At 71.8% G+C, this 230,082-nt stretch carries 197 protein-coding genes, 3 tRNA genes, 3 pseudogenes and 1 riboswitch (2 of these 204 running past the window's edge); of the genes and pseudogenes, 82 read left to right on the forward strand and 121 right to left on the reverse strand.

Annotated elements, in window-relative coordinates:
• Positions 1–2,183 carry the 5' portion of a pyruvate, phosphate dikinase gene (gene ppdK / locus STRBO_RS0127080; protein ID WP_005484272.1) on the reverse strand. 514 nt of this gene lie to the left of the window's left edge, so only the first 2,183 of its 2,697 coding nucleotides appear in the window; the start codon lies at positions 2,181–2,183; its stop codon lies beyond the left edge, outside the window.
• Between the two features lie 340 nt (positions 2,184–2,523).
• Between ppdK and STRBO_RS42275 the strand changes: the two are divergent.
• From STRBO_RS42275 to STRBO_RS0127105, 4 genes and pseudogenes are all read left to right on the forward strand, one after another.
• Positions 2,524–2,963: pseudogene (locus tag STRBO_RS42275) on the forward strand (response regulator transcription factor); the annotation flags it as partial.
• Between the two features lie 146 nt (positions 2,964–3,109).
• On the forward strand, positions 3,110–4,147 hold the full coding sequence (gene gap, locus STRBO_RS0127095; protein ID WP_005484279.1) for a type I glyceraldehyde-3-phosphate dehydrogenase: 1,038 nt from the start codon (positions 3,110–3,112) through the stop codon (positions 4,145–4,147).
• A 130-nt stretch (positions 4,148–4,277) separates the two neighbouring features.
• Positions 4,278–6,044: a sensor histidine kinase gene (locus STRBO_RS0127100; protein ID WP_005484281.1), complete on the forward strand. Its 1,767-nt coding sequence runs from the start codon at positions 4,278–4,280 to the stop codon at positions 6,042–6,044.
• A 74-nt stretch (positions 6,045–6,118) separates the two neighbouring features.
• Positions 6,119–6,385 (forward strand): hypothetical protein, encoded by a 267-nt coding sequence (locus STRBO_RS0127105; RefSeq protein ID WP_005484283.1) that lies wholly within the window; start codon positions 6,119–6,121, stop codon positions 6,383–6,385.
• Positions 6,386–6,552: 167 nt separating this feature from the next.
• Here STRBO_RS0127105 and STRBO_RS0127115 read toward each other — a convergent pair whose 3' ends face one another.
• On the reverse strand, positions 6,553–7,518 hold the full coding sequence (locus STRBO_RS0127115; protein ID WP_005484285.1) for a pirin family protein: 966 nt from the start codon (positions 7,516–7,518) through the stop codon (positions 6,553–6,555).
• A 122-nt stretch (positions 7,519–7,640) separates the two neighbouring features.
• Between STRBO_RS0127115 and STRBO_RS0127120 the strand changes: the two genes are divergently transcribed.
• The 3 genes from STRBO_RS0127120 to STRBO_RS0127130 are packed head-to-tail and all read left to right on the forward strand — an operon-like array spanning position 7,641 to position 9,006.
• Entirely contained in the window at positions 7,641–8,129 is a 489-nt protein-coding gene (locus STRBO_RS0127120) for a MarR family winged helix-turn-helix transcriptional regulator (protein ID WP_005484286.1), read from the forward strand.
• Positions 8,126–8,608, forward strand: a complete 483-nt coding sequence (locus STRBO_RS0127125; RefSeq protein ID WP_005484288.1) for a MarR family winged helix-turn-helix transcriptional regulator — start codon at positions 8,126–8,128, stop codon at positions 8,606–8,608. Before STRBO_RS0127120 ends, STRBO_RS0127125 begins: the two co-directional genes overlap by 4 nt.
• A 41-nt stretch (positions 8,609–8,649) precedes the next feature.
• Positions 8,650–9,006, forward strand: coding sequence for a tetratricopeptide repeat protein (locus tag STRBO_RS0127130; protein ID WP_005484290.1), 357 nt, complete (start codon positions 8,650–8,652; stop codon positions 9,004–9,006).
• A gap of 114 nt (positions 9,007–9,120) precedes the next feature.
• On the opposite strand, the gene STRBO_RS0127135 is transcribed toward STRBO_RS0127130, so the two are convergent.
• On the reverse strand, positions 9,121–10,530 hold the full coding sequence (locus STRBO_RS0127135) for a PepSY-associated TM helix domain-containing protein (RefSeq protein WP_005484292.1): 1,410 nt from the start codon (positions 10,528–10,530) through the stop codon (positions 9,121–9,123).
• A gap of 227 nt (positions 10,531–10,757) precedes the next feature.
• Here STRBO_RS0127135 and STRBO_RS0127140 point away from each other — a divergent pair, with 227 nt between their 5' ends.
• Positions 10,758–11,414: a peptide deformylase gene (locus STRBO_RS0127140; protein ID WP_005484294.1), complete on the forward strand. Its 657-nt coding sequence runs from the start codon at positions 10,758–10,760 to the stop codon at positions 11,412–11,414.
• An 18-nt stretch (positions 11,415–11,432) separates the two neighbouring features.
• On the opposite strand, the gene STRBO_RS0127145 is transcribed toward STRBO_RS0127140, so the two are convergent.
• Entirely contained in the window at positions 11,433–12,893 is a 1,461-nt protein-coding gene (locus tag STRBO_RS0127145; RefSeq protein WP_020115147.1) for a dihydrolipoyl dehydrogenase family protein, read from the reverse strand.
• Between the two features lie 128 nt (positions 12,894–13,021).
• Between STRBO_RS0127145 and trxA the strand changes: the two genes are divergently transcribed.
• On the forward strand, positions 13,022–13,408 hold the full coding sequence (trxA, locus tag STRBO_RS0127150; protein WP_028796869.1) for a thioredoxin: 387 nt from the start codon (positions 13,022–13,024) through the stop codon (positions 13,406–13,408).
• A gap of 9 nt (positions 13,409–13,417) precedes the next feature.
• Here trxA and STRBO_RS0127155 read toward each other — a convergent pair whose 3' ends face one another.
• Positions 13,418–14,608 carry a 4-hydroxybenzoate 3-monooxygenase gene (locus tag STRBO_RS0127155; protein WP_005484297.1) on the reverse strand — a complete coding sequence of 397 codons (1,191 nt, stop codon included), beginning with the start codon at positions 14,606–14,608 and terminating at the stop codon, positions 13,418–13,420.
• A 154-nt stretch (positions 14,609–14,762) separates the two neighbouring features.
• Positions 14,763–15,797 carry a LacI family DNA-binding transcriptional regulator gene (locus STRBO_RS0127160; protein ID WP_005484298.1) on the reverse strand — a complete coding sequence of 345 codons (1,035 nt, stop codon included), beginning with the start codon at positions 15,795–15,797 and terminating at the stop codon, positions 14,763–14,765.
• A 703-nt stretch (positions 15,798–16,500) separates the two neighbouring features.
• On the opposite strand from STRBO_RS0127160, the gene STRBO_RS0127165 reads away from it, so the two are divergent.
• The 6 genes from STRBO_RS0127165 (at position 16,501) to STRBO_RS0127190 (ending at position 22,616) form a co-directional block, all read left to right on the forward strand.
• On the forward strand, positions 16,501–17,475 hold the full coding sequence (locus STRBO_RS0127165; protein WP_020115148.1) for an alpha/beta hydrolase: 975 nt from the start codon (positions 16,501–16,503) through the stop codon (positions 17,473–17,475).
• A 178-nt stretch (positions 17,476–17,653) separates the two neighbouring features.
• Positions 17,654–18,682, forward strand: a complete 1,029-nt coding sequence (locus STRBO_RS0127170; RefSeq protein ID WP_005484300.1) for a helix-turn-helix domain-containing protein — start codon at positions 17,654–17,656, stop codon at positions 18,680–18,682.
• Between the two features lie 116 nt (positions 18,683–18,798).
• A complete protein-coding gene (locus STRBO_RS0127175; protein WP_005484301.1) occupies positions 18,799–20,223 on the forward strand; it encodes an amidase in 1,425 nt (474 codons plus the stop codon).
• A 53-nt stretch (positions 20,224–20,276) separates the two neighbouring features.
• Complete coding sequence (locus tag STRBO_RS0127180; protein ID WP_005484302.1) at positions 20,277–20,501, forward strand: hypothetical protein; 225 nt, start codon at positions 20,277–20,279, stop codon at positions 20,499–20,501.
• 158 nt (positions 20,502–20,659) lie between these two features.
• Positions 20,660–22,078 (forward strand): flotillin family protein, encoded by a 1,419-nt coding sequence (locus STRBO_RS0127185; RefSeq protein ID WP_005484303.1) that lies wholly within the window; start codon positions 20,660–20,662, stop codon positions 22,076–22,078.
• Between the two features lie 91 nt (positions 22,079–22,169).
• Positions 22,170–22,616 (forward strand): type II toxin-antitoxin system PemK/MazF family toxin, encoded by a 447-nt coding sequence (locus STRBO_RS0127190; RefSeq protein WP_005484304.1) that lies wholly within the window; start codon positions 22,170–22,172, stop codon positions 22,614–22,616.
• Between the two features lie 8 nt (positions 22,617–22,624).
• Here STRBO_RS0127190 and STRBO_RS0127195 read toward each other — a convergent pair whose 3' ends face one another.
• Positions 22,625–23,464, reverse strand: coding sequence for a TIGR02452 family protein (locus STRBO_RS0127195; protein WP_005484305.1), 840 nt, complete (start codon positions 23,462–23,464; stop codon positions 22,625–22,627).
• A gap of 304 nt (positions 23,465–23,768) precedes the next feature.
• Here STRBO_RS0127195 and egtA point away from each other — a divergent pair, with 304 nt between their 5' ends.
• The 5 genes from egtA to STRBO_RS0127225 all read left to right on the forward strand — a co-directional run bounded on the left by egtA (position 23,769) and on the right by STRBO_RS0127225 (position 28,706).
• Positions 23,769–25,043 (forward strand): ergothioneine biosynthesis glutamate--cysteine ligase EgtA, encoded by a 1,275-nt coding sequence (gene egtA, locus STRBO_RS0127205; RefSeq protein WP_005484306.1) that lies wholly within the window; start codon positions 23,769–23,771, stop codon positions 25,041–25,043.
• Positions 25,040–26,386: an ergothioneine biosynthesis protein EgtB gene (gene egtB / locus STRBO_RS0127210; protein WP_005484307.1), complete on the forward strand. Its 1,347-nt coding sequence runs from the start codon at positions 25,040–25,042 to the stop codon at positions 26,384–26,386. The genes egtA and egtB overlap by 4 nt, the downstream gene beginning before the upstream one ends.
• Positions 26,386–27,198, forward strand: a complete 813-nt coding sequence (egtC, locus tag STRBO_RS0127215) for an ergothioneine biosynthesis protein EgtC (RefSeq protein ID WP_020115152.1) — start codon at positions 26,386–26,388, stop codon at positions 27,196–27,198. Before egtB ends, egtC begins: the two co-directional genes overlap by 1 nt.
• Positions 27,195–28,157 carry an L-histidine N(alpha)-methyltransferase gene (gene egtD / locus STRBO_RS0127220; protein WP_005484310.1) on the forward strand — a complete coding sequence of 321 codons (963 nt, stop codon included), beginning with the start codon at positions 27,195–27,197 and terminating at the stop codon, positions 28,155–28,157. The genes egtC and egtD overlap by 4 nt, the downstream gene beginning before the upstream one ends.
• Positions 28,158–28,490: 333 nt before the next feature.
• The gene (locus STRBO_RS0127225) at positions 28,491–28,706 is read left to right on the forward strand and encodes a dodecin (RefSeq protein WP_005484312.1); all 216 of its coding nucleotides are present in this window, start codon (positions 28,491–28,493) and stop codon (positions 28,704–28,706) included.
• A 21-nt stretch (positions 28,707–28,727) separates the two neighbouring features.
• Here STRBO_RS0127225 and STRBO_RS0127230 read toward each other — a convergent pair whose 3' ends face one another.
• Positions 28,728–29,216, reverse strand: coding sequence for a phosphatase domain-containing protein (locus tag STRBO_RS0127230; protein ID WP_005484314.1), 489 nt, complete (start codon positions 29,214–29,216; stop codon positions 28,728–28,730).
• 135 nt (positions 29,217–29,351) lie between these two features.
• Between STRBO_RS0127230 and STRBO_RS0127235 the strand changes: the two genes are divergently transcribed.
• Positions 29,352–30,455 (forward strand): NAD(P)/FAD-dependent oxidoreductase, encoded by a 1,104-nt coding sequence (locus STRBO_RS0127235; protein ID WP_005484316.1) that lies wholly within the window; start codon positions 29,352–29,354, stop codon positions 30,453–30,455.
• Positions 30,456–30,511: 56 nt separating this feature from the next.
• Here STRBO_RS0127235 and STRBO_RS0127240 read toward each other — a convergent pair whose 3' ends face one another.
• Positions 30,512–31,006: a MarR family winged helix-turn-helix transcriptional regulator gene (locus tag STRBO_RS0127240; protein ID WP_028796870.1), complete on the reverse strand. Its 495-nt coding sequence runs from the start codon at positions 31,004–31,006 to the stop codon at positions 30,512–30,514.
• A gap of 81 nt (positions 31,007–31,087) precedes the next feature.
• Between STRBO_RS0127240 and STRBO_RS0127245 the strand changes: the two genes are divergently transcribed.
• A complete protein-coding gene (locus STRBO_RS0127245) occupies positions 31,088–32,038 on the forward strand; it encodes an alpha/beta hydrolase fold domain-containing protein (protein WP_005484318.1) in 951 nt (316 codons plus the stop codon).
• A 46-nt stretch (positions 32,039–32,084) separates the two neighbouring features.
• Here the strand turns inward: STRBO_RS0127245 and STRBO_RS0127250 are convergent, their stop codons facing one another.
• The 7 genes from STRBO_RS0127250 to STRBO_RS0127280 all read right to left on the reverse strand — a co-directional run bounded on the left by STRBO_RS0127250 (position 32,085) and on the right by STRBO_RS0127280 (position 40,438).
• Positions 32,085–33,779 carry a hypothetical protein gene (locus STRBO_RS0127250; protein ID WP_020115153.1) on the reverse strand — a complete coding sequence of 565 codons (1,695 nt, stop codon included), beginning with the start codon at positions 33,777–33,779 and terminating at the stop codon, positions 32,085–32,087.
• A 17-nt stretch (positions 33,780–33,796) separates the two neighbouring features.
• A complete protein-coding gene (locus STRBO_RS0127255) occupies positions 33,797–35,629 on the reverse strand; it encodes a flavin-containing monooxygenase (protein ID WP_005484320.1) in 1,833 nt (610 codons plus the stop codon).
• Between the two features lie 230 nt (positions 35,630–35,859).
• Positions 35,860–37,056 (reverse strand): NAD(P)/FAD-dependent oxidoreductase, encoded by a 1,197-nt coding sequence (locus STRBO_RS0127260; RefSeq protein ID WP_209442954.1) that lies wholly within the window; start codon positions 37,054–37,056, stop codon positions 35,860–35,862.
• Positions 37,053–37,250 carry a ferredoxin gene (locus STRBO_RS0127265; RefSeq protein ID WP_020115154.1) on the reverse strand — a complete coding sequence of 66 codons (198 nt, stop codon included), beginning with the start codon at positions 37,248–37,250 and terminating at the stop codon, positions 37,053–37,055. Before STRBO_RS0127265 ends, STRBO_RS0127260 begins: the two co-directional genes overlap by 4 nt.
• A gap of 44 nt (positions 37,251–37,294) precedes the next feature.
• Complete coding sequence (locus STRBO_RS0127270) at positions 37,295–38,536, reverse strand: cytochrome P450 (protein WP_005484326.1); 1,242 nt, start codon at positions 38,534–38,536, stop codon at positions 37,295–37,297.
• 365 nt (positions 38,537–38,901) lie between these two features.
• A complete protein-coding gene (locus STRBO_RS0127275; protein ID WP_005484328.1) occupies positions 38,902–39,624 on the reverse strand; it encodes a response regulator transcription factor in 723 nt (240 codons plus the stop codon).
• Positions 39,625–39,892: 268 nt separating this feature from the next.
• Positions 39,893–40,438 (reverse strand): MarR family winged helix-turn-helix transcriptional regulator, encoded by a 546-nt coding sequence (locus STRBO_RS0127280; RefSeq protein WP_005484330.1) that lies wholly within the window; start codon positions 40,436–40,438, stop codon positions 39,893–39,895.
• Positions 40,439–40,857: 419 nt separating this feature from the next.
• Here STRBO_RS0127280 and STRBO_RS0127285 point away from each other — a divergent pair, with 419 nt between their 5' ends.
• Entirely contained in the window at positions 40,858–41,625 is a 768-nt protein-coding gene (locus STRBO_RS0127285; RefSeq protein WP_020115155.1) for an SDR family NAD(P)-dependent oxidoreductase, read from the forward strand.
• Positions 41,626–41,745: 120 nt separating this feature from the next.
• On the opposite strand, the pseudogene STRBO_RS42285 reads toward STRBO_RS0127285, so the two are convergent.
• The 3 genes and pseudogenes from STRBO_RS42285 to STRBO_RS0127300 form a co-directional block, all read right to left on the reverse strand.
• Positions 41,746–42,178 (reverse strand): annotated as a pseudogene (locus STRBO_RS42285) (response regulator transcription factor); the annotation flags it as partial.
• 151 nt (positions 42,179–42,329) lie between these two features.
• A complete protein-coding gene (locus tag STRBO_RS0127295) occupies positions 42,330–43,841 on the reverse strand; it encodes a sensor histidine kinase (protein ID WP_005484337.1) in 1,512 nt (503 codons plus the stop codon).
• Positions 43,838–44,527: a response regulator transcription factor gene (locus tag STRBO_RS0127300; RefSeq protein ID WP_005484338.1), complete on the reverse strand. Its 690-nt coding sequence runs from the start codon at positions 44,525–44,527 to the stop codon at positions 43,838–43,840. The genes STRBO_RS0127295 and STRBO_RS0127300 overlap by 4 nt, the downstream gene beginning before the upstream one ends.
• Before the next feature lie 147 nt (positions 44,528–44,674).
• Between STRBO_RS0127300 and STRBO_RS0127305 the strand changes: the two genes are divergently transcribed.
• The 6 genes from STRBO_RS0127305 (at position 44,675) to STRBO_RS0127330 (ending at position 55,399) form a co-directional block, all read left to right on the forward strand.
• The gene (locus STRBO_RS0127305) at positions 44,675–46,018 is read left to right on the forward strand and encodes a ferredoxin reductase family protein (RefSeq protein WP_209442956.1); all 1,344 of its coding nucleotides are present in this window, start codon (positions 44,675–44,677) and stop codon (positions 46,016–46,018) included.
• A gap of 16 nt (positions 46,019–46,034) precedes the next feature.
• On the forward strand, positions 46,035–46,775 hold the full coding sequence (locus STRBO_RS0127310; RefSeq protein WP_005484342.1) for an FMN-binding protein: 741 nt from the start codon (positions 46,035–46,037) through the stop codon (positions 46,773–46,775).
• A gap of 4 nt (positions 46,776–46,779) precedes the next feature.
• Positions 46,780–47,559, forward strand: a complete 780-nt coding sequence (locus tag STRBO_RS0127315) for an FAD:protein FMN transferase (RefSeq protein WP_005484344.1) — start codon at positions 46,780–46,782, stop codon at positions 47,557–47,559.
• 176 nt (positions 47,560–47,735) lie between these two features.
• The gene (locus STRBO_RS0127320; protein WP_020115157.1) at positions 47,736–48,695 is read left to right on the forward strand and encodes a GNAT family N-acetyltransferase; all 960 of its coding nucleotides are present in this window, start codon (positions 47,736–47,738) and stop codon (positions 48,693–48,695) included.
• Between the two features lie 249 nt (positions 48,696–48,944).
• Positions 48,945–54,134 carry a family 43 glycosylhydrolase gene (locus STRBO_RS0127325; RefSeq protein ID WP_005484347.1) on the forward strand — a complete coding sequence of 1,730 codons (5,190 nt, stop codon included), beginning with the start codon at positions 48,945–48,947 and terminating at the stop codon, positions 54,132–54,134.
• A gap of 212 nt (positions 54,135–54,346) precedes the next feature.
• Positions 54,347–55,399: an LLM class flavin-dependent oxidoreductase gene (locus tag STRBO_RS0127330; RefSeq protein WP_005484348.1), complete on the forward strand. Its 1,053-nt coding sequence runs from the start codon at positions 54,347–54,349 to the stop codon at positions 55,397–55,399.
• Here the strand turns inward: STRBO_RS0127330 and STRBO_RS0127335 are convergent.
• The 5 genes from STRBO_RS0127335 to STRBO_RS0127355 all read right to left on the reverse strand — a co-directional run bounded on the left by STRBO_RS0127335 (position 55,374) and on the right by STRBO_RS0127355 (position 60,805).
• Positions 55,374–56,279, reverse strand: a complete 906-nt coding sequence (locus STRBO_RS0127335; protein WP_202500371.1) for a lysophospholipid acyltransferase family protein — start codon at positions 56,277–56,279, stop codon at positions 55,374–55,376. The two genes, STRBO_RS0127330 and STRBO_RS0127335, sit on opposite strands and share 26 nt — an antisense overlap.
• Before the next feature lie 4 nt (positions 56,280–56,283).
• Positions 56,284–57,054 carry a GNAT family N-acetyltransferase gene (locus STRBO_RS0127340; RefSeq protein ID WP_005484351.1) on the reverse strand — a complete coding sequence of 257 codons (771 nt, stop codon included), beginning with the start codon at positions 57,052–57,054 and terminating at the stop codon, positions 56,284–56,286.
• Positions 57,055–57,471: 417 nt separating this feature from the next.
• Positions 57,472–58,221 carry a succinate dehydrogenase/fumarate reductase iron-sulfur subunit gene (locus tag STRBO_RS0127345; protein ID WP_005484352.1) on the reverse strand — a complete coding sequence of 250 codons (750 nt, stop codon included), beginning with the start codon at positions 58,219–58,221 and terminating at the stop codon, positions 57,472–57,474.
• Positions 58,218–60,176: a fumarate reductase/succinate dehydrogenase flavoprotein subunit gene (locus tag STRBO_RS0127350; RefSeq protein ID WP_005484353.1), complete on the reverse strand. Its 1,959-nt coding sequence runs from the start codon at positions 60,174–60,176 to the stop codon at positions 58,218–58,220. Before STRBO_RS0127350 ends, STRBO_RS0127345 begins: the two co-directional genes overlap by 4 nt.
• Positions 60,177–60,178: 2 nt before the next feature.
• Positions 60,179–60,805 carry a succinate dehydrogenase gene (locus STRBO_RS0127355; RefSeq protein WP_051085373.1) on the reverse strand — a complete coding sequence of 209 codons (627 nt, stop codon included), beginning with the start codon at positions 60,803–60,805 and terminating at the stop codon, positions 60,179–60,181.
• A gap of 237 nt (positions 60,806–61,042) precedes the next feature.
• Here STRBO_RS0127355 and STRBO_RS0127360 point away from each other — a divergent pair, with 237 nt between their 5' ends.
• Positions 61,043–61,927 (forward strand): LysR family transcriptional regulator, encoded by an 885-nt coding sequence (locus STRBO_RS0127360; protein ID WP_005484355.1) that lies wholly within the window; start codon positions 61,043–61,045, stop codon positions 61,925–61,927.
• A 158-nt stretch (positions 61,928–62,085) separates the two neighbouring features.
• Here the strand turns inward: STRBO_RS0127360 and STRBO_RS0127365 are convergent, their stop codons facing one another.
• From STRBO_RS0127365 to STRBO_RS0127375, 3 genes are all read right to left on the reverse strand, one after another.
• A complete protein-coding gene (locus STRBO_RS0127365) occupies positions 62,086–64,230 on the reverse strand; it encodes a putative bifunctional diguanylate cyclase/phosphodiesterase (protein WP_005484356.1) in 2,145 nt (714 codons plus the stop codon).
• Positions 64,227–65,039 (reverse strand): SAM-dependent methyltransferase, encoded by an 813-nt coding sequence (locus STRBO_RS0127370; protein WP_005484357.1) that lies wholly within the window; start codon positions 65,037–65,039, stop codon positions 64,227–64,229. Before STRBO_RS0127370 ends, STRBO_RS0127365 begins: the two co-directional genes overlap by 4 nt.
• A 378-nt stretch (positions 65,040–65,417) precedes the next feature.
• Entirely contained in the window at positions 65,418–66,425 is a 1,008-nt protein-coding gene (locus STRBO_RS0127375; protein WP_005484359.1) for an SCO0930 family lipoprotein, read from the reverse strand.
• A gap of 274 nt (positions 66,426–66,699) precedes the next feature.
• On the opposite strand from STRBO_RS0127375, the gene STRBO_RS43540 reads away from it, so the two are divergent.
• The 3 genes from STRBO_RS43540 to STRBO_RS0127390 all read left to right on the forward strand — a co-directional run bounded on the left by STRBO_RS43540 (position 66,700) and on the right by STRBO_RS0127390 (position 68,848).
• The gene (locus STRBO_RS43540) at positions 66,700–67,320 is read left to right on the forward strand and encodes a hypothetical protein (protein WP_245170626.1); all 621 of its coding nucleotides are present in this window, start codon (positions 66,700–66,702) and stop codon (positions 67,318–67,320) included.
• A gap of 16 nt (positions 67,321–67,336) precedes the next feature.
• Complete coding sequence (locus tag STRBO_RS0127385; protein ID WP_005484362.1) at positions 67,337–68,101, forward strand: bestrophin-like domain; 765 nt, start codon at positions 67,337–67,339, stop codon at positions 68,099–68,101.
• Positions 68,102–68,326: 225 nt separating this feature from the next.
• The gene (locus tag STRBO_RS0127390; protein WP_005484363.1) at positions 68,327–68,848 is read left to right on the forward strand and encodes a hypothetical protein; all 522 of its coding nucleotides are present in this window, start codon (positions 68,327–68,329) and stop codon (positions 68,846–68,848) included.
• Positions 68,849–69,011: 163 nt separating this feature from the next.
• Here the strand turns inward: STRBO_RS0127390 and STRBO_RS0127395 are convergent, their stop codons facing one another.
• Complete coding sequence (locus tag STRBO_RS0127395; protein ID WP_005484364.1) at positions 69,012–69,503, reverse strand: hypothetical protein; 492 nt, start codon at positions 69,501–69,503, stop codon at positions 69,012–69,014.
• Between the two features lie 342 nt (positions 69,504–69,845).
• On the opposite strand from STRBO_RS0127395, the gene STRBO_RS0127400 reads away from it, so the two are divergent.
• Positions 69,846–70,517 carry a class F sortase gene (locus STRBO_RS0127400; protein WP_005484365.1) on the forward strand — a complete coding sequence of 224 codons (672 nt, stop codon included), beginning with the start codon at positions 69,846–69,848 and terminating at the stop codon, positions 70,515–70,517.
• 40 nt (positions 70,518–70,557) lie between these two features.
• On the opposite strand, the gene STRBO_RS0127405 is transcribed toward STRBO_RS0127400, so the two are convergent.
• Entirely contained in the window at positions 70,558–71,415 is an 858-nt protein-coding gene (locus tag STRBO_RS0127405; protein WP_005484366.1) for a polysaccharide deacetylase family protein, read from the reverse strand.
• Between the two features lie 146 nt (positions 71,416–71,561).
• On the opposite strand from STRBO_RS0127405, the gene STRBO_RS0127410 reads away from it, so the two are divergent.
• Positions 71,562–72,023, forward strand: a complete 462-nt coding sequence (locus STRBO_RS0127410; protein ID WP_005484370.1) for a universal stress protein — start codon at positions 71,562–71,564, stop codon at positions 72,021–72,023.
• An 85-nt stretch (positions 72,024–72,108) separates the two neighbouring features.
• On the opposite strand, the gene STRBO_RS0127415 is transcribed toward STRBO_RS0127410, so the two are convergent.
• Positions 72,109–73,266 carry a CapA family protein gene (locus STRBO_RS0127415; RefSeq protein ID WP_005484371.1) on the reverse strand — a complete coding sequence of 386 codons (1,158 nt, stop codon included), beginning with the start codon at positions 73,264–73,266 and terminating at the stop codon, positions 72,109–72,111.
• A 219-nt stretch (positions 73,267–73,485) separates the two neighbouring features.
• Here STRBO_RS0127415 and STRBO_RS0127420 point away from each other — a divergent pair, with 219 nt between their 5' ends.
• The 3 genes from STRBO_RS0127420 (at position 73,486) to STRBO_RS0127430 (ending at position 75,600) form a co-directional block, all read left to right on the forward strand.
• Positions 73,486–74,031, forward strand: a complete 546-nt coding sequence (locus STRBO_RS0127420; RefSeq protein ID WP_020115161.1) for a sigma-70 family RNA polymerase sigma factor — start codon at positions 73,486–73,488, stop codon at positions 74,029–74,031.
• A gap of 156 nt (positions 74,032–74,187) precedes the next feature.
• Positions 74,188–74,703, forward strand: coding sequence for a hypothetical protein (locus STRBO_RS0127425; protein ID WP_005484373.1), 516 nt, complete (start codon positions 74,188–74,190; stop codon positions 74,701–74,703).
• Positions 74,704–74,940: 237 nt separating this feature from the next.
• On the forward strand, positions 74,941–75,600 hold the full coding sequence (locus STRBO_RS0127430) for a hypothetical protein (RefSeq protein ID WP_005484374.1): 660 nt from the start codon (positions 74,941–74,943) through the stop codon (positions 75,598–75,600).
• Positions 75,601–75,719: 119 nt separating this feature from the next.
• On the opposite strand, the gene STRBO_RS0127435 is transcribed toward STRBO_RS0127430, so the two are convergent.
• Both STRBO_RS0127435 and STRBO_RS0127440 read right to left on the reverse strand, forming a co-directional pair.
• Positions 75,720–76,589, reverse strand: coding sequence for an Fpg/Nei family DNA glycosylase (locus STRBO_RS0127435; RefSeq protein WP_005484375.1), 870 nt, complete (start codon positions 76,587–76,589; stop codon positions 75,720–75,722).
• Positions 76,590–76,849: 260 nt separating this feature from the next.
• Positions 76,850–78,952, reverse strand: a complete 2,103-nt coding sequence (locus STRBO_RS0127440; protein ID WP_005484377.1) for a SpoIIE family protein phosphatase — start codon at positions 78,950–78,952, stop codon at positions 76,850–76,852.
• Between the two features lie 76 nt (positions 78,953–79,028).
• Here STRBO_RS0127440 and STRBO_RS0127445 point away from each other — a divergent pair, with 76 nt between their 5' ends.
• The gene (locus STRBO_RS0127445) at positions 79,029–80,459 is read left to right on the forward strand and encodes a lipase maturation factor family protein (RefSeq protein ID WP_005484379.1); all 1,431 of its coding nucleotides are present in this window, start codon (positions 79,029–79,031) and stop codon (positions 80,457–80,459) included.
• A 146-nt stretch (positions 80,460–80,605) separates the two neighbouring features.
• Positions 80,606–81,967, forward strand: a complete 1,362-nt coding sequence (locus STRBO_RS0127450; protein ID WP_005484381.1) for an amidase — start codon at positions 80,606–80,608, stop codon at positions 81,965–81,967.
• A 63-nt stretch (positions 81,968–82,030) separates the two neighbouring features.
• Here STRBO_RS0127450 and STRBO_RS0127455 read toward each other — a convergent pair whose 3' ends face one another.
• Together STRBO_RS0127455 and STRBO_RS43945 are read right to left on the reverse strand one after the other, a co-directional pair.
• Complete coding sequence (locus STRBO_RS0127455; protein ID WP_005484383.1) at positions 82,031–82,513, reverse strand: GNAT family N-acetyltransferase; 483 nt, start codon at positions 82,511–82,513, stop codon at positions 82,031–82,033.
• 51 nt (positions 82,514–82,564) lie between these two features.
• Positions 82,565–82,735, reverse strand: a complete 171-nt coding sequence (locus STRBO_RS43945; protein ID WP_005484384.1) for a hypothetical protein — start codon at positions 82,733–82,735, stop codon at positions 82,565–82,567.
• A 496-nt stretch (positions 82,736–83,231) separates the two neighbouring features.
• On the opposite strand from STRBO_RS43945, the gene STRBO_RS0127465 reads away from it, so the two are divergent.
• On the forward strand, positions 83,232–83,780 hold the full coding sequence (locus STRBO_RS0127465) for a hypothetical protein (protein ID WP_005484391.1): 549 nt from the start codon (positions 83,232–83,234) through the stop codon (positions 83,778–83,780).
• On the opposite strand, the gene STRBO_RS0127470 is transcribed toward STRBO_RS0127465, so the two are convergent.
• From STRBO_RS0127470 to STRBO_RS0127490, 5 genes are all read right to left on the reverse strand, one after another.
• Positions 83,759–85,261 (reverse strand): SDR family NAD(P)-dependent oxidoreductase, encoded by a 1,503-nt coding sequence (locus tag STRBO_RS0127470; protein ID WP_005484394.1) that lies wholly within the window; start codon positions 85,259–85,261, stop codon positions 83,759–83,761. The two genes, STRBO_RS0127465 and STRBO_RS0127470, sit on opposite strands and share 22 nt — an antisense overlap.
• Before the next feature lie 291 nt (positions 85,262–85,552).
• Positions 85,553–86,899 (reverse strand): wax ester/triacylglycerol synthase family O-acyltransferase, encoded by a 1,347-nt coding sequence (locus STRBO_RS0127475; RefSeq protein WP_005484395.1) that lies wholly within the window; start codon positions 86,897–86,899, stop codon positions 85,553–85,555.
• Positions 86,900–87,114: 215 nt separating this feature from the next.
• Positions 87,115–88,335 carry a glucose-1-phosphate adenylyltransferase gene (gene glgC, locus STRBO_RS0127480; RefSeq protein ID WP_005484396.1) on the reverse strand — a complete coding sequence of 407 codons (1,221 nt, stop codon included), beginning with the start codon at positions 88,333–88,335 and terminating at the stop codon, positions 87,115–87,117.
• 49 nt (positions 88,336–88,384) lie between these two features.
• Positions 88,385–89,536, reverse strand: a complete 1,152-nt coding sequence (gene glgA / locus STRBO_RS0127485; RefSeq protein ID WP_005484398.1) for a glycogen synthase — start codon at positions 89,534–89,536, stop codon at positions 88,385–88,387.
• A gap of 96 nt (positions 89,537–89,632) precedes the next feature.
• Complete coding sequence (locus tag STRBO_RS0127490) at positions 89,633–90,376, reverse strand: (2Fe-2S)-binding protein (protein WP_005484399.1); 744 nt, start codon at positions 90,374–90,376, stop codon at positions 89,633–89,635.
• A gap of 228 nt (positions 90,377–90,604) precedes the next feature.
• On the opposite strand from STRBO_RS0127490, the gene STRBO_RS0127495 reads away from it, so the two are divergent.
• Positions 90,605–91,723 carry a DMT family transporter gene (locus STRBO_RS0127495; protein ID WP_028796872.1) on the forward strand — a complete coding sequence of 373 codons (1,119 nt, stop codon included), beginning with the start codon at positions 90,605–90,607 and terminating at the stop codon, positions 91,721–91,723.
• Between the two features lie 53 nt (positions 91,724–91,776).
• Here STRBO_RS0127495 and STRBO_RS0127500 read toward each other — a convergent pair whose 3' ends face one another.
• Positions 91,777–92,904 carry a transglycosylase family protein gene (locus tag STRBO_RS0127500; protein ID WP_005484403.1) on the reverse strand — a complete coding sequence of 376 codons (1,128 nt, stop codon included), beginning with the start codon at positions 92,902–92,904 and terminating at the stop codon, positions 91,777–91,779.
• Positions 92,905–93,240: 336 nt separating this feature from the next.
• Between STRBO_RS0127500 and gndA the strand changes: the two genes are divergently transcribed.
• Complete coding sequence (gndA, locus tag STRBO_RS0127505; protein ID WP_005484405.1) at positions 93,241–94,680, forward strand: NADP-dependent phosphogluconate dehydrogenase; 1,440 nt, start codon at positions 93,241–93,243, stop codon at positions 94,678–94,680.
• A 452-nt stretch (positions 94,681–95,132) separates the two neighbouring features.
• Here the strand turns inward: gndA and STRBO_RS0127515 are convergent, their stop codons facing one another.
• Positions 95,133–95,477: a GNAT family N-acetyltransferase gene (locus STRBO_RS0127515; RefSeq protein WP_005484411.1), complete on the reverse strand. Its 345-nt coding sequence runs from the start codon at positions 95,475–95,477 to the stop codon at positions 95,133–95,135.
• A gap of 48 nt (positions 95,478–95,525) precedes the next feature.
• A complete protein-coding gene (gene panD, locus STRBO_RS0127520) occupies positions 95,526–95,945 on the reverse strand; it encodes an aspartate 1-decarboxylase (protein ID WP_028796873.1) in 420 nt (139 codons plus the stop codon).
• A 188-nt stretch (positions 95,946–96,133) separates the two neighbouring features.
• On the opposite strand from panD, the gene STRBO_RS0127525 reads away from it, so the two are divergent.
• A complete protein-coding gene (locus tag STRBO_RS0127525; RefSeq protein ID WP_028796874.1) occupies positions 96,134–96,460 on the forward strand; it encodes a CU044_2847 family protein in 327 nt (108 codons plus the stop codon).
• A 44-nt stretch (positions 96,461–96,504) separates the two neighbouring features.
• Positions 96,505–100,533 (forward strand): trypsin-like peptidase domain-containing protein, encoded by a 4,029-nt coding sequence (locus STRBO_RS0127530; RefSeq protein WP_005484415.1) that lies wholly within the window; start codon positions 96,505–96,507, stop codon positions 100,531–100,533.
• 207 nt (positions 100,534–100,740) lie between these two features.
• Here STRBO_RS0127530 and STRBO_RS0127535 read toward each other — a convergent pair whose 3' ends face one another.
• From STRBO_RS0127535 to STRBO_RS0127615, 16 genes are all read right to left on the reverse strand, one after another.
• Positions 100,741–101,982 carry an ATP-grasp domain-containing protein gene (locus STRBO_RS0127535; protein ID WP_005484417.1) on the reverse strand — a complete coding sequence of 414 codons (1,242 nt, stop codon included), beginning with the start codon at positions 101,980–101,982 and terminating at the stop codon, positions 100,741–100,743.
• Between the two features lie 96 nt (positions 101,983–102,078).
• Positions 102,079–102,921 carry a dimethylargininase gene (ddaH, locus tag STRBO_RS0127540; RefSeq protein ID WP_005484419.1) on the reverse strand — a complete coding sequence of 281 codons (843 nt, stop codon included), beginning with the start codon at positions 102,919–102,921 and terminating at the stop codon, positions 102,079–102,081.
• A 52-nt stretch (positions 102,922–102,973) separates the two neighbouring features.
• Entirely contained in the window at positions 102,974–104,161 is a 1,188-nt protein-coding gene (locus tag STRBO_RS0127545) for an acyl-CoA dehydrogenase family protein (protein ID WP_005484421.1), read from the reverse strand.
• Between the two features lies 1 nt (position 104,162).
• The gene (locus STRBO_RS0127550) at positions 104,163–104,669 is read right to left on the reverse strand and encodes a flavin reductase family protein (protein WP_005484422.1); all 507 of its coding nucleotides are present in this window, start codon (positions 104,667–104,669) and stop codon (positions 104,163–104,165) included.
• 18 nt (positions 104,670–104,687) lie between these two features.
• Entirely contained in the window at positions 104,688–106,043 is a 1,356-nt protein-coding gene (locus STRBO_RS0127555; protein WP_005484430.1) for an FAD-binding oxidoreductase, read from the reverse strand.
• Positions 106,040–106,384: an avidin-fold protein gene (locus STRBO_RS0127560; RefSeq protein WP_005484431.1), complete on the reverse strand. Its 345-nt coding sequence runs from the start codon at positions 106,382–106,384 to the stop codon at positions 106,040–106,042. Before STRBO_RS0127560 ends, STRBO_RS0127555 begins: the two co-directional genes overlap by 4 nt.
• Positions 106,381–107,679, reverse strand: coding sequence for an ATP-grasp domain-containing protein (locus tag STRBO_RS0127565; RefSeq protein WP_005484433.1), 1,299 nt, complete (start codon positions 107,677–107,679; stop codon positions 106,381–106,383). The genes STRBO_RS0127560 and STRBO_RS0127565 overlap by 4 nt, the downstream gene beginning before the upstream one ends.
• Complete coding sequence (locus tag STRBO_RS0127570; protein WP_028796876.1) at positions 107,676–108,749, reverse strand: FAD-dependent oxidoreductase; 1,074 nt, start codon at positions 108,747–108,749, stop codon at positions 107,676–107,678. The genes STRBO_RS0127565 and STRBO_RS0127570 overlap by 4 nt, the downstream gene beginning before the upstream one ends.
• Complete coding sequence (locus tag STRBO_RS0127575) at positions 108,750–110,288, reverse strand: class I tRNA ligase family protein (protein ID WP_005484437.1); 1,539 nt, start codon at positions 110,286–110,288, stop codon at positions 108,750–108,752.
• Positions 110,285–110,656, reverse strand: a complete 372-nt coding sequence (locus tag STRBO_RS0127580) for a cupin domain-containing protein (RefSeq protein ID WP_005484439.1) — start codon at positions 110,654–110,656, stop codon at positions 110,285–110,287. The genes STRBO_RS0127575 and STRBO_RS0127580 overlap by 4 nt, the downstream gene beginning before the upstream one ends.
• The gene (locus STRBO_RS0127585; protein WP_005484441.1) at positions 110,656–111,936 is read right to left on the reverse strand and encodes a lysine N(6)-hydroxylase/L-ornithine N(5)-oxygenase family protein; all 1,281 of its coding nucleotides are present in this window, start codon (positions 111,934–111,936) and stop codon (positions 110,656–110,658) included. Before STRBO_RS0127585 ends, STRBO_RS0127580 begins: the two co-directional genes overlap by 1 nt.
• A gap of 169 nt (positions 111,937–112,105) precedes the next feature.
• Positions 112,106–113,485, reverse strand: a complete 1,380-nt coding sequence (locus STRBO_RS0127590) for a helix-turn-helix domain-containing protein (RefSeq protein ID WP_005484443.1) — start codon at positions 113,483–113,485, stop codon at positions 112,106–112,108.
• A 156-nt stretch (positions 113,486–113,641) separates the two neighbouring features.
• Positions 113,642–114,469 (reverse strand): isocitrate lyase/PEP mutase family protein, encoded by an 828-nt coding sequence (locus STRBO_RS0127595; RefSeq protein WP_020115167.1) that lies wholly within the window; start codon positions 114,467–114,469, stop codon positions 113,642–113,644.
• A gap of 387 nt (positions 114,470–114,856) precedes the next feature.
• Positions 114,857–116,131 carry an MFS transporter gene (locus tag STRBO_RS0127600; protein WP_005484446.1) on the reverse strand — a complete coding sequence of 425 codons (1,275 nt, stop codon included), beginning with the start codon at positions 116,129–116,131 and terminating at the stop codon, positions 114,857–114,859.
• An 88-nt stretch (positions 116,132–116,219) separates the two neighbouring features.
• Positions 116,220–118,289, reverse strand: a complete 2,070-nt coding sequence (locus STRBO_RS0127605) for a copper resistance CopC/CopD family protein (protein WP_005484448.1) — start codon at positions 118,287–118,289, stop codon at positions 116,220–116,222.
• A gap of 154 nt (positions 118,290–118,443) precedes the next feature.
• A complete protein-coding gene (locus tag STRBO_RS0127615; RefSeq protein ID WP_005484450.1) occupies positions 118,444–119,253 on the reverse strand; it encodes a dimethylarginine dimethylaminohydrolase family protein in 810 nt (269 codons plus the stop codon).
• A gap of 664 nt (positions 119,254–119,917) precedes the next feature.
• Between STRBO_RS0127615 and STRBO_RS0127620 the strand changes: the two genes are divergently transcribed.
• The 6 genes from STRBO_RS0127620 (at position 119,918) to STRBO_RS0127645 (ending at position 126,472) form a co-directional block, all read left to right on the forward strand.
• Positions 119,918–121,156 (forward strand): 3-deoxy-7-phosphoheptulonate synthase, encoded by a 1,239-nt coding sequence (locus STRBO_RS0127620; protein ID WP_005484452.1) that lies wholly within the window; start codon positions 119,918–119,920, stop codon positions 121,154–121,156.
• A 73-nt stretch (positions 121,157–121,229) separates the two neighbouring features.
• Complete coding sequence (locus tag STRBO_RS0127625) at positions 121,230–122,012, forward strand: 2,3-dihydro-2,3-dihydroxybenzoate dehydrogenase (RefSeq protein WP_005484454.1); 783 nt, start codon at positions 121,230–121,232, stop codon at positions 122,010–122,012.
• A gap of 168 nt (positions 122,013–122,180) precedes the next feature.
• Positions 122,181–122,858 (forward strand): isochorismatase family protein, encoded by a 678-nt coding sequence (locus tag STRBO_RS0127630; RefSeq protein WP_005484455.1) that lies wholly within the window; start codon positions 122,181–122,183, stop codon positions 122,856–122,858.
• Entirely contained in the window at positions 122,855–124,885 is a 2,031-nt protein-coding gene (locus tag STRBO_RS0127635) for a phenazine-specific anthranilate synthase component I (RefSeq protein ID WP_005484457.1), read from the forward strand. Before STRBO_RS0127630 ends, STRBO_RS0127635 begins: the two co-directional genes overlap by 4 nt.
• A gap of 30 nt (positions 124,886–124,915) precedes the next feature.
• Positions 124,916–125,620: an HAD family hydrolase gene (locus STRBO_RS0127640; protein ID WP_005484459.1), complete on the forward strand. Its 705-nt coding sequence runs from the start codon at positions 124,916–124,918 to the stop codon at positions 125,618–125,620.
• 78 nt (positions 125,621–125,698) lie between these two features.
• Entirely contained in the window at positions 125,699–126,472 is a 774-nt protein-coding gene (locus STRBO_RS0127645; protein WP_020665621.1) for a glucose 1-dehydrogenase, read from the forward strand.
• 195 nt (positions 126,473–126,667) lie between these two features.
• Here the strand turns inward: STRBO_RS0127645 and STRBO_RS0127650 are convergent, their stop codons facing one another.
• Entirely contained in the window at positions 126,668–127,669 is a 1,002-nt protein-coding gene (locus tag STRBO_RS0127650; protein ID WP_005484462.1) for a ScbA/BarX family gamma-butyrolactone biosynthesis protein, read from the reverse strand.
• A 176-nt stretch (positions 127,670–127,845) separates the two neighbouring features.
• Between STRBO_RS0127650 and STRBO_RS0127655 the strand changes: the two genes are divergently transcribed.
• Positions 127,846–128,499 (forward strand): ScbR family autoregulator-binding transcription factor, encoded by a 654-nt coding sequence (locus STRBO_RS0127655; protein ID WP_028796879.1) that lies wholly within the window; start codon positions 127,846–127,848, stop codon positions 128,497–128,499.
• A gap of 931 nt (positions 128,500–129,430) precedes the next feature.
• Here STRBO_RS0127655 and STRBO_RS0127660 read toward each other — a convergent pair.
• Positions 129,431–130,153 (reverse strand): ScbR family autoregulator-binding transcription factor, encoded by a 723-nt coding sequence (locus STRBO_RS0127660; protein WP_005484466.1) that lies wholly within the window; start codon positions 130,151–130,153, stop codon positions 129,431–129,433.
• 206 nt (positions 130,154–130,359) lie between these two features.
• On the opposite strand from STRBO_RS0127660, the gene STRBO_RS0127665 reads away from it, so the two are divergent.
• Positions 130,360–131,571: an IS701 family transposase gene (locus STRBO_RS0127665; protein WP_005484468.1), complete on the forward strand. Its 1,212-nt coding sequence runs from the start codon at positions 130,360–130,362 to the stop codon at positions 131,569–131,571.
• On the opposite strand, the gene STRBO_RS0127670 is transcribed toward STRBO_RS0127665, so the two are convergent.
• A complete protein-coding gene (locus tag STRBO_RS0127670; RefSeq protein WP_020115172.1) occupies positions 131,551–132,462 on the reverse strand; it encodes a shikimate dehydrogenase in 912 nt (303 codons plus the stop codon). The genes STRBO_RS0127665 and STRBO_RS0127670 overlap by 21 nt on opposite strands.
• A gap of 290 nt (positions 132,463–132,752) precedes the next feature.
• Here STRBO_RS0127670 and wrbA point away from each other — a divergent pair, with 290 nt between their 5' ends.
• The 4 genes and pseudogenes from wrbA to STRBO_RS40655 form a co-directional block, all read left to right on the forward strand.
• Complete coding sequence (gene wrbA, locus STRBO_RS0127675; RefSeq protein WP_005484471.1) at positions 132,753–133,367, forward strand: NAD(P)H:quinone oxidoreductase; 615 nt, start codon at positions 132,753–132,755, stop codon at positions 133,365–133,367.
• 243 nt (positions 133,368–133,610) lie between these two features.
• The gene (locus STRBO_RS0127680; RefSeq protein WP_005484473.1) at positions 133,611–134,816 is read left to right on the forward strand and encodes a 3-hydroxybenzoate 6-monooxygenase; all 1,206 of its coding nucleotides are present in this window, start codon (positions 133,611–133,613) and stop codon (positions 134,814–134,816) included.
• A gap of 40 nt (positions 134,817–134,856) precedes the next feature.
• On the forward strand, positions 134,857–136,347 hold the full coding sequence (locus STRBO_RS0127685; protein ID WP_005484474.1) for a peptide ABC transporter substrate-binding protein: 1,491 nt from the start codon (positions 134,857–134,859) through the stop codon (positions 136,345–136,347).
• 79 nt (positions 136,348–136,426) lie between these two features.
• Positions 136,427–136,943 (forward strand): annotated as a pseudogene (locus tag STRBO_RS40655) (metallophosphoesterase); the annotation flags it as partial.
• Positions 136,944–137,079: 136 nt separating this feature from the next.
• Here the strand turns inward: STRBO_RS40655 and STRBO_RS0127695 are convergent.
• Positions 137,080–138,972 (reverse strand): ABC transporter ATP-binding protein, encoded by a 1,893-nt coding sequence (locus STRBO_RS0127695; protein ID WP_005484478.1) that lies wholly within the window; start codon positions 138,970–138,972, stop codon positions 137,080–137,082.
• 174 nt (positions 138,973–139,146) lie between these two features.
• Between STRBO_RS0127695 and STRBO_RS0127700 the strand changes: the two genes are divergently transcribed.
• The 3 genes from STRBO_RS0127700 to STRBO_RS0127710 all read left to right on the forward strand — a co-directional run bounded on the left by STRBO_RS0127700 (position 139,147) and on the right by STRBO_RS0127710 (position 143,929).
• The gene (locus STRBO_RS0127700; protein WP_005484481.1) at positions 139,147–140,109 is read left to right on the forward strand and encodes a lysylphosphatidylglycerol synthase transmembrane domain-containing protein; all 963 of its coding nucleotides are present in this window, start codon (positions 139,147–139,149) and stop codon (positions 140,107–140,109) included.
• A 322-nt stretch (positions 140,110–140,431) separates the two neighbouring features.
• Complete coding sequence (locus tag STRBO_RS0127705) at positions 140,432–141,514, forward strand: mechanosensitive ion channel family protein (protein ID WP_005484483.1); 1,083 nt, start codon at positions 140,432–140,434, stop codon at positions 141,512–141,514.
• A 195-nt stretch (positions 141,515–141,709) separates the two neighbouring features.
• Entirely contained in the window at positions 141,710–143,929 is a 2,220-nt protein-coding gene (locus STRBO_RS0127710; RefSeq protein ID WP_005484485.1) for an NADP-dependent isocitrate dehydrogenase, read from the forward strand.
• A gap of 90 nt (positions 143,930–144,019) precedes the next feature.
• Here the strand turns inward: STRBO_RS0127710 and STRBO_RS0127715 are convergent, their stop codons facing one another.
• Positions 144,020–144,991 (reverse strand): alpha/beta hydrolase, encoded by a 972-nt coding sequence (locus STRBO_RS0127715; RefSeq protein WP_020115173.1) that lies wholly within the window; start codon positions 144,989–144,991, stop codon positions 144,020–144,022.
• 326 nt (positions 144,992–145,317) lie between these two features.
• Here STRBO_RS0127715 and STRBO_RS0127720 point away from each other — a divergent pair, with 326 nt between their 5' ends.
• The gene (locus STRBO_RS0127720; RefSeq protein WP_005484489.1) at positions 145,318–145,737 is read left to right on the forward strand and encodes a MarR family winged helix-turn-helix transcriptional regulator; all 420 of its coding nucleotides are present in this window, start codon (positions 145,318–145,320) and stop codon (positions 145,735–145,737) included.
• A gap of 117 nt (positions 145,738–145,854) precedes the next feature.
• Positions 145,855–146,856 carry a glycoside hydrolase family 43 protein gene (locus STRBO_RS0127725; RefSeq protein WP_202500454.1) on the forward strand — a complete coding sequence of 334 codons (1,002 nt, stop codon included), beginning with the start codon at positions 145,855–145,857 and terminating at the stop codon, positions 146,854–146,856.
• A 49-nt stretch (positions 146,857–146,905) separates the two neighbouring features.
• Here STRBO_RS0127725 and STRBO_RS0127730 read toward each other — a convergent pair whose 3' ends face one another.
• The gene (locus STRBO_RS0127730; RefSeq protein WP_005484492.1) at positions 146,906–147,451 is read right to left on the reverse strand and encodes a peptidoglycan-binding domain-containing protein; all 546 of its coding nucleotides are present in this window, start codon (positions 147,449–147,451) and stop codon (positions 146,906–146,908) included.
• Positions 147,452–147,720: 269 nt separating this feature from the next.
• On the opposite strand from STRBO_RS0127730, the gene STRBO_RS0127735 reads away from it, so the two are divergent.
• Complete coding sequence (locus STRBO_RS0127735) at positions 147,721–148,812, forward strand: helix-turn-helix domain-containing protein (RefSeq protein ID WP_005484493.1); 1,092 nt, start codon at positions 147,721–147,723, stop codon at positions 148,810–148,812.
• 142 nt (positions 148,813–148,954) lie between these two features.
• Here the strand turns inward: STRBO_RS0127735 and STRBO_RS0127740 are convergent.
• The 9 genes from STRBO_RS0127740 to STRBO_RS0127780 all read right to left on the reverse strand — a co-directional run bounded on the left by STRBO_RS0127740 (position 148,955) and on the right by STRBO_RS0127780 (position 161,182).
• Positions 148,955–149,028, reverse strand: a tRNA-Pro gene (locus STRBO_RS0127740).
• A gap of 155 nt (positions 149,029–149,183) precedes the next feature.
• Positions 149,184–149,312 (reverse strand): hypothetical protein, encoded by a 129-nt coding sequence (locus STRBO_RS45545; protein ID WP_005484495.1) that lies wholly within the window; start codon positions 149,310–149,312, stop codon positions 149,184–149,186.
• 363 nt (positions 149,313–149,675) lie between these two features.
• Entirely contained in the window at positions 149,676–153,695 is a 4,020-nt protein-coding gene (gene fxsT / locus STRBO_RS0127750; RefSeq protein ID WP_005484496.1) for an FxSxx-COOH system tetratricopeptide repeat protein, read from the reverse strand.
• Positions 153,685–155,022, reverse strand: coding sequence for a TIR-like protein FxsC (locus STRBO_RS0127755; protein ID WP_005484498.1), 1,338 nt, complete (start codon positions 155,020–155,022; stop codon positions 153,685–153,687). The genes fxsT and STRBO_RS0127755 overlap by 11 nt, the downstream gene beginning before the upstream one ends.
• Positions 155,023–155,313: 291 nt before the next feature.
• Positions 155,314–156,594 (reverse strand): FxsB family cyclophane-forming radical SAM/SPASM peptide maturase, encoded by a 1,281-nt coding sequence (locus STRBO_RS0127760; protein ID WP_167336832.1) that lies wholly within the window; start codon positions 156,592–156,594, stop codon positions 155,314–155,316.
• A complete protein-coding gene (gene fxsA, locus STRBO_RS0127765) occupies positions 156,591–156,773 on the reverse strand; it encodes an FxSxx-COOH cyclophane-containing RiPP peptide (protein ID WP_005484502.1) in 183 nt (60 codons plus the stop codon). The genes STRBO_RS0127760 and fxsA overlap by 4 nt, the downstream gene beginning before the upstream one ends.
• Before the next feature lie 504 nt (positions 156,774–157,277).
• Positions 157,278–158,345, reverse strand: a complete 1,068-nt coding sequence (locus STRBO_RS0127770) for a maleylacetate reductase (RefSeq protein ID WP_005484503.1) — start codon at positions 158,343–158,345, stop codon at positions 157,278–157,280.
• Complete coding sequence (locus STRBO_RS0127775; RefSeq protein WP_005484505.1) at positions 158,345–159,313, reverse strand: dioxygenase family protein; 969 nt, start codon at positions 159,311–159,313, stop codon at positions 158,345–158,347. Before STRBO_RS0127775 ends, STRBO_RS0127770 begins: the two co-directional genes overlap by 1 nt.
• Positions 159,314–159,412: 99 nt before the next feature.
• Positions 159,413–161,182 carry an FAD-dependent oxidoreductase gene (locus STRBO_RS0127780; RefSeq protein WP_005484507.1) on the reverse strand — a complete coding sequence of 590 codons (1,770 nt, stop codon included), beginning with the start codon at positions 161,180–161,182 and terminating at the stop codon, positions 159,413–159,415.
• A gap of 415 nt (positions 161,183–161,597) precedes the next feature.
• Between STRBO_RS0127780 and STRBO_RS0127785 the strand changes: the two genes are divergently transcribed.
• On the forward strand, positions 161,598–163,541 hold the full coding sequence (locus STRBO_RS0127785; RefSeq protein ID WP_028796882.1) for a helix-turn-helix domain-containing protein: 1,944 nt from the start codon (positions 161,598–161,600) through the stop codon (positions 163,539–163,541).
• Between the two features lie 121 nt (positions 163,542–163,662).
• On the forward strand, positions 163,663–164,496 hold the full coding sequence (locus STRBO_RS0127790; RefSeq protein ID WP_005484511.1) for a class II glutamine amidotransferase: 834 nt from the start codon (positions 163,663–163,665) through the stop codon (positions 164,494–164,496).
• Positions 164,497–164,607: 111 nt separating this feature from the next.
• Here the strand turns inward: STRBO_RS0127790 and STRBO_RS0127795 are convergent.
• Positions 164,608–164,681, reverse strand: a tRNA-Pro gene (locus STRBO_RS0127795).
• A 99-nt stretch (positions 164,682–164,780) separates the two neighbouring features.
• Between STRBO_RS0127795 and STRBO_RS40660 the strand changes: the two genes are divergently transcribed.
• Positions 164,781–165,347 (forward strand): DUF309 domain-containing protein, encoded by a 567-nt coding sequence (locus tag STRBO_RS40660; protein WP_020115176.1) that lies wholly within the window; start codon positions 164,781–164,783, stop codon positions 165,345–165,347.
• On the opposite strand, the gene STRBO_RS0127805 is transcribed toward STRBO_RS40660, so the two are convergent.
• Positions 165,333–166,106 carry a sulfite exporter TauE/SafE family protein gene (locus STRBO_RS0127805; protein WP_005484516.1) on the reverse strand — a complete coding sequence of 258 codons (774 nt, stop codon included), beginning with the start codon at positions 166,104–166,106 and terminating at the stop codon, positions 165,333–165,335. The two genes, STRBO_RS40660 and STRBO_RS0127805, sit on opposite strands and share 15 nt — an antisense overlap.
• A 197-nt stretch (positions 166,107–166,303) precedes the next feature.
• Here STRBO_RS0127805 and STRBO_RS0127810 point away from each other — a divergent pair, with 197 nt between their 5' ends.
• From STRBO_RS0127810 to STRBO_RS0127820, 3 genes are read left to right on the forward strand one after another with little or no spacing between them, the layout of a single operon-like run.
• Positions 166,304–167,113: an alpha/beta hydrolase gene (locus STRBO_RS0127810; protein WP_005484519.1), complete on the forward strand. Its 810-nt coding sequence runs from the start codon at positions 166,304–166,306 to the stop codon at positions 167,111–167,113.
• A gap of 53 nt (positions 167,114–167,166) precedes the next feature.
• Positions 167,167–167,442 carry a WhiB family transcriptional regulator gene (locus STRBO_RS0127815; RefSeq protein WP_037627992.1) on the forward strand — a complete coding sequence of 92 codons (276 nt, stop codon included), beginning with the start codon at positions 167,167–167,169 and terminating at the stop codon, positions 167,440–167,442.
• 22 nt (positions 167,443–167,464) lie between these two features.
• On the forward strand, positions 167,465–167,947 hold the full coding sequence (locus STRBO_RS0127820) for a Dps family protein (RefSeq protein WP_005484522.1): 483 nt from the start codon (positions 167,465–167,467) through the stop codon (positions 167,945–167,947).
• A 120-nt stretch (positions 167,948–168,067) separates the two neighbouring features.
• On the opposite strand, the gene STRBO_RS0127825 is transcribed toward STRBO_RS0127820, so the two are convergent.
• From STRBO_RS0127825 to STRBO_RS0127870, 10 genes are all read right to left on the reverse strand, one after another.
• A complete protein-coding gene (locus STRBO_RS0127825; protein WP_005484523.1) occupies positions 168,068–169,429 on the reverse strand; it encodes an amidohydrolase family protein in 1,362 nt (453 codons plus the stop codon).
• 510 nt (positions 169,430–169,939) lie between these two features.
• Positions 169,940–171,286: an NtaA/DmoA family FMN-dependent monooxygenase gene (locus STRBO_RS0127830; protein ID WP_005484524.1), complete on the reverse strand. Its 1,347-nt coding sequence runs from the start codon at positions 171,284–171,286 to the stop codon at positions 169,940–169,942.
• Between the two features lie 20 nt (positions 171,287–171,306).
• The gene (locus tag STRBO_RS0127835; RefSeq protein WP_005484525.1) at positions 171,307–172,560 is read right to left on the reverse strand and encodes an LLM class flavin-dependent oxidoreductase; all 1,254 of its coding nucleotides are present in this window, start codon (positions 172,558–172,560) and stop codon (positions 171,307–171,309) included.
• A gap of 14 nt (positions 172,561–172,574) precedes the next feature.
• Positions 172,575–173,372 (reverse strand): GNAT family N-acetyltransferase, encoded by a 798-nt coding sequence (locus STRBO_RS0127840; RefSeq protein WP_005484526.1) that lies wholly within the window; start codon positions 173,370–173,372, stop codon positions 172,575–172,577.
• Positions 173,373–173,430: 58 nt separating this feature from the next.
• Positions 173,431–174,459: an ABC transporter substrate-binding protein gene (locus STRBO_RS0127845; protein WP_005484528.1), complete on the reverse strand. Its 1,029-nt coding sequence runs from the start codon at positions 174,457–174,459 to the stop codon at positions 173,431–173,433.
• An 84-nt stretch (positions 174,460–174,543) separates the two neighbouring features.
• Positions 174,544–175,329, reverse strand: coding sequence for an amino acid ABC transporter ATP-binding protein (locus STRBO_RS0127850; RefSeq protein ID WP_005484530.1), 786 nt, complete (start codon positions 175,327–175,329; stop codon positions 174,544–174,546).
• A complete protein-coding gene (locus STRBO_RS0127855) occupies positions 175,326–176,309 on the reverse strand; it encodes an amino acid ABC transporter permease (protein ID WP_005484532.1) in 984 nt (327 codons plus the stop codon). Before STRBO_RS0127855 ends, STRBO_RS0127850 begins: the two co-directional genes overlap by 4 nt.
• A gap of 421 nt (positions 176,310–176,730) precedes the next feature.
• Positions 176,731–177,645: a glutathione S-transferase C-terminal domain-containing protein gene (locus tag STRBO_RS0127860; protein ID WP_005484534.1), complete on the reverse strand. Its 915-nt coding sequence runs from the start codon at positions 177,643–177,645 to the stop codon at positions 176,731–176,733.
• A 437-nt stretch (positions 177,646–178,082) separates the two neighbouring features.
• A complete protein-coding gene (locus STRBO_RS0127865; RefSeq protein WP_005484536.1) occupies positions 178,083–178,550 on the reverse strand; it encodes a potassium channel family protein in 468 nt (155 codons plus the stop codon).
• A gap of 3 nt (positions 178,551–178,553) precedes the next feature.
• Positions 178,554–180,425, reverse strand: coding sequence for a glycoside hydrolase family 15 protein (locus STRBO_RS0127870; protein WP_005484538.1), 1,872 nt, complete (start codon positions 180,423–180,425; stop codon positions 178,554–178,556).
• 349 nt (positions 180,426–180,774) lie between these two features.
• Here STRBO_RS0127870 and STRBO_RS0127875 point away from each other — a divergent pair, with 349 nt between their 5' ends.
• The 8 genes from STRBO_RS0127875 (at position 180,775) to STRBO_RS0127910 (ending at position 187,448) form a co-directional block, all read left to right on the forward strand.
• Complete coding sequence (locus tag STRBO_RS0127875) at positions 180,775–181,062, forward strand: helix-turn-helix domain-containing protein (RefSeq protein WP_005484540.1); 288 nt, start codon at positions 180,775–180,777, stop codon at positions 181,060–181,062.
• A gap of 103 nt (positions 181,063–181,165) precedes the next feature.
• Complete coding sequence (locus STRBO_RS0127880; protein ID WP_005484542.1) at positions 181,166–182,332, forward strand: NAD(P)/FAD-dependent oxidoreductase; 1,167 nt, start codon at positions 181,166–181,168, stop codon at positions 182,330–182,332.
• Entirely contained in the window at positions 182,329–182,628 is a 300-nt protein-coding gene (locus tag STRBO_RS0127885) for a (2Fe-2S)-binding protein (RefSeq protein ID WP_005484543.1), read from the forward strand. The genes STRBO_RS0127880 and STRBO_RS0127885 overlap by 4 nt, the downstream gene beginning before the upstream one ends.
• Positions 182,618–184,060, forward strand: coding sequence for an FAD/NAD(P)-dependent oxidoreductase (locus tag STRBO_RS40665; RefSeq protein WP_020115178.1), 1,443 nt, complete (start codon positions 182,618–182,620; stop codon positions 184,058–184,060). The genes STRBO_RS0127885 and STRBO_RS40665 overlap by 11 nt, the downstream gene beginning before the upstream one ends.
• Positions 184,061–184,130: 70 nt before the next feature.
• Positions 184,131–185,027 carry a dihydrodipicolinate synthase family protein gene (locus STRBO_RS0127895; protein WP_005484546.1) on the forward strand — a complete coding sequence of 299 codons (897 nt, stop codon included), beginning with the start codon at positions 184,131–184,133 and terminating at the stop codon, positions 185,025–185,027.
• Positions 185,028–185,052: 25 nt separating this feature from the next.
• Positions 185,053–186,054: a proline racemase family protein gene (locus tag STRBO_RS0127900; RefSeq protein ID WP_005484548.1), complete on the forward strand. Its 1,002-nt coding sequence runs from the start codon at positions 185,053–185,055 to the stop codon at positions 186,052–186,054.
• A 43-nt stretch (positions 186,055–186,097) separates the two neighbouring features.
• A complete protein-coding gene (locus STRBO_RS0127905; protein ID WP_005484549.1) occupies positions 186,098–186,811 on the forward strand; it encodes a GntR family transcriptional regulator in 714 nt (237 codons plus the stop codon).
• A 109-nt stretch (positions 186,812–186,920) separates the two neighbouring features.
• A complete protein-coding gene (locus STRBO_RS0127910) occupies positions 186,921–187,448 on the forward strand; it encodes an NUDIX hydrolase family protein (RefSeq protein WP_005484552.1) in 528 nt (175 codons plus the stop codon).
• A 90-nt stretch (positions 187,449–187,538) separates the two neighbouring features.
• Here STRBO_RS0127910 and STRBO_RS0127915 read toward each other — a convergent pair whose 3' ends face one another.
• Positions 187,539–188,999, reverse strand: a complete 1,461-nt coding sequence (locus tag STRBO_RS0127915; protein WP_020115179.1) for a tetratricopeptide repeat protein — start codon at positions 188,997–188,999, stop codon at positions 187,539–187,541.
• A gap of 438 nt (positions 189,000–189,437) precedes the next feature.
• On the opposite strand from STRBO_RS0127915, the gene STRBO_RS0127920 reads away from it, so the two are divergent.
• Positions 189,438–189,839, forward strand: coding sequence for a three-helix bundle dimerization domain-containing protein (locus STRBO_RS0127920; protein ID WP_005484556.1), 402 nt, complete (start codon positions 189,438–189,440; stop codon positions 189,837–189,839).
• Between the two features lie 110 nt (positions 189,840–189,949).
• Complete coding sequence (locus tag STRBO_RS0127925; RefSeq protein WP_005484558.1) at positions 189,950–191,734, forward strand: SulP family inorganic anion transporter; 1,785 nt, start codon at positions 189,950–189,952, stop codon at positions 191,732–191,734.
• A gap of 56 nt (positions 191,735–191,790) precedes the next feature.
• Here STRBO_RS0127925 and STRBO_RS0127930 read toward each other — a convergent pair.
• The 13 genes from STRBO_RS0127930 to STRBO_RS0127990 all read right to left on the reverse strand — a co-directional run bounded on the left by STRBO_RS0127930 (position 191,791) and on the right by STRBO_RS0127990 (position 202,925).
• Positions 191,791–191,864 (reverse strand) — tRNA-Pro (locus tag STRBO_RS0127930).
• A 98-nt stretch (positions 191,865–191,962) separates the two neighbouring features.
• Positions 191,963–192,322, reverse strand: a complete 360-nt coding sequence (locus STRBO_RS0127935; protein WP_005484560.1) for an MmcQ/YjbR family DNA-binding protein — start codon at positions 192,320–192,322, stop codon at positions 191,963–191,965.
• 58 nt (positions 192,323–192,380) lie between these two features.
• Positions 192,381–192,977, reverse strand: a complete 597-nt coding sequence (locus tag STRBO_RS0127940; protein WP_005484562.1) for a GNAT family N-acetyltransferase — start codon at positions 192,975–192,977, stop codon at positions 192,381–192,383.
• On the reverse strand, positions 192,974–193,558 hold the full coding sequence (locus STRBO_RS0127945; RefSeq protein WP_005484563.1) for a helix-turn-helix domain-containing protein: 585 nt from the start codon (positions 193,556–193,558) through the stop codon (positions 192,974–192,976). Before STRBO_RS0127945 ends, STRBO_RS0127940 begins: the two co-directional genes overlap by 4 nt.
• Positions 193,559–193,604: 46 nt before the next feature.
• Positions 193,605–194,504 carry a LysR family transcriptional regulator gene (locus tag STRBO_RS0127950; RefSeq protein ID WP_020115180.1) on the reverse strand — a complete coding sequence of 300 codons (900 nt, stop codon included), beginning with the start codon at positions 194,502–194,504 and terminating at the stop codon, positions 193,605–193,607.
• A 71-nt stretch (positions 194,505–194,575) separates the two neighbouring features.
• Entirely contained in the window at positions 194,576–195,775 is a 1,200-nt protein-coding gene (locus STRBO_RS0127955) for a glycine C-acetyltransferase (protein WP_005484565.1), read from the reverse strand.
• A gap of 29 nt (positions 195,776–195,804) precedes the next feature.
• Positions 195,805–196,833, reverse strand: a complete 1,029-nt coding sequence (gene tdh / locus STRBO_RS0127960) for an L-threonine 3-dehydrogenase (protein WP_005484566.1) — start codon at positions 196,831–196,833, stop codon at positions 195,805–195,807.
• A 198-nt stretch (positions 196,834–197,031) separates the two neighbouring features.
• Positions 197,032–197,589 carry a GAF domain-containing protein gene (locus STRBO_RS0127965; RefSeq protein WP_005484567.1) on the reverse strand — a complete coding sequence of 186 codons (558 nt, stop codon included), beginning with the start codon at positions 197,587–197,589 and terminating at the stop codon, positions 197,032–197,034.
• Positions 197,586–198,185: a GTP-binding protein gene (locus STRBO_RS0127970; protein ID WP_005484568.1), complete on the reverse strand. Its 600-nt coding sequence runs from the start codon at positions 198,183–198,185 to the stop codon at positions 197,586–197,588. Before STRBO_RS0127970 ends, STRBO_RS0127965 begins: the two co-directional genes overlap by 4 nt.
• Positions 198,163–198,534: a DUF742 domain-containing protein gene (locus STRBO_RS0127975; RefSeq protein ID WP_028796883.1), complete on the reverse strand. Its 372-nt coding sequence runs from the start codon at positions 198,532–198,534 to the stop codon at positions 198,163–198,165. Before STRBO_RS0127975 ends, STRBO_RS0127970 begins: the two co-directional genes overlap by 23 nt.
• Positions 198,535–198,536: 2 nt before the next feature.
• Positions 198,537–198,968, reverse strand: coding sequence for a roadblock/LC7 domain-containing protein (locus tag STRBO_RS0127980; RefSeq protein WP_005484571.1), 432 nt, complete (start codon positions 198,966–198,968; stop codon positions 198,537–198,539).
• An 80-nt stretch (positions 198,969–199,048) separates the two neighbouring features.
• The gene (locus tag STRBO_RS0127985) at positions 199,049–201,358 is read right to left on the reverse strand and encodes a sensor histidine kinase (RefSeq protein WP_028796884.1); all 2,310 of its coding nucleotides are present in this window, start codon (positions 201,356–201,358) and stop codon (positions 199,049–199,051) included.
• Between the two features lie 388 nt (positions 201,359–201,746).
• Positions 201,747–202,925, reverse strand: a complete 1,179-nt coding sequence (locus STRBO_RS0127990; protein ID WP_028796885.1) for an MBL fold metallo-hydrolase — start codon at positions 202,923–202,925, stop codon at positions 201,747–201,749.
• 181 nt (positions 202,926–203,106) lie between these two features.
• Between STRBO_RS0127990 and STRBO_RS0127995 the strand changes: the two genes are divergently transcribed.
• Complete coding sequence (locus STRBO_RS0127995; protein ID WP_005484578.1) at positions 203,107–204,288, forward strand: Glu/Leu/Phe/Val dehydrogenase dimerization domain-containing protein; 1,182 nt, start codon at positions 203,107–203,109, stop codon at positions 204,286–204,288.
• Positions 204,289–204,332: 44 nt separating this feature from the next.
• Positions 204,333–204,953: a TetR/AcrR family transcriptional regulator gene (locus STRBO_RS0128000; protein ID WP_209442957.1), complete on the forward strand. Its 621-nt coding sequence runs from the start codon at positions 204,333–204,335 to the stop codon at positions 204,951–204,953.
• 331 nt (positions 204,954–205,284) lie between these two features.
• Here STRBO_RS0128000 and STRBO_RS0128005 read toward each other — a convergent pair whose 3' ends face one another.
• The 4 genes from STRBO_RS0128005 to STRBO_RS0128020 all read right to left on the reverse strand — a co-directional run bounded on the left by STRBO_RS0128005 (position 205,285) and on the right by STRBO_RS0128020 (position 210,720).
• On the reverse strand, positions 205,285–206,070 hold the full coding sequence (locus tag STRBO_RS0128005) for an SGNH/GDSL hydrolase family protein (protein ID WP_020115181.1): 786 nt from the start codon (positions 206,068–206,070) through the stop codon (positions 205,285–205,287).
• 177 nt (positions 206,071–206,247) lie between these two features.
• On the reverse strand, positions 206,248–206,964 hold the full coding sequence (locus STRBO_RS0128010) for a DUF6250 domain-containing protein (protein WP_005484583.1): 717 nt from the start codon (positions 206,962–206,964) through the stop codon (positions 206,248–206,250).
• A 212-nt stretch (positions 206,965–207,176) separates the two neighbouring features.
• Positions 207,177–208,178 (reverse strand): M23 family metallopeptidase, encoded by a 1,002-nt coding sequence (locus tag STRBO_RS0128015; RefSeq protein WP_020115182.1) that lies wholly within the window; start codon positions 208,176–208,178, stop codon positions 207,177–207,179.
• A gap of 4 nt (positions 208,179–208,182) precedes the next feature.
• A riboswitch (cyclic di-AMP (ydaO/yuaA leader) is annotated at positions 208,183–208,342 on the reverse strand.
• 302 nt (positions 208,343–208,644) lie between these two features.
• Positions 208,645–210,720, reverse strand: a complete 2,076-nt coding sequence (locus STRBO_RS0128020; RefSeq protein ID WP_005484586.1) for an alpha-galactosidase — start codon at positions 210,718–210,720, stop codon at positions 208,645–208,647.
• Positions 210,721–210,942: 222 nt separating this feature from the next.
• Between STRBO_RS0128020 and STRBO_RS0128025 the strand changes: the two genes are divergently transcribed.
• Positions 210,943–211,740 carry a tyrosine-protein phosphatase gene (locus STRBO_RS0128025; protein WP_005484588.1) on the forward strand — a complete coding sequence of 266 codons (798 nt, stop codon included), beginning with the start codon at positions 210,943–210,945 and terminating at the stop codon, positions 211,738–211,740.
• 69 nt (positions 211,741–211,809) lie between these two features.
• Here STRBO_RS0128025 and STRBO_RS40670 read toward each other — a convergent pair whose 3' ends face one another.
• From STRBO_RS40670 to STRBO_RS0128110, 18 genes are all read right to left on the reverse strand, one after another.
• A complete protein-coding gene (locus tag STRBO_RS40670) occupies positions 211,810–211,932 on the reverse strand; it encodes a DUF6126 family protein (RefSeq protein ID WP_037627579.1) in 123 nt (40 codons plus the stop codon).
• Positions 211,929–212,561: a helix-turn-helix domain-containing protein gene (locus tag STRBO_RS0128035; protein WP_005484591.1), complete on the reverse strand. Its 633-nt coding sequence runs from the start codon at positions 212,559–212,561 to the stop codon at positions 211,929–211,931. The genes STRBO_RS40670 and STRBO_RS0128035 overlap by 4 nt, the downstream gene beginning before the upstream one ends.
• 104 nt (positions 212,562–212,665) lie before the next feature.
• Positions 212,666–214,075, reverse strand: coding sequence for an aspartate aminotransferase family protein (locus STRBO_RS0128040; protein WP_005484593.1), 1,410 nt, complete (start codon positions 214,073–214,075; stop codon positions 212,666–212,668).
• Positions 214,072–216,051 (reverse strand): 1-deoxy-D-xylulose-5-phosphate synthase, encoded by a 1,980-nt coding sequence (dxs, locus tag STRBO_RS0128045; RefSeq protein WP_005484598.1) that lies wholly within the window; start codon positions 216,049–216,051, stop codon positions 214,072–214,074. The genes STRBO_RS0128040 and dxs overlap by 4 nt, the downstream gene beginning before the upstream one ends.
• A 41-nt stretch (positions 216,052–216,092) precedes the next feature.
• Positions 216,093–217,250, reverse strand: coding sequence for a flavodoxin-dependent (E)-4-hydroxy-3-methylbut-2-enyl-diphosphate synthase (ispG, locus tag STRBO_RS0128050; RefSeq protein ID WP_005484601.1), 1,158 nt, complete (start codon positions 217,248–217,250; stop codon positions 216,093–216,095).
• A 4-nt stretch (positions 217,251–217,254) separates the two neighbouring features.
• Positions 217,255–218,286, reverse strand: coding sequence for an adenosyl-hopene transferase HpnH (gene hpnH, locus STRBO_RS0128055; protein ID WP_020115183.1), 1,032 nt, complete (start codon positions 218,284–218,286; stop codon positions 217,255–217,257).
• Between the two features lie 5 nt (positions 218,287–218,291).
• Positions 218,292–218,936, reverse strand: coding sequence for a phosphorylase family protein (locus tag STRBO_RS0128060; RefSeq protein WP_005484604.1), 645 nt, complete (start codon positions 218,934–218,936; stop codon positions 218,292–218,294).
• Positions 218,936–220,930: a squalene--hopene cyclase gene (shc, locus tag STRBO_RS0128065; protein ID WP_005484606.1), complete on the reverse strand. Its 1,995-nt coding sequence runs from the start codon at positions 220,928–220,930 to the stop codon at positions 218,936–218,938. Before shc ends, STRBO_RS0128060 begins: the two co-directional genes overlap by 1 nt.
• Before the next feature lie 137 nt (positions 220,931–221,067).
• Positions 221,068–222,141 (reverse strand): polyprenyl synthetase family protein, encoded by a 1,074-nt coding sequence (locus STRBO_RS0128070; RefSeq protein WP_245170627.1) that lies wholly within the window; start codon positions 222,139–222,141, stop codon positions 221,068–221,070.
• Positions 222,142–222,209: 68 nt separating this feature from the next.
• Complete coding sequence (gene hpnE, locus STRBO_RS0128075) at positions 222,210–223,637, reverse strand: hydroxysqualene dehydroxylase HpnE (RefSeq protein ID WP_005484608.1); 1,428 nt, start codon at positions 223,635–223,637, stop codon at positions 222,210–222,212.
• A complete protein-coding gene (locus tag STRBO_RS46085) occupies positions 223,634–223,774 on the reverse strand; it encodes a DUF6380 family protein (RefSeq protein ID WP_381210594.1) in 141 nt (46 codons plus the stop codon). The genes hpnE and STRBO_RS46085 overlap by 4 nt, the downstream gene beginning before the upstream one ends.
• Positions 223,774–224,724, reverse strand: a complete 951-nt coding sequence (hpnD, locus tag STRBO_RS0128080) for a presqualene diphosphate synthase HpnD (RefSeq protein WP_005484609.1) — start codon at positions 224,722–224,724, stop codon at positions 223,774–223,776. The genes STRBO_RS46085 and hpnD overlap by 1 nt, the downstream gene beginning before the upstream one ends.
• On the reverse strand, positions 224,721–225,623 hold the full coding sequence (gene hpnC, locus STRBO_RS0128085) for a squalene synthase HpnC (protein ID WP_005484610.1): 903 nt from the start codon (positions 225,621–225,623) through the stop codon (positions 224,721–224,723). The genes hpnD and hpnC overlap by 4 nt, the downstream gene beginning before the upstream one ends.
• A 416-nt stretch (positions 225,624–226,039) precedes the next feature.
• Entirely contained in the window at positions 226,040–226,807 is a 768-nt protein-coding gene (locus tag STRBO_RS0128090) for an ABC transporter ATP-binding protein (protein WP_005484611.1), read from the reverse strand.
• Positions 226,800–227,729 carry an ABC transporter permease gene (locus STRBO_RS0128095; RefSeq protein WP_028796886.1) on the reverse strand — a complete coding sequence of 310 codons (930 nt, stop codon included), beginning with the start codon at positions 227,727–227,729 and terminating at the stop codon, positions 226,800–226,802. Before STRBO_RS0128095 ends, STRBO_RS0128090 begins: the two co-directional genes overlap by 8 nt.
• Positions 227,730–227,824: 95 nt before the next feature.
• Positions 227,825–228,697, reverse strand: coding sequence for a glycosyltransferase family 2 protein (locus STRBO_RS0128100; protein ID WP_020115185.1), 873 nt, complete (start codon positions 228,695–228,697; stop codon positions 227,825–227,827).
• Between the two features lie 8 nt (positions 228,698–228,705).
• Positions 228,706–229,434, reverse strand: coding sequence for a CDP-alcohol phosphatidyltransferase family protein (locus tag STRBO_RS0128105; RefSeq protein WP_005484614.1), 729 nt, complete (start codon positions 229,432–229,434; stop codon positions 228,706–228,708).
• A gap of 28 nt (positions 229,435–229,462) precedes the next feature.
• Positions 229,463–230,082: the 3' portion of an iron-containing alcohol dehydrogenase family protein gene (locus STRBO_RS0128110; RefSeq protein WP_005484615.1), read on the reverse strand. Its footprint extends 445 nt past the window's final position; 620 of the gene's 1,065 nt are visible here — the last part of the coding sequence; its start codon lies beyond the right edge, outside the window; its stop codon occupies positions 229,463–229,465.

A 230,082-nucleotide genomic window follows, 5' to 3' on the forward strand; every position in this document is an offset into this window, starting at 1 on the left:
ACGGCGCCGACCAGCGGCACCATGATCTCGGCCTCGGGGTGACCGCCGGCCCTCGTGCGTTCGACGACCGCTTCGGCGATGGCCCGCACCTGCATGGCGACCAGGCCGGGGATCACGAGGCCGAGGCGTACGCCGCGCAGGCCGAGCATCGGGTTCTCCTCGTGCATCCGGCTGACGGCTGCGAGGAGTTCGGTGTCGTGCGGGTCGGGCGCGGCACCCTGGGCCTCGGCGGTGGCGATGCGGACGGCGAGGTCGGTGCGGTTGGGCAGGAACTCGTGCAGCGGCGGGTCGAGGAGACGGATGGTGACCGGCAGGCCGTCCATCGCCTCCAGGATCCCGGTGAAGTCCTGCCGCTGCAGCGGGAGCAGGGCATCCAGCGCACGCTCTCGGGCGGCGTCCGTGTCGGCCAGGATCATCTCCTCGACCAGCTTGCGGCGCTCGCCGAGGAACATGTGCTCGGTGCGGCACAGGCCGATGCCCTGAGCGCCGAACCGGCGGGCCCGTGCCGCGTCCTCGGGGGTGTCCGCGTTGGCGCGGACCTCCAACCGCCGTACATCGTCGGCCTGCTGGAGGGCGCGGGCTACCGCGTCGACCACGCGGGCGGACTGCTCCCCGCGCTCGCCGGTCTCCAGGTGGCGGATGACCGCGGAGTCGACCAGCGGAGCCGCACCGGCGTACACGGCGCCGGCGGAGCCGTCCACCGAGATGACCGTGCCCTCCTCGACGACGGTGCCGTCGCGGGTGGTGAAGCGGCGGGCGTCGGTGTCGACGGTGAGCTCCTCGGCACCGCAGACGCAGACCTTGCCCATGCCCCGGGCGACGACGGCCGCGTGGCTGGTCCTGCCGCCGCGGCTGGTCAGCACGGCCTGGGCGGCGATCATGCCGGGCAGATCGTCGGGGGCGGTCTCCTGGCGGACCAGGACGGCCTTCTCCCCTGCCGCGGCGCGCCGCACGGCCTCCGCGGAGTCGAAGACGGCCGCACCGACCGCGGCACCGGGCGAGGCCGGCAGGCCGTGGGCGAGCGCGTCGCCGGTCGCGGACGCGTCGAAGCGGGGGAACATCAGCCGGGCCAGCTGCTTCCCGCTCACCCGTGCCAAAGCCTCGTCCGGGGTGAGGATCCCTTCGTCGGTCAGCTCGGCGGCGATGGCGAACGCGGCTTCGGCGGTGCGCTTGCCGACCCGGGTCTGGAGCATCCACAGCGTGCCGCGCTCGATGGTGAACTCGATGTCGCACAGGTCCCGATAGTGCCGTTCAAGGGTCTCCATGTGGTCACGCAGCCGCCCGTACGACGTCGGGTCCAGCCGCTCCAGCTCGGCCAGGGGCACGGTGTTGCGGATACCGGCGACGACGTCCTCGCCCTGCGCGTCGGCCAGGTAGTCGCCGTACAGGCCGGGGCGGCCGGTGGCCGGGTCCCGGGTGAACGCGACACCGCTGCCGGAGTCGTGGCCGAGGTTGCCGAAGACCATGCGCTGCACGGTGACCGCGGTGCCCAGGTCGTCGGGGATGTGCTCGCGGCGGCGGTAGAGGCGGGCGCGTTCGCCGTTCCAGGAGGCGAAGACGGCGAGGACGGCGCGGCGCAGCTGTTCGGCGGGGGACTGCGGGAAGGTGTCGCCCGTCTCGTCGGCGATGAGGTTCTTGTACTGATCGACGAGTTCGGCGAGGTCGCCCGCGTCCAGGTGCAGGTCGTCAGTGACGCCGCGGCTCTCCTTCAGCAGATCCATGGCCTGCTCGAACAGGGCGGAGTCGACACCCATGACCGTGCTGCCGAACATCTGCACGAGTCGCCGGTAGGAGTCCCAGGCGAAGCGTTCGTTGCCCGAGACCTTGGCCAGGCCCAGGACGGATTCGTCGTTCAGGCCGATGTCGAGGACCGTCTCCATCATGCCGGGCATGGAGAACCGGGCGCCGGAGCGGACGGAGAGCAGCAGCGGGTTGCCGGGCTGCCCCAGCAGCCGCCCGGCGGCGGTCTCCAGGCCGGTGAGATGCCGGGAGATCTCCCGGGCGAGGCGGTCCGGTTCCGCGCCGGTGGTCAGGAAGGTGCGGCAGGCCTCGGTGGAGATGACGAAACCCGGCGGGACGGGCAGGCCCAGCCGGGTCATCTCGGCCAGGTTCGCGCCCTTGCCGCCGAGCAGGCCGGCCATGTCGCGGCCGCCCTCGTGGAAGTCGTACACGTAACGGACCATGACGTGGCGCTCCTCGGCTTCGTACGACGGCTTGGTGGGCCCGGTGCGGTTCCAGCGTCGGACGGGTGCCGGCGGAACGGCAGGTGCCGGCCGTCCCCTCCGGTGGGCCGGTCGGCCCCGGTCGTGGCCGGCGAGACCTGCGCCGTCCGCGGGCCGCGGGAGGGGCGCGCACGGGACGGCCGCGAGGAAGTGGGTAGGGGCTGGCGGCGAGGTGCCGGGAATCAGGGCCGACCGGCCCTGGTCTTTCGGCTCCGGGACGAGAAGGATCCCGGTACGGGGACCGATTCCGCGCACACGCACGGGCGGGGGGGCGGCGTCGACGCGGGACGAGGAGCGTCTGATGGCGGACAGTGAAGAACCGGCACCGACGAGGGCGCCATCCGGGTCTTCCTGCTGGACGATCACAGGTGGTACGACGCGGAGTGCGCGACCCGCTGAACGACGAACCGGACTTCCCTGTGGTCGGTGAGGCCGGCACCGTCGAGCAGGCTCTGGTGCGCGTCCCCGCGCTGCGACCGCGGGTGGCCCTCCTGGACGTCCGTGTGCCCGACGGCGACGGAGTGACCGTCTGCCGGGAACTGCGCTCCCGCATGCCCGGCCCGGCCTGGCCTGGCCGGTGAGTGACTGACCGACCGTCAGATCGGCCGACGGCTGTTCCTCGCCGAGAAGACGGTGAAGAACCGCATCTCCCGTCTGCCGGCGAGGCTCGGCGTGGAGCGGCGCATGCAGGCCGCTGTCATCGCCCCCCAGGCCCAGGACCGGCTCAAGCACGAAGGCCACCGAGGCTGCCGGGACCGGCGTACGGGCTGTGGGGCCGAAGGTCCCTCGGCTCGCCCCCGTAGGGCCCAAGCCCGGTCGCGTCCCCGGCCGACAGGCTGGCAGCGCACCCCGGGCCTCACCGGGCCCCGATCGGGAGGACGACGGACATGGCTGACACGACCGTGCGCGTGGGAATCAACGGCTTCGGGCGCATCGGGCGCAACTATCTGCGCTGTGTGCTGGAGCGCGCGGAGACGGCCGCCGGCACCTCGGTCGAGGTGGTGGCGGTCAACGACCTCACCTCCCCGGCCGCGCTCGCCCATCTCCTGGAGTACGACTCGACCTACGGCCGACTGCACCGCACGGTCGAGCACGACGACACCTCGATCACGGTCGACGGCCACCGCGTCGCCGTGACCGCCGAACGCGACCCCGCCGCCCTGGACTGGGCCGGCCTCGGCGTGGACGTCGTCATCGAGTCCACCGGGCGCTTCCGCGGCCTCGACGACGCCGGGCTGCACCTGAAGGGCGGGGCCCGAAAGGTGCTGCTGTCCGTACCGGGCAAGGGAGTTGACGCCACGATCGTGATGGGCGTCAACGAAGGCACGTACGACCCGGAGACCGACCACGTCGTCTCGAACGCCTCGTGCACCACCAACTGTGCGGCGCCGATGGTGAAGGTCCTCGACGACGCCTTCGGCATCGACAAGGGCCTGATGACCACCATCCACGGCTACACCAACGACCAGGTCGTCCTGGACGGCCCGCACAAGGACCTCCGGCGAGGCCGCACCGCCGCCGTGAACATCATCCCGACCAGCACCGGAGCGGCCCGCGCCGTGGGCCTGGTCCTGCCCGAGCTGGCCGGCACCCTCGACGGCCTCGCGGTCCGTGTCCCTGTCGAGGACGGCTCGCTGACCGACCTGACCCTCGTACTGGGCCGGGAGGTGACCGTCGACGAGATCAACGACGCGTTCCGGACGGCCGCCGACGGGCCGCTGAAGGGCATTCTGCGGGTCTCCGACGCCCCGATCGTCTCCCGTGACGTCGTCGGCGACCCGGCCTCCTGCGTCTTCGACGCCCCGCTCACCCAGGCGCACGGCAACCTGGTGAAGGTGTTCGGCTGGTACGACAACGAGTGGGGCTACACCAACCGGCTCCTCGACCTCACCGAGTACATCGTCGCCCGGCTGCCCCAGCGCTGACTGTCAGCGACAGCTTCGGCCCTGACCGCCGGACCTGATCCAGTACCGCCCCCTCCGACGGACCGATAGCGTGGCACCCGGAGCGCTACGGCCGGTTGCCGGTGCGTCGTAGGGACCTGGAGGAACGTCGGTGGCAAGCGCCAAGCAGGCCAGGGAAGCCCGCGTCAAGCTCCCGCAGCTGAGGCTGGACGAACTCCTGGAGGAGCTGCAGGCCCGTCTGGACGCGGCCCGCGGCACCCGCGACCGGGTGCACAGCCTGCTGGAGGCGGTGCTCTCGGTCGGCCGCGAACTCGACCTCGAACAGGCGCTGCGCTCCATCGTGGAAGCCGCGGCGGTGCTGGTCGAGGCCCAGTACGCGGCCCTGGGCGTGATCGGACCCGACGGCAGACGGCTGTCGGAGTTCCTGACCGTCGGATTCACCGAACAGCAGATCGCGGCGATCGGACCCTACCCGGAAGGCCACGGCATCCTCGGCGAAGTGATCCGTCACCCCGAACCCCTGCGCCTGACGAAGATCTCCGAACACCCCAACTCCTACGGTTTCCCACCCCACCACCCGCCCATGAACTCCTTCGTGGGTGTGCCGATCCGGGTGCGGGACCAGGTCTTCGGCAACCTCTACCTGACCGAGAAACGGGACGGCGCGCAGTTCGACGAGGAGGACGAGTCGGTCCTGTCGACGCTGGCCGTCGCGGCCGGGGTGGCGATCGACAACGCCCGCCTGTACGAGGAGTCGAGGCTGCGCGAGCGCTGGCTGCGAGCGAACGCCGAGATCACCCACACGCTGATGTCGGGCAGTGACCGTGGTGAGGTCCTCGCCCTCATCGCCGAACGGGCCAGGGAAATCACCGGCGCCGCCCTCGCTGTGGTCGCGGTTCCGATGGAGGGCACCGATTCCCTCACGGTGGAACTGGCCATCGGGGAGGCGGCGGAGGCCCATCGCGGGCTGGTCCTGCCCGTGGACGACAGCCTGATCGGCAAAGCCTTCTCCTGCGCCGCCCCCGTCACCAGCCCGGACGTCTCCCGTGACGAGCCGAGGGCTTCTCCGGGCGAAGGCACCGAAGACCAGGAAAACCCCCCGGCCGGGGGGACCGCGCGGTTCACCGGGCTCGGTCCGGCCGTCGCCGTGCCCATCGGTACCACCGGCGGGGTACGGGGCATCGTCCTGCTGGTCCGCGAGGCGGGCCGCACGGTCTTCATGGAGAAGGAGACCGAACCGCTCCAGGGCTTCGCGGCGCAGGCCGCGGTCGCGATGGAACTGGCGGAACGCCGCGCCGACGCCGCGCAGATCGCCGTCCTCCAGGACCGCGACCGGATCGCCCGCGACCTCCACGACCTGGCGATCCAGCGGCTGTTCGCCACCGGCATGACCCTGCAGAGCGCGGGCCGCTTCATCGACCACGCGGAGGCCTCGGAGCGGGTGCTGAGAGCGGTGGACGACCTGGACGAGACCATCAAGATCATCAGGTCGACCATCTTCGGACTGCGGGCGCGTGACGGAATTTCCGGACCGCGCCTGCGCTCCCAGGTGGTACGCGCGGTCGGCGAGGCCGCGTCGGTCCTGGGCTTCGCCCCCGGTCTGCGCATGGATGGCCTGCTCGACACCCATGTGCCCAGGGAGACCGCCGAGCACGTGGTGGCCGTGCTCGGCGAGGCGCTCACGAACGTCGCCCGCCACGCGCGCGCGGACCGGGTCGGAGTCGCCCTGGAGACCGACGGCCGGGAGGTGCGGCTGACGGTGACCGACAACGGCGTGGGCATCCCGCCCGGCGGTCGGCGCAGCGGCCTCGGCAACATGGCCGAGCGGGCGCAACAGTTGGGCGGGGAACTGCAGTTGAGCAGCCCGGCGACGGGCGGTACCACCCTGGTGTGGCGGGTACCGGTGGCGGAGGGGTAAGGCCGCGTCGCGCAACCTGTGGGTGCGACTGTGGCCATCGTCGCAACGCGCTGCGCCGTGGCGCGATCGTCCATGTGCACGCGCGGTTCCACCTCGACGCGTTCCTGACCGGTCCGGAGCGCGACCGGATCACCGTCGCGTACGTCGCCCCGCCGGTGATGCCGGCGCCGACCGAGCACCCCACGGTGGGGAAGCCGGACCTGTCGCACCCGCGACGCGTGATCTGTGCCGCGGCCCCGCTGGACGCCGGGGTGCAGACGGCGGTGGCCGGGCGGCCGAGTGTGGAGATCGGGCAGGCGGGCGGCATGACCGGGCTGGATGCGGCGGCTGCACACCGGTGACATCCCAGGCGTCGGCGAGAAGGGCGACCGGCTCATCGTCGACCGGGCCAAGGAACTGATCAAGTAGTCCTGCCACAGCCACCCTCGCGCACACGATGGAACCGCGGAAGGCAACGCACGGCGGCGAGTCACCCACAAGTCACCGACCAAGCAGCCATTTCCCCAGGTCAGCGAACTCTTCTCCGCGGCTTCAGAGGCGTCGCCGGCAGCGTCGGGGCGGGCAGTGGAGCACCGTCGTACCCCTTCACCTCACCGAACCGCGACCCTTCCATCCAGTCCCGGCGCGCCTGTTCGATCTCCTCCTGCGACCGTCCGATCCAGTTCCAGAACATGATCAGCTCCTCCTCGAAGGGCTCGCCGCCGAGGAGCATGAGGGAGGCGTCCGAGTCGGCGCGCAGGGGGAGTTCGGCGCGGCCGCAGCCGAGGTAGAGCATCGAACCGGGGAGGACGGGGACGCCGTCGACGTGGGCCTCGCCGGCCATGGCGAGAACGGCGTACTCGAAGTCGGGTTCGAGCGGGAGGCGGACGTCCGCGCCGGGGGCCAGCGTGAGGTCGGCGCCGACGATCGGCGTGAAGGTCGTGCCGGGCGAGGTCGCGCCGTCCAGAGAGCCGAGGATGAGGGTGGCGCTCAGGCCGGCGGCCGTGACGACCGGCAGTTCGGCGTGGTGCTCGAAGCGCGGATCGGTGTGGCGGTGGCTGTCCGGCAGAGCCACCCAGAGCTGGGCACCGTGCAGGAAGCGGGCGTGCGACTTCGGGCTCTCCTCCGAGTGGCTGATGGCCCGCCCGGAGGTCATCAGTCCCAGTTCGCGCGGACGGATCGTCTGCAGGCTGCCCGTGGAGTCGCGGTGCAGCACTTCGCCCTGATGCAGCCAACTGACCGTCTGCAGGCCCATGTGCGGGTGCGGCGGCACCTGCATACCGGGCTCGTCGGCGATGTCGTCCGGGCCGTAGTGATCGACGAAGGCCCAGGCACCCACCATGCGGCGGCCCAGATTGGGCAGCAGCCTCCGCACCTCGGTGGACTCACCGAGCTTCACCCGGCGGGGGCTGAGTAGTTCACGTACCGGATCGGCCACCACGAAGCCCCGGCCACCGCACACCGCGGGCACCGCCTCGCGATCAAGATTGCTCATGCTGCACAACCTAGACCTGTCCGGCTCCCCCCGTCAGCCGTCCCCCGCCGGCCGCCCCCGTCAGCCAGACCCCGCTGCGGGAAATAGTAGCCATGGCTATAGTAGCCATGTACGGTATTCGCATGGGTTCGGATCTCGAGGGCGCGACGCCCGGCTTTCTCGTCTGGCGACTGTCGGTGAAGTGGCGGGTCGCGGTGGACCGCGCGGTCGCTCCGCTCGGGCTGACGCACGCCCAGTACGCGCTGGTCGCGTCCTTGTACGGCATGGACCGGACCGGACAGCGGCCCAGCCAGCGGGAGCTCGCGGACCACACCGGCCTGGAGGCCCTGTACGTATCCAAACTGGCCCGCGCCCTGGAGACCGCCGGGCTGCTGGAACGCGCCCGGGACCCCCGCGACCCCCGTGCCGTGCGGTTGGCGCTCACCGAGCAGGGGCGCGAGGTGACCCGGCGCGCGATCGAGGTGGTCCAGGGGCTGCTGCGGCAACTGCTGGAACCGCTCGGCGGCCCGGACTCCGCCCGCGCCCTCCGGTTCACCCGTGAGCTGACCACCCTGCTCGACGTACCGCTCACCCCTTCCACCGAGCACGCACACGAAAAGGAGCAGTCATGACCTCCACCGCACCCATGGTCGACGGCCGGGTCGTCGCCCTCGCCCACTACGCGAGCCGCGCGGTCCTGGAGCGCGTGCTGGCCGGCCACGGCCTGACGTTCCAGCAGTCGGTGGCCCTGCGGGTCCTCGCGGTCGCCGACGGGCCCGTCGAACGGGACGAAGTCGTGCGCCGGGTCGTCGGCTTCCTCAAGGTCGCGCCGGCCGGCATACGGGCCGTCGTCGAGGAGTTGCTCTCCGCCGGTCTGGTGGAGAGCGACCCGGCGCGGCCGTCCCGCCTCCGGGTCACCGACGCCGGACGGGAGGCCTTCACCAGGTCGGCCGCCGAGACCGCGCCCGTCTCCGCCCGGATCTACGCCGGCATCCCCACCGAGGACCTGCTGACCGCCGGTCGCGTCCTGACCCTCGTCACCGAGCGCGCCGACGCGGAACTCGCCGCCGCGACGCCGGGTACGGAAGCCGTGGGAGAGGCGGTGGAATAGTCACCGGCGAGCGGGGGTTGTGCGCCTCGAAGGAGGCACCAGTGGACACCACGTACTACGACCACGGAACACCCGCCGAGCGCTGGGACCGCGCCCGGATGTTCTTCGACGCCAAGGACTACACCGCCGCCGCACGTGTCCTCGGCCCGCTGGTCGAGGAGGTCCCCGAGCAGACCGGCCCCCGGCTGCTGCTGGCCCGCGCCTACTACCACTCGGCCCAACTGCGCCGCGCCGAAGCCGAGTTGCGCGTCCTCGTCGAGCGGGACCCGGTGGAGCAGTACGCCCGGCTGATGCTGGGCCGCACGCTGGAGCGACAGGCCCGGCACCAGGAGGCGGAGTCCCACCTGCGGATCGCCGCGGCGCTCGCGGGCGACTTCGAGCGGCTGCAGGAGGCGTAGGGGCATGGGGGCGTAGAGGTCGTGCGAACGCCGTGAGGGGGCGCGTCCGGTCGGACGCGCCCCCTCACCGCTTCGCCTCTCCGGGGAGGCCCGCGTCACTGCCGCCCGGCCGCCCTACTTCGCCTCCGCCCGGCCGCCGTACGACCGCTTGCCGCGCCGGTGCGCGATCTCGCCCAGGACGACGTCCACCGCGATGAACACGGCGAGCGGGATGCCGAGCAGGGGCACGAAGTAGCCGAGGACGGCGATGAGGGCGAGGGCCGGGACCAGGATCTGCGGCGGCACGTGCTGCCAGGCACCGCGCGGGATCGGACGGCCGAACGACGAGGCGCGGCCGCGCAGCCACCACATGCGGTAGCCCCAGAGGATCAGTACGACCAGGGAGGCGGCCAGGGCCATGAGGAGGAGCTGGTTCGCCAGCCCGAACAGGACGCCCGTGTGACCGTCGATGCCCCAGCGGGAGAGCTTGGCGAGGACGGGGAAGTCGGCGAACCGGAGCGTGTCGGTGACCTCGGCGGTCGCCGGGTCCACGGCCACCGCGTCCTGCTTGGTGGGCCAGCTGCGCTGGACCTGCCTGACCACGTACGTGGAGGACGCGTCGGCGGGCGGCACGATCTCCACCGGGTCGCCGAGGCCCTTGGCCCGCGCGGCGGCGAGGATCTTGTCCAGGTCGCCCTCGGGGGCGGTCCCTTCCTCCGCCGAGCCGTCGCCGTGATCCCCGTGGTCTCCCGCGGCGGCGGAGATCGCCGGGGTGGCCTGGTGGAGTTCGGTGCGCAGGACCTCGATGTTGGCGCCCGCGTAGGTCGACCAGGTCAGGCCCGTCGCCGAGAGGAAGCAGAACCCGGCGGCGGCCCAGACGCCGACCGTGCCGTGCAGGCTCAGCGTGCGGCGGCGGCCACTGGTGCCGCGCACCTTGCGCTGGGCGCGGCGGCGGGCGAACCAGAGCACGAGACCGCCGCCGGAGATGACCCACAGCCAGCTGGCGGCGAGTTCGCTGTACAGGCGGCCGGGCTCGCCGAGCTGGAGATTGGCGTGGAACTTGTCGATCCAGGTCCGCACCGGCAGTGCGCCGGTCGAGCCGTACTGCTCAAGGGCGCCGCGCACCTCCGCCGTGTACGGGTCGACGAACACCGCGAGCGTGTTGCCCTCGTCGATGCCCTCGACGCCCGTCAGCATCACCCGGGTCGTCGCGTCGTCCTGCGGCGAGGGGCGTACGGCGGAGAGGGTGCCCTCGGGGTGCTCCTTGCGGGCGGCGGCCACCTGCTCGGAGATCGGCAGCTTCGCGTCGCCCACCTCGGCGACGGTCGTCCGGTCCGCGTAGACGATCTCCTCGATCGAGAACGAGGCGGCGTACAGTCCGCCGGTCAGGGCGGCGACCAGCAGGAACGGGGCGACGAGGACGCCCGCGTAGAAGTGCAGCCGCAGCACGAGCGGCCGGAGCGAAGCCCAGCCCCTCGTGGCGCCGTCGGGCTTGGCGACGGGTTTGTGGGACTCGTCCGTCTCGGTCGAGGGGGCGATGGTCATCGGCGGATGCTCCGGGATGCGGGGACGTCGTGGCGGTCCAGTAGTCGGATCGTGGAGGCTTCGAGTTCCCGGCACTTTGTGTGATGTGGGTCACATGCGCCGATGCTGTCGCCTGGACGCGCGCGAGCCGGCGGGCCCTCGCGTGAGCCGGCGGGTCCTCGCGTGAGCCGGCGGGTCCTCGCGTGAGCCGCCTCGCGTCGCGCGACCCCGGTTGGCATCCTGGCCCGATGGCTTCTGAACGTGACCGCGTCGACTCCCGTCCCCTGAGCGACCGGGTCGAGGAACTCCTCGCCCATGAGGGGCCGCTGCCGATCGTCGCCGCGGGCGACCCGGTGCTGCGCCGCACCGCCGAGCCCTTCGACGGCCAGCTCGACCCGGGTCTCCTCGCCCGCTTCGTCGCCGCCCTGCGCGCCACCATGCACGCGGCGCCGGGCGTCGGTCTCGCCGCGCCCCAGGTCGGGGTGTCCCTGCGGCTCGCCGTGATCGAGGACCCCGCGCCGGTCCCGGAGGAGGTACGGCTGGCCCGGGGCCGGGTGCCGCAGCCGTTCCGGGTCCTGGTCAATCCCGCGTACGAGGCCGTCGGGCCGTACCGGGACGCGTTCTTCGAGGGCTGTCTGAGCGTGCCGGGCTGGCAGGCCGTGGTGGCGCGGCACGCCAAGGTGCGGCTCCGGGCGCTCGACGAGCGGGGGCGGGCGGTGGACGAGGAGTTCTCGGGGTGGCCGGCCCGGATCGTCCAGCACGAGACGGACCATCTGAACGGCACGCTCTACCTCGACCACGCCGAGCTGAGGTCTCTCTCCTCCAGCCAGGCGATGGCCGACCGCTGGAACGACCCGACCCCGGTCCGGGCCGCCCGGGCGCTGGGCTTCCTGCTGCCCGACTGAGCGCCCGGACCGGCCGGTTCAGCCCCGGTACGCCTCCAGCAGCCGCAGCCACACCTCGCTGATCGTCGGGTACGAGGGCACCGCGTGCCAGAGCCGGTCGACCGGGACCTCCCCGACGACGGCGACGGTGGCGGAGTGGATCAGCTCACCGACGGCGGGGCCGACGAAGGTGACGCCGCGCAGGATCTCGCGGTCCAGGTCGACGACCATGCGGGCGCGGCCCCGGTAGCCGTCGGCGTACAGGCCCGCCCCCGCGACGGAGGAGAACTCGACGTCGACCGCCCGGACGCGGTGACCGGCCTGTTCGGCCTCGGCGAGGGAGAGGCCGACGGCGGCGGCCTCGGGGTCGGTGAAGACGGCCTGGGGGACGGCGGCGTGGTCGGCGGTGGCCGCGTGGGCGCCCCAGCGGTCGCTCTCCAGGAGCGGGACCCCGGCCGCGCGGGCGGCGATGGCGGCCCCGGCGATCCGGGCCTGGTACTTGCCCTGGTGGGTGAGGAGGGCCCGGTGGTTGACGTCCCCGACCGCGTACAGCCAGTCGCTGCCCGTCACCCGGAGGCTGTCGTCCACCTCCAGCCACGAGCCCGACTCCAGGCCCACGGTGTCGAGGCCGAGGTCGTCGGTGCGCGGGGCGCGGCCGGTGGCGAAGAGGATCTCGTCGGCCTCCAGCCGGTCGCCGGTGTCCGTGCGGGCCACCACGGTCCCGTCCTCACGGGACACCGCCGTCACCGACGTACCCGTCCGCACGTCGACGCCCGACTCGGCGAGCGCCTCGGCGATCAGTTCACCGGCGAAGGGCTCCATGCGGGGCAGCAGGCCCTTGCCGCGCACGAGGACGGTGACCTCGGAGCCGAGGGACCGCCAGGCGGTGGCCATCTCGACGGCCACGACACCGCCGCCGACGACGATCAGCCGGCCGGGGACCGTCTGGGCGCTGGTGGCCTCGCGGCTGGTCCAGGGCTTGACCTGCGCGAGTCCCGGCAGGTCGGGCAGGAGGGCGCGGCTGCCGGTGGAGACGACCACCGCGTGCCGGGCGGTGAGGACCTGACGCCCGCCGTCGGGGGCGTCCACGACGACCCGGCGGGGTCCGGCCAGGCGCGCGTGACCCCGGTACAGGTCCGCCCCGACGCTCTCCAGCCAGCCGACCTGGCCGTCGTCCTTCCAGTGCGCGGTCTCGTAGTCGCGGTGGGCGAGCACCTCGGCGGTGTCCAGCGGGCCCTCGGCCAGGTGGCGCAGACCCGGTACGCGGCGGGCGTCGGCGCGGGCGATCGCGGGGCGCAGAAGGGCCTTGCTCGGCATGCACGCCCAGTACGAGCACTCGCCGCCGACCAGTTCGCTCTCCACGATCGCGGTGGACAGGCCGGCCGCGCGGGTGCGGTCGGCGACGTTCTCTCCCACGGGTCCGGCACCGAGCACCACGACGTCGTACTCGGCCGGTGTCGCGTCGTCCGCTGGGCCTTCGGTGATTTCCGTATCCGTCATGGGGTCAGTCTGGTTGCTGGTGTGCGCGGTGGCCAAACGGGTACGCGCGCGGAATACGCCACCGCGGGGCGGCGTTGTCGAGTGCGGCTCGCCCCCGAGCACCGAAACCAGGAAGAGGGATGCACGCCATGAGCAGCACCGTGGAGCTGACCAAGGAGAACTTCGACCGGACGGTCACCGAGAACGAGTTCGTTCTGATCGACTTCTGGGCGTCCTGGTGCGGGCCTTGCCGGCAGTTCGCCCCGGTCTACGAGAAGGCCGCCGACGACAACCCGGACCTGGTGTTCGGCAAGGTGGACACCGAGGCCCAGCCGGAGCTGGCGCAGGCCTTCGGCATCCAGTCCATCCCGACGCTGATGATCGTCCGTGACCAGGTCGCCGTGTTCGCGCAGCCGGGCGCGCTGCCCGAGGCCGCGCTGACCGACGTCATCGGGCAGGCCCGGAAGCTGGACATGGACGAGGTCCGCAAGGCCGTCGCCGAGCAGCAGGCGCAGGTGGAGCAGAACGGCCAGTAGCCGGCCGACTCACCAGGCAGGCGGCAGCCCCGTGTAGTGGGCTGCCAGTTCGGCGGCCGCCTGGCGGGAGGCGGTGATCCGGCGCAGCCCGGCGAGCTGGAGGCGGTGGTCGAAGGCGCCGCCCTCCGGCAGCGCGTGCAGCATCCTGGTCATGTCGTACGAGAAGCGGGCCGTCCGCCAGACCCGGTCGAGGCACACCTGCGAGTAGCGGTCCAGGAGTTGTGCCGTTCCGTGGGTGTACAGCTCGACGAGGGCGCGGGCGAGGACGCACACCTCGTACACCCCGAGGTTGAGCCCCTCGGTGCCGGTCGGCGGCACGGTGTGGGCGGCTCCCCCGGCGAGCAGCAGCCGTCCGTGCCGCATCGGCTCGTGGACGTGACTGCGCATCGGGGTCACGGACTTGGCGGTGACCGGTCCTCGTTCCAGACTCCAGTCAGCGTCGATGGCAAAGCGCGCGGCCAGTTCGTCCCATACACGTTCGTCGGGCCAGTCGGCGGGGTCGGTGCCGCTGGGGACCTGGAGGCAGAACCGGGACACCGACGGTGAGCGCATGCCGTGCAGGGCGAAGCCGTGGTCACCGCGCGCGTAGACCGACTCCTCGCGGGACGGCGGGACTTCGGCCAGGACGCCGAGCCAGGAGTACGGGTGCTCGTGCTCGTACACCCGGCGGGCGGCGGCCGGGAACACATGGCGGGAGATGCCGTGGAAGCCGTCGCAGCCGGCCACCCACTCGCAGGACAGCTCCTCCTGGTACCCGTCGTGGACGAAGTGCACCACCGGGCGCTCGCCGAGCGGGTTCTCGACACCGATCGCCTCCGCCTGGAACAACAGCGGTGGCCCGTCAGCGAGTTGGAGGGCGACGAGGTCGTTGACGATCTCCGCCCGGGGATAGATCGTGACGCTGCGGCCGCCGGTGAGGGCCGGGAGGTCGAGCCGGTGCCGTTCGCGGTCGAAGCGCAGTTCGATGCCGTGCTGGACCACGCCCTCGGTCTCCAGGCGTGCGGCGGCCCCGCACGCGCGCAGCGCGTCGACGGTGCCCTGCTCCAGCACGCCTCCGGCCGACGGCACCACCGGCCGCCGCTCCACGTGCGCGCGGGTCCGGCTCTCCAGGACCACGCAGTCGATGTCCGCCCGGTGCAGCAGCCGGGCGAGGAGGAGCCCGGCGGGGCCCGCGCCGATGATGCCGACCTTCGTGCGCATGACGCGCCTCCCGAGGCGGGCGGTCGGTCCCGCCCTGTCCGCCCAGCCTCGCCCGTGCGGCCCCGCCCGTCCAGCCGTGTCCGCTCGGCCGTGTTCGTTCAGCTGTGCCGGTTCGGCCGTATCCGCTCGACCGTGCGCGTTCGGCCGTGCGCGTTCAGCTCGATTCGCGGTGCACGATCCTCGCGCCCAGGACGTCGTGGGTGGTGGGGACCGAGGTGGGGTCGCGCACCACGCGGTCGACCAGTTCCGCGAGGTGACGCCCGGAGGGCAGCTCCAGGTGGACGGTGCTCAGGCGGGGCCGCAACAGCCGGCCGAGCATCAGGTCGTCGGCCCCGACCACGGCCGTCTCCCCGGGGATGCCGATGCCCTCGTCCTGGAGGGCCCGCATCACCAGCATCGCGTACTCGTCGTTGTACGCGAACACCGCGTCCAGCCCGAGCGAGCGCCAGTCGCGGGCGAGCCGGGCGGCGGCCGCCTCGTCGTAGGCGAGCGGCAGCTCGGTGACCGTGGCCTCGGTGCCCTGCACCGCGCGTCGTACGCCGGCCAGGCGGGGCTGGGAGAAGACCCCGAGGCCGGGCTCCTCGGGCACGACGACACCGATGCGGCGGCGGCCGCTCTCGACCAGGTGCCGGCCGGCGCTGTGGCCGACGCCCGCGTGGTCCAGGATCAACGCGTGGGCGCCCTCGACGGGTTCGGGGGTGAGGGTGACCACGGCCTTGGCGCCGGAGCGCTTGAGTACGGCCACGCCCTGCGGGCCGAGACCGACGCCGGGCATGATGACCGCGACCGGGCGCAGTTCGGCCCAGGCGCGGGCGGCGTCGTCGCCGCGCAGCCCCAGGCCGCCGTGCTGCACGACGGTGTAGTCGAGCCGGCTGAGGGCCCACTGGATCTCGTTGATGAACTGGCTGTACAGCGGCCCGATGGGAACGTTCGGGGTGGGCATCAGCACCAGGCGGCTGTGGCCGGCGCGCAGGCTGCGGGCCGCCGCGTGGGGTACGTAGCCGAGTTCCTTGGCGGCCTCGTGGACCCGGCGGCGGGTCGGCTCGCTGATGCGGACGGCGCTGGTGTTGTTCAGGACGTAGCTGACCGTCGCACGTGAGACACCCGCGAGACGTGCCACGTCGGCGCTCGTGGGCACGGATCGCTGCAGGGGCGAGGGCGGGACGGGCTCTTTCGGTATCTGCACCATGAGGAGGGCATCCTTGCAGAAGTGGTGAAGGTCGTTCCGGCCGGGGGACCGTCGGCCGTGCGGGGGCTCGGGGTCGGGCCACCGATCTTTGTGGCTGGGCAGTTTGGCGAATGTGTTCGAAATCCGTTCAATCGGGCGGCCATTTCACGCCACCTCCACATGAGTACGTACGCGGGGGCTCCGCACGCACGTGTGGCCTGCTTTCCGCACCGGGCCGGTGTGCGGGCGACCGGCCCACGTCCGGTCCCCCGGCGGCCTCGTGACGACACGGCACATCGGGGTTCCGCCCACGACGGGGGCCGATCCGCTGGTCGGGGTAGACGGCGGGTGAGCGGTCGCGCGCCTGGCCAGGCCGTGCGACCGGCTCGCGCGGGGGGACGCGCGCAGGTCCCCGCCGCCGGCACGGCGACCGCCCGCGAAGGGCGCGGCACGGGGTGCCGACACGCGAAAGCTATGGCGTGAACTGTGTGCTGGACGCGGGCGCGGGCGCGTACACGGGCGCCGCGCCCGCCGACCGTGCCGCTCCGGGCGACCCGCGGACCACCCGCCGGATGGCGGGCAACCGCCGCCGTACGACGGCGTCCGCGCGCTTGCCGCGGCGCTCATCATCGCGATACGAACCGCCCGCACGCGTCGCGGTACGCCCCGTCGGCCACGCGTCGCGGTGCGCACCGTGGATGCGGAACCCGCACGAGGAGAAGCCATGGCCATGACCCCGCCCCCGTTCGATCCGGAGCTCGCGGCGGCCCTGGAGACGATCAAGGACCTGGTGCCGCGCGGGCTGACCATGGACGACATCCCGGCGATGCGCCAGGGGCCCGGCATCGAGCTGATGGCCCAGCTCGACCTCACCGTGGACGGGTTCTTCGAGGTCGAGGACCGGCTGGTGCCGGGGCCCGAGGGGGAGCCGGAGATCTCGCTGCTCATCTGCCGCCCGGCCGCGCCCACGACACCGGGTCCGCTGCCGGTGATCTACCACGTCCACGGCGGCGGCATGATCGTCGGCAACAACCGGGTCGGTGTGGACGCGCCGCTGGCCTGGGCCCGGGAGCTGGGCGCGGTCGTGGTGTCCGTGGAGTACCGGCTGGCCCCCGAGCATCCGCATCCGGCGCCCGTCGAGGACGTCTACGCGGGTCTGCTGTGGACCGCCGGGCACGCGGACGAGATCGGGGGCGACGCCGAGCGGATCGTCATCGCGGGGGCGAGTGCGGGCGGCGGACTGACCGCCGCGCTGGCCCTGCTCACGCGGGACCGGAAGGGGCCCCGGCCGATCGGGCAGGTGCTGCTGTGCCCGATGCTCGACGACCGCAACGACACGCCGTCCGCCCACCAGATGGCGGGGCGGGGGGTGTGGGACCGGACGGCCAACGAGACGGGGTGGACGGCGTTGCTCGGGGAGCGGCGGGGTGGGGCCGATGTGTCCCCCTACGCGGCGCCGGCGCGGGCGGAGGATCTGAGTGGGTTGCCTCCGGCGTTTCTGGATGTGGGGTCGGCGGAGACGTTCCGGGACGAGGTCGTCGCGTACGCGTCCCGGTTGTGGCGGGCGGGTGGGGTCGCGGAGTTGCATGTGTGGCCCGGGGGGTTCCACGGGTTCGACGGGTTCGCGCCTCAAGCGGCGGTGTCGCGGGAGTGCCGGGAGGCGCAGGTGCGGTGGGTTCGGCGGTTGCTCGGGGAGTGAGTGCCGGTGGGGGCGGCGGGGATTTCGCCCCCGCCGCCCCCACCCGTCCCGTCCCACAGGGGCTGCGGCCCTTCGACCCCCACGTGCGGGTCCGGTGGGGCTTCTCGCGCAGTTCCCCACCGGGCCCGCGGACGAACGCCCCTCCCCGCCGGCGGAGCCATGTCGCACTATGAGGGGTATGAAAGAGCTGGCGGGGCGGTTGACCGCGGTGGATCCGGATGCGGGGGCCGCCGTGCGGGTCATCGCGTACTTCGACACGCTGGCCGAGGCGCGGGCCGGTCTGGAGGCGATGGTGCGGGGCGCGGCCGTGCTGGCCGGGTGTCCCGCGCGGCTGGTCGACGCGCAGCGGCACGTGCGGGTGCGGGTGGAGCCCGACGGGCGGCGCCACGACAGCGAGGTTCCGCCGGACCCGGCCTGGCCCTGCGCCGCGCTCGTGCCGGACGGTGTGCCGGCGCTGTGGCTGGAGCGGGCCGGGGGCGGTGAGCCGAGCGTGGTGGACGCCGTCATCCTGGAGCGGGCCGCCGGTGCGCTCCGGGTGGTGCTGGACCGGACCCGGGGCCGGGCGCCCCTCTCCCCCGCCGACGACCCCGCACTCGTGGAGACGGTCCTCGACCCCACCGCCACCGAGCGCGCCCGTCTGCGGGCCGCCCGGCACCTCGGCCTCGACCCCGACGATCCCACCACCCTGGCGCGGGCCCTCGCCCCGCTGGGCGGCCGGCCCCACATCCTGCGCGTGCGCGCGGCCCGGGTCGGCGAGGAGGGGCTGCCCGCCGGACGGGTCGGTGTCGGGCCCGCGGTGTCCGTGCCGGAGCTGCCCGAGTCCTGGGCCGGCGCGCGGACCGCGTTGCGGTTCACCGCCGAGGGCACCGCGCAGGACCCCGGTGAGCGTGTGGTCCACGCCGACGACCTCGGCGCGCTCGCCCTCCTCGCCCAGCTGATCGCGCCGGGGGCGGAACCTCCGCCGGACGTACGCGATCTGGAGCGGGCCGCGGCCGACTCGCCCTGGATGCTCGCCACGCTCCACGCGGTCGCCACGACGGCGAGCCTGCGGTCGGCGGCCACCGGCGTCAACGTCCACCACTCCACCCTCCAGGACCGCCTGACCCACGCGGAGGCCCTCCTCGGCTGGCCCGTGCGCACACCCCGGGGCCGGCTACGGCTGCATCTGGCCCTCACCCTGCGGCATCTGGCCCGCGGAGGCGCCTGAGCGGGCGCAGGCACGCACGAATCGCCGCCCTCGTCAGGCAAGTCGTCCGCGCTGTACCGTCGCGCCCGCGCGGACGTTACCGTTCGGTAGAAATCCTGCTTCCGGAGGTGTTCCGTATGGGTGTCGACCGTACGCCGGGTCTCGTGGAATGTGCTCGCGCGCTGGCCGCCGGGGAGGTGACGTCGCGGACGCTCGTGGAGCGGACGCTCGCCCGGATCGAGGCGAGCCAGACGACCGTGAACGCGTTCCGGCGGGTGCGGGCCGAGGCGGCGCTCATGGAGGCCGACGCGGCGGACAAGGAGTTGGCGGAGGGCGGACGGCGACCGCTGCTCGGCGTGCCGGTGGCCGTGAAGGACGACATGGACGTGGCGGGCGAACCCACCGCGTTCGGCTGCCGGGGCGAGTTCCCCTCGCTGCCGGAGGACGGCGAGGCCGTACGGCGGCTGCGCGCGGCCGGGGCGATCGTCGTCGGCAAGACCAACACGTGCGAGCTGGGACAGTGGCCGTTCACGGAGGGGCCCGCCTTCGGGGCCACCCGCAACCCCTGGCACCCGGACCACACCCCGGGCGGCTCCTCCGGCGGTTCCGCGGCGGCCGTGGCCGCGGGGATCGTCCCGGCCGCGCTGGGCTCGGACGGCGCCGGATCGGTGCGCATCCCCGCCTCCTGGACGCATCTCATCGGCATCAAGCCCCAGCGCGGCCGCATCTCGACCTGGCCGCACGCGGAGTCCTTCCAGGGCATCACCGTCAACGGCACCCTCGCCCGCACGGTCGCCGACGCAGCCCTCCTGCTGGACGCGGCGAGCGGCAACCACGAGGGCGACCTGCACCGGCCGCCCGCCGTCAACGCCTCCGAGGCCGTCGGCCGGGATCCGGGGCGGCTCCGGATCGCCCTGTCCCTGAAGCCGCCGTTCACCGCGCTGCCCGCGCGGCTCGACCCCCGGGTGCGGGAACGGGTGCGGGCGGTGGCGGAGCGGCTCGCCGCGCTCGGGCACGTGGTGGAGGAGGCGGAACCCCGGTACGGGCAGATCGGGCTGACCTTCATCCCGCGCGCCACCGCGGGCATCGCCGAACGGGTCGGCGCCGTCGCCGAGCAGAGCCTCCTCGACCGGCGCACCCTCGACGCCGCCCGCCTCGGCCGGCTGCTCGGCGGGGCGCCCCTGCGGCTGGCACGCCGCGCCGAGGTCCCGCTGCACCGGCGGATCGGCGTGCTGTTCCAGTCGTACGACGTGCTGCTGGCGCCGACGACCGCCGCTCCGCCGCCGCGCATCGGCTCCATGCTGAACCTCGGCGGGCTCGGCACCGACCGCGCGATGATCGCGGCCTGCCCGTACGCGTGGCCGTGGAACGTGCTGGGCTGGCCCGGCGTGAACGTACCGGCGGGGTTCGTCGACGACGGGCTGCCGGTGGGCGCGCAGTTGCTCGGCCCGGCGAACAGCGAGCCCCTTCTGCTGTCGCTGGCCGCGCAGTTGGAGGCGGACCAGCGCTGGCACGAGCAGTGGCCGCCGCGGCGGAGCACCGCGGACTGCCCGGCGGAGTAGGCGGGTTGGGCGCGGGCGGGCGGGTTCGGCGCCCGCGCTCCGACCCGTACGCTGTGACCATGGACGATGCGTCGATGGTCGGGCTGATGGGACGGGTGACCGGTACGGTCGGTCCCGGGCTCGTCGGCGAGGTGATCGTCCGGGTGCGGGGCGGGGCCGAGCACTTCCTCGCGTACCCCGCCTCGGCGAAGGACCGGATCGCGCCGGGGACGCTGGTGATGGTGATGGAGTACCTGCCGCCGCGCACGGTGTACGTGTCGGTGGCGTACGACAGTTGACGGCCCGTCGGGTCTTCCGGGCGCTCTGTGTCGGTCTTCGGGAACCGGTTCGCATCAGGACTGCAACAAGGGGCCCCGGTGTCTGTTCCCCCGCTGAACCACGCGGGACACTCCCGACGTTCGGTGCCGTAAGGGCACCTGGCTGAGGGGGTGTGCCGATGGTCATCGGCATGATCGCGGGGGCGGCCGTAGGAGCCGTCCTGGTACTGATCGGTCTGTTCAAACTGATGTGGCGGGTCGCCGAACCCAACGAGGCGCTCATCATCTCCGGCTCCAAGACCAAGATGGAGGGCTTGGAGGAGGGCATGAACTTCCGCATCGTCACCGGGCGCGGCACACTCGTGCTGCCCGGTGTGCAGGCGGTGCGCAAGCTCTCGCTCGACCTCAACCAGACAGAGCTCTCCGTGGACTGCGTAACCCATCAGGGCATTCCGCTGAAGATCCGTGGTGTCGTCATCTTCAAGGTGGGCGACGACTTCGTGTCCATCGCCAACGCGGCCCGCCGCTTCCTCGACCAGCAGAAGCGCGTCTCGGAGCGCGTGCACAACGTGTTCGCCGGTCATCTCCGGTCCATCGTGGGCGGGTTGACGGTCGAGGACATGATCCGCGACCGCGACAAACTGACCGGCCAGACACGGGCGGCGTGCGGTACGGAGATGGAGAAGCTGGGTCTGATCGTCGACTCGCTGCAGATCCACGAGATCGAGGACCCGACCGGTTACATCAAGAACCTGGCCATGCCGCACGCGGCGGCCGTCCAGCGCGACGCCCGGATCGCGCAGGCCGAGGCCAACCGGCTCGCCACCGAGGCCGAGCAGATGGCCGCGGCGCGGATGGCGGAGGCCACCCGGGACAGCGAGATCCTCCAGGCCGGATACCAGGCCGAGCGGGACAAGGCCGCCGCGGAGTCCAAGCAGGCGGGCCCGCTCGCCGAGGCGGCCGCCCTGCAGGAGGTCGTCGTCCAGGAGACCCGGGTGGCGGAGCTGGCGGCGGCCCGGCGCGAGCAGCAGCTCCAGGCGGACGTCCGCAAGCCGGCCGACGCCAAGGCCTACGAGAAGCGGACTCTCGCCGAGGCCGAGCGCGACGCCCGTATCTCCGCCGCGCAGGCCAAGGCCAAGGAGACCGAACTCGCGGCTGCCGCCGAGGCGACCGCGACCCAGATCTCCGGTGAGGCCGAGGCCGCCGCCCGGCAGGCCAAGGGGATCGCCGCCGCCGAGGCCACGCGTGCGAAGGGGCTCGCCGAGGCCGAGGGCATCAAGGCGCGGGCCGCCGCACTGGCCGAGAACCAGGAGGCGGTGATCGCGCAGCAACTGGCCGAGCAGTGGCCGGAGATCGTGCAGGCGGGCGCCTCCGCGTTCGGCAACGTCGACAACATGGTGCTGCTCAACGGGGCCGACGGCATGGCGGACATGTTCGCCAAGGCGCTCACGATGGGCGGGACCGGACTGGGGCTGGCCCGGCAGTTGCTGTCCTCGATGAACCAGAACGGGGCGCCCGCCGGCGGCGCGGCCGGGTTGAACGGGGCGCCCGTGGAGAAGCCGGCCGTGGAGAAGGTGCAGGTCGACAGGGAGTCGTAACCCCGGGGCTCTCGTGTGTTCGGGGTCGCCCGCGCCCGTTTCCCGCGCCCCTTTCGGGGGGCGGGAAACGGGCGCGGGCTAGCGTGACCCCGTGACTTCCTTCGCTGATCAAGAAGTGCCGGGGCGCTACGGGCCCACCGCCACCACCGAGGCCGATCCCCGTGATGTCGGGCGCGTGCGGACCGAGTACTCGCCCGCGTACGACGGGGATCCCGATCCCGGCGAGATCGTCTGGACGTGGGTGCCGTTCGAGGAGAACGACGGGCGCGGGAAGGACCGGCCCGTGCTCGTGGTGGCCCGGGAGGCCCGGGGGACGCTGCTCGCCGTGCAGTTGTCCAGCAAGCGGCACGACGGGGACCGGGAGTGGGTCCCGATCGGGAGCGGGCCGTGGGACCGGTCGGGGCGGGACTCCTGGGTGGATGTGGACCGGGTGCTGCGGTTGCACGAGACGGGGATGCGGCGGGAGGCCTGCGCGCTGGACCGGATGCGGTTCAACTCCGTCGTGCACCGGCTGCGCGAGCGGTACGGGTGGCGGTAGACGGCCCTTCAGGAGCCGGTGGCGAACTCCCGCTCGAAGGCGCCGCGGACCACCGCGCCCTTCGTGCGGTCCAGCACCCCGAACACCACGTGTGCGAAGGTGCCCTCGAACCTGCCGCCGTCCATGAGCAGGGCCCGGAACGCCCCCGCCACCTGGGCCGGGTCGTTGCCGAACACACCGCAGCCCCAGGCGCCCAGGACCAGTCGGCGGTAGCCGTGCGCCGCCGCCGTCTCCAGGACGCGCTCCGCGCGGGTGGCAAGGGCCCGGGGCAGCTCGGCGGCGCGCCGCGGGGCCGTACGCAGGACGACGGAGGCGTTCGGGGCCGCGGAGGTCAGGAAGCCGGTGGTGTACGGGGCGTCGAGGAGGGTGCCGCGGTCGTCCCGGAAGACGGGTACGGCGGGTGAGTGGATGACGCGGTCCGTGTAGAACGGGTCGCGGTGGGCGCGGTGGTGGGCGTAGAAGGCGGGTGCCTCGCGGACGCAGGTGTAGAGCGCGGAGGCCCGGCAGAGGGCTTCCTCCTGGGCCTGGGCGCCGTTCAGATAGCCGCCGCCGGGGTTGCGGGCGGAGGAGAAGTTGAGGACGGCCACCGGGGCGGGGTCGTCCCTCGTCAGCCGCTGGGCGGCTTCCAGGCTGCTCTCGCCCGTGACCTCGACGGAGGCCTCGCCGGCCGCGCGCACCGGGCCGGCCCGCGGTGTGCTCACCGGGTCGGGGCCGTACAGCCGGGTCGCGGCCCGTGCGGCCGCCACCTCGTCCGCGATGGACACCTGGTGGCCGGAGGGCGCGCGATAGTGCCCGGCCGCGACGATGTCCTCGGTCTCACGTGCGATTCCTCGCAGGCGCGCGCTCATGCCGCCACCCCCTCGTGCGGCGCGGACGCCCGCTTCTCCCCCGTCGTGCTCATGGGCGCATCCTGGGCGATGCTGGTGAAGGGCCGCAACGGAATTTCCTCGTGTGAATGGCCTGGTACCGGAAAGGGAAGAGGTGCCTGAAGATCCCCGGAAACGGAGATCGCCGATCCGCATTGCCACGATGTGCCCCCTTGTGCGAGAGCCGCGCGAGGGTTTTGGGTGGGACGAGCGCCACCGGTCCCACCTCATCGGGTACGGATCGGAGGCTCGGCCGACGAGATTGGCATATCAGGAGGATCCCGACATGTCAGATTCGCTGAGTGACTGTACGGAGCGACGCTCCCCGGTCACCGAGGCGGAGGTGGAAGCCCTGGTACGGGGCATCTGCTTCAAGACCGGTCCACCCCGGACCCTAGGTGTCGAACTGGAATGGCACGTCCACGAGCTGCGTGATCCGCGGCTCCCCGCAACACCCGCACGACTCGAAGCTGCCTACGCCACACTGCGGACCCTGACCCTGGACTCACCGCTGACCGTCGAGCCCGGCGGCCAGCTGGAGCTCAGCTCGGCGCCGGCCGCCTCCCTGATGGAGTGCCTCGGGTCCGTCTCGGCCGACCTCGCCGCCGTGCGCGCCACGCTGCGCGAGGCGGATCTCGGCATCAGCGGCTACGGCCACGAACCCTGGAACCCCCCGGCCCGCTACCTCCACGAGCCCCGGTACGACGCGATGGAGATCTACCTCGACCGCTTCGGCCCCGAGGGGCGGGACATGATGTGCTCCACCGCCTCGGTGCAGGTGTGCCTGGACGCCGGGTACGAGGAGCCGGGCCCCCTCGGCCACCGGCGGCGCTGGTGGCTTGCGCACCAGCTCGGCGCCGTGCTGGTGGCCTCGTTCGCGCACTCCCCGCTGGCGCGGGGCCGGGCGACCGGCCTGCGTTCGACCCGTCAGGCGCTGTGGGCGGCGATGGACCCGGGCCGGACGAACGCGCCGGCCCTCGACGGCGACCCGCGTGAGGAGTGGGCGCGGCTGGTGCTGGACGCGCCGGTGATGTGCGTCCGGGCCGACGAGGGCCCCTGGGGTGTGCCCGGAGCGATGACGTTCCGGGAGTGGACGCGGTCCGACACCCCGCCGAGCCGCGCCGACCTCGACTACCACCTGACGACCCTGTTCCCGCCGGCGCGTCCGCGCGGCCATCTGGAACTGCGCATGATCGACGCCCAGCCCGGCGAGGACGGGTGGATCGTCCCGCTCGCCGTGACGACGGCGCTGTTCGACGACCCGGAGGCCGCGGAGATCGCGTACCGGACCGTCAAGCCGCTCGCGGAGCGGGCGGGTTCGCGACCGCCACCGCGCAATCCGCTGTGGGAGGCGGCCGTGCGCGACGGTCTGACCGATCCCGAACTGCGGGAGGCGGCCGCCGTCTGCTTCGCCGCTGCGGCCGAGGCCCTGCCCCGGCTCGGCGCGAGCACCGAGGTGCTCGACGCGGTCGCGGCGTACACCGACCGCTATGTGGCCCGGGGGCGCTGCCCCGCCGACGATCTGCTCGACGTGTTCCACGGGAAGGACGACCCCGCATGACCGCACCCCGGACGCCGGCCCCGACGGCCGGCGCCGACCCCGACATACTCCGGGAGCGCGCGCTGACGGCGCTGACCACGGCCCGGGCCCGCACCGCGCTCCTGACGACCGCCGTCGACGAACCCGATCTCACCGCGCAGCACTCGCCGCTGATGTCCCCGCTGGTCTGGGACCTCGCCCACATCGGCAACCAGGAGGAGCTGTGGCTGCTGCGCAACGTCGCCGGGCGGGAGGCGATGCGGCCCGAGATCGACGGCCTGTACGACGCCTTCGAGCATCCCCGTGCCGCGCGGCCCTCGCTGCCGCTGCTCGCGCCGGAGGAGGCCCGGCAGTATCTGCGCGAGGTGCGCGGCCGGGCCCTGGACGTGCTGGAGAGCGCCGACTTCCACGGCACCCGGCTCACCGACGCGGGCTTCGCCTTCGGCATGATCGCCCAGCACGAACAGCAGCACGACGAGACGATGCTGATCACCCATCAGCTGCGGCAGGGCCCGGCCGTGCTGTCGGCGCCGGATCCCGAGCCCGTCCCGCCGTTCACGGGCCCCTCCGAAGTCCTGGTGCCGGGCGGTGAGTTCACGATGGGCACCTCGACCGAGCCCTGGGCGCTGGACAACGAGCGGCCCGCGCACCGGCGGATCGTCCCGCCGTTCCACATCGACACCACGCCGGTGACGAACGGCGCGTACCAGGCGTTCATCGCGGACGGCGGCTACGACGACGCGCGCTGGTGGACGGCCGAGGGCTGGGACCACATCCGCGCGCACGGCATCCACGCGCCCCTGTTCTGGCGGCGCGACGGCCGGCAGTGGCTGCGGCGGCGCTTCGGCGTCACCGAGGTCGTGCCGGCCGAGGAGCCGGTGCTGCACGTGTGCTGGTACGAGGCGGACGCGTACGCCCGCTGGGCGGGGCGCCGGCTGCCCACCGAGGCCGAGTGGGAGAAGGCCGCCCGGCACGACCCGGTCACCGGCCGCTCGACCCGCTACCCGTGGGGCGACGCCGATCCGGCGCCCGAACACGCCAACCTCGGGCAGCGGCATCTGCGCCCGGCACCGGCCGGCAGCTATCCGGAGGGTCGATCCCCGCTGGGCGTACGGCAGTTGATCGGTGACGTGTGGGAGTGGACGTCGAGCGACTTCCTGCCCTATCCGGGGTTCTCGGCGTTCCCGTACAAGGAGTACTCGGAGGTGTTCTTCGGCCCCGAGCACAAGGTGCTGCGCGGCGGTTCGTTCGCCGTGGACCAGGTGGCGTGCCGGGGGACGTTCCGCAACTGGGACTATCCGATCCGGCGGCAGATCTTCAGCGGGTTCCGCACGGCCCGCGACGCCTCCCCGGAGGTCGTCTGATGTGTCGCCACCTCGCTTGTCTCGGCACCGATGTGCCGCTGGGCAGGGTCCTGGTGGACCCGCCGCACAGTCTGTTCCGGCAGTCGTGGGCACCTCGACGCCAGCGGTACGGGACGGTCAACGCCGATGGTTTCGGGGTCGGTTGGTACGCCGAGGGCGACCCGGTGCCGGGGCGGTACCGGCGGGCCGGGCCGATCTGGGGCGACCAGTCCTTCGCGGACCTCGCCCGGGTGGTCCGCACCGGGGCGCTGCTGGCCGCCGTACGGGACGCGACGGTGGCGGGCGCGGACGACGAGGCCGCGGCCGCGCCGTTCTCGGCCGGGCCCTGGCTGTTCAGCCACAACGGGGCGGTCGCCGGATGGCCGGGCTCCCTGGCGCCGCTCGCCGCCGAACTGCCCGCCGTCGAGGTGCTGTCGATGGAGGCGCGCAACGACTCGGCGCTCGTGTGGGCCCTGGTCCTGAACCGGCTGAGGGCCGGCGACACGGAGGGCCAGGCGCTGGCCGACACGGTCCTGGAGGTCGCCCGCGCGGCCCCCGGATCGCGGCTCAACCTGCTGCTCACCGACGGCGAGACGATCGCCGCGACAGCCTGGGGCGACACGCTCTGGTATCTCACCGAGCCCGGCCGCGGCACGGTCGTGGCGTCCGAGCCGTACGACGACGCCCCGCACTGGGTGGTGGTCCCGGACCGCACGCTGCTCGCGGCGAGCCGTACGGACGTCCTGCTCACCCCGCTCAAGGAGCCGGACGAAGCCTCCCGTCCCCACGACGACGCCCCCTCAACCGCCCTGTCGAAGGAGCTCCCCGCGTGAGCCCGTTCCTTCTCACCCGCACCCTGCCGGAGGACGCCACGGACGCCGCGCTGCGCGCCGACGTCCTGGACGGCCTGACCCGCATGCCGAAGACGCTGCCGCCCAAGTGGTTCTACGACGCGCGCGGCAGCGAACTGTTCGAGCGGATCACCGAGTTGCCCGAGTACTACCCGACCCGTGCCGAGCGCGAGATCCTGGTGGACCGGGCGGGCGAGATCGCCGCGGCGAGCGGCGCGCGCACCCTGGTCGAGCTGGGGTCCGGCTCGTCCGACAAGACCCGGCACCTGCTGGACGCGATGCCGGGCCTGCACACGTACGTGCCGGTCGACGTCAGCGAGAGCGCGCTGCGGCAGGCGGGCGAGGCGCTGGCCGCCGAGCGGCCGGGGCTGAACGTGCACGCCCTGATCGCCGACTTCACCGCCGGGCTGCAACTGCCCGAGACTCCGGGTCCTCGTCTGGTGGCGTTCCTGGGCGGCACGATCGGCAATCTGGTGCCCGGGGAACGTGCCGCGTTCCTGGCCGCCGTCCGCGCGCTGCTGGCCCCCGGTGACGCGCTGCTGCTGGGCACGGACCTGGTCAAGGACGAGGCGGTGCTGGTGGCCGCGTACGACGACGCGTCCGGGGTGACCGCCGAGTTCAACAAGAACGTGCTGAACGTGGTGGACCGGGAGTTGGGGGCGGACTTCGACCCCGACGCCTTCGACCATGTCGCCCTCTGGAACGCCGAGTGCGAGTGGATCGAGATGCGGCTGCGGTCCCGTACGGCCCAGACCGTGAAGGTTCCCGCGCTCGATCTGGCGGTGGACTTCGCGGCCGGGGAGGAGGTGCGGACGGAGGTGTCCGCGAAGTTCAGGAAGGAGGGGGTGCGGGACGAACTGGGGTCCTCAGGGCTGGAGTTGTCCCACTGGTGGACGGATGCGGAGGGTCGCTTCGCGCTGTCCCTGAGCCGCGCGACGTAGCGGCTTCCCGCCGAATGCGGGTGCGTGTGTGAGTGCGGGTGCGTGGGGGCTTCCGGCGCGGTTCCCCGCGCCCCCGCCCCTGGAGAGCAGGGGCTGCGCCCCGTGCTTTCCGGGCCCGCAACGCGTCGGCTTTCAGGCCCGCAGGGGCCTGTGCCTTCAGGGGCGCAAGCTCTCACGGGCGCGGGAAACTGCGCGAGAAGCCCCACCGGACCCGCACCCGACGAAGAACCTCTCAGGGCGCCCCGCCGTCTCGCGGACCCGCACACTCTGAGGCACCGTGGAATGGCGTGTGGCGCACCGGCCACGGCGGAGCACGTGACAAGGAGAACCCGTATGACCGACCACGTTTACCGGGTCACCGAGATCGTCGGCAGTTCGGACGAGAGCGTCGACCACGCCATCCGCAACGGCGTCGCCCGCGCCGCCCAGACCCTGCGCAACCTGGACTGGTTCGAGGTGACACAGGTCCGCGGACACATCGAGGACGGGCAGATCGCGCACTACCAGGTCGGCCTGAAGCTCGGTTTCCGGCTGGACGACACCGACTGACCGGCCGGTTCGGGCCCGCGCTCAGGTCCGCCCCTCCCGCTCCTGCGCCGCCTTCAGCGCGGCGGAGGCGGCGGCCCAGCGCGCCCGTACGACCGTGAAGCCCGCCCGTTCCGCGTCCTCGCAGACGAGTTCGTCGTCGTCCACGAGGACGCGGATCTCGCGGGTCCGGGCGAGTTCACGGAGGATCTCCAGCTTGGTGCGGCGGGCGGGCCTGCGGTCATTGTCGCGGCGCATCCGGATCCGCCCCTCGGGCAGGCCGTGCGCGGCGAGCCAGTCGACGGTGTCGCGGCGGCAGCGCTCGGGCCGCCCCGTCAGGTACAGCACCTCGCACTCCCGTGCGCTCTCCCGCGCCAGCGCGACCCCTTCGGCCAGTGGCGGATCCTGCGGGGCCGCCGCGAAGAACGCGTCCCAGTCGCGCGGCTTGCGCTCCAGGAACCGCTGCCGGTGCGCGGTGTCGGCGAGGGTGTTGTCCAGGTCGAAAACGGCGAGGGGCCGGTGGTTGTCGGTCACGGCCCCAGCCTAGGCAGCAGATGACTCGTGTCGTCCGTTGTCGCTTCACACAACAAACACGAACTCCACCAGTAACTTGATGTTTCAAACGTTACGCTCGTCGCCTCTCCCCCCACACAGCACAGGAGAATCGGCGTGCCTGACGGCGAAATCATCGTGATCGGCGGCGGATACGGGGGCATCCGCCTCGCCAAACAACTGGACGAGGTCGCACGGGTCACCCTCGTGGACCGCAAGGAGGTCTTCTTCCACCGCATCGCCGCACTGCGCGCGGGCGTGCACGAGGCATGGACGACGACGCCCTTCATCCCGTACGACAGGCTGCTGCGCAACGGCCGTGTCGTGACGGGCAAGGCGGTCGGCATCGACACCGGCGAGCGGCAGGTGACCCTCGCGACGGGCGAGCGGCTGCCGTACGACGTGGTGGTGATCGCGACCGGGGCGGACTACCCGGAACCGGCCCGCTTCCTGGGCACCACCACCGAGGAGGCGGGCAAGACGTTCACCGCGCACCAGGAGAGCGTGGCCGCCGCCGAGCACGTCCTGGTCGTCGGTGGCGGGCCGGGCGGCGTGGAACTCGCCGCCGAGATCCGGCTGGCCCGGCCGGACGCGCGGGTCACCCTCGCGCACGCCGGGTCCGAGCTGCTCAGCTCCACCGGCAGCAAGTGGGCCGGACGGCGGGCCCTGGCGTGGCTGGAGGCGCGCGACGTGGAGGTGCGGCTCGACTCGTTCGTCTCACCCGGGCCGGACTTCGGCACCTACCGGGACGGGCGGGGCAACCTCATCGAGGCCGACCTGTCGTTCTGGGCCAACGGCACCACGCCGAACACGCTCTGGCTGCGGCTGGCCGGGCACGGGGACTGGCTCAACCCGGCGGGGCAGGTCAAGGTGGACCGGACGCTCCGCGTCGAGGGGCGCCTCGACGTGTTCGCGGTCGGTGACGTGAACGACGCCAGCGAGCTGAAGGTGTCCCCCGTCGCGTTCGCCCAGGCGGACATCGCCGCGCACAACATCCGCGCGTATCTGGAGAGTCCGGGCAGGCACCGCAAGGAGCCGCGGCTGTACCGGCCGATCCGGCGGACTCCGCTGATCGTGCCGCTCGGGCCGGCCGACGGAATCACGCTCCTGCCGGTGCCGGGGGGTGAGACGGCGGTGCTCGGGGGCCGTACGTCCACGCTGGCGAAGGCGAGGACGCTGATGACGCCGTACATCAGGAAGCAGCTGGGTTACGCCGGTTGAGCGGCGGGTGCGGGCACGGAAACCAGCAGCCCCCGAACCCGCACCCGAACACCCCGTCAGTCCCCCTGAACCAGGTCGTTGGCGTGGGTGAGGAAGTCGTCCACCATCCGGTGGAAGAGTCCCGCCAGCTGCCGAAGCTCCTCGGGCGACCACTTGGACAACGCCATCTGCATACCGCGCACCCCCGCTTCGCGGATACGGCCGATCGCCTCCCTGCCGACCGCCGTCAGCTCGATGCGCTGGGCGCGCCGGTCGTCCGGGTCGGGTACGCGGGTGACGTAACCGGCCTTCAGAAGCTGCTGGACCTGGCGGGTGACGTGCGAGGCCTCGACCCCGAGGCGGTTGGCCAGCTCCCCCGGCCGCAACGGCTCGGAATCGGCGATCTGCCGCAGCAGGGCCACGGCGGCGCGGTCCAGCGGCACCCCGGCCAGGCTCATCAGACGCTCGTGCGCCCGGGCCCGGGTGCTGAGGTAGGTGATGCGCGTGAGGGCTCGCTCGATCTCGATCACTTCCGGGGAAGCGGGGTCGGAGGGTGGCGGTGAGGGGGGCATGAGCCCTACTTTACCATCTTGTTGCCTGACTCAAGTAAGTTCATCGCCCCGGGTGGTCCCCGTGTTCCGAACGGAGTCTCCATGTCCCTTCTCGCCCGTCCGGCGGTGGCCGCCCTCGCGGCCAAGGCGATGCAACGTCTCTCGGGCGTGGCCGCCCGCCGGCCCAGTGGGCCAGGGTCCCGGGCGGCCTGGCTCGCCCGACTGCCCGAATACACCTGTGCCACCCGCGAGTTGACGGTACCGACCGCGTACGGCCCGGCCCGCGCCGTGCTGTACGTACCCGCCGGTGCCGAGGGCGCCCCTCCCCCGCCGCTCCACGTCAACTTCCACGGCGGCGGCTACGTCATGCCGCAGATCGAGCTGGACGACGCGCTGTGCCGGTGTCTGGCCGCCGAGGCGGGTGTGGCCGTGCTCAACGTGGACTACGTGGTCGCTCCCCAGCACCCGTTCCCGGCGCCGCCCCGGCAGGCGTTCGAGGTGGTCCGGTGGGCCGCCGGGCACGGGGGCGAGCACGGCTGGGACGGCGGCCGGCTCTCCGTGGGCGGCCAGAGCGCGGGCGGCGGCCTCGCGGCGGCGGTGGCCCGCCAGGCGCTGGAGGAGGGCGGCCCCTCGATCGCCCTCCAGGTCCTGCACTATCCGCCGCTCGACCTCGCGACCGGCGCCCGCGACAAGCGGGCCGCCATCGCCAGGCCCCTGCTGCGCCCGTGGATGGCGGACGTGTTCGACAGCTCGTACATCCCGGACCCCACGATGCGCGCCGACCGTCTGGTCTCGCCCGCGCACCCCTCGGACACCGCCGACCTCCGGGGCATCGCGCCGGCCTTCGTCGTCACCGCCGAGTACGACCTCCTCAAGGCCGAGGGCGTGGCCTACGCGGACCGGCTGCGCACGGCCGGGTCCCTCGTGGGCCATCACGACGTGACCGGCGCCGACCACGGCTACGACACCGGCGACGAGGCCAGGGCCCGCGAGGTGTATCCACTGATCGCGGAACAGGTGCGGCGGGCGTTCTTCCCCGGAATCCTCCCCTGATTCCTCCCCTGACAGCGGGCGGTGGGGCCCGTGGGGACGAGGGTGCCTACTCCTCGGGCCGGTCCTCCTGCCCGGGTGTCAGCCGCAGGACCGTGCCCTCGCCATCGGCCGACAGCAGGAGGGTGCCGTCCGGGGCGGTCGCGAGGCCCGCGAAGCGGCGGGCCATGCCGGGCATGATGTCCGCGAACAGGGCCGGTTCCGTGCGGGGGACGACGCCCGGCGGCGGGCCGACGGGCAGTTCCTCCAGTTCGATCCGCGACTCCCCCGTGGTGAGACGGACCGACCGCAGCCTGCGGTGCCCGGTCTCCACCACGAACAGTTCCGCGCCGAGGACCGTCAGGCCCTGCGGGGCGCCGAGCCCGTCCACCACGACGGCCGTCCCCCCGTCCGTCCCGATCCGGAGCACCGCGCCGAGCCGTTCCTCGCTGACGTAGAGCCGGCCCTCCTCGTCGAGGACCACGTCAGTGGGCTGGTCGAGACCCTCCGCGAGGACAGTCACCGAGTCGGGGCCGTCCTCGTCCCCGATGGCGAGGACCCGGCCCGCGCCCGTCTCCGCGACCACGAGCGCACCGTCGGGCCGGACCGCGATGCCGAGGGGACGGTTCAGCCCCCGTGCCCGTTCCCGGACCTCCCCCGTGGTGGTGTCGTAGGTCCGCACCGTGCCGAACTGTGAAGTGTGGTGCAGCAGTTCACCGTCGGCGGTGATGCCGTGGGCGAAGGGGAGCAGGAGGTGGGTCCGCACTCCGCCGGGCCCCGCCTGCGGGGACGGGCCGAGCGGCTCGCCCTCGTCGGTGGTCGCCGGGCTCGCCAGGCGGTAGTGGTCGGCGGCGTGGACCGTACCGCCGAGGTCGACCGTCACGCCGTAGGGGCCGTCGAAGCCGCGGCGCACGATCTCCCGGGTGCGGCCGTCGGGGTGCAGCTCCGTGATGCCGCCGCTGGCGTAGCTGGAGACGAACATGCGGTTCTCGGCGTCGAAGGCCGCGTTGTCGAGACCCCTCAGCCCGCTGGTGACGCGCGTGCGACTGCCGCCGCCGTGCAGGTCGACGCGGGTGACGATGCCCTCGACGCCCCGGGAGAGGACGTGCAGGACACCGCCCCGGTCGAAGCGGACGGCGACCGGCTCGTGCACGTCCTCGGCGACCACCTCGGGCGTCCCGCCGTCCGGCGGGATCCGCCAGACCTGACCGGTGAGCATGTGCGGGTAGTACAGGTGTCCGTCCGGGCCGAGCTGCATCGCGTTGCCGAGGGCCAGACCGTCCGTGAGGACGACCGGGTCGCCGCCGTCCGGGAACAGCTCCATCAGCCGCCCGCCCGGCTTCATCTCGTTGACGAAGAGACGGTCGCCGACGCAGGTGATGCCGTTGGGGTTCGTGACGTCGTCGGAGACGAGGTGGTACTCCCCCGCCGGGCTTCGGCGCCACACCCGGCCCGGCACCAGATCGGCTATGTACATCGAGCCGTCGGCGCCGAAGGCGAGATCGTCCGGCGACTGCACCGGACCGTCCATCGGGACGACGACGTCCACGTCCCCCGTGGCCGGGTCGACGGCGCTGATCTGCCCGGCGAGGAACTGCGCGACGTACAGCCGCCCGTCGGGACCGAAGGCGACGCCGTTGGAACCCCACAGCGGGTTGGGCGGGTTGAGCCGCCGCGCCCGCCACCGCGGGCCGGTGGTACGGAGCGCGCCACTCTCGTCGTACCGGTTGGGCCCCGCGCCCGGTTCCGTTCCCGGGGCCGTCATGTCCTCGTGCGCCCTTCTCATTCGGCACCCACGAGCACGTCGTCCATGCCACCGTCGGCGCGCCAGCGGCGGAGCAGTTCGTGGAAGGCGACCGGTCCGTCGCCGTAGGACTCGCTGCGCCGGCGGGGCCGGCCCTCGTTGTTGTAGTAGCCGGGGGTGCACTCCGCCTGGAACCGGTACAGGTCGGCGGCCTTCTCGCGGAGGGTGGCGACCCAGGCGGTCTCGGCCTCGGCGGTCGGTTCGACGTACCGGGCTCCGCGCCTGCGGGCCTCGGCGACGACCTCGCCGACGTGGATCGACTGCTGGTCGAGGATGTGGACGTAGTTGACGGCGCTGGCGTTCTGCAGGGGGCCGAGCTGGAAGAGGTTGGGGAAGCCGTGGCTGTAGAAGCCGTGGAGGGTCCTGGGCCCGGCCGTCGCCCAGGTCTCCAGCAGACCGACGCCGCCTCGGCCGTAGGCCGGGAGCCGGCCGGACAGCAGGCCCGAGACACCGACCTCGAAACCGGTGGCGAAGATGACGCAGTCCACCTCGTACTCGACGCCGCCGACCACCACGGCCCGTTCGGTGATCCGCTCGACCCCGTGGGTGTCGGCCGTGTCGACGAGGGTGACGTTGGGCCGGTTGAAGGTCTGCAGGTACTGGTCGCTGAAGGTGGGCCGCTTGCACATGTAGCGGTACCAGGGCTTCAGCTTCTCGGCGGTCTCCGGGTCCTCGACGATCGCCGCCACGCGGTCGCGCAGCTCGTTCATCTTCTGGAAGTCGGCGATCTCGTACGCCCGTTCACGCTCGTCCGCCGGTACGTCCGCGTAGGCCTCGGTCGGGATGAGCTTCTCCTGGAGGCGGGCACTGCTGGTCCAGCCGTCGTTCACCAGGTCCGTCCCGGCCCGGACGCCGGTGACGGTCCTGAGGAAGTTGTCCCTGCGCCGCCCCTGCCAGCCGGGGGTGAGCGTCTTCGCCCACTCCGGGTCCGTGGGACGGTTGCCGCGTACGTCGACCGTGGAGGGGGTGCGCTGGAAGACGTACACGTGCGCCGCGTCGGCCCCGAGGTGGGGGACGATCTGGATGGCCGTGGCGCCGGTGCCGATGACGGCCACCCGCTTGTCGGCGAGCCCGGTCAGGCCGCCGTTCGCGTCGCCGCCGGTGTAGCCGTAGTCCCAGCGGCTGGTGTGGAAGGTGTGGCCCTGGAAGGTCTCGATGCCGGGGATGCCGGGCAGCTTCGGCTGGCTGAGCGTGCCGCTGGAGACGACGACATGGCGGGCCCGGACGCGGTCGCCGCGGTCGGTGGCGACGATCCACTCCAACTCGGTGTCGTCCCAGCGCAGTTCGGTGGCGACCGTCTGGAAGCAGGCGTCGCGGTAGAGGTCGAAGTGGCGGCCGATGGCGCGGGTGTGCTGCCTGATCTCCTCGCCCGGCGCGTACTTCCACCGCGGGACGTAGCCCAGCTCCTCGAGCAGCGGCAGATAGATGTACGACTCGATGTCGCAGTGGATGCCGGGGTAGCGGTTCCAGTACCAGGTGCCGCCGAAGTCACCGCCCTTCTCGATGATCCGGATCGACTCGACGCCCGCCTGCCTCAGCCGGGCGCCGGCGAGCAGCCCGCCGAAGCCGCCGCCGACGACGACCGCCTCGACCCGGTCGTGCAGCGGCTCACGGGTGAACTCCTCGTCGGCGTACGGATCGTCGTCGTAGGAGACGAACTCGCCCGCGATCCGCTGGTACTGCGCGCCGCCGTCGGGCCGGATGCGGCGTTCGCGCTCGGCCCGATAGCGGGCGCGCAGGGCTTCGGGGTCGAAGCCCAGCACCCGCGGGTCGAGGGAGAGGGGGTCGGACGGGCTGTGGGGGGTGGACATCGGTGTCCTCTCTGCGGTCCTGGTAGGTCTGGTGTCGGTGCGCGTCGCCGCGGTGGGGCGGGCGGACGGAGGTCTCGGGCCGGTCGGTGGTGCCGGGGCCGGGCGGGCCGTCCGCCGTCGACGAGAAGGTCCGTGCCGTTGATGTAACGCGCTTCGGGGCCGGCTGGGAATGCCGCGGAACCGGCCGTCTGCGCCGGTACGGCCCGTGCCGCCGGCCTCCGGTGACGGCGTCACGCCTTCGGTGGAGCCGCCGCGGCCGGACGCTCGTCGGGCAGCGCCGTGTGCCACGGCGCGCCGGAGGCGACGGCCTGCCGCCACCGCCGGATCGCCTTGGGCGGCATGCCGACCGCGAGGGCGCCGGTGACCCGGTCGCCGGTGCGGTAGACGACCACGAACCGCCGTTCGGCCAGATCCCCTTCCACGACCGCGACCTCGTCGTGGCCGCGCGGACGGCCGTAGGCCTGGACCTTCATGTCGTACTGGTCGGACCAGAAGTACGGCACCGGCGCGAACGGCCGGCGCTCCTCGGGCCGGAGCAGGTTGCGGGCGACCGCCATGCCCTGCTCGGCGGCGTTCGTACGGTGTTCGACGCGCATCGAGGTGCCGAACAGCGGGTTGTGCCAGCGGGCCACGTCACCGGCCGCGTACACGTTCGGCGCGGCCTCGCAGTACCGGTCGCACAGCACGCCGTCGCCGACGGCCAGGCCGCTGTCCGCGAGCCACTCGGTGTTCGGCAGCGAGCCGATCGCGACCAGCACCTCGTCGGCCTCGACCGTCGCGCCGTCCGCGAGCCGCACCCCGTCCTCGGTCACCTCGGTGACGGTGACCGAGGTGCGCAGGTCCACGCCGTGGTCGAGGTGGGCCCGGGACAGCACCGCGCCGACCTGCCCGCCGACCGCGTGCGCCAGCGGCACCGGCGCCGGTTCCAGCAGGGTGACCTTCGCGCCGAGCCGCCCGGCGACGGCGGCGGCCTCCGCGCCGAGGAACCCGGCGCCGACCACGACCAGCCGCGTCCCCGGTGTCAGTCGCTCCCGCAGGGCCAGCGCGTCGTCCAGGGTGCGCAGCACGTGCGCACCCGCACCGGGCAGCCGCCGCGGGCGTACGCCGGTGGCGATGACCAGAGCGTCGTACGGCACCGCGTCGCCGCCGGCGAGCCGTACCCGGCGCCGCTCCAGGTCGAGGCCTGTCGCGGCGGTCCCGAGGCGCAGGTCCAGGTCGAGCCCGTCGAGGTGGGCCGGGGTGCGCAGGGCCAGCCGGTCGGTGTCCCACTCCGCCGCGAGGAGCTGTTTGGACAACGGGGGCCGGTCGTAGGGGGCATGGGGTTCGTCGCCGACGAGGGTGAGCGTGCCGTCGTAGCCCTCGCGGCGCAGCGTCTCGGCCACCGCGAGCCCGGCGGCCGAGGCGCCGACGACCACCGTCCGCCTCACCGGTCCACCAGGCGGAGGGCGGCAGCGGGGCAGATGGCGACGGCCTCCCGCACGCCGTCCATGAGGTCGTCGCCGGGGTGCTCCACCAGCAGGATCGCGACACCGTCGTCCTCCCGCTGGTCGAACACCTCGGGGGAGGCCATCACGCACTGGCCGGAGGCCACGCACTTGGGCTCGTCGAGTTCCACACGCATGGGTCGCTCCTCTGGTTCCGGTGCTGGTGCGGGCATGGGGGGTGTCACCAGGCGACCGGCAGACACGTCACGCCGTACGTGGTGCCGGTGTGGTTGAAGGCCAGCCGCTCGATCGGGGCGGCCGGGCGGAGGGTGGGGATCCGGCGGTAGAGCGTGCCGTAGACGACCTGGAGTTCGAGGCGGGCCAGGTTCTGGCCGAGGCACTGGTGGGGGCCGTAGCCGAAGGCGTTGTGCTGACGGGCGGGGCGGGCGAGGTCGAGCAGTTCGGCCTCGGGGAAGGCGGCCGGGTCCCAGTTGGCGGTCTGGAGGTCGAAGAGGAGGCCGTCGCCCTTGCGGATGACCTGGCCGCCGATCTCGATGTCGTCCTTGGCGACCCGGCGCAGTCCCGAGTGGACGATGGACAGATAGCGCAGCAGCTCGTCGACGGCGCCCGCGACGACCTTCGGGTCCTCGGTGTCCCGCAGCACCGCCAGCTGGTCCGGGTGCTCGAACAGGGCGAGCGTGCCGAGGCTGATCATCGTGGCCGTGGTCTCGTGGCCGGCGATCAGCATGGCCACGCCCATGCTGACGGCCTCCTGATGGGTCATCTCCCCCGCCGTGACGCGGGCGCCCATCTCGGGCAGCACGTCGTCGCCCGGCTGTTCGAGCTTGGTGCGGAACAGGGCGTCCAGATAGCCGCCGAGGGCACGGCTGGACTCCTGGGCCTCCTCGGCGGTGAGGGAGTTGTCGAGGACGCGGTTGCTGTTCTCCTGGAAGAAGTGGTGGTCCTCGTACGGCACGCCGAGCAGTTCGGCGATGACCAGTGAGGGCACCGGCAGGGCCAGGGCGGTGAGCAGGTCGGCCGGGTTGGGGCCGGCGAGCATGGCGTCGATCAGGTCGTCGACGATCTTCTGCACGGCCGGGCGCATCGCCTCGACCCGCTTGACCAGGAAGGGCGCGTTGACCGAGCGGCGCAGTCGGGTGTGTTCCGGTGCGTCCGTGTTGGTGATCAGCTTCGGGGTGTGCGGGGCGATCGCCGCCCGGTGGGCGTTGACGTGGGGGAAGTCCGGCTCGTGGTCGTCGTTGCTGACACGCGGGTCCGTGAGCAGGGTTCGCTGGTCGGCGTGGCGGGTGATCAGCCACGGAGTGCTGCCGTTCCAGATCCGCACCCGGGTGATCGGCCGGTCGCCGCGCAGCCCGGCCGCTGCCGGGGGCGGTGCGAGGGGGCAGGCCGACGCCCTCGCCATCGGGTGGTCGGGGAGCTGCCCGTGCGGGCCGGACGCGGCGTCGGTCAGTGTGTCGGCCATGGACTCTCCTCGGTGGTGGGGGCTGGCGGTGGGGCGGAGCGCCGGGGATGCTTCGAGGCCTCGATGAGCACATGCAAACAGAGTGGTCTGACGACTCGCCGCCAGTTGCCTGACAGGAAGCTGACGTGACCCGGATCACATCGCGGCGCCGCGCCGGGGACCGTAAGGACCCGGGGTGTGACTCCAAGCAGCTTGTCCCGTAGCGCAGTTGACGTACACGCGGAGAGCGGGGCGCGTCTGCCCGGAACGCGGAAGGGCGACGCCGGAGAGGTCCGGCGCCGCCCTGGTGGCGATGGGGTGGGGTGTCGGGTCTACCGACGCGATGAGGGTGCGTTTGCTGCTCGGGATGCCCATGAAGGCTTCGTTCAGCGCTCCTGGCCATGCGCGTCGCCCAGCCAGTAACCGAAGCCCCGGCGGGTGTGGATCAGGGGCGGGGCCGTCCGGTCGACCTTGCGACGGAGGCGGGAGACGAGCTGCTCGATGGCGTTGTCGCCGCGGAAGTCGCCCCACACATAGCGGCCGATCTGCTCCTTCGACAGCACGGTGTGGGCGTTCACCAGGAGGTGGCGCAGCAGACGGTACTCCGCCGGGGTGAGGTTCAACGCCCGCCCCGCGCGCAGGGCCTGGCAGGCCGGATCGTTCAGGACCAGGTCGCCGTACGACAGTTCACCGTCCCGGCGGACGGGTTCGCGGCCACGCAACAGGACTTGGGCACGGGCCAGCACCTCGGCGATACGGAAGGGTTTGGTGACGTAGTCCTGTTCCCCCAGACCGACTTCGGGGAGAAGTCTGCCGAGGGAGTCGTACTGCGTCAGGAACAGCACGGGTGGGCGGTGGGCGACGGGGCGGCGTTCCCTGCCGAGGCCCTCCAGGTCCGGAAGCGCCAGGTCGAGCACGACGAGGTCGAAGCGCCCGCCGTTGAGCCGGTGCACGGCATCGGTGCCGGTGTCCGCCGTGTGGATCCGGTATCCCGCCAACTCCAGTGTCGTGGAGAGGAGTTCGGCCGCGTCCGGGTCGTGCGTGACGACGAGGACGTGCTGGCCTGCGCCTCGGGGGAGCGACGGTTTGTCACTGGGACTGCCGTGCATGGTTAAGACCATCCGTGTCGGGCTCTTTCGCGGGGAAGGGATGCTTCGGTAGGCGTACATCGGGAGGGGCGCTTCGAGAGCGGGCGCTTCGGGAGGGGCGATCGCCTGCTCGCCGTCCGCCTGCTCGCCTCTTCGCCGCCAGGGTGTCGCTGTGCGGGGGGAGCGCTGTTCGTCGTGACCGTTCGGGCGGAGCGTTGTCCGTCGTGGCTGTTCGTCGTGGCCGTTCGTGCGGTCCCCACGGCCACTTGGGCACGGAGGGCGAGGCAGGTCACCGTGACACGGCCCGGGAATCACCTGCGGCGGAGGCCGGTGATCCCGTGCCGGGGCCCTGGCCCGCGTCGACGGGGTGGGTCAGGAACGCGTCGACCAGGCGGTTGACGAGTGCGGCGAGTTGACGGATCCGGTCCGGGGGCCAGTCGGCGAGTGCCAGACACATGCCGATCGCGCCGGCCTCGCGAATCCGGTCGACGGCCTGCCGGCCGGTGGGGGTCAGGCGGACGCGCAGGGCGCGACGGTCGCCGGGGTCGGCCACACGGGTCAGGTGGCCGGACCTTTCCAACCGCTGTACCTGGCGGGTGACATGGGGGGCCTCGACGTCGAGGCGGTCCGCCGGCTCCCCCGGGCGCAGCGGTTCGAAGTCGGCCACCTGTCGCAGGAGGGAGACGGCGGCCCGGTCCAGCGGCACTCCGGCGAGGGCCATCAGTCGCTCGTGCCGGCGGGCCCTGGTGCTCAGATAGGTGATCCGGGTCAGAGCCCGTTCGATGTCGATCACTTCCGGGGAGGCGGAACCGGCCGTCGGCGGCGATGAGGACATGAACCTCACCCTACCCCTCTCGTTGCCTAACTCAAGCAATCCCACCAGGCTCGATCGTTGACTCAAGTAAGCCACATATGCTTGCCTAACTCAAGCAAGACGACGCCCGGGGCGGGCGTCGCTCGCAAGACGTCGCCCGAGGCTTCCCGGCCGTGGGCGACCTGGGGCCGGGCCCGTTCGAGCGGATCGGATCCGGCGCGCCGCACCCGTGGGGACGGGGCCGGGCGCCGTCCCCGGGGCCAGGTCGCCGATCACCACCCCCCGGAACGGCGCCGGGTCCGGGGACGCTCGCTCGCGCCTCCGCGTCCCGCACGTGCTCGGGGGACGCGATGCGCCCTCGGACCACTGATCGTGGGCCGTTCGCGGGGCGGACATCCCCCGCCCCGCAAGCGGCCCACCCGACGGAAGAGGAACAGTTCATGAGCGACAACGGGCTGGACGGCCGCAGTGTCGTCGTCACGGGCGCCGGTTCCGGCATCGGCCGGGCCGCGGCCCTGAAGTTCGCCGCGGCGGGCGCGAAGGTGCTGGTCGCCGACCTCGACGAGGCGGCCGCCGAGGAGACCGTCGCGACGATCGGGACGGCCGGCGGCACCGCCCTGCCGGTGGTCGGCGATCTCAGCGAGCAGGCGGTCGTGGACGAGGTCGTCACGCGGGCCGTCAAGGCCTTCGGCGGGCTGGACGTCCTGGTGAACAACGCCGGGATCATGGACCGGATGTCGGCCCTCGCGGACGTCACCGACGCCGAGTGGGAGCGGGTCGTCCGGGTCAACCTGACCGCGCCGTTCCTGCTCACCCGGGCCGCCCTGCCGCACATGCTGGAGGCGGGGCGCGGAGCGATCGTCTTCACCGCCTCCGAGGCCGGACTGCGCGGCGGCGCGGCCGGTGCCGCCTACACCGCGTCCAAGCACGGGATCGTCGGCCTGGTGAAGAGCCTGTCGGTGATGTACCGCAAGCAGGGCATCCGGGCCAACGCCATAGCGCCGGGCCCCACGATGACCAACATCCAGGTGGACGCCGACCAGCAGGCCCACGGCCCCTCCGTCATCGGCGGGCTGATCGGCGCGAACATCGGCCGGCTCGGCACGGCCGAGGAGCAGGCCGACGCGATCCTCTTCCTCGCCTCCGACGCGGCCGCTTTCGTCAACGGCGCGGTGCTGCCGGTGGACGACGCCTGGGCCGCCGTCTGACGAGCCACGCCCCGGCCGGGACCGTCGGCCGACGCCGGCAGGGTCGTCGTTCCCGGGGCCCTCCGGGGCCGGGCCCGGCCGGCGCCCCCTCTCCCCCGCCCGCCTCGGGGCCCGCTGCCTGTGGTTCAGGTACGCCGGCACGGCCAGCACCCTGCGATGACCGCGGTGTCGCCGGTCGGGAGGCCGAGCTTCAGGAAGACGTTGCCGATGTGCTTGCCGACCGCGCGTTCGGTGACGACCAGCGTCCTGGCGATGGTGGCGGTGTCGTGCCCCTCGGCCATCAGCGGCCGCACCTCCCGCTCGCGCGGGGTGAGCGAGTCCAGCGGCGAGTCCCGGCGGCGGGTCAGCAGTTCGGTCGCCACCTCGGGGTCGAGCGCGGCGCCGCCGGCCGCGACCCGGTCGAGGGCGTCCAGGAGCTCGTCCACCCGGCGGGCCTCCAGGGCGGCAGTCCCTCGTCACGGAAGCCGGGCGGCATCCGGACGCCCAGGACGGCGACGTCCGGGCGGTGTTCCAGCAGTGCGGGCAGGACCACGGGGCCGCTCCCCGCGACGGCCGAAGGCCATCGCGGCGGCGACGACCAGGTGGACCGTGGCCCGCGCGGCCTGCCGCACCGTCCTGCCCATGCCGGTCGGCGTGGGCGACGGGGTGGGGCGGGGCTGGGCAGGAGCGGCCCGAGCCGACCGCTCCCCGTGGTCGTCGCCCCCCTACGCCTTGCCCTCTCCCTCGCCCTCGCCGCTGTCGCCTGCACCCGCGCCCGCGCCCGCGCTCGCACCTGCACCCGCGTCTCCCGTGGGCAGGCTCACCGTGAACGTCGTCGTGCCCGGTTCGCCGGCCAGGGTGATGGTGCCGCCGTGGGCGCGGACCAGGGAGCTGGCCACGGCGAGGCCGAGGCCGCTGCCGCCCCGGTCACGGCTGCGGGCCTTGTCGACGCGGTAGAAACGGTCGAAGACCCGCTCCTGGTCGTCGGCCGGGATACCGGGACCGAAGTCGGTGACCCGCACCTCGGCGGTACCGGACCCGACGCGCACCTCCAGGCGGACCTCCGTGCCGCCCGGGGTGTGCACGGCGGCGTTGGTGAGCAGGTTGTCCAGGACCTGGCGCAGACGCAGGGGGTCCAGGCGCAGGCGTACGGGCCCGGAGCCGGTCGACACGGTCAGCGGGTGGCCGGGGTGGCCCGCGCGGAAGGCGTCCGCCGCCTGGAGCGCCAGCTGCACCAGGTCGGCCTCCTCCAGCCGCAGCGGGGTCTCCACGTCGGCGGCGTCGAGGCGGGCGAGCATCAGCAGGTCGTCCAGCAGATACCCCATGCGGGCGGCCTCGGCGCGCAGCCGGGCCAGGTGCTTGTCGCGTTCCTCGGGGCTGTGGGCGGCGGCGTACTGGAAGAGGTCGGCGTAGCCGCGTACCGACATCAGCGGGGTGCGCAGTTCGTGGGAGGCGTCGGCGACGAAGCGGCGCAGGCGCTGTTCGGCCTCGGTGCGGACGGCGAGCGCGTCGTCGATGTGCTCCAGCATGGTGTTGAAGGCGGTGCGCAGCTCCTCCACCTCGAAGCCGCCGTCGCGGTTGTCGTGGCGGACCGGCAGCCGCGCCGAGTCCGTCAGGTCGTGCGAGGTGATGCCGCGGGCGGTGTGCGCCATGTCGCTCAGCGGTTTCAGCCCGCGCCGCAGCATCGCCCGGCCGAACACCACCAGCGCCAGCAGGGCGAGGGCGAACGTGACGACCTGGACCGTGATCAACCGGGTCACGGTGTCGTCGATGTCCTCCATCGGCGCGGCGCTGACCAGAACCAGGCCGGGCTCGACCTCGCAGCCCCGCAGCCGGTACTGGCCCGCGCCCTTGAGGTACTCGGTGCGGGTGACCTCCGTGCCCTCGGCGGTCAGCGCCTTGGCCACGAGGGTGAACTCCTCGATGTCCTCGGGCACGTCGGCGGGGTCCTCGGGCGTGCGGAGCACCGGGGTGCCACCGGAGGTGTCGTACACCGCGTAGTACCAGCCCCAGTACTTCTTGCCCTTGAGCGTGCCGTCGGCCGCGATGCTCTTGGACTGGGCGACCTGCGCGATCCGCAGCTGTTCGGTGAGCTGGGCGGAGAGGTAGTCGCGCATGTACATGGTCAGCGCGTTGCCGACGACGGCGAACACGACGAGCGCCAGGGCGCCCAGGCCGAGGGCCAGCCGGGTGCCGAGGCGCGTGGAGCGGTAGCTCTGCCGAAGCCGGGCGATCACTCCGTGGCCTGACGCAGTACGTAGCCGAAGCCCCGGACGGTGTGGATGAGGGGTTCGCCGGTGTCGTCGAGCTTGCGGCGCAGCCGGCTGACGACCAGCTCCACCACGTTGGAGCGGCCGCCGAAGCCGTACTCCCAGACGTGGTCGAGGATCTGTGCCTTGGTGAGGACGGTCGGGGACTTGCGCATGAGGTAGCGCAGGACCTCGTACTCGGTGGGGGTGAGCGTGAGCAGCTTGTCGCCGCGCCGGACCTCGCGCGTGTCCTCGTCCATCGACAGGTCCGCGACGTGGAGCACGGACCGCTGGAAGGCGGGCCCGGCGCTGCGGCGCAGCACGGTGCGCAGCCGGGCCATGAGTTCCTCGACGGCGAAGGGCTTGACCAGGTAGTCGTCGCCGCCCCGGGTGAGGCCGGCGACGCGGTCGGCGACGCCGTCGCGGGCGGTCAGGAACACCACGGGGACCATCGTGCCGGACTGGCGCAGCCGGTCGAGCACGCCGAAGCCGTCCACGCCCGGCAGCATCAGGTCCAGGACCACGATGTCGGGACGGAACGCGGCTGCCTGCCGGAGCGCCTCCTCACCGGAGTGTGCCGTGACCGCGTCCCAGCCCTCGTAGCGGGCGACGGTCGCCACCAGGTCAGCGATCGGCGGGTCGTCGTCCACCACGAGAAGTCGCACTTTTTCCACGCCCTCATACTGCGGCACCGATCGCTTGACGCCATAGCCGCTCACGGTTTGGAAGCCGATCGATAAAAACTTGAAAGTTGTCCGACAGGAAAACGACAGCGCGGACCGGCGAAGCTCGTATCCCCACCTGATCAAGGAGCTGTCCCCGTGACCACTGTCCAGCAACCCCCCGCGGCGGTCGGCCGCTCGGGAGCACGCCCCAAAGTGGTCGCCCGCACCGGTCTGTACTCGGTGCTGGCGGCGAACGCGGCCCTGGTGACCTTCTTCTTCGTCCAGGGGGGCTTCGCCTCGAACGCCCTCATCGTGCTGGGTCGCCTCACCGGTCTGTACGGCGCGCTGCTGATGGCCTTCCAGCTGCTGCTGGTGGCCCGGCTGCCGTGGTTCGACCGGCGCATCGGCATGGACCGGCTGACCTCCTGGCACCGCTGGACCGGGTTCTCGGTGCTCTGGCTGCTGATCGCCCACGGCACGTTCATCAGCTTCGGGTACGCCCAGTCCTCGGACATGGACCCGGTCAGCCAGCTGGTCGACCTCGCCGAGACCGTCGAGGGCGTACTGCGCGCGATCGTCGCGCTCGGCATCATCATGGTGATCGGTGTCGTCTCGGCCCGCTTCGCCCGCCGCAGGCTGGCCTACGAGACCTGGCACTTCATCCACCTCTACACCTACGTCGCGGTGGTCCTGGCCTTCACGCACCAGGTCACGGCGGGTACGTCCTTCGCCTCGTCGAAGACCGCGACGGCCTACTGGTACGTGCTGTGGGGCGTGGCCCTGGCCTCGGTGTTCCTGGGCCGGCTGGTGCTGCCGCTGTGGCGCAACTGGCGTCACCAGCTCCGGGTCACCGCCGTCGTCCCGGAGGCGGACAACGTCGTGTCGATCTACATGAGCGGCCGAGACCTGGACCGGATGCCCGCGCGGGCCGGCCAGTTCTTCCTGTGGCGCTTCCTGACCCGGGACCGCTGGTGGCAGGCCAACCCCTTCTCGCTGTCGGCCGCGCCCGACGGCAAGCAGCTGCGGCTGACCGCGAAGGCGGCCGGCGAGGGCTCCGCGGCCCTGCGCCACGTGAAGGTCGGCACCCGTGTCTTCGCCGAGGGCCCGTACGGCGCCTTCACCGCGATGCACCGCACCCGGCCGGAGTCCGTCCTCATCGCCGGCGGCGTCGGTGTCACCCCGATCCGGGCCCTGCTGGAGGAGATCGAGGGCCACGCCGTGGTCATCTACCGGGTGGGCGCGAAGCAGGACGCGGTCCTCTACGGCGAGCTCCAGCGGCTCGCGTTCGACAAGGGCGCCGAACTGCACCTGCTCTCCGGGCCGGTCAGCCCCGACCTGCTGGCGCCGGGCGAGCTGCGGCGCATGGTGCCGGACATCACCGACCGGGACGTGTTCCTGTGCGGGCCCCCGCCGATGATGAACGCGGTCCTGGGCAGCCTGCGCGAACTGGACGTACCCAAGCCGCAGATCCACTTCGAACGCTTCAGCCTGGCCGGCTGAGGGACAGGAACGCACTGTGAAACGAGTCATACCCGCCCTGGTCCTGAGCGCCGCCGCGCTGGTGCCCCTCTGGCGTTACTCCCCCTCGACCGCGACGACCACGACGGTGACCGCCGAGCCCGCCCCGTCCGCGTCCGCCGCGGCGGGCTCCACCGTGGTCAAGGGCCCGACCGTGGACACGGAGAAGGGTCCCGTGCAGGTCCAGGCGACCTTCCGGGGCGAGAAGATCACGGCCGTGAGCATGCTCCAGCAGCCGGACCACCCGCAGACGGAAGCGGCGGTCCCGGTGCTGATCGAGGAGACGCTGGCGGCACAGAGCGCCGACATCGACACCGTCTCCGGCGCCACCATCACCAGCGACGCCTACCGGGAGTCCCTCCAGGCGACGATCGACGAGAACGGGAAGTCGGCGTCCTCGGCCGACTCCGGCTCCGACTCCGGCTCCGATTCCGCGGCGGGGTCCGCTTCGGAGGACTCGGAGGCGTCCGGGGAGACCACGAGCCGGACCGTCGCCGGACCGACCGTCGGGACCTCCAAGGGTGACGTCCAGGTCCAGGTGACCTTCGAGGGCGACGCGATCGCCTCGGTGGAGATGCTGAAGCAGCCGAACCACCCGCAGACCGAGGCGGCCGTCCCGGTACTGATCAAGGAGACGCTGGCGGCACAGAACGCCGACATCGACACCGTCTCCGGCGCCACCATCACCAGCGACGGCTACCGGGAATCCCTCCAGGCCGCCCTCGACGCGAAGGCCTGATCCGGTGCGCCGCGTCGAACACATCATGGGGTTCCCGATCTCGCTGCTCGTCGAGGACGGCGAGCACGAGGCCGGGAGCGGCGGAGCGGACACGGGCGGGAACGTCGGCCGCGAGGGGCCGATGACCGCCGAGTCCGTGGAGCCGGCGTTCGCCTGGCTGCGCGAGGTCGACGCCCGGTTCAGCCCGTTCCGCGAGGACAGCGAGGTCTCGCGGCTGGACCGGGGCGAACTGGCGCCGGACGAGGTCAGCCGGGACCTGGCCGAGGTGCTGGCCCTCTGTGAGGAGTACCGGGTGGCGACCGGCGGCGCGTTCGACGTACGGCTGCCGGGGCGCGGGCTCGACCCCTGCGCGATGGTGAAGGGGTGGGCCGTGCAGCGGGCGGCGGAACTGCTGACCGGCCTGGGCGCGCGGCGCCTCTGCCTCAACGCCGGTGGCGACGTGGCGGCGACCGGAGGTCCGTGGAGGGTGGGCGTACGCCACCCCGAGCGGGCCGACCGCCTCTGCGCGGTCCTGTCCGTCACCGACGGCGCGGTCGCCACCTCCGCCCGCTACGAGCGCGGCGACCACATCCTCGACGGCCGCACCGGCCGCCCCGCGACGGGCCTGCTGAGCCTCACGGTCGTGGCCCCGTCCCTCACCGAGGCCGACGCGACCGCGACGGCTGCCTTCGCGATGGGCAAGGAGGGCATCGAGTGGGCCGCGTCGCGGAAGGGCTGCGAGGTGTTCGCGGTCGATGCGGAGCAACGGGTCTTTCGCACACCGGGGTTGCCGGTGGCGGCGTGAGGGGCCGTAGGGGGCGCACGTGCCGCGGGTGATCGTTCCGCCGCGCCCGGCGTGCGGGGAAGCGTGCGAAGCCCCACCGGACCCGCACCCGACGAACGCACGCCGCCGCACCACCCCACCCCGCCGCTCCCGAAATCCCGTTGCGGCCCATGCCCCCGCCCCCCGACAGTGACCTCATGACGACGACGCACCCCACCCCCCTGCCGCCCGGCCTGACCGTGCGCCCGGCGACGCTCGACGACGCGGAGGCGGTGTGCGCGCTGCTCAACGAGATCGACGTGCTGGAGATCGGCCGCGCCGAGACCGAACTCGGCGAGGTACGGGCCGACCTGAAGCATCCCGAGGCGGACCTGACGCGTGACTCCTGGCTGCTGTTCGACGGCGACCGACTGGTGGCGTACGGGCTGCAGTGGGACGAGTCCGGCGGCGAGCGCATCGACATGGACCACTACACGCTGCCGGACCAACCGCTCGGCGCGCTGCACCTGTTCGACCTGATGGAGGCCCGCGCGGCGGAGCGCGCGGCGGCCAACGGCGCGGACCGGGCCGTCGTGCACATGCACCTCAACATCGCGCCCACGATGGACCTGGACGCCCTGCGCGAGCGCGGCTGGCGCGCGGTCCGCCGCTACAACGTCATGGCCCGCCCGCTGTCCCCCGCCGAGCCGCCGGCGACACCCCCGCCCGGCGTCACCCTGCGCGCCTGTGCCACCGAGCCGGACCGCAGGAAGGCCCACGAGCTGCTGCAGGCGTCCTTCGCCGACCACTTCGACTTCCAGCCGCGTACGTACGAACAGTGGCTGGACGACATCGACGCCGAGCACGTCGACTGGTCCCTCATCTGGATCGCTCACGTCGACGGTCTCGGTGACGTGGCGGCCGTGCGGTGCCGCAACGACCGTTCCGCCATGGCCTGGATCACCAGTCTCGGCGTCCTGCGCGAGGCCCGGGGCCGCGGGCTCGGCAGTCTGCTGCTCGGCCACGCCTTCGGTCGCTTCGCGGCACTGGGCCGCGACCGTATCGGTCTGGGCGTCGACACCGACAACAGCACCGGTGCCCTCGCCCTCTACGAACGGCACGGCATGAAGCTGGACTTCGCGGTCGACACCTGGGAACTGATACGTCCCGTCAGGTAGGCGCGGTACCCACAGCCCCCGTTCTCCCTGGAGAGCGGGGGCTTTCTGTTCGGCCTGTCGGACGTTGTTCGAAACCTCTTGACGCCCCACCACACTCCGATTGACACTCTCGCAACACGACGTCACATGGTCGAAACAGCGGGAAGCCCGGGGCGAGGGCTCCCGCCTCTTCCCGACCCCGTTCCCCTTGTCTTCCCCTTGCCTTCGCCACCCCTTCATCAGCCGTGCTCTCAGCAGGGATAACTCGATATGACGTACATCGAACGTCTGCGCGGCCGCGCGAGACGCTGGGCGGGTCCGCTCGCCGGACTGACCGCCGCGTCACTCCTCCTGGGCCTGGCCGGGCCCGTCGCCCCGGCCGCCGCGGACGACGCCGATCTCACCGACGGGCTGGCCCTCTGGTACAAGCTCGACGCCACCTCCGGCACCACGGCCGTCGACGCCTCCGGCCACGGCCGCAACGGCACGGTGAACGGCACGGCCGGCTGGACAGGTGACGGCCAGGGCCTCTCCTTCAACGGTTCGGACACCTACATCAAGGTGCCGAACGACATCATGAAGGGCATGAACTCCATCAGCGTCTCCATGGACGTGCTGATGGACGAGTCGCAGGTCGGCCCGTACTTCATCTACGGCTTCGGCAACACCAGCAGCGGCACGGGCAACGGCTATCTCTTCGCCACCGGCAACTCGCTGCGCACGGCCATCGCTTCGGGCAACTGGTCGACCGAGCAGAACACCCGGCCCGGCGACTCGCACAACCTGAGCCGTTCGGTGTGGAAGCAGCTCACCTACACCCAGACCGGCACCACGGGCGTGCTGTACGAGGACGGTGCGGAGGTCGGCCGCAACACCTCGGTCACCACCACTCCGGGTTCCATCGGTTCGGGCACCACGACCGCCAACCACATAGGCAAGTCGGTCTACACGAGCGACAAGCTCTTCAAGGGCAAGATCCGTGACTTCCGGGTCTACGACCGCGCCCTCACCGGCTCCGAGGTCGAGCAGCTCTCGCTCCCCATCGCCGAGCAGGGCCTCGCCGCCGACAGGGCCGCCCTCACCCTGGGCGACACCAGCGCGGTCACCACCGACCTGGACCTGCCGAAGACCGGTACGGCCGGGGGCTCCTCCATCACCTGGAAGAGCGACAACACCGACGTGGTCTCGAACTCCGGCGCGGTGACCCGCCCCGCCGCCGGTCAGCCGAACGGCCACGCCACGCTGACGGCGACCCTCAAGAAGGGCCCCGCGAGCGCCACCAAGTCCTTCGAGGTCACGGTCCTGCCGACCTTCGACGACACCACCGCCGTCAAGCAGGCCGCCGAGGCGCTGACGGTGCACAACCTCGACGACGTCCGCGGCAACCTGACGCTCCCCGGCAGCGGCGACTTCGGCACCAAGGTCTCCTGGAGTTCCGCCGACACCGCCGTCGTGTCCGCCGGAGGCGAGGTACACCGTCCCGCGCACGGCGACGGCACCACGACCGTCGCGCTGACCGCGACGGTCACCAAGGGCGACGCGAGGACCACCCGCGCCTTCACCGCGAAGGTGCCGGAACTGCCCAAGAAGGAAGCCCTCAAGGGCTACATGTTCAGCTACTTCACCGGCGAGGGCACCTCGGACGGCGAGCAGCTGTACGCGGCGCTCAGCAAGGGCAACGACCCGCTGAAGTGGCGGGAGCTGAACGACGGCAAGCCCGTCCTGACCTCCACGCTCGGTGAGAAGGGCCTGCGCGACCCGTTCATCATCCGCTCCCCCGAGGGCGACAAGTTCTACCAGATCGCCACCGACCTCAAGATCTACGGCAACGGCGACTGGGACGCCTCCCAGCGCACCGGCAGCAAGTCCATCATGGTCTGGGAGTCCACCGACCTGGTGCACTGGACCAACCAGCGCCTGGTCAAGGTCTCCCCCGACTCGGCCGGCAACACCTGGGCGCCGGAGGCGTACTACGACGACCAGCTCGGCGAGTACGTCGTGTTCTGGGCGTCGAAGCTGTACGACAACGAGGCCCACTCCGGCGACACGTACAACCGCATGATGTACGCGACGACCCGTGACTTCTACACCTTCAGCGAGCCCAAGGTCTGGGTCGACCGCGGCTACTCCGTCATCGACTCCACCGTCATCCAGCACGACGGCGAGTACTACCGCCTCTCCAAGGACGAGCGGAACAACTCCTCCTCCACCCCCAACAGCAAGTTCATCTTCGAGGAGAAGAGCGACACCCTCCGCAACCTCTCCTGGACCTCCGTCGCCGAGGGCATCGGCAAGGGCGCGATGAACGCCGCCGAGGGCCCGCTGGTGTTCAAGTCGAACACCGAGGACAAGTGGTACGCGTTCCTCGACGAGTTCGGCGGCCGCGGCTACATCCCCTTCGAGACGAAGGACCTGGACTCCGGTGTCTGGACCCCGTCCACCGGCTACGACCTGCCGTCCAAGCCCCGGCACGGCACGGTGCTCCCGGTCACCCAGGACGAGTACGACCGGCTGCTGAAGACCTACCAGCCCGACGGGATCGTCACGAGCGTCGAGGACATCAAGGTCAAGACGCGCATCGGCGACGCCCCGGTCCTGCCGGCCACCGTCATCGCGGAGTTCGCCGACGGCGCCGAGCGGCCCGTCGCCGTCACCTGGGAGGACGTGGACGCCTCGAAGTACGCGCAGGCCGGCACCTTCACGGTGAAGGGCGACCTGCCCGGCGACTCGGCGATCCAGGTCACCGCCGAGGTCACGGTCTCCGCCGAGGGCCCGGACGTCCCGGCCGACCTGCTGGTGCACTACGGCTTCGACGAGAGCGGCGGCAACATCGCCCGTGACTCCAGCGGCCACGGCTACCACGGCACCTACGTCCGCACCCCCGACTTCGCCACCGGCGTCGACGGCGGCTCCTTCAAGATGTCCGGCGGCGACAGCGGCTCCAGCTCGCCGTACGTCAAGATCCCGAACGGCGTGCTGAAGGGCGCCGACAGCGTCACCGTCTCCACGTACGCGAAGTGGAAGGGCGGCGACAACTGGCAGTGGCTGTTCGGCCTCGGCCCGGACAGCGACAAGTACCTGTTCGCCAGCCCCTCCAACGGTTCCTCGTCCCTCTACTCGGCCATCACGGCGGCGAGTTGGGGCGCGGAGAAGAAGCTGTCCGGCGCCCGGCTCACCCCCGGCAAGTGGCAGCACGTCACCGTCACCGTCGACGGCGGCGCCAAGACGGCCATCCTCTACGCGGACGGCGTCGAGGTCTCCCGCGCCACCGACGTCACCGTCAAGCCGTCCGACCTGTACGACGCGAACAAGGACTACAGCGGCTACATCGGCCGGTCCATGTACGCCCCCGACCCGTACTTCGGCGGTGAGGTCGACGACTTCCGGATCTACGACCGGGCGCTGACGCCCGCCGAGGTCCTGGAGATCAGCGGCAACACCACGGGCATCGCCAAGGTGACCCACCCGGCGCAGAAGACGGACGCCGTCATCGACGACGCCGACAGCCGCGTCACGCTGCCGATGAAGCCGGGCACCGATCTGACCGAGCTGGCACCGCAGTTCACCCTCGCCCACGGCGCGACGATCAGCCCCGCCTCCGGCAGCGTGCAGAACTTCAGCAAGCCGGTGAAGTACGAGGTCACCGGTTCCGACGGCAAGAAGCGCACCTGGACGGTGTCGGCACGCGAGCTCAAGAGCCCCGTGCTGCCCGGCCTCAACGCGGACCCGAACATCGTCCGCTTCGGTGACACCTTCTACATCTACCCGACCACCGACGGCTTCGAGGGCTGGAGCGGTACGCAGTTCAAGGCGTACTCCTCCAAGGACCTGGTCCACTGGAAGGACCACGGCGTCATCCTGGACCTCGGTCCGGACGTCTCCTGGGCGGACAGCAGGGCCTGGGCACCGGCGATGGAGGAGCGGAACGGCAAGTACTACTTCTACTTCTGCGCCGACGCGAACATCGGTGTCGCGGTCTCCGACTCGCCCACCGGCCCGTTCAAGGACGCCCTCGGCAAGCCGCTGCTGAAGGCCGGTACCCTCCCGGGCCAGATGATCGACCCGGCGGTCTTCACCGACGACGACGGCACCTCGTACCTCTACTGGGGCAACGGCCGCGCCTACGTGGTCCCGCTGAAGGACGACATGGTGTCGTTCGACGCGGCCAAGGTCACGGACATCACTCCCAGCGGCTACAACGAGGGCACGTTCATCGTCAAGCGCAAGGGCACCTACTACTTCATGTGGTCGGAGAACGACACACGTGACGAGAACTACCGGGTCGCCTACGCCACAGGCTCCTCGCCCACCGGTCCCTGGACCAAGCGGGGCGTCATCCTGGAGAAGGACCTCTCGCTCGGCATCAAGGGCCCCGGCCACCACTCGGTGGTCCATGTCCCCGGCACCGACGACTGGTACATCGCCTACCACCGCTTCGCCATCCCCGGCGGAGACGGCACCCACCGCGAAACCACCGTCGACAAGATGGAGTTCGACGCCGACGGCCTGATCAAGAAGGTCGTCCCCACCCTGGAGAGCATCGACCCGGTCACCATCGCCCGGGCCGGCGCGGACGTCTCCGGCAAGGAAGGCGCCAAGATCCAGCTGAACGGCACGGTCTCCGGCGCGGGCACCGCCAAGTGGACGGCCGAGCAGGGCGCGCCCTGCGTCTTCGCCGACGCGGGCTCCGCGAGGACCACGATCACCTGCGCCGACAACGGCTCCTTCGAGGTCACCCTCACCGGCGGCCGCAGCTCGGACACGGCCACCGTCACCGTCACCAACGCGGCCCCGGAGATCACCTCGGTGACCAGCAAGAAGACCTCGGAGACGGGCAAGGTCACCAGGGTCCGGGTCAAGTTCACCGACGCGGGCACCCGTGACACGCACACCTGCAGCATCGACTGGAAGGACGGCGGCAAGCCGGCGGCCGGCAAGGTCACGGCGGGCAGCTGCAAGGCCGAGCACACCTACCGCACGGCCGGCGTCTTCGCCCCGGTGATCACCGTCACCGACGACGACGGCGCCACGGCGAGCAGCACGATCGACGAGCTGGTCGTCTTCGACCGCAAGGCCGGTTCCGCGACCGGTGACGGCGGCTTCACCTCCCCCGCCGGGGCGTACCCGGCAGGCCCGAAGCTGACCGGCAAGGCGGACTTCTCCTTCACCGCCACGTACGGCAAGAGCGACACCAAGCCGTCGGGGAAGGTCGCGTTCGACTTCGCCGCGGCCAAGCTGAAGTTCCGCTCCACCAGCATCGAATGGCTCGTGGTCAGCGGCTCCGAGGCGGTCCTCCAGGGCTACGGCACCGTCAACGGCAAGGGCGGCTACCTCTTCCGCGTCACGGCCGGCGACGGCCCGGACACCTTCAAGATCAAGATCTGGAAGAAGTCCACCGGCACGGTCGTCTACGAGAACAAGACGGCCGCGACGAAGGGCATCACCATCGGCCGCAAGTAACACCATCGCACCACCCAGCAAGACCGAGCCGCGCCCGGACCTTCCGGGCGCGGCTCGGCGCATGGGCGGGCGGTGGGGAGGGTGAAGAGGCGAGGGGCGCAGCCTCGTGATCTTCAGGGGCACGGGGCACTGCGCGAGCGTGCACGACGAACCCGCGGGCCGCGGCCCGCGACGCCAGGGAATCCCTCCACCCCCACAACGTTGAACCCGATGTGACCGCCGAGACCCCCGTGACCCCCGCGAACCCCGTACTCTCCGCCACCCGCTTCTCCGTCCTCGACCGCTCCCGCACCCGCGAGGGCCACAGCGCCCCCGAGGCCCTGCGGGACACGGTGCGCCTGGCCCGGCACGCGGAGCACCTCGGTTTCCACCGCTTCTGGGTGTCGGAGCACCACGGCGTGCCCGGGGTGGCGGGTTCGGCCCCCACCGTCCTGGCCGCGGCCGTCGCCGCGGCCACGCACACCATCCGGGTGGGCACCGGCGGGGTGATGCTGCCCAACCACCGCCCGCTGGTCGTGGCCGAGCAGTTCGGCGTGCTGGAGTCGCTGTTCCCGGGGCGGATCGACATGGGGCTCGGCCGTTCCGTCGGCTTCACGGACGGCGTACGCAGGGCGCTGGGCCGGGACAAGGACGCCGCAGACACCGCGGACTTCGCCGAGCAGCTCGACGAACTGCTCGGCTGGTTCGTGGGCACCTCCCCGACCGGGGTGCACGCGCGCCCGCCGGAGGGCCTGGCCGTACCCCCGTTCGTCCTCGCCATGGGCGAGGGTGCCGAGATCGCCGCGCGGTCCGGCCTGCCGATGGTGATCGGCGACCTCCGCGACCGCGACAGGATGCGGCGCGGCATCGACCGCTACCGCGCCGGGTTCCGCCCGTCCGCGTGGGCCGAGGAGCCGTACGTCGTCGTCTCCGGCACGATCGCCGTCGCCGACACCCCGCAGAACGCGCACCGCGTCCTCCTCCCGGAGGCCTGGGCCATGGCGTACTCCCGCACCCACGGCACGTTCCCGCCGCTGTCCCCGGCGGAGGAGGTCGAACGGCGGACGATGACGGCCAGGGAGCGTGGCCTGTACGAGTCCGGTCTGACCGGCCAGGTGTACGGCACCGAGGAGCAGGTCGCGCACGAACTGGAGTCGGTGATCAAGGAGACGGGCGCCCAGGAGGTCCTGGTCACGACGAGCACGTACGACCGCGAGGCCCTGTTCGACTCCTACCGCAGGCTGGCCCGGATCGCGGGCCTCAGCGGCCCCCCGACCGAAGGCTGACCCCACCTCTCCGCAGCGGCTTCAGCGGGTCCCCGGTCGCGGGACCCGGCCCGGCTCCCCGGCAGCCGCCGCGCTCCTGCGGCGTGTGCCCGACCATCGCCGCCCCGTCGACCACCGCCGTCCGCGCGGCCTGCGCCAGGGCTCGCCGGTCGAGGGGACCGGCCGGGGCGATCACAGGCCGCACGTCCACCTCGGCGACGACTTCACGCGCCGACACCACTCGCCACACCGACGTGAGCAGCGAGTCGTCCCCGACGTACGCGGGCGCGGTGCTCGCCCCGCCCCCGGTGAAGCGGTAGCGGACGCGCACCGGCTGCACGGGGACGCCGGCGTCGAGCGCGGCCTGGAACACGGCCCGCCGGAAGCGGCCCTGCGCCCGGCCGCACCAGGTGGTCCCCTCCGGGAAGGCCACGACGGCCGCACCGCCCCGCAGGGCGCCGGCGATACGGGCGACCGTCTCCGGCAGGGCGCGGATCCGGTCCCGCTCGATGAACAGCACGCCGCTCCGCGCGACGAGCGCGCCCGCCACCGGCCACGACCGGATGTCGGCCTTGGCCAGCATCCGCGCCGGACGCACCGCTCCGAGCAACGGTACGTCCAGCCAGGAGACGTGGTTGGCGACGAGCAGCAGTCCGCCGGCGGGTGGGGCGGAGCCGGCGATCCGTACCCGCACCCCCGAGGCCCGTACGACCCACCGGCACCAGCGCCGCACGACGCCCGCGGGCAGTCGCAGGCCGACGACACTCACCAGGACTCCGACCGCGACCAGGGCCACGACCGCCGCGAACCGGGCGGCGGCCCGGGGGACGGCGACGGCCGGCCCGGACGCCGCCACGCACGCCCGAGGGCTGCAGGGCGCGCTGGGCAGCCACACGCTCATCGGTTCACGCCGCCGGGACGAGGGAGAGGAAGTGGCGCAGGTACCGGGCGTCGACCCGGCGCATCGACAGCAGCACGTACAGGTCCGCGACCCCGAAGTCCGGGTCGTGCGCGGGCTCGCCGCACACCCAGGCGCCGAGCCGCAGATAGCCGCGCAGCAGCGGCGGCAGCTCGGTACGGCCCTGCGCCGCCCCCTCCTTCGGCACCCAGGGCAGCAGCGGACGTACCCGGAACTCCTCCGGCGCCAGGTTCCTGCCCCGGACCCGGTCCCAGGTGCCCGTGGCGAGGGCGCCGCCGTCGGCGAGCGGGATGGAGCAGCAGCCGGCCAGCCACTCGTGGCCGCCCTGGACCATGTAGCGGGCGATCCCGGCCCAGATCAGGCCGATCACCGTGCCGTCGCGGTGGTCGGGGTGCACGCAGGACCGGCCGACCTCGACCAGCGAGGGGCGGAGCGCGTCGAGCGCGCCGAGGTCGAACTCGCTCTCCGAGTACAGCCGCCCGGCGACCGCGGCCCGCTCGGGCGGCAGCAGCCGGTAGGTGCCGACGACCTCGCCGGTGAGTGTGTCCCGGACGAGCAGGTGGTCGCAGTAGGCGTCGAAGGAATCGGCGTCCAGCCCCGGCCGCGGACCGGCCAGCAGGGCACCCATCTCCCCGGCGAACACGTCGTGCCGCAGCCGCTGGGCGGCACGGACGTCCTCCTCGCCGCGGGCCAGGGTGACGGTGTAGCGGGTGGGGGCCGTCGACTGGGGCGGGCTGTCGAGGGTGGAGGCGGTCATGGCATCTCCTGGTCACGGGCCGACTCGGCGGCGTCAGGGCGGACCTGGGGACGTGCGGCCCGCCGCCCTAGTTCTGCCGCCGTCGGCTGACACCGGCGTGACCGGTCGCGAGAGCCCGGATGTGGGGAGGTTGAACGGCTCGGACCAGGTGGCCGGTGTGTCGGACTCCGTCGACCGGCGGGTGTCGCGACGGTGGCCGGCGCACGGCGAGGACCGGCGACGCTCCCGAACGAGTCGTTACGCGCTTGATCGGCGCGGTGCCGACCGGAGAAACCTTGGCGGGGCCGGGATCGAGCACCACACCCGGCCCCGCCCGTTCGCACCTCTCGGCGAACGTCCTGTGCCCCTACAGGGGCGCGGGGGGCGAGCGGCCGGGCCCGCTCCGGCCCGTACCCGTTCGACCGGCCCCGCACGGGGCTACCGCCTCCCGCCCTTCCGCGTGGCCCGCAGCCATTCCTTGTTCATGCTGGTGATGGACATCAGCGGGATCCCCTTGGGGCAGACGGTCGCACACTCGCCCGCCAGCGTGCACCCGCCGAATCCCTCCTCGTCCATGCGCTCCACCATGTCCAGCACCCGCGTCTCCCGCTCGGGCGCCCCCTGCGGCAGCACGTTCAGATGGTTGATCTTGGCGGAGGTGAACAGCATCGCCGCCCCGTTCGGACACGCGGCCACGCAGGCCCCGCAGCCGATGCACTCCGCGTGCTCGAACGCGAGGTCGGCGTCCGGTTTCGGGACGGCCGTGGCGTGTGCCTCCGGCGCGGCGCCGGTCGGCGCGGTGATGTATCCGCCGGCCTGGATGATCCGGTCGAACGCCGTCCGGTCCACCACCAGGTCCTTGATCACCGGGAAGGCCGACGCCCGCCAGGGTTCCACGTCGATCGTGTCGCCGTCCGCGAAGGACCGCATGTGCAGCTGGCAGGTCGTGGTCCGCTCCGGTCCGTGCGCGTCCCCGTTGATGACCAGCGAGCACGCCCCGCAGATGCCCTCACGGCAGTCGTGGTCGAAGGCCACCGGGTCGTCACCGCGCAGGATGAGGTCCTCGTTGAGCGTGTCGAGCATCTCCAGGAAGGACATGTCGGGCGAGATGCCGTCCACCTCGTACGTGGACATGGCGCCGTCGGCGTCGGCGGCCCGCTGCCGCCATACGCGCAGGGTGAGCTTCATGCGTAGCTCCGCTGGGTGGGGTGGACGTACTCGAAGACGAGGTCTTCCTTGTGCAGGACGGGAGCCGTGCCGGTCCCCGTGAACTCCCAGGCGGCGGCGTACGAGAACTCCTCGTCCCGGCGCTCCGCCTCGCCGTCGGCCGTCTGGGACTCCTCGCGGAAGTGACCGCCGCAGGACTCGGCGCGGTGCAGCGCGTCGAGGCACATCAGCTCGGCGAGTTCGAGGTGGTCGACGATCCGGTTGGCCTTCTCCAGGGACTGGTTGAACTCCTCGCCCGTCCCCGGCACCTTGATCCGCCGCCAGAACTCCTCCCGGATCCGCGGAATCCGCTCCAGCGCTTTCCGCAGCCCGCTGTCGGTGCGGGCCATGCCGCAGAACTCCCACATCAGCTCGCCGAGTTCGCGGTGGAAGGAGTCGGGCGTACGGTCGCCGTCGACGGCGAGCAGCAGATTCAGCCGGTCCTCGGTCTCGGCCAGGACCTCCTGCACGACGGGGTGTTCGCGGCCGATCTCGCCCTGCTTCGGATGCCGGGCGAGGTAGTCGTTGATGGTGGCCGGCAGCACGAAGTACCCGTCGGCGAGGCCCTGCATCAGCGCGGACGCGCCGAGCCGGTTGGCCCCGTGGTCGGAGAAGTTGGCCTCGCCGATCGCGAACAGGCCGGGGACGGTGGTCTGGAGGTCGTAGTCCACCCACAGCCCGCCCATCGTGTAGTGCACGGCCGGGTAGATGCGCATCGGCACCTCGTACGGATCCTCGTCGGTGATCCGCTGGTACATGTCGAAGAGGTTGCCGTACCTGGCCTCGACGGCCTCCCGTCCCATGCGCGCGATGGCGTCGGCGAAGTCCAGGTAGACGCCCTGCCCGCCGGGTCCGACCCCCCGGCCCTCGTCGCAGACGTTCTTCGCGGCGCGGGAGGCGATGTCCCGCGGGACGAGGTTGCCGAAGGAGGGGTAGATCCGCTCCAGGTAGTAGTCGCGCTCGTCCTCGGGGATCCGGTTCGCCGGGCGCTGGTCGCCCTTCGCCTTCGGCACCCAGATCCGGCCGTCGTTGCGCAGCGACTCGCTCATCAGCGTCAGCTTGGACTGGTGGTCACCCGTGCGCGGGATGCACGTGGGATGGATCTGGGTGAAGCAGGGGTTCGCGAACAGCGCGCCCCGCCGGTGGGCCCGCCACACGGCCGTCGTGTTCGAGTTCATGGCGTTGGTCGAGAGATAGAAGACGTTGCCGTACCCACCGCTCGCCAGCACCACGGCGTCCGCGAAGTACGTGTCGATCTTCCCCGTGATCAGGTCCCGCGCCACGATCCCGCGCGCCCGCCCGTCGACCACGATCAGGTCGAGCATCTCCGTGCGCGGGTGCATCTCCACGTTGCCGGCCGCGATCTGCCTGCTGAGGGCCTGATAGGCGCCCAGGAGCAGTTGCTGCCCCGTCTGTCCCCGGGCGTAGAACGTCCGCGACACCTGGACGCCGCCGAAGGAGCGGGTGTCGAGCAGACCGCCGTACTCCCGGGCGAACGGCACGCCCTGCGCCACGCACTGGTCGATGATCTCCACCGAGATCTGCGCGAGCCGGTGGACGTTCGACTCCCGCGCCCGGAAGTCGCCGCCCTTGACGGTGTCGTAGAACAGCCGGTGGACGGAGTCGCCGTCGTTGCGGTAGTTCTTCGCGGCGTTGATGCCGCCCTGGGCGGCGATCGAGTGGGCGCGGCGCGGGGAGTCCTGGTAGCAGAACTGGACCACGTGGTAGCCCTGTTCGGCGAGCGTGGCACCCGCCGAACCGCCCGCGAGCCCCGTGCCGACGACGATCACCGTGTGCTTGCGGCGGTTGGCGGGATTGACCAGCCTGGCCTCGAAACGGCGCCTGTCCCAGCGCTCGGCGACCGGGCCGTCGGGGGCCTTGCCGTCGACGACCGGTTCACCGGTGGTGTAGTCCGTGAATGCGGAGGACGTGGTCATGGTCAGCTCACCACTCCGGTCATGACGGCGAGGGGTACGGAGACGAAGCCCAGGGTCAGTACCAGGGCGAGGACGTTCGCGGTGGCCTTCAGGGCGCGGTCGCGGGTGCGGCTGCCGACGCCAAGGCTCTGGGCGGCGCTCCAGAAGCCGTGCCGGACGTGCAGGCCGAGCGCGAGCATCGCGACGAGGTAGACGGTGTTGCCGTACCAGGTGGAGAAGGTGTCGATCACGTTCTGGTACGGGTGTCCGGCCTGGAAGCCGCCCGGGTGGACGGTGCCGGTCGTCAGGTCGAGGATGTGCCAGACGATGAACAGGCCGAGGATGACGCCGCCCCAGCGCATGGTGCGGGTGGCGTAGCTCGCCCGGCGCTTCTTGTGGACGTACTTGTCCGGCCGGGCCCGGAGGTCTCGGCGGCTGAGCTGGTAGGCGGCGGTGGCGTGGGCGACGACCGCGGCGACGAGGACCACGCGGACGATCCACAGGGCCCACTCGTGGTGCAGGAAGGGCTCACCGAGGGTGCGCAGCCAGTGGGCGTAGCCGTTGAACTCGTCCGAGCCGAAGAAGATCTTGAGGTTGCCGAGCATGTGGACGACCAGGTACGCCAGCATGATCAGTCCGCTGACGGCCATCACCGTCTTCCTGCCGAGGGAGCTGTCCCACACCGAGCGCACCCGGGACGGTTTCCGTCCCGGCCGTCCCGGCCGTCCCGTCCGTTTCGCACGTTCCGCCGGTCCCGGACCTTTCGCCCGTTCCGTCCGCGTTGCCAGAGCCATGCCCACGACGCTAGAGCGGCAAGGCCCCATCGGTCCAAGACATGGAACAGCTCGATTCGATAGCCGGAGACTATCGTCCCGTATCGTGGAGGGATGCAGTTCCAGCAGCTCCAGTACTTCGTCGCGGTGGCCGAGACCCGGCATTTCACCCGGGCCGCCGAGCTGGTCCATGTGGCGCAGCCCTCGCTCTCGCAGCAGATCAAGGCGCTGGAGCGGGAGTTGGGCGCGGACCTCTTCCGGCGGGCGCGAGGCAACATCACACTGACGGACGCCGGTGAGGCGCTGCTGCCGCTGGCCCGGCGCATCCTCGCCGACACCGACACCGCCCGGCACGAGGTGCAGGAGCTGGTCCAGCTGCGCCGGGGGCGGGTCCGGCTCGGCGCGACCCCGAGCCTGTGCACGGGGCTGCTGCCCGACGTGCTGCGCGCCTTCCACGACCGCTACCCCGGCATCCGGCTGCTGATCGAGGAGGGCGGCTCCCACGACCTGGTCCGCCAGCTCGCGCGCGGCGCCCTGGACCTGGCCCTGGTGGTCCTGCCGCTCCCCACGCCCTCTCCGGCCCTGACCACGGTGGAGCTGCTACGGGAGGACCTGGTCGTGGTCTCCTCGCCGGACGCGCCGAGGCCCGGCGACGGTCGCCGTACCGTCCGTGTGTCGGACCTGGAGGGCGAGCGTCTGGTCATGTTCCGCCACGGCTACGACCTGCGGGAACTCACCGTCGCCGCGTGTCGCTCCGCGGGGTTCGAGCCGGATTTCGCGGTGGAGGGGGGTGAGATGGACGCGGTCCTGGGGTTCGTCCGGGCGGGGCTGGGTGTGGCCGTGGTCCCGCGGATGGTCGCGACGCGCTCGGGGCGGGGCCTACGGGTCACCCCCTTGGCCCGCCCCGGTCTGCACCGGACCATCGCGCTGGCTCACCGCAGCGATGTGGCTCCGCCTCGGGCCGCGCGGGAGTTGCAGCGGATGTTGGTCGAGCGGTGAGGGTTCGCTGGTTTCCCGTTCGCGCCGTCGGTGGGAAGCGCCGTTGGGGTCTACGGGCTGCGGTCTGCGGTCTGCGGGCTCGTCGTGGTTGATCGCGCGGTTCCCCGCGCCCCCGGAGGGGCGCGCTGCACGCGTCGGCGGCTGGGAAGGAACCTCTCCTACCCCGTCGCGTCCACCAGTGCCAGTTCGTGGAGCCGCTCCGGCGGCCCCGGGCGGGCGTAGTACCAGCCCTGGGCCGTGTCGCAGCCGAGGATCCGCAGCTGCTCGGCCTGGGCCCCCGTCTCCACACCCTCGACCGTGACCGCCAGATCGAGGCTGTGGGCCAGGGAGACGATCCCCTCGACGATCTTCAGGTCGACGGGGTCGGCCGGGAAACGCTGCATGCTCTGGGTGAAGGACCGGTCCAGCTTCAGGACACGGACCGGCAGCCGGCGGAGGTTGGCGAGGTTGGAGTAGCCGGTGCCGAAGTCGTCGAGGGCGATGTCGACGCCCATCTCGGAGAGCCTGCGCAGCGGCTTGAGCAGGTCGTCGTCGGCGCCGATCAGGGCGGACTCGGTGACCTCCAGGCAGAGGGCGTCCGGTTCGAGTCCGGCGCGCTCCAGGATGTCCACCGTGTCCTGGACCAGCCCGGGGTGGGTCAGCTGGCAGGGGGAGAGGTTGACGTTGACGCGCAGCGGTTCGGTCGCCCCGCTCCCGCCGTCGCGTTCCTGCCATGCGCGGGCCTGACGGACCGACTGCTCCAGGACCCAGCGGCCGAGCGGCACGATCAGGCCGGTGCGTTCGGCGAGCGGGATGAAGCGGTCGGGGCCGAGGACGCCGTGCTGCGGATGCAGCCAGCGGACCAGGGCCTCGGCGCCGCGCACGGTGCCGTCGCCGAGGTGGACCAGGGGCTGGTACTCGATGAAGAACTCGCCCCGGTCCAGGGCCGCGGGCAGCGCCGTCGTGAGCCCGTGCCGGGTGATGGCGCGGGCGTCGGCCTCCGCGTCGGCGACCTCGTAGCGGTTGCCGCCCGCCGACTTCGCCCGGTACATCGTGATGTCGGCGCTGCGCAGCACCTCCGCCGGGCCCCGCTCCCCCGCCGGACCCTCGACGATGCCGATACTGCCGCGGACCAGCAGTTCCCGGCCCTCGATGCGCACCGGGGTGACCAGCGCGTTCATGATGCGGTCGGCGAGTTCGTCGACCTCGTGCTCGGTGTCGGTGCCGGTGGTCAGCGCCACGAACTCGTCGCCGCCGAGCCGGGCGACCATTTCACCGGGCGCGGTCGCGCAGGACTGGAGCCGGTCGGCGACCTCGACGAGCAGCCGGTCGCCGGCCGCGTGCCCGAGGCTGTCGTTGATGGTCTTGAAGCCGTCGAGGTCGAGGTAGCACAGGCCGAAGCGCTGACCGTCGCCCGCCGCGAGGGCCTTCTCCAGGCGCTCGAAGAACAGGGTGCGGTTGGGCAGTCCGGTGAGCGCGTCGTGCGTGGCCTCGTAGCGGAGGCGGAGATTGAGCAGCCGGCGCTCGGTGGTGTCCTCCATGAGGGCCAGCTGGTACTGGGGCCGGCCGTCCGCGTCCCGCAGCAGGGACACCGTCAGGTTGGTCCACAGGACCGTCCCGTCCGGCCGGTGGAACGCCTTTTCGGTGTGGTAGTGCTCGCGCTCGCCGCCGACCAGTTCGTCGTACAGGCGCCACACCTGGGGTGCGTCCTCGGTGTGTTTCCACTCGGGGACCCGGCGCCCGCGCATCGCCTGCTCGGTGAGCCCGAACATGCGCAGCAGCGCCCCGTTGACCTGGAGGATGTTGCCGTCGAGGTCGGCGATGCCGATGCCTATGGCGGCGCCCTCGAACACCGCGCGGAACCGGGCCTCGGTGGCGTGCAGCGCGAGGGCGACCGCGCCCTGGGCCTCCAGCGCGGCGCGGGCGATGGCCTCCTGCTCGGCCAGCGTCCGCTGCCTGAGCGCCTCGGCGAATCCGGCGGCCATCGAGGACTGCAGCCGCCCGGCACGGGCCCGCAGGTCCTCCTGGGGGCCGTCTCCACCGCAGTAGAGCACCAGATAGGCGCCGACGCAGTCCAGGGTCTGGCCGAGCGCCTCGGGTTCGGTGCAGTGGGCCTCGACGAGGGCGGCGCCGACGGCCCTGCCCGCCTCGGCGTCGTACGTCCTCGCCCGCAGTGCCTCGCTCAGTCTGCGGGCGAGCGGCAGCAGTCGTTCCTCGAACTCGGGCCGGGTCAGCGACGTGGAGGTGGCGGGGAAGACCGCGCGGCTCCAGATGGTCGCGAACCGGCGGAGTCTGTCCTCCGGCCCGTCCGGCTCCGCCCTCACGCCTTGGTCCCCACGCCGGCGAACTGCGCGTAGGCGTACGGATCCTCGTCCTCGGAAGCCGTGTCGGGCCGCCACTCGGCCATCGGCACCACTCCGGGTTCCACCATGTCGTACCCCTCGAAGAACCGCGCGACCTCGTCGGACGTGCGCATGGTCAGCGGATTGCGAATGTTCCGGTACACGTCCACCACGCCTGCCGCCCGCTCCGCGGGCAACGGGATTCCCTCACGGCAGGCGTGCGAGACGATCATCAGGCTGCCGGGCGCGAGGGCGTCGCGCAGCTCCGCCACCGCTCCGTACGGGTCGTCCGTGTCCTCCACGAAATGCAGTATGGCAACCAGGAGCAGCGCCACCGGCCGGTTCAGGTCGATCAGTCGGCGGACAGGGGGGCTCTCGAGGATTTCCCGGGGCTTGCGGAGGTCGGCCGCGACCACGTCCACGTCGTCGTTCCCCTTCAGAACCTCCTGGCTGTGTGCTACGGCGACGGGGTCGTGGTCGACGTAGACGACCCGTGCGCCGGGGCTGGCCTCCCGGGCGACCTCGTGCACGTTTCCGAAGGTGGGGATCCCGGATCCGATGTCCAGGAACTGGGTGATGCCCGCGTCGGCCGCGTACCGCACGGCGCGGCGCATGAACGCCCGGTTCGCCTGCATGATCTTGGGCAGGCCCGGCACGTGCTCCATGGCCCTGCGGGCCGCTTCCCGGTCGACCTCGAAATTGTGCGAACCACCCAGGTAGTAGTCGTAGATGCGTGCCACGGACGGCATCGAGATGTCGATGTTCCGCGGCGCCCAGGCGGGACGCTCCATCTGTGTACTCCAGCGCTTCGGGGGTGGTGTGGGCGATCCGGTGTTCGAGCTGAGGCTACTGATCGCCCGCCGAAGGGGCGAGTAAAAACGGAAATTGACCGTCCGTTCAACGTCGCCGCCGATGCCACCTGCCCAACCACCGCCCCTGCCATGCCCGTTCGTCCGTGGAGGTTGCGCCTGCCGGAGAACAGCGGGCCCGGACGGCCCGGTTCGGGCGCGTCCGGGCATACGAAGCGGTCCGCCCCCTCCGTGCGGTGCGGAGGGGGCGGACCTGATCGGCCGCGCTGATGTGGTGCGTCCGGCACTCTCTTCTCGTCCACTCCCTTCCGCGTGCGGTGATGTGAATGGCGAGGCGGTCCACCCCTGGGGAAGGTGTCCTTACTGCGCGCCGATCGGCTCTCCGTCGCCGTTGATGGCGAACCAGGTACCGCCGACACCCTGGCCGTTGGTGTCGCCGGGCGACTTGTCGTTGGCGAAGGTGTAGAGCGGGATGCAGTTGATGGTCTGCTGCTTGAAGCCGTCAGGACGGTCGAAGACCGTGTAGCCCTTCAGCAGGATGCCCTTGGTGTCGTTCTTGTCGACCGGGGCGACGACGGGCCACTTGTCGAGGCAGGCGCCGGTGCACTTGGTGGACATCGGCCACTGGGTGTCCTTCATGAACCGGTAGACCGTCATGCCGTTCTTGTCGACGACGATCTCGCCCAGCTTGGCGTCGTTGCGGGTGGTCAGGCCGGCCTGCTCGACCGCCTCGCCACCGCCGCCGCCGGTGCCGCCCGTGCCGCCGCCGGTGCCGCCGCCCTTGGTGGAGGCCTTCTTGCCGTTGGGCGCCGAGGCGAACCAGGTGCCCTTGACGCCCTGGCCCTTGATGTCGCCGGCCTTGGTGTCCTTGGCGAAGTAGTACATCGGCCAGCCGCCGACCGTCAGCTGCTTGGTGCCGTCGGGACGGCTGACCTCACCGAGCAGGGCCTTGTCGACGCCCTCGGCGGCGGTGGCGCCCGAGGCGGGAACCGGCGGCCAGGTGGTGGCGCACTCGCCCTCACAGGTCGTCTTCGGCGGCTCGAACGAGTCCTTGTCGAAGCGGTACAGGGTGCGTCCGGCGCTGTCGGTGAGGACCTTGCCGTACTCGTCGCTGTTCCACACCGTCAGCTGGCCGGCGGCGGCCGCCGTGGTGGACTGGGCCTGGTCCGAGGTACCGGAACCGGCCGCGCCGACACCGGCCGTACCGGTACCGGTGCCCGCTATGGTGCCGGCACCGAGCGTCGGGGAGGAAGCGGCGCCCACGTTCTGCGAGGACGTCGACCCCTGTTCCTGACCGCACGCCGTCGTCAGCACCAGTACAGCCGCAGCTGTCGCTACGAGTGAGGCGCTCCGCCAGGAGGTCTTCATTCCAACTCCCCGTGTATCCGGTGGGTGTTGCAGCGCCCTATTGCGCCGCTTGCTGGTCCTAGGTACGGGCGGGAGTGGCCGAAGTGTTCAATGCGGCCGGATTTTCTTTCCGGAGTCTGTGGCGCGGTGCCCTCCATCGGCCCGCGAGGAGGTCGAACGAAGGGTCAGCGTCGGGCATCCGTACTCAAACCTTCGGGGCCCGTTCTTCCCCCATCCGGAGCAATCCGCCCGGGCTCCCGCGTACGCGGGCGCGCGAGCCCGGATGATCTGCGACGTGCAAGGACCCCAGCGGACCCGATCCGCTCTCGCCCTACGGCTGTCGGCCCTGCTCGCACTGACCTGGCTCCTCGGCGGAGCACCGAGCGGCACGGCGGTCGCCGACGCCTGCGCGTACGCCACCGTCGGCCCGGACAGCTCCGGCGCGGTCGCCGTGGCGATCGGAGGCACCGACTCCTGCGAGCCGCCCCCGTCGCCCACGCCCACGCCCCCTCCGCCGCCGCCGCCGACCCCGTCGTGCCCGCCGGAGCCGACCCCGACACCTCCGCCGCGGCCGAGACCGCCGACGCCGACGCCCACCCCGGACCCCGCTCCGGACCCCCCGCCCGCCTCGAAGCCGAAGCCCACCCCGCCCCCGAGGCCCGCGCCACCGCCTCCCCCGCCGCCCGTCACCGAGGCGCCCCGGCCCGCCCCCACCCCGACTCCCGTGCCGAGGAAGGCGCGGCCGGACCCCGCGCCCAGCGTCCGCCCCGAGGTGTCGCCGACCCCGGTGAGCTATCCGCCGTACCGGGCCCCGACCCACTCCGCGGCCAAGCGCTCCGGTCCGTCCCTCGTCTCGCTCGCCCTGCTCGTCACCGTGCCCGCGGTGTTCGCCGCCGCCGCACTGCGTCCGCGCTGATCCCTGGAGGAACCTCTTGTCGGAATGGCTTGTTCTCACCCTCGCGATGGGGGCGGCCTGTCTGGTCGTCCTCATCGTGGCCGTAGTACGGCATCACGCCGCACCGGCGGACGAGGACCCGTCCGAGACCCCGGACGTCATCGAGTACATCACCATGATGATCGGCGTGGTGTACGCCATCGTGCTGGGCCTGGCCATCGCCGGTGTGTGGGAGGCCCGCAGCGCCGCCCAGGACCAGGTCCAGGCGGAGGCGCAGGCCCTGCACGAGATCAGTGAGCGGGTACGGGTGTATCCGCAGGACGTGCGCGACCGCATCCGCGGCGACATCGACGCGTACGTCGGCCATGTCGTGTCCACCGAGTGGAAGGTCATGGCGGAGAAGGGCGAGGTGACCGAGCGCGGCACCGAGCTGTTCGAGACCGTCCGCCACGACGTCACCGACTACGAGCCGCGCAGCGACTTCGAGGCGCAGACGTATCAGCCGCTGCTCGACCAGGTGGCCGCGGCCGACGCCGCGCGCGGCAGCCGCGCCGACTCCACCGGCGAGACCATGCCCGGCGTGGTGTGGTTCGGCCTGATCATCGGCGCCGTGGTGACGGTCGGCATGGTCTTCGCCCTGCAGATCCGGCGTACGCCGCGCGAACTGATCCTGGCCGGACTGTTCTCCGCCCTCATCGCGTTCCTGCTGTTCCTCGTCTGGGACTTCGACGCGCCCTACAGCCGAGGGTTGTCGGCCACGGCCGATCCGTTCCTGAGCCTGTTCCCGAACGCGGGCGGGTGACGGCACGTCGAGCCCGGTCCGGCGGCCGGGGGGGCGTGTGCCGCGCGGCGCACGCCCCCCGGCCGCGGGCGTGCCGGTCCCCTGTGCGGAGCACACGCGTGCCCCATTCGCGCTACTGCGATCGCGCCACCGGGCGCGCCTTCCTAGCGTTTCGGTCATCGAGGTGCATTCAGACGCAGGCGGAAACGGTCCGCGGCAGGCTCCTCGGGGACCCGGAGGCTCATCATGCGCGCGATACGCGTCGCTTCGGCCGCTCTGCTGGGCGTGGCCGCCCTCTCCCTCACCGCTCCCGCCGCGCACGCGGCACGGGCCGGCGACATCACGTCGTTCGGCTTCGGTGTCGTGCCCTCGACGGTCGCCCCCGGCGGGCAGGTGCTCCTGCGTGTCGACGGCTGCCATCGCAGGACGACCGTCTCCTCGGGCGTCTTCGACTCCGTCGTCATCCCCCGGGGCCAGTCCTCGGCCACGGCGACCGTCGACCGGGACGCCAGACCGGGCACGGTGTACGAGGTGTCGTTCCAGTGCGGCGACGAGAGCGGCCGGACGGACCTCACCATCGTCTCCGGCCACCCGACGCATCACCCGACCCACCACCCCACCCGCGGCTCCCATGCCGGGGCCGGCGGCACCGTGGCCGGCTTCGACCCGCATGAGATCGGCCTCGGCGCGGCGCTCGTCGCCGGGGCGCTGGGCGTGGCCTGGCACCGGGCGCGCCGTCGCCCCGAGGACGGCGGCGGCCACTCCTGACCGGCGCCCCGCGCGGCACCGCCGTACAGCCCTTCGCCCCGGAGACCCTCACGGGCTTCCGGGGCGAAGGACTGTACGGCGTGCGATCCGTGCTCCGAAGGGGTGGGCCGGATCCCGGGTGCGGACGCGGATCCTGTTCCGGGGTTCGGATCCGTTCCCGGACTCAGGCCTTGTTCTCCGCCCGCCGGCGCATCCAGAAGACCCCGCCGCCGACGACCGCGGCGGTCACGAGCCCGCCGCCGATCGCGATGTCGGTCGACGTGGCCCCGGTGGAGCTGCTGCCGCCGAGGCCGCCGCGGACCCCGCCGATGACGGTGAAGACGCCGGTGAACGTCTTGCGCTTGCCCTCGCAGTTGGTGGTGACGCTGTACGAGCCGGGACTGGCGTCGGCGTTGACCCGCACCGTGGCCGTGGCGGTCGGACCGCCCATGGACCTGAGGTTGGTGGTGGGGAAGGCGTTGGAGCCGATGGTGCTGCCGGCGATCGCGCACGCGTCGCCGCCGCTGACGGTGAGGACGAGCTGTCCGCCGCGGGCGATGACGTTGGGGGTGGCCGTGACCGCGCTCGGCTGGTCCCAGGCGGTGGCCGTCGGCGCGGCGACGCCGACCAGGGCGACCGCGGCGGCCGAGGCCGCCAGGACACGAGTAGTACGCATGTGATCCTCCGCGGAAGACGCCCCGGGTCCCGTCCCCGGTCGATCGGCGAGAAAACGTCTCCCAGAAAGACCCTCAGATGCCGTGCCCGGGCCCGCATTTCGGCGCTGGTCCGTCCTGGTGAGCAGCGGGCGGAGGACACGCCGGGATATCTCCGCGCGATTCGATATCGCCGCAGGTCACGGACCGTCAGAAAATTCCTCCGGGTGACGGACCCGGATGGCGGAGAACTCCCCGCCCCGCCACCCGTTCGCACCTGCCCCGTCGCCTTCGCCGTGCGGCAGGCTTAGCTTTTCCGTATGCGCGAGGGACACGGCGACGGCCGGGTCGAGAGGGGATGGGATATGTCTTCGTCCGGACCGGCCGAGGCCGAATGGGAGGAGCCGCGGAAGAAGCGTGCTCCCTGGGGCGTAATAGCGCTTGTCCTCCTGACCGGTCTCGCCCTGATCCGCAACGGCTCGGGCGAGTTCGACGTGGGGCCGCCGCAGCCCGCGTCGGCGGCGGCCGCGGACAGTCGCCGCACCCCGCACGGCACCTTCACCGATGTCCCCGACCCGCTGCCGTACGCGATGGTCGACCGGGTGCGGATCCCCTCGATCCGGGTCGACGCGCCGGCCATGCCCGTCGGGCTGGACGCGCAGGGCTGGGTGGACGCGCCGCCGGCCCGCGATCCGAACCTCGCGGGGTGGTTCACCGGCGCGGTCTCCCCCGGCGAGAAGGGCACGTCCGTCGTCGTCGGCCATGTCGACAACAACCAGGGCCCCGCCGTGTTCTACGGCCTCGGGGCGCTGAAGAAGGGCGCCAAGATCGAGATCCTGCGCGCGGACAGGAAGACCGCCGTGTTCGAGATCTACGGCATCGAGGTGTTCGCGAAGAACGATTTCCCGGGCGACCGGGTCTACGGGAACAGCGGAATTCCCGAATTGCGGGTGATCACCTGCGGCGGTGGTTTCTCCAAGCAGAACGGCTACGACGGGAACGTCGTCGTGTTCGCCCGCCTGGTCGAGGTGCGCTGACCGTGCCCCTGCCGGGCGGGCGGGAATCCACCGGAATGCGCTAGACGTATTTCCGCTGGGGCACGGTGATGCGATAGCCGGAATCCAGCAGTTCGGGCAGATAGTCGCGCAGGGCCCTGACGCTCTGCGAGCGGTCGCCGCCCGCGTCGTGGGAGAGCACGACGACACCGGGGGCGGCCCCGTCCTCCACACGCCGGGCGATGGTGTGCGCGCCGGGGGTCCGCCAGTCGAAGGTGTCCACGGTCCAGGCCAGCGGCTCCATGCCGAGTTCGGCGCCGAACCGGAACGCGGCCCGGTTCCAGGCGCCGTAGGGGGCGCGGAACCACAGTGGCGGTTCGCCGTAGGCCTTCTCGATGATCTCGCTGGTGCGGGCCATCTCCGCGTGGATCCGGGACCGGGAGAGGGTGGTCAGCAGCGGATGGGACCAGGTGTGGTTGCCGACCGCGTGACCGTCGTCGGCCATCTCCCGCAGCAGGTCCTTGTACCGGACCGCCATCTCGCCGCACACGAAGAACATCGCCCGGACGTCGTGGTCGCGCAGGATGCGCAGGATGTCCGGGGTGTAGCGGGGGTCGGGGCCGTCGTCGAAGGTCAGCACCATGGTGCGGCCGCGGCCGTCCACCCGCAGGAACGGCTCGTGCCGGACGGAGGGCCGGACGAGGGTGCGGCGCCGGGGTGGCGGCCCGTACCCCGCGATGGGTCCGAGACGGTAGGAGGAGGGCTTGAGCGCCGGACGGCCCCCCGGACCCGTCGCCGGGGCGGAGACGTCGGCCGGTGCCGGGCCGGAGGCCCCGTCGTCGATGAGCAGAGCGGCGGTGCCCGCCGTGGCGGCCGCGCCCAGCAGGGCGGCTCCGCCCGTCAACAGGTGACGACGCGTGAACATCTGATCCTTCGTCATGACTCATCAGTCGACCAAGGCGGGGACGCCGCACCACCGCGACACCGGTGCGGCGGCACGGAAGCACCCGAAGGGAGTAATCGTCCGCGCCCTCGACGCACGCCCGGCGCACGCCGGGGCCCGGGTGCTCCGATAGCCTCGCGACCGTGACCGATCAGCAAGCACACCGGTTCGAACGGGGTACCGACGGACCCAAGGTCGTCCTCGTCGGACTGGACGGCTCCGACACCTCGCTGCGGGCCGTGGCCTACGCCGCCGGCCTCGCCCGCCGCCAGCACGCGCTGCTCGCGATCGTGTACGTCCAGCCCCTCCTGGCGGCCGGTGCGGCGCTCGGGGTGCCGGTGGCCGGGACGACCGACGAGATCGCCGCGCACCTCGTCGCCGAGATCCGGGAGGCGGCGGAGCAGGTGAAGGGCATCTTCGAGGTGCGCTGGGAGTTCCACACCTTCCGCGGCGACCCGTACAACGGCCTGGTGACGGCGGCGGAGCAGCTCAAGGCGGACGCGGTCGTGGTGGGCGCCTCCCAGCGGGCCGGCCACCGCATCGTCGGCTCGGTGGCCCTGCGCCTGGTGAAGGCGGGCCGCTGGCCGGTGACGGTGGTGCCGTAGGTACGGCGGGGCCAGAACAGAGGTACGGCGGGGCCGGAGGTACGGCGGGACCCAGGGCTCGGGGCCCGAGCGGCCAGGTGTTCCCCTAGTTCCCCGTGACCAGCCCGTCCTGCGCCGCGCCCCGGCTGAGGACGACGTCCCGGATGCGGTCGCGTACGGCGGCGACGTCGGCCCCCGCCCCGGCCGCGATCGCGGAGTCGAGGTCGACGACCCGTCCCCGGCCGGTGTCGAACCACTGGGGCACGAACTCGGCCCTCGTCACCGCCCAGCGGTCACCGTCTCGCGCGGGCGGGGCGAAGGTGAAGCGGGCGAGGGTGCCCTGGTTGCCGCGCGGGTCGAAGGCGCCGGAGTGGTTCTTCATCGCCCCCGCGACCTGGTCGCCCATCCCGTAGACGACCCAGGTCCCGTTGACCTTCTCGTAGGCCTGTGGGACGTGCGCGTGCGTGCCGAGGATCAGGTCGACGACGGGCCGGCCGCCGGTGGCCGCGCGCGTGAGTTCCTCCGCCAGGGTCACCTGCTGGGCGTCGGGCGCGTCCTGCCACTCCGTCCCCCAGTGCAGCGACACCACCACGACGTCGGCGCCCGCCCGCCGGGCGGCCCGCGCGTCCGTCAGGATCCGCTCCCGGTCGATCAGGTTCACCGCCCAGGGCCGGTCCACGGGCAGCGGAATGTCGTTCGTCCCGTACGTGTACGCCAGGTGCGCCACCTGAGCGCCCCCGGCGCGCATCAGGGTCGGACGCCGCGCCTCCTCGGCCGTACGCGCCGATCCCGCGTGCCGCACGCCGGCGCGATCGAGCGCGTCCAGCGTGCGCTGGATACCGCGTGCGCCGTCGTCCAGTGAGTGGTTGGAGGCGGTGGAGCACGCGTCGTACCCCGTGGCCGCGAGGCCCGCCGCCACCTCGGGAGGTGACTTGAACACCGGGTAGCCGCTGTAGTTCCCGTCCGCCCCGTAGACGGTCTCCATATGACAGATCGCCAGATCGGCCTCGGACACCACGGGTTTCACGCCCGCGAGCATCGGCGCGAAGTCGTAGCCGTCGCCACCCGCGTCCGTCCGGGCCCGCTCGATGATCGACATGTGCGGAAGGACGTCACCGGAGGCGACGAGGGTGAAGCCGCGGCCGTCCCCGGCGGGGGCCGAGGGTCCGGGCCGGGGGGACGAGCCCGGGTACTGGCAGGCGGCGGTCGTGGCGAGGAGGAGGACGGTGAGCGAGACGCCGACGGGACCGCGGTGTGCGGGCATGGATAAGCACCTCAGTCTTGTCGTATTTACTGACTAGTCATCACGAATCCATATACAGCGGTACACATCCGTCAAGTAGGCACACCGGAGCAAGCGCGCACGCAGGACCCGTTCGGCGGCATACCGTTCGTCGCACCGTTCGCCGACAGGTTCGACCGCCCGCCGCACACCCGTGACCGGCCCCTGTCCTCCCGCGGCGCCCCGCGTTCCCATACGGCCATGACGGCCGGAACCACGATCACCTACGGGACGACCGCCGAACACGAGCTGGCCGAGCTCCAGCGCGAACACGGCCGCCCCCTCTTCGCCCTGCTGCTGCGGCTCTCCGACGGAGACCGCCATCGCGCCGAGGACCTGGTCCAGGAGACCTTCGTGCGCGCCTGGCAACACCCCGAGGCGCTGCGCGCCGACGACTTCGACTCCGTACGCCCCTGGCTGCTCACCGTCGGGCGGCGGCTCGCCATAGACGCGCGGCGGGCCCGGCAGGCGCGCCCCGCCGAGGTGGGGGACGCGGTGCTGGAGAACGCGCGTGTGATGGCGGATCACGCCGAACGGTCGGTGGCGACCCTCGATGTACGGGAAGCTGTGAAGACACTCACTCCCGAGCACCGCGAAGTACTGGTGCAGGTGTACTTCCAGGGTGCGAGTGTGGCGGAAGCCGCCGAGGCCCTCGGAATCCCGCCCGGTACGGTGAAGTCTCGCGCGTACTACGCGCTGCGCGCCCTGCGCCGGGTGCTTCCCGGATACGCGGCCGACCTGCGGTGAAACCCATGGCCGAGTCAAACCTCCGTAAAGCGCCTTGCCGAATACCCCGGTTGAGCAATCAGCTGTCTTCTATCCGTGTTCCGGATGGGGGCTCGGGCCCGTTCTCCGGGCCCGGGGTCGGGCGACGCGCACGCACCGGAGGAAGGCAGGGAAGGGATGCTGCACAAAGGGCAGGAGAGCACGGACGGCGCCGGCGGAGGCGAACTGGCCGTCCCGATGGCGTGGTTCTACGCCGAGTACATCGCGGAGGAGCTGCTGCGGACGGGCGACCTGATGCCGCCGACGTCCTTCGAGTTCCGAGCGGGGCGGGACGCCCTGGCGCTGACCGTCTTCCTCTCGGACGCGGGCGGTGAGCTGTCCGGCATCCGGGTCGTCACCCAGCTGGAGACCTGGCTGTCGCTGACGGCGTACGACCAGCCGTGGCAGGACTGGGTGTGCGAACGCATGGCCGACTTCACCGCCGAGGCGCTGGAGTCGGGCGGCCCGTCACCTGACCTGGAGCTGGCCGCCGCCGCGTGGCGCTGGCTGGAGGAGACGGAGCTGCTCGCACCCGACCTGGACGCGGTGCCGGGGGGCGGTGCGGTCCTCGGCGAGGACGACGGCCCGAAGGTCTGGACGCCGGCCTGGCGGCTCGGTCTGCCGCTGGGGCACCTGGCCATCCACCTCTTCTAGGACCTCTTCCGGTCTTCTAGGACCTCTTCCGGCGCCGACACCCCACGTTCGGGCGGCGGCCATCCGGATGTCGCGGCCCGGGGGGACCAAGTTTTTCGTTCTCGGACCAATCCGCGCGGCGGAGGGCTCCGAATCTTTTGGTTGGCATTGGCCGAGGGCTTGAATGATTCGCCGGTCTGGTCCGTACCGGTGGGGGCAGGAAGCAACCCCCACCGCACACCGGCCCGAGGAATCGCCATGTGGTCCCAGGATCGTCATCACGACGTCGGCGCGTACGCGCTGGGCGTGCTGGACGAGGTGGATTCGTTCCACTTCGAGGACCATGTCCGCGACTGCCCCCAGTGCGCGCTACAGGTCACCGAGTTCCGTCCGGCTGCCCGGCAGCTGATGCTCTACCGCAACGCCACACCGCGCTCCGTGCACCCCTTCGCGGCCCCCGGCCCTCGGATGCTCGGACGGCTGCTCGACGAGGTGGCCACCCGGCACCGGGCCAGGCGCAGGCGCTGGCTGTTCGCGCTGGCGGCCTCCGTGGTCATCGCCGTGGGCGGCCCCGCCGTGGCCGTTCTCGCAGGTCCGGGCGATGCTCCGGACACCGTCGCCGCCACCGACACCAAGACGGGCGTATGGGCCGAGGTCAAGGCCGAGGAGCGGCTCTGGGGCAGCGACATCGAGCTGAAGGTCAAGGAGGCCGACGGCGCCCACGCCTGCCGGCTCGTCGTGATCGGCAAGGACGGCTCCGAGGAGACGGCCGCCAACTGGAAGTCCCCCGAGGGCGCCGACAAGGCCTCCGAGATGATGGGGGGCACCGCCATGCGGCGCGAGGACATCAGCCACTTCGAGGTGCGCAGCCAGGAGGGGGAACTTCTGGTGACCCTCAAGGCCCCCGCCTGGCGCTGACCGGCCCGTCGAACCGCCTGCGAACCCGCGCGGAATTGGTCCGTACCTTCAATGGTTGCGGATCATGGTCGGCCTCGGATCCGAAGGACGTCCGGTGACATCCGGGCCGCGCCGACGCCCTACTTGAGCAACCGTGACAGCCGTCGGTCGGCGAGCGGTTTGCCGCCCGTCTGACACGTCGGGCAGTACTGCAGCGAGGAGTCGCTGAACGAGACCTCCCGGACGGTGTCACCGCACACCGGGCAGGGCTCACCGGCCCGGCCGTGCACGCGCAGCCCGCTCTTCTTCTCCGCCTTCAGCCGCCCGGCCGCCAGCCCCCGGGAGCGCTCCACGGCCTCGGTGAGCGTGGTGCGCAGCGCCTCGTAGAGATGCCGGGTCTCCTCCGGCCTCAGGGACGAGGCCAGCTTGAAGGGCGACATTCTCGCGGCGTGCAGGATCTCGTCGCTGTACGCGTTCCCGATCCCCGCGATCAGGCTCTGGTCGCGCAGCGCGCCCTTGATCTGCCGCCGCTCGCCCGCGAGCAGCCCGGCGAACCGGGTCACGTCGAACTCGTCGGCGAGGGGATCCGGACCGAGCCGTGCGACGCCCGGGACCTGCGCCGGGTCCCGTACGACGTACACCGCCAGCCGCTTCTGGGTGCCGGCCTCGGTGAGGTCGAAACCCTCGCCGCTCTCCAGGGCGACCCGCAGCGCCAGCGGACTCTTGCCGCCCGGCCGCGGCGGGGCGTCCGGCAGCCGGTCCTTCCACTGCAGCCACCCCGCGCGCGCCAGATGGGTCACGAGGTGCAGCTCTCCCCCGTCCGCCTCGACGCCGAGGAACTTCCCGTAGCGCCGTACGCCGGTGACCTCGCGCCCCTCGAACGCGGTGACCGGGGGGTCGTACGTCTTCAGCACGCTGATCGCCACGGGGAGCACGCGCCGGACCCGATGACCGACGAGGCTCCCCACCAGGAAGTCCCGGAGCGCTTCGACTTCGGGCAGTTCAGGCATACGTCAAGGGTGCCACGGGGCGCGACGGGGTGCTGCGGGGTGCATGGTGCGGGCCGGGTGGGCCTGCTCGCGCGGTCCCCGCACCCCTGAAACCCAGACCCTGGCGGGCCTGAGAAGCCACAGCCCCGCCGGCCTTGTAGGCGACGGGGACGCGAGGGGACAGCACGGGGCGCGGCCCCTGCTTTTCAGGGGCGCGGGGAACTGCGCGACCAGCCCTTACGGGACCCGCGCCCGCCGACGCACCGCAACCCACCACCCCCCTAGGCACCCCCACCCGCACCTCCACCCGGCAGCAGAAACTCGCACCACACGCACTTCCCCCCACCCCGGGCCTCCACCCCCCACACATCCGTCAGCCGGTCCACGAGCATCAACCCCCGCCCCGACACTCCCGCCTCCCCCGCCTCCCGCCGCCGCGGCAACGCGCTGGAGGAGTCCTCCACCTCCACCCGCAACCGCCGGTCCGACCCCACCAGCGCCCGCAGCGTCACGATCGCGGCCCCTTCCGTGTGCATGAGCGCGTTGGTGATCAGCTCGTCGGCGACGAGCTCGATCTCGTCGGCCCGCTCCCGCGCCCCCCACGTACGGACGGCCGCGCCGATCATGTGCCGCGCCTCCGTGAGCGCCTCCGGATCGCCCGGCCCCACGTGCTGCTGGAGCCGCCCGCCGGGCTGCTCGGCGCTGCGGCTGCGGCGGCGCAGCAGGAGCAGGGCCACGTCGTCGTCACCGCCCCGCTCCTCCGCCACGTCGATGAGCCGGTCGGCGAGATCGTCGACGTCGTCGGGCCCGGTGGCGATCAGCGCCCGTAGCGTCCGCATGCCCTCGTCGAGGTCGGCGCCCGGTTCCTCGATGAGACCGTCGGTGCACAGCAGGAGCGTCTGGCCGGGGTCCAGCTCGACGGCGGTCACCGGGTACTCCAGGCCCCCGAACTCGGCGGACAGCCCGAGCGGCAGCCCTCCGTCCACGGTCACCCGGTGACAGCTGCCGTCGGTGTGCCGGATCAGCGGGTCGATGTGCCCGGCCCGGACCACCTGGACCACTCCGGTGGCCAGATCGGCCTCCGCGTACAGGCAGGTGGCGAAGCGGTCGGTGTCGAGTTCGTGGAGGAAGGCGGAGGCGCGGGCCATCACGGTGGCCGGGGTGTGGCCCTCGGTGGCGTAGGCCTTCAGGACGATGCGCAGCTGGCCCATGACGGCCGCCGCGTGCGTGTCGTGGCCCTGGACGTCGCCGATGACCGCGCCGACCCGCCCGCCGGGCAGCGGGATGAGGTCGTACCAGTCGCCGCCGATGTCCCGGCCGAAGGAGCCGCCGAAGGACGCGGCCCGGTAGCGGACGGCGATGTCGGCGCCCGGGACGCTGGGGATGGACCGGGGCAGCATGGCCTGCTGGAGGCCCTCGGCGAGATCCTTCTCCTGCTCGTAGAACATGGCCCGCTGCAGGCTCTGGGCGATGCTGCTGCCGAGCGCGATGAGGACGTCGCGCTCCTCTGAGCTGAAGCCCCGCCGGTCGTTGTAGAGCAGCCCCATCGCGCCGATGGGGCGGGCCTGCACGATCAGCGGCAGATAGGCGGCGGAGGTGATCTTGAGGTCGGTGATGTGCGGCCACAGCAACGGATACGACTCGGCGAACTCCTCCGGCGACTCGATGAAGTGCGGTACGAGCTGCCGTACGACCTCGTTCATCGGGTACTTCACGTCCAGGCGGGTGACGCGGGTGCCGGGCACGTAGCTGTCCTGGGGGCCGGCCGCGACCATCCGGATCCGTCCGGCCTCCACCAGGCCCATGACCAGGCTGGTCGCGCCCAGGTGGGTGAGGCCGTCGGTGTCCTCCAGGACGTCGATCACGTCCTGGACGGTCCGGGCGTGGGCCAGGGCGGCGGTGATGATCTGGACGACGTTGGGCTGTCTGCGGCGGGCCTCGTCGTGCGCGGCCCGCTCGGTGCGGGAGCGGATCTCGCGCAGTTCCCGGGTGGCGTCGCGGACGATGCCGATGACCCGGTACGGCCGGCCCGTCGCGTCGCGCCGGATGTAGCCCTGGGTGTGGGTCCAGCGCATGGTGCCGTCGCGCAGCCGGAGGCGGAAGTAGGCGCCGTAGTTCTCGCTGCCGTCCTTGAGCGCCTGGGAGACGAGGGTGTCGAGTCTGCGGCCCTCCATCGGGGGCACCCGCAGCGACAGGGTCTCGGGGTTGCCGTCGTATTCGTCCGGGCGCACGTCGAAGATCTCGTGGGCGGTGGCGTCCATGTGGAACGCACCGGCGTCGAGGTCCCAGTCGAAGGTGCCCATGAGGTTGAGCGCCAGGACCGGGTCCGGGTGGGCGAGCCAGTCGTCCGGGACGTCAGAAGCGCTCGCTCCCCGATCAACCATGGGGCCACTTTGACAGCATTCACCCGATTATTCGAGTGGAGGGAGCATCGTCGACGCACTCTCTATCGTCAGTGGTGTGGACTGGTTCACCGCGCCCGACCTCTGGCTGAGCAGACTGATCTTCCAGCGTTCGCTGGCCGCCGTCTATCTGGTCGCGTTCCTGGGTGCGGCCCTGCAGTTCCGCGCGCTGATCGGGGAGCACGGGATGCTGCCGGTGCCCCGCTTCGTCGAGCGGGTGCCGTTCCGGCGGGCGCCGAGCGTGTTCCACCGCCACTATTCGGACCGTTTCTTCGCGGGGTGGGCCTGGGCGGGCTGCGTGGTCTCGGCGGCGCTCGTCGCGGGGCTGGACGCGCTGCTGCCGCTCTGGGCGGCCATGCTGCTGTGGTCCGTGCCGTGGGCGATGTACCTGTCGATCGTGAACGTCGGGCAGACCTGGTACGCGTTCGGCTGGGAGTCTCTGCTCCTGGAGACCGGCTTCCTGGCCGTCCTCCTCGGCAACGACGAGGTGGCGCCCCCGGTGGTGGTGCTGTTCCTGCTGCGCTGGGTGCTGTTCCGGGTCGAGTTCGGCGCCGGACTGATCAAGATGCGCGGCGACGCGTGCTGGCGGAAGCTGACCTGCCTCGACCACCACCACGAGACCCAGCCGATGCCCGGCCCGCTCAGCTGGTTCTTCCACCACCTGCCGAAGCCGTTCCACCGGGTCGAGGTTGCCGCCAACCACGTCACCCAGCTCGTGGTGCCGTTCCTGCTGTTCACCCCGCAGCCGATCGCGACGGCCGCGGCCTCGCTGATGATCCTGACCCAGCTGTGGCTGGTGCTGTCAGGCAACTTCGCCTGGCTGAACTGGATCACGATCGTGCTGGCCCTGTCCGCGGTCGACTTCGGCAGCCCCGCGCCGGCCCCGGACACCCCCGGCACGCCCCTGTGGTACACGGTCCTCGTGCTCGCCGTAGCCGCCCTGCTCCTCGGTCTCAGCTACCACCCCGTCCGCAACATGATCTCCCGGCGCCAGGTCATGAACCGCTCCTTCGACCCGTTGCACCTGGTCAACAGCTACGGGGCGTTCGGGAGTGTCAGCCGGGTGCGGTACGAGGTGGTGATCGAGGGCACGGCGGACGACGTGCCGCGCGAGGACTCCGAGTGGCGGGAGTACGAGTTCCGGGGCAAGCCGGGCGATCCGCGACGCTGGCCGCGCCAGTTCGCCCCCCACCATCTGCGGCTCGACTGGCTGATGTGGTTCGCCGCGCTCTCCCCCGCGTACGCCGGATCCTGGTTCGGCGCGCTGATGGAGCGGCTCCTGGAGAACGACCGCGACACCCTGCGGCTGCTGCGCCGCTCCCCGTTCCCCACCGACGCCCCGCCCCGGTTCGTCCGTGCCCGCCTCTTCCGCTACCGCTACACGACCTGGCGCGAACTGCGGGAGACCGGCGCGTGCTGGGAGCGGACGTACGTGCGGGAGTTCATGCCGCCGACGCGGCTGGCCGGACCGCCCGCGCGGACGCCGTAGCGGGCCACGGACGGACTTCTTCGCGGGGGACCCTCGACGCGGGGCAGCGCCGCAGGGCACAGTGCTCCCGTACTCGGTCCCTACTCACGGGTACGTACCTGCGTCGCGTACGACACCGACGCGCCCGACACCGCCAGGGAGCGCCCGTGACCAGCTGGGCCGGCCGGACCGCCGCCGAGATAGCCGCCGCCGTACGGGAGAAGCGCGTCACGCCGCGCGAGGTGGTGGCGGATCATCTGGCCCGGATCGAGGCGCTGGACGGGCGGATCGGGGCGTTCCGCACGGTCCGGGCGGAGGCGGCGCCGGCCGAGGCGGACGAGGTGGCCGGCCGGGCCGATCTCGCCGAACTGCCGCTGGCGGGCGTGCCGGTGGCGATCAAGGACAACCTCGCCGTGCGGGGCGAGTCCACCCGGAACGGGTCCGACGCGACCCCGCGGACGCCGGCGGCGGGCGACCATGTGACCGTGGCCCGGCTGCGGGCGGCGGGCGCGGTGGTCGTGGGGCTCACGAACGTGCCCGAGCTGTGTGTCTTCGGGACCACGGACGGCGTGCACGGCACCGCCCGCAACCCCTGGGACACCTCGCGCACGGCGGGCGGCTCCTCGGGCGGCAGCGCGGCCGCGGTCGCCGCCGGGCTGGTGCCGCTGGCCCTCGGCAACGACGGGATGGGCTCACTGCGGATACCGGCGGCCAACTGCGGTCTGCTCGGCCTCAAGCCGGGCTTCGGTGTCGTCCCGGCGGACATCGGGCACGGCGACTGGTTCGGCATGTCGGAGAACGGCCCGCTGGCGACGACCGTCGAGGACACCCGTCTGATGTTCCGGATACTCGCGGGGACCGACACCGGCCCGATCTCCGCCATTGCCACCGCCGTGCCCGTGCCCGTGCCGAGCATCGCCCTGTCCGTGCGCAGCCCCCTGGTCGGCGTGACCGTCACCCGCCCGTACGCCGACGCCGCGCGCCGGGCGGCCGAGCTGCTGGCCGGGTCCGGGCTGACGGTCCGGCCGGCCGATCCGCCGTATCCCCTCTGGCTGGGCACGACCTCGCTGGCGCACTGGACGGCGGGCACGGCGGTGGATGCCGAGGGGCTCGATCCGAAGCTGCTCACCCGGCGCACGCGGGTGCACGCGGCCGTGGGACGCCGCTTCGTGAAGGGGGTGCGCGCGGGCGACCGCCGGGAGCTGCTGCGCCGTCGGCTGGAGCCGTTCTTCGCCGAGCACGACGTGCTGCTCACCCCCGCGCTCGCCCGGCGCGGACCCGCCGCCGCGAACTGGCACGAGCGGGGATGGCTGCGCAATCTGCTGGTGAACACGAACTACTCGCCGCTGACACCGCCGTGGAACCTCACGGGCTGGCCGGCGATGTCCGTGCCGTTCGGCACACTGCCGTCAGGCGCGCCCTGCGCGGTGCAGCTGGTGGGCCGACCGGGCTCGGAGCCCGAACTCCTCGCGGTGGCGGGCCGGTTGGAGGAGCTGAACCCGTGGCGGCGGACGGCGCCGCTCGACTGACCGCGTCGCGGTGGCCGTGTCGCGGCGGCCCTGTCGCGGCGGCCGGCGTCGCGGCGGCTCGCGTCAGAGCGCCTTGTACATGATGTGCAGCCCCACCCGGCCGTCCTTCGGGTGCTCGAACGCGTCCGGCACGGTGCCGAGGACGGTGAAGCCGAGCGAGGTCCAGAGCCGTACGGCGGGGTTGGTCTCGACCACGGCGTTGAACACCATGCCCCGGAAACCCTGGGCCCCGGCCTCGGCGAGGACGTGTACGGCGAGGGCACGGCCGATGCCGCGGCCGCCGTGGTCGGGGTCGACCATGAAGCCCGCGTTGGCGACGCGGGCGGCGGGACCGCCGTAGTTGGGGGTGAGGAAGGCGGAGCCGATCAGCGCCCCTGTCTCGTCCTCGACGACGTACACGCGCTTGGCGGGGGCCATCCACAGAGCACGGGCTGCCTCTTCGGAGGTGTCCGGGTCCCAGGTGTAGGTGTCCCCGGCGGCGACGACGCGGTGCCAGAACGGCCAGATGCCGGGCCAGTCGTCGGCGGTGGCTTCTCTGATCTGCATGGGCGCGAGTCTGGCACGCCCATGCAGACGGCGATCACTTGATCCTGCCGGTCAGTCCACGCTGGGCAGGATGTGGGGCTCGGCGAGGTCGTCCTCGTAGCCCGCCAGTCGGATCGGGGCGGACCTGGCCCACACGTCCAGGCTGCCGAGTTCCTTCTTCGACCGGCCGCCCTCGGTGCGTTCCTTGGGGCGTTGATCGCCATTCGTCTTCTCTGGTGTCACCGCGCACTCCTTATGTGTCGGGTCACCCTCGGGACGTCGGCCCAGCTTGCCGCTGCGCGTCTGGCGTCCACTCGGGTCTGAGTCGATGTCAGTTCGGACGCGGTGGCGCCGGATCGTCTGGGTGTGAGAGCAGGCCGTGGTGACCGGCTTGTCCCGGGACGGACCGTGGGTGTGGGTGGGACCCAAATAAGGCTGTCCGTCCGGTACAGAGTAACCAAATGAGCGGGTGGCCGCTCTATGGGGCTGAAAACAAGAGGTAACTGTCTTGAGTCGTTCAGCGCCCAGCACGCCTTACTCTAGGGCAATTTAACCCATTTGATGGGTTTTCCCATCACCCGTTCGGCTCAGCACTCGCACCCCGCACCGGCCCGACGACCCATCGGATCACCGGCCTCGGCGCGTAGTTCAGGTCCTGTTGGCCGGATCGCAAGCCGACCATGATCTGCTCATGTGCCGCAACGGCATTTCTCACGGGCGGACTCGGGAGGACCGGCGGATGGAACTGCGCGGCGTGGACGAGCTGATGGATCTGCTGCACGCCCGCCGGGACGGCGGCCGGGAACCGGACCACCGCCGGGACGGACCGGACCGCCCTCCGGGCAGCCTTGCGGACCCGCACGCACACGCGCTGCGGACCGCCGCGCTGCTGCGCCGCGGCCGGCCCGCCGACAAGGAACTCCAGGTGGCCGGCCTGGTGCACACCCTGGGGCAGTTGCTCCGACCGGGTGACGACGCCGGCCACGCGGATCTGGCCGCCGACACGCTCCGGCCGCTGCTCGGCGACCGGGTCGCCCAGCTCGTACGCCTGCACGCCCTCGGCCCCGATCACCTCGTACGACTGCATGCGGGCGGCTGGGTGGACGCGGGTCTCGTCGAGGACGTGCTGACGCTACGCCAGGCGGGTGAGGCCGGGCGGTCGGCCGGGGTGGACGCCGGGGTGCTGGAGGACTGGCGGACCGTGCTGGAACTGGTGGCCGACCGGGCGGCCCGGACGGAGCGGGCCGGCCGGGTCGGGGCCTCGTCTCACCACTTGCCGGGCGCGTAGTCCTTCAGGAAGACGCCGTACACGTCCTCGCCCTGCTCGCCGAGCACGACGGGGTCGTAGACGCGGGCCGCGCCGTCGACGAGGTCGAGCGGGGCGTGGAAGCCCTCGTCGGCGAGGCGCAGTTTGTCGAAGTAAGGGCGTTCGTCGGTGATCCAGCCGGTGTCGACCGAGGTCATCAGGATGCCGTCGGTCTGGAACATCTCCTGGGCGCTGGTCCGCGTGACCATGTTCATCGCGGCCTTGGCGGCGTTCGTGTTCGGGTGGCCCGCGCCCTTGTAGCCGCGCCCGAAGACACCCTCCATCGCCGAGACGTTCACGACGTACGCCCGTCCGCTGGCCGCCTTCCTCGCGGCCTCGGCCATGGCCGGGCGGAGCTTGCTGATCAGGATGAAGGGCGCCGTGTAGTTGCACAGCTGGGTCTCCAGCAGCTCCACCGGGGAGATCTGCTCGATGGTCTGCACCCAGGTGTTGCTGTCGACCACGTCCGGGACGAGGCCGCCCGCGTCGATGGCGGTGCCGTCGAGGTGCCGGGCGACGCTGGCGTTGCCGGCGACCAGGGCGAGGTCGGCGACCTGCTGCGCGTCGAGGCCGCTGACGCCCGCGGGGAGTGCGGTCATCCCGGTCAGGCCGTCCACGGCACCGGAGTTGAAGGCGCCGATGACGTGGTGCGGGGGGAGTTCACCGGCGGGCAGCGGGGCGCTCTCCCCCTCGACCAGGGCGGCGTAGGCGGAGGGCAGCCGGCGTACGGTCTGGGTCGCGTTGTTGATGAGGATGTCCAGCGGGCCCGACGCGGCGACCTGGTCGGCGAGGGCCACGGCCTGGGCCGGGTCGCGCAGGTCGATGCCGACGACCTCCAGACGGTGCATCCAGTCCGCCGAGTCGTCCATGGCGTTGAAGCGGCGGATGGCGTCCTTGGGGAAGCGCGTGGTGATCGTCGTGTGCGCGCCGTCGCGCAGCAGCCGCAGGGCGATGTACATGCCGATCTTGGCACGGCCCCCGGTGAGCAGGGCGCGCTTGCCGGTGAGGTCGGCGCGGGCGTCGCGCTTGCCGCGGTTGAGGCGGGCGCAGTCGGCGCAGAGCTGGTGGTAGAAGTAGTCGACCTCGACGTAGCGGGTCTTGCAGGTGTAGCAGGAGCGGGGGCGCTGGAGTATCCCCGCGATCTTCCCCTCCTCGGTCACGGACGACGGCAGGATGCCTTCGGTCTCGTCGTCGATCCGCTGGGCGGAGCCGGTGGCCGTGGACTCGGTGACCGCCTTGTCGTGGGCGGTCTTGGCGGCGCGGCGCTCCTGGCGGCGGCGCTGCTTGACCATGCGGTAGACACCGGCCGTGGCCCGGCGCACCGCGATCGCGTCGGGGTGGTCGACCTCCAGCTTGTCCAGCTCCTCCAGCACGCCGAGGCACACGGCGAGCCGCTCCGGGTCGATGCCCGGGCCGTACGCGACCTCGTCCGTGGTCGCCGGGCCGTCCTCTGTCACCGTCATCGCGCTGCCGCTTCCCTGATCACCCGCGGCTCGCCCACCGCGTCCGCCACCGAACGCGGAATTCTACGTAGCGCGGCCCCCGCTCACCAAAAACCGGTCTTTCGCCCCCACCGCCCCTTCCCGTCCCGTCGCCGGGGGCTGCGCCCCTTCGACCCCCGGCCGCGGGCCCGGTGGGGGGGTCCGGGGCGGAGCCCCGAGTCCGTGACCGGGGGCCGAAGGGGGCGCGCGGCCCCCGGGGATGGGACGGGTAGGGGCGGGGAGGGCGAGGAAAGGCCCCGGCACCGCCAGGTGTCACGGTTCACACGCCGCCAGGAGGTCCTCCACCTCCCGGGTGACCGCCCGGGAGAACCGCTCCAGGTCCGGGACGGCCTCCGCGTCGGCGACGAGGCCGTAGTGGACACTCCCCCGATACGTCGAGACGGCGACGGCCAGGGACTGGCCGTGGGCGAGCGGGGCCAGGGGATAGATCTCGGCGAGGGGGCAGCCGCCGAGGCGGAGCCCGAGGCTGGGCAGCGGCACGCTGGTGACGAGGATGTCGAACCACAGACGGGCCGCCTGGCTGACCAGCGGCCCGCCGAGCCGGTGGCCGAGCGGCAGCACGTGATCCGCGAGGAGTGCCACCGCGCCGGCGCCCCGGTTGGGCCCCGCGTCCTTGTTGCGGTCCATCGCCGTGCGCACCGTACGCAGCCGCCCGAGCGGGTCCGGGTCGTCCACGGGCAGTTTCATCAGATACCCGGAGAGCCGGTTGCCCTGCGGGTGCGCCGTGCGGGGACGGCGCCTGGAGACGGGGATCAGGGCCCGGGGCGCGACCCCGTCGCTGCCGTCCCCGCGCTCGTCCAGCCATCGCCGCAGCGCCCCCGCCACCACGGCGATGAGGACGTCGTTGACGGTGCCGCCGACGGTCTTGCGGATCCGGTGCACGTCGTCGAGGTCCACGAGCACGCCGGCGGTACGGCGGGTGCCGCTGGCGTCGGAGGTCAGCGCGGCGCAGGAGCGGGCGCCGAGGGTCGCGTCGAGCGTGGTGCGGGCGACGGACGCACCGATGTCCAGGGCGCGCCCGAGGTCGGAGAAGGTGCCCCGGACCAGGTCGGGCAGCTTGCGCACCTCGTCGAGGAGGCCGCGCGGCGGCTCCGCGGGGCGCGGCCGGGGCGCGGGCATCTCGATGGGGTCCATGACGGCGGCGGCGAGCGTCAGCGCCCGCAGTCCGTCGGCCAGGGCGTGGTGGAACTTGAACAGCACGGCGAAGGAGGTGCCGTCCGCCCCCGGCAGCACATGAGCCTCCCAGGGCGGCCGGCCGCGCTCCAGCGGACGCTCCATCAGCCGCCCGGCCACCTCGTGGAAGTCGGGGGTCGGCTCGTGCAGCCGTACGTGGTCGAAGGGCTCGAAGTCGGTGACGGGCTCCCGGGTCGCGCCGCCGAACGCCAGCGGCAGCCGGACGTCCGGCACCCACACGTCCCGGATCCGCATCCGCAGTCCCGGCACGGCGGCGGCCCGCGTGGCGAGCAGTTCGGCGGCGTGGGCTCCGGCGGTTGGCGAGTCGGCCGTGAAGACGCCGAGGGCGGCCAGGTGCATGGGGTGTTCGGCGGACTCGATGTTCCAGAACGCCAGGTCGAGTGGGGCGAGCAGGTCGGAAGTCAATGGCTTGCCTCGCGTCGACGACGGGTGAGTACGCAGTCAATCGCTGTTGGCCGATTACGGTCAAGTACGATCAAGCTACGCACAGTTAACAACAGATTACGTCCCACCTCCTGGTGAAGGTGGGACGCATGGGGCATCTGTGTTCACCGGGATCACCCTGACGGACCAAGGACCCGGACGAGGGCCGGGAACCGAGGCCTGACCGGCGGCGCGGGCTAAGGGACCTGCTGACCCTTCCCCAGCGCGATCACTCCGCCCTGGGAGACCGTGTACAGCTCGGCGTCCCGCTCGGGGTTGACGCCGATGGTCGCACCGGGGGGCACCTGGACGTTCTTGTCGAGCACGGCACCCCGGACGACCGCGCCCCGCCCGATGTGGACGTTGTCGTGCAGGACCGAGCCCTGGACGACCGCGCCCGGGTCCACCACAACCCCCGGGGAGAGGACCGATCTGGTGACCTGACCGCGGATCAGGCAGCCCGCGCTGATGATCGACTCGCTGGCCATGCCGCCCGCGTTGAACCGGGCCGGGGAGAGCTGGCCGGAGCTGGTGTAGATGGGCCACGTGCGGTTGAAGAGATTGAAGGCGGGCCGCTCGGCGATCAGGTCCATATGGGCGTCGTAGTAGGCGTCGAGCGTGCCGACGTCCCGCCAGTAGCCCTGGTCGCGGGTGGTCTCGCCGGGCACGTGGTTGGCGCTGAAGTCGTACAGCTGCGCCTCGCCCCGGTCGGTGAGCTGGGGCAGGATCGAGCCGCCCATGTCATGGACGGAGTTCTCGTCCTCGGCGTCCCGCTGGAGCGCCTCCACCAGGGCCTTGGTGGTGAAGATGTAGTTGCCCATGGAGGCGTACACGCGTTCGGGGTCGTCGGCCAGGCCCGGCGGGTCCGACGGCTTCTCCAGGAAGCGCTCGACGACCCGGCCGTCGGAGCCGGGCGTGATCACCCCGAAGGACGACGACTCCGTGCGCGGGACGCGGATGCCGGCCACCGTGACGCCGGCTCCGCCCTCGATGTGCTGGGCCAGCATCTGGCGCGGGTCCATGCGGTAGACGTGGTCGGCGCCGAACACGGCCACGTACTCGGGCTGCTCGTCGTGGACCAGGTTCAGGGACTGCAGCAGCGCGTCCGCGCTGCCCAGGTACCAGCGCGGGCCCAGCCGCTGCTGCGCCGGGACCGGGGTGACGTAGTTGCCCAGCAGGCTCGACATCCGCCAGGTCGTGGTGATGTGCCGGTCCAGCGAATGCGATTTGTACTGCGTCAGCACGCAGATGCGCAGGATGTCCGCGTTGACGAGATTGGAAAGGACGAAATCCACCAGGCGGTACGTGCCGCCGAAAGTCACCGCCGGTTTCGCACGGTCGGCGGTCAGGGGCATCAGCCTCTTGCCCTCCCCGCCCGCCAGTACGATCCCCAGCACCGAAGGTCCACCGCGCCGCATCCCGCCGCCCCTCTACACCCACCCGGTTGTGCCTAACCCTGTTGCCTGACTACGCCTGCTTGAGGACTTCCTCGTAAAGCTGCACCGTACGCCGCGCGACCGCGTCCCAGCCGAACTCCCGCACCGCGCGTTCCCGGCCGGCCTCACCCATCCGGGCGGCCGTCGCGGGGTCGGCGAGCACCTCGTCGAGTGCGCGTGCCAGCCGCCCCTCGAAGTCGTCGTCGGTCGGCACGAGGAGACCCGTGACGCCGTCCCGCACGACCTCCGGTATGCCTCCGACCTGTGAGGCGACGACGGCCGTTCCACAGGCCATGGCTTCCAGGTTGACGATGCCGAGGGGCTCGTACACCGACGGGCAGACGAAGACGGCGGCGTGCGTGAGGAGCTGGATCACATCCGGGCGCGGCAGCATCTGCGGGATCCAGAACAGGCCCTCGCGCACGCGGCCGAGCTCCTCGAAGAGGTCGCGGAACTCCTGGTCGATCTCCGGGGTGTCGGGCGCGCCCGCGCAGAGCACGACCTGCGCGGCCGGGTCGATGTCCCGGACGGCCCGCAGCAGGTGGGGCACGCCTTTCTGCCGCGTGATGCGGCCGACGAACAGGACATAGGGGCGGCCCGGGTCGATGCCGATCCGGTCGAGGACGTCCGTGCCGTGGTCCGGGGTGTAGAGGGAGGTGTCGATGCCGTTGTGCACGACGTGCAGCCTCGCCGGGTCCAGGGCGGGGTAGCAGCCGAGGATGTCGTCGCGCATGGCGCCGGAGACGGCGATCACCGCGTCGGCGGACTCCACGGCGGTGCGCTCGGCCCAGCCGGACAGGGCGTAGCCGCCGCCCAGCTGCTCGGCCTTCCAGGGGCGCAGCGGCTCCAGCGAGTGGGCGGTCATCACGTGCGGGATGCCGTGCAGCAGCTTGCCGAAGTGTCCGGCGAGGTTGGCGTACCACGTGTGCGAGTGGACCAGTTCGCGGCCTTCGAGGCCCGCGGCGATGGAGAGGTCCACGGAGAAGGTGCGCAGCGCGTCGTTGGCCCCGTCGAGCGCGGACCAGGGCCGGTGGCGTACGACACCGCCGCTCGCCCCCTCGCCCCAGCAGTGCACGTCCAGGTCGACGAGGGACCGCAACTCGTGGGCGAGGAACTCGACGTGGACTCCCGCGCCCCCGTAGACGTCGGGCGGATACTCCCGGGTCAGCAGGCCGACTCGCACCCGGAACCCCCTGTCTCTGCGGCTGGTTCCCACATGGTCACCCAGAAGGGTGAGTTGGGGAAGACCACGATTGACGCGCGGCCGCGCTCGCGGGGTTCAGGTGCGGCGGGGACCGCCGAGGGGGCGGGGTCCGGGGGGCCGGTCGAAGCAGCAGTCGCCGCACAGGCCGCCGCCGGGCAGCCGGTAGTAGAGACAGCAGCTGCGGCGGCGGGACGTCACCGGGTCGAGGGTGCCCGCCAGGGTGGGGTGGGCGAACAGCCCGGCGGCGAGGGCACGGGCCCGGTCCGCCACCTCCATGCGGCCGTCGGCGGCGGCCCAGCGATCGATCTGACGCACCGCCCCCATGAGCGCGGAGGCCGCGTTTCCCCACAACAGGCTTTCAGATATGGGCAGTTGAGCCCGTAGGGCCGCCGCCAGCGGCACGAGGTGGCCGTCCCGTACGACCTCGCCGATCCGCTCGGCGGGAAGACCGCGCACCTCGGTCAGCCACAGCTCGTCCGGGGCGCTCGCGTCCGCGTCCCAGCGCAGGAGGCGCGGGTCGAGGTCGGGAAGCCTGCCGTACACGGCGGCCGCGCCGAGGGCCACCGACCACAGGCGGGCGGCGAGGCCGAGGTGGGCGAGGGAGGCGGCCACGCGCGGTTCGGGGGCCCGCACACTTCGCGCGACCTTGCGGACACGGAAAATTACCGGATTCTCGTAAACCTCCCTTTTCACATCGGCATCCCGTGCCGCGTAGGCCCGCGCGAGCGTGGGCAGCGGCCCGCCCGGCGGTCGGCCCGTGTGTAGTACGAAGAAGCCGCCGAGGGCCGAGAGGGCGGTGAGGCCGGGGTCGTGGTCCACGAGGACGAGTAGTACCAGGCCCCGCCGAGGCGCCCACCTGGGGGCTTGCACCGCGTGTCGCCCCTCCTGGGGATGAGGCGGCGCCCGTCGTACTCCATCGGCAGTAGGACGCATTGAGTGCTCTGGTACGACGACGTGAACGGTTTCACGAGGCATCGTGGTCACCATGAAAGCCGAGCGTTCACCGCGCCGGGCCCGGAGCCCTCGCGCCGCGTCGAGGAGCACCTCATGAATGCCCTCGCGTTGTCCGTGCTGTTGTCGTTCGTCTCCGCCGTGGCGTACGCGGGCGGGGCGATCGTGCAGGAGCGTGTCGCGGTGTCCTCCCCCGACCGGTCCTACGCACCGCTGCGTCGGCCGGTCTGGTGGGCCGCCGTCGGGCTGAATGGCCTCGGCGGGCTGCTGCACGTGGTGGCCCTGGCCTACGGCCCGCTGAGCCTGGTGCAGCCCTTGGGCGCGCTGACCATCGTCTTCGCCCTGCCCATGGCGGCGCTGTTCGTGGGGCGCAGGGCCGGAGCGACGGCCTGGCGTGGCGCGATCATGGCGACGGTGGGTCTCGCGGGCCTGCTCTCCCTGGTCGGCGCGGCCGACGCGCAGTCGCTCGACACGGCCCAGCGGGTGCTGGTGGCCGTGGTCAGCGGTGGCGCGGTGGCGGCGCTGATGGTGGCGGGCCACGCCGCGCACCGGCATCCGGCGGTGCGCAGCATCCTGCTCGCGGTCGCCTCCGGTGTCGCGTTCGGTATGTCCTCGGTCTTCACCAAGACGGTCGCCGTCGACTGGACGGACGGCGTCGCGCTCTCGGACCTGCCGACCCTCGCGGTCATAGGCGTCTTCGCGACGGCCGGTCTGCTGCTCTCCCAGGCCGCCTACCGGGGCGGCGGCCTCGCGGCCCCGCTCGCCACGCTCACGGTGGTGAACCCTGTGGTGGCGGCAGCGGTCGGCATCACGATGTTCGGCGAGACGTTCCGCTACGGCACCACGGGCACCCTGCTCGCGCTGGGCTGCGGTGTGGTCGCGGCGGGCGGGCTGATCCTGCTGACCACCGAGCGCCTCGCCGAAGAGGCCGGAGCGGAGCGCACGGACGAGGAGGTCACGGTCACGGCCGCCGACCGGGAGTCCCAGGCCCTGGAGGAGCTGCTCGCGGGGCTGCCGCGGCGGACCGCGGAGGTCCCGGACGCCGACTACGCGATCGGGCTGGACAAGCGCGTGGTCGTACCGGCCCCGTTCCTCGGCAGGAGTGCGGCCGACGAGAACGACACGCCGCCCGGCCTGCTGCTGCAGCCGTTCCACGGCGAGCTGTACGTGCCCCGAGCGCTCCTCGACCGGCATCGCGACCGCGTGAAAACCTGAGCGGGAGGCCCGGACCGGGCCTCCCGCGCCATGTCGGACCGTCCGCGCCGCGTCTAGATCCGGACCCCTCGCGCCCGCAGGTACGCGAGGGGATCGATGTCGCTGCCGAAGCCGGGTCCCGTGCGCACCTCGAAGTGCAGATGCGGGCCCGAGCTGTTTCCGGTGGAGCCGGAGCGGCCGATGCGCTGGCCGGCGCTCACGCTCTGGCCGGATTTCACGGAGATCGCCGACAGGTGGGCGTACTGCGTGTAGCGGCCGTCGGCGTGCCGGATGACCACCTGGTAGCCGAAGGACCCGCCCCAGCCCGAGGTGACGACCTGCCCGGCGGCCACGGACTTCACCGAGCTGCCGGTCGCGACGGGGAAGTCGACGCCCGTGTGGTACCCCTTCGACCAGGAGGAACCCGAGGCGCGGTAGGGCGTACCGAGGGAGGCGCTGACCGGCGCGACGAAGGAACCGGACTGCTGCCGCTTCTCGGACGTCTGCTGCTTGTCGGCCTTCTGCTCCTTGTGGACCTTCTTCTGTTCTTTCTTCTGTTCTTTCTTCTGCTCTTTGTGCTGATCCTTCTGCTGCTCTTTCCGCTGTTCCTTCTTCTGGCCGGCGGTGTTCAGGCTCAGACGCTGGCCGGGGATGATCACGTCCGGGTCGGAGCCGATGGTCCTGCGGTTGGCCTCGTAGAGCTTGCGCCAGCCGCCCCGTACGTCCTGGGTGTCGGCGATCTGGGAGAGGGTGTCGCCCCGGACGACCGTGTATCTCTCGACCCTGCCCGCCTGCGACTGGGGCGTGGTCTGGGGTTTCACGTCGCCGATCGTGAGGCCCGCGCGGCCCGAGCACACCGGCCAGGCGTCCGGGCCCTGCCCGTCGAGGACCTTCTCGGCGATCGCGATCTGCTGTTCCTTGGTGGCCAGGTCCGCGCGAGCGGCATAGGCCGTGCCCCCGAAGGCCTCCCAGGTGGACTGGCTGAACTGGAGTCCGCCGTAGTATCCGTTCCCGCTGTTGATGTTCCAGTCGTTGGTGGACTCGCAGGCCGCCACCTTGTCCCAGGTCTCGACATCGGCCGCCTCCGCGACCCCGGTGCCGATCAGCGGGAGCGCCATCCCCGCGCCGCCCGCCGTGACGGTGAGTGAGGCGCGGTTGATTCTGTTCGGCTGGTACCGGCGGTGCCGACCGCTTGCGGCCATGGAGAAGCCCCCCTCGCATATGCCATGAGCCGCAAAAGTAAGCGTGAGGAACCGGCCAGGACAAGACGAGAATTCAGCCGCTCTGGTCCCGCGTGTGGCGGGTAAGCGACCTGCTCCGGCGCGTAAGTGCCCTCGTCCGGCGCACGAGTGAGCAGGGACGGCGCGCAAACCACCCCGTTGCGCGCCCCATTGAGGCAGGTAGGGCCCTTCCTGCGTACTCAAGCCCGGCGGACCGCGCAGTGCGGACGGGGCCGGTGCACGTCAGGATGGCCGGAAGGACAATACTGGCGTGCAGGAACGGCACCACCGATATCAGGATCCATAGGAGCCAACCGTATGAGCACTTCAGCCCAGATCGGCGTCACCGGCCTCGCGGTCATGGGGAGCAACCTCGCGCGCAACTTCGCCCGCAACGGCTACACGGTCGCCGTCCACAACCGCTCCGCGGCGAAGACCCACGCGCTGATCGAGGAGCACGGGCACGAGGGCGACTTCATCGCGGCCGAGACCGCCAAGGACTTCGTGCAGGCGCTGGAGCGCCCCCGGCGCCTGGTGGTCATGGTGAAGGCGGGCGGGCCCACGGACGCGGTGATCGAGGAGTTCGCGCCGCTGCTGGAGCCCGGCGACATGATCATCGACGGTGGCAACGCGCACTTCGCCGACACCCGCCGCCGTGAGGCCGCGCTGCGCGAACAGGGCATCCACTTCGTCGGCGCGGGCATCTCCGGCGGTGAGGAGGGCGCGCTCAACGGTCCGAGCATCATGCCGGGCGGCCCGGTCGAGTCCTACGACTCCCTCGGCCCGATGCTGGAGAAGATCTCCGCGAAGGCCGCCGACGGCGCGCCGTGCGTCACGCACGTGGGGCCGGACGGCGCCGGGCACTTCGTGAAGATGGTCCACAACGGCATCGAGTACGCCGACATGCAGCTGATCGGCGAGGCCTACCAGCTACTGCGCGATGTGGCCGGATACAGCCCCGCGCAGATCGCGGAGATCTTCCGCACCTGGAACACCGGCCGGCTCGACTCGTACCTGATCGAGATCACCGCCGAGGTGCTGGCCCACGTGGACGCGGACACCGGCAAGCCGTTCGTGGACGTGGTCGTCGACCAGGCGGAGCAGAAGGGCACGGGCCGCTGGACGGTCCAGATCGCGCTGGACCTGGGCGTCCCGGTCTCCGGCATCGCCGAGGCCGTCTTCGCGCGCTCGCTGTCGGGCCACGCCGCGCTGCGCGACGCCTCCCGCTCGCTGGCCGGCCCCAAGGCCACCCCGCTGAGCGCGGCCGAGGCGGGTGCCTTCGCCGACCGCGTCGAGCAGGCGCTGTACGCCTCCAAGATCGTGTCGTACACCCAGGGCTTCCACGAGATCGACGCGGCCCGCGACGAGTACGACTGGAACATCGACCTCGGCAAGGTGGCGTCGATCTGGCGGGGCGGCTGCATCATCCGCGCCGCGTTCCTCGACCGCATCCGGGCCGCGTACGACGCCCGGCCCGACCTGCCGAGCCTGCTCTCCGACGAGGCGTTCGCCCAGGAGATCGGGGCGGCACAGGACGACTGGCGCGAGGTGCTGGTGGCGGCCACGCGTCAGGGTGTGCCGACGCCGGGGTTCGCGGCGGCGCTGGCGTACTACGACGCGCTGCGCGCCGAGCGGCTGCCCGCGGCGCTGACGCAGGGACAGCGGGACTACTTCGGTGCGCACACGTACCGGCGGGTGGACCGGGAGGGTTCGTTCCACACGCTGTGGGGGCAGGGCCGGTCCGAGGTCGAGGCGTAGCACGACCGAGGGGACCTGAGGGGACCTGAGGGGACCTGAGGGGACCTGAGGGGACCTGAGGTTCTCTCGCCCCCTGAGCGGGCGGACGGCCCGGCGTGGAGGAATCCACGCCGGGCCGTTTCTCGTCCTCGTACGCCTAGGACAGCGGGCCGGGCCCGGGTTCTCCCGGCACCGGGTCCGGGCCCGGAGGATTCGGGACCGGGTCCGGGGTGGGGACGGGGCGGGGGTCCGGGGTGGGGACGGGGTCGGGGAACGGGGGCTGCGGAAGGGGTTCCGGGCGGTCGGGGCCCGGGGCGGGGTCCGGGTGCACGGGGTCCCGGTCGGGGTACGTCATCGCGTCCTCCAGCCATGGGGTACGTCGGTCCAAGGACCGATGCCACGGGTACCCGTCGTCCGCACGGGCAGTCACCCGGTCGGCCACACCGCCGTGACCGCTCCCGCCGGCCCGCCCCTCAGAAGCCTTCCGGGTGGGCGATCAGCCAGTCCTTCGCCGCCCGCAGCAGCTCCGGATCGGCGGCGGGGGCCTCATCGGGGTGACGCTCCGCCCACTTGACGACGTACGGGCACAGCGGTGCGACGACGACGCCCTCGCGGGCCGCGATGCCGTACAGCTCCCTGGCCAGCGAGCCCGCGACGCCCCGTCCCTCGTGCGCGGGCTCGACGATCGTGTGGACCGGGACGAGTGCGCGCCGCGGGGCTTCCAGGACGAAGTACTGGATGTGACCGGCCAGTTCGTCACCGGCGAAGGCCTCCAGCCGGCCGCCCGGCCGGTCGTCACGGATCTGTACGTCGCTCATGGCACTCCTCGCGTGCGGTCGGGGACGCCGGGCGCTCGCGCGTGGCCTTCAGACGGTGACGGCCTGCGGGCTGCGCCGCTGGTCCGAACCCGGCACCGGCTCGGAGGCGTCCGAGCCGAGGGCCACGATCCGGTTGCCGCTGTCCACGTGCACGACCCTGGGCTTCAGTGCGCGGGCCTCGGCGTCGGAGACCTGAGCGTAACTGATGATGATCACCAGGTCTCCGGGGTGGACGAGATGGGCCGCGGCACCGTTGATCCCGACGACCCCCGAGCCGCGCTCGCCCTCGATGACGTACGTCTCCAGACGGGCGCCGTTGCTGACGTCGACGATGTGCACCAGCTCGCCGGGCAGCAGGTCGGCGGCGTCGAGCAGATCGGCGTCGATGGTCACGGAGCCTACGTAGTGCAGGTCGGCCTGGGTGACGGTGGCGCGGTGGATCTTGGACTTGAACATGGTACGAAGCATGTTGCACTCCCGGGTGACGGCTCCCTGCCTGCTTTCTGCAGGTCAAGGGCGTCCTGCACTGTACAACTGGCACGCGCCGGACTCGAGGATTGTGAGGAACGTCGCTTCGTGCGGGCGGTGGCACCCGTGAGCGGACGCACAGGTGCCACCACATAAGCTGGACGCAAACCAAGGGCAGGGGGCGGTTCGTGGCAGCGCAGGTGGTGTCGTACGAACTCGACGACGACACGGTCGTACGGTTCGAGATCGATCCCGCTGACGGGTTCCGTCAGGTCGGTGCGGCTGAGATCGTGGGCAGGGTCCGGGAAGCGGTACGCCCCGCCGTGGAAGCCGCCCGAGCCGTCCTCGACCAGGCCGCGGCCCTGCGGCCGGACGAGGTCCAGGTGAAGTTCGGGGTGAAGGTCAACGGCACGGCGAACTGGCTCGTCGCCAAGACTGCCACCGAGGCCAACTTCGAGGTGTCGCTGCTTTGGCGCCCCGATCGGGCAGCCGAGGCGGACACCGCCCAGCAGTGAACGCCACCCCTGCGCCGGGTCCGCGCCCGGGGTGCGACGGATGGGTGGCCGCGGTCCATCTGACCGAGTTCGACGACGAACCGCTCGGCTCCGGTTTCCTGATCGACGACCACCGGATCCTCACGTGCGCCCATGTCGCCTGTCCTTCGTGGGACAGGCAGAAGCCGCTGTGGGTGGCGTTCCCCAAGTCCGAGCAGCTCATGCATCGCAGGATCGCGGTGCGCGAGGTCGTGGCGCCCGAACCCGAACAGGCGCGTCGTGTCCAGGACATCGCCGTACTCGTTCTCGCGGAGAGCGCGGGGAGCCAGACTGCGGCCCGTTTGCGGCACCCCTTACCGGACCAGCTCGTCGGCGAGCCGTGGTGGTCGTTCGGATTCCCGGGCGGTGACCCGTTCGGCAACTCCGCCGACGGGGTGGTCGGGGAGGCGCTTGCCTACGGCTGGATCAGGTTGGACACGGAGTCGCGCTACCCGGTACAGGGCGGCTACAGCGGGGCCGCCCTGTGGTCTCCCACCTACCAGGCGGTGGTGGGTCTGGTGGGGCAGGCCAGCGCGGCCAACGGCGATGCCCGAGCCCTGACCCTTCACCAGGTCGAACGCTGCCTGCCGGAACAGAAGGTGGGACTGCTCGCCGCGTGGACGGCGGAGGCCGCCGGGGAGACGGCCCTGGCGGCCTGGGGCTGGTCACTCGACGACGATCCCGAGGCCGGACGGCACTGGAGGCCGCGAGCCCGAGGCGTGAGCACCGACGCGGAGCGGGGCTTTCGCTTCCGTGGACGTACCACCGCCATCACCGCCATCGTCGACTGGCTGACGGGTGACGGCGCGCCCCGTCATGTACTCGTCCTCACCGGCTCGCCCGGAGTGGGGAAGTCCGCCGTGCTGGGCCGGATCGTCACCTCGGCCGACGCGGGCGTGGTGGCCTCGCTGCCGCCCGAGGACGACGCCGTCCGCGCCCCGGTCGGCTCGGTGGCCTGCGCCGTCCACGCCAAGGGCAAGACAGCGCTGGAGGTCGCCCAGGAGATCGCGCGCGCCGCCTCCGCCAAGCCGCCCGCCGCACCCGAGGATCTGGCCGTCGTCCTACGCGCCGCGCTCAGCGATCGCGACGCAGCCGGCGACGTGCGGCCATTCACCGTCGTCATCGACGCGCTGGACGAGGCCACCACGCCGGAGCAGGCCAGGCTCATCGCCCGACGCGTCGCCCTGCCCCTCGCCGAGAGCTGCACCGACCTGCGGGTCCGGGTCCTGGTGGGCAGCCGTCGCCGGGACGACGCGGGCGACCTGCTGGGCATATTCGGTGCCGCCACCCAGATCATCGACCTCGACGAACCCGCCTACTTCGACCAGGCCGACCTGGTCTCCTACGCCATGGCCACCCTTCAGCTCCTGGGCGACGAACGTCCTGGGAACCCGTACTCCGACGACGCCGCGGCACTGCCGGTCGCGACTCGCATCGCCGAACTGGCCGACGCCAACTTCCTGGTGGCGGGTCTCACCGCGCGTGCCCATGGCCTTCACGACGTGGTCGCAGCCAGACCCGCGGACATCTCCTTCGACCCCACGGTGGCCGCCGCCCTCGACGACTACATGGCTAGGCTGCACCCCGTCGACGGGGTGCCGGCAGCCGACGTACTGAGCGCCCTCGCCTACGCGGAGGCGCCCGGTCTGCCTTTGTCGCTGTGGAGCACGGCCACTCGCGCCCTCACCGGCACAGCTCCGTCGGAAATCCGCCTCGCCGCCTTCGCCCGGTCCGCCGCCGCCAATTTCCTGGTCGAAGCCAGCACGAGCGAGCAGCACTCGGGGTGCTTCCGGCTGTTCCACCAGGCACTGGACGACGCCCTGCAGCAGGGGCGGGCGCAGACCATGTCGAAAAGGGCCGACGAACGGGCGCTCGCACGCGCGTTCCTGGCCTACGGGCAGCTCACCGGCTGGGACCGGGCACCGTCGTACCTGTTGCGTTCGCTGCCCCGGCACGCCGAGCGCGGGGGCGTCGTGGAGGAACTGCTGGACGACGAGCGGTATCCGCTCCACGCCGATCTGCGGCGGCTCATCGCCGCGGCGGGCGGTGTGAGGGGTCCGGCCCGCGCGCGGGGGCAGCTGCTACGCCAGACCCCGCAGGCACTCGGTCGCCCGCCTGCCAGGAGGGCCGCCCTGTTCAGCGTGACCGAGGCGCAGGAGAACCTCGGCGACACCTACCGACGGCTGGCGGCCGACAGCAGCTACCGCGCGGCCTGGGCCGCCGTCGCGCCGCGCGCCGAGGAAGCGGTTCTCGAGGGCCACAGCGGCGAGATCGTCGCCCTCTGCACGATCGGCGCGCCCCCGTACACCCAGCTCGTCAGCGGCGGCGCGGACGGCACCGTGCGCTTCTGGGATCCCTTCACCTCCCGCACCACACGAGTCCTGGCCAAGAAGGACGGGGTGGGCGGCGTCATGTGCGCGTTCGACGACGGCGACCGAAGCTGGCTCGCCGTCGCGTCGGGCGACGAGGTGAGCCTCTGGGACGCCTCCGAGCGCCGGGGGTTCGGGCGGCTGCGGGGACACAACGGCCGGATCAACGACATGTGCGTGCTGGAGACCTCGGACGGGCCGAGGCTGGCCACTGCTGGTTCGGACGGGACCGTACGCGTGTGGAATCCGTTCGTCCGGCGCGCGGAGCGGGTGCTGCGCGACCACGCCGACTGGGTCACCAGCGTCTGCGCGGTGCGGACCGGATCCCACACCGTGCTGGCCTCCGGCAGCGAGGACCACACGATCAGAATCTGGGACGCGGACGGGCGGTGCCTGCAAGTGCTGAGCGGCCACACCGCGTCCATCAACGCGGTGTGCACGGCGGCCTTGGACGGTGTGACCCGCCTGGTGAGCGCCGGGTCGGACCACACCATCCGAATCTGGGACCTCACGGAGGGTCGGTGCCTACGGGTGATTCGGCTGCCCTACGTGGTGGTCAACCTTCGTGCCGTGCAAGCCGCCGGACGGACTCTGCTCGCCACCACCAACGACAACGTCATCGCGCTGTGGGATCCAGTCAGCGGCGCCGAGGACCAGAGCCTGAACGGCCACGTCGACGCCGTGTCCGCCCTGTGCGTTCTGGACTTCGACGGCCGGACGCTGATCGCCAGCGGCGGCGAGGATCACACCGTCCGCCTGTGGGACCCGGCCAAGCCCCCGGCCGACCGTGCGACCGCCGTGCGCTCGGTGTGCGCCGTGCCTGGCGACGACCATTCTCTGATGGCCTACGCCGGCGACGAAGGGACAGTGTGGCTGCGGGACGTCGCAGACGGCACAGTCCGGGGCAGCGTGGGCCGGGAGCCCGACTGGATTCGGGCCCTGGGCGCGGTCGACCTCGGCCCGGAGGTGCGGATCGTCGCGGGCGGGGACGGCGGGATCACACTGTGGGAGTCGACCGGCCGGACGGGGCCGGTGACGCGACGACTGCCGCGCGCCGTCTATGCCGCGTGCGAGGTGCCGTTCCAAGGGCAGCCGATGGTGGCGACCACCGGCGCGGACGGAGTCGTACGGCTCTGGGATCCCTGGTTCCTCCGCCCCGTCCGCACCTTGCCCGGTCACAGCAACGGCTACGCGTTGTGCAGGCTCGACCTCGACGGCCTCCCCCCGCTGATCGTCACGGCCGGGGCGGGCGTCCGGGGCGGCATCTGGCTGTGGGACCCCCACACGGACGAGCCCCGGCAGACCGCGGCCGGCTGCTTCACGACGGACGTGTACGCCCTGTGCGCCGTCCGGGCGGACGGGCGCGCTGCGCTGGCGTCGGCGGACGCCAGGGGCGCAGTGACCCTCTGGGATCCGCAGACGGGGGCCGTCATGGCCGAAACGGCTGGGCACGAGACGTCGGCCAACGCGCTGACGGCCGTGGACCTGGGCGGGCGCGTGTTGCTCGCGTCCGCGGGCACCGACCGCACGGTCCGACTGTGGGAGCCGTCCACCGGTGCGATCGTGGAGGAGATTCCCGTGCGCCATCCCGCCTACGCCCTGGCCTGGACTGCGAGCCGCCTAGTCGTGGGCCTGGAACAAGGAGTGCTGGCGCTCTCCCTGGACGGACTGCGCCCGAAGCCGTAGCGCCGCACTGTCCCGTCATCGGGTCAGACACATCCGCTGAGCACCTGTGTGCGGAACGAAGAGGATGCCCCTCACCCCGCCTGCCGCGCGGCCCGCGTGGCTGCCCCGCGACCGCCCGCTCCTTCCCAGCTCCAAGACTCCCCGCAGAGCGAAGCGGGGACCTGGTTCGGCCCCCGGTCGCATCGGCGTGCGTGGTGTCGGTGGAGTTCAGACGGTGGTGATCCGGATCGTGTCGACCAGTGCCTCGGCGGTGCGCAGGGCGTCCGCCGACGTGGCTCCCCTGGTCATCACCGAGCCCACCCGGTCCCAGGAGCTCTGCAGTTCGCGCACGGTGTCCCCGGGCTTCAGGTGCAGCGAGAGCGAGAGGACGTCGGGCAGCCGGCCGGCCTCCTCGGCTCCGTCGACCGCCACCACCTCGCCGGGTACCGCCTCCATGAAGCGGACCGCGGCGCCGCCCGCCGCCCTGCGCGGCAGCGGCTCCGGCCGGAGGCCCCGCATGACGGTGTAGAACGCCCCGGCCAGATCGATCCGGTACGCCTCCTCGATCAGCATCGGGATGCCGTCGCCGGGGAAGCGGCCCGCGCACTCCACCAGGTAGGGGCGGCCGTCGCTGACGATCCACTCGCAGTGCACCATGCCGCTGCCGAAGCCGACCGCGCGCAGCACCGCCTCGGTCTGGGACACCAGCAGGTCGTTCAGCTCGTCCGGGAGGTCGGCGGCCGGCACCGTGTGCCCCAGCTCGACGGGGCGCGGACCGGGGTAGAGCAGCTTGCCGGTGACGTTGGAGAACAGCACCTCGCCCTCGCGGACCAGCAGTTCGACGCTGTACTCCGTACCGTGGACGTACTGCTCGATGATCATCCGGAGTTCGCGCTCGCGGTCCGGCACCCGGTCGCCCTCGTCCTGGCTGGTGCACTCGACCCAGGTGGAGTCCAGGTCGTCCAGCGAGTGCAGCACCTTGGTGCCGACGGAGGCCTGCCGGTTGGCGGGCTTGAGGACCAGCGAGCCGGGGTGGGCGGCGGCGAACTCCCGTACCTCGTCCGGGGAGGTGACCTCCCGGGACGCCGGGTTGGGGACGCCGGCGGCCCGGGTGACCCGGCGCAGCAGCGACTTGTCCCGCATGATGCCGGCCGCTCCGGCGCCGGCCCCGGGCAGGCCGTACCGCTCGGCCAGCCGGGCCGCGAACGGTGTGGCGTACTCGACCAGCGGGGCGACGACCTCCGGGGCGAGGTCGGGGTAGGTGTTGTAGAACTCGTCCGCGGCGGCGGGGAGCTGGTACTCCCACTCGATCAGTTCGCGCAGTATCTCGGCGCCTTCGAGGGCGCTCTTGACGTCCTGCTTGCGGATCACGTCCGGCTCGTCGATGACGATCACCGAGTTCGGGGCGAACTCCTTGATGTAGGGCAGGATGTTGACGAATCCGACGATGATCCAGGGCTGCTCGGTCATGATGCTTCTCCTGTACCGGGACGGGGGGCGGGGGACGGGGGGCGGGGGACCGGGGGCGGGGTCGCGGGTCAGTGGTCAGCGGGCAGTGGTCAGGGGTCAGTGGCGGAGTTCGAGGGTGCAGCACTTGACGCTGCCGCCCGCCTTGAGCAGCTCGGACAGGTCCACGTGGTGGGTGCGGAAGCCGTGGGCGCGGAGCTTGGCCGCCAGGCCGGTGGCCGGTTCGGGGAGGATGACGTTGCGTCCGTCGGAGACGAGGTTGAGTCCGAAGAGCAGGGCGTCCTCCTCGTCGGCGAGGACGGCCTTCGGGAACAGGCTCTCCAGTACGCGCACGCTCTCGGCGTCGAAGGCGCCGGGGTAGTACACGATCTCGTCGTCGTCGAGGGCGGCCAGGGCCGTGTCCAGGTGGTAGAAGCGCGGGTCGACGAGTTTCAGGCTGATCACCGGGCGGCCGAACAGTTGCCGGGCCTCGTCCTGGGAGCGGGGGTCGGAGCGGAAGCCGTTGCCGGCCAGGACGGCCCGGGCCGTCGTCACGTAGTCTCCCTCGCCCTCGCTGGTGAAGGCGGCCTGGACCACTTCCGTATAGCCCCGGCCGCGGAACCAGTCGGCCCAGAACCCGGCCTCGGCCTGGCGCTCGGGGTGACGGAACTTGGAGACCAGCACCTTGCCGTCGACCACGAGGGCGCCGTTGGCGGCGAACACCATGTCGGGCAGCCCGGGGGCGGCGTCGATGGTGCGGACCCGGTGGCCGAACTCGACGTACAGGGCGCGCAGGTCCTCCCACTGGGCGAGGGCCAGTGCCTTGTCGGTGGGCTTCTCGGGGTTCATCCACGGGTTGATGCTGTAGGTGACCTCGAAGTGCTCGGGGCGGCACATCACGTAGTCCCGGGTACGGGCCTGGCGCTCGGTCAGTTCCAGTGCGGGCGCGAGAAGTTCGGTCATGAGAAGGGCCCTTCGAAGTGAGGATGCGGTGAACGGGGGCGCTGGTGCGCGGTCAGCCGGTGATGCCGAGGCTGAGGGGGAAGGCGGGCCTGGCGCCGAGGAGATGGGCGCCGGCGGACTGCAGGATCTTGTCCTGGGCCACCACGTGCTGGCACATCGTCATGGTGTCGCGCAGCCAGCGGTCGAGCGGGCTGGGCTTGTAGATCGAGGCGGTCTGCATCAGGTCGTACAGGCGCATCACGATGGAGCGGGCGGAACGGAAGGCGTGCAGCCGGGAGAGGGGCAGCGCGGCGCGCTCGTCGGGGGTGAGGTCGTCGAGGGTGCCGCCCGCCGCCAGCACCTCCCACTGGCGCTCCATCGCTGCGTAGACCGCGGCGCGGGTGGCGTTGAAGTCGGCCTCGCACTCGGCCAGTCCGACCTGGATCCGCCAGTTGTCGGCCCAGCCGCCACCGCCGGGCGGGGACTTGGCCACCACCTGCTCGCGCACCCAGTCCAGCGCGGCCCGGGCGACGCCGAGCGGGACGCCGGGCATGTTGCGCATGTGCACCTCGGGCTGGGCCAGCGGGCCCTCGCCGTTGCGTACCGTGCCGAAGGTGAGCGTGCGGCCCTCGGGGACGAAGACGTCGTGGATGGCGTAGTCGCAACTGCCGCTGCCCGCGAGGCCGGTGGTGTTCCAGGTGTCGATGATCTCGACGTCGGACTGCGGCACCATCAGCAGGATGGAGTCGTGCGACCCGTCGACCAGGTAGGGTTCGCCGTCCTCGTAGATGAAGGCGCCGGAGATCACCCAGTCGGCGTGGGTGATGCCGCTGCCGAACTGCCACTTCCCGGTCAGCCGGTACCCGCCGTCGACGCGCTCGGCCCGGCCGGTGGGGAAGAGCAGGCCGGCGGTGGTCATGTCCAGCCGGGGGAACATCTCCTTGGCGACCCGCTCGTCGAGGAACGAGGCGTACAGGCCGGAGTCCATCCCGATCATCACGGCCCAGCCGGCCGAGGAGTCTCCGTAGGCCAGGGCCTCGACCACTTCGGTCTGCTCGACCGAGGTCAGCTCCGGGCCGCCCCATGCCTTGCTGAAGCCCATCCGGAACGCGCCGGTCGAGCGGATCAGTTCGACGACGTCGGCGGGCAGACGGCGGTTCTGCTCGATCTCGACCGCGCGCTCCCGCAGCCGCGGGGCCAGTGCCCGGGAGGCGGCGAGGATCTCGGCGGCGGTGTTGGGAATCGCCTGGGTGTGCGTCATGTCAGGACTCCTTGGCCGTGGCGGTCGCGAGCTGGTGGAAGTTGCCGTGCAGGAAGAGCAGGGGAGGCTGCTGGTCGCGGACGCCGGTGGAGACCACCTCGCCGATCAGCATCGTGTGGTCGCCGAGGTCGAAGCTGTCCCAGAGCACGCACTCCAGGCTGCTCTGCGCGTCGAGCATCAGGGCTCCGGTGGCGGGGCCGGGGTTGGCGTCGAGGGCGGCGACGGCCTCGGCGCGGGCGTCGCGGCCCTTGGCGAGGCCCCGGGCCAGCGGCTCCGCTTCGCTGTCCAGGATGGAGACGGCCCACTTCTTGGTCTCCAGCAGATCGCCCAGGAACTGGGAGTCGCGGTGCAGCGAGAGCGAGACCAGCGGCGGGTCGAGCGACACCGAGGTCAGCGAGTTGAGGGTGACGGCGTCGTGGCGGCGAGAGCCCCCGCGGTCCGTGTAGGTCGTGGCGACGCAGACTCCGGTGGCGAAGTTGCGCATCGTGCCGCGCAGATCGGGTGACATGACGGCTTCTCCTCGGTACTAGACGGCCTGGCGGAAGGTGAAGACCCGGTCGGGGTCGTAGCGGTGCTTGATCTCGCGGAGCCGGGCCAGGTTGGGGCCGAAGTAGGCGGCCTGGGCCTCGGGCAGGTCGGGGTCGGCGAAGTTGACGTAGGAGGCGTCCCGGGCGTGGGCGCCCATCGCGGCGTGCAGCTCGGTCAGCCAGTCGAGGTTGGCGCGGCGCACGTCCGCGGGGTCGTCGGTGGACCAGGAGGTGTCCATGGAGATCAGGAAGAGCACGTCCCGGTGGGGGAAGGCGGTCTCGGTGACGGGCACCCGGTTGATGGCGCCGCCCCAGGTGAACAGGGCGATACCGGCGCCGTCGGGGTTGCCACTGCCGGGCCACTTGCGCAGGGCGGTCAGGACGGTGTCCACGCCGGCCTCGGTGAGCGGCTCGCCGACCGTGCGGGTACGGACCGCGAACGGGTCCCCCGAGGTCTCGTGGCGCAGGTAGTCCTTGGCCTCCCAGTAGCCGCGGTCCTCGATCTCCACCGTGGAGGGTGAGCCGGTGGCCAGGGCGGGCGCCAGCAGGGCGCGCAGCTCCGAGGCCGGGCCCAGGTGCTGGCCGATCACCGAGACGATCCCGTCGTCGTCCCCGGCCCGGCTCACCCCGATCCGGGCGGCGAACCGGTCCGGCGCGTCCCGCATGATGCGCTGCATCACCGGCAGGACCGCCTCGGCGTCGTCCAGCGGCCACACCACCAGACAGGTGGAGCTGTCGACCGTCGGGCGGGCCTGGAAGGTGAAGGAGACATTGATCCCGAAGTTGCCGCCACCGCCGCCCTTGCTGGCCCAGAACAGGTCGGGGTGGTTGGTCTCGTCGCAGACCACCAGCGTGCCGTCGGCGAGGACGATCTCGGTCTCCACCAGGGAGTCGCAGGTCAGGCCGAAGGCCCGGGAGACCGCGGCCACGCCGCCGCCGAGGGTGAGGCCGCCGATGCCGACCTCGTCCGAGTTGCCGAGCGGCACCGCGAGGTCGTGGCGCTGGAGCTCGGCGTACAGCTCGCCGGAGCGGGCTCCGCCGCCGACCCTGACCAGTTCCCGCTCACGGTCCACCGTGACGGTGTTCAGGCCGTGCAGATCGAGCACCAGTCCCGGGGTGGCGGCCTGGCCGGCGTAGCTGTGGCCGCCGCCGCGGGCCACCACCGGCAGCCCCTGCTGCCGGGCCCAGGCGATGCCCCGGGCGACGTCCGCGACGCTCGCCACCGAGAGCACCCCGGCCGGACGGATGTCCGCGTAGCGCTTGTTGAAGGCGCTGCTGTTCTCGTCGAAACCGGGCTCCCCCGGCAACCGCACCGTTCCGTCGACCCGCTCGCGCAGGCCCTGCCAGTCGGTCATCCCGCTTCCTCCGGTTCGGTCACTTCCGTCAGGTACGAGACGCCGGTCTCCGAGCGCGGCGTGTACCGCTTCCACTCCTCGCGCAGGAGCAGACCGAACTCGATGTCCTGTTCCGGGGTGTTGACGGTGCTCCCGGCGATGACCTCGCCGCCGTCCAGCACCATCGTGTAGGCGAGGCGGAGGGTGCCGTCCGGCTCGCAGATCCCGTTCACGCTCCCCCGGCGGACGAGACCGCCGGCGAAGTCCGCCCACACCAGGTCGTCCTTCTGGTGGTACTGGGCCGTCACCCCGTCCGCCGCGGCCAGTTTGCGGAACTGGCGGCCGTTGTAGTCGATGCTCATACGTCCGCGTCCAGCAGTCCGGCCGGCATCTCCAGCCGTGCGGCGACGTCCTTGCGCTCCAGCGGGTCCGCGTCCAGTTCGACGGCCGCGAGGGCGGTGGCGAGGCGCTCCCGGCAGGCCCCGGTGTCCTCGCCGGAGCAGACCACGAAGGAGTGCCGGGAGAGGTATCCGCCGGGCGGGAGCCGCAGTTCGGTGCCCGGTTCGACCATCGGGGAGGCGGTCACCAGCCCCGGCAGTCCGGTCGGCACCCTGACCGCGTGGATGGTGGCGTCCTCGACCGGGTAGCCGAAGCGGATGCCCGCTACCTCGTGCCGGGTGAAGGCGGTGTCCGGGCGGTGCCCGGCCGCGACCTCCACCAGCAGCTCGCCGGTGTCGATCCCGGTGGCGATCCGGCCGAGGAAGGGGATCAGGTCCCCGCCGAGCCGGCCGTTGATCTCGATGATCACCGGGCCGTACGAGGTGAGCTTGACCTCGGTGTGGGTCAGTCCGTTCTCGACGCCGAGCACCTCGTGCGCCTTGGTCAGGACGTCGATCAGTTCCGGGTCCCGCAGCAGCGGGTCCGCCGCGTCGACGACATGGCCCACCTCCTCGAAGTACGGGTAGTGCCCGGTCTCCTTGCGGGCCACGAACAGCGCCCGGTACTCGCCCTCGTGGACGACGCCGTCGATGCTGATCTCGGGGCCGCGGGCGTAGCCCTCCACGATCGCCCCGCCCCGGAAGGGCTCGTCCCCGACCAGGCTGGCGTTGGAGGCGACCAGGTAGGCGCGGTCCAGCTGGGTCTCGTCCTCGGCGAGGACGACGCCCATCGAGGCGCCCAGCGCCCGTGGTTTGACGACCACCGGGTAGCCGATCCGGGCGGCCACCTCGCGGGCCTGTTCCAGGCTGTCGGTCAGTTCGAAGCCGGGCTGGGGAAGGCCGGCGGCGGTCAGCATGGACCGGGTCCGGTGCTTGTCGCGGCAGCCCTGCACGCCGGCGAGTCCGAGGCCCGGGAGCCCGAACTCGGCGGCCAGTTCGGCGGCCGGCATCACGAGCGGCTCGTCGTAGCAGAACAGTCCGACGACCGTACGACGGCTCGCGATCTCCCTGGCGGCTGCGCGGAGTTCGTCGTGGTCGAACACGTTGGCCACGGTGATCTCGTCGAAGTAGTCGTTCTGCCAGGTGGGCTTGAGGTTGTTGACCAGGACCAGTTTGAGGTCCAGCTCGGCCGCCCGACGTGCGGCGGACTCGATCAGGTACTCGCGGTAGACCTTGAGTCCGCTGCCGATCACCAGCAGCACGCGGTCTTCGGCGCTCATATCGTCTCCTCCCGGAAGTCTGTGGTGAGTGCTTCGAGAATCCGTTCGGCGACCAGCGGGGCGGTACGGAAGCCGTCTCCGCCGCTGGCCGTCCTCGCCCAGGTGTGCGGGCCGATCTTGACCAGGTGGGCGGCGCCGGTCTCGGCGTCCACCAGGTAGTGGCAGCGCTTGACCGCGATCACGCTGTAGCGGTCGGGGTCGGTCAGGAACCGTTCGGCCAGGACCTGTTCGGCCCACCGGCGCTCCTCCACCGAGGAGCCGGTGGTGACCGCGTCCGCCTCACGGCAGACCGAGGCCGAGCTGACCTTGAGCAGGGTCCCGTCCCCCGGCGGCAGCAGCCAGGCCAGGCCCGAGGTGCCGATCCGGCCGATCCCCGGGGTGTTCTCCCAGGCCGACGCCAGCTGCTCCGGCGGCTTGAGGTAGACCAGGGTCTGCCGGTGGAGCACCATCGGCAGGTCGACCAGGTCCTTGGACCAGGGGCCGGTGGCGACCAGGGTGAGGTCGGAGTCCAGGAACTCCGCATCGGGCAGGTACACCCGGCCGGTCTCCGGATCCACCGCCTTGACCTGCTGCCAGGGCCGGAGGGTGACGTTCGGCTGCTCGTTCAGCCAGCGGACGAGCACCTGCAGCGCGTGGTCGGCGAGCAGGACGCCGCCGTGGCGTTCCAGCACCCCGACGGTGTTCTCGGGGAAGCGGACGTGGGGTACGGAGTCCGGGTCGACCACGCTGACGGGCAGGTCGGCGGCGGCCGCGGCGGCCATCACCTCGTCCACCTCGTCGGCGGCCCAGGCGGTGATCATGCCCACCCGGCGGTAGAACTTGGACCCGGTCAGGGCCTCCAGCGCCATCCAGCGGCGGTGTGCCACCGCTACCCGCCGGGAGGCGGCGCGGTCGGTCAGGTCGAGGGCGCGGACGGCGCGGTGCTGGTCGAAGGAGGTGGAGCCGGGGTTCGGGATCGCGTCCCGGTCGAGGACCGTGACGTGGTGTCCCGCCAGTGCGCAGCGCACCGCCGAGAGCAGTCCGGTCACCCCGGCGCCGACCACCACTACGCGTCGTCTGTCGGTGGCCATCTACATCGCCTCGCCGTCCAGCCGCGGCAGCCGGCCCACGGTGATCTCGGTCGTCGGGTCGTCCCGTGTCAGCCGGGTGTCGACGCCGGCGCGTTCGGCGAGGTCGATCAGGATGGGGGCGGCGCCGCGCAGGACGGTCCGCACCTGGTGGAAGAAGTCGCCGGCCTGCGCGTCGGTCACTTCCCAGCGGTCCAGTCGGCCCAGCTGTTCGGCGAGTGTCTCCGCCGCCCGGCCGAGGCTGAAGGTGCCGAGTTCGTAGGTGGCGGCGAACCGTTCGGTGATGCGGGCGGCGGCCTCACGGGAGGCGGCGGAGACCGGCAGGGTCTGCCCGGTCCAGCGTTCGGCCTTGGCGGCCACCCGGTTCCACGGTTCGACCAGCCGGGCTCCGGTGACGGCGGCCAGGGCCGACCAGCCGAAGTTGGTGCGCTGGTTCTCGGGGCTGGTGGCGGCCAGGTGGTAGCGGCCGATGTCCCGCGGCAGTCTGTCCGCGAGCTCCTGGCCCCAGACCAGATGGCCCCGGCTGGTGGAGAACTTCTGGTGCTCCAGTTCGTAGAACTCGTTGGTGACGAAGCCGGCGGGCAGGGCGTACCGGTCGTGCAGGGCGAGCAGCATGGCCGCCCCCGCGATGGCGAACGGGAAGGTGTTGTCGAAGCCGAGGAAGTAGACGACCTCGGTGTCGGACTCCGGCCACCACAGCTGGTCGTCCTCGGCCAGCACCTCGCCGCGTGTCTCGGCGGACAGGCCGGTGGTGTAGATGGACCAGGCCATCGTCTCGGCGTTGGGGTTGACGCACTGTCCGGCGACCTCGGGGAAGGGGGCGGGGATGCCCCAGGAGATCGGGTAGGTGAGGGGGAAGTCCGGCAGCGGACGGGACAGCATCTCCTCGACGGCCTGGGCCATGTGCGGCCGCAGCGCGGCGCCGGTGGTGGCGAAGTACTCCCGCAGCCGGCCCCGGTACTCCTCCAGCGGCAGCACCAGCACCGGGATCTCATGCCATTCCAGGACCTCCTCGGGGTTCTCGGTGGAGCGGGCGTCGATCAGGTCGCCGGCGGCCAGCGGATGGCCGCAGCTCTCGCAGAGGCCGGCGCAGCCCTCGGCCAGGCAGTTCGGGCAGCCGCCCTTGACGAAGCCGTCGACCAGGTACTGTCCGGTGCTCGGCGCGTAGGGGAACAGGGTGGGCCGCAGGACCAGCTTTCCCTCGTCGTGGAGCCGGCTGACGAACCGCAGCACCTGCTTGGTGAAGCGCTCCTCGTCCCGGGTGAAGCCGTCCACCGCGATACCCATCGCGGCGAGGGTGGCCTCGATCTTGGCGGTGGAGTCGGCGACCAGGGCCTCGGGGGTGGTGCCCAGCCGACGGGCGGTGGTGACCACGAAGGTGGAGGTGTCCTGGGCGCCGGTGCCGAAGACGGTCTCCCGGCCCACGGCACGCTGGTAGCGGGTGAAGACGTCGGCGGCCAGGAACGGACCGGCCAGATGACCGAGGTGCAGGTCGCCGTTGGCGGTCGGGGCGGGCGAGATCACCGCCACGCGCTTGCTCATGCTGTGCTCTCCTTCTGATGGCGGGTCAGGAAGCTTTCCGACATGTCGGTGTCCCACCAGATGCCGTAGTACTCGAAGTCCTCGGCGGAGCCGTTGACCACCTTGTGGTCGCAGCCCGGCGGCAGGTGGACGATGTCGCCGGCGGCGAACTCGCGCTCGGCGCCGTCCACGACCAGGGCGGCACGGCCGCTCAGCGCGATGAAGATCTCGTACTCGTGGTGGCTGTGCGGGGTGGACTCACCCCCGGCCCGGACCACGCACCAGGCGCCCTCGAAGGGGGCGTTGAGCGCGTCCCAGGGCTGCAGGCGTTCGCCCTCGATGCCGTAGGCGGGGGTCAGATTGGCGCGGTCCAGTCGACGGATCTCCATCAGCGGACCCCGGTCGTGGCGCCGACGCTGCGGCGGTCCAGCAGGTCGGTGGTGATCTCGTGCGAGCGTTGTGCGAGCACGCTCAGCAGCGAGTCGGAGATGCCGTGGGTGCGCTCGTTGAAGCCCTGCAGATAGAGACCGGCGCGTGCCTCGCCGAGGTCCACCCGGTAGCGGCGGTTCACCTCGACCTGGTCGACGCCCACCTGGTCGGCCAGACTGCGGACCATCGCGGGCATGCGCTGGTCGTAGCCGGTGCCGAGCAGGACCAGGTCGCAGCGGAGGATCTCGACGCGGCCGGTCCTGCGGTCGCGCAGTTCGAGGACGACCTCGCCGTCCTCCTCGCGGGCCGCGATCACCTCGGTCATCGACCGGACGGCGGAGCGCTGCGAGCCCGTCAGCTTCTGCTCGTAGAGCTTCATGTACATCTCGTCCAGGAACGGCGCCGCCAGACCCGCGTAGTTGGTGAGGTGGACCTCGTCCAGGATCTGCTTGCGGGCGTCCGGGGAGCTGCCGTGGAACTCGTCGATGAAGGACGGGAAGAACAGCTCGTTGACGAACTTGCTGGTCTGGTAGTTCATCAGGCCGATCGAGCGGTGCACCAGGGTCGGCTGACTGAGCGGCAGGTCCTGGTGGACGGCGACGAACATCTCGGCGGCGCTCTGCGCGGCACCGATCACCACCACCCGTACCGGGCGGTCGATCGGGTACTGGGCGATACGGGTGGAGTACTGGGTGCTGTGGATCAGCCGGTCGTGCGGCAGGCCGGCGAACTCCGCGGGGATGTTGGCGTCGCGGCCGGTGCCGACCACCAGGTCGCGGGCGTCCACGGTGTCGCCGTCGGTCAGGGTGACGCGCCAGCCGATCACGGTGCCGTCGTCGGCCTTGCGCGGGGCCACGCTCTGGGCCCGGGAGTTGTAGCGGACTCCCACGTGGTCCAGGGAGTTGGCCACCCACTGCAGGTACTCGGAGATCTCCCGGCGGAAGGGGTTGAAGGTGCCGAGGTTGACGAACTCGTCGAGCCGGCCCTTGGCGTGCAGGAAGGAGAGGAAGGAGAACCGGCTCTGGGGGTTGCGCAGCGTCACCAGGTCCTTGACGAAGGAGACCTGGCTGCGGGCGAACGGCAGCAGCAGGTTGCGCTGCCACACCACGTCGTGGTGCTGCTCCAGTATCAGCGTGTCGGACGCCAGCCCGGTCGCGCCGGACTCCTCGATCGCCACCGCCAGGGCCAGGTTGGAGGGGCCGGCGCCGATCGCCAGGACCTCGACCTCGTGGTTAGTCATGCTCAGCCTCTCGTGACTCGTCCTACCGCTCGTTCGAGCGAGCAGGTGAACGGTCCGTCGTGCTGTTCGGATCCGTTCGATAGGACGAGTACAACGAGGTCGGCTGTTGATCGACAGGCTTGTCCGGAGCGCACAATCAACGGGCGCCGGACCGGAGTTGATCGGAAGGTCAGGTCAGCTGCCGGGACTCCGCCCTGGGCCGGATGCGGGGGAACGGCACCGAACGACGAGGCAGCAGGTTGTGGGCCGGATCGCGGTCGGCGACGAAGGCCCGCGCCAGGGGGTCGAGCCGGTACGAGCCGAACCGTTCGGTGGTCCGGAGCATGCCTGCCTCGACCAACTCGTCGATCAATTGATCGGCTCCGGCCAGGATTGATTCGTCGCCCCGCAGCTCCGGCTGCGGCAGGTTCGCCAGCCGGTCGAGCAGGTCCGAGGCCGGGTCGCCGAGTTGGACGTGGGCCGAGTTGAGGATCTCGCGCATGGAGAGGTCACCGACGCTCAGCCAGTCCAGCAGCGCCTCCGGGCGGTCCAGCCGGCCCACGGCGCCGCGCAGCGACAGTTCGGGACGGGCGAGCAGCTTGCGGGTGGCGATGTCCAGCGCCAGCGGCAGGTCGCCGCAGAGTTCGGCCAACCGGTCGGCGCTCGCCGGGTCGGCCTGGGCGCGCTCCGGCAGTCCCCGGGCGATCAGGGCGACGGAGTCGGCGCGCGGCAGCGGCTCCAGCCGGACCCGCTGGACGTCGCGCAGGCCGAGCAGCGAGGAGCGGCTGACGACGACGGTGGTGCTGGTGGAGGAGTCGACCAGCAGCGGGCGGACCTGCCGCTCGCAGTGCACGTTCTCCAGCAGGACGAGCACCCTGCGCTGGGCGAGCAACGAGCGGTAGAGCCCGGCCCGTTGGTCCACCGTCGCCGGTATTCGCTCCTCGGGCACCCCGAGGGCCGCGAGGAAGCCGCCGATCAGGGAGGACACGTCGTACCCTCCCTCGGGCACCGGGCCGACGACGGCGTAGAGCTGGCCGTCCACCATGTCGGGGGCCAGGTCGTGCGCGTGCTGCAGGGCCAGTTCGCTCTTTCCGACACCGATCGGGCCGCTGATCAGCACCGGACCGGCCGGGGCGGCGGCGAGCCGGGCCAGTTCCTCGGCGCGGCCCGCCGATCCCTGCGGGCGGGGCGGCAGTTGGAAGGGCTTCGGCAGGGTCGGCGTCGGGCCCTGCGGGTCCGGGGGTACGGCCCCGGCCGCCGCTTCGGAGGGCGGCGGCGCGGCGGGGCGCGGTGGCGTCACCGGGACCCCGCTGCCGGCCGCCGCCAGCCAGCGCCGGCGCCATTCCTCACGGTCACCGTCGCAGGCGGCCACATACGCCAGGGCGACCTGCAGCGTGGGCAGCCGGTGCCCGTTCGCCGCGCTGGACAGGACCGAGGCCGAGTACATGGCGGACTTGGCCATGTCCCGGTACGTCGGACTGCCGGCCTCGATCCGTAGTCGGCGCAGCCGGCCGGCGAAGTCCGCGACCGCTCCGCCCGCGGCGTCCACCGGTTTCTCCGGTCTCCCCATTTCCATCCCCTAGATCTCTCGTATACGTATCGGATGGGCTCGTATACCTGTGGAAAGCGCGAGGGGCGGACCAGTCCGGTGTCACCGACCGACCCGCGCCCCCGTGCGCGGGTATGTCTTCGGGCCGCGCGGTTCTCCCGTGGGTCTCCCGCCGTCTCAGCGGCTGAAGCTGCTGTTCACCGCGCCGAAGTCGAGCGCGTCGGCCAGCACGTCGTACGTGCCCTTGCCGACCATCTCGGCGGCGGCCCGCTGGGCCACCGTGTAGGCGGCCTGGGCGATGGCGGTGCCGACGCTGACCCGGCGTACGCCGACCGCCTCGAACTCCGCCACCGTCGGCGCGCCCGGCCCGGCCATCACGTTGACCGGCAGCGGCTGGCCCTTGACCAGCTCGGCGATCACCGTGAGGTCGAGCAGGCCCGGCACGAACAGGACGTCCGCCCCGGCTTCGGCGCAGGCCGTGGCGCGGGCCAGTACGTCGGCCTGCCGGCCCTCGGGCGCGCCGATCTGGAAGAGGAAGACGTCGGTGCGCAGGTTGATCACCAGCTCGGGCAGCCCGGCGCGCTCCGCGGCCTGCCGCGCGGCACGGATCCTGGCCGCCTGCTCCTCGGCCGAGAACAGCTCGCCGCTCGGCTTGGAGTCCTCCAGGTTCACGCCGACGACGCCCGCCCCGATCATGGCGGTGACGGTCTCCGCCACGTCCTCGGGGGCGGCTCCGTACCCACCCTCGATGTCGGCGGTCACCGGGACGTCCACGGCGTCGACGATGCGGCGCACCAGGGTCGTCATCTCGTCGCGGGTGAGGGCCTGCTGGTCGGGCTTGCCCGCCGACCAGGACACGCCGCCGCTGGTGGTGGCGATGGCCTTGGCGCCGCCCTGGGCGATGAGCGCCGCGCTGCCGGCGTCCCAGGCGTTCGGCAGCACCAGTACGCCCTTCTCGTGCAGTTCGCGGAGGAGGACGGCCTTGACCTGCTGGTTGTTCGCCATGACGGCACCTTTCACAAAAGAGGATCTACTCAACATGCTTCCCTAAACGGGAATTACGGTCGACGGAACCGGGGTGACTCCGTCAGGTCGTGACCCGCGACCGGGGGCTCGGGCCCGGACCGGTGGGGGGGACCCGTGGTGGGACCCGTGGCCCGTCCGTGAGTCCGGGGTGGCGCCTCCGTGGAGCACAGTGGGGCGCCACCCCGGTTCGAGAGGGGACGGACAGGAAGGGGGACGGACAGGTGGAGAGGGACAGGAAGGGGGAGGGACGAGGAGGGGACGGATCTGAGGGAACGGATGTGAGGGGACGGGTCTGAGGGAACTGCTCGGAGAGAACTGATCGGAGGGGCTCTGGAAGGACGGTCTGACGCGGAGGGATCGCGGGCGTCAAACGACCGCGGGCTCCTGCAGCAGCGTCTTCTCGGGCTCCGGACGCTTCATCGATATGGACATGAACGCCGCGCCGATGCTGAGGGCACCGGCGACGTACCACGCGGGCGCGTAGCTGCCGAAACCGTCGCGGGTGAGGCCGGCCGCGGTGGCGGCGAAGGCGGCACCGAGCTGGTGGGCGGCGAAGATCCAGCCGAACACGATCGGCGCGGACATGCCGAAGTACTCCCGGCACAGGGCGACGGTCGGTGGCACGGTGGCGATGAAGTCGAGTCCGTAGAAGATGACGAACACGAGCATGAAGCCGGTGACCTGCTCGCTGAACAGCTGCGGCAGGATCAGCAGCGACACCCCGCGCAGCGCGTAGTAGGCGAGCAGCAGGATCCGGGAGTCGTAGCGGTCGCTGAGCCAGCCGGACAGGACCGTGCCGATGAGGTCGAAGATCCCGATGAGGGCGAGCAGCCCGGCGGCGGTGACCGTCGGCATGCCGTGGTCGTGGGCGGCGGGGATGAAGTGGGTGTTGACCAGCCCGTTGCTGGTGGCGCCGCAGATCGCGAACGCCATGGCGAGGAACCAGAACGCCTTGGTGCGGGCGGCGCTCTTCAGGCCGTCGATGGCGAGCCGCGCCGCGTTGTTGACGGCGGGCGGCGCGGGGACGATCTCGTCGGCGCCGTACGGCGGGATCCCGACGTCGGCGGGGTGCTCGCGGAAGAAGAGCAGCACGAGCGGCACCGTGGAGAAGGCCACCACGGCGACCACGATCGCCGCGGTCCGCCAGCCGCCCGGCGCCTCGGAGAGCTTCGCCACCAGCGGCAGGAACACCAGCGAACCGGTGGCACCGCCCGCCGAGAGCAGACCGGTGACCAGGCCCTGCTGCTTGACGAACCAACGGGTGCCGATCGTGGCGACGAAGCCGAGGGAGATGGCGCCGGCGCCCAGGCCGACCATCACGCCCCAGAGCATCACCAGCTGCCAGGACGCGGTCATGAAGACGGTCAGGCCGCTGCCCAGGGCGATCAGGGCCATGGCGCTCGCGGTCACCTTGCGCACGCCGAAGCGTTCCATCAGCGCGGCGGCGAAGGGCGCGGTGACGCCGTAGAGGGCGAGGTTGACGGACATGGCGAAACCGATGGTCCCGTTGGACCATCCGAATTCACGATGCAGCGGCTCCACCAGGGCTCCGGGGGTCGCCCGGAACCCAGCCGCCGCGACCAGCGCGACGAATCCGATGGCCGCGATCATCCACGGCCACATGAACTTGTGACGAATCATTCGCCCAGCGTGGTCGACTCCCGACCGCCCGGAAAGCGGAGCGCGGACACCTTGTCAGGTCCGCGCTTTCCATCGCCCGAGCGGGAGTTCAGCCTCCGATCGTGACCCGCCGCTTCTCGGTCGTCTGGTCGATGTCGGACGAGCGCACGGTCAGCGACACCGTCCACCTGCCCGCCAGCGGGAGCCGGACCTCGCCCACCCGGCGTCCGGCGCCGTCCGGTCGGAGCGTCACGCCCAGCGGTCCGAGGTTCTCGGCGGGCAGGGTGAAGGCCAGGGCGGCCTCGGGCACGTCCGCCGGGCGTCCGTCGGCCCCGGTCAGCCGCAGCTCTACGGTGCGGCCGCCGGTCGCCGCCGGGACGAGGCTCACCGTCGCCGTGCCCTGCGCGTTCGCGGTCCGGCCGCCCGTGTCGAACGGGATCGTCAGCGTGAGGGTGCGGTCCGGCGCGGCGCTCGCGGCCGAAGCGGCGGGGTCGCGCGGAGCGGACCCGGCCGCGCTCGCCGTGCGGGCCGGCGGTGTGGAGGTGAGCATCGTGGTCACCACGAGGACCGCCACGGCCAGAGCCGACTCCGCCAGGACGGAACGGCGCAGGCCCACCCGCGCGGAGTGGCCCCCGGTTCGCGACGATGCCTCAGCCGCCATGGGGGTGGCGGGAGTTCCCGCCTCAGCCGCCGAGAGGGCGGCGGGAGTTCCCGCCTCAGCGGCCGCGAGGGTGACGGAAGTTCCCCCCTCAGCCGCCATGGGGGTGGCGGACGTTCCCGCCTCAGCCGCCGTGAGGGTGCCGGGAGTTCCCCCCTCGGTCGCCGTGAAGGTGGCGGGAGTTCCCACCTCAGCCGTCATGGGGGTGGCGGAAGTTCCCGTCTCCGCCTCGGAGCGCAGGAGGGCGAGGCGGGAGCGGGAGAACCATGCCGCCCCGAGCATCAGGGCCACGCATCCGGCCTTGATCAGCAGCAGGCGCCCGTACTCGGTGTCGAACAGCGCTTCCCAGGAGCCCACTCCGCGCCACGACTGGTACAGCCCCGTCAGAACCAGGACCGTCACCGAGCCGACGGCCACCAGCGAGAAGCGCTCCACCGCGGCGGGCGTGAGCCCTCGGCGGAGCCCGACGGCCAGCGTCACCAGCCCGCCCAGCCAGGCCGCCATCGCCAGCAGATGCAGCGCGGTCGTCGGCAGGGCCAGCCAGACCTGGGCGCCCTCGGAGGCGTGGTTCGTCATGACCCAGGTCGCCGACAGGCCGACCGCCAGCAACAGCCCGACCGCGCCGAGACGACTCCGGGACCAGGACCGCTCCGTCGCGTCGTCGTCGGACTGCGCCTGCCCCTGCGACAGCGGCTCTGACCGGCCCTGCCTCCGGGCCTGGCCCAACTGCCCCACCAGCAGCACCAGATACACACCGCACGCGGCGAGCAGCAGCAGGCGGATCGCCAGCGCGACATAGATCCGCTCGTCCACGGGGACATGGGCTTCCGTCGGCACGGCATCCGTCGACGGCGTGATGCCACTGCCCTGTTCGTAGGGGCCGCGCAGCATCATCAGCACGATGGTGGAGCCCAGCAGACCGATCCAGCCGGCCGCCAGCAGCCCCTGCACCCGCCGGACCGCCGCGCCCGCCGGCCAGCAGACCAGGACGAACGCCACCGCCCCCGCCAGCAGCGCGAACGCGGCGTACGCGACCGCGCGACCGGTGCCGTACAGGAAGGCGATCAGGCCGTCCGTCCGGGTGCCCTGGAGTTCCGCGACGGAGACGGAGCTGGCGGACGGCTTTCCGACGGAGAACGTGAAGGCGCCGCCCCCTGGGTGCGAGTCCGCGAAGATCACCTGCCAGGCCACCGTGTAGGTGCCGTCCGCGAGACCGTCGCGCAATTTCACCCGTGCGGTCTCGGGCCGGCCGGCGGCGTGTCCCGGGGTACCCGTGTCGACCCGCTCGCCCGCCGGATCGAGGACCCGGAGCGAGTCGGCGGGCAGCGTCACGCCCTCGCTGAAGGTGAGTGTGACGGCGGACGGCTGCCTCGGCACGACCGAGTCCGGCGCCGGGTCGGTGGAGTCGAGCTCCGCGTGGGCGGCCGCGGTACCGGCCCCGCCCAGCACGATCAGCACGGCGGCGAGCACCGCCGTCAGCGCGCCGAGAGCCCGGCGCACCCGCGCGGATCCCCTGTTCATACCTGCCTGCTCCCCCATCGGTGGGCGATCGGCCCGCCCCGCTCACCGGCGGGGAGGGACGACGAACGTGTGCGTGCGGACGGCCGTTTCATGCGTGCGGACGGCCGTGCGGACGGCCGTGCGGACCCGGTCCCCGGTGCGCACGGCCCCGACATCATGAACCCTGCCGCGCCGGCGGGTTGTCGAGCGTCAGGGCGGTGCAGCGGACCCCGCCGCCGCCCTTGGCCAGTTCGGTCGTGTCGAGTTCGACCACGTCGAGGCCTCGGTCGCGCAGTGCGGCGGCGAGCAGCGGCGCGCCCCGCGTCATGGTCACGGTGGTGCCGTCGCTGACCAGGTTCAGCGCGAACCTCGCGGCCTCCTCGGCGGACACCTCGACCAGGTCGGCCCCGAGGCCGCGCAGGGTCCGCAGGCTGGGTGCGTCGAGGGCGTCCGGGCAGTACGCCAGCAGGCCCGGGGCGATGACACCGACGGCCAGGTCGAGGTCGTACCAGCGGCAGCCCGCCGTACGCAGCGGCACCACCTCGTAGTCGAGTTCGCGGGCCAGCACCCGGAGCATCCGCTCGTCGGTGCGCTGGCCGTACGCGGTGAGCAGCTGGTCGCCGTAGGCCAGCGCGTCGCCCTGCCCGCTGAACGCGTAGGGCGCCTCGATGACCTCGAACCCCCGGTCGGCCAGCCATTCCGCGAAGTATGGCACCTCGGCCTTGCGTTCGGGCGGGGGGCTGCCGAGCAGGGCCCGCTCGCCGCGGACGACGGCGGCGTTGGCGGTGAACACCATGTCCGGGCAGTCGGGTGCGGAAGGCACGTACTCCACCTTGCGGCCGGCCGCGAGGTGCGCGGCCACGATGGCCTGGTGCTCGGCGTGCGCCGCCTGGATGTCGGGCTGGACGGCCGTGTCCATGTAGGGGTTGATCTCGTAGTCGACCCGGAAGTGGCTCACGTCGGATACAAGCAGTTCGCTGTTCACGGTGCCCTTTCTGGTGGTCTGCCGGAGCGGCCCGGTCGGCCGGGCCCCGTACGTCTCGCGCGTCCGCGTCGGACCAGGTCGACGGTGTGTTCGGTCCGGTCCTCGTGGGGTGATCGGCGTCCGCGTACCTCCGAGTCCAACAGGAGGCCGAATTGACCGGGAGCTTTGAACGGCGAAAGCAATCAAGTCCGCGGCGGGGTCCGTTCTTTCGCCGCCGGAGGTCTGTTCAATCGCCGCCGGGGGTCTGTTCATTCGCCGCCTGGCGTCCGTTCCTTCGCCGCCGGGGGCCTCTTCCGTCCGTCCGCCGTCACGGGCCTGCGGGAACACGCGCGCGACGACGTGGCGCGCGCGAAGCACGGGCAGGGGCGTCGGCGCGCGCGAAAGGTACGGACTTGACGGAGTCCGCCCGGCACTTCCGGAGAAGGGGATCGGGCCGGTCGCCGGTCGCGGAGTATTCAAGGCGTCGGTTCCGAACGGCTTCGCTTTCCGGCGTACGACGAAGTCCCGTGGAAACCGGCGGAGTCGACCGCCGCGCGGTTGATCGCCCGTGCCACGACAGCGCACTCGGCGAGAGTCAGCCGTCCGCGCGGCGCGGGGAGCGGTGCGGCGTATCGGACACGCCCTCTCAGAGACGGTGAACCATTCACGACCACGGAGGTTCTTGGTGACCAGCGACGCGATCGCGACCCGACCGGCCGCAGGCGGGCCGGCCCTGTTGGAGGACCGGGGGGAGCTCTGGCGGGCCCTGCCCGCACGGCAGCAGCCCGAATGGGAGAACCTCGACCTCCTGGCCACAGTCACGTTCGAACTCGCCGACCGGCCGGGGCTGGTGACCGCCGGGGAGGTGGCCGAACTGCGCGGCCTGCTGGCCCAGGTGGTGGCCGGACGGTTCCAGGTGGTCCAGGCGGGGGACTGCGCGGAGGACCCGGCCGAGTGCGAGCCCGGCCATGTCACCCGCAAGGTGGCGCTGCTGGAGGCGCTCGCCGGGGTGATGTCCATGAACACCCTGCTGCCCACGCTCAGGGTCGGCCGGATGGCGGGCCAGTTCGCCAAGCCGCGCTCCCGCCCCACCGAGCTGGTGGACGGCGTCGAACTGCCGGTCTACCGGGGCCACATGGTCAACGGCCCCGAGCCGGACGCGCGGTCACGGCGCCCCGACCCGCGCCGGCTGCGCTCGGGCTACGACGCGGCGAGCCGGGCCATGGAGGCGCTGCGGTCCCGGATCGCCCTGCAGCCCCCGGCCTTCGTCACCCCGGTGTGGACCAGCCACGAGGCGCTGCTGCTCGACTACGAGGCGCCGCTGATCCGCGACGACGAGACAGGCCGGCGCTATCTCGCCTCGACCCACTGGCCGTGGATCGGCTACCGCACCAACCAGTTGGACGGTGCCCATGTGGCGCTGCTGGCGTCCGTGGCCAACCCGGTGGCCTCCAAGGTCGGTGCGGACATGCGGGTCGAGGACCTGCTGGCCCTGTGCGAACGGCTCGACCCCGACCGCGAGCCGGGCCGTCTCACCCTGATCGCGAGGATGGGCGCGGACGCGGTGGCCGACCGGCTGCCCGCCATGGCCGCGGCCGTGCGCGACGCGGGGCACCCGGTGGTCTGGCTGTCGGACCCGATGCACGGCAACACGATCAGCGGGCCGGGCGGCCTGAAGACCAGGCTCGTGGAGAGCGTGATCCGTGAGGTGCGGGAGTTCCAGAAGGCGATCGACGAGGCCGGCGCGGTCGTGGGCGGTCTGCATCTGGAGACCACCCCCGACGACGTCGTCGAGTGCGTCGACGACGCGCGATCCGTCGAATCCCTCGGGGACCGGTACACGAGTCTGTGCGATCCGCGGCTGAATCCGGCGCAGGCACTGGAGGTCGCCGCCGCCTGGCAGGGCCGGTCGCTGCTGCGCTGACGCGCCGCGTTCCGGTCCCACCGCGAAACCCCTGGTCGGCCGTGGCCGATCGTCGTCGATCTTTGGATTCGTCATGGATGTCGATGGAATAGAGGACAGGGTCGCCCTGGTCACGGGGGCAGCCGGTGGCATGGGCGAGGCCGTGGTGCGTACCCTCGCCGCGCACGGTGCCGTGGTCGCGATGCTCGACCGGAACGCGGACCGGCTGGAGGAACTGGCCGCACGGGTGCGGGACTCGGGCGGGCGGGCGGAGGCGTTCCCCGCCGACGTGACGGACAGCGCCGCCGTCGAGGCCGTCGTCGAACTGGTGGAACGGCGCCTCGGTCCGCTGGACCACCTCGTCAACGGTGCAGGCGTGTTGCGGCCGGGGCGGACGTGGGCCCTCACCGACGAGGACTGGGCGGCCACCTTCGCGGTGAACACCGCGGGTGTCTTCCATGTCTCGCGCGCCGTGGTCAGCCGCATGATCGAACGCCGGCGGGGCGCCATCGTGACGGTGGCGTCCAACGCGTCCGGCACCCCCCGGGTGGACATGGCCGCGTACGCGGCGTCCAAGGCCGCCTCGACCATGTTCACCAAGTGTCTGGGCCTGGAGGTGTCGCGTTTCGGTATCCGCTGCAACGTGGTGGCACCCGGTTCCACCGACACCCCGATGCTGACCGCGCTCTGGGACGAGGGCGCCGAACGGGCGTCGATCGACGGCGTCGCGTCCGCGTTCCGCGTCGGCATCCCGCTGGGGCGCATCGCACGGCCCCAGCACATCGCCGACGCGGTGGTGTTCCTGCTCTCCGACCGGGCCGCCCACATCACGATGCAGGACCTGACCGTCGACGGCGGCGCGGCGCTCGGTCACTAGGGGGTCTTTCCGAAGTCCCCGCACAGCGCCCGCGTCGGCCGTCGCCTTCGAGGCGGTGTCGCGACGCCGCGGCGATCCATCACAAAGGCCCCGGGGGCGCGGGGTGGTGTGCGCGTCCGCAACCCGCCGTCCCCGGGGCCGCACCGGCTCCCAGAGAGGAGTTCCCGTATGGGAATCCCGGCCATCACGGCCTACCCGATGCCGACCGAGGACGAGTTGCCGCGGAACACCGTCCGGTGGACGGTGGACCCGCGGCGGGCGGTCCTGCTGATCCATGACATGCAGAAGTACTTCGTCGAGCCCTTCCCCGCCGGCCGGTCGCCGGTGACGGAACTGGTCGACCATGTCACCGCCCTGCGGGAGCGGTGCGCGGCGCTCGACGTCCCGGTCGCCTACACCACCCAGCCCGGCGGGATGACGGAGCAACAGCGCGGCCTGCTGCGGGACTTCTGGGGTTCCGGGATGACCGTCGCGCGGGAGCACCGTGAGGTGGTCGACCCGATCCGGCCCGGTACGGGCGACCTGGTGCTGACCAAGTGGCGCTACAGCGCCTTCCACCGCACCCGGCTCCTGGCGTCCATGCGGGAATGGGGGCGCGACCAGCTGATCGTGTGCGGTGTGTACGCCCATGTCGGAATCCTCATGACCAGCGCGGACGCCTTCGCCTCGGACATCCAGTCGTTCCTCGTCGCCGACGCCGTCGCCGACTTCACGCCCGAGCACCACCGGTTCGCCCTGCGCTACGCGGCCGAGCGGTGCGCGATGACGCTGACGACCGCGGCCGTCCTCGACCGGCTCTCCCCGGTGACGGACGGCGGACACGTCCGACAGGAGGCGGCGCCATGACGCAGGCAGTGCGCGACGACCCGTACGCCGCATCGCCGCTCGGGCGGATCCTGGCGGCGCCGCACCCGGAGTTCGCGTTGCTGCACCGGCCGCGGATCGGACCCGCCGACCGGATCGAGGTGCTGGTCGGTGACTCGGCCGAGGTGTCACGCCTGGCCGACATCCCCCTGCGGAGCGACACCGCCGGCCGGGCCCCGGGCACCGGGCGCGCGGAGCACGAGGTACTGGTCGTGATCCCCTACCGGCAGCTCTCCGAGCGCGGCTTCGAGGCGGTGGACGACGGGGCCCCGGTGATCACGCTGCGGATCCGTACGCAGGAGTCGCTCCCGCTCTCCGAGGCACTGGCGCAGCTGCCGGACGCCCGGATCGATCTGGCCGGAGGTGGCTTCGACATCGACGACGCGGCGTACGCGGACCTGGTCCGCCGCGTCGTCGAGGAGGAGATCGGCAACGGCGAGGGCGCCAACTTCGTGGTCAGACGGACCTTCGTCGCGGACATCTCCGACTATTCGCCACTGCTGGCCCTGGCGGTCTTCCGCCGTCTGCTGGAGCGGGAGCGGGGGGCGTACTGGACCTTCGTGGTCCACGCGGGCGGCAGGACGTTCGTCGGCGCGACCCCGGAGCGGCATCTGAGCCTGTCGGACGGGGTCGCGGTCATGAACCCGATCAGCGGCACCTACCGGTACCCGGCACAGGGCCCCACGCTGACCGGGGTGCTGTCCTTCCTGGCCGACGCCAAGGAGGCCGACGAGTTGTCGATGGTCGTCGACGAGGAACTGAAGATGATGGCCCGAGTCAGCGACTTCGGGGTCCGGGCGAAGGGTCCGCGTCTCGTCGAGATGGCCGGTCTGGCGCACACGGAGTACGTCGTGGAGGGCCGGGCGACCGCCGACGTCCGCGACGTCCTGCGGGAGACCCTGTTCGCGCCGACGGTGACCGGCAGTCCGCTGGAGAGCGCGGCCAAGGTCGTCCGCAGATTCGAGCCGCACGGCCGCGGCTACTACAGCGGTGTGCTGGCGCTCATCGGCCGCGACGCCGAGGGCGGCCGTACGCTGGACTCCTCCATCCTGATCAGGACCGCCGTCATCGACGCGGCCGGCCGGATGACCCTCGGCGTGGGCGCCACCCTGGTCCGCGACTCCGATCCGTGGGCCGAGGCGGCCGAGACCAGGGCGAAGGCGGCAGGACTGCTGTCCGCCCTCGGTCACGCGCCCGGCCCCGAGCCGACCGCACCGCCCGCGGGTCCGGGTTCGCGGCCGGCGTCGTTCGCCCGGCATCCCGACGTCCTCGCCGCTCTGCGACAGCGCAACAGCGCCCTCTCCTCCTTCTGGCTCGGGGACACCGGACCGAGGGCCCACCCGGTGCCCGCGCTCGTCGACCGGAGGGTGCTGGTGGTGGACGCGGAGGACACCTTCACCGCGATGTGGGACCACCAACTGCGCGCGCTGGGACCGGTGGTGACCGTGCGCCGCTTCGACGACGCGTACGACCCCGACGCCTACGACCTCGTCGTGCTCGGGCCGGGGCCCGGGGACCCCAGGCGGACGCGGCACCCGAAGATCGCCCGTCTGCGCGCGCTCACGCGCCGGCTGCTGGACGAGGGGCGGCCGTTTCTGTCGGTGTGTCTGAGCCACCAGGTACTGAGCGGTCTCCTCGGCCTCGACCTGGTCCGCAAGGACCACCCCGACCAGGGGGTGCAGAGAAAGATCGATCTGTTCGGCCGGCTCGAACTGGTCGGCTTCTACAACACCTTCGCCGCCCGCGCGGACACGGATCTGATCGTCGCCCCCGGGGTGGCGGACGCCGTGGAGGTGTGCCGGGACCAGGAGAACGGCCAGGTGCATGCCTTGCGCGGGCCGGGTTTCCGCTCGGTGCAGTTCCACCCGGAGTCGGTGCTCAGCCAGAACGGCCTGAGCGTCATGGCCGATCTGCTCACCTCCCTCCTGGAGGAGCGCCCCTCGCGTCCGGACCGGATCCGCACCGGCCCGCGCGCGGAACGACGGGATCTTCACGCCCCCGCTCACTAGGATGACCCCGCCGACTGAAGGGGGAAGGGCATGACGGGCGGACGGCTCCGGCATCTGCGTGCGGCTGCGGTGAACATCGACGGGGTGATGCTGAACGACACGTTCAGTCCGGTGATCCACCACTTCATCGTCAGCCGTGGCGGTGTCTACACGGCCGAGCTGGAACGGCGGATCTTCTCCCAACGGCAGGCCGAGGCCGCGCGGGTGATCGCCGAGGCGGCGGGCGTGGCCTGGTCCCCGGAGAAGGTCCTGGAGGTGTACTTCCGCGAACGGGCCGAGTACGTCGAGCGTCACGGGGTGCGGATTCTCGACGGAGCGCTCGCCATGGTCGGACTGCTCCGCGCCTCGGGACTGCGGACGGTCTGCTACGGCGGCCTCGACCGCTCCCACTTCGACAGCGCTCTCGGCGAGCACGCCGGCCTCTTCGACGACCCCGGGTACGTGTGCACCGACGCCTACCGCCCCGGGATCCGCGAGCTCGTCACCGAGACGTTCGGGCTCCGGCCCGACCAGGTGCTCGTCATCGACGACGTGGCACGGGTCGCCGAGACGGCCCGCGGTCTCGGGGTGCCCTTCGTCGGCAGCCCCAGCGACTTCGAGCACGGCTTCCAGCGGGAGGCGATGCGCGCGGTGGGCGTACGGCATCTGGTGCGGTCACCGGCCGAGATCGGGGTGGACCTGCTGCGCACCCTGGACGCCGAGGCGGCGGACGGGACCTGCTGGCAGGACCGATAAACGAAGTATCTTGCGGCTTCGACCAATTGATAGACGCGATTCCGTTCTGTGACGTCCCCATTGCGCTATGAAGTGGGCATGACATCTTCAGGGAACGGACTTCTCGCCGACAAGGTGGCGCTCATCACGGGTGCGAGCAGCGGCATCGGTGCCGCCGCCGCCCGGGTCTTCGCACGTGAAGGCGCCCGTGTGCTGCTCGTCGCCCGACGGGAGAGACAACTGGCCGACCTGGTCGACGCCTTGCAGTCCGAGGGACACAAGGCCCGCTACGCGGTCGCCGACGTGGCGCACGGCGCCGAGGTGGCGGAGGCGGTACGGGCTGCCGTCGAGCACTTCGGGCGGCTGGACGTGGCCTTCAACAACGCCGGATACGGAGTGGAGCAGACCCCGCTCCATCTGATGGACGACGAGACATACGACCGGATCATGGACACGAACGTCCGCGGCGTCTGGAACTGCCTGCGCCACGAGATCACCGCGATGCTGGAGACGGGCGGCGGCTCCATCGTCAACACGAGCAGCGTGGGCGGCCTGGTGGCGACGCCGGTCGCGGCGCCGTACGTCACGTCCAAGCACGCGGTCGTCGGTCTGACCCGGGCGGCGGCCGCCGAGTACGCCGGCCAGGGGATCCGGGTCAACGCGGTGGCTCCGGGGACGACGCGCAGCGAGATGGTGGACGACTGGTTCCGCGACAACCCGGGCGTGGAGCCGATGCTCCATCAGCTCACCCCGCAGTCGCGCACGGCGGAGCCCGAGGAGATAGCCGAGGCGGCCGCCTGGCTGTGCAGCGACCGCTCCTCGTTCGCCACCGGTGTGATCCTGCCGGTGGACGGCGGGTTCACGATCCTCTGACCGGACGACGAACGGGGTTCCGCGTGGTGCGGAACCCCGTTCGTCGTGCTCCTCGCGTTCGTCTCGCCCTTCGCGTCCTCGTATTCATCGTGCTCATCGCGTTCGCCGTGCTCCTCGCGCTGCCCACGTCGCTCGCGTCCGGTGCTCGCCGCCGCCGCAGTGGCGCCGGGCGAGCCCGCCCCCCCAGGCGCCGGTCTACGCGGTGGGCACCGCAAGGACGATGGTGCTGGTGAACGCCGTACGACCGTCCTGTACGGCCCGCACGGACACGACCCTGACCGCCGGATCGGTCGACTCGCACTCCTCCGCCTCGATCAGGCAGGGCGTGTCGAACTCCACGTACCGCTCGAAGGAGTTCTCGGTGGAGATGGCCGTGCTGCCGGGGACGAGGACCCGCGTGACCTGCCGGGCGGCCTCCAGCAGCACCATCCCGGGGATGTGGTCGTTGGGGTGCTCGAAGAGGATGGGGTGACGCTGGTCCGCCCGCAGGAGCCACCGGCCCGGAGCGTCCCCCGGGGCGAGCACCACGTCCGGGGCGTAACGGCGGTCGACCAGCGCGGGCTCGACCGGTTCGGCCAGCGGCGTCTGCGTCCGGGCGTCCGGCGTCAGCCGCTCGCCGCGGATCCGGCTGTAGACCTGCGGCCGGAGCATGCTGGCCTTCGCCACGCCCGAGCCCACCGGCCGGCCGTCGCGCATGATCTCGACGTGGAAGTCCACCCCGGCCAACTGCCCGCCCCTGTGCCGGACGTTCGCGGTGGTGATGGACAGCGACAGCTCGGCCGGCGTCCCGAATATCTTCAACTGCTCGGGGTCACAGGTGTATTCGAGGCCGTTCAGGATGAAGTGGCTGTTGAGCGGAACACCGAACTCGGCGTGCGAGAGCAGGGTGCCGACCTGGCGGATGGTCTCCGCGACCAGCGTCGGGTCGTAGTGCTCCCCGCATGAGGACGTGAAGTAGCTGTGGGCGCGCGGCCATTGCGCGGAGGCCACGAAGCGGGTGTCGTCCAGGCGCTGCCACCCCGTCAGCAGCACCTCGGCCACGGCGGCGCGGTGGACGTACTCCTTGGGCACCGTGGTGGTGAACCTGGGCTGCTGCCCTCTCTGTGCCGGGATGAAGATCCTGGAGCTGGAATCGGAGCTGTTGGGCCGGTCGAGCAGCGGAAGCGGGGCTTCCAGTTCCACGTCGTTCTCAAGCATTGATACGGACATGTCCCCCCCAAAAGGAGATTCGAACCCCTGTCGGCTCCATCACAATACAGGTCAGCCGGTTTTTTTCCATCGTCTGAGGGCACCGACTTGATAAGTTGTCGTACCGGCCGTTCCGAGTACCGCTCCGGTCGGCGGTGGCATTACTCGAGCACAGGAGAAACCGCATGGCACAGCAGGCGCGAGCAGTGGAGACGAGGCGGCTCATCCTGCAGGGCGCGGCGTTGGTCTTCGACGAGATGGGCTACGACGCGGCGTCGATCAAGGAGATCCTGTCCAGGGTGTCGGTGACCAAGGGCGCCCTTTACTTCCACTTCCCGTCCAAGGAGGACCTGGCGCGCGGCGTGCTGGAGGAGCAGACGCTCCATCTGCACGTGTCACCCCAGACGTCCAAGTTGCAGGAGGTGATCGACCTGACCATGGCCGTCGCCCACGCACTGCCGAACGACGCGATGCTGCGCGCCGGGAGCCGTCTGGCGCTGGAGCGCGGGTCCATCGACTTCGCGTCGGACAGCCCCTTCCTGTCCTGGGCGAAGGTGTGCGAGCAACTGCTGGAGCAGGCCAGGCGCGACGGCGAGGTGCTGCCGCACGTCGACTGCCATGAGACGGCGGAGCTGATCGTCGGATCCTTCACCGGGATCCAGGCGTTCTCCCAGATCAGCTCGGCCCTGCTGGATCTGGAGACGCGGGTGTCGGCGATGTGGAAGCACATCCTGCCGTCCGTCGCCATCCCGGCCGCCCTCGCCCGCCTCGACACGGCCCCCGACCGCGGCGCCCGCCTGCAACAGGCACAGCAGGCACAGCAGGCAGCCGCCGTGTAGTGACCGCGGGGCTCGCAGCGACACCGAGCGACGCGCGGGCCCTCGATCAAGCCCGCGCGGGCGGGCGGGCGCAGCAGGTCACTCACCCCACCAGGACGGCCCCGCCCGCACCAGCGGCAGCGGCGGCCACCCGCCCGACCTCGTTCGGCGAGAGCGCCCAGCCTCCTTCGGCCAGGGCCGCGAGTCCCTGCATACGTCGGTGGCGACGCGGGGATCTCGGGCGCCCCGGAGCTGCCGCCGGGCGGCGTCATCCCACGCACAGGGCGGCGCGGGGGCGCTCACCTGGCCACGACGAGCGGGCGCACGGGCCGGCTCGCACGGCCCAGCGGACGGAACCCCCGGCCAGGCCGATCGGTAGCCGCCGCGCTCTCGACCGACCCGGCCGAGCGGGTGGGGACGCTCACCACGCAGCGACCGGCGCACGGGTCCCGGCACGCACGCACTCACGCACTCACGCACTCACGCACTCACGCACTCACGCACTCACGCACTCACGCACTCACGCACTCACGCAAGACAAGGCAACCCCCGCCGACACCCGAGCGGAAGCCGCCTGATCCTGGCCGCACCCCCACGAAGCAGCACGGGAGCCCTCCCCCACCGCGACCGGCCGTCGCACGGGCCCCACCCCTCCACCGAGCGGCGCGAGACCCCCGCCGACACCGAGCAGCGGCCGCCCCACCCCACCGCCGACCGACCCGGCAACCCGCCAGGCGCGTCGGCACACCCCATCACCAGGGCCGTTCCCGTCCCCCGGCGCCACCCAGAACCCCGTGAGACCTCGCCGCCCCGACCAACGGCGGGCGGCTGGCCCCACACCGGCCGGGCCGAGTCGGGACACACGCCCGGCGCCGATGAACAGCGCGCGGGCCCGCACCCCGCACCGTCCAGCCCCGCACCGTCCTGCCCCGCACCGCCCCCGCACGGGCCCTCAGCCCACGCCGGCCCGCCCCGGCGCGCCGGCCCGTTCCCCCGGGCGCCCGCGCTCTCTCGGTCCGGCGCCCCGTGGTGACGGCCCGCGCGGGGCCGGGAGCGTGGGTCGCCCGGAGGGGCGCAGGTCGCCGATCCGCTCCGGCGGCACGAGGGCGGGCAGCAGGGACTCCCATACGCCGGTGACGGTCGCCGCGGCCAGCCAGCTCCGGTCCTGGCGGGAGAGCATCTCGACGCCGGCGGTGGCCGCCGTGAGCATGCGGGCGGCCTGCCGCGGGTCCAGACCGGGCAGCAATTCGCCCCGGCGGCCGGCCCGGGCGAGCACGAGCGCCACGGCCCGCCGCCAACTCGGGTACGCGCCGGGGTGGCCGCTCCCACCGGGCCGGCGCTCGTCGCAGAGCCGCAGACCCGCCCGGAACACGACGTCGTGCCTGATCCGGTGGGCCAGGCCGTGCGTCGTGTCGATCAGCACCTGCAGCACCGGACCGCCGGGTGCCCTGGCCGCCCGGAGGATGATCCGCCAATCCGCGCTCGACCGCGCCGCGACGGCCTGGGCCAGCTTCTCCTTCGAGGTGAAGTGGAAGTACAGGGCCCCCTTGGAGACCTTGGCCGTCTCCACGATGTCGCTCAGGCTCGTCGTCCCGAAGCCCTTCGTGTCGAAGCACACGGCCGCGGCCCGGACGATCTGCTCGCGCGTGCGTTCGGCTCGCTCTTGGCGTGGCATGACCTCTCCCTCGTCACGGCGATCTCGCCTCGGGCCCGCGCCAGAGTGCAGCCGGTGAACAGCCCCACAATAAACCAACCGTGCGGTATATTATTGCCTCAAGCCGAGACCGCTTGCAGGACGAGACGACATGACGAAGTATAGAAAACCAACCGTCCGGTATTGTATGGTCGGTCTGTCGACGCCCGTCAGAGGGAGGGAGAGCCATGGAAGGCGTGGAGAGCGATGACCTGGCGCAGACCTGGGGAGACGTCGCGGACGACTTCGTCACCGAGTTCTGCCGGCGGATGCTGGCCTCACTGAAGCGACGTGACCAGCGCACCAGGGGTGAGTGGTACGTCTCCGGACTGCTGTCCGTGCCGGGCCGCAAGTCCATGCGCGCCCTGGCCGCCGTGACCGACCACGGCGCCGCCGAACAGAGTCTGCACCACTTCATCAGTGACTCCTCCTGGGCGTGGGCACCCGTACGGCAAGCGCTCGCCCGCCATCTGGACCGGGTCCTGCTGCCGCAGGCGTGGGTGATCGGCTCCATGGCCATCCCCAAGGCCGGGGCGCACTCCGTCGGGGTCGAGGAGTCCTTCCGCTTCGACCTCGGACGGGTCGTCAACAGCCAGCAGGCCTACGGGGTCTCCCTGGCCAACGAGCAGTTGAGCGTGCCCGTCAACTGGGGCCTCAATCTGCCCGCGGAGTGGCTGGAGAACGCGGAGCGCAGACGGCGGGCCCGGATCCCGGACGACGCCACGGCCATGAGCGTGGAGGCGGGCGCGGTGCACACCGCGGCCGAACTCGCCGACGCGGCCTGGGGGTTACGGCGTCGGCCGGTCGTCCTGGACGCCCGCACCCTGGACTCCCCCGCCCTGCTGGAGGAGATCACGCGCCGCGGAATCCCGTTCGTCATGCGTGTCGACGGGGCGACCCGGGTGCTCGGCTTCGATCCCGGTCAGTCCGGTTCGGGGAAACAGCTGTTCCAGGCACGGCAGTTGGTCGAGCGGGGCAAGAAGCTGTCCAAGCCGGTCTGCTGGGTCGACCCGGAGTACTCGATAACCCGGTCGGTTCTGGTGAGCGGTACCAGGGTGACCATGCCGGCGGCCCGCAGGCCGGGCATGCCCGCACAACCCGACCAGGCGCTGACACTCGTCGGCGGATGGCCGATGCAGAAGGGCGGATCGCCCGAGCTCTGGCTGTCCAATCTGGTGGACGTGCCGCCTGCCGCGCTGCTGCGCCTGGGACGGCTGACCCGGCGGGCGAGCAAGGACTTCTCGGAGGTCAGCACCCGGGTCGGCATGCGCGACTTCGAAGGACGCTCCTACGCCGGCTGGCACCGCCATGTGACGCTCTGCTCCGTGGCGCACGCGATCCTGGTGCTGTCCTCGGCACGCCGGCAGCGCCCCGGCGTCTCACACGAACTGTCCGCCTGAGACGGCGGGCCCGGCCGACAGGCCGGCTCGCCGGACCAGTTCGGCATGGGCCGCGGCGCGCATCGCCGCGACCGGCACATCGGTCAGACCGGTCAGCAGCTCGATCTGCCGCTCGGCCCGGTGCAACAGCGGAGACAGTCCGTGGACGACGGTGCCGCCGACGAAACCCGCCGCCTTGGCCAGCCGGGTCGGCCAGGCCGAACACGCCGCGTCGAGGACGGCGGCGCCGGAGCGGGCGACCGTCGGGGCGAGGGCGTCGGCCGCGCCGGCCGGCAGGGTGGAGACCACCACTGCGACACCCCGGAGCAGCCGGCCCAGTTCCTCGAAGCGGTGCAGGTCGACCGAGACGCCCAGCCGTCCGGCCGCCGCCTCGGTCTCCCTGGCGTGACCGCGCTCGCGCACCACGACGACCGGCTCCCTGACGCCCACCTCCCGCAGGGCGGCCAGCGCCGCGCAGGCCGCGACTCCGCCACCCAGCACCACGGCGGATCCCGGCGCGCCGAGCCCGGCCTGCCGTAGGGCGGCGACGATGCCGTGCACGCCGCAGTGGTCACCGAAACTCCGGCCGTCCCGCAGGACCACCGTGTCCGCGCCGCCCACGTCCAGGGCCAGATCCGACACCTCGTCGACCAGCGGCAGGACGGCCCGCTTCAGCGGAGTGGTCAGACAGAGCCCGGCCCAGTCGTCGCCGAGCGAGTCGAACAGCGCCGGCAGGGCGGATGCGTCGCAGTCGATCGTCTCGTAGTCCCAGCGCAGTCGCATCGCCGCGTAGGCGGCTCGATGCAGCGTGGGCGACAGGGAGCGGCCCACCGGCGATCCGAGCACCGCCACGCGGTTGCCCCTTCTGTCCGCGGGCGGCGTCCGGCCCACGGGGGTTCGGTCCGTGTACATGGATCGTTGACGCTCCTTCCGCGTCGGAGGGTGGATTTCGGATATCGGGACAGCTTAGGAGCCGGATCGCCCCGGTGGCGCGCCGACTTGACATAGACCGGCGGTGAATCGGATCGCGCACGGCCTTTTCTCCCTCCTGTGGCCGGGCCGCGCTTCTTCCGACCCGCAAGGTGACGAAATCGTGGCCGCCTGTTCGCCGTCGCACCGGCCGTCGCGGAAGAGTCCTTTCTGCGCGGCCCGCTCAATCGGTTCGCCCCGTCCGGCAGCCCCTGCGAATTGGAGTTCTGATCGTGACCAACGTCGCCGTCATCTATTACTCGTCCACCGGTCATGTGCACACGATGGCCGAGGCGGCCGCCGTGGCGGCCGAGAAGGCCGGCGCCGAGGTGCGCCTGCGCAGGGTCGAGGAGACCGCTTCGCAGTCCGTGGTCGCCGCGAGCCCGGAATGGGCAGAGCACCTCGCCGCCACCGCCCACGTCGGCCGGGCGACGCTGGAGGACCTGGAGTGGGCGGACGTCCTCCTGTTCGGCACACCCACCCGGTTCGGCCTGCCGGCCGCCCAGCTGAAGCAGTTCATCGACAGCACCGGCGACCTCTGGAACCAGGGCAGGCTGGTGAACAAGGTGGTCTCCTCGTTCACGTCCACCTCCACCACCCACGGCGGCCAGGAGAGCACCCTGCTGGCGCTGAACAACACCTTCTACCACTGGGGCGCCATCATCGTCGCCCCCGGTTACGCGGACCCGATCCAGTTCGCCGCCGCCAACGGCAATCCGTACGGCACCAGCCATGTGTCGCACGACACCACCGCTCCGGGCGAGGAGAAGCTGGATGCGATCGATTTCCAGGCCCGCCGCGCGGTCGAGATCGCGACGGCACTCAACATCGGCCTCAAGGCCCTGTGATCCGAAGCCGCCACGGGCGCGGGAATTCGGTCGAGTGACGCGAATGCCCCGCGCTCGTTCCGGGCGAACTCCCGCCGATCGACGGCGGGAGGGCGTGAAAAGCGCGAATTCCGCTGTGAGAAGCGGGAATTCCGCGAGCGTTCCGGAGCAGCGGCACTGCCTTTCCCCGCCGTTGCGACCGCTCGCGTCGCCGGCCCGGGCAGGACCGAACGAACCGCCACGACCAGGGAGTCGGGAAGCGAGATGGCGCAGATAATCATCGCAGGTGGCGGCATAGGCGGGCTGGCGACAGCGCTGAGCGTCGCCCGCCAGGGCCACCGGGTGCTGGTGCTGGAGGGCCGCAGCGACTTCACCGAGCTGGGCGCGGGCATCCAGTTGGCGCCCAACGCGTTCCACGCGCTCGACCGGCTCGGCGTCGGTGACTCGGTCCGGGCCCGGGCCGTCCACATCGACGAGCTGTGCCTCATGGACGGGACCACGGGCAGGCGGATCGCCGGCCTGCCGCTCGACGACGCGTACCGCCGGCGCTTCGCCAACCCCTACGCGGTGGTCCGGCGCGTCGACCTGTACGCCCCGCTGCTGCAGGCCTGCCGGGCCTCGACCGCCGTCCGGCTGCGCACCCGCGCCCGGGTGGCGCACTACACGCAGGACGACGCGGGCGTGACCGTGCACCTGGCCTCCGGCGAACGGGTGCGCGGCGCGGCGCTGATCGGCGCCGACGGCATCCGCTCCGCCGTGCGCGGTCAGCTGGTCGGGGACGGCGGCCCCCGGGTGTCCGGGCACACCATCTACCGCTCCGTGATCCCGATGGAGGCGGTACCCGAGGAACTGCGCTGGAACACGGTCACCCTGTGGGCCGGTCCCGACCGGCACTTCGTCCACTACCCCATCGGCAACGGCAGGTTCCTGAACCTGGCCGCCACCGTCGACGACGGGGCCACGGAGGAGGTGACGGGCACCCCCGTGTCCCGTGCCAGGGTGCTCGCCGCGTTCCCCCGGCTCGGCGAGACCCCCCGCAGGCTGCTCGGCCTCGGCGAGGACTGGCGCTCGTGGGTGCTCTGCGACCGCGACCCGGTCCGGCGGTGGACCGACCGACGGGTGGTCCTCGTCGGCGACGCGGCCCACCCCATGCTCCAGTACGCGGCCCAGGGCGCCTGCCAGACCCTGGAGGACGCGGTGGTCCTCGGTGACCTGATCGGCACCGAGGAGGCGGACTTCGAGCGGCACTTCGAGGAGTTCGCCGACGAACGGCGCGACCGCACCGCCGCCGCCCAGCTGACCGCCCGTGAGATGGGCCGTCGGCTCTACCACGCGACGGGTGAGGCGGCCCGGCGACGCGACACCGATCTGGGCGCGCTGTCCGTGCGGGACCTGCACGACCGGGTCGAGTGGCTGCACGGCGCCCGGTCCGGCGCCCGGGACGCGCGTCCGGCGTACGCGGCCGGCTGAGCACCGCCACCCGACAACACCTATGAGGAGACGCACCCGTATGAACATCATCAGCTGGAACGGCACCGAACCGGAGAACCCGCTGGTGCCGGGCGACGCGACCGAGCGCGACAGCGTGAAGATCGTGAACGCCCTGTTCACCGGCCTCGTCGAGTACGACCCGCACACGGCCGAACCCCGCCCGGCGGTGGCGAAGTCGATGGACTCGGCCGACTCCCGGGTCTACCGGATCACCCTGCACGAGGGATGGACGTTCCACGACGGGACCCCGGTCACCGCCGCGAGCTTCGTCGACGCCTGGAACTACACCGCCTACGGCCCGAACGGACTGCAGGGCGCCGAGTACCTCTCCCACATCCAGGGCTACGAGGCGACCCAGAGCGGATCGACGGACGAACTGTCGGGCCTGAAGGTGATCGACGACAGCACCTTCGAGGTGACCCTGTCGGCGCCGTTCTCCGCGTTCGTGACCCAGCTGGGGTACACCGCGTTCTTCCCGCTGCCGCGCGCGTTCTTCTCCGACCGCGAGGCGTTCGAGGCCCACCCGATCGGCAACGGGCCCTTCCGCTTCGCCTCGCGCACCGCCGGGGAGCACATCCTGCTGACGCGCTACGACGCCTACGCCGGAGTCCGCAAACCGCACGTCGACGGCGTGGAGTTCCGGTTCTACCGGATGCTGGAGGACGCCTACGCGGACGTGGTGGCGAACAAGCTCGACTATCTCGACTTCGTCCCGGCGGACGCGCTCGACGGTGGCCGGTACAAGGAGGAGCTGGCCGGGCGCTGCGTCTCCAAGCCGTACATGGGCGTGCAGTCGATATCGTTCCCGATGCACGACGAGCGCTTCGGTGACCCGCGTCTGCGTCAGGCGCTCTCCATGGCCATCGACCGGCAGTATGTGATCGACAAGGCGTTCGACGGCGACAAGATGCTCCCCGACGGGCTGGTGCCGCCGATCGTGCCCGGGTACGGCGGCGGGGCCGGCGGGGAGCTGTGCACCTATCAGCCGGAGAAGGCGAGGGCGTTGTTCGAGGCGTCCGGTTTCCAGGGGCCGATCGAGCTGACCTCCAACGACGACTCGGCCAACCAGGTGTGGATCGACGCGGCCTGCGAAACGATCACCGCGGCCCTGGGCGTCGAGGCACGGTACGCGCCGGTCCCGACCTTCGGCGAGTTCCGCAAGCTGATCAACGAACGGAAGATCACCACCGTCTTCCGCTCCGGCTGGGTCGCGGACTACCCGTCCATCGAGAACTTCCTCAACCCGATCTTCCGCACGGGCGCGGCGGTCAACGGCTCCAATTACTCCAACCCGGAGGTGGACGCGCTGCTGGCCGAGGCGGACGCCGCCCCGACCGAGCAGGAGGGCTGGGCGCTCTACCAGCAGGCGGAGAAGAAGATCCTGCAGGACATGCCGGCGATTCCGCTGTGGTACCAGAAGGTGGAGTCGGGCTGGTCCACCCGGACCAGGAACGTCACCGTCACTCCGCTGCTGCAGCTGGATCTGTTCGATGTGACGCTGGAGGACTGACCGGCTGACCCCCTCGCGCGAGACCCGTCACCGCGGCCCGGCCGCGACGGCGGGCCTCTCGCATGTCCGTGCCCGCACGTCCGGCCACGACCACCACGCCGCGGTCCGAGGGCGTGACGGCCGTGCGGCGGGACGCCGGCGTGACCGTCCCGGAGGGTGAGCGGACCGTCGTCCGGGTCGGCGGCGTACGGGTCGGGGGCGCCGGGACGAGGGGGTTCGGCGGCGGCTTCGCCGGGCGCGGCGGCAGCGAGTTCGGCGAACCGGAGATGAAGGCCTTCGTCCGCGGCACCCGGGGGCTCGCGGACGGGCTGCGCCGAGCCCTCGACGCGTTGGCGCGGTACGGCTGCGCGGTGCGGATCGCGCTCACGCGCTTCTCGCCCGTACCGGACACGCTCGTCGGTGCGCCGCTGGAGATCCACCCCTTCCTCGGCAGTGGTCCGCCGGCCGGGGCGGTGGACGGGTCCGGCGCCGACCTCGCCGTCCACGGCCATGCCCACCTGGAAACCGAGCACGGCATCACGAGCGGTGGGATGCGGGTGCGCGATGTCGCCCAGCCGGTCGTCCGGCGCGCCTTCGCGGTGAACCGGCAGCCGGTGCACCCGGATCGCACCACGTCCCAGGAGGGTCCCAACGGCCGTTGCCCCGGCCGGGGGACGACGGAGTCCAAGCCGGTCGGCGCCGCCCATACGGCGACCGGCGTCGAGGGCTGAACCCCGGGGAACCGCGCCGGTCCTACACGGCGCCGACCGGTGCCTCCACCTCGGGCTCCGCCGTCTTCTCGAACTGCGTCCGGTACAGCTCCGCGTACCGTCCGTCCGCCGCCAGCAGTTCCTCGTGCCGGCCGCGTTCCACGATCCGGCCGGCCTCGACGACGAGGATCTGGTCGGCCGTCCGTACGGTCGACAGACGGTGGGCGATGACCACGGCCGTCCTCCCCTCCAGTGCCTCCGTGAGGGCCTCCTGGACCGCGGCCTCCGAGGTGTTGTCGAGGTGGGCGGTGGCCTCGTCGAGGATGACGACGCGCTGGCGGGCCAGGAGCAGCCGGGCGATCGTCATGCGCTGGCGTTCGCCGCCGGAGAGGCGGTAGCCGCGTTCGCCGACGACGGTGTCGAGGTCGTCGGGCAGGGCGCGGACGAGGTCGTCGAGGCGGGCCCGGCGCAGGACGTCCCACAGGTCGTCGTCCGTGGCGTCGGGGCGGGCCAGGAGCAGGTTGGCCCGCACGGTGTCGTGGAAGAGGTGACCGTCCTGGGTGACCATGCCGAGGGTGCCGCGCAGTGACGCCGTACTGAGGTCGCGCACGTCGACGCCGCCGACGCGGACGGCCCCCGCGTCCGTGTCGTACAGCCGGGGCAGCAGTTGGGCGACGGTCGACTTGCCGGCGCCGGAGGAGCCGACGAGGGCGACGGTCTGGCCGGGTTCGGCGCGGAAGGAGACGCCGTGCAGGACCTCGGTGCCGCCTCGGGTGTCGAGGGAGGCCACCTCCTCCAGGGAGGCGAGGGAGACCTTGTCGGCGGACGGGTAGCCGAAGCGGACGTCGTCGAACTCCACGGCGACCGGGCCTTCGGGCACCTCGCGGGCGTCCGGCTTCTCCTCGATGAGCGGCTTGAGGTCCAGTACCTCGAAGACGCGCTCGAAGCTCACCAGGGCGCTCATGATCTCCACGCGTGCCCCGGCCAGCGCGGTCAGGGGCGCGTACAGCCGGGTCAGCAGCAGTGCCAGGGACACGATCGCGCCCGCGTCCAGGGTGCCGCGCAGCGCGAACCAGCCGCCGAGGCCGTACACCAGGGCGAGCGCGAGGGCCGAGACGAGGGTGAGGGCGGTGATGAACGCCGACTGCGCCATCGCCGTACGGATGCCGATGTCCCGGACCCGGGCGGCGCGCTCGGCGAACTCGGCGGACTCGTCGTCCGGCCGTCCGAACAGTTTGACGAGGGTGGCGCCGGGCGCCGAGAAACGCTCGGTCATCCGGGTGCCCATCGCCGCGTTGAGGTCGGCCGCCTCCCGCTGGAGCCGGGCCATCCGGCGGCCCATGCGGCGGGCGGGGATCACGAAGACGGGCAGCAGGACGAGGGACAGGAGGGTGATCTGCCAGGAGAGCGTGAGCATGACGGCGAGGGTGAGCAGCAGGGTGACCACGTTGCTCACCACTCCGGACAGGGTGTTGCTGAAGGCCCGCTGTGCGCCGATGACGTCGTTGTTGAGACGACTGACGAGCGCTCCCGTACGAGTACGTGTGAAGAACGCGACCGGCATGCGCTGCACATGATCGAAGACAGCGGTCCGCAGATCGAGGATGAGTCCCTCGCCGAGCGTCGCGGACAGGCGGCGGCCGAGCAGTCCGAGCGCCGCTTCGGCGACCGCGATGAGCGCGATGAGCACGGCAAGGCGGACGACGCGTGCCTCGTCGCCGTCGGACACGATCACGTCCACGACGCTCCCCGCGAGCACCGGCGTCGCCACGGCGAGCAGCGCGGTCACGACACTGAGGGCGACGAACCACGCGATACGGCGACGATGTGGACGGGCGAAGGCGCCGATACGCCGTAGCGTCGCGCGGGCGAAGGGGCGGCTGTGCTGCCGGGCGGTCATCAGGCCCTGCAGCTGGGTCCAGGCGGTGGTCTCCATACTCATACGAAGGACGCTAGGACCTCGACCTAGCTTGAGGTCAAGCCTGGGTCGGCGTACGCCGGGGCGCGAGTGGGGACGGCGGACCCGGGCGCGGGGAAGTCCGCCGCCGGTCGACCGCCGTACGCGCGCCCGCAACCCCCGGTTGGCCGGGCACGGAGAACCTCTTCCGGTGTGACAGCGATACCACTCCCCCGACGCAATGCCGGGCGGGTCCCGGTACGGCGGATCCTCTGCCTGCTGCCCCTCGCCCTGGTGCTGGTGGTCGCCGTGCGGCACCGTGCCGTTCTCGTCGAGGGCCTCGCCCAGCTGGCGTCGGCACGCCGGCCCTGGCTGGCCGCGGCGGTCGGCGCGACCTGCCTGACCTGGGTGGCGGCGGCCGTGACCCGGCAGGGGGCGCTCGTCGAGCGGCTGCCGGCGGGGCGGTTGCTGGCCACCCAGTTCGCGGCGGGCGCGGCGAACCATCTGCTGCCGACCGGGCTGGGGGCGAGCGCGGTGAACCTGCGGTTCATGACGGTGTGCGGGGTGTCACTGCCGCGCTCCTCGGCGGCGCTGGCGCTGTATCTGCTCGCCGAGTCCGTCGCCCGCGTCGGCCTGCTGCTGGCCCTGCTGCTGGCGTTCCCCCGGGCGCTGCGGCTCGGCCCGCTCCTTCCTGCCGGTACGTCGACTCCCCTGCTGGTCACGGCAGTTGCCGTCGCGTGCGCCGCCGTGGCTGTGGTTCTGCTCGTACGACGCCTGCGCACGGCCGTGTTCGGCTTCGTGCGCACGGCGCTGGGCGAGGCCCGCGCGGTGCACACCCGGCCGGCGCGCGTCCTGGCGCTCTGGGGAGGTTCGCTCGCGTTCCCGGCCCTCCAGGCGGGCGTACTGGTCAGTGTGGGGCTGGCGTTGGGGCTTCGCGTGCCGGTGGCGCACATGGCACTCGCCTATCTCGCGGCCACGGTCGCGGTCGCCGTCGTACCGACTCCGGGCGGTCTCGGCACCGTGGAGGCCGCACTCGTGGTCGCCCTGGTCGCGGCCGGCGGCCCGCTCGCCGTGGCGACGGCGGTGGTGCTGACGTTCCGGGTCATCACGGTCTGGCTCCCCCTGCTGCCGGGCGCGCTGACGCTCGGCGCGCTGGTTCGGCTGAAGGTGATCTGACGGGGGGTGGGACGGGGGCGAGAGGCCGGATGTCGGCCGAGCCGGCCCGGGGAGCGGATGCGGGCGATCCCGGTACGGGAGGCGGCCGTACCACGGTGCACATCCGGACAATCCCGGGGACGCGGGGCCGGTCGTCGGCCGATCCGCGCAGGTCCGGTGCCGATCAGCCGTGGGGATGCGGCAGGATGAGCGGTCGCGCCCGACGGCGTACACGCGTCCGGGCAGGCGCTGATCGTGCATCTCGATTTCGAGCAGGTGGCAAGGTGACGACACATCACATACGGCTCTGGAGCCGCTCCCCGCGTCCCTCGGGAGGCGGCCGATGACCCGGGCCCTCACCCTCGACGACTACCTCGTGGCCGGAATCACCCTGGCCGCGGGCCTGTTGGCCGCGTTCCTGCTGCGGCTGCTGCTGCGCTGGCTCGGCGGTCACGCGACGAAGACCCGCTGGGGCGGTGACGACGTCATCGTCGACACACTGCGCTCCCTGGTCCCCTGGAGCGCGTTCGTCGGCGGCGCGGCGGCCGCGGCGGCGGTGCTGCCGCTGACCAAGACCGTGCAGCACAACGTGAACCAGTCCCTGACGGTGCTGTTCATCCTGGTCGCCACGATCACGTCGGCCCGGGTGATCGCCGGTCTGGTGCGCTCGCTCGCCCAGTCCCGGGCCGGGGTCGCGGGCTCGGTCACGATCTTCGTGAACATCACCCGCGTCACGGTCCTCGCGATCGGCTGCCTGGTCATCCTGCAGACCCTGGGCATACCGGTCGCCCCGCTGGTCACCGCACTGGGCGTCGGCGGTCTCGCGGTGGCCCTGGCCCTCCAGGACACCCTCGCCAACCTCTTCGCGGGCATCCACATCCTCGCCTCGAAGACGGTCCAGCCGGGTGACTACATCAAGCTGAGCAGCGGCGAGGAGGGCTATGTCGTCGACATCAACTGGCGGCAGACGACGATCAAGTCGCTCTCCAACAACCTGGTGATCATCCCCAACGGCCAGCTCGCCGGCACGAACATGACCAACTTCAACCAGCCCGAGCAGGACATGACCGTGCTCGTACAGGTGGGCGTCGGCTACGACAGCGACCTGGAGCATGTCGAGCAGGTCACCAACGAGGTCATCGCCGAGACCATGAAGGAGGTCGGCGGCGCGGTCCCCGACCACGAGCCCGCCGTCCGCTTCCACACCTTCGGCGACTCGCGCATCGGGATGACGGTGATCCTCGGGGTCGGGGAGTTCAGCGACCAGTACCGGATCAAGCACGAGTTCATCAAGCGCCTGCACAAGCGTTACCGCGCCGAGGGCATCAGCGTGCCGGTGCCGCGCCGGGCGATCACCCTGCAGACGGGCGGCGGCAGCGTGGAGATCCCCCACCAGCGGGAGTCCTCGATCGAGGTCGCCCCGTAGCCGCGCGCTTCCCCGCGCCCCTCTTCGAGGGCGCGGGGAGCGCGCGACCGGGGTCCGGGACGCAGCCCCGAGTCCTTGACGGGGGCGGGAAAGATCCGTGGTGAGCCCCCGCACACGCCGACCCCTGTCGAGTCCCTCCCCCGCACGAGATATCTTGATGTCGAGCAATGTTGCAGACGTGGAGCGGAGCACCCGGTGACTGACTCGACCATCATCTACACGCACACTGACGAGGCGCCCGCCCTGGCGACCCACTCGTTCCTGCCCGTGATCAAGGCGTACGCCTCGCAGGCCGGCGTCTCCGTCGAGACCCGTGACATCTCGCTGGCCGGGCGCATCATCGCCGTCTTCCCGGAGTACCTGGAGGAGGGGCAGCGCATCCCCGACGCCCTCTCCGAGCTGGGCGAACTGGCGAAGACGCCCGCGGCGAACATCATCAAGCTGCCGAACGTCTCGGCGTCGATCCCCCAGCTCAAGGCCGCCGTCGCGGAGCTGCAGAGCCAGGGCTACGCGCTGCCGGACTACCCGGACGACCCGAAGTCCGACGAGGAGCGTGAGATCCGCGCCCGTTACGACAAGATCAAGGGTTCCGCCGTGAACCCGGTCCTGCGTGAGGGCAACTCCGACCGCCGCGCCCCCGCCTCGGTCAAGAACTACGCCAAGAACCACCCGCACCGCATGGGCGCCTGGTCCGCCGACTCCAAGACGAACGTCGCGACCATGGGCGAGAACGACTTCCGCTCCACCGAGAAGTCCGCGGTGATCTCGGAGGCCGGTTCGCTGCGGATCGAGCTGGTCGGCGACGACGGCTCCACCACCGTGCTGCGCGAGTCCGTACCCGTCCTGGCCGGCGAGGTCGTCGACGCCTCGGTGATGCGCGTGGCGGCGCTCCGCGAGTTCCTGACCGCGCAGGTCGCGCGTGCCAAGGCCGAGGGCGTGCTGTTCTCCGTGCACCTCAAGGCCACGATGATGAAGGTCTCCGACCCGATCGTCTTCGGTCACGTGGTGCGCGCGTTCTTCCCGAAGACCTTCGCGAAGTACGGCGAGACGCTGGCCGCGGCCGGCCTCTCCCCCAACGACGGTCTGGGCGGCATCCACAAGGGCCTGGAGGCCCTGCCGGAGGGCGCCGAGATCAGGGCCTCCTTCGACGCCGAGCTGGCCGAGGGCCCGGCGCTGGCGATGGTCGACTCCGACAAGGGCATCACCAACCTGCACGTGCCGTCCGACGTCATCGTCGACGCCTCCATGCCGGCCATGATCCGCACCTCCGGCCACATGTGGGGCCCCGACGGCCAGGAGGCCGACACCCTCGCGGTGCTCCCGGACTCCTCGTACTCCGGCGTCTACCAGGTCGTCGTCGACGACTGCCGCGCCAACGGCGCCTACGACCCGTCGACCATGGGCTCGGTCCCGAACGTCGGCCTCATGGCGCAGAAGGCCGAGGAGTACGGCTCCCACGACAAGACCTTCGAGATCCCGGTCACCGGCACGGTCCGCCTCGTCGACCGGGCCGGCGACGTGGTGATCGAGCAGGCGGTCTCCGCCGGTGACATCTTCCGTGCCTGCCAGACCAAGGACGACCCGATCCGCGACTGGGTGAAGCTGGCCGTCACCCGTGCCCGCGCCACCGGCGACCCGGCGGTGTTCTGGCTGGACGCCACCCGCGCGCACGACGCCAACCTGATCGCCAAGGTCGAGCAGTACCTGCCGGAGCACGACACCGAGGGCCTGGACATCCGGATCCTCGCCCCGGTCGAGGCCACCAAGCTGTCGGTGGAGCGCATCCGCCGCGGCGAGGACACGATCTCGGTGACCGGCAACGTGCTGCGTGACTACCTCACCGACCTGTTCCCGATCCTGGAGCTGGGCACCAGCGCCAAGATGCTGTCGGTCGTCCCGCTGATGGCGGGCGGCGGCCTCTTCGAGACGGGCGCCGGCGGCTCCGCCCCGAAGCACGTCCAGCAGCTGGTCAAGGAGAACTACCTGCGCTGGGACTCCCTGGGCGAGTTCTTCGCCCTGGTCCCGTCCCTGGAGCAGTACGCCGAGGTCACCGGCAACACCCGCGCCAAGGTCCTCGCCGACACCCTCGACCGCGCCACGGCGACCTTCCTCAACGAGGACAAGTCCCCCTCGCGCCGCGTCGGCGGCATCGACAACCGCGGCAGCCACTTCTACCTGTCCCTGTACTGGGCCCAGGAGCTGGCCGCGCAGACCGACGACGCCGACCTGGCCAAGGCCTTCGCCCCGCTCGCCGAGACCCTCACGGCGAACGAGCGGAAGATCGTCGACGAGCTGATCGCCGTCCAGGGCAAGCCGGCCGACATCGGCGGCTACTACCAGCCCGACCCGGCCAAGGCCGCCGCGGTCATGCGCCCGTCGGCCACGTGGAACGAGGCGCTGGCGAACTTCGCCTGAGCCCACGCCCTCGCCCAGACCCACGCATGAGCCGACCCCGGCCGGGATCAGTCCCGGCCGGGGTCGGCCGTTCTCCCCCGGGTCCCGCGATCAGCCCGTGCCGAGGGCCGTGCGCAGGGTGGCGATCGCCTGGGCGATGGCGGCCTCGGCGGCGTGGGTGCCGCGCAGGGCGTTGAGCATGACGAAGTCGTGGATGATGCCCTGGTAGCGGACGGCGGTGACGGGGACACCGGCCTCGCGCAGCTTGTTGGCGTACGCCTCGCCCTCGTCGCGCAGCACGTCGGCCTCGCCGGTGATGACCAGCGCCGGCGGCAGACCGGTCAGCTGCTCCTTTGTGGCGCGCAACGGGGACGCCGTGATCTCCGCCCGCTGCCGCTCGTCGGTCGTGTACTGGTCCCAAAACCACTGCATCGCGTCGCGGCGCAGGAAGTAGCCCTCGGCGAACTGGTGGTAGGAGCCGGTGTCGAAGGAGGCGTCGGTCACCGGGTAGAAGAGGACCTGCTGGACGAGGGGGACATCGCCCCGCTCTTTGGCCATCAGGGTCAGGGCGGCGGTCATGTTGCCGCCCACGGAGTCACCGGCCACGGCGATGCGCCCGGCGTCCAGCCGGTGGCCGGCGCCCTCGGTGACGATCCAGCGGGCCACCGCGTAGTTCTGCTCGACGGCCACCGGGTAGCGGGCCTCGGGCGAGAGGTCGTACTCGGGGAACACGACCGCGGCGTTCGCGCCGACGGCCAGCTCGCGCACCAGCCGGTCGTGCGTGTGGGCGTTGCCGAACACCCAGCCGGCGCCGTGGATGTAGAGGATCACCGCAAGGGTGCCGGTGGCACCGGCCGGCCGGATAAGGCGTGCGCGCACCCGCCCGGTGGGGCCGCCGGACACAGTGACCCACTCCTCGTCGACAGCCGGCTTGTCGATCTCTCCGGACTGCACCTCGTCGACCGTCTTACGGCCCTCCACCGGGCCGAGGTCGAACAGGTACGGCGGGTTCGCGGTCGCCTCCGCGAAATCGGCGGCGGCGGGCTCCAGGACCGGGCGGGGGCCGGGGGCGGTGTCGGACATGGCGGTCTCCTCGCGTGGGGTGCCACGGGCAGGCTCGGCCGGCGCGGTTCGCCGGGTGCCGGCGGCACACCACAAACGTATCGCACGACTAGGTCGTACACAACTAAGTCGTGCACGATACAGTCGGGGAGACTTGAAGGTAGGGTGGGTGATCGTCATACAGAGCGCAGGGGCGGAGGAGCGACACCGTGAGCACAGTCGGCGACATCGCGGACACGACCGGACCTGCCCAGGACCCAGGCCTGGACTCGGCACCGGCCCCGGCACCGGCTCGGACACCGGCTCCGGCTCCGGCTCCGGCTCCGGCTCCGGCTCCGGGGCACGGCATGCTCCTGGACGACCAGCTCTGTTTCGCGCTGTACGCCGCCTCCCGCGCGGTCACGGCCCGCTACCGGCCACTGCTCGACGAGCTGGGGCTGACCTATCCCCAGTACCTGGTCATGCTCGTGCTCTGGGAACAGGACTCGATCTCCGTACGCGACCTGGGTGCCGCGCTCCAGTTGGAGTCCAGCACCCTCTCCCCGCTCCTGAAGCGCCTGGAGGCCGGTGGTCTGCTGCGCCGCGAGCGCCGTAGGGACGACGAGCGCTCCGTCGCCATCCGCCTCACCGAGGCCGGCGCCCGGCTCCAGGAGCGGGCCCGGACCGTCCCCGTGAACATCGGCGAGGCCATGGGACTCACCCCCGAACAGCACACCCTGACCAAGCAGTTGCTGCGGCTGCTCACGGTCAACGTCGGCCGGGAGTGACCGGCGAGGTCGACGTCCGTCGCTGACTATCCTGCGACCGTGACCGACACCGAACCGATACGGCCCCCCGACGAGCGGCCTCACGACGAGCGGCTTCACGACGAGCGGCTGCCGGGCATGCGCCTTCCCGACATGCCGCTGCACGATCCGTTCGTGGTCGCCGACGAGGCCACCCGCACCTACCACCTGTACACGTCCAACGACCCGGCCGCCTCGGGCGTGGACGGCACCGGCACTATGGTCTACCGCAGCACCGACCTGCGGGACTGGACACGTCCCGTCGTGGTCTTCCGGACCGACGAGCAGCCGGGGATCTGGGCGACGGAGGGTGGGTGGGCGCCGGAGGTCCACGCATGGGACGGCAGGTACTACCTGTTCACCACGCTGCACGACGAGGGCAGGCCGCTCCCGGTGCCGGCCGCCGGCCGGTGGGGCACGCCCTTCCAGCTGCCCCACCACATGCGCGGCACGGTCACGGCCGTGTCCGACTCGCTGCTGGGCCCGTTCACCGTCGTCGACCCCGGCCGGCCCACCCCGCCCGCGAACCTGATGACCCTGGACGGCACCCTGTACGTCGACCCGTCCGGTCAGCCCTGGATGGTGTACGCGCACGAGTGGCTGCAGACCGTCGACGGCACCATGGAGGCGATCCGGCTGGCCCCGGACCTGACCCGCACGATCGGCGACCCGGTCCTGCTGTTCAAGGCCTCCGACGCGTCCTGGCTCACCGAGCAGATCCCCGCCGGGGTCCCCCACCAGCTCGCGCCCTACATCACCGACGGCCCCCAGCCGTACCGGACGCCCGACGGCTCCCTGTTGATGCTGTGGTCCACGTACGAGAAGAACCTGGCCGGCGACGACGGCACCGTCAGCGGCGGCTATGTGCAGACCTACGCGGTCTCGCGCTCCGGCGGCCTCGCGGGCCCGTGGGACCAACGGCGGCCCCTGGTGCGGGAGGACAGCGGCCACGGCATGCTGTTCCGCACCTTCGACGGCGGGCTGATGATGATCCTCCACCGCCCCTTCGAGAACGCCCGCGGCAAGCTCTACGAGATGCGCCTCGACGGTCACGAACTGACCGTGCTGCGGCGCCGCGACGACCTCGACGGCGGCGGGTGAGCCCCCGACCGAGGCCGTGGAGCCGCGGTCGGGGGCCGTGGGACATGGATCAGGTGCAGGTCAGGTAGTTGTAGCCGGCGAGCCGGCTGTTGCCGTCGCCGTCGGGGAAGGTGTAGTTGCCGTCCGCGTTGCGGCTGAGGTTGAAGTCGCGCACGATCCCGTCGTAGCGGAGGTTCGCGGTCTGGCCGTCGGCGGTGCTGCCGGACACGAAGTACAGCCACTTGTCCATGTGCCCGAAGGTCTCCTGGCCGACCGAACCGTCGACGCCGAGGGCGAAGTACCTCTGGAGGTCCTCGGTCGCGGCCTTGGTCCCCGAGCCGAACTTGCCGTCGATGTCCGAGGCTGAGTCCAGGAAGCCGTCCGCCCAGAGGATCTTCTGCCAGAGGCAGGTGGCGTTGGAGTTGGTGTGGGTGCCGGTCGACAGGACGCCCTCGTTGCCCCAGTCGTCGACGTAGGAGTCGCCACCGTAGACGTAGGCGAGCCCGCTGTACGTCCCGCTCGCGACGGCCGGCGTGGTGGCCAGCGCGAGGGTGGCCGCGGCCACGGCACCGACCGTGCAGGCGGCCAGCTTGAATCGTGTCGTGCGCAGGCTCATGGGAGTCCTCTCTTCGAGCCATCGGGCCGGTGCCCGGTGAGCACCGCAGACACTGGCAACGAGGACCCGTCCCGGCAAGGAAGACCGCAGGTCATGGGAGAGTGAGACGCCAACCCCTCAACTGCCTGCGGATTTGCCGGGGTTGTGGGACGCCCGTGGGACATCGATGCGGTGCGCACGGAACGCGCACACGGTGAACACGAGATGCGCACGGGGTGGAATTGGTCTAGGGTCCCCGTCTCCGAACGACCGATTGCTAGGGGTTACTTGTGCGAGCCGGCGCCGATCCCGAGAGATTCGCGGCCTTCCTGCGGTCGTTGAAGGAGCGGTCGGGCCTCAGTTACGAGGCGCTCGCCCCGCGGACGGGCAGCAGCAGGTCCACTCTCCATCGCTACTGCTCCGGTTCGTACGTCCCGCCGGACTACGGCCCCGTACACCGGTTCGCCTCGGCCTGCGGAGCCTCCCCGAGCGAGCTGCGAGAGCTGCACCGGCTGTGGGCCGTGGCCGACATGAGCCGGGCGGGCGACGAGAGGACCGGGAGCGCCGAGGTGGACGCGAGCGCTTCGAAGACCGAGGAACGGGCCGGGCCGGGGCCCGACGAGGCGGCGCCCCCGTCGGTGGCCGCGGCGGAGGCCGCGCCGTCAGCATCCGTGGCGCGCCGCCACCGGCTCCGGCGTGCGCTCCCGATCCTCGGCGTGTGCTTCCTGCTGCTGACGGCCGGCGGGACCTGGCTGACCCTGGCGTCCCGTCAGGAGGCCGCCGCCGAGGTCCCGGGCGACGGACGGCTGCTGTTCTCCCCCGCGTGCGCGGAACCGGTCGGCATGGGGCAGCACGATGCCTGCGTCAAGGAGGTGCAGCGGCTGCTCGCCGAGGCCGGCGCGGACATCGACGTGGACAGCTCCTTCGGTCCGCAGACCCTCCGCCGGGTCACCGCGTTCCAGGTGCTCCACGGTCTCGACGCGGACGGGATGGTCGGCGCGCAGACCAAGAAAGCGCTCTACGACCCGAAGGAACGCATCCGGAGCTGGTCACCGCGGAAGGTGAGGCAACACATCCGCCAGGTGTTCACCGAGGAGCCCGGCCACGCCGTCGCGATCGCCGACTGCCAGTCCTTCCTCGACCCGCTCCACATCCTGCCGAACACCAACGGCAGCCGGAACTGGGGCGTCTTCCAGATCTCCGACACCCGGCTGCGCGAACTCGGCGGGACCCCGCGCGAGGCCCTGCAACCGGAGTGGAACATCCAGGCCGCCCATCGCCTGTACAAGCGCGCGGGGAACTTCGACGACTGGCCTCACTGCGAGCGCGCGTATGTCAACTCCCGCACCCCCGAACCGAGTTCCTCGCCAACCCGGTCGTGACTGCGGGCCGGACTCGCGCGGCCCCGCCCGCCTCGGGGCGCCGGTGTGATCCCCCACCGTGATCCCCCGCCGACACCCCAGAATGATCAAAGGCCGGTTTCGGATGCCTCCGAAACCGGCCCTGAACTGCGACTGTCTCCAGTCGGGACGACAGGATTTGAACCTGCGACCCCTTGACCCCCAGTCAAGTGCGCTACCAAGCTGCGCCACGTCCCGCCGTGCCGTCCACGATGCCGCCTGTGAACACGCAGGTAAACCCTACCCTACGTACCCCTGACGTCCAGCTCGGACAAGCCCCGCGACGCCCCGAGCAGCGGGCAGCGTCCGCACGTGGGCCCGAACCTGGCGGCGCCGGACTGGCGTTTGGCGGATCAGGGGTCGTAGGCGACCTTGAGGGAGTCGGACTGCTCGATGGAGCCGTCCCTCTCGATCACGGCCAGGCTCGCCGGGGCCGGCCCCACCGACTCGGTACGCATCGAACCCCCGAGGACGCCCGCCATCAGCTCCTCGAAGAGGCGGACACCCGTCTCCCGTACGGGGGGCGTCGTACCAACGGTCGAAGACCCGTCGCAGCCAGTCGGCGTACGGCGCGCCGTCCGGCCGGGCCGACTCCCCGTGGCATGTCGCGGAGCTCGGTGCGCGGCAGGAGCACCCGGACGTCGTCAGCCGCGCGCCGCCCGCCGAGGCCACAGATGCGCCAGGAGTCGCGCGCAGCGCGAAGGGCGGGCGAGAGCCCCGGCGCCCGTTAGGCGGGGGCGAGGCGGTCCGACGCACCGCCTCGACATTGAGTTGCCCAACCGTCGGAGTCCCGCAGACCCTCTGGTCTGCGGGACTCCGGTGGCACTGCGTTCGCAAGAGTCGTGTCAGGTGACGGGCGGCTCGATGTCCGCGTCGATGGGCTGCCAGCGAGTGACTGCCCGGGTCATGGGATGGTCACCGCCGAGTTCGCCGCTCTTGCGAGCGCTCCGTTCGGCTTCCTGGTGCAGCCGTTCGGCCTCGTCGGGATCGTCCCGACGCAGTTCGGTCGCGAGGTTCGAGGTCGCGGCGATGGTGAGGTAGTGATCGGGACCGAGCACCTCTGTGAACCCCTCGTACGCCTCTCGTCCCAACGCGACGGCCTGTGCGTGGTCACCGTTCTCGGACAGGTCCGTTGCGTGATTCAGCATGCACGTGAGGGTGTAGGGGTGGCGCGGCACGAGGAGTCGGCGAAAACGCTCGAGGGTGCTCCTCGACAGTTCGAGCGCGGCTTCCGGCTCACCGGTCAGCCGACGCAGCACAGCCAGGTTGGTGCCGCTCGCGAGGGTGAAGACATGGTCCGGGCCGAACCGGCGCTTGTAACGCTCCAGGGTCTCCTCGGCGAGTTCCCGGCCCCGGACGGCCTCACCCCGGTCGTAGAGGTCCGCGCACAGGTTCGTCGCGATGGCGAGGGTGTCGGGGTGATTGGGCTCCAGCTCCTTCAACGCCTGTTCGTAGGTCTCACTCGTTAGCTTGTACGCCGCTTCGTAGTCGCCGCGCCGACGGTACAGAACCGCTACCCCGAGAGAAGCGCGGAACGTGACGATGTGGTCGGCCCCCAGGGCCCGTCGACTGCGCTTGAGTGTGTCCTCGGCGAGCTTCAGCGCTTCCCGGAAGAACCCGGCGGCCCGCAGGTCGCGGGCGAAGTTGTTGGCGGAGTTGAGTGTGGCCCGCTCATCCGGCCCGGAGATCTCCCGGCGCTGTTTGAGGATCTCCCTGTTGGTGTCGCGCGCGGCCTTCCGGTCACCGGACAGAAACTCGGACACGGCGAGGTTGTTGGCGGCGGAGAGCGTGCGTGAATGGTTCTCACCGAAGACCCGCCGAGTACGTCGCAGGGTCTCCCGGTCGCTCTCCATGGCCTCGGCGTACCGGCCGACACTACGCAGGTCGGAGCCGAGACTCATGGCCGCGCCCAGGGTGTAGGGGTGGTCCTCGCCCAGGATCCGGCTGCCCCGCTCGTAGACGTCACGCGTCACTTCGTACGCCTCGGGGAGGCGACCCTGGTCACGCAGTGCGTTGCCGAGTTCGGTGCGCAGCCTCAGGACGAGCGCGTCGTCCTCACCGAAGTGGGGCTGCCAGCTCTGGAGCACCCGTTCGGCCGTCCTGTTGGCGGTGTCGGCGTCGCCGCTGCGCCACAGGTACCGGACCGTGTCGCAGATCCAGTTCCGCACCGGGAGGTGGTCGCTCTCCTCCGCCCGGGTGGGCCACAGGTGCGGAAGGAGTGCGGCATAGCGCCGCCAGCTGTCGGACTCGTCGGGGACCTTGGGATTGGCCTGACCGAGAACGGCATGCGCCCGTTGCCGCATGCCGGTCTGTTCCTCGGGCGTGAGCTGGTCCCGGAGCACACGCTGGATCAGACGGTGCAATGTCAGCGTGTCCGTCCGCTGATCGACCTGGGCCAGTCCGTTGCGGACGATCTCTCCGTAGAGCCGGCTCATCAGCAGTGGGTCGGACAGACTCGGGTCGTGCTGTTCGAGCAGTTCGAGGGAGGGCCGACTGCTGAGCATGTCTCGCGGGATCGGGTCGGGCCCGAAGAACGCGCACAGTTGGAGCAGTGCGGCGGCGGCCGGCGTACGGGATTTCAGCCGATCGAGTGACCAGCTTGCCGCTGCCGACGTCGGGTAGTCGGGGGCGGACTGGTTGCGCAGGATGTCGGTCATCTGAGTACGGAGCATCTCCACATAGGTGTCCACGGGCATCGCCGACTCCTGCAACGAAGCGGCGGCGAGGCTCACGGCCAGTGGGAAATCCCCGAGTTCCTCAGCGACCCGGGCCGCGTCCGCGGGCTCCAGGTCCGGGTTGTAGCGGCGCAACAGCGCAACGCTCTCCTCACGAGTGAAGAGATCGACCTCGATGCGTTCGGCACGCTCGGCCCAGGCAGGGTTTCGCGAGGTGATGAGGATGTGATGACCGGGCCCACTGTCCGGAATCAGACCGCCGAGATCGGCCGGCTTCTCGGCGTTGTCGTACACGAGTAGCCAGCGCGCGTGGGGGGTGCCGCGACGCAGCTTGTCCAGAACCTCGTTGCATATGGCCGTCAAGTCCTTGCCACCGAGGGGCACACCGAGATGCCCGGCCAGCCTGTTCAGGTCCTGGCGGATCTGCGTCGGCTCGGCCGCGTTGATCCACCAGACGAGATCGTAGTCCGATTCGAAGCGGTAGGCGTACTCGAGCGCGACCTGTGTCTTGCCCACGCCGCCGAGGCCGTACAGCGCCTGGGGCAGCACGGCGGTGGTGCCGGAGAGCAAGCTGTCGCGCAGTCGTTCGATCAGTGTTCGACGGCCGGTGAAGACGGCGTTGCGCTGCGGTCGCCCCCCGATGGCCTGCGGTGGAGTACCGGGGAGTCGAGCGGCTGCGGCCAGGCCGGTGGCCGCCGGACGCGACCCCGGCTCGACCGTGCCGACACGGTCGACGGTGGTCAGCAGGCGGGCCACGGCCTCCTCGGCGGAGACACCCGCAAGGCTGACCGCCGAAAGGGGGGCGAACTCGGCCGGGGGTGGTGAGTCATCGACACGGAGGGGCACGACCATGCCTATCTGGCCGGACGGATCCCTGCGGCTGGTGCGCTGCCGGATCTCCCGGGCCTGGGGCAGGGCTGTGTACTGCGGGGAGAGCAGCAGCACCATGCGCCCCTCACCCGCGAGGGTGCGTTCCAGCCACGTCGGCGTCTCTTGCGGGGCGGCCGCGAGGTCCTCGACCTCGATCGGGGCGAGCGTCGCCTCGTACCCGGCCGCCCGCAGCACGGTGACGGTCCAGTCCGCCCAGAGCCGGTCGGGGGCGGCGTAGCTGACGTAGAAGTCCTTGCGGATGATCGGGGAGGACCGTTCGTACTCCGCGCGCAGCGTCTGCCGGTAGCGCTCGGGCATATTGCTCAGCTGGGTCACCCTGTTGTCCGTGAGCCGGGCGGTCAGCCGTTCGAACGCAGCGAGCAGGGTGCCGTCCTGCCGTCGCTCGCCGACGGTCGCGGGTATCTCCTCGTACGCGTAACTGGGCTTGTACGGGATCTCGACACTGCTCCAGTACTGGTCCTGCTCCTCGGTCGGTACCCAGTCCAGGAAGGGGGCGAACAGGTTTCGGGCCTGGTAGCGGCCGGCCTCAAGACGGTCGCGGCCCGCGTCCTCGACGCGCATGGGGACGGGAACGATGCGGATGTCGCGTCGCTGGGTGTCGGCGATCCGACGGATCGATCGGGCGACGTGGGCTGCGCCGTTGACGCCTTGCCGGCTGAGCGTGAAGCAGTCCACGACGATGTCCGGCATGACGACCGTGCAGATGCTCGCGGTGTCACTGAGACCGGTCCGGCTGTCGATCAGTACGTAGTCGTATCGCGCGGCCATGTCGTCGCGGAGCGCGGTGAGGAAGTCGGCTCCGCCCATGCGGTAGAAGGTGCCCCAGTCGAAGGTGCTGACGGTGACCGCGTACGTGTCGGGGTCCTGTACGCCGGCCGGCAGCAGGTCCAGTTTGCCGCCCGGCGGCAGCCGTAGTTCCGTGCCGACGGCATACCGGTCGACCCGAGCCAGCTCCCGGGGATCGGGCTCGTCCCGGAGGCCGCCTCCGCCGGGCCGGGACGGGCCGGACACTCCTGCGGCGTCCACGCCGGATCCCACGCGCGGCACCACCGCGTGCCGGGCGAAGTTCTTGACCATCTCGATGACGCCGGCACTCTCGGTGAGTTCGGGGTCGGCCAGCAGCGGCTGGAGGTAGGTGTGCAGTCCGGGAGCCTCCAGGTCCCAGTCGACCACCAGGACCCGCAGACCGTTGCTGGCGAGGATCCAGGCGGTGTTGACCAGCGCCATGGTGCGACCTGTACCACCCTTGAAGGAGTAGAAGGTGATGATGGTGCCCCGGCCGCGGTCGTCATGGGTCATCTTCCTGCTCCTTCTCAAACGGTGTCTGGTGGGAGGAGAGGCGGGCAGCGATCGGGGGTGCGAGCCCGGTACGGCTGCGCGGGGTGGCCACGGTGGTCAGAACGGGGAGTGAGGGTGACGTGGTCCGAGGCGTCTCCAAAGAGTTGATCTTCAGGATCTCCAGAAAAGAGACGAGCTGGTTCTGCGCCTTCGCGATGACGGCGTGGAGAACGGCCTCGAACCGATCCGAACCGATGCCCGATTGCAGGAGCGGCAGGGGATCCCCGGCTCCCCTGGCCCAGTTGAACGGAAGGGCGCCCCGGACCGCCTCCCAGTAGGCCTTGCCCCGGGGGCCGTCACCCGCCTCGTCCGGATCACACGGCACTATGGCCGCGGAGCCCGGATGATTGCTGCGGTCGTAGGCACGCAGGGCCCGTTCGAACGGCTCGTCCGCCGCGGCCGAGGCCTCCACCAGGAGGACCGCGACCTGCCCCTGCCCACGGGCCTCGTCCAGGGCGGCGCCCAGCACGTCCGAGACGATCTCGGTTCGTACCGTGAAGCCACGCTCCTCCAGCAGACTGCTCGCCCTTTCGACCAGTGGCTGAGGGGATTCGGCGTGGTACGGGTTCCAGTCGGTCGGGCTCTGCCCGTGACAGCCCGGGTCGGTCGCCTTCCTGTGGGCGTTCACCGAGGTCCGGGCGGCGACGAACAGCAGGGCCCTGCTGCCCGGTTCCGCCCGTTCGGTGGCGGACGGGAAGGGGCCGGCGGATCCCGGTCCGCTGATGTCCAGGTCGTTGACGGGCCGTATGCGGAAGTGCTCTGCGGCGACGAGGATCTGGTGCGCGATGTGATTGACGATGCGGCGGTACTCGTCGCCGCCCGGGTCCGAGGCCAGAATGCGCCGCAGACCCGACTGCGCGTAGTTCTCGCCCAGATCGAGGTTGTCGTACTGAATGTGGGCCGCGCCCGGGGGGATGTTCTGAACCGGTTCCCACAGAACGGGGATGAGTGCCTTCGCGTCCACACCCGTCACTGCTCTGTGGCTGCGCTGCCGGTCCTCGAACGCCTTCCACTCGCGACCGCAGAAGTCGCTGCGGAAGTAGTCGGGGGTGTACAGGGCCAGCATGGTCCGACAGTGCCCCAGGGCTTCGCCCAGGGCCGCGTTCCAGTCCTGCCCCACTTGAATCGACTGAACGTCGAGAAACGGACGGTCGAAAGGGACCGCATCGCTCTTGTGTAATCGCCGTAGTTCTTGGCGTAATTCCGCGCACAGGTCGTCGTAGAACCGCTTGACGAGGACCCGGGGGCCGCGCCTGCGCGCATAACTCAGGAAGAAGTACGGTTCCAAGGAGCCCCCGACGCGCGTTCGCGGGGTCCCTGTCGTGGGGTGGATGGGTTCTCGCGCCTCGGGAGGTGACCGACACCGGCGGAAGTGCGCGCGGTTCGGCTGCTTCCCACACCTCCTCACCCCCCAACCGGTACCCCTCAGCCTTAGCCTTGGTTGAGTCGTGCCGAGACAGACGACAATACCGCCGCCCGGCCCGACGGGCCCCTCTCCGGAGGGCCCGAAAGCATGCTTCCCCCGATCCTCGCGTCCAACGCCCGTTGAGACAGCCTGTTCACAATGCGCTGCGTGGCGTCACCCCGTGCGCCCCGAGTCACGCTCCGGCTCGCGGACGACAGGCGGGCGTTCCACGGGCGCCTCCACCGCCTCGACGAGAGGTGCCATCCCCGCGCGGATCCTGGAACGGACGTGGGTGATGAAGGCCGACAGGTCGTAGCAGTAGACGGACGGAGTGTCGAAGCCCGTCACGGGATGATGACGGTGGGCGTAGAGCCCCCCGCCACAGACACGGGCCAAAGCGCAGTCGCGGCAGACCTGGCCGAGACCGCGCAGCCCCGACTGTCTGCGTCGTACCGTCTCGTTCGCCAACGCGTCCGAGAAGGAGTGCCGGAAGACGTCCAGACCGGTCTCGGGCGCCCCTTCGCCGACGACCTTCAGCGAGTCGGACTGCTCCATCGTCCCGTCAGCCTCCACCACCACGAGATCCACGGGTGCGAGCCCGAAGGTCTCGGCGTTCACGGCACCGCCGAGCAGACCGGACATGACCTCCTCGAACATCCGGACCCGGGTCTCCTTGTGAGGCGCGTCGAACCAGCGGTCGAACGCGGCAATGAGCCAATCGGCGTAGGGCGTCGGCTCGTCCGGTGGAACGACGACCGGTGGCCGCGCCGGCGGTAGGTCGCGGTGGCTCAGGCCGGCCGGCGGACTCACCCAAGTGCCGTGCGGCAAAAGGAAGTCCACCCGGGGAGCCTCGAATTCCAACAGAGCCTCGTACGTTTCCACGGGATCATTGGCCAGGTCCACGGTGCACAGCAGACCGACGAACAGCTCCCTGTGACGGGGGCTGTTCAGCAGGCGCAGCGCGGCGGCGACACGCGCATGGCTCGGGCGGCCGTTCACGAACCGTCGGTGCCGGTCGTGTGCGGCGGAGGAACCGTCCAGGCTGACTGCCACGCCGACCGCGTGGCGGCGCAGCAGTGTGAGGGTCTCCTCGTCGAGGAGGGTGCCGTTCGACTGCATCGAGCAGCGCACCTCGACCACCGTGGACAGGCGTTCACCCATGGCGGTGAGCAGTTCTCCCAGGTGTCTCTTGCCGACGAGCAGGGGTTCTCCCCCGTGCAGAATGATCCGCACCATGGGGATGCCGTGCTCACGGACGTGTTCGGCTATGCGGTCGGCGGCCTGACGCATGGTGTCGAGGGTCATCACCGCCGGACGTCTGCGCCAACTCTGGTCCGCCGCAAAATACACATAGCAGTAGTCGCACGACAAATTGCATAAGCTATGTATTTTGAGCAGAAATTGCCGAAAGGGTACTGTTGGCGTTCCCTCCGACTCGCACCCCGCCGTCGTCACAGCGCGCTTTCGAAGACGACGTCTGTCGTCTTCGACGACTTGTCTCGCTCCTGGAGATGGCGTCGCACGGCATGACCCAACACCGTGTCCATGCCCGCCACCAGCCGCAGCTGGCCGGGCGACAAAGTCGAGATGTCGACCAGTTGCGTGCCGTTGTGGCTGTTCTGAGGCGCGTCCATGCCTTGCTGCCTCCCTGAGAGCCGATGGGCGCGGAAAGTGCGCCCCGCCCGGATACATTCCCTGTTCATGCTCTGTCAGTGCTGTTCCCACGTCCACACGACAGTTGACGTCGATCGAACCGGGCCCAGCGGGGGAGCATTCCAGATCCTGTCCACTCTTTCCTTGCCACCATGGCCGAATTAGGGCAGCCGCCACCTCTGTCAGCGAGCAGTGGCGACACATGGCATAACCATCCGGCAAACGGAATCCATTGCTTCCGAAATGCCCGCATGCCCGGATGTTCTTTCCCTGCGCCGCAAACCCGCTATCGGCCTGGACGGGCCGGCACAGCGTTCGACGCCGAGGATGTCGGCGGAACGCAGGTGTGGGTCACGGGTGTTGTCGGGCTCGTCCGCGGAGTCGCGGCTCCCTTTCGGGTTCTCGGTGCTCGCCGTGCGGTTCGTGTCGTGCGGTTCGTGTCGTGCGGTTCGCGGATGCGGCTGGTGTCGAGTGGTCCGTGTCGGTCAGGACCACACCCGTGGCCGGACGCCCTCGTGCGCCGCTTCGAGGATCGCCAGGGCGTCCGCCGTGGTCACCTGCCGGGGGTTGGGGTAGGCCTGTCCCGTCACCTCGGTGGCCGCACGTTCCAAGTCGGAGTGTTTCAGGCCGAGTTCGGCCAGGGAGCGGGGCGCGCCGAGGTCGCTCGTCAGGTTCCACAGAGCCTCGGCGGCGTCGGTGGTGTCCAGGGCGCGGCCCAGTGCCGTCAGGGCGTCGGGCGCGGCCGGGGCGTTGTAGGCGACGACGTACGGCAGGACGACCGTGTGGGTCTCGGCGTGCGGGAGGCCGAAGGTGCCGCCGAGGACGTGGCACAGCTTGTGGTGCAGGCCCATGGTGGTCGCGCCGAGTGCGGTGCCGCACAGCCAGGCGCCGTAGAGGGCGCGTCCGCGCGCCGCCAGGTTCGCGGGGTCGGCCACCACCTCGCGGAGCGCGCCCGTCATGGCCCGGGCGCCCTCCTGCGCCGTCAGCGACACCAGGGGCGAGACGTCCGGCGCGTACAGGGCCTCGGCGGCGTGGGCGACCGCGTTGATGCCGCTGGTCACGGAGAGGGGGACGGGGAGGGAGAGGGTGAGTTCGGCGTCGTAGACGACGCTGCGCGGCAGGACCGACGGGGCGCGGCCGGTGCGCTTGGCGCCGTGTTCGGTCAGGCCCCAGACCGGGGTCATCTCGGAGCCGGAGTACGTCGACGGCACGGCGATCAGCGGCAGTTCGGTGCGGAGCGCGATCGCCTTGCCCAGTCCGATCGCCGAGCCGCCGCCGACGGCCACGCAACCGTCCGCGCCCGCGTCCCGCGCCGCCCCGACCGCCTGGTCGGCCACCTCCACCGGCACGTGTTGGCGAGCCTGCGCGAACAGTCCGGCACACGCGTCGCCGAGTGAGCCGGCGACCGCGCGGGCCGTCGCGGCACCCCGGGGGCCGCACACCACCAACAGCCGCCGCAGGCCCAGCCGTTCGGCCTCCCCCGCCACCGCGGTCACCGCCGCGCCCGGACGCATGACGATCCGCATGGGCCGGGCCTCGTACTCGAACTCCATCACGAACGCTCCGAGCCGTCCGTGACGGAGGAGTCCCCTGGGCCGAGTACGAGGTCGAAGCGGGCGTGCCGGAACGGGTTGGGGATGCCGAACCGCTGGGCCAGGGACGGGTCGTCGGTCTCCGTGAAGTCCTGGACGAGGCTTTCCTTCACCGCGAACACCGCGTCGGAGTCGAGGTGGTCGCTGCCGGCCACGAAGATGTGCGTGGTGACCGGGGTGTGTCCCTTCGCCGAGACGATGAAGTGGATGTGGGCCGGGCGGTAGGGGTGGCGGGAGGTCGCCCGCAGGAGGTCGCCGACCGGACCGTCCGTGGGGATGGGGTACGGGCTCGGTACGCAGGTGCGGAACCAGAAGCGGCCGTCGGCGTCCGCCGTGAACAGTCCGCGGCCGTTGCCCGGCGGCTGGACGTCGGGCTGCTGGACGTCGTAGTAGCCCTCGGCGTCCGCCTGCCAGACGTCGAGGACCGCGCCGGGCAGCGCGGTGCCGTCCCTCGACAGCACGCGCCCGCTGATCACGCACGGTTCGCCGCCGCCGACCAGGTCGATGTCCGCGCCGAGTTCCCGGACCGGGGACTCGGTCATGTGGAACGGGCCGAGGACCGTCGACTCGGTCACGCCGTCGGGCCCCTCGCTCTCGCCCCGCTCCTCCTTCCCCTCCCCCTCGTCGCGTTCGTCGCGCTCGTCCCGTCCGCCCCGGCCCTCGCTGTTGATCGTCTCGACCAGCATCGAGATGCCGAGGACGTCCGACAGGAGGACGAACTCCTGCCGGGTGTCCGTACACGCCCGCCCGGTCGCCGTCAGGAAGGCGATGGCCTGTTCCCACTCGGTCATCGTCGGCTCCGCCTCGCGGACGAAGGCGTGCAGATGGCGGGTGAGGGCGGCGAGCAGCTCGCGCAGGCGCGGGTCGGCCGTGCCGTCGAAGCTGTCGACGACGGCCTCGGTGATCCGGGTGGTGTATTCGGTGGTCATGCCCCACTCCTACGAACGTTCACGCGGCTCCGCCGGGGCGGAGCCGACAGCTGTTCCCCGCAGGGGACGCACGCGACGCCCGCCCCGGGGACCTCCGTCTCAGGCACGCCCGAGGATGCGCCGCACCGCCCCCGTCAGCAACCGCTCGGCCTCCTCCGGGGACACGGCCGCCCGCGCGTGCCGGAAAGCGACGTACCCGTCCGGCCGTACGAGGAGGGCTCCGCCGTCGGCGACCTCGCTGAGCCGTGCCCAGTCGCCGTACGGGTCCTCGTACTCCTGGCCGGGGCCGATGACGGCGGTGGCGATCTCCAGCAGGTCCTGGGCGCCGGCGGCCCGGATCCAGTCGGCGCCGCCGATGCCGGTGAGCAGGGTGAAGCGGCCCTTGCCGACGGTGTCGAGCGTGGACAGGGTGCGGGTGCCGGAGGTGATCCAGGCGTGCGGGAGTTTGGCCCCGGGGCGGGAGGTGGGCTGGTGGAACAGCTCGGGGTCGCGGTCGAAGCCGGGGTCGGGGGTGCCGTCGGGGACGACGGCGGCGGAGCTCTCGGCGGAATACCGCTGGTTGAGTTCGACGCCGTGCGCGTTGAACTCGTACACCTTGAACCCGATCGCCTCGCGGAGCTTCGCCCGCTGCTTCTCGGCGGCCTCGGTGTCGTCCTTGCGGGCGGTGATGTTGGCCCACAGCTGCTCGGGGGTCTGCGGGGCGAGCCCGTCGAGCGCCTCGAAGACGGGAGCGGTCTCGCCGATGGACTTGTTGGCACGGGTGACGATCTGCCTGCCGATCGGGGCGCGTTCGGCGGTGTAGGTGTCGAGGAGCGCGGGCGACGCGGTGCCGTCGAGGACGAGCTTGAGCTTCCAGGCCAGGTTGTAGGAGTCCTGGATGGAGGTGTTGGAGCCGAGGCCGTTGGACGGCGGATGGCGGTGCGTGGCGTCGCCGGCGCAGAAGACCCGCCCGCTCGAGTAGGTCTCCGCGTACATCTCGTTGACGGTCCAGGCCGAGGACGACCTGATGGTCACCGGGATCTCGTCGTCGCCGACCAGCCTGCGGACGATCGACTCGGCGTACTCGGTGGTCAGGTCGGGGGCGCCCGCGGTCACGTCGTAGCCCCAGACGATCAGCCACTCGTCCCAGGGCCGGACGCACCGGACCAGGCCCGCGCCGATACCACCGACGGTGGCGCCGGGGGCCAGCACCCAGTAGAGGGTGGACGGGCGGTGCGCGGTGTACTTCGAGAGGTCGGCGTCGAAGACGATGTTGATGCTGCCGGCCACACCCATCTGACCGCCCATGGGCAGACCGGCGTGCTCCGCCACCTGGGAGCGGCCTCCGTCGGCGCCGATGAGGTACTTGGCGCGGATGGTGTACTCGTCGCCGCGCAGCCGGTCCTCGACGGTGACCGTGACGCCCTCGTCGTCCTGGACGAAGGACTTGTATACGGTGCTGAAGCGCAGGTTCGTGCCCCGCGCCACCGCCGCGTCGACGAGCACGGGCTCCATGAGGTGCTGCGGCATGTCGCACATACGGGTGGGGCTGGCCAGCTCGTGGGCGGCCTGGACGAGCGGGTCGTTGCCCCACGATCGGACTCGGCCCAGCTCCTCCCCGGCAAGGCTGGTGCAGAACGTCGTGTCGCCCATCAGATCCTGCGGCGTGGCTCTCGCGACGACCTCGTCCTCGACGCCGAGGTCGCGCAGCACCTCCATGGTGCGCTGGTTGGTGATGTGCGCCCGGGGCGTCTCCGCGAGACGCGAGAAGCGGGTCACCACGATGTTGGGGACGCCGTACGTACTCAGGGCGAGCGCGGCGGCGGCGCCCGCGGGGCCACTGCCCACGATCAGTACGTCGGTCACGACATCCGGCTCTACGGTGTGCACGAGAGACGCTCCAAGGAATGAGGACAGGCACGGCCGCTCAAGATCATGGAGGGCGGCGCGGAAGCGTGGGTGTCTCAACTTGAGACAGTGCGCGCTGCTTGGCCGACGGACGTCGTACGGGGTGCGGCGGCCGGGGCCGCAGGCCGGGGCCGCAGGCCGGGGCCGCAGGCCGGGGCCGCAGGCCGGGGCCGCAGGCCGGGGCCGCAGGCCGGGGCCGTTCGAGAGCGGGAGGGCGTGGAGCGCGGGAGGGCGGATTCCGGCTGGGAGAGCGGGCGGGCGTGGAGTGCCGGGGGGCGAAATCCGGCGGGCGGGTGGGCGGCCGTGGCGGGGCAAGCGGGCGGTGCGGGCTCACCTGGCGGGGAAATCCGGGATGGACGGCACGCTTTCGATCTCGCCGGGTACGGTGAGTGGTGTCGTGACCACAGTGGAGCAACTCCCCGTCCACCCTGCCCTGGAATCGCTGGGCAGGGCCCGTGAGTTGTTCCTCGCGGGGCGCCAACTCCCGGACGGAGTACCGGAGGAGATCCTCGCCGCCTGGAGGCGTGCCCGGTTCTTCGGCCTACGGCACGACGTGCCGCGCTCCGCGACCGGGGCGGCCGAGGTGACCGGCACGAGCGGCGCGGCCCCGAGGCCCGCCGCCCCGCCGCGCGATGCCGTACGACCGGACGGGTGCGACCTGTTGACCGCGGCGCGGCCGGTGCTCGAACGCCTCGCTCCCGCCGTGGGCACCGGTCGGGCGGCGCTCCTGCTGACCGACGAACGGCCGCGGGTGCTGTGGGCTACCGGATGCGCTCCCGGCGCCCCCTTCTGCGAGGACCTCTCCGAACAGGTGGTCGGCAACAACAGCGCGGCGCTCGCGCTGCGCACCCGGCGCCGCGCCGAGGTGCACGGTCCGGAGCACTTCCTCGACCTGTGGCAGGACGTGTCGGCGGTCAGCGTGCCCGTGCTCGCGCCGGAGACCGGGCGGGCCGTGGGCACGGTGACGGTCACCACCGGACTGTGCGCCGACCGCGCCCCGCATCCGTGGGCGTCCCTCGCCGAGGCCGCCGCCGATGCCGTCGAGGCGGAGCTGCTGGCGCGGTCGCAGCCCGCCGAGCGGGTCCTGCTGGACGCGTATCTGCGGGCCTCGCGGCAGCGGGGGCGGGCGGTCGTCGCCCTGGACGGCCGCAACCGTCTGGTCAGCGAGGCCGCGGGGCGGCTGCTGTCACCGGAGGGGTTGGACGCGCTGGAGCGGAGCGTCGTCGCGCTGTTACGGGACGGGGGCGGCGGGAGCCGGCATGCGGCGGCTGACCACGCGGGTGCGGCCGCGCCGGAAGCGGTGTCCGCGGCAGGGGCCGAAGCCGGCATGGACACCGACGTGCCCGTACCCGCTTCGGCGTCCGCACTCGTGCCCGTACCCGCTTCGGCCTCCGGGGCGATGACCACGACCGCCGCCGCCCCGGACTCGTACCGCGTCCGGCTGCCGGACGGTGTGCGGTGTTCGGCCAAGGTCTCCCCGGTGGCGCGTCGGGGGTCGGTCATCGGCGCGGTGGCCGTGCTGGAGCCGCTGGGATCCGGTGGCGCCGTGCCTCTCGGACGGGGTGTCGTGGCCCTGGCCGGGCGCTCGGTGCCGTGGCGGTACGCGGCCGGCCGGGCGGCGGAGCTGGCCCGGTCGCCCGAGCCGTTGCTGCTCGTCGGCGAACGTGGTACCGGCAAGACCGCGCTCGCCCGCGAACTGGCGCCCGAGCTGCTGGTCGTCGACGCGGCGGAGGGTGAACTGGGCTCGGTACTCCTGGCGTTGAGGGAGGGCCACACGCTCCTGATCCGCCATGTCGAGCGCCTCGCGCAGCCCGACACCGCGACCCTCAACTCACTCCTCGCCTCGCATCCGGGGACACCGCTGCTGGCCACCTACACCCCCGGAGCACCGCCCAGCCCCTGCCTCCAGCGCCTTCTGGACAGGCTCGCCGCCCGGTCCGTCACCCTCCCGGCCCTCCGTGAACGGCCGGAGGACATCCGGGAGTTACTGACGGCCCTGGCCCCGAAGCCGGTACCGGGTCAGCCGCCGCTCACCTGGACACTGGACGCCCTGCGGGCCCTGGAGCAGCATCCGTGGCCCGGCAACGTCACCGAACTCGTGCATCTGGTCCGCGCCTTGGCCGAACAGCGGCGCGTGTCCGGGCCCGTCGTGCGCGCCGAACTGCCGGATCCCGTCCGCGAGGGCCCGGCCGCCCGGCGCCTGAGCCCCATGGAGCGCGCGGAACGCTCCGCCATACTGGAGGCCCTGCGCCGCAACGGCGGCAACAAGGCCCGCGCGGCGGCGTCGCTGGGCATCGCCCGTGCCACGTTGTACCGGAAGCTGCGGGGGTACCGGGGCTGAGCCGTTCGCGCACGGGAGCGGCGGTGCCGGGCGGCCGTCGTGTGGCGATCATCGGACGGCCGCACGACCATGGGAAAGCCGCTTCACCCGTACGGCCCGTCTGCCAGGAAGGTGGTAGCCGATGTGCAGGTGGCTCGCCTATTCGGGAACGCCCATCCTGCTCGACACGATCCTCTACCGGCCGGCGCACTCCCTGATCGACCAGAGTCTGCACTCCCGGCTGGGTGTCGAGACCACCAACGGTGACGGGTTCGGCATCGGCTGGTACTCGCCCGGCCTGGAGACCCCCGCGATCTTCCGCGACATCGGTCCGGCCTGGAGCAACCGCAATCTGCGGGAGATCGCCGACCATGTCCGCTCCCCGATCTTCTTCGCCCACATCCGGGCGTCGACCGGTACGGCGGTGCAGCAGACCAACAGCCACCCCTTCCGGCACGGCCGCTGGTTGTGGATGCACAACGGCGCGATCGCGGACTTCCACCGGATACGGCGGGATCTCTCGCTGGCCGTCGACCCGGAGCTGTTCGCCGACATCGAGGGGCAGACGGACTCGGAGCTGATGTTCTACCTGGCGCTCACTCTCGGTCTGGAGGAGGACCCTCCGGGCGCGGTCGCGCGGATGGCGGGCCTGGTGGAGCGGGTCGGTCGCGAGCACGGGGTGGAGTTCCCGCTGCAGATGACGGTCGCCTTGACGGACGGAGAGGCGCTGTGGGCCTTCCGTTACTCCAGCCAGAAGCAGTCGCGCTCGCTGTTCTACAGCACCCGGGTGGAGACGTTGCGCGCGCTCCACCCCGACCTGTCGTTCCTGCGGGAGGTCTCCGACGAGACCCGTCTCATCGTCTCCGAGCCCCTGGGCGACATGCCCGGCGCCTGGAACGAGGTCCCCGAGAACAGCTACGGCGTCGTCCGGCCCGGGGAGGACGTCCTGGGTGCCTTCTCCCCGCAGCCCGTGTAGCCGCCCGGTGACGCCGGAAGGCGCTCCCGGTCCGGCCGCGCATGACTCAGGGGCCGTGCGGAGTGTTCCGCCACGGCCCCTGAACTGCGACTTCACCACGTCTTCGTGAAGTCGGGACGACAGGATTTGAACCTGCGACCCCTTGACCCCCAGTCAAGTGCGCTACCAAGCTGCGCCACGTCCCGGTGCGCTGTCCGCGGTGAACCGCGTGATCGCGCAGTGAGAACTTTACCGTACGTCGGCCCCTGCCCCGCAGCCGGTGCGAGGCGGGGGACAATCGAGGGATGAGCGGGACAGCGGAGGACGGGACGACGGGGCGGGGGCGGGACCGGGACGAGGAGGGGCGGGTGCGCAGTGCGCGGCCCCGGGACGGGCTGGGGCGCCCGCTGCCTTACGGGGCGCCGGGGGTCGAGCGGCAGCCCGAGGGGGTGCTGCGGGAGCCGGAGGAGACGGTCGTCGAGGCGCAGGCCCTGCTGGACGCGGGGAAGCCGTTCCACGCGCACGAGGTCTTCGAGGACGCCTGGAAGTCCGGGCCCGACGAGGAACGCGCGCTGTGGCGGGGGCTCGCCCAGCTCGCGGTGGGCCTCACCCACTCGGCGCGGGGGAACGTCAAGGGCGGAGCCCTGTTGCTGCGGCGCGGGGCCGGGGCCGTCGAGGAGTGGGGGGCCGCCAGCGGACGGCGGCAGCCCTACGGCGTCGATCTGGCCGGGGTCGGGGCCTGGGCGCGGCGGCTGGCCGGCGTCGTGGAGCGGGAGGACCGCGCGGTCGACGCGCGGGCCTGGGCCCCCCGGTTGCGCCCCGCGCACCCGGCACCGGAGTCCTCCGCGCCCGGCCCCTCAGCGGAGCAGTAGCTGCAGGCCGCCCACGATCGTCGCCGCGATGACCAGTTGTTCGAACAGCTTCTGGTTGATGCGGTTCACCGCCCACTTGCCGAGGAAGGCGCCCGGCACGACGAACAGGGCCAGGGCGGCGTCCAGGAGCAGGGAGTGCGCGTCGATGAGGCCGAGGCCCACGCTGAAGGGGACCTTGGAGACGTTGACGATGAGGAAGAAGAAGGCGGACGTGCCCAGGAAGCCGAGCTTCCGGAAGCCCGCCGAGAGCAGGTACAGGGACATCACGGGCCCGCCGGCGTTGGCGACCATGGTGGTGAAGCCGCCGAGAACGCCGTACGAGCGGGCCTTGACGCGGCCTGCGCGGGTGGTGACGGCGTCGGGTTCGTCGTCCTTGTCGGCCGTGCGCCGGCGCCGGATCGTGACGGCCGCCATCAGCAGCAGGATCGCGCCGATCGACGTGCGCACGATCTGGTCGTCGGCCCGGATCAGGAAGAGCGTGCCGAGGACGACACCGGCGCCGACCGCCGGGAAGAGCTTCCACAGGGTGGGCCAGTGGGCGTGCCGGCGGTAGGTCAGGACGGCGAGGACGTCCCCGACGATGAGAATCGGGAGCAGGACGCCGGTCGAGGCACGGGCGGGCAGGACCGCCGCGAAGATCGCGAGGCTGACCGTGTTGGCGCCGCTCACGGCGGTCTTCGAGAAACCGACGAGCAGGGCCGCGAAGGCGAGGGCCGCGAGCTCGGCCGTGGACAGGTGCCAGAGAGTCATCGTGTTCATGCGGGGTCCGATGGTATGCGCACCTATCGGCACGCGACAGGACCGTCTCGCCAGTTGACCCTGCTCCCGCCCCGGTCCGGGATCCGGTCATCTCCCGGCCGCCCGGTGGCGGGTTTCGCCCCGGACGGCCCATGGACCATCGTCCGACGGGCTGGCAAGATCCCCCGGGTACCTTCACCGACGTAGTTGGAGGAGTCATGGCCGACTCGCGCGAGCACAGCTTCGCCGGTACGCGGGGCGGTGTCACCGCACGGGAATGGCCGTGCGAGGGGGCGCGCTACGTCGTGCTCCTGGTGCACGGCTACGGGGAGCACATCGGCCGGTACGAGCATGTGGCCGATGCCCTGGTGCGGCACGGCGCGGCGGTGTTCGGCCCCGACCACATGGGGCACGGCAGGTCGGCGGGCGAGCGGGTGCTGATCGAGGACTTCGAGGCCGTGGTCACCGATCTGCACGCGGTGGAGGTGCGGGCCAGGGCCGCCTACCCGGGTCTGCCGGTGGTGCTGATCGGCCACTCGATGGGCGGTCTGATCGCCGCGCGGTACGCCCAGCGGTACGGCGCCGGGCTCGCCGCGATCGTGCTCTCGGGGCCGCTGATCGGGATCTGGGAGCCGCTGCGGGCGCTGCTGGCCCCGCCGGGGGTGCCCGAGGTCCCGCTCGACCCGAAGCTGCTCTCCCGGGACATGGCGGTCGGCGCCGCGTACGCGAACGATCCGCTGGTGTGGCACGGCCCGTTCAAGCGGCCGACGCTGGAGGCGATCGACCGCGGCCTGGCGGCGATCTCGAAGAACGGTCCGCTCGAAGCGCTCCCGCTGCTGTGGCTGCACGGCGACGACGACCGGATCGTGCCGCTGTCCGGCAGCCGTACGGGCATCGAGGAGTTCCGGGGCGCCGACTGGACCGAGCGGGTCTATCCGGGCGCCCGGCACGAGGTGTTCAACGAGACGAACAAGGCCGAAGTGCTCGCGGACGTCAAGGAGTTCGTGGACTGTGCGCTGCGGCGCTGAGGCGCCGGCGTACGCCGCGTTTTCACGTGTCCGACCTGGGCACCCGCACCCGCATGGAGTGGTTGCGGCAAGCGGCCTGCGTGGGAGAGGACCCCGAACTGTTCTTCCCCGTGGGCACCACGGGACCGGCGCTCGACGACGTCGCCGCCGCCAAACGTGTCTGCGGCCGCTGCCCGGTGCGCCGCGAGTGCCTGAACTGGGTGCTCGGCAACGGGCAGACGGCCGGCGTGTGGGGCGGCATGGGCGAGGAGGAACGCACCGACCTGCTCCGTAGAGCCGGGAGCGCCGACGCCGCCCGGCACGAGGCGCTGGCCGGTATGCCTGGATGAAGCGATTGAGGAGTACTGCGCAATGACGATGGTGAGGAGCACACTTCCCGAGTCCGCCCGCCGGATCGCGGGCGACGCGCTGCAGGAGAGCCTGGTGGATCTGCTGGGCCTCTCGCTGATCGGGAAGCAGGCCCACTGGAACGTGGTGGGACCGAGGTTCCGTTCGATCCACCTGCAGCTCGACGAGGTGGTGTCCACGGCACGGACGTTCGCCGACCAGGTCGCCGAACGCGCGGCGGCGATCGGGGTGGCCCCGGACGGCCGGCCCGAGACCGTGGCGACCCGGTTCGCCCTCCAGGGGCCGAAGGACGGCTGGCTGCGGGACACCGAGGTCGTACGGCTGCTGGTGGAGGCGCTGGAGGCGGCGATCGGGCGGCTGCGTGGGCGCATCGAGGTCACGGAGGAGGCCGACAAGGTCACGCAGGACCTGTTGATCTCCGTCACCTACGAGCTGGAGAAGCAGCGCTGGATGTTCGAGGCGGAGAACTGGCCGCGCGAGGACTGACCGCGCGGCGGGCGGGCGGCGCCTGCGCGCTCGCCGTCCTTCGCGACGGTCCCGGACCGCCGGGGTGCCCGAAGCCGTACGGCTTCGGGCACCCCGGCGGTCCGGCGTGTCAGTGGTCCGTCAGGCGTCCGGCTTCTTCGCCGCCACGGCGGTCAGCAGCCGGTCGCGTGACTCCTCGACCAGGCGGCGGGCCCGGCCCACGTCCGCGAGCAGCCGGCCGTCGCGCTTGTGGACCACTCCGTCGACGATGACCGTCTCGACGTTGGAGACGTCCGCGCAGAGGGTGACGGCCGCCACCGCGTCGTGCACCGGCGCCATGTTGAGGGCGGTGGCGTCGAGGGCGACGACATCGGCCCGCTTGCCGGGCGTCAGGGAGCCGGTACGGTCCTCCACGCCGGCCACGTGGGCCCCGTTGAGCGTGGCCATCTCCAGCATCTGACGTACCGTCAACATGGTCTTCGGGACGGGCAGGTTGGCCTGCCAGCAGTCGGCGTTGACCCGGGCCCGTTCGGCGCCGAAGGCGGCCCGGATCTGGGTGAACATGTCGCCGGGCACGGTGGTGACGACGTCGATGCTCAAGGACGGCCGCAGCCCGTGTTCGACGGCCTGCATCACGGGCGGCCAGCCGTGGCCCATCTGCGTCTCCACCTGGGCGGAAATGGACACCGTGCCACCGCTGTCGGCCACCATCCGCCACTCGTCCTCGCTGAGGTGACAGCAGTGGACGTAGGTCGTGTCGGGCCCGAGCAGACCCAGCTGGTTCAGCTGCCTGACCATGCCGAAGCGCCCGGCGAGGCGGCCCATGGCGACGTGCACGGTGATCGGGATGTCCAGCTCGCGGGCGAGGCCCCATTCGCGGGTGACGACGTCGTCGGCGCAGAAACCGGGGCCGCGCGTGGCCAGGGCCATGGTCAGCAGGCCGTCGCCGGAGGCGAAGTGCTGGTCGCGGACGCGGCGTACGTCGTCACCGGGTACCGCGATCTTGCTGTCGAACCAGTAGTCGGCGAGTGAGGTGTTCGCGCTCCCGTACGCGTACTGGGCACGGATGCCCGTCTCGGTCAGCGCCTGGATCGCGGCGTCCGGGTGCTCGGGCGTGTTGTTGATGTGCGACCAGTCGACGAGCGTGGTGATGCCCGCGTTGAGGCACTCCAGGGTGCCGGCCAGGTTGCCGGCGTACACGTCCTCGGGGGTGTAGACGGGCGCGAAGGTGTCGAGGACGTCGACGAAGTAGTCGTCGAGGGTGGCGTCGGGGGCGCAGCCGCGGATCGGCGCCTCCCAGGTGTGGCGGTGGGTGTCGACGAAGCCGGGGATCACGATGCGGCCGGTCATGTCGAGCACCTCGGCGTCCACGTCCGCGTCGATCTCGCGCCGGACCGCCGTGATCGTGCCGTCCTCGATGAGGACGTCGCCCCGGGGCAGGTCGCCGATGTCCGGATCCATCGAGACGACATGGCCCGCGCGCAGGAGCATCCGTTCGGTCATCGCCGTTCCTCCCAGAGGTGGGTGCGTATGAGAGCTGACGGAACGTCAGTATGCGGCGGATTCGCGGGCGGTTCCCGTGACCCGGCCGACGAGGGGGACGACCGGGACGAGGGCGGCGCGCCGGCTGTCGCGGTGCGGGGTCTTCCCGACGGACGCGCGCTCCCCGCGCGGTCGGGGCGGACGGGCCCGTGGTGCTCCTCGCGTGTCCGGTCCCGTCCGAGGCGCCCTGCCCGGCGGACGGCGTCGGGTCGGTGTGTGCGGATCGCCACGGCGACCACCCCCATCCCTGCGGAGTCAACGGCCTCACGGGGCGGGCGTCAAGCGATGCGGGCGTCAAGCGATGCGGGCGCCGAGTGACACGCACACGAGGCGGCCGCCGGCTCGCCGGCACTGGCACGGCGGCCGCTCTCCCCCGCCGACAGGGCCGGGGGCGCGGGGCGGGGGCGGGATGCTCCGTCCGGCGGCGGTGCTCGGTGCGGCTGCGCCGGACGGGGAACCCGGTCGTCGAGGTCAGGCGGGGGTGTCCAGGCCCAGGTGGTCGCGGAGGGTCGGGCCCTCGTAGTCCGTGCGGAAGACACCGCGCTCCTGGAGCAGGGGGACGACCTTGTCGGCGAAGGGGTCCAGGCCGGTGGGGGTGATGTGGGGGACGAGGATGAAGCCGTCGGCGGCGTCGGACTGGACGTACTCGTCGATGGTGCGGGCGACGGTCTCCGGGGAGCCGATGAAGTTCTGGCGGTTGCCGGTCTCGATGACCAGGTCCCGGATGGACCAGTCGTGGGCGGCGGCCAGTTCCCGCCATTCGCGGGCGGTGGCGAGCGGGTCGCGGTACATGCGCACCTGGGCGCGGCCCTTGGAGATGTGCGTGTCGCCGACCTCAGGGTCGATGTCGGGCAGCGGGCCGTCCGGGTCGTAGGAGGACAGGTCGCGGTTCCAGACGAACTCCAGGTGCTTGAGGGCGGTGGCGCCGCTGACCTGGAGGCGGCGTACCTCCTTGGCGAGTTCCTCGGCCTCGGCGTCGGTGTCACCGAGGACGAAGGTCGCGGCGGGCAGGATCAGCAACTGGTCCTCGCGGCGGCCGTACTTGGCGAGGCGGCTCTTGACGTCGGTGTAGAAGGCCCGGCCGGCGTCCAGGCTCGCGTAGCGGCTGAAGATGGCGTCGGCGCCGGCGGCGGCGAACTCACGGCCCTCGTCGGAGTCCCCCGCCTGGAAGATCACCGGGCGGCCCTGCGGGGAGCGCGGGACGTTGAACCGGCCCTCGATGTCGAAGTGCTGCCCCGAGTGCACGAAGGCTCCGGCCTTGGCGTCGCGCAGGAAGACGCCCGTCTCCTGGTCGGCGACGATCTCGTCCCCGTCCCAGGAGTCGAAGAGTTCGTTCGCCGTGGCCAGGAACTCCTTGGCGCGGGAGTAGCGCTCCTCCTGCGGCAGGAAGCCTCCCCGGCGGAAGTTCTCGCCGGTGAAGGCGTCCCAGGAGGTGACGACGTTCCACGCGGCGCGCCCGTCGGAGAGGTGGTCGAGGCTCGCGAACTGGCGGGCCACCTCGTACGGCTCGTTGAAGGTGGAGTTGATGGTGCCGGTCAGTCCGAGGCGCTCGGTGACGGCGGCCAGCGCGGCGAGCACGGTGAAGGTGTCGGGGCGGCCGACCACGTCCAGGTCGTAGATGTGGCCGCCCTGTTCGCGCAGCCGCAGGCCCTCCGCGAGGAACAGGAAGTCGAACTTGGCGCGCTCGGCGGTCCGCGCGAAGTGCGCGAAGGAGCTGAACTCGATGTGGCTGCCGGCCTTGGGATCGCTCCACACGGTGGTGTTGTTGACGCCCGGGAAGTGGGCGGCCAGATGGACCTGCTTCAGGGGTTTGCTCATGGCGGTCGGTCTCCTACGGCTCAGACGGTCGCGGTCGTGGCGGCGGCGTAGCGTGCGGCGGGGCGGGGCAGCCCCAGCAGGCCGCGCAGGGTCCCGGCCTCGTAGGCCCGGCGGAAGACGCCGCGCCGCTGCAGTTCGGGCACGAGGCCGCGGGTGATCGCCGGGAGGTCGTGACCCAGCACGGCGGGGCGCAGCCGGAACCCCGTCAGACCGGCGGTGGCCAGATCCTGGAGGAGGTCCGCCAGTCGGGCCGGTGAGCCGGTGAAGATCCGGGCGTCGCTCGCGTAGGGCTCGCCGGCCAGCGCGTCGAGGCGCTGCCGTCGGGCGGCCGCTGCCGCCGGGTCGTCGTCGAGGAAGACCACGAGGTCGCCGAAGACGTGCAGCGGGTCGTCGGCGCGCCCGGCGGCCCGCTGCTCCGCGCGAATCTCGTCGACGATCGCCCGTGCCCGGTCGGTGTCGTGGGGCGTGACGTATCCGATGTCGGCCTGGCGGGCCACCAGCCGGTACGGGACGGTGTCGTGGGCGAGCGCGCTGACGACGGGCTGGCCCTGTGGGGGGCGGGGTGTGATGGAGGGGCCCTTGACGCTGAAGTGGCGGCCCTCGAAGTCGATGTAGTGCAGTTTGTCGCGGTCGACGAAGCGGCCGGTGGCCACGTCCCGGATCTCCGCGTCGTCCTCCCAGCTGTCCCACAGCCGGCGCACGACCTCGACGTGGTCGGCGGCCTCGTCGAACAGCTCGGTCACCAACTCCTGTGCGTCCGGGCTGTCGTAGGCCTCGATGCGCGGGATCGTACGGCGGCCGAAGTGGGCGGCCTCGTTCGGCCGGGCGGTGATCTGCACCCGCAGGCCCGCGCGGCCGGAGCTGACGTAGTCGAGGGTGGCGATGGCCTTGGAGATGTGGAAGGGCTCGGTGTGGGTGGCCACGACGGTCGGCACGATGCCGATGTGCCGGGTGAGGGGGGCGATCCGGGCGGCGACGAGGACGGCGTCCAGTCGGCCGCGGAGCTGGTCGGTGCGCTCGTCCGGCTCCAGGAAGTGGGCCGACTGCGGGCCGAGGCCGTCCTCGATGGTCACGAAGTCGAGCAGCCCGCGCTCGGCCTCGGCGACGAGGTCGGCCCAGTAGGCGGCGGTGAACACCTCGCGGGGGCGGGCCACCGGCTCACGCCAGGAGGCGGGGTGCCAGCCGGTGCCGTCGAGGGCGACGGCCAGGTGCAGCGGGGACGGCGCGGAGGCGGGGGCGGGTGTGGAGGAGGGGAAAGACGCGGCTGGGGACACGGGTGGGTGCCTTCCTAGGAAGTTCGTACGGCCCTGTCGCGGGGCGTGCCGGGGCTGCGGACCGCCACGATCGTGGAGCGGCGGCGCAGGGTGAAGCCGAGGGACTCGTAGAGGCGGATCGCGGTGATGTTGTCCGCGGCGGCGTGCAGGAACGGTGTCTCGCCGCGTGCGCGGATGCCGGCGGCGACCGCGCGGACGAGCCGGGTGGCAAGGCCCCGGCCGCGGTGGTCCGGGTCGGTGCAGACCGCGCTGATCTCCGTCCAGCCGGGTGGGTGGATGCGCTCGCCGGCCATGGCGACCAGTCGCCCCCGGTCCCGGATGCCGAGATAGGTGCCCATTTCCACGGTCCGCTTGAGGAAGGGGCCGGGCCGGGTGCGGGCGATGAGGTCCAGGATCTCGGGAACGTCGGCGAGCCCGAGCCGTACCGCTTCGGGGGCGTGCTCGGCCCGCAGCGCGGTGTCCACCAGCTGGACGCCCTGTCCACCGCCGGCCACCTCCCAACCGTCCGGCACCTCGTGGACCGGCTTGATCCGTACGACGGTCTCCGCGCCGACGAGCGCGTGCAGGTCGGCCCAGGCGGCCGGGTCCGCGGGGTCGGCGAGGGCGGCGAAGTCGTAGACGTCTCCCGGGTAGCGGGCGGCGGCGCCGAGGCGTTCGGCGAAGCCGGCGTGCGGGCCTACGCGGGAGGCCCAGACGGCGTTGTCGAGGACGGGTATGTCGAGCGCGGGGGTGGCGGCGGCGAACGCGGCGCGGGGTGCGCCGGCGGGTGCGGGCGGGGCTCCGCCTCCGTGGAGGTCGGTCCGGTGTGTCACGGAGGCGGAGCCCCTTTCTCGGTCGACAGGCCTGCCGTTCACACGACCTGACCGTGTGTCAGGAGTTGGTGAGGGGCAGACCCGGCGGGTTGACCTCGGACTTCCCCACGGACTCGTTGGGAAGGTTCCACGCCTTCAGCCATGCGTCGTACTGACCGTTGTCGATCAGGTGGTTGATGGCTTCGGCGAGGGGTTCGGCGAGGCCGCTGCCCTTCTTCGCGGTCGCGGCGATCAGGCCCTGGAGGCTTTCACCGGCGCCGGAGAACTGGCCCGCGATCCGGGTCGCCTGGGGTGTGCCGGCCGTCTTGGCCGCGTGGTACGCGAGGTTGGGGCTGGGGCCGAAGTAGGCGTCGATCTTGCCGCTGCTCAGCGCCAGATAGATGCTGTTGCTCTCCTGGAAGTACTTGACGGTGAGGGGCTTCTTGCCCTCCTTCGCCAGCTTCGCCTTCCACTCCAGGAGGATCTTCTCCTGGTTGGTGCCGTTGCCGACGGAGACCGTCCGGCCGGCGAGGTTCTCGTAGTCGCCGTCGAAGCTCCAGTCGCTGTCCTTCTTCGTCTCGAAGGCCAGGTCGTCCTTGCGGTAGGAGGCGAACTCGTACTTCTGCTTGCGCTCCTCGGTGTCGGTGATGTTGGAGAAGCCGACGTCGACCTTGCCGCTGTCGATTCCGATGAACAGGTTCTCCCAGGTCGACTGGCGTATCTCGGGTTCGAGACCGAGGACGGCGGCCACGAGTCTGCCCAGATCGGGCTCGGAGCCGGTGAGCGTCTTCTGGTCGCTGCCGATGAAACCGAGCGGGGGGCTGCCGGAGGGCAGCGTGCCCGAGCCGATCACCAGCTTGCCGCGCTTCCTGATCGCGGCGGGCAGCTTGGCACTGATGGACTTCACCTCGGAGACCTTGATCTCGGTCTCCTCGGCGGCGCCGTTGGCGAGCCGTCCGACGGTGACCGTGCCGGCGGCCTCGGTCCTGCTCGCGGCCTCGGTGTCGCCCCCGCAGGCGGCGAGCCCGGTGGCGAGGGTGGCGGCTGCGGTCGCCGCGGTGATGCCGCGCAGCAGGCTGCGCCGGGAGAAGCGGGTGTGCGTGGGCATGACTGTCCTTGTCGTTCGCGTGGGTGTGTGGTGGGCGGTGCGGGGGGGAGGTTGGCGGGGCCGGCGGTCGTGCGGGCCCGTGTCTCAGAGGACCTTGCCGAGGAAGTCCTTGGTCCGCTCGTGCCGCGGCTTGTCCAGGACCTCCGAGGGCGGGCCCTGTTCGACGATCCGGCCGCCGTCGATGAAGACGACCCGGTCGGCGATCTCCCGGGCGAAGCCGATCTCGTGGGTGACGATCACCAGCGTGGTGCCGCCCCGCGCCAGGTCCTTGATGACGGCCAGCACCTCACCGACGAGTTCGGGGTCGAGGGCGGAGGTCGGCTCGTCGAAGAGGATGACGCCGGGGCGCAGGGCGAGGGCGCGGGCGATCGCCACGCGCTGCTGTTGGCCGCCGGACAACTGCCGTGGATAGGCGGCGGCCCTGTCGGCGAGGCCGACGCGGTCCAGGAGTTCACGGGCGAGGTCGTCCGCCTGCGCCCTGCCGAGCTTTCCGGTCGCGACGGGGGCCGCGGCCACGTTCTCCAGCACGGTCAGGTGCGGGAAGAGGTTGAAGTTCTGGAAGACGAAGCCGATCCGGCCGCGCTGGGCGAGGATCGCCCGCTCGCTCAGTTCCTTGAGACGGTCGCCGTGCCGGCGTACGCCGATCAGCTCGCCGTTGACGCTGACATGGCCTATCTCGGGCTTCTCCAGGTGGTTGATGATCCTGAGCAGCGTGGACTTGCCGGAGCCGGACGGGCCGAGGATCACGGTGACCTCGCCGGGCCGTACGGTCAGGTCGACGCCGTTCAGCACCCGGTGGGTGCCGTACCACTTGTGCACGTCGTGCACCTCGACGGTGGCGGCCGCCTGGTCGAGCGTCCCGGCGGTCATACGGCGGCCTCCTTGCGGATGCGGGCCCGCAGGTCGGTGGCACCGGCCCGCAGTCTCTGCAGCGGCGTCGGCGGCAGCGTGCGGGTGGCGCCCCGCGCGTAGTACCGCTCGACGTAGAACTGGATGACGGAGACGACGCTGGTGAGGATGAGGTACCAGACGGTGGAGACCAGCAGCAGCGGCACGATGTCGCCCGGGTAGGTGGAGCCCATGGCCTGCGCGGTGCCGAAGAGGTCGAGCAGCGACACGTAGAAGACCAGGCTGGTGCTCTTGATCAGGCCGATCAGCTGGTTGACGTAGTTCGGGGTGATCGAGCGCAGTGCCTGCGGGAAGACGATTCTGCGGAACTGGTAGCCCTTCGGCAGGCCGAGCGCGGAGGCCGCCTCGTGTTGGCCCTGGTCGACGGAGAGGATGCCGCCGCGGACGACCTCGGCGGCGTAGGCCGCCTCGTTGAGACTGAGGCCGATGACGGCGACGGCCATGTCGGTGGCCAGGCGCGACTCGTCGAAGGTGAGGAACGCCGGGCCGAAGGGGACGCCCAGGCTGAGGGTCTGGTACAGGGCGCTGAAGTTGTAGAGGAACAGCAGGACGACGATCAGCGGGATCGAGCGCAGGGCCCAGATGTAGACCCAGCTGACCGAACGCAGGACCGGACTCTTCGAGAGCCGGGCGAGGGCCAGGAGGACACCGCCGATCAGGCCCAGAACCGCGCTGTAGGCGGCGACTTCGAGGGTGATGAGCAGTCCGTCGAGGATCGTCGGGCGCAGGAACCAGTAGGCGAAACGGTCCCACTGGTAGAAGGGGTTGGAGACCAGGCCGTGGACGAACTGGGCCGCGAGGACCAGGACGACCGCGGTGGCGATCCAGCGGCCGGGGCGGCGCAGCGGCAGTACCCGCTGGGCGGCGAGGGGTTCGGCCGGTGTGTCGGCGGGCGGCGGCGCCTCGGTCGGGGACAGGGCGGTGCCTGGGGGTTCACTCATCAAGGGCTCCGGAGGAGTGTCGAAACCCCGGGCGACGCAGGCGACTTCGGCCGCAGGGGCGGTCGGGGACCGCTCACCGTACGGAGAGCACGGAAGACACACGGATGCGCACGAACCGGGGCCGGCGGAGAGAGACGGACCGCTGGTGCGGTGTCTCGGGGGTTCGGTGAACCGTCGGCCTCGACGGGAGCGCGGCGCCGGGCGGGCCCGGACCGCGCGCTAGCGTGCGCTACACAGTGCGCTGTTGACCCGGAGCAGATCGACGGCGCGGTCGGCGCAGAGCGGCACGCAACCGTGGCGGCGCCATGCGGCCGTCCTCGGGGTTGCGTACATGTCCGTCACCATCGTTCTTCCGGCCCGGTGGGCCTCGTGCTCTGCGGGTGGCCGTAAGTAACTCAGGCCCGGCGGGCCGCTGTCAACGTCAGTCCAGTACATGGGACGCCTGTCCGTCTGCCGATACGCCCTGGTCCGGGACATGGGAGGCCCAGTCCAGGATCTGCACGGCCGCGCCGGCCGCCTCCAGGCCCTGACAGTGCGCGTGGTGACGCAGTGCGATGCCGTCGAGGTCGAGGTGGGGACCGAAGGCGGGGTGGGCGGTCAGGCGGCGCGCGTACGCCCACAGGTGCGGGTGGTCGGCGACGCGGTGCACGGCGGAGGCGTCCAGGTGCCAGCGGTGCACGGTGTCGAGCCGCACCAGGGCGACCCACAACTCGACGTCGGCGACGGTGAGTTCCCCGCCGAGAAGGTACTCCTGCCCGGCGAGCCGGGCGTCCAGCGTACGCAGGGTGCGCAGCAGGGAGCCGAGGGCGGCGCGGCGCTCGGAGTCGCCGGCGTCGGCGCGGCCGGCGCGCTGGGCGGCGCCGTCCATGCCCTGCTCGACCAGGCGTGCGACGCCCTCGATCTCGGCCTCGACTCCCTCCGGGTACAGCGCCGGGCGGCCGCCGCCGAAGCGCCGGGCGAGGTCGCGCATGATGTCGGGGGCGTGGGTGCTGACGATGCGTCCGGACCAGTCGTCGCTGAGCACCGGCGCCACGGCCGCCCCGGGGTAGCGGTGCGCGCTCGCCTCGTACAGCGGGCGCAGGGCGGAGTGCTCACCGTCGGGGCCGTCGGGCACGGCGGGCAGGAGGGTCACGGGGCAGACGTCCGCCAGTCCGAGGAGGCTGTGGACGACGGCGATGCGCAGCGCACCCGGACAGGACAGCGACAGATGGAGCCGGTAGCGGCGCGGCACGGCGTAGTGGCCGCTGCGGGCGTCGCAGCCGATCCGGCCCCGGAAGGCGGGCAGGGGCCGCGGCGAGGGGACGGCGTTCAGGGCGTGGACGGGCATGGCGGACATGTGTCTCCCCGGGGGTTGTGTCGCGCGGTCGGGCGAGCGCGCTGTGACGTGGTGACGCGCCGACACGGTTCGCGGCGCAGCGGTGGTGACGCGAGTACACGGACGCGCGAGCGTCGACGGCGGGCCGCGTCGGCGGCTCGGTCGGGTCGGGCAGGCTCGGCCGGGTCAGCCCAGGGGGCGACTCGCGCTGCAGACGCGCAGCAGATCGATGTGCCGGCGGGAGGTCAGAAGGAGGGACTGTCGGCGTGCGCGCGGTACACGAGTGACCACCGGCTCCGGACGCCCCATCATTCCCTACCTGTTCACTAGGAAATACCCCACCTGGAGTGTCGGGCCGACCACGCCGCACGTCAAGAGGGTGTCCGCGAAATGGTCGCCGCGTCCGAGGAGTGGGACACCGACCGGTCGGCCTCCTCCGGGCACAGGCACCCCGATGGTCAGTCGCGGTCCCCCTCGACCCCGAGCCTCCGCTCCAGCCGGTCGAACCGCTCATGCAGGGCACGCGCGGTCTCGTCGCACAACTCGTGTGCTCTGTGCGTGAGTTGGTGGCGCTTCTGCTCCCGGCCCACGAACCAGGTGGCGATCGCGGCGGTGACCATGCCGTACGTGGTGATGCCGACGCCCATGACGGCCGCGCCGACGACCCGGCCCCAGAACGTCACGTGGTAGAAGTCGCCGTAGCCGACGGTCGTGGCCGTCTCGACGGACCACCACAAAGCCTTCGGGTACGAGGTCAGGTTGGCGCGGGGTGCGCCGTGCTCGGCGGCGGTCACCGCCCAGGAGCCGAGGAGCATCACCACGACGAGCACGACGGTGGCCCCGCCCGCCGCCCTCAGATGGAGGGAGTGGCTCCCTTCCCTGCCGAGCAGCAGCTCGACGGCCCTGGTGAGGAAGCCGGGCAGCACGTCTCACCCCCTCCTCGTGCCGGGCGGCGGCGCCTTGGGGTTCTCCCGGCGGGCGTGCGGGGCGTGGCGGTCCAGCTCGTAGGCCACCCGGATCAGCGGGACGTGGGTGAACGCCTGTGGGAAGTTGCCCAGTTGGCGGCGGGTGCGGGGGTCGTACTCCTCGGCGAGCAGGCCGACGTCGTTGCGCAGCTCCAGCAGCCGCTCGTACAGGGCACGGGCCTCGTCCGCGCGGCCGATCAGCAGCAGGGCGTCCGCGAGCCAGAAGGAGCACGCGAGGAAGGCGCCCTCGCCACCGCTGAGGCCGTCGGGCGAGTCGGCGGCGCCCACGGAGTAGCGGGCCACCAGCCCGTCGGTGAGCAGTTCGCGCTGTACGGCCTCGATGGTGCCGATCACCCGGGGGTCGTCCGGCGGCAGGAACCCGGTCTGCGGGATCTGCAGCAGAGCGGCGTCGAGCTCGCGGGATCCGTACGACTGGGTGAAGGTGCCCCGCTCCGCGTCGAACGCCTTCTCGCAGACCTCGCGGTGGATACGGTCGCGGACCGCGCGCCATCTCTCCACCGGACCGGGGCGCGCGTGGGCCTCGGCCAGCCGCACCGCCCGGTCGAAGGCGACCCAGCACATCACCTTGGAGTGCGTGTAGTGGCGCGGGGCGCCGCGCATCTCCCACAGCCCCTGGTCGGGCTCGGACCAGGCCCGTTCCAGGTGTTCCAGGAAGACCGCCTGCAGGGAGACCAGGTGCTGGCGCGGGCGCAGGCCGCAGCCGATGGCCAGATGGATGGCCTCCATCACCTCACCGGGGACGTCCAGTTGCCGCTGACCGGCGGCCGCGTTGCCGATCCGTACCGGGCGCGAGCCCTCGTAACCGGGCAGCCAGTCGGCCTCCCACTCGGTGAGCCGCCGCTCCCCCGCGATGCCGTACATGATCTGCACGTCCTCGGGCCGTCCGGCCACCGCCCGCTCCAGCCAGGCCCGCCAGGCGTCCGCCTCGGCCTTGAAGCCGCTGCGCAGCAACGCCTCCAGGGTCATCCCCGCGTCCCGCAGCCAGCAGAAGCGGTAGTCCCAGTTCCGCACGCCGCCGATCTCCTCGGGCAGGGAGGTGGTCGGGGCGGCGACGATGCCCCCGGTCGGCTGGTACGTCAGGGCCTTGAGGGTGATCAGGGAGCGGGCGACGGCGTCACGGTACGGCCCGTCGTACGTCAGCCTGCGCAGCCAGCGGCGCCAGTACGACTCCGTGCTGCGCAGGGCCTCGAAGGCGTCCACCTCGGCCGGTGCGGGCAGGTGGGAGGGGTGCCAGGTCAGCACGAAGGGGATCTGTTCGCCCGCCGTGACCGGGAAGACGGCGGTGTGGGCGGTGCCGTGGGCGACCGGCCGGACGGGAGTGCGCAGCCACACCGACTCCGGCCCCGCCGTCCCCGTCAGATGCCCGTTGCGCCGGCGCATCCAGGGCAGCACCCGGCCGTAGTCGAAGCGGAGCCGCAGGTCCATCCGCATGTCCACGGTGCCGGAGAGACCCTCGACGATGCGGACGACGCTGGGGGCCCCGGTCTTCCGGCACGGCATGAAGTCGGTGACCAGGACCTGGCCGCCCGCCGTCTCCCATTCCGTCTCCAGGACCAGCGTGTCGTCCCGGTAGCGGCGGCGGGCGTACGGGCCGTTCTCCTCGGCCGGCGCGATGCGCCAGCGGCCGTTGTCCTCGTCGCCGAGGAGGGCGGCGAAGCACGCGGGCGAGTCGAAGCGGGGGAGACAGAGCCAGTCGACGCTGCCGTCCCTGCCGACGAGGGCGGCGGAGAGGAGGTCGCCGATGAGGGCGTAGTCCTCGATGCGGCCGGGTCCGCCGCGGGGGGCGATGCGGGGGTCGGGGGCGGGGTCTGGCATGGGGTCAGTGTCGGGGGGCCACGGGGTCGCGGCATGTGGGGCGGGGCGTTCGAGTTGTCGTGACCGTGCGGGGGAGGCATGCCCGGGAGCCGTTCCGGTACTCGGCCGGAAGGGTGACCGGGTGGTGGCGTCGGGGCGTGGGTGTCCGGGTGTGGTGTCCGTGTGCGGTGTCCGGGAGGGGCGGTGCTCGGTTCTTCATCTGCGGTACGCGGTTCTTCATCTTCCGGACGGCCGACGGCCATGCCACGGCAGGGACCGCTCTCCGGCGCGGTCCGAAGCTGCTCAGGGCGCACGGTCATCCGCGAACGGGACGACGACTCGATGAACGGCTCACGGAAAGGACCGGCTCTTGAGCGACTCGGAGCTTCCCCCGACCGAGCGGATCCGCATCCTCGCGGCCATCCTCTCCGGCAGACTCACAGTGCGCGACGCCGCTCGCCGCAACGGCCTGCCGGTGCGGGTCGTCGAGCGGTGGCTGAAGGAGATCCCGGTGGCCGCGTCGACGGACCGCGCGGCCGGTACGGCCCGGGCGGCCCGTACGGCCGACGAGGAGACTCTCCCCTCGCGGGCCGACCCGCGTCCCTTGCCCCGCTGCCGGATCGTCGTCGACGAGATGGTGCAGGGGCTCGGCCTCTGACCGCCCACGGGCGGCTGACGACCACCGGGCCGCCGACGACCACGGTTCGGGCGCGCGGCGACACAGGCTTCCGCGCCACAGAGCCATGTGACATAGTACTGACGTGACCGAGCGACTGACCTGCGACGTCGTGGTTGTCGGAGCGGGAATGGTGGGCGCGGCCTGCGCCCTGTACGCGGCCCGGGCGGGCCTGCGCGTCGTCGTGGTGGACCGTGGCCCGGTGGCCGGCGGCACGACCGGCGCCGGCGAGGGCAACGTCCTCGTCTCCGACAAGGAGCCCGGCCCCGAGCTGGAACTCGCCCTGCTGTCCAGCCGGCTGTGGGCGGAGCTGGCCGCCGAGCCGGGCCTGGGGCCGGCGTTCGAGTACGAGGCCAAGGGCGGCCTCGTGGTCGCCTCCGCCCCGGAAGGGCTCACCGCGCTGGAGCGGTTCGCGGCCGGGCAACGCGCCGCCGGAGTCGAGGCGGTGTCCGTCCCCGCCCACCGACTCCCCGATCTGGAACCGCACCTGGCGCCCGGTCTCGCGGGCGGCGTGCACTACCCGCAGGACGCCCAGGTCATGCCCACCCTGGCCGCCGCCCACCTCGTACGGGCCTCCGGCGCCCGGCTGTTCACCGGCCGGACGGTGACCGAGGTGCTGCGCTCGCCGGACGGTGCCGTACGGGGCGTACGGACCGACCGGGGCGATCTCCACGCTCCGGCGGTCGTGAACGCCGCCGGGACCTGGGGCGGCGAACTGGCCGCGCTCGCCGGAGTCACCCTCCCCGTCCTCCCGCGGCGCGGCTTCGTCCTCGTCACCGAACCGCTGCCGCCGATGGTGCGGCACAAGGTGTACGCGGCCGACTACGTGGCCGACGTGGCCAGCGACTCGGCGGCGCTGCAGACCTCCCCGGTGGTCGAGGGCACGGCCGCCGGGCCCGTGCTGATCGGCGCGAGCCGCGAACGGGTCGGCTTCGACCGGACGTTCTCGCTGCCCGTCGTCGCCGCGCTCGCGGCGGGCGCGACCCGGCTGTTCCCGTTCCTGGAAGGCGTGCGTGCGATGCGGTCCTACGCCGGCTTCCGGCCGTACATGCCGGACCATCTGCCCGCGATCGGGCCCGACCCCCGCGCCCCGGGCCTCTTCCACGCCTGCGGGCACGAGGGCGCCGGGATCGGGCTGGCCACGGGTACCGGGCGGCTCATCGCGCAGGTGCTCGGCGGCCGGCCGCCCGAGCTGGACCTCACGCCGTTCCGCCCGGACCGGTTCGCGACGTACGAGGGGGAGGCGGCATGAACCCGCTGGAACTGGCGCGGGCCGTACCGGGGCCCGCCTTCACCGTCACGCTCGACGGCCGTGACATCGAGGCCCTGCCCGGCCAGACCGTCGGGGCCGCGCTCTGGGCCGCCGGGGTCACCTCCTGGCGCACCACCCGGGGCGCGGGCCGGCCACGGGGCATCTTCTGCGGCATCGGCGTGTGCTTCGACTGCCTGGTCACCGTCAACGACCGCCCCAACCAGCGGGCCTGCCTGGTCCCGGTCCGGCCGGGCGACGCCATCGGCACCCAGGAGGGGATCGGCCATGACCACTGAACCCCCGCGGCCCCACCTGGTGATCGTCGGCGCCGGCCCGGCGGGCCTCGCCGCGGCCCTTGCGGCGGCCGGAGGGGACGTACGGGTCACGCTGGTCGACGCCGCCGAGGCGCCCGGCGGCCAGTTCCACCGGCAGCCCGCCGCCGGACTCGGCGCGCGGCGGCCGCAGGCCCTGCACCACCAATGGCGCACCTGGCGGCGGCTGCGCGACGGCCTCGCCCGGCAGGTCGCCGCCGGACACGTCACCCATCTCCCGGACCACCACGTGTGGTGCGTGCAACGGCACCCCGACGGCCCCCGGCGCTTCACCGTCCACGCCCTGCTCGGCCCCGCCCAGGAGCGGCCCGTCGAGGTGCGCGCGGACGCCGTCCTCCTCGCGACCGGCGGTTACGAGAAGGTGCTGCCCTTCCCCGGCTGGACCCTGCCCGGCGTGGTCACGGCCGGCGGCGCGCAGGCCATGCTGAAGGGCTCCCTCGTGGTGTCCGGCCGTACGGCGGTCGTGGCCGGGACCGGGCCGCTGCTGCTGCCGGTGGCGACCGGGCTCGCGGCGGCGGGTGTCACGGTGGCCGCGCTGGTGGAGTCGGCGGATCCGAAGGCCCTGGCACGGCGTACGGGAGCGCTGGTGGGCCGGGCGGACAAGCTCGCCGAAGGGGCCGGGTACGCGGTGGAGCTGCTGCGCCGCCGGGTGCGGACCCTCGTACGGCACACGGTCGTCGAGGCGCACGGCGAGGACCGGCTGGAGGCCGTGACCGTCGCCGCGCTCGACACCGAGGGGCGCGTCCGGCCGGGCACCGGGCGGCGCATCCCCTGCGACACCCTCGCCGTCGGGCACGGCATGCTCCCGCACACCGACCTCGCCGAGACGCTCGGCTGCCGCGTCGAGCCCACCGGAACGCGCGTATGGGCCGACGACGAGCAACGCACCGATGTGCCGGGCGTCTGGGCGGCGGGCGAGACCACCGGCATCGGCGGCGCGGCCCTCTCCCTCGCCGAGGGCCACATCGCCGGACGGTCGGCCGCCGCCCGCCTGCTGGGCCGGGTCCCGGACCCGGGTGAGTGGGCGCGGGCCGCCAAGTCCCGTGCAGCGCTGCGGGAGTTCTTCGGTGTGCTCGACACCGTGTACGTGCCGCCGGCGCGCTGGACCGAGCAGGTCACCGACACCACGGTCGTGTGCCGGTGCGAGGAGGTCACCGCCGGGGCCGTCCGCGAGGCCGTCGGGGAGCTGGGCGCCGGGGACGTGCGGACGGTCAAGCTGCTGACCCGTGCCGGGATGGGATGGTGCCAGGGCCGGATGTGCGGGCCGGCGGTCGCGGGGATCGCCGGATGCGCGGAGAGCGTGACCCGGCGGCCGTTCGCCCGACCGGTGCCGCTGGGCGTGCTGGCACGGGCGGGGCGGCCGCCCGAGCCCGGGGAGGAGGACGGCAGCCCCTGAACACTCCCGCCGTCGGCATGACGCCCGCAAGATTCAGTAATATGTCACACCCCACTGAGAGGGAACCCGTATGACCACCACCGAGAACCGTCCCTGGCGCGGTGTCCTCGTCGCGACCGCGCTGCCCCTGCGCGACGATCTCTCCGTCGACCTCGACGCGTACGCCGAGCACTGCGCCTGGCTGGTCGAGAACGGCTGTGACGGCGTCGTACCGAACGGTTCGCTCGGCGAGTACCAGGTGCTGACGCCCGAGGAGCGGATCAAGGTCGTCGAGACGGCCGTCGCCACGATCGGCGGCGCGCGGGTGATGCCGGGGGTGGCCGCGTACGGCTCCGCCGAGTCGCGGCGCTGGGCCGAGCAGGCGCGGGACGCGGGCTGCGCGTCGGTGATGCTGCTGCCGCCGAACGCGTACCGCGCCGACGAGCGGTCGGTGCTCGCTCACTACGCGGAGGTCGCGAAGGCGGGCCTGCCGGTCGTGGCGTACAACAACCCGATCGACACCAAGGTCGACCTCGTCCCCGAACTGCTCGCCAAGCTGCACGGCGAGGGGTACATCCGGGCCGTCAAGGAGTTCTCCGGCGATGTCCGCCGGGCGTACCAGCTCACCGAACTCGCCCCGGAACTCGACCTGTTGATCGGCGCGGACGACGTGCTGCTGGAGCTGGCGCTGGCGGGCGCCAAGGGCTGGGTCGCCGGATATCCGAACGCGCTGCCCGCCGCCACGGTCGAGCTGTACCACGCGGCGGTGGACGGCGACCTCGCGACGGCCAAGCGGCTGTACGAGCAGTTGCACCCGCTGCTGCGCTGGGACTCCAAGGTCGAGTTCGTGCAGGCCATCAAGTTGTCGATGGACATCGTGGGCCGGCCCGGCGGACGCTGCCGTCCGCCCCGGGTGGAACTGCTGCCGGAGCAGGAGGCCGTGATCCGGGCGGCCACCGAGAAGGCCGTCGCGGCGGGTTTGGCGTAACCACAGCGGAAGGAAGGGCCCGGTCATGCGCAGCAAACTCGTCCTGCACGCCGTCGACTCGCACACCGAGGGCATGCCCACCCGGGTGATCACCGGCGGGATCGGCACGATCCCCGGCGCGACCATGAACGAACGACGGCTGTGGTTCCGCGAACACCGCGACGACGTCAAGCAGTTGCTGATGAACGAGCCGCGCGGCCACGCGGCGATGAGCGGGGCGATCCTGCAGCCGCCGTCCCGCCCCGACTGCGACTACGGCGTCGTCTACATCGAGGTCTCCGGCTATCTGCCCATGTGCGGCCACGGCACGATCGGCGTCGCGACCGTGCTCGTCGAGACCGGCATGGTCGAGGTCGTCGAGCCGGTCACCACCATCCGGCTGGACACCCCGGCGGGCCTCGTCGTGGCCGAGGTGGCGGTGGAGGACGGCGCGGCGAAGGCCGTCACCCTGCGGAACGTACCGTCGTTCTCCGCCGGTCTCGACCGCGAGATCACGCTCGCCGACGGACGCACGGTCACCTACGACCTCGCGTACGGCGGCAACTTCTACGCCGTCCTGTCGCTGGAGCAGTTCGGCCTGCCCTTCGACCGCGACCGCAAGGACGACATCCTGCGGGCCGGGCTCGCCCTGATGGACGCCGTCAACGCCGAGGAGGAGCCCATCCACCCGGAGGACCCCTCGATCCGCGGCCTGCACCACGTCCACCTCTACGCTCCCGGCGCCACCGCCCGGCACTCGCGCCACGCGATGGCCATCCACCCCGGCTGGTTCGACCGCTCTCCCTGCGGCACGGGCACCAGCGCACGCATGGCACAGCTGCACGCGCGCGGCGAACTGCCCCTGCACACCGAGTTCGTGAACGAGTCCTTCATCGGCACCCGGTTCACGGGGCGGCTGCTCGGCGAGACCGAGGTGGCCGGCGTGCCGGCCGTGCTGCCCAGCTTCACCGGCCGGGCCTGGATCACGGGCACGGCCCAGTATCTGCTCGACCCGTCCGACCCGTTCCCGTCCGGATTCGTCCTCTAGGATTCCGGGACTTCAGGACTCCAGGAGAGACCGCATGCCTCCCATGGCCTCGCAGCGCACCGGCGACCCGTCCGCCGTTGCCGCCGCCACTCCCCCGGCCCCGGCCCTGCCGGTGCTCGGCGGCAAGAAGAGCAGCTACCGCGAGCGGGTCGCCGACGCGCTGCGGGCCGCGCTGATCGCCGGTGAGCTGCGGCCGGGCGAGGTGTACTCCGCGCCAGCGCTCGCCGCCCGCTTCGGCGTGTCGGCGACGCCGGTGCGCGAGGCCATGCTGGATCTGGCCAAGGAGGGTTTGGTCGACACCGTGCCCAACAAGGGGTTCCGGGTCACCGCCGTCACGGAGAAACAGCTCGACGAGTACACCCACGTCCGCTCGCTCGTCGAGATCCCGACCACCGTCGGTCTGGCCCGCACCGCCGACCCGGTCTCCCTGGAGGCGCTGCGGCCCGCCGCCCGGGAGATCGTCGCCGCCGCGGCCGCCGGGGACCTCATCGCCTACGTCGAGGCCGACACCCGCTTCCACCTCGGCCTGCTCGCTCTCGCGGGCAACGCGCACCTCGTCGAGGTGGTCGGTGACCTGCGCAAACGGGCCCGCCTCTACGGTCTGACCGCGCTCGCCGAGTCCGGTCGGCTGCTCTCCTCCGCACAGGAGCACCTGGAACTCCTGGACGCCCTCCTCGACCGCGACGAGGCCGCCGTGCACGCGGTGATGACCCGCCATCTCGGCCATGTACGCGGTTTGTGGGCCGCGCGCGACTGATCGCCGGCGCCGTGCATGCGAGGGGAGGGACGCGGGCATCAGTGACAGGTGTGATCGGAGCGACGCGCGCTCCGACTGACGTGGAAAGTATGATCGGCCAATGTCTGACATGACCGAAACCACGCCCGGCTGGCTGCCGTCCGACGAGCTCGAATCGGCGCGCGCCCGGATGCCGATCCTGTATGTCGAGGCCGTGCCCGTGCGCGTCGACGACAGCGGCGAAGTCACCAGCATCGGGCTGTTGCTGCGGATCGGCCCGGACGGGACGGTCAGCCGCAATCTGGTCTCCGGCCGCGTGATGCACCACGAGCGGGTGCGCGACGCGCTCCTGCGGCACCTGGAGAAGGACCTCGGCCCGGTCGCGCTGCCGCGCGTCCCGTCCGCCCTGCAGCCCTTCACCGTCGCCGAGTACTTCCCGACGCAGGGCATCACCCCGTTCCACGACCCGCGTCAGCACGCGGTCTCCCTCGCCTACATCGTGCCGGTGTCCGGCGACTGCCGCCCCCGGCAGGACGCCCTGGACCTGGTGTGGTTCAGCCCCCAGGAAGCGGCGTCGGCCTCCGTGCAGAACGAGATGCCCGGCGGCCAGGGAGTGCTGCTGAAGCAGGCCCTGGCGCACGTGGGCTGTCTGTCCTAGCCGACGGCCGGCCCTCCGGATCACCTGGGTCGTCGGTCCTGGCCCGCGGCGGGGGTCACCTGGGCTGTCGCCCTGGCCGGCGGCGCGCGTTCAGGACCTGCCTCCGAGATACGCGTGGTGCGGGTCCCCGCTCAGCATCCGTGCGGCGGGGGCCGCCAGCTCGACCGCCGCGTCGCGGGCGAGGGCGGCCCGGCCCGCTTCGCCGAGGGCGTCGGCGAGCCGGGCCCGGCCGAGCCAGTTGTAGGGGCTGTGGGGGCTCAGACCCGTGCGTTCGCCGAGCAGCAGCCGCGCCAGGTCGTCCCGGCGGGCGCGGAGGGCCGCCTCCAGCAGGGTCCGCTGGATCGCGTCCCGCTGGGCGTGGCTGCCACCGAAGGTGTGCAGCCGGCGGCGGACGGGCCAGAGCAGGTCCACCACCGCCGCGTAGTCCTCGCGGGCGTAGGCCACCAGCGCCTCGCACACGGGCAGACCGATGCGGCCGGTCATCACGTGGTTGGTGGGCGCGCGCCCGTCGTCGCGCGGCGCCCGCAGCCAGCGCGCCCGGTCGGCCACGAACGCGTCCGCCGTCTCCAGCCGTCCCGCCCCCACGAAGGCCATGACGGCGTGCACGTCGTTGAAGGCGTAGAACGGCGGGTCCTCGCGCGCGGCCCACGCGTCGGCCAGCGCCTGCCAACGAGCCTCCTGGTCCGACCCGTCCAGGAACATGCGCCACAACAGCGAGGCGGCGTCGAGGAGTTCCATGACGAACCCGGTCGAGTTCTCGTGGTGCAGCACGGCGTCGTAGATCCGCAGGGCCGTCGCCGTGTCGCCCGCCTCCAGCGCGTACAGGGCGTAGTGCCACCAACTGTGCACCGTCAGCAGGCTGCCGCTCGCCCAGTCGTCGACACGGGCGTCGAGGAAGCCGATCCCCTCGGCGAACCGCCCCTGCATCTCGTGGACGTGGGCGACGGCGTGGATGGCCCAGATGTCATGGGCGTTGCGCTCGACGGCGGCCCGGCCCATCTCCTGGGCACGGCCGTAGTGGCCCGACTCCTCCAGGCCGAACGCGTACATGCCCATCAGCGGCCCGCGGTGGGGGTCGTGCTCGTCCCACGCGGGCAGGGCCCCGCCGATCCGGTCCCGCAGGCGGGTGGCGTCGCCGGTGAAGAAGTCGAGCTGATGGCCCACCGCCAGGGCGAGCGGATCACGTGGGCACACGACGACCAGATCCTCCAGGATCCGTGAGGCCGCCCGCAGATCACCCCCGAGCCAGGCCTGTGCCGCCTCCATGTGCATCCGCTCCCGTACGGGCAGGGCGGAACGGTCCAGTCCGGCTCGGAAGTCCGCGAACCGGCCGGCGGCCCGGGCAGCGTCACCGGGTTCGGTCCCCAGTAGTCCGAGGTAGGCGGCGAACGCCTGGGCCAGCGGCGAGGTCGGGCACGCGGCCACCGCGTCCGCGACGGCGTCCGGGAACTCCGGCCGGAAGAACAGCAGCCCCTCCACGGCCCGGTCCAGGTGCTCCACACCTTCGGCGGTGCACTCGTGCAGACGGTTGCCGTACCGGTCGGTCACCATGGCAGTTCATCTCCGGCGCGTGGCGGGTGTCGTCGGCTCGCGGTCGCCGCCCGTGACGGCACGGATCACCCCGCGACCCCCATCAAAGCGACCGGCACGCCCCGCAGTCCACCGAGCACCCCCGACGCCCCTCGAATCACCACCGTGCGCCCGCCGTCGGTGCGGGGACTCGCCTCGTACGCGGTGTCGAGCGCACGCGCGGTCGGGGGCCGGCCGTGTCCCGAGCACGCAGGTCACGCCTCAGGGGGCGATCATGTGCGGCCCGGCCGAGAATGAGCCTGGGCACGCAGGCGCGACGGTGTGCGGTGAGGCGGCGAGGGGCTGGAGGTCGTCAGGCATGGAACGCGTGACGGTCAGGAACGGAGCACGGGACCGGGCCTTCCCAGCGCACCGGGGAAGCCGGACGCGCAGGCCCGCGGACGCCGGAGCCGTGCGGTCATGACGGTCGACGAGGACAGGCCCGCGGTCGGCACGCTGCGCTCCACCGACGTCGCACACCACTCCCCCGCTCCCCTGGGGCATACGGATCCGGTGCCCCTGGGGCATACGGATCCGGCGAGGCGGCCGGAGCCGGAGCCGGGCCGGCCGACGCCCGGCTCGTCGCAGGACACCCTGGTCCTCCGGGACATCGTGGCGCGGCTGAGTGCCGCCTGGCCCTCGGTCGACGAGGCCGTCGTCGAAGGCGCGGTCAGGTCGGCGTACGAGTCGTTCCGCGAGGCCAGGCTCCGGGCCTTCGTTCCGATTCTGACCGAACGCCGGGCCCGGAAGGCACTCGGCACGGCCGCCGGCGGTGCGCACGCCGGCGGCGGGCACGGTCACGACGACGGCGAGCGGCGCTGATCGGTGAGGCGGGCAGGGTCGCCCTCCCCGGTCCGACGAGGCCACCAGTACCGTGCACCCGAGGACGGCAGCCGGGGACGCGAGCTGCGGGACCGCCGAGAGGACAGCCCGTGACCGACCAGCACGACAGTCATCCGGCGCTGTCCCGGCTCCGGGCCGTTCCCGGCATCCGCACCCTCACGTCGTACCGGCGTGAGTGGCTGGGCAAGGACCTGGTCGCGGGCATCGTCCTGACCACGCTGCTGGTGCCGCAGGGCATGGCGTACGCCGAACTGGCGGGTCTGCCGGCCATCACCGGCCTGTACACGACGATTCTCTGCCTGCTCGGCTACGCCGTGTGCGGGCCCTCGCGCATCCTGGTGCTGGGCCCGGACTCGTCGCTGGGGCCGATGATCGCCGCCACCGTGCTGCCCCTGGTGGCGGCGGACGGGGATCCGGACCGGGCGGTCGCCCTCGCCTCGGTGCTCTCGCTCATGGTGGCGGCGATCATGATCCTGGCCTCGGTGGCGAAGCTCGGCTTCATCGCCGACCTGATCTCCAAGCCGACGATGATCGGCTACATGAACGGCCTGGCCCTCACCATCCTGATCGGCCAGCTGCCCAAGCTGCTCGGGTTCAAGGTCGAGGCGGACCACCTGATCGGGGAGTGCGTCGGCCTGGTGCACAAGCTCGCCGACGGGGCGGTGGTGCCTGCCGCCGCCGCGGTCGGCGTCTGCGGGATCCTGCTGATCCTGGTGGTGCAGCGCCGGCTGCCGAAGGTGCCCGCCGTGCTGGTGATGGTGGTCCTGGCGATCGCCGCGGCCGCCGTCTTCGACCTGGGTGAGCACGGCGTCGACCTGGTCGGAGAACTGCCCGAGGGCTTCCCGCCCTTCACGATCCCCGACATCCGGCTCGCCGACCTCGCGCCGCTGTTCGCCGGCGCGCTGGGCATCGCCCTGGTGTCCCTGGCCGACACGATCTCCAACGCGTCGGCCTTCGCCGCCCGCGGTGGGCAGGAGGTGCACGGCAACCAGGAGATGGCCGGGGTCGGGGTGGCGAATCTGGCGGCCGGTCTCTTCCAGGGCTTCCCCGTCAGCACCAGCGGATCCCGTACGGCGGTGGCGGAGCGGGCCGGTGCCAGGAGCCAGCTCACCGGCGTCGTGGGGGCGGCGCTCATCGTCCTGATGCTGGTGCTGGCCCCGGGCATGTTCCGCGACCTGCCCCAGCCGGCCCTCGCCGCCGTCGTCATCACGGCCTCGCTCTCCCTGGCCGACCTGCCGGGGACGGTACGGCTGTGGCGGCAGCGCAGGGCGGAGTTCCTGCTGTCGGTGGCCGCCTTCCTGGGCGTGGCGCTGCTGGGCGTCCTGGAGGGGATCGCCATCGCCGTGGCGCTGTCCGTCCTCAACGTCTTCCGGCGCGCCTGGTGGCCGTACAACACCGTGCTGGGACGGGTGAGGGATCTGGAGGGGTACCACGACGTCCGCTCCTACCCGCACGCCGAGCAGCTGCCGGGCCTGGTGATCCACCGGTTCGACGCCCCGCTCTTCTTCGCCAACGCCAGGGCCTTCCGCGACGAGGTCCGGCGGCTGGCGCGTACGGAGCCGAGGCCGCGTTGGATCGTGATCGCGGCGGAGCCGATGACCGACGTGGACACCACCGCCGCGGACGTCCTGGAGGAGCTGGACAGGGAACTCAACGCCGAGGACGTCCACCTCGTGTTCGCCGAACTCAAGGACCCCGTGCGCCACAAGATCGAACGCTACGGGCTCACCCGCACCATCGACCCGCGCCACTTCTTCCCCACCGTGGAGGCCGCCGTCCACGCCTTCCGGCAGCGCTCGGGGGCGGACTGGACGCCTCGCACCGCACCGCAACAGCCCGCCGGGCCGGACTCCGACAGCAGGGAGCAGAAATGATCGAGGGCCATTTCAGATCTTCTCTGAAATGGCCCCTGAACCACGACTTCGTAAAGTCGGGACGACAGGATTTGAACCTGCGACCCCTTGACCCCCAGTCAAGTGCGCTACCAAGCTGCGCCACGTCCCGTTGCCCGTCTGACCTGGGGTTTCCCCTGGCTGAACGTGCACGGAAACAATACCGCACTCGGACCGGTGGTCGCGCACCCGTTTTGTCGGGGCGTCTTGTCAGTCGGCCGCCGGGAGGCCCAACTCCGGGTGCGCGTCGAGCAGTCCGGTCGGGGCCGCCTGGCGCCAGGAGTCGGCGAGGATGTCGCGCAGCTCCGGGGCGTCCTCCAGGGCTGCGAGCCGCACCCGCACCCATGCGAAGCCCGCCTCGTGGTCGGCGATCCAGAACTTGCCGGGCTCGGCGAGGACCAGCTCGTCGCGCTCCTCCTTCGGGCAGCGCACCGCCATGGAGGTCTCGTCCTCCGGCAGCGTCGCGAACATCTTTCCCGCCACCCGGAAGGTCGGCATGTTCCAGGCGACCTTCTCCGTGGTGTCGGGCAGGGCGAGGGCGGCACGTCGTACGTCTTCGGCATCCGGCATGGGACGCACCGTAGCGGGCGCCACCGACAATCAGCGGTGGGAGCCGGTACCGAGGCCGTCACGGGGCTGCCGTTGCGGGCGTGACATCGGCGCCCACCCGCTTGTAGTAGACGGACGTCGGCCGCAGTGTCCCGTGCGGGTCCGCCGCGTAGTCGGGGATCTGTCCGATCCGGGTCCAGCCGGTCCCGTCGTAGAGACGCTCGGCGGGGCTGCCGGTCTCGGTGTCCAGGTGGAGCAGGGTGACGCCCGCTTCGGCGGCGGCCCGCTCGGCGGTCGCGAGGAGCGCGCGGCCGAGACCGCGGCCACGGCCGTCCCGGTGGACCATCAGCTTGACGAGTTCGGCCCGGTGGCGGCTGTTGGGCCGGTCCGGGAAGACGAGGCCGACCGTGCCGAGCACCCGGGCGCCGTCGCGGGCCACCCACACGGCCTGCCCACCGCTCCGCACGGCCTCGACGCGCTCTCTCCACCAGGCCACCGCCGCCGCCCGGTCCAGCGGTGCGAGGAAGCCGACCGAGGCACCGCCCCGCACGGTGTCGACCAGCAGGTCCGCCATCCCCTCGACCAGCGACGGTGGCTGTCGTCCGGTGAGCCGGGATATCACCGCTCCGGACGCGGACTTGGACGGCGCCTCGGGGCCGGCCGCGGTCTCGTTCACGGCTTCACCACCATCAGGGCGTACCGCGCGTCCTCGGTTCCCGGGCACCGGAACCGCGTCGGCCCCCACACCCGCATCCGCAGACAGTCCCCGGCGGCCAAACGGTGCTCGGCGTCGCGGTCGGTGACGTGGAGGGTGCCGTCCAGGACCCAGATGTGCTGTTCGAGGCCGGCTACCGGTGGGCCGTCGTAGGAGAGGTCCGCGCCCGCCGTCAGCCGCCCCTCGACCAGTTCGCCGCGCAGGCCGGGCATCGGCGGTGACACGGAGCGCCTGAGGAATCCGGAGGGCCTGTCCTCCCACAGCGCCTGCTCCGCCGCGCGCACGACGGAGGCCGGCTCCGCCTCGACCTCGCCGAGAAGCTGGGACATCGTCCGGCCGTACACCCGGCAGAGGCGGTTGAGCAGGGCGGCCGTGGGGCTGGTCTCCGCCCGTTCGACCCGGGAGAGGGTCGACCGGCTCACTCCACTGCGGTCCGCCAACTCCCCCAGGGACCAGCCGTGTTCGGCCCGTAGCTCGGCCAGGCGCGCGGCCAGCCGGAGATCGACGGGGTCCGGTTCGACGACTTTTTCGACACTTCCCATATTCGGGATGCTATCCCTCGTCCGGGACGCCGCGTCGGCGGCCGTCTCATTGCGCCGCTTCCCCCAGCGCCTCCAGCACCGGCCGGATCAGCGGGTGACCCTCCGCGCCGCGGCGGACGGCGGCGAAGACACGGCGAGTGGGGGCCACGCCGTCCACGGGGCGGACGACCACGCCCGTGAGGTCCGTGCCCCGCAGCGCCGAGCGGGGGACGAGGGCGACGCCCGCGTCGGCGGAGGCCAGGGCGACGACGGCACGGAAGTCGTCGGAGGAGTGTTCGAGACGGGGCTGGAAGCCGGCGTTCTCACAGGCCAGGACCACCACGTCGTGGCAGGGATTGCCGGGGTAGGGGCCGATCCAGGGGTCCTTCGCCAGTTCGGCGAGCGGCACCTCGGCCGTGTCGGCGAGGCGGTGGCCGAGGGGCACGACCGCGTCGAAGGGCTCGGCGTACAGCGGGAGGTGGGTGAGGCGGGGGTCGTCGGCGGCCGGGGCGCCCCGGTACTCGACGGCCACGGCGATGTCGCCCTGCCGGTCCAGGACCATCGGCAGGCTCGCGTCGCCCTCGGCGTCCTGGACGCGCAGGCGGATGCCGGGCGCCGACACCGCGAGGCGGGCCAGCGCGGGTGCGACGACCTGGGCGATCCCGGTGGCGAAGGCGGCGACCGTGACGGTGCCGGCCGCGCCCGAGCTGTACGCGGCCAGTTCCGCCGCCGCCTGCTCCAGCTGGGCGAGGACCGCGTGGGTGTGGCCGAGCAGGATCTCGCCGGCCGGGGTGAGTCGTACGCCCTTCGCGCCGCGCTCGACCAGGCGGTGGCCCGTCTCCTGTTCCAGGGCGGTCAGCTGCTGGGAGACGGCGGACGGGGTGAGGTAGAGCGCGGCGGCAGCCGCCGTCACCGTGCGGTGGTCGGCCACCGCACGCAGGATGTGGAGCCGCCGCGCTTCGATCATGAGACCGATTCTCTCAAATGCGCGCTTTCCCCCTGAACCGGTCCGCCCGGGCCACCGGCCCGGGCTCCGGCTCAGGCCTCCAGCTCGGCCCGCGCCGCCACGAACGCGTCGACCACGCGGTGGACGTCCGCCGTCGAGTGCGCGGCGGAGAGCTGGACGCGGATACGGGCCTGGCCCTGCGGAACGACCGGGTAGGAGAAGCCGATCACGTAGACGCCGCGCTCCAGGAGCAGCTCGGCCAGGCGGCCCGCCTTCGAGGCGTCGCCGATCATGACGGGGGCGATGGGGTGGTCACCGGGCAGGATGTCGAAGCCCTCCTCGGTCATCCGGCTCCGGAACAGCGCGGTGTTCTCGGCGAGGCGGACGCGCAGATCGTCCGCCGACTCCAGGAGGTCGAGGACCTTCAGGGAGGCCGCCGCGATCACCGGGGCGAGCGTGTTCGAGAAGAGGTACGGGCGGGAGCGCTGGCGCAGCAGGGCGACGATCTCGGCGCGGGCGGCGACGTAACCGCCGGAGGCACCGCCGAGGGCCTTGCCGAGGGTGCCGGTGATGATGTCGACGCGGTCCATGACGCCGTGCAGTTCGGGGGTGCCGCGGCCGCCGGGGCCGGTGAAGCCGACGGCGTGCGAGTCGTCGACCATGACCATGGCGTCGTGGCGGTCGGCGAGGTCGCAGATCTCACGGAGCGGGGCCACATAGCCGTCCATGGAGAACACGCCGTCGGTGACGATGAGCTTCCGGCGGGCGCCGCCCTCCGCGGCCTCCTTCAACTGCCGTTCCAGGTCGGCGAGATCACGGTTGGCGTACCGGAAGCGGCGGGCCTTGGAGAGCCGGATGCCGTCGATGATCGAGGCGTGGTTGAGGGCGTCGGAGATCACCGCGTCCTCGGGGCCGAGCAGGGTCTCGAAGACACCGCCGTTGGCGTCGAAGCAGGAGGAGTACAGGATGGTGTCCTCCTGGCCGAGGAACGCCGACAGCCGCGCCTCCAGCTCCTTGTGCACCTCCTGCGTGCCGCAGATGAAGCGGACGGAGGCCATGCCGTAGCCCCAGCGGTCGAGGGCCTCGTGGGCGGCGGCGATCACCTCGGGGTGGTCGGCGAGACCGAGGTAGTTGTTGGCGCAGAAGTTGAGGACCTCGCCGGGCCGGCCGCCGGCCGTGACGGCGACGGTCGCGGACTGCGGGGAGCCGATGACCCGTTCGGGCTTGTGCAGGCCGGCGGCACGGATCTCGTCGAGGGTGGCGCGCAGGTCGTCGCGCACGGAGTCGAACATCGGAGAAACTCCTAGAAGAGGCGGATGACTTACGCGGTCCAGTCGAGGATGACCTTGCCACCCCGGCCGCTCGCCGCGTCGGCGAAGGCCGCCTCGAAGTCGCGGTGGCCGTAGCGGCCGGTGATCACGGGAGCGAGGTCGAGCCCACCCTCCAGGAGGACCGACATCGCGTACCAGGTCTCGAACATCTCACGGCCGTAGATGCCCTTGATCGTGATCATCGAGGTGACGATCCGGGCCCAGTCGACCGCGAACTCCTCGGCGGGCAGGCCCAGCACGGCGATCCTGCCGCCGTGCGTCATATTGGCGATCATGTCGCGCATGGCCTCGGGGCGTCCGGACATCTCCAGACCGATGTCGAAGCCCTCGCGCAGCCCCAACTCACGCTGCCCGTCGGCGATCCGGGCCTCGGTGACGTTCAGGGCCAGACTGACGCCCATCTTGCGGGCCAGTTCCAGGCGCTCCTCGCTGACGTCGGTGATGACGACGTTGCGGGCGCCCGCGTGCCGGGCCACCGCCGCCGCCATCAGGCCGATGGGCCCCGCGCCGGTGATCAGGACGTCCTCGCCGACCAGCGGGAAGGACAGCGCGGTGTGGACGGCGTTGCCGAAGGGGTCGAAGACGGCCGCGACGTCCAGGTCGACGGGGACGCGGTGCACCCAGACGTTGGTCGCGGGCAGCGCGACGTACTCGGCGAAGGCGCCGTCGCGGCCCACTCCGAGACCGACGGTCGCGCGGCACAGATGGCGGCGGCCGGCGAGACAGTTGCGGCACTTTCCGCACACCAGGTGCCCCTCGCCGCTGACCCGGTCACCGGCCTGGATGTCGGTGACGTCACGGCCGGTGTCCACGACCTCGCCGACGAACTCGTGGCCGGCCACGAGCGGTGTGCGGATGGCCTGCCGGGCCCAGCCGTCCCAGGCCCGGATGTGCAGGTCGGTGCCGCAGATCCCGGTCCGCAGGACCTTGATCAGTACGTCGCCGGGGCCGATCTCGGGCTCCGGGACGTCGACGAGCCACAGACCGGGCTCCGCCTTCTCCTTGACCAGCGCCTTCACGCTACGGCTCCAGTGGGTGCGCCCCCGGCGCCGGGCATGACGAACAGGCCCGTACCGGGGAGAGGGGTGGGAACGCCGATCAATCTGCCGCACCTCGGCACCCCGGGTCCATCGAGGTTTTCTTAACCTCCGCCGCAGCTTTCCTTCACACCCGGCCGGGCCGCGCCATCCGCCATGAAGTGCCGCCCGTTTCCCCGGTCACGGGAACGCCTCTCGCCCCTCGATCCGGGCGGCCAGGTCCGCGGCCATCGACTTGATGGTCTCCAGGCCCGCCCTGCCCCACGGCCGCGGCCGGACGTCCAGGACGCACACCGTGCCGAGGGCGATGCCCGTGCGGTCGAGCAGCGGGGCGCCGAGATAGGAGCGGATGCCGTGGTCGTCGACGACGGGGTTCCCGGCGAACCTCGGGTATTCCGCCACGTCGTCGAGGACGAGCCCCTTGCGGCGGACCACCACGTAGGGGCAGAAGCCGTGGTCACGGGCGAGACGCCGGTCCACCCCGAGCACCGTGGTGTCCGCCGTGGGCCGCGCCGACGCATGCAGACCGGCGAAGAACTGCCGGTGCTCGTCGATGAAGTTGACCATCGCGTACGGCACCGAGGCGACCTCGGCGAGCCGGTCCGCGAAGGCGTCGAAGGCCGGTTCGGCGTATTCGCCCAGTCCCAGCGACCGCAGCCGTCGCACGCGCTCGGGGGCGTCCCGGTCCTCCGGGGTGAGCAGCAGCCGGCCGACCGGACGCGGCGGGTCGTACGTCACGTGTGGGCTCCGTGGCTCGGGAGCTGCGTCGGGGTGTGGGCGAGGAGGTAGCGGACGAGGGTGAGCAGGGTCTGGATGCCCGAGCTGGAGATACGGGCGTCGCAGCAGACGACGGGGATCTCCGGGTCGAGGTCGAGGGCGGCGCGTACCTCGTCGGCGTCGTAGCGGTAGGAGCCGTCGAACTCGTTGATCGCGACGATGAAGCCGAGGCCGCGCTGTTCGAAGAAGTCGACGGCGGCGAAGCAGTCCTCCAGACGGCGGGTGTCGGCGAGGATGACCGCGCCGAGGGCGCCCTCGGAGAGTTCGTCCCACATGAACCAGAACCGCTGCTGCCCGGGGGTGCCGAACAGATAGAGCACATGGCGCGGATCGAGTGTGATGCGGCCGAAGTCCATCGCGACGGTCGTCTCGACCTTGTTCTCGATGCCGTCGAGATTGTCGGTGGCGGCGCTCACTGTGGTGAGCAGTTCCTCCGTGCTCAGCGGCGCGATCTCGCTCACCGCGCCGACCAAGGTCGTCTTGCCGACCCCGAACCCGCCCGCCACCAGGATTTTGAGTGCGGTGGGAAAGGGGTCAGAGCTGTCGTCGTAGTCCATCGAGCACTGCCTCCAGAAGAGACCGGTCTGTCGGGTTGTGGTGGAAAACCGGGGGCTTGGTGGTGAGGGCCCCGCAGTCGACGAGGTCGGACAGCAGCACCTTGGTGACCGCCGCCGGCAGCTTGAGGTGAGCGGCGACCTCGGCGACCGAGACGGGTGCCCGGCACAGGTCGAGTGCGGTTGCGTGCTCGGGGCCGAGATAGCCGAGGGGGGTCGCCCCGGTGGCCATCACCTGTGAGAGGAGATCGAGCGCGGTGGTCGGTCGGGTCCGGCCGTTGATGACGGTGAAGGGGCGTACCAGACGCCCGGCGGCGTCGTCGTACAGAGGTCCGTCGCCGGCCGCGGGCACGTTCAAGGCCTCATCGCGGAGGGGTGGACGGTTTGACGGGGCTGGGTGACCAGGTACGGGCGGACACTCTTGACGAGCATCGCCATCTCGTAGCCGAGGACGGCGGCGTCGGCCTCGCGTCCGGCGAGCACGGCGAGGCAGGTGCCGGAGCCCGCGGTGGAGACGAACAGCAGGGTCGAGTCGAGTTCGACGACGACCTGGCGGACGTCACCGCCGTCGCCGAAGCGGACGCCCGCGCTGCGTCCGAGGGAGTACAGGCCGGAGGCCAGGGCCGCCATGTGGTCGGCGCTGTCCGGATCGAGGCCGTGGACCGACTTCACGAGCCCGTCGCAGGAGAGCAGGACCGCGCTCCTGGTGTGCGGCACGCGCTGGACGAGGCCGCTCATCAGCCAGTCGAGATCGGATACATGGCCGGTCGGCGCATCGCTCGCCATGGTGGATCGACTCCTTGGGGTGCGTTGGTCTGCGGGAGCGGAAGGGGTGGGGACCGTGGTGGGGGTGGGGAGGGGGGTGGTCATCCGGCCGGTGCGCTCCCGTCCTGCCGGGACGTGCGGTCGTGTGCCGCGTCGAGGGCCGACGGCGGTACGGCTATGGGGGCGGCGCCCCTGGGGTGTCCGCCCAGGGGCCGTGCGGCGTCCTTGTGGGGGACTTCCCTGTGGGCGGGCTCGACGGGCCGTGCGTCCGCGCGGCGCGTGCCACCGTGGGCCGACGGGGCCGGGCGGCCCGTGGGCAGGTCGATGTTCAGGTGTGTGGAGTGCGGGTGCCCGGTGTTCAGGTGTCCGGAGCCCAGCTGTCCCGTGTCGATGCGGGAGGCGGCGTCGGGGGCGGGTGGCGTGAGGTCCGCGGCGGTCGGGGCCGGCGTGGACGTGTCGAGCGTGGCCGTGTCCAGCGTGGAGGCGTCCAGCGTGGAGGCGTCCAGCGTGGACGTGTCCCAGTCGGAGCTCTCCGCCTGACGGGCCTCGGCGAGCCCGATGCCGCGCTGGAAGGCGGCCATCAGCCCGGGGTCGTGGCCGATGTAGTGGTCGGGGTCCCGCGAGGGCGTGGGCGCGGGGCCGCCGCGGAGCTGCGGCACGATGTGCTCCTGGGCACGGCGGCGGGGCAGTTGCGGCTTGCCCATCGTGCCGCGTACGGCGCCGCCGACCCGGGGGGTGGGGGGCGTCCCGGCGTTCTCGGTGACGGTGCGCCGGTCGTCGGGGCGGACGCCGGGCACGGCCTCGGCCGGGTTGGGCCGCTCGTCCCGGGCGCCGCGTCGCATGGGCAGCGGGACCGGGCCGCCGCCTCTGCCGGGCCCCTGCTGGTCCCCGGCCCGCCCCGGGCCCTGCTGGCGGGGCACGGAGGCACGCGCCGGGCTCGGGGTGGAGCGGTGGCCGGGCTCGGGGCGCGCGGGGGCCGGACGGCCGGGCTGCGCGGGTGCGGGGCGGTCGGTGGCGGGGTGGCCGGGCCGGTCGGCCGCCGGACGGTCGGCGGGGCCGGATCCGGACGACCGCTGGGGTGGGGCCGCCTGTGCGTGGCGGGGCTTGTCGGGGTGGCGTACGCCGGTGCTCTGTCCGGCGTGCGGCTGGGTCTGGATGCCGGTCGGGGTCCCGGCCCGGGGCTGGGTCAGCGGCAGGTCACCGGGCTCGCTGCCGAGGAGGCCCTGGGGGACGATGAAGGCCGCCTGGACGCCGCCGTAGATGTTGCTCTGCAGGCGGACCTGGATGCCGTGGCGGCGGGCCAGCTGGGAGACCACGAAGAGGCCGATGCGGCCGTCCTGGAGAAGGCTGGCGACGTTGACCTGGTCGGGGTCGGCGAGCAGGGCGTTCATCTTGTTCTGCTCGGTGACGGGCATGCCGAGACCACGGTCCTCGACCTCGACGGCCAGTCCGGAGGTGACGAGGTTGGCGCGGAGCAGGACCTGGGTGTGCGGAGCGGAGAACACCGTGGCGTTCTCGACGAGTTCGGCGAGGAGGTGGATGACGTCGGCCACCGCGTGTCCGCGCAGGGTGCCGTCGACCGGGGGGACCAGCTTGACCCGGGAGTACTGCTCGACCTCGGCGATGGCCGAGCGCAGCACCTCCGTCATGGAGACGGGGTTGCTCCACTGACGGCGGGAGACGGCGCCGCCGAGGACGGCGAGGTTCTCGGCGTGGCGGCGGATGCGGGTGGCCAGGTGGTCGACGTGGAAGAGGCCCTTGAGGAGGTCCGGGTCCTCGATCTCGTTCTCCAGGTCGTCCAGGATGGAGATCTCGCGCTGGACCAGGGACTGCAGCCGGCGTGCCAGGTTCACGAAGACTTCGAGCTTCTGTTCGTTGCCCGCGTGGCTGGAGAGCTGGGAGGCCCGGACGACGGCGGTGACGGCGCTGTCGTGGGCCCGGGCCAGGTCGGCGGTGAGCAGTGCGAAGTCGTCGGCGTCCGCGTCGGGCTTGGCGTGCGGCCCGCGCGGGGGCGGCTGGTCGCCGCGCCGGAGCGCGTCGACGAGGGCGCGCAGGTCGTCCTCGCTCCTGGTGCTGACCTGTCGCAGGGCACCGAGGCGTTCGCGGACGGATCCGGCGGTGCGCCCGGCGGCCACGGCGCCGATCACGATGCCGGCGAGCGCCACCACGGCGGTTCCGGCGAGGACCGCCCACAGGGTGAGGCTGGGGCGGGCGCCGCCGGCGCGGAAGGTGAAGAGGACGGCGGCGCAGGCGCTGAGGGCGACCGCGGTCGGAGGCAGGACCGCGAGGCGCATCAGCTGTGGCCGTATGTGGATCTCGGGCAGCGAGGGGACGGCGCGGGTGGCCGATCGCCCGTGCCGTCCGCCCTCACGGCGGTCTGCGCGGGCGGCCGGTGCGCGAAGGTGAGACATCAGCGTCCTCGTACTGGTCCGTCTGGAGCGTGGGGGTTTGCCGTATCTGGGCGACTTGGGCATGCGCCATCGCGTGCCGGTCGGGAGAGTCGAAGAATTCGGCCCAGCGTCGTCCGACGGCAACTGACAGTAGTCGCCATTGCGTCATGTGCGGTGCGCAGTTGACAAATAGCTTCGCAATGCGTCCCGCTCTGGTATGAGGCCTCGTGCGACAGTCCGATTAGTCTTCGGACGCTTGTTCCTCTCGCATTCCTTTTGCATCCGAATTTTGATCAGAGCTGTTCATAACAGGTCACTGAAAGACGTCGAGGGCCGGGGAGCGCATTGCTCCCCGGCCCTCGACGTCCATCGAAAAATCACCCTGTCGGGAGAATTCCCGATCGGTTTCTCAGCTTTCCGCCACCAGGTCCAGCCGCTCCCCCACGGGTGGCCAGGCGGCCCAGCCGCCGACCGGCTGCTGGGACACGGCACGCCACCACGGGTCCACCGCAGGCGTGCTCCGCGGCTCGAACGGCTGCCCGGGGTGCGGCGCGGCCATGGTGACCCCCGCGTCGTGCGTGGCCCACATCATGCGCTCGCCCGGCTCTGCCCAGGCGTGCATCGCCAGGTTGAACGTCGCCCAGTGGATCGGCATCATCACACCGCCGGGCTGACCGCCCTGGAGGTCGAGGTGGCTCTGCAGCCCCTCTTCGGGGGTCATGTGGATGTCCGGCCAGAACTCCGAATAGGCGCCGACCTGGATCATGGTGATGTCGAACGGGCCGTGCTCGGCACCGATGTCCCTGAAGCCGCCGAAGTACCCGGTGTCACCGCTGTGGTAGATCCGGTGCTCGTCACCGGCGACGACCCAGGAGGCCCACAGCGTGTGCTGGGTGTTGCGCAGGCCCCGGCCGCAGAAGTGACGGGCGGGGGTGGCGGTCAGGGTGAGACCGCCGACCTTGGTCGCCTCCTGCCAGTCCAGCTCGCGGATCCGGTCCGCGGAGACGCCCCAGTGCTCCAGATGGGCACCGACGCCGAGCGGGACGGCGAAGACCGTGTCCGTCCCGGCCAGTTCCTTGATCGAGGGCATGTCGAGGTGGTCGTAGTGGTCGTGCGAGATGACGACGACGTCGACCGGGCCGAGCGCGGCCAGCGGCACCGGCACGGGGTGCAGCCGTCTGGGGCCGGCGAAGGCGAACGGGGAGCAGCGCTCACCCCAGACGGGGTCGAAGAGCACCCGGTGCCCGTCGATCTCGGCGAGCACGCTGGAATGGCCCATCCACGTGATCCGCAGCCCGCTCGCCGGGGGCTTGGCCAGGTCGGCGAGGGTCGTGGCGTGGACGGGGATCAGCCCCGCCGGGGCCCGCCGCACCCGCTCGTCCTTGCGGAACCAGCTCTTGGCCATCTCCGCCACGGCACCGCCGGACGGACGGACCTGGGCGCCCTCGGGATTCACGAAGACCCCGTTCGCGAAGTGCGGGGATCTGCGGATCCGCTCCATTCGGGCACCGCTCGGGTCCGCGCCGAAGGCCGCGGGCCGCGCTGCGCGCAGCCCCGAGCTGAGAGAACGGGATCCGGAACCGGACACGGCACCTCCTGGTGAATTCGCTCAGGCATCCCATTATGGGCCGCCCCTGTGACAGCGCCGAGCCCGACCCGACCCGCGCGATGCAATACTGACCAACTATTCAGTTGCTCACTTTGTTCCCGTCGCTCTCGTTCGTCTCCCCCCCCGTTCTCCGCCTCCCGAGGCCCTCCCGAGGAGCCGCATGACCACGTCCCCCTTCGTGTCCCTGACCTGGACCGACCACGTCACGGGCCGACGGGGCTTCCTCGTCGTGGACCGTCTGGTGCGCGGGGTCTCCAGCGGCGGTCTGCGGATGCGGCCGGGCTGCACGCTCGACGAGGTCGCGGGCCTCGCCCGCGGCATGACCATGAAGGAGGCACTGCACTACGCCCCCGGGAGCCGCTACGTCCCGCTCGGCGGCGCCAAGGGCGGCATCGACTTCGACCCCCGGGACCCGGAGGCGTACGACGTCCTCGTGCGCTACCTGCGGGCGATGCGCCCGTACATCGAGCACTTCTGGACCACGGGTGAGGATCTCGGTCTCACCCAGGGCCTGATGGACCGCGCGGCGGCGGAGGCGGGCCTGGTGTCGACGATCCAGGCGGTGTACCCCCTCCTCGACGACGAGGACGCGGCCCGGCGGCGCCTCGCGGACGCCTTCGCGGTCCAGGTCGACGGCATCGGCCTCGACGAGCTGGTCGGCGGCTGCGGCGTCGCCGAGTCCGTGCTCACGGCCCTGGACCGGGCCGCCGCGCCGTACGCCGGGACACGGGTCGCCGTCCAGGGCCTCGGCACCATGGGCGGCGCCACCGCGCGCTTCCTGGCCCGCGCCGGACTCACGATCGTCGCCGTGGCCGACATCAAGGGCACCATCACCAATCCGGCGGGCCTGGACGTCGAGGCACTGCTCGCCGCCCGCGACCCGCACGGGACGGTCGACCGCGCCGCACTCCGTTCCACCGACCACGAGGCACCGGGCGAGGCCTGGCTCGCCGCGGAGGCCGACGTGCTGGTCCCCGCGGCCGTCTCCTACGCGATCGACACCACCAACGAGCACCGCGTCACCGCCCGCCTGATCGTCGAGGCGGCCAACATGCCCGTCCTGCCCGAAGCCGAGGAACTGCTCGCGGGCCGGGGAGTCACCGTCCTGCCCGACGTCGTGGTCAACTCCGGGACGAACGCCTGGTGGTGGTGGACCCTCTTCGGCGACATCGGCCCCACCGCCGAGGAGGCGTTCACCCACACCCGCCGGTCCATGCGTGCCCTCGTCGACCTGATGCTGACCCGGGCCGAGGCCGATGGCACGACCCCCCGCGCCGCCGCCCACGCCATCGCCGCCGACCGGGTCCCGGTCATCACGGAGCGATTCGGCCGGCACCGCTGAGCGGCCCCTCGGCGGCTGCCCGTGGGCCTGGGTAGGGTTGCCGCGTGGGCAGGGTGCGGTTGAGTGTGGCCGAGCGGCGTGCGGAGCTGCTCCGGGCCGCCATCGAGCAGATCGAGGAGCGGGGCGTCGCGGCGGTACGGATCGCCGACGTGGCCGCCGTCCTCGGGGTGAGCAACGCCCTGGTGCTCTACCACTTCTCGACCAAGGAACGACTGGTGGCCGAGGCCTTCCGCCACGCCGCCGAGGGCGACCTCGCCCACCTCCGCAAGCTGCTGGGCCGCCGCACCACGGCACTGCGCCGCCTCCGCGCGGCCGTGCGCTGGTACGCCCCCACCGGCCAGGCCAAGGGCTGGCGCCTGTGGATCGAGGGCTGGGCGGCCGCCCTGCGCGAACCGGCCCTGCGCGAGGTCACCCGCGACCTGGACCGACAGTGGAAGGCCGCCCTGGCCGAGGTCATCGAAGCGGGCGTGGCGGCCGACGAGTTCAGCTGCCCGGACCCTGCGGCGACGGCCCTGCGCCTCACCGCCCTCCTGGACGGCCTGGCCGTCCAGCTGACGGCCTACGGCGGGCCCCTCTCCCGGACCCGAGCCCAGGAATGGGCCGACGAGGCCCTGGCCCACGAACTGGGCCTGACCCGGGAGGCCCTGACAGCGGCGACCCGCTGACGACCCCGCCCCCGGGCAGCCACGGGACGGGACCCGGCCCACCGCCCCGCCCCTTCAGGGGCGCGGGGAACCGCGCGAGCAACCACGACGATCGCAACCGGGCCCACCGAGCAGAACCCCTACGGCGGTGGGAAGCGACCCATCGACACCAGCGCCGCCCCAGCGACACACCACACGCAGGCCCGCCCTCTCAGGCGCGCGGGGAACTGCGCGAACAACCACGAGGGGCAGGACCAAGCCCACCGACCCGCACCCCCACGAGACCCAGACCCCCCACCCCCCGAAGCCCGGGTCCCGCGTCAGGCTCGGCCGACCGCCGCAGGCGAGCCGGTCAGGCCACCACCCCGATCCGCACCCTGATGTCGTCCGGCGACAGATGCCCCTTGGCCGACACGTGGTCCCCGGAGGACTCCCCCCGCAGCCGCCGCCCGATCCACGGCACCAGATACTCCCGCGCCCACTGGATGTTGTCCCGCCGCATCTCCAGCGTGCCGCGCGGCGGCAGCGGGGGCCACGGCTGGTCGGGGTCGGCCGGGACGTCGACGCCCAGCACCTGCCCGGCCCGCAGGGCGACCCGCGTGTGCCCCTCCGGCGACAGGTGCAGCCGGTCGAGGTCCCAGGCCCGCCGGTCCTGCACCGTCTTCAGGGACCACAGGTCCAGCACGGGACATCCGTACCGGTCGGCGATGGCCCGCACATGCAGGTTGTACGTGGCGATCTTGCCGCGCAGATGCCGGAGCACCGGTACGTCACGGGTGTCGAAGCCGGTGGTCACCATGACGGTGCCGACGGCAGAGGTGAGCCTGGACACCGCGCGCTCGAACCGCTCGGCGACCTCGTCGGGATCGGTGCCCGGCCGGATGATGTCGTTGCCGCCCGCGCAGAAGGAGACGAGATCCGGCGCGAGCTCGAGAGCCCTCGGAATCTGGTCCGCCACGATCTGGTCGAGGAGCTTTCCCCGCACGGCCAGGTTGGTGTAGTCGAAGTCGCCCTCGGGCACCCGGTCCGCGAGGAGCACCGCGAACCGGTCGGCCCAGCCGACGAACCGCCCGTCGGGCCCCGGATCGCCGACGCCCTCGGTGAAGCTGTCCCCCAGCGCCACGTACGACCCGATCATCGTTCTGCTGTCATTCGAATCGTCTGTCACCGGCCCATGATTCACCGTGGCATGTGACCTACGCGACCGTAATAAGGGCTTGACGGACGGTGAGATAGACCACGGGTCACGTGTTGACCAACCCGGAATACACCAGGTCGGGATGGCCGCGCCCCACCATCCCGGCCCCTCTCCCCCTCAACGGCGACCGCGCAACCTCCACACCCGGAAGTCCTCGATCCGGAAATGGCTCCAGGTGGTGCGGAAGGCGAAGTGCCCACTCGTGTACGGCGCGGGATCGACGTAGTCGAACACGAGCCGGCCGTTGTTCCACCACCGGACCGTCGACCCGTCGGAGACGATCCGCACCTGATGCGGCGCGTTCGCGACGAGCAGCGGCTCGGTGTAGTCGTGGATCAGTGGCCGCACGCCCGCCTCACCGACGTACCGGCGCAGGCGTGTCGTCGTGTTCGTGTTGGCGCCGTACCCGACGTAGTACGTCTTCAGGTGGTCGTACTCGGCGAGCGCGCCCGAACGCGGGGTGGCGAGGAGATCACCGGGTGAGCGCACATCGACGGCGTTCCAGAAGTTGTTGAGGTCGGAGACCCGGTCGTTGGCCCCGCCCGCCGAGATGGGCGTGGCCGTGTACTCGACGACGTACGGCCCTTCCAGTCTTCGCTTGAACCAGACCGTGGCCCCGGCCGGCACGTCGACCTCCAGCACACCCCGCGAGGCGGCGACCACCCCGCCCCTCTCCAACTCCACGGCCCACTGCCCGAGCCCGTGCCGGAAGTCGTCGGCGGCGATCAGCCGGCCCCGCCGCGGACGCGGGTGCGCGGCCGCCGTCCCCGCCGGAGCGAGCGCCGCGAGGGCGGCGCCGGCGGCGAGGGCTCCGAAAGCTCTACGGGTGGTCATGACACTCCTGTCCCCGGTGGAAGGAAAGCGGAACGACGCCGCGGCGCGACGCAAAACCCGGATCCCCCGCATAGAAAGCGCTTACGGAGATCACTGTGTACTCCCGTTCGCCCCCTGTCGAGGCTTCGGTCGGCCATGCCACAGGACCGCAACACCGAAGGCCGGCCCCCAGGAAGCGGGGCCGGCCTTCGGCGTGATGGAGGAGTGGAGCCTCAGACGCTGACGCCCTTCGAGCGAAGGTAGGCCAGCGGGTCGAGGTCCGAGCCGTAGGAGGGCGTGGTGCGGATCTCGAAGTGCAGGTGCGGCCCGGTGACGTTGCCGGTCGCGCCCGAGAGGCCGATCTGCTGACCGCCGCTCACGGCCTGCCCCGCGGAGACGGAGATCGAGGAGAGGTGGGCGTACTGGGCGTAGTAGCCGTCGGCCAGCCGGATGACGACCTGGTTGCCGTACGCACCGCCCCAGCCGGCGGAGACGACGGTGCCCGCGCCCACGGCCTTGAGGGCGGTCCCGGTCGGGGCCACGAAGTCGACGCCCGTGTGGTAGCCGCTGGACCACATGCTGCCGGCCCTCTTGTACGGGGTGCCGACGGTGGCGCCCTGGATGGGCAGGCTGAAGCCGGAGCTGTTGGCCGACGAGGACTGGCCGTTCGACGTGGAGGTCGACGCCTGGGTGTCCTTGGCCTCCTGCTTGGCGGGCGCGGAGGGCTTCGGCGACGGCGAGGACTCGGCAGGCTTCGAGGACTGCGACAGCTGCGGCTTCGACGACTGCGACGTACCGCCCGACGCGGCCTGCCCGCCTATCGACAGCTTCAGACCGGGGTGGATCAGCGACGGGTCGGAGCCGATGGCACCGCGGTTGTCCGAGTAGAGGCGCTTCCAGCCCCCGTCGACGTCGTGCTCGTCCGCGATCTTCGCGAGGTAGTCGCCGACCTTCACCGAGTAGGTCTTGGCGGTCTTCTTGGTGGCGGTCCGCTCGGCCTGCGCGGCCTTCTCCACCTGCTCGATCCGCGCGCCCGCCTCGGCCGCGGCCTGCTCGGTGGCGATCGTGGCCGTCTTCTCGGAGGCTCCGGACACGGCGGCCGTCGGGGTTGCGGCCTGGGCGCCGGCGGCTCCGACCAGCGGCAGGGCGAGCGCCGCACCGCCGGTCCCGGCGGCGGCGATCGAACGGGTGAAACGCTGGGACTTGGGACGGCGGTGCTTACCCTTCGCGGGCATGGCGAATTCCTCTCCGGCGCCTACGAGGTGAGCTGTCGGGTGCGGACTGGAGATGTCCGGCCGTGCTCGCTGCACGGCTTTACCCCTAGCCGTTCCGGAGACCGGAACAGGCGGTGATTCCTGTGGGTCCCCCGCTCCTGCCGTGGATCGGGTCGGTGTGCGGCTCCGGTCGGCGGCAGGATTGGGCGTCCGTCCGGATTGACGCCGAACGTAAGCGACTTGTGCCCACAGAGACAACCATTGGGACTTCCTGTGCACCTTCCTACCTGATCCTTACATCAATCCACCATCACGCTCCGTCGAAGACCGGTCCTGAGCATTTCCCAACCGCCCTGGAAACATGCGCGAATTACGTGCACATGGCGACAGCGGAACGTCACGAGTATGACGCTGCTCACGCCCCTACGTGCCAGTAGGCTTTATTCCAGGGCTTGTTGGAATTACAGCTGCATTTCGGACAGATCGCTCAAGTGCGACGCAGGTGGATAACCGTCGCATCGAAGTCACCGCGCAGCCCCGTCGGCAACCCGTGGTGCAACAGAACGCCCCCTCGGTGCACTTCGCCCGTTTCGCGGCACTCATACACTTCTGTCGGGTCCAGCCCGCGCAGCCGGAGCGGAGCGGGCGGCTCGCCGTAGTGCTGGGCCTGGAGCCAGGCCAGGACCACGACCTCGTCGTCGAGGACGTACTGCACGGCGCTCAGTCCACCTGTCGGCGGGCGCAGCCGGTAGAGATCACCGCGCTGCACGACCGGCCGGATGCGCTTGTACAGCTCGACCCAGCTCCCCGCCTCTGCCAGCTCCTCCTCCGTCCACTCGGTGAGGTCGCCGCCGACGCCGAGCACACCCGCCATGGCGCTGACGAAACGGAACCGCAGGGTGCTGACCCGGCCGTTGAGCTGGTTGTTCGGGCTGTCGGTGACCCATGCGGCCATGGTCCGGGCCGGGTGGATCTGACTGAAGCCGTGCTGGATGGCGAGCCGGTCGAGCGGGTCGGTGTTGTCCGACGTCCACACCTGGTCCGTCCGGGCCATCACCCCGAGGTCGATACGACCGCCGCCGCCGGAGCACGACTCGAACGCCACCCCCGGATGCGCGGCCCGCAGCCGGTCCAGCAGGGCGTAGAAGGCGCGCACGTGCTCGACCCACAGCTTCTGCGGATACGGCTCGCCGGGCCAGCCGGCATCCGTGAAGCAGCGGTTGAAGTCCCACTTCACATAGTCGATCGGCGCACTGGACAGCAACGTGTCCAGCTTCTCCCAGAGGTACTCCTGGACGTCCTCGCGGGCGAGATTGAGGACGAGCTGATTGCGCAATTCCGTCCGCTTTCGTCCCGGCTGGAACTGTGCCCATTCGGGATGCGCCCGGTACAGCTCGCTGTCCGGGTTGACCATCTCGGGCTCGACCCAGATACCGAACTGCATACCGAGGGCGTGCACGTATTCGGCGAGGGGCTTGAGCCCCTTCGGGAAGCGGTCCGGGTTGGGCGTCCAGTCGCCGAGGCCGGCCCGGTCGCTCGTACGCGCCCCGAACCAGCCGTCGTCCACGACGAACAGTTCGACCCCGATGGCCGCCGCGCGTCGCGCGAGCGTCCCCTGCTGCTCCTCGGAGATGTCGAACTCGGTGGCCTCCCAGGAGTTGAAGAGCACCGGCCGGTCCTGGTCCGCGTCCGGGATGACGTACGTCCGCTGGTACGCGTGCCAGGCGCGGCTCGCCCCGCCGTGGCCGCCGTCGCTCCACAGGCCGGCGAAGACGGGCGTGGTGAACGCCTCCCCCGTCTCCAGCCGCAGCAGACCGGACTCGTCGTACCCGGCGCCGCCGGTGATCTGTACGCGGGCGTCCGGCAGTTGTGCGACCGCGATCCGCCAGGACCCCGACCAGCCCAGGGCGCAGCCGTAGACCTCGCCGTGCTCCTCGGTGGCATCCGTGTCCAGGGCGACCCAGGGCAGGTGCTGGTGCCCGGTGTGGCCGCGGCGGCTGCCGATGACCTTCTCGCCGTAGGTGAGGTCGCCGCGCACGAGCCGGGACTCGGCCGCCCATCGTCCGTGCAGCTGGGACAGCCGCCAGGTCTCGTCCGCGCGCGGTGGCAGCGTCCACGTCGCCGAGTCGGCCCGCAGCAGCTCCACCGCCGGCCCGTCGTTGACCAGGGTCACCCAGCGCTCGATGACGTCGTCGCGCAGTCGGTAGTGCAGCGTGATCCCGAGCGCGCCGTCGGCGAATCGCAACCGCAGCTCGTCACCGTCCGCCTCGTACTCCCGGAAGGTCCACTCGGTGCCGCGCCGCTCGTCCGTGCGCACGGACAGGGCGGGTCGGGTGAAGCGAGGACCGCCCTCGAGGGGGTACTCCTCGTGTCCGTCGACCGGGGCCTCGAACGGCCAGTACGGCAACTGCTGTCGCGCGGCCAGCGCCTCGGCGTCGGCGAGGGCGATCCGGGGACCCCAGTGCAGGTGCAGCAGCTCGTCGTTATCCGTGAGCCGCAGGGCATAGCTGCTCCTGGGCCCGGAAAGAATCCAGGTCCGGCCGTCTGTGCCGATTTCCAACATCAAGCCCCCACAGATTCGAACAGGTGCGATCAGGCGGCAACATCATCGCAGGTCGCTCCGCGCACTCGACGGCGCCTGTGGACAACCTCGGACGGGCACGCCGCGACCGCCTGTGGACAACTCATTGGCGTACGCACCCATGTCGTATCGTCGAGGGCGCGCTCAGTGTCGAGGGCGTGCCCGTCGGTGATGCCGCCGGCGGACGGATGGGAGGGAGCCCCAGTGACGCAGCAGATCCCGTCGACCGAGCCCGAGCTGACCGGAGTGCGCAATTTCCGCGATGTGGGAGGCCTGCCGACGGTGGACGGCCGCCGAGTGCGTCACGGGGTCCTGTTCCGCAGCGGGCACCTCGCGCACGCCACCGACGAGGACACCGCGTTCCTGGCCTCGCTCAACCTGCACACGGTCTTCGACTTCCGCAACGCGGCCGACCAGAAGCTGGAGGGCCCGGACGTCGCGCTGCCCGGCGTGCTCAATGTGAACCTGCCGCTGAGCGACCCGGCGGACGGCGCCGAGTTCTGGAAGATGGTCCGGGACGGCGACCTGGACCATCTGCGCGCCCTGCTGGGCGACGGCAGAGCGGCCGGCCGGATGATCGCCTCCTACCGGACGATGATCAAGCGCCGCACGGCCGAGCACTCCCGTGTCCTGCACGCCCTGGCCGAGGACAGTGTGCCCGCGCTCATGCACTGCGCGGCGGGCAAGGACCGCGCGGGGCTCGCCATCGCCGTCACGCTTCTCGCCCTCGGCGTCGAGCGCGAGGCCGTCGTCACCGACTACCTGGAGTCGAACGCCAAGCACCGCCGCTACAAGGTGCACCGCAGCAGCAGTTCCGCGAGCGCCTGGTCCCCGGAGATCATGGAGCTGCTGAGCCCTCTCTTCGACGCCCGCGCCGAGTATCTCCAGGCGGCCTTCGACACCCTGGAGGAGACCTGGGGCGATGTCGACACCTATCTGGAGCAGGGCCTGAAGCTGACCCCGCAGACCCGGGAGCGGCTGCGCGAGCGCCTGCTCGACTAGGCCGGGGCCGGATCGTGGCCGGGAGCAGTCGGCCGCGCGGAACAGCCGTCCCCACCGGTCGCCCGGTGGCTACTGCTGGGCGCCGAGTTCGAACAGCAGGTAGATGAAGGCCGCGAAGACATGGCCGACGGCGATGTAGATGATGAGCCGCACCCACAGGGCGCGGGGGAACTTCTCTTCCATATCGGTCATGGGGTCTCTCCGGGAGTGATCGGCCCGAGGCACAGCGCGGTCGTCGGGCTCTGCAGCAGGGTGTGGACGAACAGGAGGTCGGCGCCGTCGTGGTCGGCGGCGGCGATGCGGTGCGGGGTCAGGGAGTCGAAGTGCGCGCTGTCACCGGGCGCGAGCAGATGCGCGGTGTCCCCGAGGCGCAGCCGCAGCCGCCCCGACAGCACGTAGAGCCACTCCTCGCCGGGATGCACCCGCACGATGTCGCCCTGCGAGCCGTGCGGCACATGGACGCGCAGGGCCTGCATCCCCCGCCCGGACGCGCCCGCCTGCCAGTACGTCCAGCCGCCCGCCCGGGTGGGCTCCATGTCGGGGGCCCGCAGCACGGCGTCCCGCTCGGCGACGGTCTCGCCGAGCAGCTCCGAGACCGTCGTACCGTAGACGCGGGCCAGGGAGAGCAGCATCGGCAGTGAGGGCTGGCGCTGCCCGGTCTCCAGCCGGGAGAGATGTGCGGGCGAGAGTCCGGCGGCGCGGGCCGCGGCCTCCAGGGTGAGGGAGGCCCGGCGGCGCAGGGCCCGCAGCTGCGGGGCGACGACGGGCAGTGCCTCGTCCGGCGGGGGCTCGGGAGGGTGCGTACCCTCGGAGGGGCTCATGCCTCCATTCAGCCGAAGTTTTGCCTCTGCGGCAAATTCCTTGCCTCAGAGGCAAAAACGGCCCACAGGCAACGCAGGCACCCGCACTCGCCCGCACCGGCCTTCTACCGGTTGGCCACCGCCTGCTTCACCAGAGTCCTGCCGAAGTCCCACATGAGTCCGCCCCCGCTGTGGGCGTCGTCCATGACCTCGGTGAACGCCTCGACGAACCGGTCCACCTCCCGTTCCCCGATGATCAGGGGCGGGATCAGCTTGATCACCTCCAGATGGTCGCCGGAGACCTGGGTGAGGATGCGGTGCCGCTGCAGCAGCGGTACGACGACCATCTGCGCGAACAGTCCCTTGCGAGCCGCCTGGAGCATCGTCCAACGGCTGCGCAGCTTCAGCGATCTGGGCCTGCCGAACTCGATGCCGATCATCAGCCCCCGGCCCCGTACGTCACTGAGCAGCTCGTACTTGTCGACCAGTGCCGTAAGACGGGCTTTCAGCAGTCCGCCGGTGGCCCGCGCGTTCGCCACGATCCGCTCGTCCTCCACGACGGAGAGGACGGCGAGCCCGGCGGCCATGGCCTGGGCGTTGGAGCCGAAGCTCGCCGAGTGCACGAGAACGCGGTCCATGGACGAGTAGACCTTCTTGAAGATCCACTCCTTGCCGAGCGTGGCGCCGACCGGGACATAGCCGCCGGAGAGCGCCTTCGCCACGCACACCAGATCGGGCTCGACCCCGTCCTCGTGCTGGTGGGCGTAGAAGTCCCCGGTCCGCCCGAGCCCGGTCTGCACCTCGTCGAGGATCAGCAGCGCCTTGTGCCGGTGCAGCAGTTCCCGGGCGGCGCGCAGATAGCCGGGTGGTGCCTCGTGCACGCCCTTGCCCTGGACGGGCTCGACGACGAGGGCGGCCACGTCGCCCTTCTTCAACTCCCTCGCCAGCGCGTCGAGATCGCCGAGCGGTACGGCCGTGTCGGGCAGCAACGGTGCGAAGCCGTCCCGGAAACCGTCCTCGCCGTTGACGGAGAGCGAGCCGGTGGTGAGCCCGTGGAAGGCATGGTGGCAGTACAGGACGCGCGGCCTGCCGGTGGCGTACCGGGCGAACTTCAGCGCGGTCTCGACGGCCTCCGTGCCGCTGTTGCCGAAGAACACCCGGTCCAGGTACGGACTGTGGGCGAGCAGCTTCTCGGCGAGCAGCCCGGGCAGGGGCTGGCAGTCGAAGCGGGTCAGGTCGGCGAGCTGCGCGTCGAGCACGTCGTGCAGCGCCTTGCGGACCACGGGGTGGTGGCGGCCGAGCCCCATCACCCCGAACCCGGCGAGCATGTCCAGGTAGTCGTTGCCGTCCGCGTCCCAGAAGTACGCGCCCTCGGCCCGCTCGTAGACCTTGTCGAAACCGATGGTGCGCAGCATGCGCGGGAGTTGGTGGTTGAGGTGCCGGGCGTGCAGCTCGTAGCGCTCCGCGCCGCGCTCGGCCAGGAGTCCGGCGAGGTCGAACCCCTCGGTGACGGCGGCGGGTTCCGGAGTGGTCATTGCGGTTTCTCCTCGGACGGCTCGGCCTCGGACGGCTTCGCCACAGACGGCTCGGCCTCGGACGGCCCCGCCACAGGCAGGTTTCCCTTCGCCGACTCGCCCTTCGCGGCCAGCGAGGCGCTGATCCGCCCGGCGATCTCGACCGGCGTCAGACCTATGTCCGCCAGCACCTCCCCGCGCTTGGCGTGCGGGAGGAACTGCTCCGGAATCCCGAACCGCCGTACGGGCACGTCGACCTCGGCGTCCCCCAGCGCGAGGGCGACCGCCGAACCGACCCCGGCGGACCGGCTGTTGTCCTCCACGACGGCCACCAGACGGTGTGCGTCGGCGAGCCACGGCAGCGCGGGGTCGACGGGCTTGACCCAGCGGGGGTCGACGACCGTGCAGCCGATGCCCCGCGCCTGAAGCAGCTCCGCGGCCCGCAGACACACCGACGCCATCACGCCGACGGCGACCAGCAGTACCGCCGGATCGTCCGAGGAGGCCGAGCGGTGCAGGACGTCCATGCCGCCCACCCGCTCCAGGGACGGGATCTCCGGCCCCACCGACTCCTTCGGAAACCGGATCAGCGTGGGGGCGTCGTCCACCGCGACGGCTTCCCGCAACTGGGTCCGCAACTGCTCGGCGTCGCGCGGGGCGGCGATCCGCAGCCCGGGTACGACCTGGAGGACAGACATGTCCCACATGCCGTTGTGCGACGCGCCGTCGACACCCGTCACACCTGCGCGGTCCAGGACGAAGGTGACCCCGCACCGGTGCAGTGCCACGTCCATCAGCAACTGGTCGAAGGCCCGGTTGAGGAAGGTCGCGTACACGGCGACGACGGGGTGCAGTCCGCCCGTGGCGAGGCCGGCCGCCGACACGGCGGCGTGCTGCTCGGCGATGCCCACGTCCCACACTCGGTCGGGGAACTTCTCCGCGAACCGGCCGAGGCCCACCGGGTGCAGCATGGCCGCCGTGATGGCCACGACGTCCTCGCGCTCGTCGCCGATCCGGACGATCTCCTCGCCGAAGACCGAGGTCCAGGACGGTCCGCCGGCCGGGGTGAGCGGCTCGCACGTCAACGGGTCCATCACGCCGACCGTGTGGAAGTGGTCCTCCTCGTCGGCCAGCGCGGGCTCGTATCCCCGGCCCTTCTGCGTCAGGCAGTGCACCAGGACCGGGCCGTGGAAGCGCTTGGCGCGGCGCAGCGCCGACTCGACGGCCTTGATGTCGTGCCCGTCGATCGGGCCGACGTACTTCAGGCCCAAATCCTCGAACATGCCCTGCGGCGCGAACGCGTCCTTGAAGCCCTTCTTCGCGCCGTGCAGCGCCTCGTAGACCTCCTTGCCGACGACCGGGGTGCGCAGCAGGATCTCCTTGCCCCAGGCGAGGAACTGCTCGTAGCCGTCGGTGGTGCGCAGGGTCGCGAGGTGGTTGGCGAGGCCGCCGATGGTCGGGGAGTACGAACGTTCGTTGTCGTTGACGACGATGATCAGCGGCCGGTCCTTGGCCGCCGCGATGTTGTTGAGCGCCTCCCAGGCCATGCCGCCGGTGAGCGCGCCGTCGCCGATGACCGCGACCACATGGCCCCGCTCCCCCCGCACCTGGCGGGCCTTGGCGAGGCCGTCCGCCCAGCCGAGGGCGGTGGAGGCGTGGCTGTTCTCGACGATGTCGTGCTCGGACTCCGCACGCGAGGGGTACCCGGACAGGCCCCCCTTGCCGCGCAGTTTGGAGAAGTCCTGCCGCCCGGTCAGCAGCTTGTGCACATAGCTCTGGTGACCGGTGTCCCAGACGATGCGGTCGACGGGTGACTCGAAGACCCGGTGGAGCGCGACGGACAGTTCCACCACCCCCAGGTTGGGCCCCAGGTGACCACCGGTCCTGGCGACCGCGTGCACCAGGAACTCCCGGATCTCTTCGGCCAGTTCACCGAGTTCCGCCTCGGTCAGCGCCTTCAGGTCGCGCGGTTGCCGGATGCTCTCCAGAATCGTCACGTCGGGCCCCCTCTCGATCCGTGCTCTCTCAGCCCGTGTTGTCAGCTCACGGTGACCGCCGGTTCCCCCGACGCGACGCCGTCCCGTTCCATCCGCTCGGCGATCTTCATCGCCTCGTCGATGAGGGTCTCCACGATCTTCGACTCGGGCACGGTCCTGATGACCTCGCCCTTCACGAAGATCTGCCCCTTCCCGTTGCCGGAGGCGACCCCCAGGTCCGCCTCCCGCGCCTCCCCGGGTCCGTTGACGACGCAGCCCATGACCGCGACCCGCAACGGCACCTCCATGCCCTCCAGCCCGGCGGTGACCTCGTCCGCCAGCCGGTACACGTCGACCTGCGCGCGCCCGCACGAGGGGCACGAGACGATCTCCAGCCGCCGCTGCCGCAGGTTCAGCGACTCCAGGATCTGGATGCCGACCTTGATCTCCTCGACCGGCGGAGCGCTCAGCGACACCCGGATCGTGTCGCCGATCCCCTCGGCGAGCAGCGCCCCGAAGGCGACGGCGGACTTGATCGTCCCCTGGAAGGCGGGACCGGCCTCGGTCACCCCGAGGTGCAGGGGGTAGTCGCATCGGGCGGCCAGCTGCCGGTACGCCTCGATCATCACGACCGGGTCGTTGTGCTTGACCGAGATCTTGATGTCCCGGAAGCCGTGCTCCTCGAACAGCGACGCCTCCCACAACGCGGACTCCACCAGCGCCTCGGGCGTCGCCTTCCCGTACTTCTGCAGGAGCCGCCGGTCGAGCGAGCCGGCGTTGACCCCGATCCGGATCGGGGTCGCGTGGTCCTTCGCCGCCCGCGCGATCTCCTTGACCTTGTCGTCGAACTGCTTGATGTTGCCCGGGTTGACCCGCACCGCCGCGCAGCCGGCCTCGATCGCCGCGAACACGTACTTCGGCTGGAAGTGGATGTCGGCGATCACCGGGATCTGCGACTTGCGGGCGAGGGCGGCGAGGGCGTCCGCGTCGTCCTGCGTGGGGCAGGCGACGCGGACGATCTGGCAGCCGGACGCGGTGAGTTCGGCGATCTGCTGCAGGGTGGCGCCGATGTCCGACGTACGGGTCGTCGTCATCGACTGCACCGAGACGGGGGCTCCGCCTCCGACCGCCACCGACCCCACCTGGATGCCTCGCGACACGCGCCGCTCGGCGATCGGCCGGACCGGTACCTCGGGGACGCCCAGCGACACGGCGGTCACGGCGTCACCCCTGGTTCCCGTGGTTGCCGGAGACCGTCTCGCGCATGGCGCGCAGGGACTCCTTCAGGGAGCCCATGGTGGCGAGGACCGCGGTCGGCTCGTAGCCGCAGTGCGCCATGCAGTTGGCGCAGCGCGGGTCCTTGCCCCGGCCGTACGCGTCCCAGTCGGTGTCCTCGATCAGTTCCCGGTACGTGGTGACGTACCCGTCGCTCATCAGGTAGCAGGGCTTCTGCCAGCCGAAGAGGGAGTAGTTGGGGATCGCCCACGCCGTGCACGGGAAGTCGACCTTGCCCTCCAGGAAGTCGAGGAACAGGGGCGAGTGGTTGAGCCGCCAGCGCCGCCGGTTGCCGCCGGAGAAGGCCTTCTTGAACAGTTCGCGGGTCTGCTCGACGCCGAGGAAGTGCTCCTGGTCGGGGGCCTTCTCGTAGGCGTAGGCGGGCGAGATCATCATCTCGTCGACCTGGAGGTCGTCGTTGAGGAAGTTGAGGACCTCGATGATGGTCTGCGGGGTGTCGGTGTTGAAGAAGGTCGAGTTGGTGGTCACCCGGAAGCCGCGCCGCTTGGCCTCCTTGATGGCGGCGACCGCCTCGTCGAACACCCCTTCCTTCGCCACCGACTCGTCGTGCCGCTCCCGCAGACCGTCGATGTGCACGGCGAACGCGAAGTACGGCGAGGGCTTGAACTTCTCCATCTTCTTGCGCAGCAGCAGGGCGTTGGTGCACAGGAAGACGTACTTCCTCTTGGCCACCAGCTGCCGGACGATCTCGTCGATCTGGGGGTGCATCAGGGGCTCACCGCCGGCGATCGACACCATCGGCGCACCGGACTCCAGGACGGCGCCCACGGCCTGCGCCACCGGCATGCGCTGCTTGAGCACGCCCGCCGGGTGCTGGATCTTGCCGCAGCCCTCGCACTTCAGGTTGCAGGCGTAGAGCGGTTCCAGCTCGACGATCAGCGGGAACTTGTCCCGCTTGCGGAGCTTCTGTTCAGCGAGATACGTCGCCACCTTGATGGACTGGCGGAGCGGCATGGCCATCTGGCTCACCTCCTGGGGAGCAGCAAGGAACGGTGCCATTCGTAGTAAGCGGGAAGGACGGCACGAAGAACGCGGAAGGCTGATATTCCACCGCGTACCGTGCCGATCCGGACCAGTTCATGCTCTGGAGCGTCCACGACCACCCGGACGGCCGCAACCGGGCGTGCGCCGGATCTCACGGCGCAGTGGAGCGTGACGGCGGACTCCATGTCGACGGCGAGTGCGCCGGTCGCGTGGAGATCGGACCGTTCCTGGCCGCGTACGACGTGGTCGGACCCGGTGAGCGGGCCGGTGTGGACCGCCCGTCCTGGCACGGCGCGCTCCAGCTCCTTGACCAGGCGTCCGGTGGAGACGCAAGGAGTCACGGCGCCACCCGGCCCCCAGGTCTCCTCGGCGACGACCAGGTCGCCGGGGTGCATGCCCGGGGCGAGTCCGGCGCAGAACCCGGTGGCCAGTACGGCCGCCCCGCGCAGCCCCGGGTCGGCGAGCAGTCGGGTGACCGACCGCTCGGCGGCCCTCGGCCCCATGCCGGTGCGCAGGACGGTGACCGGGCCTCCGGCGCCGCCCCGGTCGCCGCTGCGCAGGGCGAGCTGTTCGATGCCGAGCGCGCAGGCGATCAGCAGCGGGGCCGGGGCGGAGGGCGCGTCCATCAGCGTCCCCCGGGCTTCAGGAGGGCCGGCTCGCCGTGGACGTACCGGCCGAGCGCGGTGAGCGGGAAGACCTGGCGGTAGAGGTGGTAATTGATCGAGAAGTCCCAGGGGAACCCGGTGCCGGTGAAGTACGGCTCGTCCCAGGAGCCGTCCTCGCGCTGGGTCCGGGCCAGCCACTCGACGCCGCGCTCGGTGGCCTTGGTCTGCCGCTCCCCCGCCGCCAGCAGCGCGAGCAGCGCCCACGCGGTCTGGGAGGCGGTGGAGGCGCCCTTGCCGCCCCATTCGGCGGGGTCTCGGTAGGAGCGCAGGTCCTCGCCCCAGCCGCCGTCGTCGTTCTGCACGGTCTCCAGCCAGGACACGGCGCGGCGGATCGCGGGGTGCGCGGCGGGCAGCCCGGCGGTCACCAGGGCGGGGACCACCGACCCGGTGCCGTAGACGTAGTTGACGCCCCAGCGGCCGAACCACGCGCCGCTGGCTTCCTGTTCGGCGAGCAGCCACTCGATGCCGCGCCGGGTGCGCGGGTCGTGGGACAGGCCCTCCGCCGCGAGCATCTCCACCACGTGCGCGGTGACGTCGGCGGACGGGGGATCGATGACCTCGCCGAAGTCGCAGAACGGCAGCCGGTTGGGGAACGGGCTGGTGTTGTCGGCGTCGAACGCGCCCCACGCCCCGTTCCGGGACTGCATGCCCAGGGTCCAGCGCACCCCGCGCCGCACCGCCTTCGCCACCCGCTCGGGGTCGTGGTGCTTGACCCGGCGCAGTGCGAGGACGACCTCGGCGGTGTCGTCGATGTCGGGGTAGTTGTCGTTGTGGAATTCGAACGCCCAGCCGCCGGGCGGGAGTTGGGGCCGCTTCACCGACCAGTCGCCGGGGCGGACGATCTCCTCACCGAGCATCCAGTCGGCGGCCTTGACCAGTTGGGGGTGGTCGGCGGGCAGGCCGGCGTCGGCGAGGGCGATGGTGGCGAGGCAGGTGTCCCACACCGGGGACTGGCACGCCTCGATCATCCGGGCCCCGTCCTCGCGCCACACCGCGAACCGGTCGAGGGACTCCAGCCCGGCCCGCATCACGGGGTGCCGGAGGTCGTAGCCGAGCAGGTGCAGCGCGATGATCGAGTACACGGCGGGGGGCTGGATGCCGCCCCAGCAGCCGTCGTTCTCCTGACGCTCGACGATCCAGCGGGCCGCTCGGTTCATGGCCGCCCGGCGCAGCCGCCTCGGCGCCACCCTGTGGTAGCCGTGCAGGGCCCGGTCGAGCCGCTGGAAGGCGCCCTCCCAACTGCCCAGCGGATCCAGGGGGCTGGGCGGATTGGGCCGCCCCGAGTCGGTGTGCAGCTCGTCGAGCGGGAACGGCGCGGGCCGCACCGGGCGCTTGGCCGAGACGACGGTCAGCGGCACGATCGTCTGGCGGGCCCAGCAGCCGAAGTCGTAGATGTTCAGCGGCATCCAGGAGGGGAAGTAGAGGATCTCCGGCGGCATCTCCGGCAGGTCGTCCCACTTCCACCAGCCGAACAGCGCCAGCCAGATACGGGTGAAGACCCGGGCGGCGGCGATCCCGCCCCGCTCCCGGATCCACGCCGACGCCCGCGCCATGTGCGGCTCGGCCGGGTCGTCCCCCGCCAGCCGCAGCGCGACGTACGCCTCGACGGTGGCGGAGAGGTCGGACGGGCCGCCGTAGAAGGTGGCCCAGGTGCCGTCCGGGCGCTGCTCGCCCCGGATGTGGAGCGCGGCGGCACGCGTGGTCCTGTCGTCGCGGATGCCCAGGAACTGACGGAGCAGCAGGTCCTCGGCGTCCATGGTGACGTTGGTCTCCAGGTCGCCCTTCCACCAGCCCTGGGCGTCCTGTCGGGAGAGCAGGAGGTCGGTGGCACGCCGTACGGCGTGCACGGCAGCCTCCTGGACCCCTGCCGCCACAGGAGTGCCGTGGTCGGTGTCGCTGGCCGAGGGGGCGCGGGGCGGCAGGGCCCCGGTGCTTCCGTCGGTCGTCGCTGTCATGGCTTCCCCTTCGTGCAGTGGACGGATCTCTCTGCGGTGGGTCAGCCGTCGGCCGGTGCGTGTCCGGTGACGGGCACCGGCCGGCGACTACGCGAGCACTATTCGACCGGCGAAGGTCGACTCCTGGGCGATGGCGGTCATCTCTTCCGTACGACGACGAAGTCGGCGAGCGCCGCGAACTGCTCCCGCACCCGCTCCGGCATCCGGATCGAGTCGAGCGCCTCGACGGCGATCGTGTGCTGGCGGCGGGCCTCCTGGGCGGTCCACTCCCGGCCGCCCGCCTCCTCGATGAGGGCGGCGCGCACGGCGAACTCCTCCTCGGAGAAGTTCTCGAAGTCGCTGCTCTTGGCGTCGGCGGCGAGGAGTTCACCGAGCTGTTCGGAGGCCGGGCCGCCGGCCGCGAGCGCGGCGACGACCGGCAGGGACTTCTTGCGCTGGCGCAGATCGCTCCAGGTCTGCTTGCCCGTGGAGACCGGGTCGCCCCAGATGCCCAGCAGGTCGTCGACGGCCTGGAAGGCGAGGCCCAGGTGGTAGCCGTACTTCTCCAGGGTGTCGGCGGTGTGGTCGTCCGCGCCGCCGAGGACGGCGCCGATGGAGCACGCGCAGGCGAGGAGGGCGCCGGTCTTGTTGCCCTCCATCTCCAGGCACTCCTCGACGGTGACCCGCTCGCGGTGCTCGTAGGAGATGTCCTGGGCCTGCCCGTCGATGAGCGCCCGGGTCGCGGTGGTGACGCGGCGGGTGGCGCGGGCCGCCTCGGCGGTGCCCAGTTCGAGGAGGATCTCGTTGGCGAGGACCATCAGGGCGTCGCCGACGAGGATGGCCTGGGCGGGGCCGTGGACCTTCCAGACGGTGTCGCGGTGACGGCGCTGTTCGTCGCCGTCCATCAGGTCGTCGTGCAGCAGCGAGAAGTTGTGCACCAGCTCCACCGCGACCGCGCCGGGGATGCCGGTCTCGGGTGCGGCGCCGGTGACCTCGGCGGACATGACGGCGAGCGCGGGGCGTACGGCCTTGCCGCCGTCGCCGTCCGCCGGGTTGCCGTGGGCGTCGATCCAGCCGAAGTGGTAGGCGGCGACGGTGTCCATGGGGGGCGCCAGCCGGTCGACGGCCGCCCGCAGCACGGGTGTGGCCAGGGTCCGCCCGCGCTCCAGGAGCGCGGTCACGTCCACCGCGGTCCTCGCGGCGGCCGTCACGGCCGGGGGCACAGTGGGCACAGTCTCTCCAGATGTCGATGTGTTCGTGGTACCGAGAGTGCGGGAACCGTTTCTGCGCGCGTCGAGCCTCACGCGGCCTCCTCGAAGTCGAAGAGGTGGTCCCGGGGCCGGCCCAGAGCGGCGAGGGCGGCGTCCGCCGCGCCGATGCCGCTGCGGACCGCACTCTCCATGGTCGCGGGCCACCCGGTGGCGGTCCACGCTCCGGCCAGGTACAGGCCGGGTGCCTTGGTGCGGGCGCCGGGCCTGAGCCGTCCGACGCCGGGGGTGGGAGCGAACGTCGCCGTGCGCTCCCGGGTCACGAAGAAGTCCCGCACCCGCGCGTCGCGCGCGGCGGGCAACAGCCGTTCCAGCTCGGGCAGATAGCGCGCGCGCAGTGCGGAGACGGGGGTGTCGATCTCGTCCTGGGCGGCAGACTGCGACAGCGCCAGATACTGCCCCTCGCGCAGCCCGGACGCCTCGGTCCGGTCGAAGACCCACTGCACGGGCGAGCCGAGCGCCGCGAAGAACGGCTTGCTCAGCACCCTGCGGTCGTACACGACATGGACGTTGAGGATCGGGGCGGTGCCGATCTCCAGCAGCCGTCCGGGCTCGTCGAGCGCGCCCTCGGGCAGCAGGTCGTACGTCTCGCGCTGCGGTACGGCGAGGACGACCGTGTCGGCGTCGAGGCTCTCGCCGGGCGTCTCGACGCGCCAACTCCCCTTCCCCGCGGCGGAGACGGAGGTGACGCGGGTGCGCAGTACGGTGCGGACGCCCGCCGAGTCCAACGCCTTGCGGGTCAGCCGGTCGTGCAGTTCGCCCAGCGGGACATGCGCCCAGCCGATGTCGGCGGCGCCCGGCTCGGACAGCAGGCCGGTCTTGAACACCATCGCGGCGAGTCCGAGGGAGGCGTCCCGGGCGACCGCGTTGAGGGTGGCGACCCCCACGAGGTCCCACAGCGCCTCGACGGCCCGCGCCGACTGGCCGTGCGCGGTCAGCCAGCTGCCGAAGTCCCCTTCGTCCAGGGCGGGATCGGCGAGGTCGAGGGCCTTGAGCGCCAGTGCGGCCCGCCCCACCTTCGCGCGCTCGGCGAGCGAGAGGTGGGTGTACGTGGCGAGACTGCGCCCCAGGTGCAGGGGGACGGGCAGCGCGTCGCGCCGCAGTCTGCCGAGCCGTCGCCCGGGCCTGCCCCCGGCGTCGAGAACCGGCACGTCGAGACGATCCTGCAAGGGCGCGAGCGCGGCAGCGTCGACGCGGTCGAGGAACCAGCGGTAGGCGGTGCAGCACCGCAGATACACATGCTGTCCGTTGTCGACGGTCAGGTCGCCGCGCTGGAAGGAGAAGGCCAGACCGCCGAGGCGGGGCCGTCCCTCCAGGAGGGTGACCCCGACGCCGGCGTCGGCCAGCGAGAGCGCGGCGGTGACACCGGCCAGTCCCCCGCCGACCACCACGGCCGTGCCGCGGGGCCGGTCCGTACGATCCTCGTCCGGCAGTCCCTCGGACTGCGCGCCGTCGGTCATCGTGCACCCTCCCCTGCCGGTCCGCCGGGGTGCCGCATCCCGCCGCGGAGGACCGTCGCAGTCAGGGACGCCGCGGTGGTGCGGAGGGTTGCGTACCGCTTTTCCCCGATGGGTTCGTCTTGGAGCGAATTGTCCATCAGACGCGCCTCCTGACGGTTCGGCGCGACACATGGCGGGCGTCGAGACCGGAGAGGCCGCGTACGGCGACGTACGCCTTCTCGCGGCCGGGCAGCGAGACCCGGCCGCGCAGCACGGCCTCCGGCTCGCGCTCGATGCGGTCCAGCAGACGGCGGTAGATGCCCGCCATGGCCGCCACGCAGGCGCCGCTGCGGCGGTCGAGCATCGGCAGCAGCCGGTAGCCCTCGGCGAACAGGGCGCGGGCACGGCGCACTTCGAAGTGCACCAGACCCGCGAAGTCGGAGTCGGCCGGTGGGAGAGGCCCGGCGAACCCGGCCGAGCAGCCGAACTTCGCGAGGTCGTCGGCGGGCAGGTAGGTGCGGCCGCCCACCGCGTCCTCGCGAACGTCCCTGAGGATGTTGGTCAGTTGGAGGGCGAGCCCGAGGGTGTCGGCGTACTCCGGAGCGCGTTCCGCGCCGCGCACACCCGGCTCGGTGCCGAAGACGCCGAGGGAGAGCCGGCCGATGGAACCGGCGACGCAGCGGCAGTAGACCTTCAGATCGTCCCAAGTCTCGTAGTGCTCGCCGCGTACGTCCATGAGGACGCCGTCGATGAGTTCGTCGAGCGCGTCGAGCGGGATCGGGAAGGCCGCCCCGGCATGGGCGAGGGCGACCGCGACGGGATCCGTGTCGTCCTCGTCGACCGAGCCGTCCCGGACCCGGGTGAGCAGCGCCCGGGTCTCCTCCAGCCGGGCCGCCTTGGCCTCGACCGCGAGCGCGCCGTCACCGATGTCGTCGACGCGCCGGGAGAAGGCGTACAGCGCGGACATCGCGCGGCGCTTGGGCGTCGGCAGCAGCCTGATGCCGTACGCGAAGTTACGGGCCTGCTGTCCGGTGACGGCCTCGCAGTAGCTGTAGGCGGCGAGTACCGGCGCGGACATGTCTGTTTCCGACTCCACGGTCCGGATCACCCCTCTCCTCGCAGGGTCGCGCCCACCTCGCGCAGCAGCCGGAGCTTGCCGGGCTCGGGCGGGCCGGGAAGTACGTCGAATTCGGCGGCGGCGATCGCGTGGAGCGCCGCCCTTCCGCCCGCCACGAACCCCGCGAGGAGCAGCCGCAGCCTGCCGTGGACGCTGCTCACGAGGGGGGCGCCGTCGCTCAGGAGCCGACGGGCGCGTTCCGCCTCGTACGCGACCAGGGCGCGCACCGACGCGCCCGCGGTGGGCGCGGCGAGGTCCCTCTCCTGGACGTGGAAGCGCTTCATGTCCGTAGCGGGGAGATAGATCCGGTCGCGGCCCAGGTCCTCGGCGACGTCCTGCAGATGCTCGACGATCTGCAGCGCGGTGCAGATCGCGTCGGAGTGCCGGACCCGCTCGGGGGTGGTGGTGCCGGTGACGGCGAGGACCAGGTGGCCGACGGGGTTGGCGGACAGCGCGCAGTAGGCGAGCAGGTCGTCGTAGGTCTCGTACCTTTTGACCAGTTGGTCCTGGCGGTTGGCGGCGATCAGGGCGAGGAACGGTTCGGGGGTGAGGCGGCGGTCGCGGACCGTGCGCCGCAGCCGGCGCAGCAGCGGGTGGTTCGGGGTGCCGTCGAAGACCCGGGCGAGGTCGGCCTCGAAGGCGTCGAGGAGGAGCGGTCGGTCGTCGGCGTCCTCGGGGGACACGCCGAGCAGGCGGGCGTCGGCGCCGCCGGGGGCGAGATCGCCGTCGCCGATGTCGTCGACGAGGCGGGCGAAGCCGTAGACGGCCATGAGGTCGTCGCGCCAGGCCCGGGGCAGGAAGAACGGGGCGACGGGGAAGTTCTCGGTCCCGGCCTTGTCGAGGGTGTCGCGCTCCGGGTCCCCGGTGCGCGCCGTCCCGGCTTCGGTCACCGCTCGTCACCCGGCGCGGGCACGGCGGAAGCGTGGTTGAGCTGGGGAGTCTCCGTAGCCATGGCCGTCACATCTCCCGTTCTACACTGCCGACCCAAGACGCACTATTTCGGACACGCCGCCCAGCGGGCGGCGTCTGCGGCGGATGCCGGGTGTCGCGCATTATGGACCCACTTGCCGCAATTCGGCACCGTTACAGCTTACGTTGTACAACGCACCATGCTCCGTCGGGGTGTCCTGCACATCACAAGAAAGCACCGATTGCCCCCAAGATTCCTACGGGCGGCCGGAGTTGGCACGGTCCTTGCCGATCCTTGCCGAAGTTGGCGTTTCCTTTGCGGACGCGGCTCCCCGGTATCCCCTGCAGACGCCGGGCCCCACCGGAACAGTTCCGGTGGGGCCCGGGTCGTTCGGGACTACTTGCCCGTGAACTTCTCGTATTCCTTCAGGACCTCGTCCGTCGGGCCGTCCATGCGCAGTTCGCCGCGTTCCAGCCACAGCACCCGGTCGCAGGTGTCCCGGATGGACTTGTTGTTGTGGCTGACCAGGAAGACCGTGCCGGCCTCCTTGCGCAGCTCGCGGATACGGGCCTCGGACCGCTTCTGGAACGCGCGGTCGCCGGTGGCGAGGGCCTCGTCGATCATCAGCACGTCGTGGTCCTTGGCCGCCGCGATGGAGAACCGCAGCCGGGCCGCCATGCCGGAGGAGTAGGTACGCATCGGCAGGGTGATGAAGTCGCCCTTCTCGTTGATGCCCGAGAAGTCGACGATGCCCTGGTAGCGCTCCCTGATCTGCTCGCGGGACATACCCATCGCGAGGCCGCCCAATATGACGTTCCGCTCGCCCGTGAGGTCGTTCATCAGGGCGGCGTTGACGCCGAGCAGCGAGGGCTGGCCGTCGGTGTAGACCTTGCCCTTCTCCGCCGGGAGCAGACCGGCGATCGCGCGCAGCAGGGTGGACTTGCCGGAGCCGTTGGAGCCGATCAGCCCGATGGCCTCGCCTCGGTAGGCGATGAAGGAGACGCCCTTGACGGCGTGCACCTTGCGCACGCCGCGCTCCTCGCCGCGCTTGACGATGCGGCTGAGGGCGGCGGTCGCGCTGCCCTTGCCGGTCTTGGCGCCGTTGACGCGGTAGACGATGTGCAGTTCGTCCGCGATGACGGTGGGGATGAGTGACTCAGCCACGGCCGTACCTCTCCTCCGCCTTCCAGAAGTACACGAAGCCGCCGAGCGCGATCAGCGCGGCCCAGCCGCCGGCGACCGCCCACACGTGCGGGGGCAGGTTCTGCGAGCCGTAGCCGTCGATCAGCGCGAAGCGCATCAGGTCCATGTAGATCGCTGCCGGGTTCCACTGCAGGACGCTGGCGATCCACTCGGGGTGGTCCTCCAGCATCACCGGGATGGAGAACATCACGCCGGAGGCGTACATCCAGGTCCGCATCACGAAAGGCATCAGCTGCGCGAGGTCCGGGGTCTTGGACCCCAGGCGGGCCATGATCAGCGCGAGGCCGGTGTTGAACAGGAACTGCAGCACCAGCACGGGGACGATCAGCAGCCAGGACAGCCGCGGGTAGCTGCCGAAGCCGACCGCCACGCAGAACAGCACGATCATCGAGAACATCAGCTGCTGGAGCTGCTGGAGCGCGAAGGAGATGGGCAGCGAGGCGCGCGGGAAGTGCAGGGCGCGCACGAGGCCCAGGTTGCCGGAGATCGCGCGGACGCCCGCCATCACGGAACTCTGCGTGAAGGTGAACACGAACACACCCGTGACCAGGAACGGGATGTACACCTCGCGTGACATGCCCCGGTCGGCGTCGAGGATCAGGCCGAAGATCAGGAAGTACACGAGCGCGTTGAGCAGCGGGGTGGCCACCTGCCACAGCTGGCCCAGCTTGGCCTGGCTGTACTGCGCGGTGAGCTTCGCCTGGGAGAAGGCGAGGATGAAGTGACGCCGCCCCCACATCTGGCGGACGTACTCCACGAGTCCGGGCCGGGCGCCGCTCACGGCGAGCCCGTACTTGGCGGCCAGTTCCGTCGCGGAGAGCCCGTCGTCGGGCGACGGACGGTCGCTCACCACAACCCTGCCGTCATGCGTTGTCTCACTCACAAATGGAAACTTTCGTCCTCAAAGTGCGCAGCCTGGTCGGACCGAGGCGGAAACCTGGGCCGGGTACGGCCGAATGCTCTCAGATTTCGAGCTTGTCAGATGACGGGCGGTCGGCCCAGTCGGGTCAGCCGCCACACCGTACGCCACTTCATGGGCCGGCGGGGGCCGCAGGGGCTCGTCCAGCCCTCCTTGAAACCGCCGAACCAGGCCTTCAGCGCGGGGCCGGAGGGCTTGCGCAGGAGGGTCAGCAGCAGCCAGACGCCCAGGTAGACCGGGACGAGCGGGACCGGGAGGTTGCGGCGCGCGAGCCAGACGCGGTTGCGCGCGACCATGCGGTGATAGACCGCGTGCCGGGAGGGGGCGGTCGTGGGGTGGTACAGCACCATGTCGGAGCGGTAGTCGATCATCCAGCCCGCGTCGAGGGCCCGCCAGGCGAGGTCGGTCTCCTCGTGCGCGTAGAAGAACTCGTCCGGGAGCCCGCCGACTTCGGCGAAGACCTGGGTGCGTACGGCGTTGGCGCCGCCGAGGAAGGTGGTGACCCGGGAGGAGCGCATCGGGTCGGCGGCCCGCAGCCGGGGGACATGGCGCCGCTGGGTCTGCCCGGTGTCCGGGTCGGCGATCCGGAAGCTGACGATGCCGAGTCGCGGGTCCTCCTCGAAGGCCCGGCGGCAGAGTTCGGCGGTGTCGTGGTGGGCGAGCAGGCCGTCGTCGTCGAGGAAGAGGAGCACGTCGACGTCCCGGCCGCTGGGGCCGAACGCCTCGATGCCCGTGTTGCGGCCGCCGGGGATGCCGAGGTTCTCGGGCAGCTCGACCGTCCGTACGCCCTCGGGGACGTCCGGGACGGGCGAGCCGTTGCCGACGACGACCACCTCGACCCGGTCGCCCTCCTGCTTGGCGACCGAGTCGAGGAGGGCGCGGAGTTCGTCGGGGCGGTTGCCCATGGTGATGATCACCGCGCCGACCTTCATGCCGCCGCTCACTTCAGCCTGCTGGAGGCCAGGATGGACACCAGGTGCAGCAGGGTCTGCAGCAGCGCGATGCCGGCGAGCACGGCGACGCCGAGCCGGGAGAAGAACAGGTCGCCCCGCATCTGGTCCAGGACCGCGAAGACCAGGATGAGCAGGGAGGCCTCGACGCCGAGGATCAGCCGGTGGAACTTCAGGGCGGCGGCGGCCCTGCGGGCCAGCGCCATGCCGGAGGAGCGCGGCTCGGCGGCCGACTCCTGGACCGGCGGCTTGCCCTGCTGGTGCCGGGCCACCCCGACGAGATCCGTCTCGGCCTTGATCAGGATGGCACCCAGCGCGGCGAGCGTGCCGAGGAAGGCCCACAGCCAGTCGATGCGGCCGGTGCCCCACAGGTCGGCGGCGCGCAGGCCGAAGCCGACCAGCACGGCCGCGTCGCAGAGGTAGGCGCCGACCCGGTCCACGTAGATGCCGGCCATCGAGTACTGCTTGCGCCAGCGGGCGATCTCGCCGTCGACGCAGTCGAACAGCAGGTACAGCTGGACCATCAGCACACCGAGGACGGCGCCCGGGATGCCCGGCACCAGCAGGGCCGGGGCGGCGAGGACGCCGAAGACGGTCATCAGGTAGGTCAGCTGGTTGGGCGTGACCCGGGTGTTCACCAGGTGCCGGTCTATCCGCAGCGAGATCTCGCGCATGTAGAGCCGGCCGGCCCAGTGCTCACCGCTCCGCCGGTCCTTCACACCCGGGGGGTGAACGACCGGGCGGAGTTCAGCTACTGATGGCTTTGGCATAGTCGGCGTAGGCGTCCTTGATCTGGTCGGTGCTCAGTTCGAGGTGTTCCAGGATGGTGTAGCGGCCCGGCCGGGTCTGCGGGGCGAACTCCACGACCTGGACGAACTCGTCCACGGTGAAGCCGATCTCGTCCGGGAGGACCGGCAGGCCGTGGTGGCGCAGGACCTCGACCATCTGGCCCGCGACCTCGTGGTTGCCCCGCAGGAACGTGGCGAACGCGCCGCCGAGGCCGCACTGTTCGCCGTGCAGGGCGTTGCGCTTGGGGAAGGTCAGGTCGAAGGCGTGGCTGATCTCGTGACAGGCGCCCGAGGCGGGACGGCTGTCGCCGGCCACGGACATGGAGATCCCGCACAGGACGAGCGACTCGGACAACGTCGTCAGGAACTCGTCGTCGCCGACCCCGCCGGGGTGGCGGAGCACGGCCTCGGCGGCCTGGCGGGCCATGGCGGCGGCCAGTCCGTCGACCTTCTCGCCCGTCTCCCGGCTGGACAGCTCCCAGTCGGCCACGGCGGAGATCTTGCAGATCACGTCGCCGATGCCGGCGCGCACGAAGCGCACCGGTGCCTCGCGGATGACGTCGAGGTCGATGACGATGC

The organism is Streptomyces bottropensis ATCC 25435, assembly GCF_000383595.1.
GTDB lineage: Bacteria > Actinomycetota > Actinomycetes > Streptomycetales > Streptomycetaceae > Streptomyces > Streptomyces bottropensis.

Coding starts and splice junctions, on each gene's coding strand:
- STRBO_RS0127240 (WP_028796870.1), bottom strand. CDS start 31,006: ATGCCCCCCTCACCGCCACCCTCCGACCCCGCTTCCCCGGAAGTGATC.
- STRBO_RS0127415 (WP_005484371.1), bottom strand. CDS start 73,266: ATGCCCGCACACCGCGGTCCCGTCGGCGTCTCGCTCACCGTCCTCCTC.
- gap (WP_005484279.1), top strand. CDS start 3,110: ATGGCTGACACGACCGTGCGCGTGGGAATCAACGGCTTCGGGCGCATC.
- STRBO_RS0127265 (WP_020115154.1), bottom strand. CDS start 37,250: ATGCGTGTGGAACTCGACGAGCCCAAGTGCGTGGCCTCCGGCCAGTGC.
- STRBO_RS0127340 (WP_005484351.1), bottom strand. CDS start 57,054: ATGACCGCCTCCACCCTCGACAGCCCGCCCCAGTCGACGGCCCCCACC.
- STRBO_RS0127845 (WP_005484528.1), bottom strand. CDS start 174,459: ATGCCCACGCACACCCGCTTCTCCCGGCGCAGCCTGCTGCGCGGCATC.
- STRBO_RS0127790 (WP_005484511.1), top strand. CDS start 163,663: ATGTGCAGGTGGCTCGCCTATTCGGGAACGCCCATCCTGCTCGACACG.
- STRBO_RS0127405 (WP_005484366.1), bottom strand. CDS start 71,415: ATGACGAAGGATCAGATGTTCACGCGTCGTCACCTGTTGACGGGCGGA.
- STRBO_RS0127815 (WP_037627992.1), top strand. CDS start 167,167: ATGGAGTGGTTGCGGCAAGCGGCCTGCGTGGGAGAGGACCCCGAACTG.
- STRBO_RS0128035 (WP_005484591.1), bottom strand. CDS start 212,561: ATGAGCCCCTCCGAGGGTACGCACCCTCCCGAGCCCCCGCCGGACGAG.
- STRBO_RS0127155 (WP_005484297.1), bottom strand. CDS start 14,608: ATGCGCACGAAGGTCGGCATCATCGGCGCGGGCCCCGCCGGGCTCCTC.
- STRBO_RS0127420 (WP_020115161.1), top strand. CDS start 73,486: ATGACGGCCGGAACCACGATCACCTACGGGACGACCGCCGAACACGAG.
- fxsT (WP_005484496.1), bottom strand. CDS start 153,695: ATGACCCATGACGACCGCGGCCGGGGCACCATCATCACCTTCTACTCC.
- STRBO_RS0127360 (WP_005484355.1), top strand. CDS start 61,043: ATGCAGTTCCAGCAGCTCCAGTACTTCGTCGCGGTGGCCGAGACCCGG.
- STRBO_RS0127635 (WP_005484457.1), top strand. CDS start 122,855: ATGACGCAGGCAGTGCGCGACGACCCGTACGCCGCATCGCCGCTCGGG.
- STRBO_RS0127980 (WP_005484571.1), bottom strand. CDS start 198,968: ATGGCGAGCGATGCGCCGACCGGCCATGTATCCGATCTCGACTGGCTG.
- STRBO_RS0127945 (WP_005484563.1), bottom strand. CDS start 193,558: ATGGGAAGTGTCGAAAAAGTCGTCGAACCGGACCCCGTCGATCTCCGG.
- STRBO_RS0127830 (WP_005484524.1), bottom strand. CDS start 171,286: ATGAGCAAACCCCTGAAGCAGGTCCATCTGGCCGCCCACTTCCCGGGC.
- hpnE (WP_005484608.1), bottom strand. CDS start 223,637: ATGACCGACGGCGCGCAGTCCGAGGGACTGCCGGACGAGGATCGTACG.
- STRBO_RS0127590 (WP_005484443.1), bottom strand. CDS start 113,485: ATGGGGAGACCGGAGAAACCGGTGGACGCCGCGGGCGGAGCGGTCGCG.
- STRBO_RS0127825 (WP_005484523.1), bottom strand. CDS start 169,429: ATGACCGAACGGATGCTCCTGCGCGCGGGCCATGTCGTCTCGATGGAT.
- STRBO_RS0127515 (WP_005484411.1), bottom strand. CDS start 95,477: ATGAGCGACGTACAGATCCGTGACGACCGGCCGGGCGGCCGGCTGGAG.
- STRBO_RS0127125 (WP_005484288.1), top strand. CDS start 8,126: ATGACCTCCACCGCACCCATGGTCGACGGCCGGGTCGTCGCCCTCGCC.
- STRBO_RS0127600 (WP_005484446.1), bottom strand. CDS start 116,131: ATGATTCGTCACAAGTTCATGTGGCCGTGGATGATCGCGGCCATCGGA.
- hpnH (WP_020115183.1), bottom strand. CDS start 218,286: ATGGCCATGCCGCTCCGCCAGTCCATCAAGGTGGCGACGTATCTCGCT.
- STRBO_RS0127850 (WP_005484530.1), bottom strand. CDS start 175,329: ATGACCGCCGGGACGCTCGACCAGGCGGCCGCCACCGTCGAGGTGCAC.
- STRBO_RS45545 (WP_005484495.1), bottom strand. CDS start 149,312: ATGGCGGGCGTCCTCGGGGGTTCGATGCGTACCGAGTCGGTGGGGCCG.
- STRBO_RS0128040 (WP_005484593.1), bottom strand. CDS start 214,075: ATGACCACTCCGGAACCCGCCGCCGTCACCGAGGGGTTCGACCTCGCC.
- STRBO_RS0127455 (WP_005484383.1), bottom strand. CDS start 82,513: ATGCAGATCAGAGAAGCCACCGCCGACGACTGGCCCGGCATCTGGCCG.
- STRBO_RS0127555 (WP_005484430.1), bottom strand. CDS start 106,043: ATGACCGACTGGCAGGGCCTGCGCGAGCGGGTCGACGGAACGGTGCGG.
- STRBO_RS0127720 (WP_005484489.1), top strand. CDS start 145,318: ATGCTCCTGGACGACCAGCTCTGTTTCGCGCTGTACGCCGCCTCCCGC.
- STRBO_RS40670 (WP_037627579.1), bottom strand. CDS start 211,932: ATGACCGATATGGAAGAGAAGTTCCCCCGCGCCCTGTGGGTGCGGCTC.
- STRBO_RS0127470 (WP_005484394.1), bottom strand. CDS start 85,261: ATGACGGTGACAGAGGACGGCCCGGCGACCACGGACGAGGTCGCGTAC.
- STRBO_RS0127605 (WP_005484448.1), bottom strand. CDS start 118,289: ATGAACAGGGGATCCGCGCGGGTGCGCCGGGCTCTCGGCGCGCTGACG.
- STRBO_RS0127345 (WP_005484352.1), bottom strand. CDS start 58,221: ATGAAGCTCACCCTGCGCGTATGGCGGCAGCGGGCCGCCGACGCCGAC.
- STRBO_RS0127375 (WP_005484359.1), bottom strand. CDS start 66,425: ATGAAGACCTCCTGGCGGAGCGCCTCACTCGTAGCGACAGCTGCGGCT.
- egtB (WP_005484307.1), top strand. CDS start 25,040: ATGACCGCACCCCGGACGCCGGCCCCGACGGCCGGCGCCGACCCCGAC.
- egtA (WP_005484306.1), top strand. CDS start 23,769: ATGTCAGATTCGCTGAGTGACTGTACGGAGCGACGCTCCCCGGTCACC.
- STRBO_RS0127165 (WP_020115148.1), top strand. CDS start 16,501: ATGGCCATGACCCCGCCCCCGTTCGATCCGGAGCTCGCGGCGGCCCTG.
- STRBO_RS0127560 (WP_005484431.1), bottom strand. CDS start 106,384: ATGAGCATCGACTACAACGGCCGCCAGTTCCGCAAACTGGCCGCGGCG.
- fxsA (WP_005484502.1), bottom strand. CDS start 156,773: ATGGACGCGCCTCAGAACAGCCACAACGGCACGCAACTGGTCGACATC.
- STRBO_RS0127645 (WP_020665621.1), top strand. CDS start 125,699: ATGACATCTTCAGGGAACGGACTTCTCGCCGACAAGGTGGCGCTCATC.
- STRBO_RS0127535 (WP_005484417.1), bottom strand. CDS start 101,982: ATGACCGAGCAGCCCTGGATCATCGTCGGATTCGTCAACATCCTGCCC.
- STRBO_RS0127640 (WP_005484459.1), top strand. CDS start 124,916: ATGACGGGCGGACGGCTCCGGCATCTGCGTGCGGCTGCGGTGAACATC.
- STRBO_RS0127550 (WP_005484422.1), bottom strand. CDS start 104,669: ATGTCACCCGATCTGCGCGGCACGATGCGCAACTTCGCCACCGGAGTC.
- STRBO_RS0127665 (WP_005484468.1), top strand. CDS start 130,360: ATGGAAGGCGTGGAGAGCGATGACCTGGCGCAGACCTGGGGAGACGTC.
- STRBO_RS0127160 (WP_005484298.1), bottom strand. CDS start 15,797: ATGGTGCAGATACCGAAAGAGCCCGTCCCGCCCTCGCCCCTGCAGCGA.
- STRBO_RS0127270 (WP_005484326.1), bottom strand. CDS start 38,536: ATGGCCGACACACTGACCGACGCCGCGTCCGGCCCGCACGGGCAGCTC.
- STRBO_RS0127440 (WP_005484377.1), bottom strand. CDS start 78,952: ATGGTTGATCGGGGAGCGAGCGCTTCTGACGTCCCGGACGACTGGCTC.
- STRBO_RS0127650 (WP_005484462.1), bottom strand. CDS start 127,669: ATGCTTGAGAACGACGTGGAACTGGAAGCCCCGCTTCCGCTGCTCGAC.
- STRBO_RS0128020 (WP_005484586.1), bottom strand. CDS start 210,720: ATGTTGGAAATCGGCACAGACGGCCGGACCTGGATTCTTTCCGGGCCC.
- STRBO_RS0127885 (WP_005484543.1), top strand. CDS start 182,329: ATGAACCCGCTGGAACTGGCGCGGGCCGTACCGGGGCCCGCCTTCACC.
- STRBO_RS40660 (WP_020115176.1), top strand. CDS start 164,781: ATGAGCGGGACAGCGGAGGACGGGACGACGGGGCGGGGGCGGGACCGG.
- STRBO_RS0127680 (WP_005484473.1), top strand. CDS start 133,611: ATGGCGCAGATAATCATCGCAGGTGGCGGCATAGGCGGGCTGGCGACA.
- STRBO_RS0127325 (WP_005484347.1), top strand. CDS start 48,945: ATGACGTACATCGAACGTCTGCGCGGCCGCGCGAGACGCTGGGCGGGT.
- STRBO_RS0127580 (WP_005484439.1), bottom strand. CDS start 110,656: ATGGAGATCCGTCGACTGGACCGCGCCAATCTGACCCCCGCCTACGGC.
- gndA (WP_005484405.1), top strand. CDS start 93,241: ATGAGCACTTCAGCCCAGATCGGCGTCACCGGCCTCGCGGTCATGGGG.
- STRBO_RS0127500 (WP_005484403.1), bottom strand. CDS start 92,904: ATGGCCGCAAGCGGTCGGCACCGCCGGTACCAGCCGAACAGAATCAAC.
- STRBO_RS0127395 (WP_005484364.1), bottom strand. CDS start 69,503: ATGCGTACTACTCGTGTCCTGGCGGCCTCGGCCGCCGCGGTCGCCCTG.
- STRBO_RS0127985 (WP_028796884.1), bottom strand. CDS start 201,358: ATGTCTCACCTTCGCGCACCGGCCGCCCGCGCAGACCGCCGTGAGGGC.
- glgC (WP_005484396.1), bottom strand. CDS start 88,335: ATGCGGCGCGGTGGACCTTCGGTGCTGGGGATCGTACTGGCGGGCGGG.
- STRBO_RS0127275 (WP_005484328.1), bottom strand. CDS start 39,624: ATGCACGGCAGTCCCAGTGACAAACCGTCGCTCCCCCGAGGCGCAGGC.
- STRBO_RS0128100 (WP_020115185.1), bottom strand. CDS start 228,697: ATGAAGGTCGGCGCGGTGATCATCACCATGGGCAACCGCCCCGACGAA.
- STRBO_RS0127895 (WP_005484546.1), top strand. CDS start 184,131: ATGACCACCACCGAGAACCGTCCCTGGCGCGGTGTCCTCGTCGCGACC.
- ddaH (WP_005484419.1), bottom strand. CDS start 102,921: ATGACCGAACTTCTCGCGCCCGCACTGGAACTGACCGAGCGCCAGGCC.
- STRBO_RS0127660 (WP_005484466.1), bottom strand. CDS start 130,153: ATGCCACGCCAAGAGCGAGCCGAACGCACGCGCGAGCAGATCGTCCGG.
- STRBO_RS0127855 (WP_005484532.1), bottom strand. CDS start 176,309: ATGAGTGAACCCCCAGGCACCGCCCTGTCCCCGACCGAGGCGCCGCCG.
- panD (WP_028796873.1), bottom strand. CDS start 95,945: ATGCTTCGTACCATGTTCAAGTCCAAGATCCACCGCGCCACCGTCACC.
- STRBO_RS0127425 (WP_005484373.1), top strand. CDS start 74,188: ATGCTGCACAAAGGGCAGGAGAGCACGGACGGCGCCGGCGGAGGCGAA.
- STRBO_RS0128005 (WP_020115181.1), bottom strand. CDS start 206,070: ATGATCGGGTCGTACGTGGCGCTGGGGGACAGCTTCACCGAGGGCGTC.
- STRBO_RS0127350 (WP_005484353.1), bottom strand. CDS start 60,176: ATGACCACGTCCTCCGCATTCACGGACTACACCACCGGTGAACCGGTC.
- STRBO_RS0127390 (WP_005484363.1), top strand. CDS start 68,327: ATGCGCGCGATACGCGTCGCTTCGGCCGCTCTGCTGGGCGTGGCCGCC.
- STRBO_RS0127630 (WP_005484455.1), top strand. CDS start 122,181: ATGGGAATCCCGGCCATCACGGCCTACCCGATGCCGACCGAGGACGAG.
- STRBO_RS0127465 (WP_005484391.1), top strand. CDS start 83,232: ATGGAACTGCGCGGCGTGGACGAGCTGATGGATCTGCTGCACGCCCGC.
- STRBO_RS0127245 (WP_005484318.1), top strand. CDS start 31,088: ATGTCCCTTCTCGCCCGTCCGGCGGTGGCCGCCCTCGCGGCCAAGGCG.
- STRBO_RS0127705 (WP_005484483.1), top strand. CDS start 140,432: ATGACCCGGGCCCTCACCCTCGACGACTACCTCGTGGCCGGAATCACC.
- STRBO_RS0127860 (WP_005484534.1), bottom strand. CDS start 177,645: ATGTCCGCCATGCCCGTCCACGCCCTGAACGCCGTCCCCTCGCCGCGG.
- STRBO_RS0127900 (WP_005484548.1), top strand. CDS start 185,053: ATGCGCAGCAAACTCGTCCTGCACGCCGTCGACTCGCACACCGAGGGC.
- STRBO_RS0127255 (WP_005484320.1), bottom strand. CDS start 35,629: ATGTCCACCCCCCACAGCCCGTCCGACCCCCTCTCCCTCGACCCGCGG.
- STRBO_RS0127810 (WP_005484519.1), top strand. CDS start 166,304: ATGGCCGACTCGCGCGAGCACAGCTTCGCCGGTACGCGGGGCGGTGTC.
- shc (WP_005484606.1), bottom strand. CDS start 220,930: ATGACAGCGACGACCGACGGAAGCACCGGGGCCCTGCCGCCCCGCGCC.
- STRBO_RS0127135 (WP_005484292.1), bottom strand. CDS start 10,530: ATGACCATCGCCCCCTCGACCGAGACGGACGAGTCCCACAAACCCGTC.
- STRBO_RS0127140 (WP_005484294.1), top strand. CDS start 10,758: ATGGCTTCTGAACGTGACCGCGTCGACTCCCGTCCCCTGAGCGACCGG.
- STRBO_RS0127250 (WP_020115153.1), bottom strand. CDS start 33,779: ATGACGGCCCCGGGAACGGAACCGGGCGCGGGGCCCAACCGGTACGAC.
- STRBO_RS0128060 (WP_005484604.1), bottom strand. CDS start 218,936: ATGGACGCGCCCTCCGCCCCGGCCCCGCTGCTGATCGCCTGCGCGCTC.
- trxA (WP_028796869.1), top strand. CDS start 13,022: ATGAGCAGCACCGTGGAGCTGACCAAGGAGAACTTCGACCGGACGGTC.
- STRBO_RS0127775 (WP_005484505.1), bottom strand. CDS start 159,313: ATGACCACCGAATACACCACCCGGATCACCGAGGCCGTCGTCGACAGC.
- STRBO_RS0127670 (WP_020115172.1), bottom strand. CDS start 132,462: ATGTACACGGACCGAACCCCCGTGGGCCGGACGCCGCCCGCGGACAGA.
- STRBO_RS0127905 (WP_005484549.1), top strand. CDS start 186,098: ATGGCCTCGCAGCGCACCGGCGACCCGTCCGCCGTTGCCGCCGCCACT.
- STRBO_RS0127955 (WP_005484565.1), bottom strand. CDS start 195,775: ATGTTCGACTCCGTGCGCGACGACCTGCGCGCCACCCTCGACGAGATC.
- STRBO_RS0127170 (WP_005484300.1), top strand. CDS start 17,654: ATGAAAGAGCTGGCGGGGCGGTTGACCGCGGTGGATCCGGATGCGGGG.
- STRBO_RS0127115 (WP_005484285.1), bottom strand. CDS start 7,518: ATGAGCAATCTTGATCGCGAGGCGGTGCCCGCGGTGTGCGGTGGCCGG.
- STRBO_RS0127970 (WP_005484568.1), bottom strand. CDS start 198,185: ATGGACTACGACGACAGCTCTGACCCCTTTCCCACCGCACTCAAAATC.
- STRBO_RS0127570 (WP_028796876.1), bottom strand. CDS start 108,749: ATGGCCACCGACAGACGACGCGTAGTGGTGGTCGGCGCCGGGGTGACC.
- STRBO_RS0127915 (WP_020115179.1), bottom strand. CDS start 188,999: ATGGTGACCGACCGGTACGGCAACCGTCTGCACGAGTGCACCGCCGAA.
- STRBO_RS0127430 (WP_005484374.1), top strand. CDS start 74,941: ATGTGGTCCCAGGATCGTCATCACGACGTCGGCGCGTACGCGCTGGGC.
- STRBO_RS0128010 (WP_005484583.1), bottom strand. CDS start 206,964: ATGACCACCCGTAGAGCTTTCGGAGCCCTCGCCGCCGGCGCCGCCCTC.
- STRBO_RS0127175 (WP_005484301.1), top strand. CDS start 18,799: ATGGGTGTCGACCGTACGCCGGGTCTCGTGGAATGTGCTCGCGCGCTG.
- STRBO_RS0127545 (WP_005484421.1), bottom strand. CDS start 104,161: ATGACGCACACCCAGGCGATTCCCAACACCGCCGCCGAGATCCTCGCC.
- STRBO_RS0127585 (WP_005484441.1), bottom strand. CDS start 111,936: ATGACTAACCACGAGGTCGAGGTCCTGGCGATCGGCGCCGGCCCCTCC.
- STRBO_RS0127730 (WP_005484492.1), bottom strand. CDS start 147,451: ATGAGCCTGCGCACGACACGATTCAAGCTGGCCGCCTGCACGGTCGGT.
- STRBO_RS0127950 (WP_020115180.1), bottom strand. CDS start 194,504: ATGATCGAAGCGCGGCGGCTCCACATCCTGCGTGCGGTGGCCGACCAC.
- STRBO_RS0127695 (WP_005484478.1), bottom strand. CDS start 138,972: ATGGAGACCACCGCCTGGACCCAGCTGCAGGGCCTGATGACCGCCCGG.
- STRBO_RS0127320 (WP_020115157.1), top strand. CDS start 47,736: ATGACGACGACGCACCCCACCCCCCTGCCGCCCGGCCTGACCGTGCGC.
- STRBO_RS0127935 (WP_005484560.1), bottom strand. CDS start 192,322: ATGCCGGATGCCGAAGACGTACGACGTGCCGCCCTCGCCCTGCCCGAC.
- STRBO_RS0127770 (WP_005484503.1), bottom strand. CDS start 158,345: ATGGAGTTCGAGTACGAGGCCCGGCCCATGCGGATCGTCATGCGTCCG.
- STRBO_RS0127285 (WP_020115155.1), top strand. CDS start 40,858: ATGAGCGACAACGGGCTGGACGGCCGCAGTGTCGTCGTCACGGGCGCC.
- STRBO_RS0127495 (WP_028796872.1), top strand. CDS start 90,605: ATGAATGCCCTCGCGTTGTCCGTGCTGTTGTCGTTCGTCTCCGCCGTG.
- STRBO_RS0127625 (WP_005484454.1), top strand. CDS start 121,230: ATGGATGTCGATGGAATAGAGGACAGGGTCGCCCTGGTCACGGGGGCA.
- STRBO_RS0127435 (WP_005484375.1), bottom strand. CDS start 76,589: ATGCCTGAACTGCCCGAAGTCGAAGCGCTCCGGGACTTCCTGGTGGGG.
- STRBO_RS0127370 (WP_005484357.1), bottom strand. CDS start 65,039: ATGGAGCGTCCCGCCTGGGCGCCGCGGAACATCGACATCTCGATGCCG.
- STRBO_RS46085 (WP_381210594.1), bottom strand. CDS start 223,774: ATGGACAATTCGCTCCAAGACGAACCCATCGGGGAAAAGCGGTACGCA.
- STRBO_RS0127400 (WP_005484365.1), top strand. CDS start 69,846: ATGTCTTCGTCCGGACCGGCCGAGGCCGAATGGGAGGAGCCGCGGAAG.
- STRBO_RS0127120 (WP_005484286.1), top strand. CDS start 7,641: ATGGGTTCGGATCTCGAGGGCGCGACGCCCGGCTTTCTCGTCTGGCGA.
- STRBO_RS0127910 (WP_005484552.1), top strand. CDS start 186,921: ATGACCGAAACCACGCCCGGCTGGCTGCCGTCCGACGAGCTCGAATCG.
- STRBO_RS0127145 (WP_020115147.1), bottom strand. CDS start 12,893: ATGACGGATACGGAAATCACCGAAGGCCCAGCGGACGACGCGACACCG.
- STRBO_RS0127225 (WP_005484312.1), top strand. CDS start 28,491: ATGACCGACCACGTTTACCGGGTCACCGAGATCGTCGGCAGTTCGGAC.
- STRBO_RS0127870 (WP_005484538.1), bottom strand. CDS start 180,425: ATGCCAGACCCCGCCCCCGACCCCCGCATCGCCCCCCGCGGCGGACCC.
- STRBO_RS0127920 (WP_005484556.1), top strand. CDS start 189,438: ATGACGGTCGACGAGGACAGGCCCGCGGTCGGCACGCTGCGCTCCACC.
- STRBO_RS0127185 (WP_005484303.1), top strand. CDS start 20,660: ATGGTCATCGGCATGATCGCGGGGGCGGCCGTAGGAGCCGTCCTGGTA.
- STRBO_RS0127715 (WP_020115173.1), bottom strand. CDS start 144,991: ATGTCCGACACCGCCCCCGGCCCCCGCCCGGTCCTGGAGCCCGCCGCC.
- STRBO_RS0127725 (WP_202500454.1), top strand. CDS start 145,855: ATGCGCCTTCCCGACATGCCGCTGCACGATCCGTTCGTGGTCGCCGAC.
- egtC (WP_020115152.1), top strand. CDS start 26,386: ATGTGTCGCCACCTCGCTTGTCTCGGCACCGATGTGCCGCTGGGCAGG.
- STRBO_RS0127335 (WP_202500371.1), bottom strand. CDS start 56,279: ATGAGCGTGTGGCTGCCCAGCGCGCCCTGCAGCCCTCGGGCGTGCGTG.
- STRBO_RS0127805 (WP_005484516.1), bottom strand. CDS start 166,106: ATGAACACGATGACTCTCTGGCACCTGTCCACGGCCGAGCTCGCGGCC.
- STRBO_RS0127995 (WP_005484578.1), top strand. CDS start 203,107: ATGACCACGTCCCCCTTCGTGTCCCTGACCTGGACCGACCACGTCACG.
- STRBO_RS0127820 (WP_005484522.1), top strand. CDS start 167,465: ATGACGATGGTGAGGAGCACACTTCCCGAGTCCGCCCGCCGGATCGCG.
- STRBO_RS0127565 (WP_005484433.1), bottom strand. CDS start 107,679: ATGAGCGCCGAAGACCGCGTGCTGCTGGTGATCGGCAGCGGACTCAAG.
- STRBO_RS0128015 (WP_020115182.1), bottom strand. CDS start 208,178: ATGCCCGCGAAGGGTAAGCACCGCCGTCCCAAGTCCCAGCGTTTCACC.
- STRBO_RS0127655 (WP_028796879.1), top strand. CDS start 127,846: ATGGCACAGCAGGCGCGAGCAGTGGAGACGAGGCGGCTCATCCTGCAG.
- STRBO_RS0127195 (WP_005484305.1), bottom strand. CDS start 23,464: ATGAGCGCGCGCCTGCGAGGAATCGCACGTGAGACCGAGGACATCGTC.
- STRBO_RS0127355 (WP_051085373.1), bottom strand. CDS start 60,805: ATGGCCGTCAGCGGACTGATCATGCTGGCGTACCTGGTCGTCCACATG.
- STRBO_RS0127575 (WP_005484437.1), bottom strand. CDS start 110,288: ATGAGCAAGCGCGTGGCGGTGATCTCGCCCGCCCCGACCGCCAACGGC.
- STRBO_RS0127685 (WP_005484474.1), top strand. CDS start 134,857: ATGAACATCATCAGCTGGAACGGCACCGAACCGGAGAACCCGCTGGTG.
- STRBO_RS0127280 (WP_005484330.1), bottom strand. CDS start 40,438: ATGTCCTCATCGCCGCCGACGGCCGGTTCCGCCTCCCCGGAAGTGATC.
- STRBO_RS0127595 (WP_020115167.1), bottom strand. CDS start 114,469: ATGGCGAACAACCAGCAGGTCAAGGCCGTCCTCCTCCGCGAACTGCAC.
- STRBO_RS40665 (WP_020115178.1), top strand. CDS start 182,618: ATGACCACTGAACCCCCGCGGCCCCACCTGGTGATCGTCGGCGCCGGC.